The 226,878-nt window shown below is 73.5% G+C and carries 206 protein-coding genes, 4 pseudogenes and 1 riboswitch (2 of these 211 cut by a window edge); of the genes and pseudogenes, 126 read left to right on the top strand and 84 right to left on the bottom strand.

The annotated features are described in order from the left end of the window. The 5 genes from AB0I60_RS06375 to AB0I60_RS06395 form a co-directional block, all read right to left on the bottom strand. Positions 1-1,032 carry the 5' portion of a M1 family metallopeptidase gene (locus AB0I60_RS06375; RefSeq protein WP_360726196.1) on the bottom strand. It extends 363 nt beyond the left edge of the window, so 1,032 of the gene's 1,395 nt are visible here — the first part of the coding sequence; its start codon is at positions 1,030-1,032; the stop codon falls past the left edge of the window. A 77-nt stretch (positions 1,033-1,109) separates the two neighbouring features. After that, complete coding sequence (locus tag AB0I60_RS06380) at positions 1,110-2,210, bottom strand: ABC transporter permease (protein WP_360726197.1); 1,101 nt, start codon at positions 2,208-2,210, stop codon at positions 1,110-1,112. Beyond that, positions 2,211-3,092: an ATP-binding cassette domain-containing protein gene (locus tag AB0I60_RS06385; protein WP_360726198.1), complete on the bottom strand. Its 882-nt coding sequence runs from the start codon at positions 3,090-3,092 to the stop codon at positions 2,211-2,213. 96 nt (positions 3,093-3,188) lie between these two features. Further along, positions 3,189-3,860 carry a response regulator transcription factor gene (locus tag AB0I60_RS06390; RefSeq protein ID WP_360726200.1) on the bottom strand — a complete coding sequence of 224 codons (672 nt, stop codon included), beginning with the start codon at positions 3,858-3,860 and terminating at the stop codon, positions 3,189-3,191. After that, on the bottom strand, positions 3,857-5,152 hold the full coding sequence (locus AB0I60_RS06395; RefSeq protein ID WP_360726201.1) for a sensor histidine kinase: 1,296 nt from the start codon (positions 5,150-5,152) through the stop codon (positions 3,857-3,859). Before AB0I60_RS06395 ends, AB0I60_RS06390 begins: the two co-directional genes overlap by 4 nt. 93 nt (positions 5,153-5,245) lie before the next feature. Between AB0I60_RS06395 and AB0I60_RS06400 the strand changes: the two genes are divergently transcribed. Then, positions 5,246-5,761, top strand: coding sequence for a helix-turn-helix domain-containing protein (locus AB0I60_RS06400; RefSeq protein ID WP_360726202.1), 516 nt, complete (start codon positions 5,246-5,248; stop codon positions 5,759-5,761). Then, on the top strand, positions 5,758-6,273 hold the full coding sequence (def, locus tag AB0I60_RS06405; protein ID WP_360726203.1) for a peptide deformylase: 516 nt from the start codon (positions 5,758-5,760) through the stop codon (positions 6,271-6,273). Before AB0I60_RS06400 ends, def begins: the two co-directional genes overlap by 4 nt. A 70-nt stretch (positions 6,274-6,343) precedes the next feature. On the opposite strand, the gene AB0I60_RS06410 is transcribed toward def, so the two are convergent. Next, a complete protein-coding gene (locus AB0I60_RS06410) occupies positions 6,344-6,913 on the bottom strand; it encodes a snapalysin family zinc-dependent metalloprotease (RefSeq protein ID WP_360726205.1) in 570 nt (189 codons plus the stop codon). A 217-nt stretch (positions 6,914-7,130) separates the two neighbouring features. Here AB0I60_RS06410 and AB0I60_RS06415 point away from each other — a divergent pair, with 217 nt between their 5' ends. From AB0I60_RS06415 to fxsT, 7 genes are all read left to right on the top strand, one after another. Beyond that, positions 7,131-8,837: an alpha-glucosidase gene (locus AB0I60_RS06415; RefSeq protein WP_360726207.1), complete on the top strand. Its 1,707-nt coding sequence runs from the start codon at positions 7,131-7,133 to the stop codon at positions 8,835-8,837. A gap of 156 nt (positions 8,838-8,993) precedes the next feature. Further along, positions 8,994-10,343 carry a 3' terminal RNA ribose 2'-O-methyltransferase Hen1 gene (locus AB0I60_RS06420; RefSeq protein ID WP_360726209.1) on the top strand — a complete coding sequence of 450 codons (1,350 nt, stop codon included), beginning with the start codon at positions 8,994-8,996 and terminating at the stop codon, positions 10,341-10,343. Next, entirely contained in the window at positions 10,343-12,829 is a 2,487-nt protein-coding gene (locus tag AB0I60_RS06425) for a polynucleotide kinase-phosphatase (protein ID WP_360726210.1), read from the top strand. The genes AB0I60_RS06420 and AB0I60_RS06425 overlap by 1 nt, the downstream gene beginning before the upstream one ends. 241 nt (positions 12,830-13,070) lie before the next feature. After that, positions 13,071-13,895, top strand: coding sequence for a hypothetical protein (locus AB0I60_RS06430; protein ID WP_360726211.1), 825 nt, complete (start codon positions 13,071-13,073; stop codon positions 13,893-13,895). 88 nt (positions 13,896-13,983) lie between these two features. After that, positions 13,984-15,447 (top strand): hypothetical protein, encoded by a 1,464-nt coding sequence (locus tag AB0I60_RS06435; RefSeq protein WP_360726213.1) that lies wholly within the window; start codon positions 13,984-13,986, stop codon positions 15,445-15,447. Beyond that, complete coding sequence (locus AB0I60_RS06440) at positions 15,444-16,499, top strand: MoxR family ATPase (RefSeq protein WP_360726214.1); 1,056 nt, start codon at positions 15,444-15,446, stop codon at positions 16,497-16,499. Before AB0I60_RS06435 ends, AB0I60_RS06440 begins: the two co-directional genes overlap by 4 nt. Then, on the top strand, positions 16,499-20,791 hold the full coding sequence (gene fxsT, locus AB0I60_RS06445; protein WP_360726216.1) for an FxSxx-COOH system tetratricopeptide repeat protein: 4,293 nt from the start codon (positions 16,499-16,501) through the stop codon (positions 20,789-20,791). The genes AB0I60_RS06440 and fxsT overlap by 1 nt, the downstream gene beginning before the upstream one ends. Positions 20,792-20,821: 30 nt before the next feature. Here fxsT and AB0I60_RS06450 read toward each other — a convergent pair whose 3' ends face one another. The 3 genes from AB0I60_RS06450 to AB0I60_RS06460 all read right to left on the bottom strand — a co-directional run bounded on the left by AB0I60_RS06450 (position 20,822) and on the right by AB0I60_RS06460 (position 25,557). Next, positions 20,822-22,579, bottom strand: coding sequence for an HEXXH motif-containing putative peptide modification protein (locus tag AB0I60_RS06450; RefSeq protein ID WP_360726217.1), 1,758 nt, complete (start codon positions 22,577-22,579; stop codon positions 20,822-20,824). A gap of 411 nt (positions 22,580-22,990) precedes the next feature. Beyond that, positions 22,991-24,439 carry an amino acid adenylation domain-containing protein gene (locus AB0I60_RS06455; RefSeq protein WP_360726219.1) on the bottom strand — a complete coding sequence of 483 codons (1,449 nt, stop codon included), beginning with the start codon at positions 24,437-24,439 and terminating at the stop codon, positions 22,991-22,993. Beyond that, complete coding sequence (locus tag AB0I60_RS06460) at positions 24,436-25,557, bottom strand: acyl-CoA dehydrogenase family protein (RefSeq protein ID WP_360726220.1); 1,122 nt, start codon at positions 25,555-25,557, stop codon at positions 24,436-24,438. The genes AB0I60_RS06455 and AB0I60_RS06460 overlap by 4 nt, the downstream gene beginning before the upstream one ends. Positions 25,558-25,749: 192 nt before the next feature. On the opposite strand from AB0I60_RS06460, the gene AB0I60_RS06465 reads away from it, so the two are divergent. From AB0I60_RS06465 to AB0I60_RS06490, 6 genes are read left to right on the top strand one after another with little or no spacing between them, the layout of a single operon-like run. Further along, a complete protein-coding gene (locus AB0I60_RS06465) occupies positions 25,750-26,028 on the top strand; it encodes a phosphopantetheine-binding protein (protein WP_360726222.1) in 279 nt (92 codons plus the stop codon). After that, positions 26,025-27,371: an NAD(P)/FAD-dependent oxidoreductase gene (locus tag AB0I60_RS06470; protein WP_360726223.1), complete on the top strand. Its 1,347-nt coding sequence runs from the start codon at positions 26,025-26,027 to the stop codon at positions 27,369-27,371. Before AB0I60_RS06465 ends, AB0I60_RS06470 begins: the two co-directional genes overlap by 4 nt. A gap of 13 nt (positions 27,372-27,384) precedes the next feature. Continuing rightward, positions 27,385-28,752, top strand: coding sequence for a TrpB-like pyridoxal phosphate-dependent enzyme (locus tag AB0I60_RS06475; protein WP_360726224.1), 1,368 nt, complete (start codon positions 27,385-27,387; stop codon positions 28,750-28,752). After that, positions 28,753-29,709, top strand: coding sequence for an amidohydrolase family protein (locus AB0I60_RS06480; RefSeq protein ID WP_360726226.1), 957 nt, complete (start codon positions 28,753-28,755; stop codon positions 29,707-29,709). It abuts the gene before it with no gap. Between the two features lie 2 nt (positions 29,710-29,711). Further along, a complete protein-coding gene (locus AB0I60_RS06485) occupies positions 29,712-30,182 on the top strand; it encodes a MaoC/PaaZ C-terminal domain-containing protein (RefSeq protein ID WP_360726228.1) in 471 nt (156 codons plus the stop codon). Next, the gene (locus AB0I60_RS06490) at positions 30,179-30,640 is read left to right on the top strand and encodes a YbaK/EbsC family protein (RefSeq protein WP_360726230.1); all 462 of its coding nucleotides are present in this window, start codon (positions 30,179-30,181) and stop codon (positions 30,638-30,640) included. The genes AB0I60_RS06485 and AB0I60_RS06490 overlap by 4 nt, the downstream gene beginning before the upstream one ends. Here the strand turns inward: AB0I60_RS06490 and AB0I60_RS06495 are convergent. The 3 genes from AB0I60_RS06495 to AB0I60_RS06505 all read right to left on the bottom strand — a co-directional run bounded on the left by AB0I60_RS06495 (position 30,618) and on the right by AB0I60_RS06505 (position 33,918). Next, on the bottom strand, positions 30,618-31,535 hold the full coding sequence (locus AB0I60_RS06495; protein WP_360726232.1) for a DMT family transporter: 918 nt from the start codon (positions 31,533-31,535) through the stop codon (positions 30,618-30,620). The two genes, AB0I60_RS06490 and AB0I60_RS06495, sit on opposite strands and share 23 nt — an antisense overlap. Positions 31,536-31,538: 3 nt before the next feature. Then, on the bottom strand, positions 31,539-32,117 hold the full coding sequence (locus AB0I60_RS06500) for a response regulator transcription factor (protein WP_360726233.1): 579 nt from the start codon (positions 32,115-32,117) through the stop codon (positions 31,539-31,541). An 898-nt stretch (positions 32,118-33,015) separates the two neighbouring features. After that, on the bottom strand, positions 33,016-33,918 hold the full coding sequence (locus tag AB0I60_RS06505; protein ID WP_360726235.1) for an NAD(P)H-binding protein: 903 nt from the start codon (positions 33,916-33,918) through the stop codon (positions 33,016-33,018). Positions 33,919-34,007: 89 nt separating this feature from the next. Here AB0I60_RS06505 and AB0I60_RS06510 point away from each other — a divergent pair, with 89 nt between their 5' ends. From AB0I60_RS06510 to AB0I60_RS06530, 5 genes are all read left to right on the top strand, one after another. Continuing rightward, on the top strand, positions 34,008-34,799 hold the full coding sequence (locus AB0I60_RS06510; RefSeq protein ID WP_360726236.1) for an ATP-grasp domain-containing protein: 792 nt from the start codon (positions 34,008-34,010) through the stop codon (positions 34,797-34,799). Positions 34,800-34,904: 105 nt separating this feature from the next. Continuing rightward, positions 34,905-35,318 (top strand): VOC family protein, encoded by a 414-nt coding sequence (locus AB0I60_RS06515; protein ID WP_360726238.1) that lies wholly within the window; start codon positions 34,905-34,907, stop codon positions 35,316-35,318. A gap of 166 nt (positions 35,319-35,484) precedes the next feature. Further along, positions 35,485-36,483: an efflux RND transporter periplasmic adaptor subunit gene (locus AB0I60_RS06520; protein ID WP_360726240.1), complete on the top strand. Its 999-nt coding sequence runs from the start codon at positions 35,485-35,487 to the stop codon at positions 36,481-36,483. After that, positions 36,480-37,178, top strand: coding sequence for an ABC transporter ATP-binding protein (locus AB0I60_RS06525; protein WP_360726241.1), 699 nt, complete (start codon positions 36,480-36,482; stop codon positions 37,176-37,178). The genes AB0I60_RS06520 and AB0I60_RS06525 overlap by 4 nt, the downstream gene beginning before the upstream one ends. Beyond that, positions 37,178-38,485, top strand: a complete 1,308-nt coding sequence (locus AB0I60_RS06530; protein WP_360726829.1) for an ABC transporter permease — start codon at positions 37,178-37,180, stop codon at positions 38,483-38,485. The genes AB0I60_RS06525 and AB0I60_RS06530 overlap by 1 nt, the downstream gene beginning before the upstream one ends. 130 nt (positions 38,486-38,615) lie before the next feature. Here AB0I60_RS06530 and AB0I60_RS06535 read toward each other — a convergent pair whose 3' ends face one another. Then, positions 38,616-40,286 carry an FAD-dependent oxidoreductase gene (locus AB0I60_RS06535; protein ID WP_360726242.1) on the bottom strand — a complete coding sequence of 557 codons (1,671 nt, stop codon included), beginning with the start codon at positions 40,284-40,286 and terminating at the stop codon, positions 38,616-38,618. A 171-nt stretch (positions 40,287-40,457) separates the two neighbouring features. On the opposite strand from AB0I60_RS06535, the gene AB0I60_RS06540 reads away from it, so the two are divergent. Further along, the gene (locus AB0I60_RS06540) at positions 40,458-40,967 is read left to right on the top strand and encodes a hypothetical protein (RefSeq protein WP_360726244.1); all 510 of its coding nucleotides are present in this window, start codon (positions 40,458-40,460) and stop codon (positions 40,965-40,967) included. A 14-nt stretch (positions 40,968-40,981) separates the two neighbouring features. Here the strand turns inward: AB0I60_RS06540 and AB0I60_RS06545 are convergent, their stop codons facing one another. The 3 genes from AB0I60_RS06545 to AB0I60_RS06555 form a co-directional block, all read right to left on the bottom strand. Next, the gene (locus AB0I60_RS06545; protein WP_360726246.1) at positions 40,982-41,596 is read right to left on the bottom strand and encodes a pentapeptide repeat-containing protein; all 615 of its coding nucleotides are present in this window, start codon (positions 41,594-41,596) and stop codon (positions 40,982-40,984) included. A 76-nt stretch (positions 41,597-41,672) separates the two neighbouring features. Next, complete coding sequence (locus AB0I60_RS06550) at positions 41,673-42,422, bottom strand: ABC transporter permease (protein ID WP_360726248.1); 750 nt, start codon at positions 42,420-42,422, stop codon at positions 41,673-41,675. Further along, a complete protein-coding gene (locus tag AB0I60_RS06555) occupies positions 42,412-43,344 on the bottom strand; it encodes an ATP-binding cassette domain-containing protein (RefSeq protein ID WP_360726250.1) in 933 nt (310 codons plus the stop codon). Before AB0I60_RS06555 ends, AB0I60_RS06550 begins: the two co-directional genes overlap by 11 nt. Positions 43,345-43,408: 64 nt before the next feature. On the opposite strand from AB0I60_RS06555, the gene AB0I60_RS06560 reads away from it, so the two are divergent. Further along, positions 43,409-44,089, top strand: coding sequence for a TetR/AcrR family transcriptional regulator (locus AB0I60_RS06560; protein ID WP_360726252.1), 681 nt, complete (start codon positions 43,409-43,411; stop codon positions 44,087-44,089). Positions 44,090-44,213: 124 nt separating this feature from the next. Here AB0I60_RS06560 and AB0I60_RS06565 read toward each other — a convergent pair whose 3' ends face one another. Next, positions 44,214-44,780 carry a TetR/AcrR family transcriptional regulator gene (locus AB0I60_RS06565; protein ID WP_360726254.1) on the bottom strand — a complete coding sequence of 189 codons (567 nt, stop codon included), beginning with the start codon at positions 44,778-44,780 and terminating at the stop codon, positions 44,214-44,216. Between the two features lie 86 nt (positions 44,781-44,866). Here AB0I60_RS06565 and AB0I60_RS06570 point away from each other — a divergent pair, with 86 nt between their 5' ends. The 3 genes and pseudogenes from AB0I60_RS06570 to AB0I60_RS06580 all read left to right on the top strand — a co-directional run bounded on the left by AB0I60_RS06570 (position 44,867) and on the right by AB0I60_RS06580 (position 47,388). Beyond that, positions 44,867-46,045: a hypothetical protein gene (locus AB0I60_RS06570; protein WP_360726255.1), complete on the top strand. Its 1,179-nt coding sequence runs from the start codon at positions 44,867-44,869 to the stop codon at positions 46,043-46,045. A 227-nt stretch (positions 46,046-46,272) separates the two neighbouring features. Continuing rightward, positions 46,273-47,022, top strand: a pseudogene (locus AB0I60_RS06575) (serine protease); the annotation flags it as partial. Between the two features lie 87 nt (positions 47,023-47,109). Continuing rightward, positions 47,110-47,388 carry a proprotein convertase P-domain-containing protein gene (locus AB0I60_RS06580; RefSeq protein WP_360726831.1) on the top strand — a complete coding sequence of 93 codons (279 nt, stop codon included), beginning with the start codon at positions 47,110-47,112 and terminating at the stop codon, positions 47,386-47,388. A 75-nt stretch (positions 47,389-47,463) separates the two neighbouring features. On the opposite strand, the gene AB0I60_RS06585 is transcribed toward AB0I60_RS06580, so the two are convergent. Beyond that, the gene (locus AB0I60_RS06585; RefSeq protein ID WP_360726257.1) at positions 47,464-48,018 is read right to left on the bottom strand and encodes a hypothetical protein; all 555 of its coding nucleotides are present in this window, start codon (positions 48,016-48,018) and stop codon (positions 47,464-47,466) included. 137 nt (positions 48,019-48,155) lie between these two features. Here AB0I60_RS06585 and AB0I60_RS06590 point away from each other — a divergent pair, with 137 nt between their 5' ends. The 7 genes from AB0I60_RS06590 (at position 48,156) to AB0I60_RS06620 (ending at position 54,885) form a co-directional block, all read left to right on the top strand. After that, positions 48,156-48,830 (top strand): TetR/AcrR family transcriptional regulator, encoded by a 675-nt coding sequence (locus AB0I60_RS06590; protein ID WP_360726258.1) that lies wholly within the window; start codon positions 48,156-48,158, stop codon positions 48,828-48,830. Between the two features lie 451 nt (positions 48,831-49,281). Then, entirely contained in the window at positions 49,282-50,040 is a 759-nt protein-coding gene (locus AB0I60_RS06595; protein WP_360726260.1) for a hypothetical protein, read from the top strand. Further along, the gene (locus tag AB0I60_RS06600) at positions 50,037-51,176 is read left to right on the top strand and encodes a hypothetical protein (protein ID WP_360726262.1); all 1,140 of its coding nucleotides are present in this window, start codon (positions 50,037-50,039) and stop codon (positions 51,174-51,176) included. Before AB0I60_RS06595 ends, AB0I60_RS06600 begins: the two co-directional genes overlap by 4 nt. 386 nt (positions 51,177-51,562) lie before the next feature. Beyond that, the gene (locus AB0I60_RS06605; protein WP_360726263.1) at positions 51,563-52,696 is read left to right on the top strand and encodes a DUF418 domain-containing protein; all 1,134 of its coding nucleotides are present in this window, start codon (positions 51,563-51,565) and stop codon (positions 52,694-52,696) included. A 73-nt stretch (positions 52,697-52,769) separates the two neighbouring features. Continuing rightward, complete coding sequence (locus AB0I60_RS06610) at positions 52,770-53,519, top strand: DUF427 domain-containing protein (protein ID WP_360726265.1); 750 nt, start codon at positions 52,770-52,772, stop codon at positions 53,517-53,519. A 216-nt stretch (positions 53,520-53,735) separates the two neighbouring features. Beyond that, positions 53,736-54,356: a uracil-DNA glycosylase gene (locus AB0I60_RS06615; RefSeq protein ID WP_360726267.1), complete on the top strand. Its 621-nt coding sequence runs from the start codon at positions 53,736-53,738 to the stop codon at positions 54,354-54,356. Between the two features lie 136 nt (positions 54,357-54,492). After that, a complete protein-coding gene (locus tag AB0I60_RS06620; protein ID WP_360726269.1) occupies positions 54,493-54,885 on the top strand; it encodes a hypothetical protein in 393 nt (130 codons plus the stop codon). On the opposite strand, the gene AB0I60_RS06625 is transcribed toward AB0I60_RS06620, so the two are convergent. Then, positions 54,828-55,880, bottom strand: a complete 1,053-nt coding sequence (locus AB0I60_RS06625; RefSeq protein WP_360726271.1) for an ATP-dependent DNA ligase — start codon at positions 55,878-55,880, stop codon at positions 54,828-54,830. The two genes, AB0I60_RS06620 and AB0I60_RS06625, sit on opposite strands and share 58 nt — an antisense overlap. Positions 55,881-55,992: 112 nt before the next feature. Between AB0I60_RS06625 and AB0I60_RS06630 the strand changes: the two genes are divergently transcribed. Both AB0I60_RS06630 and fgd read left to right on the top strand, forming a co-directional pair. Then, positions 55,993-56,508: a DinB family protein gene (locus AB0I60_RS06630; RefSeq protein ID WP_360726273.1), complete on the top strand. Its 516-nt coding sequence runs from the start codon at positions 55,993-55,995 to the stop codon at positions 56,506-56,508. A gap of 130 nt (positions 56,509-56,638) precedes the next feature. After that, on the top strand, positions 56,639-57,643 hold the full coding sequence (gene fgd, locus AB0I60_RS06635; RefSeq protein WP_360726275.1) for a glucose-6-phosphate dehydrogenase (coenzyme-F420): 1,005 nt from the start codon (positions 56,639-56,641) through the stop codon (positions 57,641-57,643). Between the two features lie 30 nt (positions 57,644-57,673). Here fgd and AB0I60_RS06640 read toward each other — a convergent pair whose 3' ends face one another. Further along, positions 57,674-58,120: a cupin domain-containing protein gene (locus tag AB0I60_RS06640; protein WP_360726833.1), complete on the bottom strand. Its 447-nt coding sequence runs from the start codon at positions 58,118-58,120 to the stop codon at positions 57,674-57,676. Between the two features lie 41 nt (positions 58,121-58,161). Next, positions 58,162-59,685 (bottom strand): GGDEF domain-containing protein, encoded by a 1,524-nt coding sequence (locus AB0I60_RS06645; RefSeq protein ID WP_360726277.1) that lies wholly within the window; start codon positions 59,683-59,685, stop codon positions 58,162-58,164. A gap of 179 nt (positions 59,686-59,864) precedes the next feature. Here AB0I60_RS06645 and ruvC point away from each other — a divergent pair, with 179 nt between their 5' ends. The 8 genes from ruvC to AB0I60_RS06685 all read left to right on the top strand — a co-directional run bounded on the left by ruvC (position 59,865) and on the right by AB0I60_RS06685 (position 68,954). Next, positions 59,865-60,470, top strand: a complete 606-nt coding sequence (gene ruvC / locus AB0I60_RS06650) for a crossover junction endodeoxyribonuclease RuvC (protein WP_360726835.1) — start codon at positions 59,865-59,867, stop codon at positions 60,468-60,470. Continuing rightward, positions 60,467-61,057, top strand: a complete 591-nt coding sequence (gene ruvA, locus AB0I60_RS06655; protein WP_360726279.1) for a Holliday junction branch migration protein RuvA — start codon at positions 60,467-60,469, stop codon at positions 61,055-61,057. The genes ruvC and ruvA overlap by 4 nt, the downstream gene beginning before the upstream one ends. Then, positions 61,054-62,109 (top strand): Holliday junction branch migration DNA helicase RuvB, encoded by a 1,056-nt coding sequence (gene ruvB, locus AB0I60_RS06660; RefSeq protein ID WP_360726280.1) that lies wholly within the window; start codon positions 61,054-61,056, stop codon positions 62,107-62,109. Before ruvA ends, ruvB begins: the two co-directional genes overlap by 4 nt. A 96-nt stretch (positions 62,110-62,205) precedes the next feature. Continuing rightward, entirely contained in the window at positions 62,206-62,595 is a 390-nt protein-coding gene (yajC, locus tag AB0I60_RS06665; RefSeq protein ID WP_360726282.1) for a preprotein translocase subunit YajC, read from the top strand. Positions 62,596-62,951: 356 nt separating this feature from the next. After that, positions 62,952-64,787, top strand: a complete 1,836-nt coding sequence (gene secD / locus AB0I60_RS06670; protein ID WP_360726284.1) for a protein translocase subunit SecD — start codon at positions 62,952-62,954, stop codon at positions 64,785-64,787. Between the two features lie 4 nt (positions 64,788-64,791). Next, complete coding sequence (gene secF / locus AB0I60_RS06675) at positions 64,792-65,970, top strand: protein translocase subunit SecF (protein WP_360726285.1); 1,179 nt, start codon at positions 64,792-64,794, stop codon at positions 65,968-65,970. Then, entirely contained in the window at positions 65,967-66,485 is a 519-nt protein-coding gene (locus tag AB0I60_RS06680; RefSeq protein WP_360726286.1) for an adenine phosphoribosyltransferase, read from the top strand. The genes secF and AB0I60_RS06680 overlap by 4 nt, the downstream gene beginning before the upstream one ends. Positions 66,486-66,653: 168 nt before the next feature. Next, positions 66,654-68,954 carry a bifunctional (p)ppGpp synthetase/guanosine-3',5'-bis(diphosphate) 3'-pyrophosphohydrolase gene (locus AB0I60_RS06685; RefSeq protein WP_360726288.1) on the top strand — a complete coding sequence of 767 codons (2,301 nt, stop codon included), beginning with the start codon at positions 66,654-66,656 and terminating at the stop codon, positions 68,952-68,954. A gap of 295 nt (positions 68,955-69,249) precedes the next feature. On the opposite strand, the gene AB0I60_RS06690 is transcribed toward AB0I60_RS06685, so the two are convergent. Continuing rightward, positions 69,250-70,110 (bottom strand): peptidylprolyl isomerase, encoded by an 861-nt coding sequence (locus tag AB0I60_RS06690; RefSeq protein ID WP_360726290.1) that lies wholly within the window; start codon positions 70,108-70,110, stop codon positions 69,250-69,252. A 144-nt stretch (positions 70,111-70,254) separates the two neighbouring features. Between AB0I60_RS06690 and AB0I60_RS06695 the strand changes: the two genes are divergently transcribed. From AB0I60_RS06695 to AB0I60_RS06705, 3 genes are read left to right on the top strand one after another with little or no spacing between them, the layout of a single operon-like run. Next, complete coding sequence (locus AB0I60_RS06695) at positions 70,255-70,953, top strand: MBL fold metallo-hydrolase (protein ID WP_360726292.1); 699 nt, start codon at positions 70,255-70,257, stop codon at positions 70,951-70,953. 7 nt (positions 70,954-70,960) lie between these two features. Continuing rightward, positions 70,961-72,223 (top strand): histidine--tRNA ligase, encoded by a 1,263-nt coding sequence (hisS, locus tag AB0I60_RS06700; protein ID WP_360726293.1) that lies wholly within the window; start codon positions 70,961-70,963, stop codon positions 72,221-72,223. After that, complete coding sequence (locus AB0I60_RS06705; protein WP_360726295.1) at positions 72,220-72,846, top strand: hypothetical protein; 627 nt, start codon at positions 72,220-72,222, stop codon at positions 72,844-72,846. Before hisS ends, AB0I60_RS06705 begins: the two co-directional genes overlap by 4 nt. Here the strand turns inward: AB0I60_RS06705 and AB0I60_RS06710 are convergent. The 3 genes from AB0I60_RS06710 to AB0I60_RS06720 form a co-directional block, all read right to left on the bottom strand. After that, positions 72,803-73,390, bottom strand: a complete 588-nt coding sequence (locus tag AB0I60_RS06710) for a hypothetical protein (protein WP_360726296.1) — start codon at positions 73,388-73,390, stop codon at positions 72,803-72,805. The genes AB0I60_RS06705 and AB0I60_RS06710 overlap by 44 nt on opposite strands. 138 nt (positions 73,391-73,528) lie before the next feature. Continuing rightward, a complete protein-coding gene (locus AB0I60_RS06715) occupies positions 73,529-74,392 on the bottom strand; it encodes a fused MFS/spermidine synthase (RefSeq protein ID WP_360726297.1) in 864 nt (287 codons plus the stop codon). 8 nt (positions 74,393-74,400) lie between these two features. Next, positions 74,401-75,855 (bottom strand): YibE/F family protein, encoded by a 1,455-nt coding sequence (locus tag AB0I60_RS06720; protein WP_360726299.1) that lies wholly within the window; start codon positions 75,853-75,855, stop codon positions 74,401-74,403. Between the two features lie 137 nt (positions 75,856-75,992). On the opposite strand from AB0I60_RS06720, the gene AB0I60_RS06725 reads away from it, so the two are divergent. Beyond that, positions 75,993-76,682: a nitroreductase family protein gene (locus AB0I60_RS06725; RefSeq protein ID WP_360726300.1), complete on the top strand. Its 690-nt coding sequence runs from the start codon at positions 75,993-75,995 to the stop codon at positions 76,680-76,682. An 11-nt stretch (positions 76,683-76,693) separates the two neighbouring features. Here AB0I60_RS06725 and AB0I60_RS06730 read toward each other — a convergent pair whose 3' ends face one another. Together AB0I60_RS06730 and pnuC are read right to left on the bottom strand one after the other, a co-directional pair. After that, on the bottom strand, positions 76,694-77,773 hold the full coding sequence (locus AB0I60_RS06730) for an AAA family ATPase (protein WP_360726302.1): 1,080 nt from the start codon (positions 77,771-77,773) through the stop codon (positions 76,694-76,696). Further along, entirely contained in the window at positions 77,770-78,408 is a 639-nt protein-coding gene (gene pnuC / locus AB0I60_RS06735; RefSeq protein ID WP_360726304.1) for a nicotinamide riboside transporter PnuC, read from the bottom strand. Before pnuC ends, AB0I60_RS06730 begins: the two co-directional genes overlap by 4 nt. Positions 78,409-78,454: 46 nt before the next feature. Between pnuC and AB0I60_RS06740 the strand changes: the two genes are divergently transcribed. The 10 genes and pseudogenes from AB0I60_RS06740 (at position 78,455) to AB0I60_RS06785 (ending at position 90,523) form a co-directional block, all read left to right on the top strand. Beyond that, on the top strand, positions 78,455-80,362 hold the full coding sequence (locus tag AB0I60_RS06740; protein WP_360726306.1) for an intein-containing Rv2578c family radical SAM protein: 1,908 nt from the start codon (positions 78,455-78,457) through the stop codon (positions 80,360-80,362). 166 nt (positions 80,363-80,528) lie between these two features. Then, on the top strand, positions 80,529-81,206 hold the full coding sequence (locus tag AB0I60_RS06745) for a TetR family transcriptional regulator (RefSeq protein WP_360726308.1): 678 nt from the start codon (positions 80,529-80,531) through the stop codon (positions 81,204-81,206). 77 nt (positions 81,207-81,283) lie between these two features. Further along, the gene (locus AB0I60_RS06750; RefSeq protein WP_360726309.1) at positions 81,284-81,685 is read left to right on the top strand and encodes a nuclear transport factor 2 family protein; all 402 of its coding nucleotides are present in this window, start codon (positions 81,284-81,286) and stop codon (positions 81,683-81,685) included. A gap of 142 nt (positions 81,686-81,827) precedes the next feature. Continuing rightward, a complete protein-coding gene (locus AB0I60_RS06755) occupies positions 81,828-82,424 on the top strand; it encodes a TetR/AcrR family transcriptional regulator (protein ID WP_360726311.1) in 597 nt (198 codons plus the stop codon). After that, positions 82,421-83,170 carry a TIGR03084 family metal-binding protein gene (locus AB0I60_RS06760; RefSeq protein ID WP_360726313.1) on the top strand — a complete coding sequence of 250 codons (750 nt, stop codon included), beginning with the start codon at positions 82,421-82,423 and terminating at the stop codon, positions 83,168-83,170. Before AB0I60_RS06755 ends, AB0I60_RS06760 begins: the two co-directional genes overlap by 4 nt. A 56-nt stretch (positions 83,171-83,226) precedes the next feature. Continuing rightward, positions 83,227-84,725 (top strand): annotated as a pseudogene (locus tag AB0I60_RS06765) (acyclic terpene utilization AtuA family protein). Beyond that, the gene (locus tag AB0I60_RS06770; protein ID WP_360726314.1) at positions 84,722-85,864 is read left to right on the top strand and encodes an acyl-CoA dehydrogenase family protein; all 1,143 of its coding nucleotides are present in this window, start codon (positions 84,722-84,724) and stop codon (positions 85,862-85,864) included. Before AB0I60_RS06765 ends, AB0I60_RS06770 begins: the two are co-directional and overlap by 4 nt. Beyond that, positions 85,861-87,456 carry a carboxyl transferase domain-containing protein gene (locus AB0I60_RS06775; RefSeq protein ID WP_360726316.1) on the top strand — a complete coding sequence of 532 codons (1,596 nt, stop codon included), beginning with the start codon at positions 85,861-85,863 and terminating at the stop codon, positions 87,454-87,456. The genes AB0I60_RS06770 and AB0I60_RS06775 overlap by 4 nt, the downstream gene beginning before the upstream one ends. Positions 87,457-87,464: 8 nt before the next feature. After that, entirely contained in the window at positions 87,465-89,366 is a 1,902-nt protein-coding gene (locus AB0I60_RS06780; RefSeq protein WP_360726317.1) for a biotin carboxylase N-terminal domain-containing protein, read from the top strand. Beyond that, positions 89,363-90,523 carry an acyl-CoA dehydrogenase family protein gene (locus AB0I60_RS06785; protein ID WP_360726319.1) on the top strand — a complete coding sequence of 387 codons (1,161 nt, stop codon included), beginning with the start codon at positions 89,363-89,365 and terminating at the stop codon, positions 90,521-90,523. Before AB0I60_RS06780 ends, AB0I60_RS06785 begins: the two co-directional genes overlap by 4 nt. Before the next feature lie 54 nt (positions 90,524-90,577). Here AB0I60_RS06785 and AB0I60_RS06790 read toward each other — a convergent pair whose 3' ends face one another. Next, positions 90,578-91,387, bottom strand: a complete 810-nt coding sequence (locus AB0I60_RS06790) for a hypothetical protein (protein WP_360726321.1) — start codon at positions 91,385-91,387, stop codon at positions 90,578-90,580. Between the two features lie 494 nt (positions 91,388-91,881). On the opposite strand from AB0I60_RS06790, the gene AB0I60_RS06795 reads away from it, so the two are divergent. The 3 genes from AB0I60_RS06795 (at position 91,882) to AB0I60_RS06805 (ending at position 95,688) form a co-directional block, all read left to right on the top strand. Then, on the top strand, positions 91,882-93,048 hold the full coding sequence (locus tag AB0I60_RS06795; protein WP_360726323.1) for a S8 family peptidase: 1,167 nt from the start codon (positions 91,882-91,884) through the stop codon (positions 93,046-93,048). A gap of 75 nt (positions 93,049-93,123) precedes the next feature. Next, positions 93,124-94,281: a S8 family peptidase gene (locus tag AB0I60_RS06800; protein ID WP_360726325.1), complete on the top strand. Its 1,158-nt coding sequence runs from the start codon at positions 93,124-93,126 to the stop codon at positions 94,279-94,281. Between the two features lie 255 nt (positions 94,282-94,536). Further along, positions 94,537-95,688 (top strand): S8 family peptidase, encoded by a 1,152-nt coding sequence (locus AB0I60_RS06805; RefSeq protein ID WP_360726327.1) that lies wholly within the window; start codon positions 94,537-94,539, stop codon positions 95,686-95,688. A gap of 85 nt (positions 95,689-95,773) precedes the next feature. Here the strand turns inward: AB0I60_RS06805 and AB0I60_RS06810 are convergent, their stop codons facing one another. After that, positions 95,774-96,211, bottom strand: a complete 438-nt coding sequence (locus AB0I60_RS06810) for a GNAT family N-acetyltransferase (protein WP_360726329.1) — start codon at positions 96,209-96,211, stop codon at positions 95,774-95,776. 236 nt (positions 96,212-96,447) lie between these two features. On the opposite strand from AB0I60_RS06810, the gene AB0I60_RS06815 reads away from it, so the two are divergent. Beyond that, on the top strand, positions 96,448-97,635 hold the full coding sequence (locus AB0I60_RS06815; RefSeq protein WP_360726331.1) for a S8 family peptidase: 1,188 nt from the start codon (positions 96,448-96,450) through the stop codon (positions 97,633-97,635). Positions 97,636-97,841: 206 nt separating this feature from the next. Here the strand turns inward: AB0I60_RS06815 and AB0I60_RS06820 are convergent, their stop codons facing one another. Further along, a complete protein-coding gene (locus AB0I60_RS06820) occupies positions 97,842-98,507 on the bottom strand; it encodes a peptidylprolyl isomerase (RefSeq protein WP_360726333.1) in 666 nt (221 codons plus the stop codon). A gap of 138 nt (positions 98,508-98,645) precedes the next feature. On the opposite strand from AB0I60_RS06820, the gene aspS reads away from it, so the two are divergent. The 4 genes from aspS (at position 98,646) to AB0I60_RS06840 (ending at position 103,710) form a co-directional block, all read left to right on the top strand. Further along, positions 98,646-100,436, top strand: a complete 1,791-nt coding sequence (gene aspS / locus AB0I60_RS06825) for an aspartate--tRNA ligase (protein ID WP_360726335.1) — start codon at positions 98,646-98,648, stop codon at positions 100,434-100,436. A gap of 118 nt (positions 100,437-100,554) precedes the next feature. Beyond that, positions 100,555-101,496, top strand: a complete 942-nt coding sequence (locus AB0I60_RS06830; protein WP_360726337.1) for a DUF389 domain-containing protein — start codon at positions 100,555-100,557, stop codon at positions 101,494-101,496. 159 nt (positions 101,497-101,655) lie between these two features. Further along, positions 101,656-102,855 (top strand): hypothetical protein, encoded by a 1,200-nt coding sequence (locus AB0I60_RS06835; protein ID WP_360726339.1) that lies wholly within the window; start codon positions 101,656-101,658, stop codon positions 102,853-102,855. 51 nt (positions 102,856-102,906) lie between these two features. Further along, the gene (locus AB0I60_RS06840; protein ID WP_360726340.1) at positions 102,907-103,710 is read left to right on the top strand and encodes an SGNH/GDSL hydrolase family protein; all 804 of its coding nucleotides are present in this window, start codon (positions 102,907-102,909) and stop codon (positions 103,708-103,710) included. On the opposite strand, the gene AB0I60_RS06845 is transcribed toward AB0I60_RS06840, so the two are convergent. The 5 genes from AB0I60_RS06845 to AB0I60_RS06865 are packed head-to-tail and all read right to left on the bottom strand — an operon-like array spanning position 103,703 to position 110,765. Beyond that, on the bottom strand, positions 103,703-105,514 hold the full coding sequence (locus AB0I60_RS06845) for a glycosyltransferase family 39 protein (protein WP_360726342.1): 1,812 nt from the start codon (positions 105,512-105,514) through the stop codon (positions 103,703-103,705). The two genes, AB0I60_RS06840 and AB0I60_RS06845, sit on opposite strands and share 8 nt — an antisense overlap. Then, complete coding sequence (locus tag AB0I60_RS06850) at positions 105,511-106,722, bottom strand: bifunctional glycosyltransferase family 2/GtrA family protein (RefSeq protein ID WP_360726343.1); 1,212 nt, start codon at positions 106,720-106,722, stop codon at positions 105,511-105,513. Before AB0I60_RS06850 ends, AB0I60_RS06845 begins: the two co-directional genes overlap by 4 nt. 38 nt (positions 106,723-106,760) lie before the next feature. Continuing rightward, the gene (locus AB0I60_RS06855) at positions 106,761-108,533 is read right to left on the bottom strand and encodes a glycosyltransferase family 39 protein (RefSeq protein WP_360726345.1); all 1,773 of its coding nucleotides are present in this window, start codon (positions 108,531-108,533) and stop codon (positions 106,761-106,763) included. Between the two features lie 23 nt (positions 108,534-108,556). Then, entirely contained in the window at positions 108,557-110,035 is a 1,479-nt protein-coding gene (locus tag AB0I60_RS06860; protein ID WP_360726347.1) for a HAMP domain-containing sensor histidine kinase, read from the bottom strand. Further along, entirely contained in the window at positions 110,013-110,765 is a 753-nt protein-coding gene (locus tag AB0I60_RS06865; protein WP_360726348.1) for a response regulator transcription factor, read from the bottom strand. Before AB0I60_RS06865 ends, AB0I60_RS06860 begins: the two co-directional genes overlap by 23 nt. A 239-nt stretch (positions 110,766-111,004) precedes the next feature. Here AB0I60_RS06865 and AB0I60_RS06870 point away from each other — a divergent pair, with 239 nt between their 5' ends. From AB0I60_RS06870 to mug, 3 genes are all read left to right on the top strand, one after another. After that, on the top strand, positions 111,005-111,586 hold the full coding sequence (locus AB0I60_RS06870) for a hypothetical protein (protein ID WP_360726350.1): 582 nt from the start codon (positions 111,005-111,007) through the stop codon (positions 111,584-111,586). 20 nt (positions 111,587-111,606) lie between these two features. Next, a complete protein-coding gene (locus tag AB0I60_RS06875; RefSeq protein ID WP_360726351.1) occupies positions 111,607-112,290 on the top strand; it encodes a copper resistance CopC family protein in 684 nt (227 codons plus the stop codon). An 80-nt stretch (positions 112,291-112,370) separates the two neighbouring features. Further along, positions 112,371-112,880 carry a G/U mismatch-specific DNA glycosylase gene (gene mug / locus AB0I60_RS06880; RefSeq protein ID WP_360726352.1) on the top strand — a complete coding sequence of 170 codons (510 nt, stop codon included), beginning with the start codon at positions 112,371-112,373 and terminating at the stop codon, positions 112,878-112,880. A 45-nt stretch (positions 112,881-112,925) separates the two neighbouring features. On the opposite strand, the gene AB0I60_RS06885 is transcribed toward mug, so the two are convergent. Next, a complete protein-coding gene (locus tag AB0I60_RS06885) occupies positions 112,926-113,411 on the bottom strand; it encodes a DUF742 domain-containing protein (protein ID WP_360726354.1) in 486 nt (161 codons plus the stop codon). Between the two features lie 333 nt (positions 113,412-113,744). Here AB0I60_RS06885 and AB0I60_RS06890 point away from each other — a divergent pair, with 333 nt between their 5' ends. The 10 genes from AB0I60_RS06890 (at position 113,745) to AB0I60_RS06935 (ending at position 127,403) form a co-directional block, all read left to right on the top strand. Continuing rightward, on the top strand, positions 113,745-113,966 hold the full coding sequence (locus AB0I60_RS06890; protein WP_360726355.1) for an RNA-binding S4 domain-containing protein: 222 nt from the start codon (positions 113,745-113,747) through the stop codon (positions 113,964-113,966). Positions 113,967-114,721: 755 nt separating this feature from the next. Continuing rightward, the gene (locus AB0I60_RS06895; protein WP_360726356.1) at positions 114,722-116,203 is read left to right on the top strand and encodes a sugar transferase; all 1,482 of its coding nucleotides are present in this window, start codon (positions 114,722-114,724) and stop codon (positions 116,201-116,203) included. Between the two features lie 13 nt (positions 116,204-116,216). Beyond that, positions 116,217-117,278, top strand: a complete 1,062-nt coding sequence (locus AB0I60_RS06900; protein WP_360726358.1) for a Gfo/Idh/MocA family oxidoreductase — start codon at positions 116,217-116,219, stop codon at positions 117,276-117,278. Continuing rightward, positions 117,275-117,877 carry a dTDP-4-dehydrorhamnose 3,5-epimerase gene (rfbC, locus tag AB0I60_RS06905; RefSeq protein WP_360726360.1) on the top strand — a complete coding sequence of 201 codons (603 nt, stop codon included), beginning with the start codon at positions 117,275-117,277 and terminating at the stop codon, positions 117,875-117,877. Before AB0I60_RS06900 ends, rfbC begins: the two co-directional genes overlap by 4 nt. Beyond that, positions 117,874-118,869 (top strand): NAD-dependent epimerase/dehydratase family protein, encoded by a 996-nt coding sequence (locus AB0I60_RS06910; protein ID WP_360726361.1) that lies wholly within the window; start codon positions 117,874-117,876, stop codon positions 118,867-118,869. The genes rfbC and AB0I60_RS06910 overlap by 4 nt, the downstream gene beginning before the upstream one ends. Beyond that, positions 118,866-119,981, top strand: coding sequence for a DegT/DnrJ/EryC1/StrS family aminotransferase (locus tag AB0I60_RS06915; RefSeq protein WP_360726362.1), 1,116 nt, complete (start codon positions 118,866-118,868; stop codon positions 119,979-119,981). Before AB0I60_RS06910 ends, AB0I60_RS06915 begins: the two co-directional genes overlap by 4 nt. Positions 119,982-120,271: 290 nt before the next feature. Beyond that, positions 120,272-125,047, top strand: a complete 4,776-nt coding sequence (locus tag AB0I60_RS06920) for a DUF4082 domain-containing protein (protein WP_360726364.1) — start codon at positions 120,272-120,274, stop codon at positions 125,045-125,047. A gap of 57 nt (positions 125,048-125,104) precedes the next feature. Then, positions 125,105-125,758 (top strand): NeuD/PglB/VioB family sugar acetyltransferase, encoded by a 654-nt coding sequence (locus tag AB0I60_RS06925; RefSeq protein WP_360726366.1) that lies wholly within the window; start codon positions 125,105-125,107, stop codon positions 125,756-125,758. Beyond that, positions 125,755-126,849: a DegT/DnrJ/EryC1/StrS family aminotransferase gene (locus tag AB0I60_RS06930; protein WP_360726368.1), complete on the top strand. Its 1,095-nt coding sequence runs from the start codon at positions 125,755-125,757 to the stop codon at positions 126,847-126,849. Before AB0I60_RS06925 ends, AB0I60_RS06930 begins: the two co-directional genes overlap by 4 nt. Continuing rightward, positions 126,846-127,403 carry an acyltransferase gene (locus AB0I60_RS06935; RefSeq protein ID WP_360726369.1) on the top strand — a complete coding sequence of 186 codons (558 nt, stop codon included), beginning with the start codon at positions 126,846-126,848 and terminating at the stop codon, positions 127,401-127,403. Before AB0I60_RS06930 ends, AB0I60_RS06935 begins: the two co-directional genes overlap by 4 nt. A 64-nt stretch (positions 127,404-127,467) precedes the next feature. On the opposite strand, the gene AB0I60_RS06940 is transcribed toward AB0I60_RS06935, so the two are convergent. Continuing rightward, positions 127,468-128,841 carry an O-antigen ligase family protein gene (locus tag AB0I60_RS06940; RefSeq protein WP_360726837.1) on the bottom strand — a complete coding sequence of 458 codons (1,374 nt, stop codon included), beginning with the start codon at positions 128,839-128,841 and terminating at the stop codon, positions 127,468-127,470. A gap of 5 nt (positions 128,842-128,846) precedes the next feature. Continuing rightward, a complete protein-coding gene (locus AB0I60_RS06945; RefSeq protein WP_360726371.1) occupies positions 128,847-129,956 on the bottom strand; it encodes a hypothetical protein in 1,110 nt (369 codons plus the stop codon). Between the two features lie 93 nt (positions 129,957-130,049). On the opposite strand from AB0I60_RS06945, the gene AB0I60_RS06950 reads away from it, so the two are divergent. Together AB0I60_RS06950 and AB0I60_RS06955 are read left to right on the top strand one after the other, a co-directional pair. Continuing rightward, the gene (locus AB0I60_RS06950) at positions 130,050-131,006 is read left to right on the top strand and encodes a hypothetical protein (RefSeq protein WP_360726373.1); all 957 of its coding nucleotides are present in this window, start codon (positions 130,050-130,052) and stop codon (positions 131,004-131,006) included. Positions 131,007-131,219: 213 nt separating this feature from the next. Further along, the gene (locus tag AB0I60_RS06955) at positions 131,220-132,290 is read left to right on the top strand and encodes a hypothetical protein (protein WP_360726375.1); all 1,071 of its coding nucleotides are present in this window, start codon (positions 131,220-131,222) and stop codon (positions 132,288-132,290) included. A 772-nt stretch (positions 132,291-133,062) separates the two neighbouring features. Here the strand turns inward: AB0I60_RS06955 and AB0I60_RS06960 are convergent. Genes AB0I60_RS06960 through AB0I60_RS06970 form a run of 3 tightly spaced genes read right to left on the bottom strand, consistent with a single transcriptional unit; the run spans position 133,063 to position 136,750 of the window. After that, positions 133,063-134,280 carry a glycosyltransferase family 1 protein gene (locus AB0I60_RS06960; RefSeq protein ID WP_360726377.1) on the bottom strand — a complete coding sequence of 406 codons (1,218 nt, stop codon included), beginning with the start codon at positions 134,278-134,280 and terminating at the stop codon, positions 133,063-133,065. Then, entirely contained in the window at positions 134,277-135,704 is a 1,428-nt protein-coding gene (locus AB0I60_RS06965; protein WP_360726378.1) for a lipopolysaccharide biosynthesis protein, read from the bottom strand. Before AB0I60_RS06965 ends, AB0I60_RS06960 begins: the two co-directional genes overlap by 4 nt. Further along, positions 135,701-136,750, bottom strand: a complete 1,050-nt coding sequence (locus AB0I60_RS06970; RefSeq protein WP_360726380.1) for a glycosyltransferase — start codon at positions 136,748-136,750, stop codon at positions 135,701-135,703. The genes AB0I60_RS06965 and AB0I60_RS06970 overlap by 4 nt, the downstream gene beginning before the upstream one ends. Before the next feature lie 112 nt (positions 136,751-136,862). Between AB0I60_RS06970 and AB0I60_RS06975 the strand changes: the two genes are divergently transcribed. From AB0I60_RS06975 to AB0I60_RS06985, 3 genes are all read left to right on the top strand, one after another. After that, positions 136,863-137,723: a glycosyltransferase gene (locus AB0I60_RS06975; protein WP_360726382.1), complete on the top strand. Its 861-nt coding sequence runs from the start codon at positions 136,863-136,865 to the stop codon at positions 137,721-137,723. Positions 137,724-137,739: 16 nt separating this feature from the next. Continuing rightward, positions 137,740-139,002, top strand: coding sequence for a hypothetical protein (locus tag AB0I60_RS06980; RefSeq protein WP_360726383.1), 1,263 nt, complete (start codon positions 137,740-137,742; stop codon positions 139,000-139,002). Positions 139,003-139,147: 145 nt separating this feature from the next. Continuing rightward, on the top strand, positions 139,148-140,473 hold the full coding sequence (locus tag AB0I60_RS06985) for a YncE family protein (protein ID WP_360726385.1): 1,326 nt from the start codon (positions 139,148-139,150) through the stop codon (positions 140,471-140,473). Positions 140,474-140,746: 273 nt separating this feature from the next. On the opposite strand, the gene AB0I60_RS06990 is transcribed toward AB0I60_RS06985, so the two are convergent. The 3 genes from AB0I60_RS06990 to AB0I60_RS07000 form a co-directional block, all read right to left on the bottom strand. After that, entirely contained in the window at positions 140,747-141,592 is an 846-nt protein-coding gene (locus AB0I60_RS06990; RefSeq protein ID WP_360726387.1) for a transporter substrate-binding domain-containing protein, read from the bottom strand. A gap of 12 nt (positions 141,593-141,604) precedes the next feature. After that, positions 141,605-142,237: a hypothetical protein gene (locus tag AB0I60_RS06995; RefSeq protein WP_360726389.1), complete on the bottom strand. Its 633-nt coding sequence runs from the start codon at positions 142,235-142,237 to the stop codon at positions 141,605-141,607. A 65-nt stretch (positions 142,238-142,302) separates the two neighbouring features. Beyond that, the gene (locus AB0I60_RS07000) at positions 142,303-143,535 is read right to left on the bottom strand and encodes an MFS transporter (RefSeq protein WP_360726390.1); all 1,233 of its coding nucleotides are present in this window, start codon (positions 143,533-143,535) and stop codon (positions 142,303-142,305) included. 91 nt (positions 143,536-143,626) lie between these two features. Between AB0I60_RS07000 and AB0I60_RS07005 the strand changes: the two genes are divergently transcribed. The 3 genes from AB0I60_RS07005 to AB0I60_RS07015 are packed head-to-tail and all read left to right on the top strand — an operon-like array spanning position 143,627 to position 148,039. After that, positions 143,627-144,406 (top strand): WecB/TagA/CpsF family glycosyltransferase, encoded by a 780-nt coding sequence (locus AB0I60_RS07005; RefSeq protein ID WP_360726391.1) that lies wholly within the window; start codon positions 143,627-143,629, stop codon positions 144,404-144,406. A 2-nt stretch (positions 144,407-144,408) separates the two neighbouring features. Then, positions 144,409-146,445, top strand: a complete 2,037-nt coding sequence (locus AB0I60_RS07010; protein ID WP_360726393.1) for a glycosyltransferase — start codon at positions 144,409-144,411, stop codon at positions 146,443-146,445. 58 nt (positions 146,446-146,503) lie between these two features. Then, positions 146,504-148,039, top strand: coding sequence for a serine/threonine-protein kinase (locus tag AB0I60_RS07015; RefSeq protein WP_360726395.1), 1,536 nt, complete (start codon positions 146,504-146,506; stop codon positions 148,037-148,039). An 18-nt stretch (positions 148,040-148,057) separates the two neighbouring features. Here the strand turns inward: AB0I60_RS07015 and AB0I60_RS07020 are convergent, their stop codons facing one another. Further along, positions 148,058-148,843 (bottom strand): enoyl-CoA hydratase/isomerase family protein, encoded by a 786-nt coding sequence (locus tag AB0I60_RS07020; protein WP_360726397.1) that lies wholly within the window; start codon positions 148,841-148,843, stop codon positions 148,058-148,060. A 76-nt stretch (positions 148,844-148,919) separates the two neighbouring features. Between AB0I60_RS07020 and AB0I60_RS07025 the strand changes: the two genes are divergently transcribed. Both AB0I60_RS07025 and AB0I60_RS07030 read left to right on the top strand, forming a co-directional pair. After that, positions 148,920-149,387 (top strand): GNAT family N-acetyltransferase, encoded by a 468-nt coding sequence (locus AB0I60_RS07025; RefSeq protein WP_360726399.1) that lies wholly within the window; start codon positions 148,920-148,922, stop codon positions 149,385-149,387. A 156-nt stretch (positions 149,388-149,543) separates the two neighbouring features. After that, a complete protein-coding gene (locus AB0I60_RS07030) occupies positions 149,544-150,035 on the top strand; it encodes a LuxR C-terminal-related transcriptional regulator (protein WP_360726401.1) in 492 nt (163 codons plus the stop codon). A gap of 82 nt (positions 150,036-150,117) precedes the next feature. Here the strand turns inward: AB0I60_RS07030 and AB0I60_RS07035 are convergent, their stop codons facing one another. Then, positions 150,118-152,934 (bottom strand): AAA family ATPase, encoded by a 2,817-nt coding sequence (locus tag AB0I60_RS07035; protein WP_360726403.1) that lies wholly within the window; start codon positions 152,932-152,934, stop codon positions 150,118-150,120. Between the two features lie 400 nt (positions 152,935-153,334). Then, positions 153,335-155,656 carry a Tex family protein gene (locus AB0I60_RS07040; RefSeq protein WP_360726405.1) on the bottom strand — a complete coding sequence of 774 codons (2,322 nt, stop codon included), beginning with the start codon at positions 155,654-155,656 and terminating at the stop codon, positions 153,335-153,337. 243 nt (positions 155,657-155,899) lie between these two features. Between AB0I60_RS07040 and AB0I60_RS07045 the strand changes: the two genes are divergently transcribed. After that, positions 155,900-156,709: an LLM class flavin-dependent oxidoreductase gene (locus AB0I60_RS07045; RefSeq protein WP_360726407.1), complete on the top strand. Its 810-nt coding sequence runs from the start codon at positions 155,900-155,902 to the stop codon at positions 156,707-156,709. Here the strand turns inward: AB0I60_RS07045 and AB0I60_RS07050 are convergent. Then, entirely contained in the window at positions 156,678-157,490 is an 813-nt protein-coding gene (locus tag AB0I60_RS07050) for an AraC family transcriptional regulator (RefSeq protein ID WP_360726409.1), read from the bottom strand. The genes AB0I60_RS07045 and AB0I60_RS07050 overlap by 32 nt on opposite strands. A gap of 57 nt (positions 157,491-157,547) precedes the next feature. On the opposite strand from AB0I60_RS07050, the gene AB0I60_RS07055 reads away from it, so the two are divergent. Next, positions 157,548-158,363: an alpha/beta hydrolase gene (locus AB0I60_RS07055; protein ID WP_360726410.1), complete on the top strand. Its 816-nt coding sequence runs from the start codon at positions 157,548-157,550 to the stop codon at positions 158,361-158,363. Beyond that, entirely contained in the window at positions 158,360-159,220 is an 861-nt protein-coding gene (locus AB0I60_RS07060; RefSeq protein ID WP_360726412.1) for a patatin-like phospholipase family protein, read from the top strand. The genes AB0I60_RS07055 and AB0I60_RS07060 overlap by 4 nt, the downstream gene beginning before the upstream one ends. Here the strand turns inward: AB0I60_RS07060 and AB0I60_RS07065 are convergent. Continuing rightward, positions 159,193-160,611 (bottom strand): wax ester/triacylglycerol synthase family O-acyltransferase, encoded by a 1,419-nt coding sequence (locus AB0I60_RS07065; protein ID WP_360726414.1) that lies wholly within the window; start codon positions 160,609-160,611, stop codon positions 159,193-159,195. The genes AB0I60_RS07060 and AB0I60_RS07065 overlap by 28 nt on opposite strands. Positions 160,612-160,687: 76 nt before the next feature. On the opposite strand from AB0I60_RS07065, the gene AB0I60_RS07070 reads away from it, so the two are divergent. The 3 genes from AB0I60_RS07070 to AB0I60_RS07080 all read left to right on the top strand — a co-directional run bounded on the left by AB0I60_RS07070 (position 160,688) and on the right by AB0I60_RS07080 (position 163,102). Continuing rightward, the gene (locus tag AB0I60_RS07070) at positions 160,688-161,530 is read left to right on the top strand and encodes an alpha/beta fold hydrolase (protein ID WP_360726415.1); all 843 of its coding nucleotides are present in this window, start codon (positions 160,688-160,690) and stop codon (positions 161,528-161,530) included. Positions 161,531-161,668: 138 nt separating this feature from the next. Next, positions 161,669-162,283 (top strand): hypothetical protein, encoded by a 615-nt coding sequence (locus AB0I60_RS07075; protein WP_360726416.1) that lies wholly within the window; start codon positions 161,669-161,671, stop codon positions 162,281-162,283. Positions 162,284-162,346: 63 nt separating this feature from the next. Beyond that, entirely contained in the window at positions 162,347-163,102 is a 756-nt protein-coding gene (locus AB0I60_RS07080; protein ID WP_360726418.1) for an enoyl-CoA hydratase-related protein, read from the top strand. Between the two features lie 266 nt (positions 163,103-163,368). Here the strand turns inward: AB0I60_RS07080 and AB0I60_RS07085 are convergent, their stop codons facing one another. Then, positions 163,369-164,184: an alpha/beta hydrolase gene (locus AB0I60_RS07085; protein WP_360726420.1), complete on the bottom strand. Its 816-nt coding sequence runs from the start codon at positions 164,182-164,184 to the stop codon at positions 163,369-163,371. 71 nt (positions 164,185-164,255) lie between these two features. Here AB0I60_RS07085 and AB0I60_RS07090 point away from each other — a divergent pair, with 71 nt between their 5' ends. Beyond that, complete coding sequence (locus tag AB0I60_RS07090; RefSeq protein ID WP_360726422.1) at positions 164,256-165,263, top strand: sigma-70 family RNA polymerase sigma factor; 1,008 nt, start codon at positions 164,256-164,258, stop codon at positions 165,261-165,263. A 55-nt stretch (positions 165,264-165,318) separates the two neighbouring features. On the opposite strand, the gene trxA is transcribed toward AB0I60_RS07090, so the two are convergent. Further along, entirely contained in the window at positions 165,319-165,693 is a 375-nt protein-coding gene (gene trxA / locus AB0I60_RS07095) for a thioredoxin (protein ID WP_360726424.1), read from the bottom strand. A 124-nt stretch (positions 165,694-165,817) separates the two neighbouring features. Here trxA and AB0I60_RS07100 point away from each other — a divergent pair, with 124 nt between their 5' ends. Next, complete coding sequence (locus AB0I60_RS07100; protein WP_360726426.1) at positions 165,818-167,284, top strand: aminotransferase class V-fold PLP-dependent enzyme; 1,467 nt, start codon at positions 165,818-165,820, stop codon at positions 167,282-167,284. A 56-nt stretch (positions 167,285-167,340) separates the two neighbouring features. Beyond that, complete coding sequence (locus tag AB0I60_RS07105; RefSeq protein WP_360726427.1) at positions 167,341-167,769, top strand: TIGR03667 family PPOX class F420-dependent oxidoreductase; 429 nt, start codon at positions 167,341-167,343, stop codon at positions 167,767-167,769. Here AB0I60_RS07105 and AB0I60_RS07110 read toward each other — a convergent pair. Continuing rightward, complete coding sequence (locus AB0I60_RS07110) at positions 167,763-168,791, bottom strand: hypothetical protein (protein WP_360726429.1); 1,029 nt, start codon at positions 168,789-168,791, stop codon at positions 167,763-167,765. The genes AB0I60_RS07105 and AB0I60_RS07110 overlap by 7 nt on opposite strands. A 172-nt stretch (positions 168,792-168,963) precedes the next feature. On the opposite strand from AB0I60_RS07110, the gene AB0I60_RS07115 reads away from it, so the two are divergent. From AB0I60_RS07115 to AB0I60_RS07130, 4 genes are read left to right on the top strand one after another with little or no spacing between them, the layout of a single operon-like run. After that, positions 168,964-169,356, top strand: coding sequence for a pyridoxamine 5'-phosphate oxidase family protein (locus tag AB0I60_RS07115; RefSeq protein ID WP_360726430.1), 393 nt, complete (start codon positions 168,964-168,966; stop codon positions 169,354-169,356). Then, positions 169,353-170,576 (top strand): precorrin-6y C5,15-methyltransferase (decarboxylating) subunit CbiE, encoded by a 1,224-nt coding sequence (cbiE, locus tag AB0I60_RS07120; protein WP_360726432.1) that lies wholly within the window; start codon positions 169,353-169,355, stop codon positions 170,574-170,576. The genes AB0I60_RS07115 and cbiE overlap by 4 nt, the downstream gene beginning before the upstream one ends. After that, positions 170,573-171,316 (top strand): precorrin-4 C(11)-methyltransferase, encoded by a 744-nt coding sequence (gene cobM, locus AB0I60_RS07125; protein ID WP_360726434.1) that lies wholly within the window; start codon positions 170,573-170,575, stop codon positions 171,314-171,316. Before cbiE ends, cobM begins: the two co-directional genes overlap by 4 nt. Beyond that, positions 171,313-172,059: a cobalt-precorrin-6A reductase gene (locus AB0I60_RS07130; protein WP_360726436.1), complete on the top strand. Its 747-nt coding sequence runs from the start codon at positions 171,313-171,315 to the stop codon at positions 172,057-172,059. The genes cobM and AB0I60_RS07130 overlap by 4 nt, the downstream gene beginning before the upstream one ends. Positions 172,060-172,083: 24 nt before the next feature. On the opposite strand, the gene cobJ is transcribed toward AB0I60_RS07130, so the two are convergent. The 3 genes from cobJ to AB0I60_RS07145 are packed head-to-tail and all read right to left on the bottom strand — an operon-like array spanning position 172,084 to position 175,237. Then, a complete protein-coding gene (cobJ, locus tag AB0I60_RS07135) occupies positions 172,084-173,616 on the bottom strand; it encodes a precorrin-3B C(17)-methyltransferase (protein WP_360726438.1) in 1,533 nt (510 codons plus the stop codon). Continuing rightward, positions 173,613-174,233, bottom strand: a complete 621-nt coding sequence (locus AB0I60_RS07140) for a precorrin-8X methylmutase (protein ID WP_360726440.1) — start codon at positions 174,231-174,233, stop codon at positions 173,613-173,615. The genes cobJ and AB0I60_RS07140 overlap by 4 nt, the downstream gene beginning before the upstream one ends. Beyond that, positions 174,230-175,237 (bottom strand): hypothetical protein, encoded by a 1,008-nt coding sequence (locus tag AB0I60_RS07145; RefSeq protein ID WP_360726441.1) that lies wholly within the window; start codon positions 175,235-175,237, stop codon positions 174,230-174,232. Before AB0I60_RS07145 ends, AB0I60_RS07140 begins: the two co-directional genes overlap by 4 nt. 50 nt (positions 175,238-175,287) lie before the next feature. Continuing rightward, positions 175,288-175,359, top strand: a riboswitch (cobalamin riboswitch). A gap of 55 nt (positions 175,360-175,414) precedes the next feature. Here AB0I60_RS07145 and cobN point away from each other — a divergent pair. From cobN to AB0I60_RS07175, 6 genes are all read left to right on the top strand, one after another. After that, complete coding sequence (gene cobN, locus AB0I60_RS07150; protein ID WP_360726442.1) at positions 175,415-178,978, top strand: cobaltochelatase subunit CobN; 3,564 nt, start codon at positions 175,415-175,417, stop codon at positions 178,976-178,978. A gap of 263 nt (positions 178,979-179,241) precedes the next feature. Then, a complete protein-coding gene (locus AB0I60_RS07155) occupies positions 179,242-180,471 on the top strand; it encodes an ABC transporter substrate-binding protein (protein WP_360726838.1) in 1,230 nt (409 codons plus the stop codon). Further along, entirely contained in the window at positions 180,468-181,412 is a 945-nt protein-coding gene (locus AB0I60_RS07160) for a sugar ABC transporter permease (protein WP_360726444.1), read from the top strand. The genes AB0I60_RS07155 and AB0I60_RS07160 overlap by 4 nt, the downstream gene beginning before the upstream one ends. Next, positions 181,409-182,221 carry a carbohydrate ABC transporter permease gene (locus AB0I60_RS07165; protein WP_360726446.1) on the top strand — a complete coding sequence of 271 codons (813 nt, stop codon included), beginning with the start codon at positions 181,409-181,411 and terminating at the stop codon, positions 182,219-182,221. Before AB0I60_RS07160 ends, AB0I60_RS07165 begins: the two co-directional genes overlap by 4 nt. Before the next feature lie 47 nt (positions 182,222-182,268). Beyond that, positions 182,269-183,642, top strand: coding sequence for a GH1 family beta-glucosidase (locus tag AB0I60_RS07170; RefSeq protein ID WP_360726840.1), 1,374 nt, complete (start codon positions 182,269-182,271; stop codon positions 183,640-183,642). Further along, positions 183,639-184,670 (top strand): LacI family DNA-binding transcriptional regulator, encoded by a 1,032-nt coding sequence (locus tag AB0I60_RS07175; RefSeq protein ID WP_360726448.1) that lies wholly within the window; start codon positions 183,639-183,641, stop codon positions 184,668-184,670. The genes AB0I60_RS07170 and AB0I60_RS07175 overlap by 4 nt, the downstream gene beginning before the upstream one ends. 69 nt (positions 184,671-184,739) lie before the next feature. On the opposite strand, the gene AB0I60_RS07180 is transcribed toward AB0I60_RS07175, so the two are convergent. The 8 genes and pseudogenes from AB0I60_RS07180 to AB0I60_RS07215 all read right to left on the bottom strand — a co-directional run bounded on the left by AB0I60_RS07180 (position 184,740) and on the right by AB0I60_RS07215 (position 194,974). Beyond that, positions 184,740-185,129, bottom strand: a complete 390-nt coding sequence (locus AB0I60_RS07180; RefSeq protein WP_360726450.1) for a lipopolysaccharide assembly protein LapA domain-containing protein — start codon at positions 185,127-185,129, stop codon at positions 184,740-184,742. A gap of 335 nt (positions 185,130-185,464) precedes the next feature. Then, positions 185,465-188,188, bottom strand: a complete 2,724-nt coding sequence (locus AB0I60_RS07185; protein WP_360726452.1) for a helix-turn-helix domain-containing protein — start codon at positions 188,186-188,188, stop codon at positions 185,465-185,467. Between the two features lie 64 nt (positions 188,189-188,252). Beyond that, positions 188,253-191,387: a BTAD domain-containing putative transcriptional regulator gene (locus AB0I60_RS07190; RefSeq protein ID WP_360726453.1), complete on the bottom strand. Its 3,135-nt coding sequence runs from the start codon at positions 191,385-191,387 to the stop codon at positions 188,253-188,255. 200 nt (positions 191,388-191,587) lie between these two features. Continuing rightward, positions 191,588-192,327, bottom strand: a pseudogene (locus AB0I60_RS07195) (ZIP family zinc transporter). A gap of 93 nt (positions 192,328-192,420) precedes the next feature. Then, positions 192,421-192,888 carry an SRPBCC family protein gene (locus tag AB0I60_RS07200; RefSeq protein ID WP_360726455.1) on the bottom strand — a complete coding sequence of 156 codons (468 nt, stop codon included), beginning with the start codon at positions 192,886-192,888 and terminating at the stop codon, positions 192,421-192,423. A gap of 70 nt (positions 192,889-192,958) precedes the next feature. After that, the gene (locus AB0I60_RS07205; protein WP_360726457.1) at positions 192,959-193,213 is read right to left on the bottom strand and encodes a hypothetical protein; all 255 of its coding nucleotides are present in this window, start codon (positions 193,211-193,213) and stop codon (positions 192,959-192,961) included. A 49-nt stretch (positions 193,214-193,262) separates the two neighbouring features. Continuing rightward, positions 193,263-193,865: a response regulator transcription factor gene (locus AB0I60_RS07210; RefSeq protein WP_360726458.1), complete on the bottom strand. Its 603-nt coding sequence runs from the start codon at positions 193,863-193,865 to the stop codon at positions 193,263-193,265. Then, complete coding sequence (locus AB0I60_RS07215) at positions 193,862-194,974, bottom strand: histidine kinase (RefSeq protein WP_360726842.1); 1,113 nt, start codon at positions 194,972-194,974, stop codon at positions 193,862-193,864. Before AB0I60_RS07215 ends, AB0I60_RS07210 begins: the two co-directional genes overlap by 4 nt. Positions 194,975-195,091: 117 nt before the next feature. Between AB0I60_RS07215 and AB0I60_RS07220 the strand changes: the two genes are divergently transcribed. Then, on the top strand, positions 195,092-195,985 hold the full coding sequence (locus AB0I60_RS07220) for an ABC transporter ATP-binding protein (RefSeq protein WP_360726460.1): 894 nt from the start codon (positions 195,092-195,094) through the stop codon (positions 195,983-195,985). Beyond that, positions 195,982-196,674, top strand: a complete 693-nt coding sequence (locus tag AB0I60_RS07225; RefSeq protein ID WP_360726461.1) for an ABC transporter permease — start codon at positions 195,982-195,984, stop codon at positions 196,672-196,674. The genes AB0I60_RS07220 and AB0I60_RS07225 overlap by 4 nt, the downstream gene beginning before the upstream one ends. Positions 196,675-196,691: 17 nt before the next feature. Here AB0I60_RS07225 and AB0I60_RS07230 read toward each other — a convergent pair whose 3' ends face one another. After that, entirely contained in the window at positions 196,692-197,177 is a 486-nt protein-coding gene (locus tag AB0I60_RS07230; RefSeq protein ID WP_360726463.1) for a winged helix-turn-helix domain-containing protein, read from the bottom strand. 91 nt (positions 197,178-197,268) lie between these two features. Here AB0I60_RS07230 and AB0I60_RS07235 point away from each other — a divergent pair, with 91 nt between their 5' ends. Further along, positions 197,269-198,087 (top strand): aldo/keto reductase, encoded by an 819-nt coding sequence (locus AB0I60_RS07235; protein ID WP_360726465.1) that lies wholly within the window; start codon positions 197,269-197,271, stop codon positions 198,085-198,087. Between the two features lie 22 nt (positions 198,088-198,109). Here the strand turns inward: AB0I60_RS07235 and AB0I60_RS07240 are convergent, their stop codons facing one another. Next, positions 198,110-198,610 carry a DUF2087 domain-containing protein gene (locus AB0I60_RS07240; RefSeq protein ID WP_360726467.1) on the bottom strand — a complete coding sequence of 167 codons (501 nt, stop codon included), beginning with the start codon at positions 198,608-198,610 and terminating at the stop codon, positions 198,110-198,112. A 62-nt stretch (positions 198,611-198,672) separates the two neighbouring features. On the opposite strand from AB0I60_RS07240, the gene AB0I60_RS07245 reads away from it, so the two are divergent. Next, complete coding sequence (locus AB0I60_RS07245) at positions 198,673-199,431, top strand: hypothetical protein (RefSeq protein WP_360726469.1); 759 nt, start codon at positions 198,673-198,675, stop codon at positions 199,429-199,431. Here the strand turns inward: AB0I60_RS07245 and AB0I60_RS07250 are convergent. From AB0I60_RS07250 to AB0I60_RS07270, 5 genes are all read right to left on the bottom strand, one after another. After that, positions 199,341-199,715 carry a hypothetical protein gene (locus AB0I60_RS07250; RefSeq protein WP_360726471.1) on the bottom strand — a complete coding sequence of 125 codons (375 nt, stop codon included), beginning with the start codon at positions 199,713-199,715 and terminating at the stop codon, positions 199,341-199,343. The two genes, AB0I60_RS07245 and AB0I60_RS07250, sit on opposite strands and share 91 nt — an antisense overlap. A 280-nt stretch (positions 199,716-199,995) precedes the next feature. Continuing rightward, positions 199,996-201,210, bottom strand: a complete 1,215-nt coding sequence (locus tag AB0I60_RS07255) for a sugar ABC transporter substrate-binding protein (protein WP_360726473.1) — start codon at positions 201,208-201,210, stop codon at positions 199,996-199,998. Between the two features lie 81 nt (positions 201,211-201,291). Then, entirely contained in the window at positions 201,292-201,450 is a 159-nt protein-coding gene (locus AB0I60_RS07260; RefSeq protein WP_360726474.1) for a hypothetical protein, read from the bottom strand. A gap of 328 nt (positions 201,451-201,778) precedes the next feature. Next, complete coding sequence (locus AB0I60_RS07265) at positions 201,779-204,115, bottom strand: glycosyl hydrolase family 65 protein (protein ID WP_360726476.1); 2,337 nt, start codon at positions 204,113-204,115, stop codon at positions 201,779-201,781. Next, positions 204,112-204,825, bottom strand: coding sequence for a beta-phosphoglucomutase family hydrolase (locus tag AB0I60_RS07270; protein WP_360726478.1), 714 nt, complete (start codon positions 204,823-204,825; stop codon positions 204,112-204,114). The genes AB0I60_RS07265 and AB0I60_RS07270 overlap by 4 nt, the downstream gene beginning before the upstream one ends. A gap of 59 nt (positions 204,826-204,884) precedes the next feature. On the opposite strand from AB0I60_RS07270, the gene AB0I60_RS07275 reads away from it, so the two are divergent. Continuing rightward, positions 204,885-206,168 carry an NAD(P)/FAD-dependent oxidoreductase gene (locus tag AB0I60_RS07275; RefSeq protein ID WP_360726479.1) on the top strand — a complete coding sequence of 428 codons (1,284 nt, stop codon included), beginning with the start codon at positions 204,885-204,887 and terminating at the stop codon, positions 206,166-206,168. A gap of 69 nt (positions 206,169-206,237) precedes the next feature. On the opposite strand, the gene AB0I60_RS07280 is transcribed toward AB0I60_RS07275, so the two are convergent. Continuing rightward, positions 206,238-206,558 carry a DUF3140 domain-containing protein gene (locus AB0I60_RS07280; RefSeq protein ID WP_360726481.1) on the bottom strand — a complete coding sequence of 107 codons (321 nt, stop codon included), beginning with the start codon at positions 206,556-206,558 and terminating at the stop codon, positions 206,238-206,240. 109 nt (positions 206,559-206,667) lie between these two features. After that, positions 206,668-206,982, bottom strand: a complete 315-nt coding sequence (locus AB0I60_RS07285; protein ID WP_360726483.1) for a metalloregulator ArsR/SmtB family transcription factor — start codon at positions 206,980-206,982, stop codon at positions 206,668-206,670. A gap of 117 nt (positions 206,983-207,099) precedes the next feature. On the opposite strand from AB0I60_RS07285, the gene AB0I60_RS07290 reads away from it, so the two are divergent. The 3 genes from AB0I60_RS07290 to AB0I60_RS07300 all read left to right on the top strand — a co-directional run bounded on the left by AB0I60_RS07290 (position 207,100) and on the right by AB0I60_RS07300 (position 209,541). Then, positions 207,100-207,750 carry a hypothetical protein gene (locus AB0I60_RS07290; protein ID WP_360726484.1) on the top strand — a complete coding sequence of 217 codons (651 nt, stop codon included), beginning with the start codon at positions 207,100-207,102 and terminating at the stop codon, positions 207,748-207,750. A gap of 484 nt (positions 207,751-208,234) precedes the next feature. After that, positions 208,235-209,065: a hypothetical protein gene (locus tag AB0I60_RS07295; protein ID WP_360726485.1), complete on the top strand. Its 831-nt coding sequence runs from the start codon at positions 208,235-208,237 to the stop codon at positions 209,063-209,065. 8 nt (positions 209,066-209,073) lie between these two features. After that, a complete protein-coding gene (locus AB0I60_RS07300; protein ID WP_360726486.1) occupies positions 209,074-209,541 on the top strand; it encodes a hypothetical protein in 468 nt (155 codons plus the stop codon). A 112-nt stretch (positions 209,542-209,653) separates the two neighbouring features. Here the strand turns inward: AB0I60_RS07300 and AB0I60_RS07305 are convergent, their stop codons facing one another. The 3 genes from AB0I60_RS07305 to AB0I60_RS07315 form a co-directional block, all read right to left on the bottom strand. After that, a complete protein-coding gene (locus AB0I60_RS07305) occupies positions 209,654-209,941 on the bottom strand; it encodes a WhiB family transcriptional regulator (RefSeq protein ID WP_360726488.1) in 288 nt (95 codons plus the stop codon). Positions 209,942-209,990: 49 nt separating this feature from the next. Then, on the bottom strand, positions 209,991-210,926 hold the full coding sequence (locus tag AB0I60_RS07310; protein WP_360726489.1) for a MerR family transcriptional regulator: 936 nt from the start codon (positions 210,924-210,926) through the stop codon (positions 209,991-209,993). Between the two features lie 85 nt (positions 210,927-211,011). After that, a complete protein-coding gene (locus AB0I60_RS07315) occupies positions 211,012-212,010 on the bottom strand; it encodes an NlpC/P60 family protein (RefSeq protein ID WP_360726491.1) in 999 nt (332 codons plus the stop codon). Positions 212,011-212,231: 221 nt separating this feature from the next. On the opposite strand from AB0I60_RS07315, the gene AB0I60_RS07320 reads away from it, so the two are divergent. The 3 genes from AB0I60_RS07320 to AB0I60_RS07330 all read left to right on the top strand — a co-directional run bounded on the left by AB0I60_RS07320 (position 212,232) and on the right by AB0I60_RS07330 (position 214,320). Then, the gene (locus AB0I60_RS07320; protein WP_360726493.1) at positions 212,232-212,636 is read left to right on the top strand and encodes a YciI family protein; all 405 of its coding nucleotides are present in this window, start codon (positions 212,232-212,234) and stop codon (positions 212,634-212,636) included. Next, complete coding sequence (locus AB0I60_RS07325) at positions 212,633-213,850, top strand: DUF6596 domain-containing protein (RefSeq protein ID WP_360726494.1); 1,218 nt, start codon at positions 212,633-212,635, stop codon at positions 213,848-213,850. The genes AB0I60_RS07320 and AB0I60_RS07325 overlap by 4 nt, the downstream gene beginning before the upstream one ends. A gap of 74 nt (positions 213,851-213,924) precedes the next feature. Continuing rightward, positions 213,925-214,320: a DUF1992 domain-containing protein gene (locus tag AB0I60_RS07330; RefSeq protein WP_360726496.1), complete on the top strand. Its 396-nt coding sequence runs from the start codon at positions 213,925-213,927 to the stop codon at positions 214,318-214,320. A 69-nt stretch (positions 214,321-214,389) separates the two neighbouring features. Here AB0I60_RS07330 and AB0I60_RS07335 read toward each other — a convergent pair whose 3' ends face one another. Then, positions 214,390-214,596 carry a DUF397 domain-containing protein gene (locus tag AB0I60_RS07335; protein ID WP_360726497.1) on the bottom strand — a complete coding sequence of 69 codons (207 nt, stop codon included), beginning with the start codon at positions 214,594-214,596 and terminating at the stop codon, positions 214,390-214,392. After that, positions 214,593-215,522 (bottom strand): helix-turn-helix transcriptional regulator, encoded by a 930-nt coding sequence (locus AB0I60_RS07340; RefSeq protein WP_360726499.1) that lies wholly within the window; start codon positions 215,520-215,522, stop codon positions 214,593-214,595. The genes AB0I60_RS07335 and AB0I60_RS07340 overlap by 4 nt, the downstream gene beginning before the upstream one ends. Positions 215,523-215,620: 98 nt before the next feature. Between AB0I60_RS07340 and AB0I60_RS07345 the strand changes: the two genes are divergently transcribed. From AB0I60_RS07345 to AB0I60_RS07355, 3 genes and pseudogenes are all read left to right on the top strand, one after another. Then, positions 215,621-215,863: a zinc finger protein gene (locus AB0I60_RS07345; protein WP_360726501.1), complete on the top strand. Its 243-nt coding sequence runs from the start codon at positions 215,621-215,623 to the stop codon at positions 215,861-215,863. A 47-nt stretch (positions 215,864-215,910) separates the two neighbouring features. Further along, positions 215,911-216,018: pseudogene (locus AB0I60_RS07350) on the top strand (helix-turn-helix domain-containing protein); the annotation flags it as partial. A gap of 21 nt (positions 216,019-216,039) precedes the next feature. Beyond that, entirely contained in the window at positions 216,040-216,780 is a 741-nt protein-coding gene (locus AB0I60_RS07355; protein ID WP_360726844.1) for a Scr1 family TA system antitoxin-like transcriptional regulator, read from the top strand. Between the two features lie 298 nt (positions 216,781-217,078). Here AB0I60_RS07355 and AB0I60_RS07360 read toward each other — a convergent pair whose 3' ends face one another. Next, positions 217,079-217,762, bottom strand: a complete 684-nt coding sequence (locus AB0I60_RS07360; RefSeq protein ID WP_360726503.1) for a TetR/AcrR family transcriptional regulator — start codon at positions 217,760-217,762, stop codon at positions 217,079-217,081. 95 nt (positions 217,763-217,857) lie between these two features. On the opposite strand from AB0I60_RS07360, the gene AB0I60_RS07365 reads away from it, so the two are divergent. Then, positions 217,858-218,523, top strand: coding sequence for a hypothetical protein (locus AB0I60_RS07365; RefSeq protein WP_360726504.1), 666 nt, complete (start codon positions 217,858-217,860; stop codon positions 218,521-218,523). A 10-nt stretch (positions 218,524-218,533) separates the two neighbouring features. Here the strand turns inward: AB0I60_RS07365 and AB0I60_RS07370 are convergent, their stop codons facing one another. Beyond that, positions 218,534-219,130 carry a ScbR family autoregulator-binding transcription factor gene (locus AB0I60_RS07370; protein ID WP_360726506.1) on the bottom strand — a complete coding sequence of 199 codons (597 nt, stop codon included), beginning with the start codon at positions 219,128-219,130 and terminating at the stop codon, positions 218,534-218,536. Between the two features lie 58 nt (positions 219,131-219,188). Here AB0I60_RS07370 and AB0I60_RS07375 point away from each other — a divergent pair, with 58 nt between their 5' ends. Next, a complete protein-coding gene (locus AB0I60_RS07375) occupies positions 219,189-219,962 on the top strand; it encodes a GAF and ANTAR domain-containing protein (RefSeq protein WP_360726508.1) in 774 nt (257 codons plus the stop codon). A gap of 142 nt (positions 219,963-220,104) precedes the next feature. Here the strand turns inward: AB0I60_RS07375 and AB0I60_RS07380 are convergent, their stop codons facing one another. Next, a complete protein-coding gene (locus AB0I60_RS07380) occupies positions 220,105-220,461 on the bottom strand; it encodes a helix-turn-helix transcriptional regulator (protein WP_360726510.1) in 357 nt (118 codons plus the stop codon). After that, positions 220,439-220,867, bottom strand: a complete 429-nt coding sequence (locus AB0I60_RS07385) for a nuclear transport factor 2 family protein (RefSeq protein WP_360726512.1) — start codon at positions 220,865-220,867, stop codon at positions 220,439-220,441. The genes AB0I60_RS07380 and AB0I60_RS07385 overlap by 23 nt, the downstream gene beginning before the upstream one ends. A 363-nt stretch (positions 220,868-221,230) precedes the next feature. On the opposite strand from AB0I60_RS07385, the gene AB0I60_RS07390 reads away from it, so the two are divergent. Continuing rightward, a complete protein-coding gene (locus tag AB0I60_RS07390; protein ID WP_360726514.1) occupies positions 221,231-222,178 on the top strand; it encodes a hypothetical protein in 948 nt (315 codons plus the stop codon). 12 nt (positions 222,179-222,190) lie between these two features. Here the strand turns inward: AB0I60_RS07390 and AB0I60_RS07395 are convergent, their stop codons facing one another. Genes AB0I60_RS07395 through AB0I60_RS07405 form a run of 3 tightly spaced genes read right to left on the bottom strand, consistent with a single transcriptional unit; the run spans position 222,191 to position 225,068 of the window. After that, complete coding sequence (locus AB0I60_RS07395) at positions 222,191-222,943, bottom strand: sulfite exporter TauE/SafE family protein (RefSeq protein ID WP_360726515.1); 753 nt, start codon at positions 222,941-222,943, stop codon at positions 222,191-222,193. Continuing rightward, complete coding sequence (locus AB0I60_RS07400; RefSeq protein WP_360726517.1) at positions 222,940-224,253, bottom strand: rhodanese-like domain-containing protein; 1,314 nt, start codon at positions 224,251-224,253, stop codon at positions 222,940-222,942. The genes AB0I60_RS07395 and AB0I60_RS07400 overlap by 4 nt, the downstream gene beginning before the upstream one ends. Before the next feature lie 50 nt (positions 224,254-224,303). Beyond that, positions 224,304-225,068 carry a GntR family transcriptional regulator gene (locus AB0I60_RS07405; protein ID WP_360726518.1) on the bottom strand — a complete coding sequence of 255 codons (765 nt, stop codon included), beginning with the start codon at positions 225,066-225,068 and terminating at the stop codon, positions 224,304-224,306. A 76-nt stretch (positions 225,069-225,144) separates the two neighbouring features. Here AB0I60_RS07405 and AB0I60_RS07410 point away from each other — a divergent pair, with 76 nt between their 5' ends. The 3 genes from AB0I60_RS07410 to AB0I60_RS07420 form a co-directional block, all read left to right on the top strand. Then, entirely contained in the window at positions 225,145-226,314 is a 1,170-nt protein-coding gene (locus tag AB0I60_RS07410) for an FAD/NAD(P)-binding oxidoreductase (RefSeq protein WP_360726520.1), read from the top strand. Between the two features lie 138 nt (positions 226,315-226,452). After that, on the top strand, positions 226,453-226,686 hold the full coding sequence (locus AB0I60_RS07415; RefSeq protein WP_360726522.1) for a helix-turn-helix transcriptional regulator: 234 nt from the start codon (positions 226,453-226,455) through the stop codon (positions 226,684-226,686). Next, on the top strand, positions 226,683-226,878 hold the start of the coding sequence (locus AB0I60_RS07420) for a hypothetical protein (protein WP_360726524.1). 629 nt of this gene lie beyond the right edge of the window; 196 of the gene's 825 nt are visible here — the first part of the coding sequence; the start codon lies at positions 226,683-226,685; the stop codon falls past the right edge of the window. The genes AB0I60_RS07415 and AB0I60_RS07420 overlap by 4 nt, the downstream gene beginning before the upstream one ends.

The following is a 226,878-nucleotide window of genomic DNA, read 5'->3' on the forward strand; positions in this document are numbered from 1 at the left end:
GAACGACTCGACCAGCGGCTGGTCCTGCCACATCTTGATGGCGAGCTTGTTGCCCCACCACTGGGCGGCCACCGCCTGCACCAGGGCGGCCTGGTCGGCACCGGCGCCGTAGACCGGCCTGCCCTGCGACGGGTGCGCGTAGCCGAGCCGGTCGGCGACGAACACGCCACCGGCCGTCGGGTACGGGTAGGGCCCGAGCTTGCCGCTCAGGAACTCCACCACCGCCGGGAGGGACGCGGCGAGCGCACCGGCGTTCGTGCCGGGCGCGAACGCGTCGAGCACGGGCGTGCCGCCGGGCAGCGCCGACTCCCGCACGGTGAACCGGTCGACGGCGATCATCGTCGCGGACGGCGCGATCGGCGTCTCCTCCGCCCACCGTCCCTTGTGGACTTTGTCGCGCACGCCGTTGGACACCACCGTCCACCCGGCCGGCACCGCCGCGTCGAGGTGGAAGGTCGCCTTGTCGGCCGTGGTGTCGTTGACCGGGAACCAGGTCGTGGCCGAGTGCGGCGCACCGGCCGCGAACGCGCCACCGGTGCGGGACACCCGCCAGCCGGTCACGCCGCGCGGCGTCGCCTCGGCCACCGGCCGACCGCAGTAGACGACCTCGACCTTGAACTGCGCGCCCGCCTCCAGCACGGCGGCGGGCGTGATGACCAGCTCGTGGTCCTTGGCCCGGCTGAACCGCGCCGGCACGCCGTCGACCTTCACCGACGTCACGGACAGCCCGCGCAGGTCCAGGTTGAACCGGCTCAGCCGCTGGGTGGTGGTGGCCGTGACGACGGTGCGGGCGCTCAGGAAGCGCGCGTTCGGGTCGTAGGCCAGGGAGACGGCGTAGTCGGCCACGTCGTAGCCGCCGTTGCCGTCGGTGGGGTAGTAGGGGTCGACACCGAGCACGGTGCCGTTCGGCGCGACGTGGACGTACCCGTCGGTGCCGATCGTGTCGTCCGCGTGCGCCGGTGGGGCGCACACGGACAGGCCGCACAGCAGCAGGGTGGCGGACGTGACCGTCCGCCGTATCCGCACAGCCATAGGGGAACCTCTCGCGCGCAGGGTCAGGGCCGGGCCAGTCTCGTTCGACCGCCCGGCCCACGACCACTGCCACTTCCCTATGTCCGGGCGTTATCCCGGCCCGCCCACGCCTTGGACAGCGCGAGCTTGCCCCCGGTGTGCATCAGCGACCCGGAGTACAGCCGACTGGCCAGCAGCACGATCACCACCACAGCGCCCGCCAGCAACCCCATGGACACCACGGCCTCCCACGCCTGCGCCTGGCCGGCGAACAGCCGCACGGGCATCGCGATCGCGGCGGAGAACGGCACGAACGACAGCACCGCCATCACGGTCGCGTTGTCGGAGAAGAACAGCACGCCGAAGTAGGGGCCGAACACCAGCAGCATCACCAGGCCCATGCTGGAGCCCAGGTCCTCCTGCCTGCTGACCAGCGAGCCGGCCACTGCCCACATCGACGCCAGCAGCACGAAACCCAGCAGCAGGAAGGGCACGAACCAGCCCAGCGCGGGCGCGACCAGCGCGAGCAGTTGCGAGTGCCCGCCGATGCTCAGCGCGATCGGCGTGACGGCCGCGATCACCGCCACCTGCCCGAGCGTGAGCAGCGCGTGCCCGACGATCTTGCCCGCGAGCAGGGCGCGCACCGGGATCGTGGACACCAGGATCTCCACGATCCGGGTCTGCTTCTCGGTCACCGTGCTCTGCGCGATCGCCGCGCCGCCCATCCCGAACATCAGGAACACCAGGGAGAACACCATGATCACGAGCTGCCGCAGGCCGTGGCCGACCTCGGAGGGCGCGAGCAGGTCGACCGGGGGAGCGGTGCGCAGCGAGGCCAGCACGTCGACCGGCGGGTCGTTCAGCGCGACCACCCGCAGGCCCGTCGCGGACTCCCCGCTGTCGTCGGGCACCACGGCCGCCTCCACCTCCTCGGCCCGCACCAGCTCCCGCGCGGCCTCCGGGTCGGCGACCTGCCGGACCTCCAACCCGCTGTCCGCCAGCACCTCGACGGCCCGCGACCCGACCGCCGCGACCTTGGTCTGGTCGCCGCCCAGCACGGTGGGCAGCACGGCCGAGGCGAACAGGCCGACCACGATGACCGCCAGGCCGACCCAGAAGCCCTTGGTGCGCAGGAAGGTCCTGACCTCGCGCTCGGCGACCAGCCGGGTGGCGGTGGCGAAGCTCTGCTTCCCGGTCATCTAGATCGCCTCCATGAAGATCTCGTCGAGCGTCGGCACCACGGGGCTGAAGCCGCGCACCGGGCCCTTGCGCAGCGCGGTCTCCAGCACGGCCTGGTCGGCGTCCGGCGCCAGCGGCTCGAACACCGCGCGCGACCCGTCCACGTCCACGACCCGGATGCCCGGGACGTCGCGCACCCACCCGGCGTCGGAGTCCACGACCAGTTCGAACCTCGGCGTGCCGTACCGGGCGCGCAGCTCGTCCCGGGCACCGCTCGCGGTGATCTTCCCGCCGGAGATGATGACCACGTCGTCGCACAACCGCTCCACCAACGACAACTGGTGGCTTGAGAACAGCACCGGGACGCCGGCGGACGCGCGTTCGCGCAGCACCCCGAGCACGGTCTCCACCGCGATGGGGTCCAGGCCGGAGAACGGCTCGTCCAGGATCAGCAGCACCGGGTCGTGCACCAGGGCGGCGGCGATCTGCGCGCGCTGCTGGTTGCCCAGCGACAGCTCCTCCAGCCGGTCCCCGGCGCGGTGGCCCAGTTCGAGCTGCTCCAGCAGCCGCGCGGTGTTGCGCCGCGCGGTGTCCCGGTTGAGGCCGTGCAGCCGGCCCAGCCACTGGATCTGCTCGCCGACCCCCATCTTGGGGTAGAGGCCGCGCTCCTCGGGCATGTACCCGAACCGCTGCCGCACCTGCCCGGTCACCGGCTCGCCGTGCCAGGTGACGCTGCCGCCCTGCGCGGCCAGCACACCGAGCACGATCCGCATGGTGGTGGTCTTGCCCGACCCGTTCGCCCCCAGGAACCCGGTCATCCGCCCGGGGCGGACCTCGAACGACACCCCGTCGAGGACCCGGTTGTCACCGAAGCTCCGGCTGATCGACGCCACTGTCAACATGCCCACACGCTAGGCGGTCGCCGGGGCGGGGCACGTCCGACGCCGGACCGACCTCCGCCGTCCTCCGCGAGGAGGACCCGCGACCCGGGCGGCCGGTCACCCCTGCCCGGGTGCGACGATCCCGTGCTCGTAGGCGAAGACCACCGCGTGGGTGCGGTCGCGGAGGCGGAGCTTCGCCAGGATGCGGGACACGTGCGTCTTCACCGTCGTCTCGCCCAGGAACAGCGCCGTGGCGATCTCCGCGTTGCTCGCGCCCCGCGCCAGGTGCACCAGCACCTCGAACTCCCGGTCGGTCAGCTCGGCCGGGCGGGTGGCGGGCACCAGCGGGCCGGGGGTGGCGAAGCGGGCGATCACCCGACGGGTCACCTCGGGTGCCAGCAGGGCGTCGCCCCGGGCCACCACCCGCACCGACTCGACCAGGTCCTCCGGGGACGAGTTCTTCAGCAGGAAGCCGCTCGCCCCCGCGCGCAGGGCCTCGAACAGGTAGTCCTCGCGGTCGAAAGTGGTCAGGATGACGATCTTGATCGGGTGCTCGGCACCGGCCGGGCCGAGGATGCGGCGGGTCGCCTCCAGGCCGTCCACGCCGGGCATCTGCACGTCCATCAGCACCACGTCGGGCCGCAGCCGCTCGGTCACGGCCACCGCCTCCACGCCGTCCCGGGCCTCGCCGACCACCTCGATGTCGTCCTCGGTGCCCAGGATGACCCGGAAGCCCGCGCGGACCAGGTCCTGGTCGTCGGCGAGGACCACGCGCAGCGGGCCGCTCACGCGGGGAACCACGCGCGCACCCGGTACCCGCCGCCGCGCCGGGGCCCGGCTTCCAGCCGACCGCCGTGCACGGCGACCCGCTCGCGCATCCCGACCAGCCCGAACCCGCCGCGCTCCGGCACGCTCGACCGGCCGTGCCCGTCGTCGGCCACCTCGACCTCCAGTTGCGTCTCCAGGAACCGCACCCGCACGTCCGCCCGGCGCGCGCCCGCGTGCTTCACCACGTTGGTCAGCGACTCCTGCACGATCCGGTACGCCGAGAGCGCGACGCCCTCGGGCACCGGGCGCGGCTCGCCGAACACGCCGTGGTCGACGTCCAACCCGGTGGACCGCGCCATCGCGGCCAGCTCGGGCAGCTGCTCCAGGCCCGGCGAGGACGTCTCGCCGCCCTGGTCGGGTTCCTCGTCCGGCTCGGCCCGCAGCACGCCCAGCAGCCCGCGCAGCTCGCCGATGGCGGTCCGCGCGGTCTCCTCCACGGTGTGCAGCGCCGACCGCGCCAGCTCCGGGTCGCGGTCGAGCACCCGCCGCGCCGCGCCCGCCTGCACTCCCATCACCGACACGTGGTGCGCCACCACGTCGTGCAGGTCGCGGGCGATGCGGATGCGCTCGGCGACGATCGCGCCCCGCGTGTTCTGCTCCTGCGACCGCCGAAGCTGCTCGCCCCAGTGCGCGAGCTCCGCCCGCCGCCGCGCGGACAGCCACGCCATGCCGCCGAAGAAGTAGGCGGACACGAAGAACATCAGGTTGAACACGATGCCGTAGAGCACCGAGGCCAGCACCGGGTCCAGCGGTCCGGCCGCGTGCTCGAACGGCGGCGCGGGCTCGATCGTGAACCGCACCATGGCCCACCCGAGCCAGGCGAACATGGCCACGATGACGCCCAGGCGCACCCGCCGCGCCCACACCCGGTCCGGCGCCCACGCGCCCGTGCTGTACAGGGCGATGAACAGCGCGATCGACGGCACCAGGTTGTCGGCGACGAGCCGCGCCTGACCGGCGATGAACACCGCACCGACCACGACCGGCACGACCAGCGGGTACCGCCGGCGCAGCGCCAGCGGTGCACTCACCGCCACGCCCCAGGCGCACTGCTCGGCCAGGGACGGGCCGGTGCCGCCGGGCTGCGCGCCCATGCTGGTGACCAGTGCCGTCATCACCACCGACCCGGCGGCCACGCCGAGGGCCAGCCACCAGTCGTGGCGCAACCGCGCGCGGTCCGGGCGCGGCCGGCGCCACTGGCTCCAGTCGAGGTCCCCGGCCTGCTCGGGCGGGTCGTCGGGACGGGGCGTCATGCCCAGAACGTAGCTTGCGTTCGAGGTCGGAAGGCCGGGGGGTGTGCACAGCAAAGTTTGCACAGCGATCTTTGCACAGTGTAGTCTGCGATCATGGGCACCGACGAGGACGTCGAGCTGGACCGGGCCCGCGCCCGCAGCCACCCGTTGCGGCTCGCGCTGCTGGAGTTGCTCGCGCGCGGGCCGCTCACCGCGACGCGGGCGGCCGGCGAACTGGGCACCAACAGCGGGGCCACGTCGTTCCACCTGCGCCGGCTCGCGTCGTTCGGGCTGGTCGAGGAGGTCACGGGGCACGCGGGCCGGGAGAAGCCGTGGCGGCTCGCAGGTGCGCCGGAGGACGCGCTGGACGAGCGCGACGACCTCCGGTACGCGCAGTGGCGCGAGCGGCGGCACCGCTACCCGGAGCGCTGGCGGCGGCAGTCGACGGCCGGGTGGACCGTGCACCTCACGCCGGAGGAGCTGGACGCGCTGGCCGCGTCGGTCCTCGACCTCGTCGCGCCCTACTTCGACCGCGAGCGGGACCCGGCGGCGCGGCCGGCCGGGTCCGCGCCGGTGGTGCTGACCACCCGGATGTTCCCGCTGGCCGCCCCCGAGGAGTTGGCACCGTGACGATCCGCCGGATCGTGCCGTTCGGCACCCCCGTGCTGCACGCGCGCACCCGCCCCGTGGAGCGGTTCGACGACGAGCTGCGGCTGCTCGTGGCGGACATGTACGAGACCATGGACGACGCGCCCGGTGCCGGGCTCGCCGCCAACCAGGTCGGCGTGGACCTGCGGGTGTTCGTCTACGACTGCGGACCGGACGCACGCGGCTGCCTGGTCAACCCCGTGCTCGAACGCCTGGACGGCGGCCTCCAGGACGGTGGGGAGGGCTGCCTGTCCGCGCCGGGCCTGGGCTACCCGACGCCGCGCGCGCTCAACGTCCGGTGCTCCGGGTTCGACGAGCACGGGGTGGCGCGCGTGGTCACCGCGTCGGGGTACCTGGCGCGGTGCTTCCAGCACGAGGTGGACCACCTCGACGGCGTGGTCTACGTGCAGCGGCTGGGCGGCAAGGCCCGGCGGCGGGCGGAGCGGGACGTGGTGGGCTCCGCCTGGTACCAACGGTCCACAGTGGACTTCTGAACTCCCCCGGAACGCCCGTGGGGCGGCCGACCGGCCGCCCCACGGGTGGTTCCAAGCCCCACGGGTGGGGTCAGTACACGTAGCACTCCTTGCCGCTGTAGCTCGCCGCCCGCAGGTCGGCCGAGGCCAGGGTGCCCCGGAACTTGCGGTCGACCTCGGCCTTCTCGGCCGCGTTCGGCAGGTCGTTCTTGCACGTCGCCGGCGCGCTCGACCCCGACATGAGGTCCGTGCACAGGCCGGTCCGGCGGTCGGGCAGGCCCAGGATGTGCCCGATCTCGTGGGTGGTGATGCGGGGCCGGTAGTGGCCCTGCTGCACGGCCTGGCGACCCATGTACACCGTGCCGTTGCCGAGCGAGGTCGGCATCGCCCTCGGCCAGCCGTTGTCCGCGTAGATGCGGATGTTGGTCGGCGTGCCGGGGCCCTTCTTCGCCAGCTTGACGTTGGCGACGGACTTGTTCCAGTTCTCCGCTGCCTTGTCCCAGTCGGCCACGAACTCCTGGGCCTGGCTGGTGTCGTAGTACAGGGTGCGCACCAGCGCCTGGGACTCCGCCGCCGTGGCACTGGGGGCGGTGACCGCCACCAGCGGCAGCAGCGCGCCCAGCGCCAGCACGGCGGCACGCGCGACCTTTCGCACGAGCATGGTGATCTCCTTTGAGCAGGGAACAGCGGGGAGCCCTCTGACAGGGGGGTGGCTCCCCCCGCCCAAGTAACCAGGCGTAGCGGAGTATGAACAGACCCGTACGTAGGGTTTAAGGGTCACCGTCGTGGTACCCGGGGTGTTCATCGCCCGGTTGTCGTAACGTGTTGGGCTGTCCGTGGGCACGACCTGTCATAAACACCATCCATAAAGGACGTTGATGACCCTCGAACCGGTGCCGTGGTGGACCTCGGCCGTCGTGTACCAGGTGTACCCGCGCAGCTTCGCGGACGCGGACGGTGACGGGATCGGCGACCTGCGCGGCGTGGAGTCCCGGCTCGACCACCTGGAGCGGCTGGGCGTCGACGTGCTGTGGCTCTCGCCCGTCTACGCCTCGCCGCAGGCGGACAACGGCTACGACATCTCCGACTACCAGGCGATCGACCCCGTCTTCGGCACGATGGAGGACTTCGACCGGCTGCTGGCCGCCGTGCACGCGCGCGGCATGAAGCTGGTCATGGACCTGGTGGTCAACCACACCTCGGACGAGCACCCGTGGTTCGTCGAGTCGCGGTCCTCGCCGGACAGCCCCAAGCGGGACTGGTACTGGTGGAGGCCACCGCGCCCGGGGTTCGCGCCGGGCGAGCCCGGTGCGGAACCCACCAACTGGGAGTCGTTCTTCTCCGGGTCGACGTGGACCCTGGACGACGCGTCCGGCGAGTACTACCTGCACCTGTTCGACCGCAAGCAGCCCGACCTGAACTGGGAGAACCCGGAGGTCCGGAACGCCGTGCACGAGATGATGCGGTGGTGGCTCGACCGGGGCGTCGACGGGTTCCGGATGGACGTCATCAACCTGATCTCCAAGGACCCGGAACTGCCCGACGGGGCACCGACCGGGACCGGCGGCCTCGGTGACGGCTTCCCGCACTTCGGCACGCGCCCGCGCGTCCACGAGCTGCTGCACGAGATGCACCGCGAGGTGTTCGGCGACCGGCCGGGCCGGCTGCTGACCGTCGGCGAGATGCCCGGCGTGACCCCGGAGCAGGCCAAGCGGTTCACCGACCCGGCGCGGCGTGAGGTGGACATGGTGTTCCAGTTCGAGCACGTGTCGCTCGACCACGGTCCGGGCGGCAAGTTCGACCCCCGGCCGCTGGACCTGCGCGACCTCAAGGCGTCCCTGGGCCGGTGGCAGGCCGCGCTGGGCGAGGTCGGCTGGAACAGCCTGTACTGGAACAACCACGACCAGCCCCGGGTGGTGTCCCGGTTCGGCGACGACGACCGCTGGTGGCGCGAGTCCGCGACCGCGCTGGGCACCGTGCTGCACCTGCACCGGGGCACGCCGTACGTCTACCAGGGCGAAGAGCTCGGGATGACCAACGCGCCGTTCGCCGGCCCAGCCGACCTGCGCGACGTCGAGTCGGTCAACCACCACCGGGACGCCGTGGCGGCGGGCGCGGACCCGGCCGAGGTGATGCGCGGCATCCGCGCGATGGGCCGGGACAACGCCCGCACGCCCGTCCAGTGGGACGCGGGCACCTACGCCGGCTTCGGCGCGGGCGAGCCGTGGCTGCCGGTGAACCCGAACCACACCTGGCTCAACGCGCAGGCGCAGTACGACGACCCGGCATCGGTCTTCAACCACTACCGGCGGTTGATCGCGCTGCGGCACGAACTGCCCGTGGTGGCGTTGGGCGACTTCCGGATGCTGCTGGCCGACCACCCCCGGGTCTACGCCTACGAACGGGTGCTGGAGGACGTCCGGCTGCTGGTCGTGGCCAACATGGGCGACGCCACCGAGGTGGTCGAAGTCGACTGGCCGGCCACGGACCCGGTGCTGTCCAACGTCGAGCCGGCGCGGCTGGACGGCACGGTCGAGCTGACGCCGTGGGCGGCGCACGTCTACGTGGCGGGCGGCGAGGGGTAGCCGCCCGGTCGGTCCGGCTCCGCCGGGTGCCGGGCTGTCGCAGGTCGCGGAGCACCGGACCGGTCCGGCTCGACAGGGGCCGGCGGTCGCGGGGCACGGAGGGCAGATGTGCTTATTCGCGCGCCCGCGAGGCACCTCCTCGTCCACACTGGACCGGTGCTGTTGACGCTGACCACCACCCACCGCCCGGCGACCGACCTCGGCCACCTGCTGCACAAGCACCCCGACCGGGCGCAGTCGTTCTCCACCTCCGCCGGTCCCGCGCACGTCTTCTACCCCCGCGCGGACGAGGAGGAGTGCACCGTCGCCCTCCTGCTGGAGGTCGACCCCGTGGGGTTGGTGCGAGGTCCCGGCAGCACCCTGACCCAGTACGTGAACGACCGGCCGTACGTGGCCGGCTCGCTGCTCACCGTCGCGCTGGGCACGGTGTTCCGCACCGCGATGAACGGCCGCAGCCGCACCCGGGAGGAGCTGGCCGCGACCCCGATCCCGCTCTCCGTGCGCATCCCGGTGCTGCCGCACCGCCTGGTGGAGCAGCTCTTCGCGCCGCTCGGCTGGAGCGCGGCGATCACCCCGATCCCGCTGGGCGACGGCGAGGACTCGCGGTACGCCGACGTGACCCTCACCGGCACGCTGGTGCTGTCCGACGCCCTCAAGCACCTGTACGTGCTGCTGCCCGTGCTCGACGGCAGCAAGCACTACTACGTGTCCGAGGACGAGGTGGACAAGCTGCTGCGCGCCGGCGAGGGCTGGCTCGGCGCGCACCCCGAGCGCGAGCTGATCACCACCCGGTACCTCGCGCGCCGCCGGCCGCTGGTGCGGTCGGCGCTGTCGCGGCTGGCCGACGTCGAGGGCGTCGAGCCGGAGGAGCTGGACAACGCGCTCGACGAGCCGCGCGTCTCGCTCGCCGCGCAGCGCCGGGACGCCCTGGTGGCGCAGTTGAAGGAGGCCGGCGCGCGGCGCGTGCTCGACCTCGGCTGCGGCGGCGGGGCGCTGGTGCGCGCGCTGCTGGCCGACCCGTCGTTCACCGAGGTGCACGCCGTGGACGTGTCGGCGCGGGCGTTGCAGGTCGCCGCGCGCAAGCTCGGCCTGGAGCGCATGGGGGACCGGCAGCGCGAGCGGCTGACGCTGCGCCAGTCGTCGCTGACCTACGCCGACCCGGAGCTGGCCGGGTACGACGCGGCCGTGCTGATGGAGGTCGTGGAGCACCTGGACCCGTCCCGGCTGCCCGCGCTGGAGAACTCCGTGTTCGCCGTGGCCCGGCCGCGCACGGTCCTGGTCACCACGCCCAACGCCGAGTGCAACGCGCTGTTCGAGACGCTGCCGGCCGGCCAGTTCCGGCACGCGGACCACCGCTTCGAGTGGACCCGCGCGGAGTTCCGCGCGTGGGGCGACGGGGTCGCCGCGCGCCGGGGCTACACCGCGCGCTACCTGCCCGTCGGGCCGGAGGACGCCGCACTCGGCGCACCGACCCAGCTCGCGGTCTTCACCCTGGGGGACGACTGATGGAACTCAAGATCCCGGACCTGTGCCTGGTGGTGCTGGTCGGCGCGTCCGGCTCGGGCAAGTCGACGTTCGCGCGCAGGCACTTCGCGGCGACGCAGGTCCTGTCCAGCGACTACTTCCGAGGTCTGGTCTCCGACGACGAGAACGACCAGTCGGCGTCCGGCGCGGCGTTCGACGTGCTGCACTACGTGGCGGGCAAGCGGCTCGACGCCGGGCGGACCACCGTGGTGGACGCGACGAACGTGCAGCGCGCCGACCGCGCGCACCTGCTGGAACTCGCGCGCGAGCACAACGTCCTCGCGGTGGCGATCGTGCTGGACACGCCGGAGGAGGTCTGCCTGGCGCGCAACGCCGGGCGGCCCGACCGCGACTTCGGCGCGCACGTCGTGCGCCGGCACCGCGCCGCGCTGCGCAAGTCGCTGAAGCACCTCGCCAAGGAGGGCTTCAAGAAGGTGCACGTGCTGCGCGACCAGTCCGCTGTGGACAGCGCGGTGATCGTGCGGGAGAGGCTGTTCAACGACCTGCGCCACGAGTCCGGCCCGTTCGACGTGGTCGGCGACGTGCACGGGTGCCGCGCCGAGCTGGAGGAGCTGCTGGTCGAGCTGGGCTACGGCCTGGTGCACGACGGGGCCGGCCGGGCCGTCGACGCGGTGCCGCCCGCCGGCCGCCGCGCGGCGTTCGTCGGCGACCTGGTCGACCGGGGCCCGGACACCCCCGGCGTGCTGCGCCTGGTGATGGGCATGGTCGACGCCGGGCACGCGCTCGTCGTGTGCGGCAACCACGAGCAGAAGCTCGTGCGCGCCCTGCGCGGGCGCAACGTCCAGGTCAAGCACGGGCTCGCGGAGTCGCTGGCGCAGCTCGCCGAGGAGACCGACGAGTTCCGGGCGGCCGTCGAGCGGTTCTGCGACGGCCTGGTGGCGCACTACGTCCTGGACGGCGGCGACCTGGTGCTGGCGCACGCCGGCCTGCCGGAGCGCTACCACGGACGCGCGTCCGGGCGGGTGCGCAGCTTCGCGCTCTACGGCGACACGACCGGCGAGACCGACGAGTACGGCCTGCCGGTCCGCTACCCGTGGGCGAACGAGTACCGGGGGCGTGCGACCGTCCTCTATGGACACACGCCGACGCCGGAAGCCGAGTGGGTCAACAACACCATGTGCCTGGACACGGGCGTGGTGTTCGGCGGCAAGCTGACCGCGCTGCGCTACCCGGAGCGCGAGGTGGTCTCCGTGCCGGCGCACCGGGTCTGGTACGAGCCGGTGCGGCCGGTGGTCGCGCCGGAGCCGGAGCGCGCGCCCGACGTGCTGGCGCTGTCCGACGTGACCGGCCGCCGCACGATCGAGACGGCCCACCGGGGGCGCGTCACCGTGCGCCCGGAGCAGGCGGCGTCGGCGCTGGAGGTCATGAGCCGCTTCGCGATCGACCCGCACGACCTGCTGTACCTGCCGCCGACCATGGCACCCACCGCGACGTCGCGCCGCCCGGACGTCCTGGAGCACCCGGAGGAAGCCTTCGCCGAGTACCGCGCCGCCGGCGTGCGCGAGGTGATCTGCGAGGAGAAGCACATGGGCTCCCGCGCGGTCGTGCTGGTGCGCCGGGACTCCGGCGCGATCCACACCCGCACCGGCCGGCCGTTCTTCGACGGCCCCCTCGCGGAGGAGTTCCTGGACCGGGTGCGCGAGGCGGTGACCGGGGCGGACCTGTGGGGCCGCTTCGACACCGACTGGCTGCTCCTCGACGCCGAGCTGCTGCCCTGGAACGCCAAGGCGGCGGGCCTGATCAAGGAGCAGTACGCCGCCGTGGGCGCGGCGGCCGTCGGCGCGCTCTCCGTCGCGGCGGACGTGCTCGCGGCGGCGTCGGCGCGCGGCGTCGACGTGGCGGACCTGGCGGCCCGCACCGGCTCCCGCCTGGCCAACGCCACCGGGTACCGCGACGCCTACCGGAACTACACCTGGCCGACCGAAGGGCTGACCGGCCTGCGGCTGGCGCCGTTCCAGCTCCTGGCGGCGCGCGGGCGGACGTTCCACGACCGCGACCACCTGTGGCACCTGGACGTGCTCGGCGGGCTGGAGGGCGAGATCTTCACCCGGACCCGCCACCGCGTGGTGGACACCGGGGACGACGCCCAGGTCGCCGACGCCGTGCGGTGGTGGGAGGGGCTCACCGCCGGCGGTGGCGAGGGCATGGTGGTCAAGCCCCTGGCCAACCTGGTGCGGGGCGAGCGCGGCCCGGTGCAGCCCGGCATCAAGGTCCGGGGCCGCGAGTACCTGCGCATCATCTACGGCCCGGACTACACCGAGCCGGACAACCTGGCCCGGCTGCGGCAGCGCAACCTGGGCGCCAAGCGGTCGCTGGCGATCCGCGAGTACGCCCTCGGCCTGGAGGCCCTGGAGCGCGCGGCCCGGGGCGAACCGCTGTGGCGCGTGCACGAGTGCGTCTTCGCGGTCCTGGCCCTGGAGTCCGAGCCGGTCGACCCGCGCCTGTAGCGCCGGCCACCCGCCGGGCGGCCCCACCCCGGCCGCCCGGCGGGTCCGGCCGTCGACCCCCCGACCGGCCCAGTGCGGGGTGCCGGGCCGGACCCGCCCTTGGTCCTGCCGGGCGATCATTCGCGTCACCCCTCACGCCACCGGCCCACTCGTGGCTACCGTGTGGTCCCGGGCACCGGCCAGGTGTGGCGAGGTGATCGCAGTGCCGTCCAACGGGTTTCCGCCGCCGTACACCGTCGTCGTGTTCACCGTCGACCACCCCGGCGGTCCCGGCTGGACCGGCGGAGCGGTCGGCCGTGGACCGGCCGACCGGCTCCGGGTGCGCCGCGCGGTCGAGGGCGCGATCTCCCGGGCTTTCGCCGATGCCGTAATTCGATGGGATTCCGACCGCGCGCGCGAAGGCGTCGGCGGCGGGCGGATCTTCATTCCGCCGCACCTGCCGGGAGTGGTGCTGCTGAATCGCGCGGCCCGGTGCCTCGCCGGGGTTTCGGGCGAGCTGCGCGGGCCGCCGCGCATTCGGCTGGGTTTGTGCGCGCGGCCGGTCGACGGGTGCTGCGCGCGGTTCGCCGGTGCGGGTGCGGACATCATGCTCGCGGGCCGGCGATTGGCATCCGCAGAATTGCGGGAAAATTGTGTCGATTCAACGGAGATGATCTCCGCCACCGCTCCGGGAATGCCTCTCCCGGTCGCCCCGGCAGTGCCGGCCGACCCGACCGGGCAGTTCTCCGCGCCACCGCAGGACCGGGGCCGAGCGGTCGGCGACGCCCTGACCGCCCTGGTAGAAGCCCTGCTGGAGGTGGCGGTCATCCGGGACGACGGGATGCGGCGCATGGTGCTGACCCTGCTGCCGCCACCGGTCGGCGCGGCGGTGCCGCACCACCCGAGCGTCCGACCGCACGTATTCGAACTGGTCCGGACTTGTCGTGATTACGACGATGGGATGAATGCGCTCTTCCGGGTGTTGCGCGATCTGGAGGGCGACTCGATCCCGTTGCGCCGGGCGGAAGCAGCGGCCCGCCAATGGCTCGTCCGCGAAGAGGGATCGGATTTCGGCTTCCGGCCCTAAGATGCCCGGAGGGGGTGGTGGATCGGTGCACGGCGGCAGAGCACAAGGGGGAGATGTGCGGACACCTCAGGAACCGGAACAGGAAGTCTTGTGGCAACTCGTCGATTCGCTGAGCCGGATCCCGGTGCTGGGCGAGCTCCAGGGGCGGAGCCTGGTGGTGCGAATGCTCTGCGAGGAACTGGGAGAGGTGCTGCCGATCGAGGAGCGGCCCTACCAGCTCATGCACCTCTACGACATCGTCGTGGCGTGCCGGCAGCGGCCCCTCGGGCTGTCCGCGCTGGTGCGCGTGGTGGACCGGCTGGACAAGGGCTCGCGGCACATGGTGGAGGTGCGCGACGCGGTGTTCGACATGACCGTGCTGCCGTTCTGGCCCGCCGACGTCCGGCACACCGTGCTCACCCTGCTGCGCGAGGTGAACGTCGAGGACGTGGACGAGGTCTACGCCTCGGTAGCCGGGCCGACCGCGCCCCGGCTGCCGTCGAACTCCGGGTACCTCAACGCCTTCAGCCTCCTGGAGACGCTCAACGCGCGCCCGGACGGCCTGCCCAAGCCGCTGGTGTTCATCGAGCACCTGGCGGCCCGCGCCCGGCCGGAGGTGGCGCTCGAACTGCACCGCTGGACGACCGCGCAGGGCGAGCGGCTCGGGCTGGTCGAGGAGCTGCGGGCGGTCCGCCACGACATCCGCAGCGCCAAGGCCGCGCTGACCCGGCACCGCGAGTCCAACGGCTTCCTGGTCTTCTCGCTGCAGCGGATCGGCGCGACCGGCGACCGGTTCGAGCTGGTGCACTGGCACCAGCTCGGCCTCCAGGACGGGTGGTACCCGATGCGGGTGGCCGAGCACGTCGGCGACCTGGAGTCGGTCAAGCACAAGGTGATCGAGCTGATCGTGCGCGTCGAGGCCGACTGGGCCGAGTTCGACCCGGTCTACCGGGTGGAGTTCGTGCTCTCGGCGGAGATGCTGAACCTCGACGTCGACCAGTGGAACTGGGAGACCGACCCGGACGGCGAACCGCAGCTCCTCGGGTGCCGCTACCCGGTCGTCGTGCGCAGCCTGGAGCGGATGGGCAAGCGGCAGTGGCACCGCGAGTGGCGGTCCCGCTGGGCGGAGCTGGCGGTGCAGCTCGACACCACCGGGACGGTCGACCCGGTGGCCACGTGCTGGGGCCGCGACGGCGACCCGGGCGGCCCGCGCGCGCTGACCGCCGCGTTCGACCAGCGGCCCGCAGCGGTGGCGCTGGTGCTCGGCGCCCCGCCCCGCGCGGAGTCCTCGGGCCGCGACGAGATCGCGGTGGGCCTGCGCGCGGGCGTGCCGCTGGTCCTGTGGCACCGCGAGCGCTGCGACGAGCGGTTCTTCGCGGCGGCGCGCGACCTGCTGCACGCCGGCGGCCGGCACGACCTGCTGGAACGGGTGCGGCTGGCCCGCATCGAGGCTTTCAAGCGGGGCTCGGACGACGAGGTGTGCGGCGGCGCGCTGACCATCCTCTACGACGACCCCCACCGGATGATGGTGCCCCTGCACCCCAGGGCGCCGGAAGGAGCTTCGGCGGCATGAGCACCGATCCGGGGACCGCCGCGCGCGGCCCGTCGCACGGCGAGTGGGGTCTGTACCGGGGCACCGCGCGGAAGGCGGTCGCGCCGGCCGGCCCGTGGCCCGCCGCGCCGCCGTGGCGGCGGTTCACCGGGCAGGGCTCGGCGTCCCGCCCGGCCGACGACGGCGGCGAGGCCGACCGCCACGTGGGCGACGTGCCCGGCGCCGAGCGGATACCGAACCCGCGCGAGGTCGACATGGTCAACGCCGCGATCCACCTGCGCCGCCCGCTGCTGGTCACCGGAGAGCCGGGCACCGGCAAGTCGACCCTGTCCTACGTGATCGCCCGGGAGCTGGGCCTCGGGCCGGTGCTGCGCTGGCCGGTGACCAGCCGCACCCGGCTCGCGGACGGCCTCTACCACTACGACGCGATCGGCCGGGTGCAGGCGACGGCGGCCGGCGACCGGGACGCGGCCGGCGAGACCGACATCGGCCGCTACCTGCACCTCGGCCCGCTGGGCACCGCCCTGCTGCCCTACGACCTGCCGCGCGTGCTGCTCATCGACGAGCTGGACAAGGGCGACATCGACCTGCCCAACGACCTGCTCAACGTCTTCGAGGAGGGCGAGTACGAGATCCCGGAGCTGGCCCGGATGAGCGGCAGCCGCCCGGAGGTGGTGGTGCGCACGGCCGACCACGGCGGCACGGCGGCGGTGACCGAGGGCGTGGTGCGCTGCCGGGAGTTCCCGGTCGTCATCATCACCAGCAACGGCGAGCGCGAGTTCCCGCCCGCCTTCCTGCGCCGCTGCCTGCGGCTGCACGTCGACCCGCCGGACTTCGCCCGGCTGGGCCGGATGGTGGCGGCGCACTTCGGCAGCCCGGACAAGGTCGAGCTGGACGCGCTGATCGGGCGGTTCCTGGAGCACGGCAGGCAGGTCGGCGGCCTCGCGGCGGACCAGCTCCTCAACGCCGTGCACCTGTCCGTGCAACTGGCCACCTCGGGTGCCTACCGCGCCGACCACGACTGGGACGAGCTGCTCCGGTCGATCTGGCACCCGCTCAGCCCCGACGCGTGATGGACGGGCCGGAACGCGAGTGGGCGGGCGTCCGCGCGGCGGTCGGCCAGTCGGCGCGGTGGGCCGCCGAGCCCGTCGCGGACCTGGCCGGCGGCGCGCTGTCGCTGCGCGAGGTCCGCGACGCGATGTGGCTGGCCATGGTGCTCAGCGGCGCGGGCCGGCTGCCCTCGGCGCACGACTCGCCGTGGCGGCTGCCGTCCACGGCCGGCGGGGAGGGCGCGGCGCGGCCGGAGCCGCCGGCCGAGCCGCCCGGACAGCCGGCGGCCGGACCCGGGCGCGACCCCCGCAGCGGCGCGGAGGACCCGGCCGCCGGGGCGCGGCTGCGCGAGTGGGCGATCAACTCGCGCGGCGCGGTGAGCGGGCGGCCCGACGAGGGCGGTCGCACGCAGGGCGCGTCCACCGCGTGGCCGACCGTGCCCGCGCTGCCGGACCGGCGGTGGATCGCCCGCGCGCTGCGCCCGCTGATGCGGGGCACGCCCTCGCCGCGCGACGAGGAGCTGGACGAGGAGGCCACCGCCGTGCGGGCGGCGCAGGACCGGCTGTGGGTCCCCGAGTGCCGCCCCACCTACTGGCACCCGCTGGAGGTCGTGCTGGTCGTCGACCAGGCGGGCCTGATGCCGGTGTGGCAGCAGACCACCCGCGAGTTCCGCGACCTGCTCGCCCGCCAGGGCGCGTTCCGCGACGTCCGCCTGTACCACGCGGACTTCTCCGTGCGCACGCCCGCCGAGCTGGTGCTGCGCCCGGAGACGGCGGACCGCGCCGGGGCCCGGCCGCTGGGCTGGCACCGCCTGGTCGACCCGACCGGGCGGCGGCTCGTGCTGGTGATGACCGACGCGGTCGGCGAGGCGTGGTACAGCGGCGCGGCCGAGCGCGTGCTGTGGCACTGGGGGCAGCGGATGCCGGTCGCCGTGGTGCACATGCTCGACCAGCGGCTGTGGCACTGGGGCGGCCTGGCCACCCGGCGGGTGCGGCTGTCCGCGCCCGCGCCCGGTGCCGCGAACGCGCAGTTGCGGATCCGGCCGGCCGAACCGGGCTTCGCGTTCCCGGACAGCGCCGCCGGCGGTGCCACGCCGGTGCCCGTGCTGGAGCTGTCCGGCGACTGGTTCGCCGGCTGGGCGCGGTTGCTGGGCGTGCCGGGGGCGGCGTGGGTGGAGACCACCGCCGCGATGGCGCACCCGGTCGACGGCGACCCGCCGCCGGAACCGCCGGAGGTCGCCGAGGAGGCGGGCGGCTCCGCGCGGGCCCGGGTGCTCGGGTTCCGCACCGTCGCGTCGGCGGCGGCCTTCCAGCTCGCCGGCCTGCTGGCCGCAGCGCCGCTGGACCTGCCGACCATGAAGCTCGTGCAGCGCGTGCTGCTGCCCAAGACCGGGCTGTCCGTGCTGGCGGAGGTGCTGCTGGGCGGGCTGATGACCCGCAGCGACGACGACGGGCCACCGGACGTCTTCTACGACTTCCACGTCGGCGTGCGCGAGGAGCTGCTCGCGGGCTCGCACCGCGCGGACACGGTCCGGGTCGCCCGGTTGGTGGCCGACCACGCCGACCCGGGCGCGACCGCGCTGCACAACCTGGCCGCCGCGATCGACCGGCCCGACACCGAACTGCCCGAGATCTCACCCGAGAACCTGCGGCACATCCGCGTGCAGGAAGCGGTGTTCCGCGCCCTGTCGGGGCCGTACCTGCCGAGGGCGAAGCGGCTGGCCGCGCTGCGCTCCCGGCTGGGCACCGGCACCGGGGGACAGCGAGGCGCGGCCGGGGTGTCCCCTGCCGGAGGAGGCGACATGACCAGGCGTGACCAGCCGGAAGAACCCGGGCAGCTCCCGCAGGTGTGGGGCCGGGTCCCGATGCGCAACAAGGACTTCGTCGGCCGGGAGGAGCTGCTGGAGCAGCTGCGCCGCAGACTCGCCGAGGGCGGCGCGACGGCCGTCCTGCCGGAGGCGCTGCACGGCCTGGGCGGCGTCGGGAAGTCGCAGACCGTCGTGGAGTACCTGCACCGGCACGACTCGGAGTACCAGCTCGTGTGGTGGGTGCCCGCCGAGCACTCGGCGCAGATCAAGAACAGCTTCGTGGAGCTGGCGCGCAAGCTCGACCTCCCGGCGGGGTCGGCCGACGCCGCCGTGCCCGCCGTGCTGGAGGCGCTGGCCGAGGGCGAGCCGTACCCGCGCTGGATCGTGGTGTTCGACAACGCCGAGCGCCCCGAGGACCTGCGCCGGTTCCTGCCCACCGGCCCCGGCCACGTCGTGGTCACCTCGCGCAACTCCGACTGGAGCGGCCACGCCCACGCCGTGCAGGTCGACCTGTTCACCCGCGACGAGAGCATCGAGCTGCTGCACCGCAGGGGCGGCGAGATGGATGCGGCCGAGGCCGACGCGCTGGCCGCCGCCCTCGGCGACCTGCCGCTGGCGATCGAGCAGGCGGCGGCGTGGCGGGCGCAGACCGGGATGCCGGTGGCGGAGTACCTGGAGCTGCTGCGGCTCAACCGGGTCGAGCTGATCGAGGCGGGCCAGTCCGACGACGACCAGCTCCCGGTGGCGGCGGCCTGGAACGTGCCGCTCAACCTGCTCGGGCGCGACCACCCGGCGGCGTTGCAGCTCCTCCAGATCTGCGCGTTCTTCGGCCCGGACCCGATCTCGCTGCTGCTGTTCCGGGGCGTGCGCGACGCGCCGGTGCCGCCGGAGCTGGAGGAGGCCCTCAACGTCCCGATCAAGCTCGACCGGGCGATCCGCGAGATCAAGAAGTACAGCCTGGCCAGGATCGACCACCGCAGCAACACCATCCAGCTCCACCGGCTGGTGCAGGCGGCGGTGAAGAACCGGCTGGACGCGGAGGGCCGGGAGAACCTGCGGCACGCGGTGCACGTGCTGCTGGTCAACGGCGACCCGCAGGTGCCGGAGGTGGCGTCCAACTGGCAGCGCTACGCCGACCTGCTGCCGCACGCGGTCGCGTCGGAGGCGATCGACTGCGAGTACACCTGGGCCCGCGCCATGATCACCAACTTCGTCAAGTACCTGCTGGCCAGCGGCGACTACGACGGCGCGATCGACCTGTCCGAGCACGGCGTCGAGATCTGGCGCACCACGCTGGGGGAGGACAGCCTGGAGACGCTGGAGATGCGCCGGCTGCACGCGGTCGGCCTGCGCCGGTCCGGGCGGGTGCAGGAGGCGATCCTGCTCAACGACCGCACCTACGAGACCCTGCGCAACGCGGTGGGCGACGACCACGAGCAGGCCATCAGCATGAGGGACGTGATCGCGGCGGACCGGCGCTCGCAGGGCCGGTTCACCGAGGAACTGGCCATCCAGGAGGACGTGCACCGCGCGGCGTGCCGGGTGCTGGGCGAGGAGGACCCGAACACCCTGCGCTACGCCAACAACCTGGCGAGCTGCTACCGGTTGATGGGCGCGTTCGACCGGGCGTACGCGCTGGACGAGGAGACCCTCGAACGCCGGATCGCGGTCCTCGGCCCGGACCACCTGTGGACGCACCGGTCGCAGAGCGGGCTCGCCACCGACCTGCGCGAGCTGGGCAACTACGAGCAGGCCCGGCAGATGCAGGAGGCCACGCTGCGGCGGCAGCGCGAGCTGTTCGGCGAGGACCACCCGCACACCATCGGCACGAGCCGCAACCTGGCCGTCTCGCGCTGCCGGGTCGGCGACCACGAGGGCGCGCGCGAGCTGGCCGAGGACTGCTACACCCGCTACCGCCGCCGGTACGGCGAACGGCACCTGGACTCCATCACGTCGCTGATGACGCTCTCGGTCGACCTGCGGCACCTGGACGACATCGGCGGCGCGCTGGAGCAGGCCGAGCGCAGCCACGCGCTGTTCACCGAGATCCAGAAGGAGGAGCACCCGCACACGCTGATCGCGGCGACCAACCTGGCCGTGGACTACCGGCTGGCGGGCCAGGTGGAGCGAGCCGCCGACCTCAACACCCGGGTGACCGCCACGCTGCACCGGATCTTCGGCAGCAACCACCCGTTCGCCCTGGTCAGCGCTACGAACCTGGCCAGCGACGTGGCGTCGCTCGGCGACCACGAGCGGGCCCGCGAGCTGGACGAGGACACCCTGGCCCGGTCGACCGGCGTGCTGGGCCCGGACCACCCGTCGACCCTGGCGGTCGCGCTGAACCTGGCGATCGACTTCCGGAACCTGGGCCTGGTCGAGGAGTCCTCGGAACTCCAGCTCAGGACGGTCGAGGGGCTGCGCCGCGTGCTGGGCGAGAAGCACCCCACGACCGTCCTGGCCACCAAGCTGGTGCGCGCCAACTGCGACATGGACACCATGCAGCTGTGAGCTCGCGGGTCCTGCGCGGCCGGCTCGGGGTCAGCGGCGCGGGTCCGCCAACCACGCGGCGAGCCGGACCGGGTCCGGCGCGGTGCCGGTGCGGGCGGCGACCTCGCGGTGCAGCGCGCGGACCACCTCGGGGGTGCGCCGCAGCGCCCCCTCGGCCGACGTCCGGGCCAGCCCGGCCCACGCCTGGTCGTCCGCCGGGTCGGCGGCCACGCGGCGCAGGTACAGCTCGGCTGCGCCGTCCACGTCGCCGGCGAGGAGGGCGGCGTCGGCCGCGTCGGCGGCACCGGGCAGGTCGGTCCGCCGCAGGGCCAGGGCCTTGAGCGCCGCCGCCCGGTCCGAAGGACCGACCGGCCCGTGGTCGGCGACCTCGGCGCGCACCGGGTCCGGCGGCGCGGGCCGGTCGGCGAGCCACGCCCCGGCGAGCCGGGCGACGTCCGACGCGTCCGGTGCCAGGTGCGCGACCCGCCAGTGCGCGCGGTGGTCGGCGACGAGGTCGGCCACCGGGCCGGTGCGGTCGGCGCGGGTCAGCGCCGCCTCGCGGGCGGCGAGGCGGTCGGACAGCGCGGCGAGGAACAGCCGGCCGCGCGCGGTGAGCCGCGCGGTGGCGGCGACGTCCTCGATGGCCGACCGGACCTGGAGCGCCCGGAGCACGAACGCGAACTCCGCCTCGGCGGCCCGCTCCGGCGCGACCCGCCCCCGCCGGTCGTGCCAGAACTCCACGACCGAGGCGAACGCGTAGATGCCGTGCAGGACGCCGTTGAGCGGTCGTGGGTCGTCCCGCCACGGCGCGTAGAAGCGCCGCTGCTCGTCGGGCTCGTGCAGGGGGCCGAGTTCGAGCAGGGCGTTGAGCTTGGAGTGCTGGAGCTCGTGCACCAGCGCGTCGGCCAGGTCGTCGGCCGTGGCCTTCTCCGACAGCGCGACCGCGCCGAACGCGGCGGCGCAGGACGCGCCCACGAGCTTGCCCTCGCGGGTCAGCGGCACCAGGCTGACCAGGCCCTGCGCCAGCTCCTCGGCGTACCCGGGGTGCCAGTCCACGAGCACCGACCACGCCTCGTCCAGTTGGGCACGCCAGCGGGCGAACTCGGCGTCGTCCACCGGGTCCGGCGGGCTGGTGCCCTCGGTGAACGCCCGGTGCGGGTCCGCGTCGTCGAACACCACGTCCAGGGCGAGGCCGGCGACCTCGGCGCGGTGCCGGCGGACCTCGGTGAAACCGCCGGCCAGCGGCGTGCCCCCGTGGTCGAGCGCCGTCCGCCCGCCGGACGCGGTGAGCCGCACGAAGTCGACCCCGTCGTCCACGGCCACGTCGAACCGGCCCACGGTCGGCAGGCTGACCACGCCCCGCACGACCGGCACCCGGATGGCGCAGTCCACCCCGGCGCGCACGGCCGCCGCCGCCGCGACGGCGTGCAGGACGCCGATTCCCGCCCGATCGGCGGGGCGGTCCGGGAATTCGCCACCGAGCTGTTTAATCGCGCGTTGCAGCCACAGCCCGACGGCCGGGAACATGACAATGCCGTCGACCAGTTCCGGATGGGTGTCCTCCACCCGGAGCAGCAACTCCCAGGCGGCGTCGAAATCGGGCAGAACCGCCGACGCCCGGTCATTGCGGCGCAATTCCGAGTCGAACGCGAGCAGGAGTTGCTTGCGCAGTGCGTTCTCGGCGTCCCGCAGCGCCCGCAGCGCCGGCCCGGCGGCCGGCCCGGCGCACACCCGGTCGAACAGCTCGGGGTCCAGCGGCGCCCCGGCGAGCGGGTCGACCAGCGGCGGTTCGGCCAGGTCGCTAGTCACGCTGGCCCTGCATCTGCTCGGAGATGCCCTGCTCGCGCACCCGGCGGACGGTCCGCCGCACGGCCGCTTCGAGAACGGGTGAATCGATCGACACCAGCGCGCGCAGAGTCCGTGAACTGAGGTTCAGCGGGCGCGTTCCCACACGGGGTGGCGGACTCGCCGTCACTCGGGCCTCCCATTGGTGCGGTGGTTCGGATCGGCGCCGGACGGCGACCGGGGAAAGTACCGTAGCAGTCCGGAAGGCTGTACCGCCGGATGGCTGGCCGACGCGTTTAGCGCCATTCCGGCACCTCCGCATTTCTGCGGAGGTCGATTGTCGCTTTTCGTGATCGAGGCACCCGGTCGGGCCGTTCCCGATCGGTGGCCGGCGCGGTCGGCGGCCGGGTCCGCCCGGGGACGGGACGCCGCCGGTCAGGGCGGGCCGGCGTCGGTCAGCGCGCGGCGGTCGACCTTGCCGTTCGCGGTGCGCGGCAGGCCCGCCAGGACGTGCACCCGGTCCACGATCATGTGCCGGGGCAGCAGCCCGGCGCAGTGCCGCTTGGCGTCCAGCAGGTCGAACGCGCAGCCGTCCTCGGACACCACGTACGCCGTCAGCCGGGCCTCCACGCCGCTGCCGACGACGGCCACCGCCACCTCGCTCACCGCCGGGTGGGACTGCAACGCCGCCTCCACGTCGCCCAGCTCGACCCGGTTGCCCCGGATCTTGACCAGGTGGTCCCGGCGACCCAGGTAGTGGTAGTCGCCGTCGCGCAGCACCACGCGGTCCCCGGTGCGGTACGGGCCCCGGTGCGGCGGGGCGCCGTGGTAGCCCAGCATGACGGTCGGCCCGTCGACCACCAGCTCGCCCTCCTCACCCGGCGGCGAGGGCGTCCCGTCGTCGCGCTCGGCCCACACCCGGTCGCCCGAGCAGGCCCGGCCGATCGGGGCCGGGTGCGTCCAGTCGTCCGGGACTTCGCCCACCTCGTAGAACGTGCACACGTTCGTCTCGGTCGGCCCGTAGAGGTTGAGCAGCCGGACCGCCGGGAATCGGGCGCGCAGCGCGCGCAGGTGGGCGACGGGGTACGGCTCGCCGGCGAACAGCACGGCGCGCAGGTCCGGCAGCTCGGCGGTGAGCAGGCCGCCGTCGCGCGCCATCAGCACCAGCGCCGAGGGCACCGAGTACCAGACGGTGGTCCGCCGCGCGGCCATCAGCTCGACCAGCAGGCGCGGCGCGTACGCGGTCTCCTGCGGCACGAGGTGCACCGACGCGCCCGCCAGGAACGCCACGTACAGGTCCAGCACCGACAGGTCGAAGTGCAGCGGCGCGTGGTTGGCGAACCGGTCCGCCGGCCCGGCGCGCAGCTCGGCCGCCGCCCACTCCACGAACGCCATCGCGTTGCGGTGGGAGATGCGCACGCCCTTCGGCACCCCGGTCGATCCCGAGGTGTAGAGCACGTACGCGAGGTCGTCGGGCGAGCACCGCACCGGGGGCAGCGGCTCCACCGGCCCGCCGCCGAGCGTGACGCACAGCGTGGGGAACCGGCCCTCCAGCGCCTGCGCGCCCTCCGGCGTGGTGATGACCACGGCCGGCGCGCAGTCCCCCAGCACCTGCACCGCCCGGTCGACCGGGCTCAGCGGGTCGACCGGCACGTACGCCGCGCCCAGCCGCAGGACCGCCTGCATGGCGACCACCGCGACGGTCGACTTGGGCAGCCACAGGGCCACCCGGTCACCGGCCGCGACGCCCGAGGCGGACAGCCGGTGCCCGAGCCGGTCGGCTTCCGCGTCCAGCCCGGCGTAGGTCAGCGCGCCGTCGCCGGCGGTGACGGCGGGGACGCCGCTCGCCGCGCGCGCCCGCACCAGGTCGTGCAGCAGCTTCACAGCCCCAGCTCCTTGGCCACCTGCTCCAACTGCATCTCCGAGGTGCCGGAGAACGTCGTGGCGGCCAGCGCGTCGAGCAGCTCGTGCGCCACGCCGGGCCCCACCCGCACGCCGGTCCCGCCCAGCACCCGCACCGCGAACGCCGCGACGTCCACCGCCGCCTCGCTGACCGCGAGCTTCGCGCCGGCCACGTCCGCGCCGGCCCGCTCGCCCCGGTCCAGCCGCCAGCACGCCCGCCACAGCAGCAGCCGCGCCGCCTCCACCCGGCCGTGCAGCCGCGCGATCGCGTGCGACACGGCCTGGTTGCGCCCGATCGCCCGCCCGAACTGGCGGCGCTGCCGGGCGTGCGCGACGCACCGCTCCAGCAACCGCCCGGCCTGCCCGAGGTAGGCGGCGAACAGGCAGGTCCGCTCCCACCGCATGGACGACTGGAAGATCGCCGCGCCCTGCCCCGGCACGCCCAGCACGTGGCTCGCCGGGACCCGGCACCCCTCGAACCGGACCTCGCCCGCCGGGCAGGTGCCCAGCACCGCCTTCTCGAACGGCCGCACGGACAGGCCGGGCACGTCCCGCCGCACGACGAACCCGGTCACGCCCAGGTGCCCGAACCCGGGGTCGGTGGAGGCGTAGACCACGAACACGTCGGCTTCGGGTGCGTTGCTGACGAACGACTTCACGCCGTCCAGGACGTAGTGGTCGCCGTCGGCGCGGGCGGTCGCGCGCAGCGCCGTGACGTCCGAGCCCGCGTCCTCCTCGGTGATCGCGTTCGCGCCCACCCACTCGCCGGAGGCCAGCAGCGGCAGCACCCGCGCCCGCACCCGCTCGTCGCCGTGCTCGGCGATCGGCATGGCGCAGGCGAACAGGTGGGCCAGCGACGCGAACACCAGCCCCATGTCCGGGCAGCCGCGCCCGAACGCCTCCATGACCCGGGCGGTGTCGAGGAAGCCGTGCCCGGACCCGCCGAGGTCGGCGGGCACGCTGTAGCCGAGCAGCCCGGCGTCGCCGCACCGCCGCCACAGCTCCCGCAGCGACGCGCCGGTGCGGTCCGGCCAGCCGGCCGCCTCCGCGCGGACGCGGTCGAAGTCGGCCTGCGCGGCCGGGTGCCATCCGAAGTCCACGCGACCGAACACTAAGCAGCGCGGGCCGGGTTGTCCTCCCCTGGAATACCGGCCCGGACCTGGCCGCACGGACAGGTCCGGGCTCCGCCGAACGGCCGGCCCCGCCCGCCATTCCGGTGGAAGACAGCGGTTTTCCACCCCTCATAGCATCCGGGGCACACCTGCTGGTGTGGCGCGGATACGGAGACGAGCATGGAACACGCCGAGGTCCTCGGGGCGTTGACGGAGTTCATCAGGGACAAGGTGCTGGACTCCGCCGGGGTGGAGGTCCTGCCGGACACGCCCCTGCTGGAGTGGGGCATCCTCAACAGCCTGTCCACGACTGCCCTCGTCGTGTTCATCGGCGAGCGGCTCGGGGTCGACGTGCCCGCCGAGCGCATGGTCGGCCGCAACTTCCGCGACCTGGACAGCATCACGCGGCTGGTGCTGGAACTGGACGACGTCCGCAAGTCCGAGCTGGGGGCACCGTGACAGAGGTTGACTTCGACATCGGCATCATCGGCGGCGGGCCCGCCGGTTCCACGATCGCCTCCTACCTGGCCAAGGCGGGCCTGTCCGTCGTGCTGCTGGAGGGCGAGCTGTTCCCCCGGCCGCACGTGGGGGAGTCGCTGATCCCGGCGACCACCCCGGTGCTGGCCGACATCGGGGCGCTGGCCAAGGTGGACGAGGGCGGGTTCCCGCGCAAGTACGGCGCGGCCTGGACCTCCGCCACCGGCAACGACATCTCGAACCTGGGCTTCAAGCTCTCGCACGGCTTCAAAGCCGCCGAGGTCGAGTTCCGCGAGCGCGACCAGCGCAACGTCGACCAGGACTACACCTACCACGTCGACCGGGGCCAGTTCGACCTGTTGTTGTTGCAGCACAGCGAGTCCCTCGGCGCGAAGGTCTACGAGGGCGTGCGGGTGCACCGGGTCGAGCTGGACGGGGACGTCAAGCGGGTCGTGTTCACCCTGGGGCGGCGGGAAATCGGCGTCCGGGTGCGGCTGGTGGTCGACGCGAGCGGCCGGCACACCCTGCTCGGCCGGCAGCTCAAGCTCAAGGTGCCCGACCCGGTGTTCAACCAGTACGCCATCCACACCTGGTACGACGGGCTGGACCGGTCGGCGCTCGCCGTGGACGGCAAGCAGGCCGACTTCATCTTCATCCACTTCCTGCCGATCACCGACACGTGGGTCTGGCAGATCCCCATCACCGACACCGTCACCAGCGTCGGCGTGGTGACCCAGAAGAAGCACTTCACCGCCGCGAAGCAGCAGTGGGGCGCGTTCTTCGAGGAGGCCGTGGAGAGCCGCCCGGACCTGGCGGAGGCGCTGCGCAAGGCCGAGCGGGTCCGGCCCTTCAAGCCGGAGGGCGACTACAGCTACGCCATGAAGCAGGTCTGCGGCGACGGCTGGCTGATGGTCGGCGACGCGGCCCGGTTCGTGGACCCGATCTTCTCCAGCGGTGTCAGCGTCGCCATGAACAGCGCGCGGATCGCGTCCTACGACATCCTCGACGCGGCCGAGCACGGCGACTTCGGCAAGTCCTCCTTCGACCGCTACGAGACGAAGCTGCGCCGCGCGGTGAGCAACTGGTACGAGTTCATCTCGATCTACTACCGCCTCAACATCCTGTTCACCGCGTTCGTCGCGGACCCGCGCTACCGGCTCGATGTGCTGCGGATGCTCCAGGGCGACGTGTGGGACGGCGACGGCGAACCGGCCGCGCTGACCCGGATGCGGCAGATCACCCGCGAGGTCGAGGACAACCCGGACCACCTGTGGCACCCGCACCTGGGCACGCTGCGGGCGCCGAGCCAGGCACCGATGTTCTGAGGGGACGAGTGACGTGAAGAAGTACCTGCTGTCCGAGGACGAGCTGCCCACCCAGTGGTACAACATCCTGCCCGACCTGCCCCGGCCGCTGCTGCCGCCGCTGCACCCGGTCACCCACGAGCCGATGACCGCCGACGACCTGCGACCGCTGCTGCCCGACGAGGTCATCGCGCAGGAGTTCAGCCCGCAGCGCTGGGTGGACATCCCCGAGCAGGTGCGCGACGTCCTCAAGATCTGGCGGCCCTCGCCGCTGTACCGGGCGGACCGGCTGGAGAAGGCGCTGGACACCCCGGCGAAGATCTACTTCAAGTACGAGGCGGTGTCGCCCGCCGGGTCGCACAAGCCGAACACCGCCGTGCCGCAGGTGTTCTACAACGCCCGCCAGGGCGTCCGGCGGGTCACCACCGAGACCGGCGCGGGCCAGTGGGGTTCGGCGCTGTCCTTCGCGGGCAGCCTGTTCGGCGTCGAGGTCACCGTGTACATGGTGAAGGCGTCGTTCGAGCAGAAGCCGCACCGGCGCTCGCTGATGGAGACGTGGGGCGGCGAGGTGTTCGCCTCGCCCAGCACCCGGACCCGGGCCGGCGCGAAGATCCTCGCCGACGACCCGGACTCGCCGGGCAGCCTCGGCATCGCCATCAGCGAGGCCGTGGAGGACGCGCTGGCCCACGACGACACCAAGTTCGCGCTCGGGTCGGCGATGAACCACGTGGTGCTGCACCAGACCGTGATCGGCCTGGAGGCCAAGCGCCAGTTGGAGATGGCGGGCGACTACCCCGACGTCGTGGTCGGCTGCGTCGGCGGCGGGTCCAACTACTCCGGCCTGACGTTCCCGTTCCTGGCCGACACCCTGACCGGCACGCGCACCGGGACCCGGTTCATCGCCGCCGAACCGGCCGCGTGCCCGACCCTGACCCGGGGCCGCTACACCTACGACTACCCGGACACCGCCGGCCTGGGACCGCTGCTGCACATGAAGACCATGGGCCACGGCTTCATCCCGCCGCCCATCCACGCGGGCGGCCTGCGCTTCCACGGCGACGCGCCGACGCTGTGCCTGCTGCACGAGGAGGGGCTCGTGGAAGCCCGCGCCTACAACCAGAACGAGGTGTTCACCGAGGCCGTGCGGTTCGCCCGCGCCGAGGGCTTCGTGATGGCGCCGGAGTCGTCGCACGCGCTGCGCGGCGCGGTCGCCGAGGCGCTGGCGGCCAAGGAGGCGGGCGAGGCGCGCACCATCCTGTTCGGCTTCTCCGGCCACGGCCACTTCGACATGGGCGCGTTCGACTCGTTCCTGGCCGGCCGGCTGGAGGACTACGACCTGCCGCAGGAGCAGATCGACGCCGCGCTGGCCGACCTGCCCGCCGTCGCGGCCGAGGCGGTGTAGGTGTCCGGAGCGGACTGGGTGGACGTGCACCACCACGCCTACCACGGGCGGCTGGCCGACGCGCTGGCCGCCCGGGGCGTCACGCACATGGCGCCGGGCGTCCCGGTGCCGCGCTGGGACCCCGCCGACACGTTCCGGGTCATGGCCGAGCACGACCTCGCGGCGGTCGTGCTCTCGGTGCTGGTGCCCGACGCCGCGCTGCTGCTGCCCGACGCGGCGGACCTGGTGCGGCAGACCAACGACTGGACCTCGGAGCTGGTGCGGGCCCACCCCGACCGGCTGGGCCTGCTGGCCACCCTGCCGCTGCCCGACCTGGACGCCGCGCTGGCCGAGGTCGGGCGCGCGTTCGACGTGCTGGGCGCGGACGGCGTGGTGCTGCCCGCGTCCCTGGCCGACGGCGCGGTCCTCGGCGACCCCGGCCTGGACCCGCTGCTGGCGGAGCTCGACCGGCGGGCGGCCGTGGCGTTCGTGCACCCGAACCCCGGCTACCGCTGCTCCTGCACGGGCGCCGCCGACTTCGCCGCCGCCGTGCCGCCGCCGCTGGTCGACTTCGTCGCCGACACCACCCGCGCGGTGGCCAACCTGCTGTTCCGGGGTGCCCTGCGGCGGTTCCCGCGCATCAGGTTCGTGCTCGCGCACGGCGGCGGCACGATCCCGTTCCTGGTGGGCCGGCTGGAACTGGCCCGCACCTGGGTGCTGCCCGACCAGGACGGCCCGGTCGGCGCGGAGCTGGGACGGCTCTACTACGAGACCGCGCAGTCGTCCACGGCCGCCGCGCTGGCGTGCGTGGACGCGGTCGCCGACCCCGGGCACGTGCTGTTCGGCACGGACTTCCCGTTCATGGGCGCCGAGGTCGTCGGGCAGACCCGGCGCGAGGTGGCCGCGCACCGGCCGGACATCGGGTCGGCGGGCCGGGCGCTGTTCCCCCGGCTGCGCGCCGCCGCCGCGAGGGGGTAGCGGTGCGCCACTTCGAGGACTTCCGGGTCGGTGACGTGCACGAGCTGGGCAGCCGGCGGATCACCGAGGCGGAGATCCGCTCGTTCGCCCGGCAGTACGACCCGCAGCCGGTGCACCTCGGGCGGTCGGCGCAACCGCTGATCGCCAGCGGCTGGCACGTGGCCGCCGTGTTCATGCGGCTCTACGTCGACGCGGTGATCAGCGGGTCGGCCGCCGAGGTGTCGCCGGGCCTGGGCGAGCTGCACTGGCTGCACCCGGTGCGGCCCGGCGACCTGCTGTCCGGCCGGGCCACCGTGCTGAGCACGACCCCGTCGCTGACCCGCGCGGACTGCGGGGTGGTGCGCCAGCGCGGCGAGCTGGCCGACGCTTCCGGGCGGCCGGTGATGCGGCTGCTGTTCTACGGCCTGATGCGCAAGCGCGACCACGACCCCGTGATCACGCCCGAGGTCCGCCCCGATACCCTCCGCGCATGAGCGGACCGACTCCCGCGCAGATCCTGACGGCTTCGGGCGTGCCGTTCTCCTCCTTCCGGCACGCGCCGATCCGCACCTACGAGGACATCGAGCGGGAACTGGACCTGCCGGCCGAGCGGCTGCTCAAGACGCTCGCGTTCCGCACGCCGGACCGGTTCGTGCTGGTGTCCCTGCCGATGCTGCTGCCCGCCGGCTACGGCAAGATCGCCAAGGCGGCGGGCGTCTCGCGGTCGAAGCTGCGCCGCGCGGGCGAGGACGACCTCGCGGAGCTGGGCATGGCACCCGGCGGCATCAGCCCGCTGACCGGGCTCGCCGACCGCGCGGTCGTGTTCCACGAGTCCGTGCCCGGGATGGGGCAGGTCTACTGCGGCAGCGGCCGGGACGACGAGACCATCGAGGTGGCCGCCGAGGCCCTGGTCGAGCTGGTCCGGCCGGTCATCGCCGACGTGGCGAGCTGAGCGCCGGCACCGGGGGCTCCCGGCGGCGCGCGGGCCGCAGCCCGATCGCCAGGCCGACCAGCACCAGGGCCGCCCCGACCAGGTCGGCGAGGTGCGGCTGCCCGGTGCCCAGCACGACCGTCGACACCACCGCGCCGACCGGCAGGAAGCCGGAGAACAGGCCCGCGCGGTCCGCGCCCAGCCGGGGCAGCGACGAGTACCAGCACAGGAACGCGAACACCGTGACCACCACGGCCAGGTAGCCCAGGGCGAGCGCCTCGGCGGCGGTCGGCACCCGGACCAGGTCCGGCCCGTCCACGACCAGCCCCACCACGACGAGCTGCGGCACGGCCAGCGCCGCCGAGTACGCCGACACCCGGATCGCGCCGAGCCGGCCCAGCACCGGCAGCGCCAGCAGGGAGAAGCCGGCCTCGCAGGCCAGCGCGCCGAACGCCAGCAGCAGGCCCAGCGGCGAGCCGCCGCCGAACCCGCTGGTCACGGCCACCCCGGCGACCACGACCACGGAGGCCGCGAGCACCCGGGGCGCGGGCCTGCGCCGCTCCACCACCGGGCCGAGCAGCGCCAGCACGATCGGCACGGCGGCCACCACGGTGCCCACGGTCGCCGGGTCGGCGAACCGCGTGCTCTCCACGACCAGCACGTTGAAGGCGGTCAGCCCGGTCAGCGCCAGCGCCGCCAGGAACAGCACCTCCCGCCGGGTCAACCGGATCGGGCCCTTGCCGAGCACCTGGGCCACGGCGAGCAGCAGCAGCGCGCCGACCAGGTAGCGCACCGCTTGGCCGCCGTAGACGGGGTAGTCGTGCAACGCGGGCGAGACACCGGTCAGCGTGCCCACGCAGAACATCGCGGTCGCGGCACCCAACGCGCCGCGTTGGACGTCGGTCAGGGTGGGCAAGGTTCACGGCCTCCGTGCGGTCTCGGACAGTTCGCCCACGTTGATCAGCCCGGTCTCGTAGGCGTAGGCGACCGCGCTCGCGCGGTTGGGCAGCCGCAGCTTCCGCAGCAGGTTCTGGACGTGGAACTTGACGGTGCTCTCGGTCAGCGACAGGTGCCGCGCCATCTCGGAGTTGGTCCGGCCGCCGACCAGCAGGCGCAGCACGTCGGTCTCCCGCCGGGTGATGCGCTCCAGCGGCGGTCCGCCCCGTTCGGCGGCGCGCGGCGCGGGCCCGGCGTAGAACGCGTACCCGGCGGCCAGCATCCGGATGGCGCTGAGGAACTCGTCGGGACCGGACGTCAGCGGCAGGACGCCCACCCGGGGCGCGTCGGGCAGCACGGCGTGGTCGTCCACCACGAGCACGCTCGCCGCCGGCCGGCTGTCCAGGAACCGGCGCGCGGCCAGCGGCGCGCGCGGCACGTCGGCCAGGCACCCGATCACCACCACGTCGGGCAGTTCCCGGGTGTGCCGGGCGAGGCTTTCGAACGTGTCGACCTGGTGGGTCACCTCGAACCCGGCGGCCTCGTCGATGATTTTTCGCATCCCGATCCGGAAAAGGATTCTCCGTTCCGCCAGGATGACCCGCGTGAGATTGCCGATGAGTGCGTTCTTCACAGGACCGGCCCCCAAGTCGGTGTGCGCGCGGCGCGGTCGTCGGCGGAGCGGGCGAGCGGCGGAAGAATGCGTTCGACCGAGGTCCGCGCGGCCCCCGGCACCCGGCCGCACCCCGCCCGCCGCCGGTGCGCGCGGCGGTCCGGCGCCAGGTCGCCGGTCAGCGAGAACTGTTCTTCCGCGTCATCGCGGACGGCGGTGATCCCCGGCCCGGCGGCATCCGGTTCGTCCGGCGCGCGACGGGTAATGCGGCGGGCTTACTTCCGTCGACCATGCCTCCCCCAGTTCCCCCGTGATTGTCCGCCAGGGCCGGAAAACCCGGGCCGGACCAATAGTTCACGTTCGGCACGATCAACACAACCTGCCCGGGGAGATTGAGCCGAACGGTCGACGTGAATGCGCCGGCGGATCGTGGCGCGCGGTCTTTCGCGAGCCGGCCGGGCACCGGGGCGGCCGGTCGGCCGGGTGATCGCGGGACGTGCCGGAAACGCGTGGTCGCCGCAGGTCGACCGGCCGGTCGCCCGGTGCCGGGAGGGCTCGGGTGCCCCATTCGCGGTGCCTCCTGACGGGTGTCCGGGAACGGCCGTCCGCGTGGACCGGGCTGCGCCGCCGATCCCGGGATGTGCGGTTACGTCGATGTCGGGTGGAATCGCCCGACTGTGCGGGCGGATCGGCCGTCAGGGTGATGCCGGCGACGCACCGCGACAACAGCACACGGCCCCGGTCGGGCGCTGCTGGAACAGCCCGGACGATCGCGGCCCACCCAGCGGGGTTCCGGTGCGTCGGCGACTTCGGGACACCGCCACGGCCGGTGCCGCCGCGCGCGCCGTCAACGCCCGAACGTCTCGCGGACCGCCTGGTCGAGCACGCCCGGTTCGCCGACGCCGAGGAACAGCTCGCGGGTCAGCAGCCGGTCCACGTGGGCGGGGTCCAGGCCGGGTTCCCGGCCGGACAACCGGCCCACGGCGCCGAAGAGCCGCAGGGCCGCCCGGAGCGCGGCCGGGTGCAGCCGGCGCACCCGGCGCGGCCGGCCGACGGCGTCGGCGACCCGCGAGAACATCCCGTGCCACGTCATGTTCTCGTCCGCGACCGGCAGGTCGGCCCCGGACGCCCGCTCCAGCGCCGTCACCGCCACCTCGGCCACCCGGCTCGCGGACGTCGCGGCGCTCCCGCCGGGCGGCGCGACCAGCGGCCACCCCGACCGGGCCCAGCGCCCCAGCGGCCCGGCCCAGTTCGGCACCCGGTCGCCCGCGCGGCCGAACACGAACGGCAGCTCCAGCACGGCCACCGGGAACCCGGCGGCCTCGCGCGCGGCACGGGCCTGCTCGACCCGGCTGCGCAGGTACGGGTGCAGCGCCGCGAGCCGCCACTCCGGGTGCTCGCGGTGGAAGTGGGTGTAGTACGAGCCGAGCACCACGCCCCGGCTCAGGCCCTCCTCGCGGGCGGCGGTGAACAGCCGCTCGACCGGCACCACGTTGCCCCGGTGGAATGCCGGGTAGGCGGGCCGGCGCGGGGTCTCCCGGTCGTCCACGCCGGCGGCGAACACCACGCCGTCGTGCCCGGCCAGCAGCGGTCGCAGCTCCGCCACGGCGGCCGTGGTCGCGTCCAGCACGTGGTCCAGGCCGTCGCGCCGGCTGCGCGCGGCGGTCGTGGCCGCGTGGCCGCGCCGCCGCAGCTCCGCCACGACGTGCTGCCCGACCAGACCGCTCGCACCCACCACGAGGATTCGCACGCCGGTGATCATGCCGCGCCGGGGCGGCCGGCGGTAGCGGCGGGACCCGCTCCGGACGGGCCGCCGGGGCCCGTGCTTGGCTGTGCGGCGTGGCACGCACCGAGCAGACGGGCCGACGGCACTTCGTGGCCCACATCGACCGGGCCGGCGCGGCGGCCGGGGCCGAGGTCCGGTGGCACTGCGACCGCTGGGTGGCCGAACTGGTCGCCGGCGACCGCAGGGCCCTGGTCATCGGGCACGTCTTCCCGCTGGACAACGCCGCGTCCGCGCAGGTCGCCACGGACAAGGTGGCCACCTGCGCGCTGCTCGACGCCGGCGGCGTGCCGACCGTGCCGCACCGCCTGCTCGACTTCGGCACCCGGGCCGACCCGCTCGCGGCGGTCCACGAGCTGGCGGGGCTGCCGGCGGTGCTCAAACCGCACCGGGAGAGCGGCGGCGTGGACGTCCAGCAGGTCACCGACGAGCCCGGCGCGCGCGCCGCGCTCGCCCACCTGCGCGCCCGGTACCGGGCGATCGCGGTCTCGCCGCTGCTGCCCGTGCAGGACGAGTACCGGGTCGTCGTGCTCGACGGCGAAGTCCTGCTGGTGTACCGCAAGGAGGTCGCGCCGGGGGAGTGGCGGCACAACCTGCGCTTCGGCGCGCGCCCGGTGCTCGACGTGGACCCGGCGGCGCAGGCCGCGACGACCGCGCAGGCGTTGCGGGCCATGAGCGCCCTGGGTCTGCGGTTCGCCAGCGTGGACGTCGTGGTGGTCGACGGCGGGCCGAGGGTGCTGGAAGTCAACAGCGGCGTGGCCCTGGAGCACTTCAGCCGCGCGAGCGAGCGCCACCGGGCGCTGGCGGCCGACGTCTACGGTGCCGCCGTGCGGGCGTGCCTGGCGTAGGCGGTGCGCCGACCGTGCGCCGGCGCGTCCCCTGACCTGCGCGAGTCCGGTCGCGCGGTGCGGGATGTCTTGCGAGGATGTGGGCCCCTAGTCGAGGAGGACCCGGTGGCCTCACGTCTCAACCCGTACATCAGCTTCGCCGGCAACGCGCGCGAGGCGATGGAGTTCTACAAGGACGTCTTCGGCGGCACGTTGACCCTGAGCACCTTCGGCGAGTTCGGGCAGCCGGACGCGCCCGAGGCCGGCCAGATCATGCACGGGCAGTTGGAGACGCCCAGCGGCTACACGGTGATGGGGGCCGACACGCCGCCGGGGATGCCGCACAACCCGGGCGACAACATCACCGTCAGCCTCAGCGGCGACGACGGCGACGAGCTGCGCGGCTACTGGGAACGGCTCTCCGACGGGGGTCAGGTCACCGTCCCGCTGGAGAAGCAGATGTGGGGCGACGAGTTCGGCGCGTGCGTCGACCGGTTCGGCGTCTCGTGGATGGTCAACATCGCCGGCACCGGTTCCTGACCCCCGGTCGCGGCCGGTCGCACCGCCGGCCGGGCGGGGGCCTCCGGTCGGCGGGACCGCGCGGTCGTGAAGAGTTTTCCGGTCCGATGCAACCCGGTGCGGGCCCCGGGCGTCATGTCGGTAGGTTGGCCGAACCGGCGTGTTGGCTTGGGCTTGGGGGGAACCGGTGTCTGTCGTTGGTGTGGGGCGCGTTCTCGGCGCGGCCCTGGTGCTGCTGGCCGCGCAGGGGTGTTCGTCCGGCGGCCCGGAGGCGGTCAACCCGGAACTGGCGCCCCGGGGCACCACCATGACCACCGCGAAACCCACGCGGCAGGACCTGAACAACAAGGTCGGCCTCACCGGCAAGGTGGCCATGAACCCGGTCTTCGGGCTCGTCGCGCCGGTCGGCGGCCAGGTCCGCTACCTGGAGGTCCCGGAGGCGCGGAGCACGCCCACCAAGCCGACCCGGGTCGCCACGGTCTGGGTCGACGGCACGCCCCACCACGTCGAGGTCCCGGCCGGCTCCACGTTCGGCGGCCGGCTGGTCGACGACCGGTCCACCGTCACGGTCGGGATGCCGGTCGCCTCCGCCAAGTACGCGGGCTACGGCATCGTGGCCGAGATCAGCGGCGAGCAGGCGTACCAGATCGCCGACTCCGCCACCGGCTCCGTCCGCGCCCAGATCAAGAACGGGCCGGGCCCGTTCGACTGCGCGCTGCTCGGCACCATCGCCGCGCTGCCGGCGGGCACCGTCCCCGCCGCGCCCCCGCCGCCGCAGGAGCCGCCGGCCGAGGGCGACGAGCAGACCCCGGGCCGGGCCACGCCCCCGCAGCAACCCGACCAGCCCAAGGGCACGTCGGACTCCACCGGGCTGCGGCTGGTGTGCACCGCGCCCGACGACGTCAAGCTGATCAACGGCGCGACCGCGACCCTTGAGGTCGTCACCGCCACCGCGCCCAACGCGCTCGTCGTCCCGGTGGAAGCGGTCGCCGGCGGGCAGGGCAAGGGCAAGGTCGACGTGCTCGGGCCGGACGGCTCGCGGCAGACCAAGGACGTCGTGCTCGGCCTGACCGACGGCAAGGTCGTAGAGGTCAAGGAGGGCCTGACCGGCGAGGAGACGCTCGCCGTGCCCGGCCCCGACCTGCCGCGCGGCCCGGAGGCCCAGCCCGAGGCCGGTTCCCGGTGACGCCGCTGATCCAGCTCACCGCAGTCCGCAAGACCCTGAAGGGCCAGGAGCAGCCGCGCACCATCCTGGACGGCGTCGACCTCACCGTGCGCTCCGGGGACAGCGTCGCCATCCTCGGCCGCTCCGGCTCGGGCAAGAGCACGCTGCTCAGCGTGATCGGGCTGTTCGACCGCCCCGACTCCGGCGAGTACCTGTTGGGGGAGCGGGACATCACCCGCATCCCGGAGCGCCGGGCCGCCGCGCTGCGCAGCGCGGAGTTCGGCTTCGTGTTCCAGAGGTTCTTCCTGCTCAAGCACTTGAGCGCCGCGCAGAACGTGGCCATGGCGCTGGTGAACGGCCAGGGCTGGCTGCCGCGCCGCAAGCGGCGGGCGAAGGTGCTGGCCGCGCTGGACCGGGTCGGCATCGCCCACCTGGCCAAGCACAAGCCGCCCCGGCTCTCCGGCGGCGAGCAGCAGCGCGTGGCGATCGCGCGGGCACTGGTGCGCGAGCCGCGCATCCTGCTCGCCGACGAGCCGACCGGCGCGCTGGACACCGAGACCGGCAACCTCGTGGTCGAGGCGCTGCGCGCCACCACCGACCAGGGGTGCGGGCTGGTGCTGGTCACGCACGACCGGGACCACGCGGCGAAGATGGGCCGGGTGCTCACCCTGTCCGGGGGCGTGCTGCACCCGACCGCCGAGCGGGTGGTCGCGTGATGCGGCTGTCCGGGCGGCTGCGGTCGTCGCTGATCATCGGTGGGCAGGGCATCCGGGCCCGCAAGCTGCGCACGTTCCTGTCCATGATCAGCCTGTTCATGGGGGTGCTGGCCGTCGTCGCCGTGCAGGCCGGCGCGGAGATCGCGAACCGCGCGATGCTCGCGGACGTCGAGCTGTACCAGGGCAAGGACGGCACCCGCCAGCTGTACGTGGGCGCGGAGGACGACGCGGTGCAGACCGCGCTGGACACCGTGGCCGGGCGGTCCGACGCGGTGGCGGTGACCGCCGTGCAGGCGATCGTCGGCGAGCCGGGCGTCAAGCCGATCAACGAGGGCGGCGGCCCGATCGACCAGCCGGGTGGCGGCGGCGGGCGCAACACGGTCTGCGACATGAACGGCTGCCACGAGGTGCCGGACCCCAACGAGGGCGCACCTCCCGGCCAGGCGATCGAGTTGCAGCTCACCGGGCTCTCCGGCGACATCCGGGTGTTCCGGCCGTTCCGCCAGGTGTCGGGGCAGTGGCTGGACTTCGCGGGCGACCCGTCGTTCGCGCCGCGCCTGGTGCTGAACAAGAAGGCGGCCGAGGCGTTCGAGCGCTTCCGGGTGCCGGCGGAGATGCGGCTGTCCGGCGCGAGGGTCAACGCGACCCCGCGCTTCGTCGGCGTGGTGGAGGACGGCGGGTACGCGCCGGCCGCCTACGTGCGCACCGACGAGCTGGGCAACTGGTTGTCCGCCGAGAACATGAGCGACGGCCGCCGCGGCCCCGGCCTCCAGGTCCTGCTCACGCCCACCGCGTCCGACGTGGAGCACACGCTGCGCGCGCGGCTGGTGGCGGGCGGCGTGAAGCCCGAGCAGATCAACGTCTCCACGGTCAACACGCTGGAGCGGATGTCCGACCAGCTCACCGTGATGCGGTGGATCTTCCTCGGCATGGCGGCGCTGGTGCTGCTGATCGGCATCGCGGGCATCCTCAACGTCGGCCTGGCCACGGTGGGGGAGCGGATCGAGGAGTTCGCGCTGCGCCGCGCGGTGGGCACGCCCCGGCTGCTGCTGGCGGGCATCGTGCTCGCCGAGACCCTGCTGACCGGGCTGCTCACGGCGGCGGCGGCGATCGGTGCCGGCGTGGTGGGGCTCCAGGTGGCGAGCGGGCTGTTCGGCTCGCGCTACCCGACGCTCCAGGGCGTCGAGTTCCCGTGGCAGGCCGGGGTCGCGGGCGTGCTCGCGGGCCTGGTGGCCGGCGTGCTGGGCGGCCTGGTGCCGGCGATCCGGGCGGCCCGCATCCCGATCGCCACCGTCATGCGGGCCTGAGCGCTCCGACCGGGGCGACTCCCCTGGGTGGACGACCGGGCGGGCGGTCCGGTGAACGCCGGCCGGCCGCTTGCAGGGTCGCCGCCGCGCTCCACCCGGTCGACCGCCGCCACGGGTGCGCCGGCAGCGGTCAGGTCCGGCCGAGGAGGATGCCGCCCGCCGCGAGGCGGGTGGTGTCCAGGTAGCCGGTCCGGTCGTGGTCGAGCAGGCCGAACGTCTCGGCGGCGGCGTCGGCCGACGTGCCCAGCGCGCCGAGCAGGCGCTGGAACTCGCGCAGGGTCAGCGACCCGTCCGCGTCGGTGTCGGACAGGGTCAGCACGGCGTCGGCCAGCGGGGCGAACGCGTCGAGCGCGGCGAGTTCGTCCAGCGCCCCGGTGAACGCCGCCCGGTCCACGCCGCCCTCGCCGAAGCGGGACAGCGCGGTCCAGAACTCGCCGCACGCGTCGAGCACCCGGCGTGCGCGCTCGGTGTCGGGCGGCTCGTCGAACGCGGCCACCAGCCGCCGCCCGAACGCCGTCAGGTCGTCCGCGCCGACCAGCCCGTCGCGGTCGCCGTCGAGCAGGTCGAACGTCGTCACGCCGCCCTGCTCGGGAATCCGCCGCACGGCCGTGTCCCGCAGGTACTCCACGACGGCCTGGCTGGCGACCGCGCCCTGGCCGATCGCGGAGCCGATCCGCTTCACCGTCCCGGACCGCACGTCACCGGCGGCGAACACACCCGGCAGGGACGTCTCGGTGAGCAGGGGGTCCCGCTCCAGCGCCCACGCACCCTCCACGCGCAGCAGGTCCGTCCCGGTGACCAGGAAGCCGCGCGTGTCCACTCTGGACTGAGCGGCGAGCCAGTCGGTGCACGGCGTCATCCCGATCAGCACGAACAGCGAGGTGGCCGCCACCTCGGACGTCTCGCCGGTCCCGGTGTCGCGCAGCACGAGCCCGCGCACCGAACCGGTGCCGAGCACGGCGGCCACCTCGGCGCGCGGTCGCACCCGGACCAGCGCCGACTCCTCGATCCGCCGCACCAGGTAGCGCGACATCGGGCTGCCGTCCAGCGCCGGGCCGCGCACCAGCAGCGTCACCCGCACCCCGTGCTCGGCCAGGTAGAGCGCCGCCTGCCCGGCGGAGTTGCCCGCGCCCAGCACGAACGCGTCCGACCCCGCCGTCCGCACGGCGACCGGGGTCGACGCGCCGTAGTGCACGCCGACGTCCCGCAGCTCCGCCGCGCCCGGCACGTCCAGCGGTCGCCAGCGCATCCCCGTCGCCACCAGCACGGCCGTGCCGCGCACGGTCGAGCCGTCGTCGGCGTCCACCGCCCACCGGTCGCCCTCGCGGCGCAGCGCGGTCGCCCGCCGCGCGGACAGCCACTGCACGCCGAACCGCCGCGCCTGCGCCAGCGCGCGCTGCGCCAGGTCGCCGCCGGACAGCCCGTCCGGGAAGCCGAGGTAGTTCTCGATCCGCGAGGTGGACCCGGCCTGCCCGCCGGGCGCGTCGTCCTCGACGACCACCACCCGCAACCCCTCGCACGCCGAGTAGACCGCCGTGGCGAGCCCGGCCGGCCCACCGCCGACCACGACCAGGTCGTAGTCGCCGCCGCCGGCCGCGTCGGTCAGGCCGAGGGCGGTGGCCAGCTCGATCAGGCTGGGTTCGACCAGCACGTCCCCGCCGGGCAGCTCGACCACGACCGACCCGGCCGGGCCGACCAGGTGCGCGTCGAACGGGACCTGGTTGCGGGCCAGGAAGTCCTTGATCGCGTAGCCGCGCGCGGAACCGACGGGTTCGACCACGCGCAACGGGGATTCGGCCACCGACGCCTCCCGGGGAGCAGCAAGGGCTCCGACGGTAGCGACCCGCGCCGGAAGCGCTCGCGCACGTCGCCAGGTTCACCCCAACAGGTCACGAGTCCCCACGACGCGGTCGGGACCATGTATCTGTGGTGCGACAGGGCACCCCTGTCCCGGTAGGGGGGAGGACCGGTCATGTCCGATTCGGGGCGGGTGCGCGCGAAGCACGCCAGGCGGTTCGACATGTTCGACGCGAACGACGACGGGGTGGTCCGGCAGCGGGACTTCGCGGGGCTGGCGGAGCGGTTGGTGCGCCGGTTCCGGGTGCCGCCGACGTCGGTGGGGGCCGAACGGGTCCGGGCGGCCTACGAGATGCTGTGGCTGTCGCTGCTGGCGCGCTGCGGCGAGGACGAGCAGGTGACGAAGGCCCGCTTCCTGGAAGCGCTGGACGGCACGGACCTGCCGTGCCGGATCGGGGCGGCGGACGCGGTGGCCGTGCGGGAGTGCGGCGCGGCGGCGGACGGCGTGGTGGACATCGAGCACGTCGCGGAGATCATCGTGGCGATGGGCGCGCACCCCGGTGACGCGCCGGTCATCCGGGAGGCGCTGAAGCGCGACGGCAAGCTCCTGCCGCTGACGGCGGTGACCCGCCTGGTGTCGGGCTTCTTCGCGGACGACGCCCCGTCGGGCCTGTACGGCCGCTGACCACCCGGTGGGGGTCAGCCGATGCGCAGGCCCAGCGCGACGGCGATGGTCAGCGCCTGCTCCGGCTCGATCCGCGCCCCGGCCAGCCCTACCGAGGCCGGGTCGATGCCGGACAGGTCCGAGCCGCGCAGGTCGGCCTTGGCGAAGTCCGCGCCGTGCAGCCACGCGTCGGTCAGGTCGACGCCGGTGAAGTCCGCGCCCTGGCAGCGCGCGCCGGTCAGGTCCACGTCGTTGAGCCGGACCCCGTTGAACGACGCGCGCCGCAGGTCCAGCCCCGCCATCCCGGTGAACGACCAGTCGCCGCCCCGCACCTTGAGCAGGTCGTAGGAGCCGCCGTCGAACGTGCTGCCGACCAGCTTGCAGTCGGTGAACGTGGCGTCGAAGAACTCGCACCGGACGAACGCGCAGTTCACGAACGCCGCCCCGGTGTGGGTCGACGCGTTGAACTCCACGCCCCGGAACACGCACCCGGTGAACGCCGACCCCCGGTTGTCCAGGCCCGCCATGTCCACGTCGACGAACTCGGTCCGCTCGTACTGCTCGCCGTCGACGTCGGTGACGGTCCAGTCCCGGTCGCGCACGGTCCGGTCGGTCTGCGGTGTCGGGGTGCTCCGTCTGCGTTCGGCCACGCCGGAACTATGCCAAGCCCGACCGCCCACCGTGACCGGACCCGGAGAAGACGCGCCCCCTCGGCCGCGATGCCGGTCAGGGGGTGGTGCGGCGGCGGAACAGCACGGCCGTGCCCGCGACGCCCACGACGGTGAACGACGTGCACCACAGCACCGCCGCCACGCCCGAACCGCCGACCGGGCCGCTCATCATCAAGCCCCGCAACGTTTCGATGACCGGCGTCACCGGCTGGTGCTCGGCCAGCCCGCGCAACGCCGCCGGCATGGTGTCGGTCGGCACGAACGCGCTGCTCAGGTACGGCAGGAACATCACCACGAAGGAGAACGCCCCGGCCGCTTCCGGCGTGCGGGCGAGCAGCCCGAAGCACGCCGCGAGCCACGACACGCCGCCCATGAACAGCAGCAGGACACCCACTGCGGCCAGCCACGCGAGCGGCCCGCCGGTCGGCCGGAAGCCGATCAGCAGCGCCACCCCGAGCACCAGCGACGTGGACACGACGTTGCGCGCCACGCTCGCCGCCACGTGCCCGACCAGCACCGAGGAGCCGGCGATCGGCAGCGACCGGAACCGGTCGATCACGCCCTTGGTCATGTCCGCGTTCACGCCCACCGCCGTGCCCGCCGCGCCGTACCCCGCGCACAGCAGGATGATGCCGGGCACCACGTAGTCGACGTACTGGACGCCCACGGCGATCGCGCCGCCGAACACGAAGACGAACAGCAGCAGGATCACCACGGGCAGGATCACCGCCACCAGCAACGCGTCCACGCTGCGCGCGCTGTGCCGCAGCCCGCGCCCGATGAACGTCAGCGAGTCACGCAGCACCGCGCACCCCCGGTCCGGTCAGCGACAGGAACACCTCGTCCAGCGTCGGTCGGCGCAGCTCCAGCCGGTCCACCGGGACGCCGCGCCGGTCCAGCAGGTCGAGCACCTCGCGCACGTGCCGCGCGCTGCCGTCGCCGGGCACCCGCAGGCACAGGCGCCGCGCGTCCGGCAGGCCGTCGAGGGCCGCCGCCGCTCCGTCCAGCGCGGCCCGGTCGGGGAGGAACAGCTCGACCGTCCCCGCCCCGGCCCGGTCCTTGAGCTCCGAGGCGGTGCCCTCGGCGGCGATCGCGCCCCCGTGCAGCACGGCGATCCGGTCGGCCAGCCGGTCCGCCTCCTCCAGGTACTGGGTGGTGAGCAGGACGGTCACGCCGGAGCGGGCGAGGTCCGCGACGGCCGCCCACACCCCGGCGCGGCTGCGCGGGTCCAGGCCGGTGGTCGGCTCGTCCAGGAACAGCACCTCGGGTCGGACGACCAGGCTCGCCGCCAGGTCCAGCCGGCGGCGCATCCCGCCGGAGTAGGCCGCCACCCGGCGGTCCGCCGCGTCGGCGAGGTCGAACCGCTCCAGCAGGTCCGCCGCGCGCTCCCGCGCCGCCCGCCGGTCCAGCCGGCGCAGCCGGGCCATCATCGCCAGGTTCTCCCGGCCGGTGAGCAGTTCGTCCACGGCGGCGTACTGGCCGGTGAGGCTGATCGCCGCGCGCACCTGCCGGGGCCGGGCGACGACGTCGTGGCCGGCGACCCGGGCGGTGCCGCCGTCCGGGCGGAGCAGCGTGGCCAGGATGCGCACGGCCGTGGTCTTGCCCGCGCCGTTCGGGCCGAGCAGCGCGAACACCTCACCCCGGCGCACGGCCAGGTCGAGCCCCCTCAGCACGGCGGTGCCCCCGAACGACCGGCGGAGGCCCACCGCCTCGACTGTGTATGTCATAAACTCAGTGTATGCCATACACACGACTAGACTGCAAGGCCGCGACGAGCACGGATGCGAGGACATGGGCGACTCGGTGTGGGCACGGCTGGACAGGGAACCGAGGCAGGGGCTGAGCGTGCGGCGCATCGTGCGGGCCGCGATCGAGCTGGCCGACGCGGACGGGCTGGCCGCCGTGTCCATGGCCCGCGTCGCCGAACGCCTGGGCTTCACCACGATGTCCCTCTACCGGCACGTGCGCGGCAAGGACGAGCTGCTGCTGCTCGTCGTGGACGCCCTCGCCGAGCCGCCCGCCTGCCTCGCCGAGCCCTTCGACGGGTGGCGCGCGGGCATGGAGCGGTGGTGCCGCGAGCACCTCGCCGCGCTGCGCCGGCACCCGTGGGTGCTCCAGGTCCGGCCGTCCGAGCCGCCCAGCACGCCCAACCAGCTGGCGTGGATGGACCACGGCCTGCGCGTGCTGGAGGAGACCCCGCTCCCGGCCGTGGACCGGATGTCGGTCCTGATGCTGTGCACGGGGTTCGTCATGGGCCAGGCGCGGTTCGCCGCCGACGTGGGAGCCGAGGCGGAACGGGCCTACGGCGCCACGCTGGACCGGGCGGTGGACGCCGGGCGCTACCCGGCGCTGCGCCGGGTCGTGGACGCCGGCGCGTTCGGCGCGGGCGGTGCCGACGAGGAGCACGACTTCACGTTCGGCCTGGCCCGGCTGATGGACGGCGTGGAGAGCCTGGTGCGCGAGCGGGGCTGACCGTCCGACCCTTCCCGGCGTCGGGGTGATCGGTCGGGGAGGCTGCATAGGTGTCCCGAATGCCTGATTGGCCGATCACTCACTCAGGACTTCGGCGAGCGGCCGGGGGTGCTCGCCGTCCGGGTCAGTAGTGGCGGATGCCCGCCGAGAGGGTGCGGGCCCACGGGGCGTCGACCTCGCCCGCGTCGACCGCCACGACGAGGTGGCACAGCATCCCGCGCGCGAAGAACTCCTGCACCCGCCGCTCGTCCGCCCCCGACACGCCGCGCACGTACTCGACGGTCCGGGCGTAGCCGCGCTGGAGCACCGCGCGCACGGCGGGCTCGGAGATCGCCGCGCACTGGGCGTGCATCTGCACCCGGAGCAGGGCATCTTCCTCTGCGATCAGCCTCGCGTACACCTCGCCCATGGCGTGCAGCACCGCGTCCGGGTCGCTGCCCCGGGCCTCGGCCACGCCGTCGCCCAGGCTCTCCCGGATGCGCGCGAAGCACCGCTCCACGACCGCCAGGAACAGCGCCTCCTTGTCCGGGAACAACCGGTAGACGTAAGCCTGCGAGATGCCCGCCGCCTTGGCGACCTCACCGGTCGTGGTGCCGTAGTAGCCCTTCGCGCCGAACGTGCCCAGCGCGGTGCGCAGGACCGTCTCGCGGCGTTCGTCGGCAGTGGACAGTCGGCGTTCCGGCGGCGGCATGGGACTAACCAAACACTCACACCTGGCGCTGTCAAGTTCCCCGATCAGTGCTCGCGCCGGGCCGGTCCGGTGCCTAGGGTGCCCGCATGTCACGTCGCTGGGTGCCCCGGGTGGCCCTGCTCGCCGTCGCCCTCGCCGCCTGCGGCACCCCGGCCCCGGCGGCGGCGCCTCCGCCCGCCACCCCGGCTCAGACCACCCCGTCTCAGGCCACCCCGGCTCGGACCACCACGACGACGCCCGCCCCGGTGACCACGACGCCGTCCACGACGTCGACCACCCGCCCGAAACCGCCGCCGGCGGGCAACCCCGCCGGCACGGCGGTCGTGCCGGCCGAGGCCGGGCCGGAGGACGTCACCGCGCCCACCACCGTGGTCGGCACGGGCACGCCCGCCGGCTGCACCTCCCAGGCGGTGGTCGCGGCCGTCGCGGCCGGCGGCGTGATCACGTTCGACTGCGGCCCCGAGCCGGTCACCATCACCATGGCCGCCACCGCGAAGGTGCGCAACGACGGCCCGCGCGACGTCGTGGTCGACGGCGGCGGCCTGGTCACGCTCAGCGGCGGCGGCCGGCACCGCATCCTCTACCAGAACACCTGCGACGCGGCGCTGGGCATCACCACCGCGCACTGCCAGGACCAGGACCACCCCCGGCTGAGCATCCAGAACCTGACCCTGGCCGACGGCGACGCGACCGGCGACACCGTCGAGGGCGGCGGTGGCGGCGCGGTGTTCGTGCGCGGTGGGCGGGTGAAGGTGGTCGACTCCCGCTTCCAGGGCAACCGCTGCGACCAGGCGGGGCCCGACGTCGGCGGCGCGGCCATGCGGGTGCTCGGCCAGCACGGCGGCCGGCCCGTGTACGTCTCCGGCAGCTCGTTCAGCGGCGGCGTGTGCGCGAACGGCGGGGCGGTGAGCAGCATCGGCGTCTCGTGGGTGATCCTCAACAGCGTGCTGAGCGGCAACTCGGCGGTCGGCCGGGGCGCGAACCCGGCCCGCGCGGGCACGCCCGGCGGCGGCAGCGGCGGCGCGGTCTACGTCGACGGCAACCGGTTCACGGTCCGCGTCGCGGGCTCGGTGGTGGAGGACAACCGGGCGAACGAGGGCGGCGGTGCGGTGTTCTTCGTCAGCAACGACCGCAGCGGCACGTTGTCCGTCGAGTCCTCGACGTTGCGGCGCAACCCGAGCGCGGGCTTCGAGACCCCCGGCTACCGGGGGATCTTCTTCCTGGGCGCGGAAAATCCGGCCGTGAGTGGTTCAACCATTCAGTAACAGCGCGGAATCGGGCGCGGGACCGGAAGAAATCCCGTCGTTCGTCGGATTGTGAGCGGGGCTTGCGGCTGCGCATCATGAGCCGCCGGCGCGAAGCCGGAGCTCGATCCCTGTGACTCGACGTCCGGCCACCCTGCACGCACCACCCCGGCCGGGCGCGGGAAGGAACGACTGTGCGTCACACAGCGCGAAAGGCGCTCGCCCTCGCCGCGGGCATCGCCGCGACCCTGGCCGCGTTCGGCGGCCAAGCCCACTCCGCTCCCCAGCCGCCGGACCCCGGCGGCGTCACCCCGCAGGTCGTCGGCGGCACGCAGGCCGCCAAGGGCGAGTTCCCGTGGATGGTCCGCCTGTCCATGGGCTGCGGTGGCGCGATGTACACCGAGCAGCTGGTGCTCACCGCCGCCCACTGCGTCAACAGCACGGGCAACAACACCGGCATCACCGCGACCTACGGCGTGGCCGACCTCCAGGACTCGTCGGCGGTCAAGCGGACCTCCACCTACGTCCACCGGTCGCCGACGTACCCGACCTCGACCGGCGGCGACTGGGCGCTGATCAAGCTCGCCAGCCCCATCGCCGGTGCCGCGCTGCTGCCGATCGCCACCACGGGCACGTACAACTCCGGCGTGTTCACCGTCGCGGGCTGGGGCGCCACCCGCGAGGGCGGCGGCCAGTCGCGCTACCTGATGAAGGCCCAGGTCGACTTCATCGACGACACCACCTGCAAGAACGCCGACCCGTACTACCGCAACCTCAAGCCGGCCGCCGAGATCTGCGCGGGCGACCTGGCCCGGGGCGGCATCGACACCTGCCAGGGCGACTCGGGTGGCCCGATGTTCCGCCGGGACGGCGCGGGCGCGTGGATCCAGGTCGGCATCGTCAGCCACGGCAACGGGTGCGCGCGGGCCAACAACCCGGGCGTCTACACCGAGGTCAGCACGTTCGCGTCGGCCATCAAGGCGGCGGCGGACAACCTCGGCGGCACGCCGAACCCGCCCGGCAAGACGTTCGAGAACGCGAACAACGTGAACATCCCGGACGCGGGCGCGGGCGTGTTCAGCGATGTGACCGTCAGCGGCATCACCGGCAACGCCCCGTCGACCCTGAAGGTCACCGTCGACATCAAGCACTCCTACAGCGGTGACGTCGTGCTCGACCTGGTCGCGCCGGACGGCTCGTCCTACCGCTTGAAGAACTCCAGCAACACCAGCACGCCCAACATCAACACGACGTACACGGTGAACGCCTCCTCCGAGGTCGCGAACGGCACCTGGCGCCTGAAGGCCCAGGACGTGTACGCGCAGGACACCGGCTACATCGACCTCTGGAAGCTCACCTTCTAGTCCTCCCGGAGGTCGTGCGCGCACGAGACGGGGCCCGCTGCGAGGGTGGGCCCCGTCGACGCGTGTCAGGGGCTCTTACCTGCTGCGCCACAGCTTCCAGGCGACCAGCGCGCACCCGACCATCATCAGCGCGCCGTGCGCGATGCGTGCGGCGGGCGGGGTGAAGAACTGGGGCAGGAACAGCGCGAACGCCACCGCGTAGGGGACGGCGAGCGCCTTCAGTTCTACTGCGACCAGGATCGCGCCGGCGGCGAGCAGGAGCAGGCCGAGGGCGAACACCGTGATGGCGGCGGGCTGGTAGCGGACGGCGTCGACCAGGTCCACCAGGGCCGGGTCCGGGTGCTGCGCCGCCCGCGCGCCGATGGCGTGCAGGCCGAAGGTCTCCGCGCCGTAGTAGGGCAGCGTGAGACCCGCGCCGAGTGCGGTCACCAGGGCCGCCCGGCGGACCGGCAGGGCGATGGCGACCAGGACGAACCCCGCCACGGCGCACAGGTGGGCGACCACCCACGCGGTGGTGCCCATGACCGCCGGCCCCTCGGCCACCGTCTCGTCCGAGTACGGCCGGAGCACCGGGTAGAGCAGGAACAGCACGCCGGCGAGGCCGAACGCGCCGACTCGGTACCTGGTCATGGTCGCCTCCATGAGCACTAGTCGTTCTTGAGAGCACTGCTCTCTTGTGCGGAATGGTGGCGGGGTCGGGCGGCGCCTGTCCAGAGCGGTGCTCTCCTTTGTTGCACCTGCTCTCTCGGTCGGCCATCATCGTCGCCATGACGGCCACACCCAGGCAGCGCGCGCGGGCGCAGGCGATCGAGGACATCAAGCGGATCGCCCGCGAGCAGTTGGCGAGCGAGGGCAGCGCGGCGTTGTCGCTGCGGGCCATCGCCCGCGAGCTGGGGATCGTGTCGTCGGCGGTCTACCGGTACGTGCCCAGCCGGGACGAGCTGCTGACCATGCTGATCATCGACGCCTACAACTCGCTGGGCGACGCGGTCGAGGCGGCCGAGGCCGCGTGCGCGCGGGACGACCTGGCCGGGCGGTGGCGGGCGATCGGCACGGCGTCGCGGGACTGGGCCGTCGCCCGGCCCTCGGAGTACGCGCTCATCTACGGCAGCCCCGTCCCCGGCTACCACGCCCCGGTGGAGCGGACCGGCGAGCCGGGGACGAGGGTGTCGATGCTGCTGATGGCGCTGCTGGCGGACGTCCAGCGCGGCCGTCCGGCGGTCGCCGTGGCCGGGCCGCTGGGCGGCGACTTCGCCGTGCTGCGCGACTTCCTCGGCCTGGACATCGGCGACGACCTGCTGGCGCGCGGGTTCCTGGCGTTCTCGGCGCTGTTCGGGGTGATCAGCTTCGAGCTGCACGGGCAGTACGTCGGCAGCCTGACCGACTGCCGGGCGCACTTCGACCACCAGCTGGGCTCCCTCGCGTCCCTGCTGGGCATCTAGAACGCGCATTGTCCGCCGGGTAGTCGCACCTCCGGTGAAACGTTTCCCGATCGCGCGCACAACCGCCTTTCGGGGCCTTCCGGTGACCGTCCGAAGTCGGTGCGCGAGTTGGGTGGGCGCGGCGGTGAGCGCTTTTCGCGTCACCCGGAACGGAATGCGCGACCCGGACGGCGTGACCGGTTTTCGGAACCAGGTCGTTTCACGACGGAGCGTCGTGGCGTCGGCGACACGGTCGGAGCAACCCGGTACCCCGACAAGGGGTGTCGGTCCGCACTCGCGCGGACTAACCCGGTTGAGCGTCCCCTGAAGGTGTACGTGTTTCACCTGACGGTTTGGCATTCCGTGGCACACGGATGAACGGCCTTGTTGCCGGAACCGTCGGCTCACTACCTTTCGAGAGCGATGAATTCGCGGATCTGTGGAATTCGTCCCGGGTGGTGAGAGGACCGCGATGAACGTGTACGCCACGGGTCTGCTGTGGGTCGGTGGCGCAGCCGTGGTGGCCGCCCTGCTGGCCTACGTGATCCGGAAGTACGGCCTCGAAGAAGGTCGCGCGGCCAACAACGAGGCGGCCGGGCAGGTGTTCACCATCGTGGGCGGCCTGCACGCCGTCCTGGTGGCGTTCGTGCTGATCGCCCTGTTCGACGCGGTCGGCGAGGCCGGTGACGCGGCGTACAAGGAAGCGGACGGCCTGGTCGCCGCGACCTGGGCGGCCGACGCGCTGTCGAGGGCCACCGGCGACGAGGTGCGCGGGCTGTCCCGCGCCTACGCGACCACGGTGATCGACGAGGAGTGGCCGAACCTGGTGGAGGGCCGCGAGTTCGAGTCCGAGGGCTGGAACCAGCTCGACCGCATCCGCCAGGTGGTGGCCGCCGCGCCCGCCGACGACGAGTGGCAGATCGACCGCAAGAAGGAGGCGGCGAGCCAGCTCTGGCAGGTCTACCAGGCCCGGCAGTCCCGGCTGGACGCGGCAGGCGGCGGTGTCGACTCCGTGGTGTGGTTCGTGCTCGTGCTCGGCTCCGTGCTGTCGATCGGCCTGCCGCTGCTGTTCGGCGGCCCGCTGATGCGCACGCACGTCGTCATCGTCGCCACGCTGGCCGCCACCATCACGATGCTGCTCTACGCGACCTACCAGCTCCAGAACCCCTACGGCGGCGGCGCGGAGCTGTCGCCCGACGCGTTCCGGCTGGCTTTGGAGCGGTTCGGGTGATCGAGGCGCTGGCGGTGGCGGTCTGCTCGACCATCCAGGTCGAGGCGGGCCACCACGGGCCGTCCTCGGTGTTCGCCGTCGACCTGCCGGCCGGCTTCGTGCGCGAGCTGGGGACGGTGGACGCGCGGCTGAACGCGATCGGCTACTCCGCGCCGCAGGACCGGGTGTACGGGGTGGACGACGACGGCCGGGTGGTCGCGCTGGACCGGACGGGCCGCCTGCTCGACCTGCCCTCACGCCCGTCGCACGTGCTGCGGCACGCGACCGCCGGCGCGGTCGTCGGCGAGCGGCTGGTGGTGCGGGTCGCCAACCTGCTGCTGTCGGTCGACGTCGACCCGGCCAGCGACCACTACCTCCGGGTCGTGCACGAGACGTGGCTGTGGGCGGTGCCGGAGGCGGTCACCGTGGACGACTTCGACGTCAACCCGGCGGACGGCCTGCTGTACGGCGTGGCGACGTCCGGGCACGGCCGCGCGTCCGTGGTCACGCTCGACCCGTCGTCGGGCCAGGTGCGCCGGGTGCCCGGCGCGGGCCGGCTGCCCGGCGGTGACGCGTACGGGGCGGTGGTGTTCGGCCGCGACGGCGCGCTGTACGCGACGAACAACGGGGTGGACGGCCGCAGCACGCTGTACCGGGTCGCGCTGGACGGGTCGGGCGCGGTGTCGGAGATCGTGGCGCGGCCCGCCGTGCACACCGTGGACGCGGCCGGCTGCCTGTCCGTGCCACCGGTCGTCGACCCGCCGGACCCGACCCCCGAGCCGACTCCGGACCCGACCCCCGACCCCACCCCGGACCCGACCCCGGACCCCACCCCCGAGCCGACCCCGGACCCGACCACGCCCAGCCGCCCCGGCGTGCCCCAGGTCCCGGTCCCCCCGATCCCGGGTGCGCCCCTGGTACCCCCACCGCCCGCGCCGACCGCCCCGCCGCCGGACGACCCCACCACGAGCCCGGTCCAGCCCCCGACCACGCCGCCCACGTCGAGGACGCGCATCCACGTGGCCGCCGAGCCGCGCGCCCAGGAGGTCACGACGATGAACCGGGGCGTCCGCGACCAGCGCCGCTGGGGCCTGGTGGCCGTGCTGCTGATCCTCGGAGCAGGAGCCCTGGCCCGCCAGCACGCCCGCCACCGCTAGCGGTCCTGCGTCGAGGGGGGCGCCCGGCCGCAGACCGGCCGCCGCTGCCCGCCTGCCCGCTGCCCGCCGCCGCCGCCCGGCCGCCGCTGCCTGCCCGCCGCCGCTGCCCGGCGCCGCTGCCTGCCCGCCACCGCTGGCCGGCCGCCGCTGGCCGCCGGGTGCGGTGCGGGCCTGATGGAGGCTGCCCGACCACCGCCCCGCCCTGCGCCCCGCGCGCCGCCGTCGCGTCGTGCCGTCGCGGTGCCGTGTCGTCCGGAGCCCCCGCGTCCGGCTCGGCGTTCTCCGGAGTTCGGCGTCCTCCGAAGTGTGGAGGCCCGGCACGACCATCGGACGACTCGGCGGACCGGTGCCCGGCCCTAGCTTTTCCGGTCGGGGAGGCACTGCACATGAGTGGACTGCACACGAGTGGTCGGATCGCGGCGCTGGACGTGCTGCGCGGCGTGGCGATCCTGGGCACGCTCGGCACCAACATCTGGATCTTCACCGACCCGGCCGGGCCGGGTGGGTTCCTGCGGGGTGCTTCGGGGTACGGCGAGGCGCTGCTGCGGATGGTCAGCAACGGGAAGTTCCTGGCACTCCTCTCCATCCTGTTCGGGATCGGGCTGGCGGTGCAGCACCGGTCGGCGGTGCGGCGCGGCCAGCGGTGGCCCGGGTGGTACCTGTGGCGCTCGGCGTTGCTGATGGTGGAGGGGGCGCTGCACTTCGTGCTCATCTTCGAGTTCGACGTGCTCATGTTCTACGCGCTGGTCTCGGTCCTGGTGGCGTTCGTCGTGGGACGCGGGGCGCGGGCCGTGCGGGGGTGGTTGATCGGGGCGGCGGTCGTGCACCTGGCGGTCGTGGGCGTCGTGACGCTGGGGCTGCTCGCCGGGCAGGCGTCGCTGGACGGCGGCGGGTTGGCGATCGACACGTCCGGCTGGTGGGCGCACGTGCAGTCGCGGCTGGACCACGTCGTGGCGCTGCGGCTGGAAGCGGTGTTCGTGCTGCCGCTGAGCACCGTGCTGTTCCTGGCCGGTGCGGTGCTCCTGCGCGCCGGTGCGCTGGAGGACTCCGCGCGGGGGCACCGGCTCCAGCGCCGGTTGGTGTGGTGGGGGCTGGGCGCTGGGCTGCCGCTGAACGTGCTGACCACGCTGGCCGGCGGTGCGTGGTTCGCGGTCGACCGCTACCTGTGCGCGCCGCTGGTGGCGTTCGGCCTGCTCGGCGGGATCACCGCGCTGGTGCACCGGATGCGTGCCGAACCGGGGGTGCTGCGCCGGGGCGTCACGTCGGTGGGGCGGGCCGCGCTGTCCTGCTACATCGGGCAGAACCTGATCGCGTCGGTGCTGTGCTACCGGTGGGGCCTGGACCTGGTGGGCCGGTTCGGTCACCTGGGGGTGTGGTTCACGGTCGGGATGTGGGCCGTGGTGTCGGCGCTGCTGCTGCTCGGGGCGTCCTGGTGGATGCGGCGGTTCCACCGGGGGCCGGTCGAGGCGGTGTGGCACTGGGCCTACCGCGCACCGCAACGCCGCCCGGCGGCGGTGTGACGCTCCCTCCACAGTGGACCGGGCAGCTCCAGGGGGCTCGTGCGGGTGGTGGGTGCGGCGTAACGTCGGCGGCATGACTGCGGAGCGCGGACGGGTGCGGGTCGAGACCGGGGCCAAGCGGGTGCGGGCCTACCTGGCGGGCTCGCTGGTGGCGGACACGGTCCGACCCGCCCTGGTGTGGGAGAAGCCGTACTACCCGACGTACTACGTCCCGGTCGAGGACGTCCGGGCGGCGCTCGTGGCGACCGGCGACGTGCAGCGCTCGCCCAGCCGGGGCACGGGCGAGGTGCACGACGTGAAGGTCGCGGACGTGGTGGCGGCCGGCGCGGCGCTGACCTACCCGGACTCGCCGCTGGAGGCGCTGCGCGGCCTGGTGCGGCTGGAGTGGGACGCGATGGACGAGTGGTTCGAGGAGGACGAGCCCGTCTACGTCCACCCGCGCAGCCCCTACACGCGGGTCGACGCGCTGCCCAGCAGCCGGCACGTGCGGGTCGAGGTCGGTGGCGTGACGGTCGCCGAGTCGCGGCGGCCGGTGGTCCTGTTCGAGACCGGGCTGCCCGCGCGGTACTACCTGCCGATGACCGACGTGCGGATGGACCTGTTGCGCCGCACCGAGTTGCGGACGAGCTGCCCGTACAAGGGCACGGCGGGGTACTGGTCGGTCGTGGTGGGGGACGAGGTGCACGAGAACCTCGCGTGGGGGTACCGGACGCCGCTGCCGGAGAGCCGCGCCGTGGCGGGGCTGGTGTCGTTCTACAACGAGAAGGTCGACATCTACGTCGACGGTGTGCGCGAAGAGCGACCGCGAACCCAGTTCAGTTAACTCGTTCGGGCGCTTTCGCTGTCACATCATCGTGATCCGGGTCGTCGCCGGCGGGACCGGCGACCCGGTCCGTCGAGTGCTCTGCCAGGCGCGGACCTCCTGCGGGAGGCATCGGCACGGGGTCGGGCCACCCGCGACCCGACCTGCGTCACCGCCCGGGTTGCCCACCCGGACGGAGGATGGTCGTCAGTCGTCGTTCCGGTGGAAAGTCGGCGGGTGCCCTCCAACGTGTTCCCGGCGTCGCCCAAAGGCCACCGCGACCCCCGGATCGTCGCCCGCAAGATGACGCTCCTCCAGGCCCCGCACATGAAGCCGCTCACCGAGTTCGCCCGCAGGATCGCGGGCGACCGCAAGGTCGACGTGCCGCTGTTCGACCCCGCGAGCGGCGGCGTCAAGGCGAAGGTGCTGCTCCTGCTGGAGTCGCCGGGACCGGCCGCGACCACGACGAGGGCCGGCTCCGGCCTGATCTCGCTGGACAACGACGACCAGACCGCCGTGAACGGGTTCACCGCCCTCAAGGAGGCGGGGCTGTCCCGCGAGGTGTGCCTGAACTGGAACGTCGTCCCCTGGTACCTCAAGGGCCCGACCCCGACGCCCGCCGACCTGCGCGCCGCCGTGCCGTACCTGGTGGAGCTGCTCGGGATGCTGAAGGAGCTGAAGGTGGTCGTCGTCCTCGGCACGCCCGCCGGCACCGGCTGGAACCTGTCCGGGCGCGGGTACGGCCTGAAGGTGATCAACGCGCCGCACCCGTCGCCGCAGTCCGTCAACCGCGACCGGGCCACCCGCTGGCCGCAGCTCGTGGGAGCGTTCCGGCAGGCGGCGGACGCGCTGAAGTAACCCCTCGGGCGATCATTTCGCACCGGTCGGGTGAGAATCGGAACCGGTGCACCGGGGAATCCTCCGGACAGGTGTCGAAACCGATCCCGGCTCCTTCGTCGAACGGGTAGTGGGGCACCCGGAAGGAGCTTGTGCCATGACCATCCCGCTCACCCACCGCGACTGGTCGGTCCTCCGCGCCGTCGAGGCGGGCCGCTGCGCCTACGCCGCCGGCACGCTGCTGATCGACGGAGTGTGCTGCTGCGACCAGTTCCTCGGCTCCCGCCTGGCGAGCGCGGGCCTGATCGCCCGGGGTCCGGGTCCCGCCCGGCTGACCACGGCCGGTCACGCGCTGCTCGACCAGTCGCGGCTCGCACCGGGCGCACTCACCGCCCCACCCACCCCGACCGGGGTCGCCCCGACCGGGGGCGCCTCAGCAGGAGTCGCCCTGACCGCAGCCGCTTCCCCGGGGCTCGCCCCGGCGGGGCCGGATCAGGGGCCGAACACCGCGTTGAGCTCGGCCGGCGGCACCTCGTCGAGCTGGCGGTAGGTGCACGAGTCGGGCGCGCGGTCCGGGCGGAAGCGGACCAGCCTGGCCGTGTGCCGGAACCGCGTGCCCTGCACGTGCTCGTACCGCACCTCGGCGACCAGCTCCGGCCGCAGCGGCTCCCAGGACAGCACCTTGTCGGGGGCCCACCGGCTCTGGCCGCCGGTCGTGGCGGCGTCGGCCCCCGCCCACCCGCCCCACGGGTGGGCGTCCAGCGCGCCCGCCCGCAACGGCTCCAGCTCGGTCAGCAGCTCACGCCGCCGGGCGGCGGTGAAACTGCTCGCCACGCCCACGTGGTGCAGCACGCCGTCGTCGTCGTAGAGACCGAGGAGCAGCGAGCCGACCCCTTCACCGTCCTTGTGCCGGCGGTAGCCCGCGACCACGCAGTCGGCCGTGCGCTCGTGCTTGACCTTCCACATCACGCGGCGGTCCTGCTCGTAGGGCAGGTCGGTGCGCTTGGCGACCACGCCGTCGAAGCCCGCGCCCTCGAACCGGGTGAACCAGTCCTGCGCCACGTCCGGGTCGTCGGTCGCCGGCGTCAGGTAGAGGCCGGGCGTCTCGGCCAGCGCGTCGGCCAGCAGCGCGCGGCGCTGCCCGAACGGCACCCCGGTCAGGTCGCGGTCACCCAGCGCGAGCAGGTCGAACGCGACGAACGACGCGGGCGTCTCCACGGCCAGCTTGCGCACCCGTGACGCCGCCGGGTGCAGGCGCAGTTGCAGCAGCTCGAAGCTCAGCCCGTCGGGGGTGACGATGACGACCTCGCCGTCCACCACGCACCGCTGCGGCAGGCCCCGCGCCAGCAGCTCGGCGACCTCCGGGAAGTACCGGGTGAGCGGCCGGTCGTTGCGGGAGCCCAGCTCCAGCTCGTCGCCGTCGCGGAACACCACGCACCGGAAGCCGTCCCACTTCGGCTCGTAGACCAGGCCCGGCTCACGCGGCACCTCGCGCACGGCCTTGGCCAGCATCGGGCGCACGGGCGGCATCACGGGCAGGTCCACGGGGGGAGCGTAAGCCGGGGGAGGTTTTTTCACCCGGCCGCCGAATCGAGGACCGGATCTGTCCGCATTGGGTTTTAGAGTTGGTCCCAACGACGAAGAGAGAAGGTCCGCCATGACGAACACCACCACGCCGAGCACCGCGCTCACCACCGAGCTGGCCGACCTGCTCAGCACCCTGGCGACGCACCGGGGCTTCCTGCGCTACACCGCGCAGGGCCTGACCGACGAGCAGGCCGCGGCGACCCCGACCGCGAGCGCGCTGTCCGTGGCCGGGCTGATCAAGCACGTCCGCGCCGTCGAGGAGAGCTGGATGCGGTTCGCGGTCGGCGGCGCGGAGCTGATGGAGAGCGTGCCGGCCGACTGGGAGAACGGTTTCCGGATGCTGCCCGGCGAGACCCTGGAGGGCCTGCTCGCCGACTACGAGGAGACCGCGCGCAAGACCGAGGAGATCGTGGTCGGCCTGGACCTGGACAAGGCTCACCCGCTGCCGGTCGCGCCCTGGTTCGAGCCGGGTGCCGTGCGGACGGTCCGCCGGGTGCTGCTGCACGTGATCGCCGAGACCTCCCAGCACGCCGGGCACGCCGACATCATCCGGGAGTCGCTCGACGGCCAGAAGACGATGGGCTGATCACTCCCCGCAGGCGCGGGCCGCCCGCGTATTCCGGGTTCCGCTTCCGGATGGTCGTGAGCTTTCCCCCACGCTGCCGCACCGCGCGGTTCCGTAGAGTGCGGGAGGGGATGAGCCAGGAGGAGCGGCAATGGGGCTGAAGATCGGGTACAAGGCTTCCGCGGAGCAGTTCGGGCCCCGGGACCTCGTGGAGTACGCGGTGCGGGCCGAGGAAGTCGGACTGGACAGCGTGACCGTGTCCGACCACTTCCTGCCCTGGCGGCACGAGGGCGGGCACGCCCCGTTCGCGCTGTCCTGGATGGCCGCCGTGGGGGAGCGGACCAGCCGGGTGCTGCTGGGCACCAGCGTGCTCACGCCGACGTTCCGCTACAACCCGGCCGTCATCGCGCAGGCGTTCGCCACCACGGCCCTGCTGTACCCGGGCCGGGTCGTGCTCGGCGTCGGCACCGGCGAGGCGCTCAACGAGATCGCCGTCTCCGGCCGCGAGTGGCCCGAGTTCAAGGAGCGCTTCGCCCGGCTGCGGGAAGCCGTCCGGCTCATCCGCGAGCTGTGGACCAACGACAGCGTCGACTTCGACGGCGACTACTACAAGCTGGTCAACGCGAGCATCTACGACCGCCCGGAGCACCCGGTGCCGATCTACGTCGCGGCCGGCGGCCCGACCGTGGCCAAGTACGCCGGCCGCGCGGGCGACGGGTTCATCTGCACGTCCGGCAAGGGCATGGACCTCTACACCGACCAGCTGCTGCCCGCCGTCCGGGCCGGTGCCGAGGCCGCCGACCGCGACCCGGCGGGCATCGACAAGATGATCGAGGTCAAGCTCTCCTACGACCGCGACCCGGAGGCGGCCCTGGCCAACACCCGGTTCTGGGCGCCGCTGTCGCTCACGCCGGAGCAGAAGCACAGCGTGGGCAGCGCGGAGGAGATGGAGCGGCTGGCCGACGAGCTGCCGATCGAGCAGGTGGCCCGGCGGTGGATCGTCGCGTCGAACCCGGAGGACGCGCTGGCGCAGATCAAGCCGTACGTCGACGCCGGGCTCGACCACCTGGTGTTCCACGGGCCGGGCCACGACCAGGAGCGGTTCCTCACCCAGTTCTCCGAGGACGTCGTCCCCCTGCTGCGCGACCTCGCCTGACCCGTCCGGTGCCCGCCGCCGGGCGCGGGCTCAGAAGCGGGCGAAGCGGCGGATGCGGTCCTCGTGCTCCGGGTAGCGGGGGACCAGGTCGTCGGCCCTGGCGAACTCCACCACGTCGTCGGTGTACGGCGGCACCACGACCGTCCCCACCAGGGACCAGTCGCCCTCCGGCGCGCTCGCCTGCCACACGCCCGCCTCCACGACCACCTGCGGGCGGTGGCCGGCGGCCAGGTCCAGGCCCAGCACCGGTTCCTCCACCGTGCCGTCCGGGCGCAGCAGCAGCATCCGCAGCGGCGCTCCCGCGTGGTGGGCGTAGACCTCCAGGTGCGAGAGCCGGTGCAGGCCGGAGAACTCCGGCGCGCGCAGCAGGTAGTAGATCGCCGACGCCTCCGGCGAGCGCCACGACTGGGCCCAGTGCCCGCCCTCGACCGGCAGTTCCGCCAGGCCCAGCCGCGCGACGACCTCGTCCGGGCCCAGGCCCGCGAAGTTCACCGTCCGGGGTGTCACCTCATCGGGAGTCACGTCAGCTCCGCCTCCACCGACCCGTGCACCACGACCATCCCCTTGCCCAGCCGCTTCGCCGTGTACATCGCCGCGTCCGCGCTGCCCAGCAGGTCGTCGGCGGTGAGCGCCGGGTCGCGCGCGGCCCGGTGCGAGATGCCGATGCTGGCGCGGATGCGGTGCACGCCGCCGGGCGTCCGGTGCGGCGACGACACCGCGTCCAGCACCCGCCGGCCGATCTCCTCCGGCGGCGACGGGTAGCCGTCCACCAGGATGCCGAACTCATCGCCGCCCAGCCGGGCCACCGTGTCCTGGGCGCGCACGCAGTGCTGGAGGCGTTCGGCGACGATCCGCAGCACCGCGTCGCCCTCGGCGTGGCCGTAGTTGTCGTTGACGTCCTTGAAGCCGTCCACGTCGATGAACAGCACCACCAGCGGTTCGGGGCCGTCCAGGGCCGCGTCGAGGCGCTCGCGGAACAGCACGCGGTTCGCCACCCCGGTCAACGGGTCGTGGTACGCCTGGTGCCGCAGCCGCTCCCGGCTGTCGCGCAACTGCTCCAGCAGCCGCACGTTGTCGATCAGCGTGAACAGCTGCCGCGCGATCACCAGCAGCACCACGGCCAGGCCGACGTAGATCTCGAACGGGTTGAGCCGCACGCCGGTCGCCGTGCCGACCACGATGAACAGGCCGGTGACCAGCATCGGCAGGTAGGGCACCAGGATGTGCAGCATCTCGCCCGCGCGCAGCTTCCCGGCGGCGACCCGCTCGCGGCCGGCGCTGCTCGGCGCGATGGACGACAGGAAGTACAGCCCCGGGCACACCATGAACCCGATGTCGGCGGCCACCGGCACGTCCGAGACGCCCTTGCTGACCAGGTAGGCGAACACCCAGCCGGACGCCGACTGGCCGAGGCCGGCCAGCGCCACGAACAGCATCGGCAACTGCCGCACCGACCGGTGCGACCACGACGAGACCAGCAGCACGACCAGCATCACCAGGTACGCGGCGGGGTGCGCGACCACGGTGGCGAAGCCCGGCCCGGACGTGGCCCACGCCCGCACCATCGACTCCAGCAGCGACACCCAGGTGAGCACGAACAGCGAGCCGACCACGATCAGGCCGTCCAGCGCGATCACCACCCGGCTGCGGTGGTTGGGCAGCGACCCCGCGCCGCCCTGCCCGAGCACGAGCACCGCGCACAGGGCCAGCACCGGCACCATGATGAAGCCCAGCGGGGCCACCGTGGTGGACGGCAGCGAGACGCCCAGGAACACCTGCCCCCACGTCCACGCGCACAGCCCGACCACCAGGCTCGCCATCGAGGCGGCCATCCACAGCCGCCACCGCCGCGCCGCGCCCTCCCGGCGCAGGCCCGCGCGCCAGTAGCAGACCATCGCCGCCACGGCACCGGTGAGCTGGGTGAACTTGTCGACCGCGATCGCCGCCGGGCGGTCCAGCGCACCGGACACGACCAGCACCACCACCACGACCAGGAACGCGCAGACGGCCGCCGCGATGAGGCTGAACCGTCTCAGGGTCATGGCACCCCGCCTATGCCGCGACTGGAGTCGATCAGTGGACCGAGCCACTGTATTGACCTGGTGACGCTGTGTCGACCTGGGGGTGTCCGCCGGTCACCGGCGCGTGTCGGGCCGTGCCGGCCGGCGCGCACCCGGTACGGTTCGAACTGGTGTTCGTGACGTTCTTCGAGGGGGCCGGCGTGCGCGTGTTCGGAGTCGACCCCGGTCTGACCCGGTGCGGGTTCGGGGTGGTCGACGGCGGCCCCGGCCGCACGGTCCGGCCGGTCGCGGTGGACGTCGTGCGCACCCCCGTGGACGCCGACCTCGCGATCCGGCTGCTCCAGCTCTCCGACGCCGTGGAGGAGTGGCTGGACCGCTACCGGCCGCAGGCGGTCGCGGTGGAGCGGGTGTTCAGCCAGCACAACGTGCGCACCGCCATGGGCACGGCCCAGGCGGGCGGCGTCGTGGCGCTGTCCGCCGCGCGCCGGGGCCTGCCGGTCGTGTTCCACACCCCCAGCGAGGTCAAGGCCGCCGTCACCGGGTCCGGCCGCGCCGACAAGGCGCAGGTGACCGCCATGGTGACCAGGCTGCTGGGGCTCAAGCAGGCGCCGAAGCCCGCCGACGCCGCCGACGCCCTCGCGCTGGCCATCTGCCACCTGTGGCGCGCGCCCATGCGCGCCCGGCTGGAGGAGGCGCAGGCCAGGGCCGCCGAACTCGCCCGCGCGCACCGCGCGAGACTTGCCCAGGCCGGTGCCCGGCTCTCCGCCGGGCAGACGAACGCCAAGACCGGAGGAAAGGCCCAGTGATCTCCTCGCTGCGCGGGCAGGTGCTGTCCATCGGACTCGATCACGCCGTGGTGGAGGTCGGCGGCGTCGGCTTCGCCGTGCAGGCCACGCCCACCACGCTCGCGGCGCTGCGCCGGGGCGAGGAGGCCCGGCTGGCCACCGCGCTGGTGGTCCGGGAGGACTCGCTGACCCTGTTCGGGTTCGCCGACGCCGAGGCCCGCGAGCTGTTCGGCCTGCTCCAGACGGTGTCCGGGATCGGTCCCCGGATCGCGCTGGCCACCCTGGCCGTGCTGGAGCCGGACAAGCTGCGCGCCGCGCTGGCCGAGGGCAACATCACCGTGCTCACCCAGGTGCCCGGCATCGGCCGCAAGGGCGCGGAGCGGCTGATCATCGAGCTGCGCGACAAGGTCGGGCAGTGGGAGGCCGCGCCCTCCGCCGGGCCCGGCGCGGGCCAGGTCCGCACCCAGGTCGCCGAGGCGCTGCTCGGGCTCGGGTTCCCGGCCAAGCAGGCCGAGCAGGCCGTGGACGCGGTGCTCGCCGACGACGGCTCGCTGGGCACCTCCGAGGTGCTGCGCCGGGCGCTGGCCGCGTTGGGCCGGAAGCGGTGAACTTCGAGGAGGAGTCGCCCCTCGACCCGCTGCGCGACCCCTCGGAGCGGGACGTCGAGTCCACCCTGCGGCCCCGCGACCTGCACGAGTTCGTCGGGCAGCCCAAGGTGCGCGAGCAGTTGGAACTGGTCCTGCAGGGCGCGATGCAGCGCGGTGCGCCGCCGGACCACGTGCTGCTGTCCGGGCCGCCCGGCCTGGGCAAGACCAGCCTCGCCATGATCATCTCGGCGGAGCTGGGCGCGTCCCTGCGGATCACCTCCGGGCCCGCCCTGGAGCGCGCCGGCGACCTCGCCGCGATGCTGTCCAACCTGGTCGAGGGCGACGTGCTGTTCATCGACGAGATCCACCGCATGGCCCGGCCCGCCGAGGAGATGCTGTACCTGGCGATGGAGGACTTCCGGGTCGACGTGGTGGTCGGCAAGGGGCCCGGCGCGACCAGCATCCCGCTCGACATCGCCCCGTTCACCCTGGTCGGCGCGACGACCCGGTCCGGCGCGCTGACCGGCCCGCTGCGCGACCGGTTCGGCTTCACCGGGCACATGGAGTTCTACAGCGCCGACGAGCTGGAGCTGATCATCCGGCGCTCGGCCAAGATCCTCGGCGTCGACCTGCGCGAGGACGGGGGGCGCGAGATCGCCGGGCGCTCCCGGGGCACGCCGCGCATCGCGAACCGGCTGCTGCGCCGGGTGCGGGACTTCGCCGAGGTGCGCGCGGACGGCGCGGTGACCCGCGAGGTGGCGCGCGCCGCGCTGGCCGTCTACGACGTGGACGAACTGGGCCTGGACCGGCTGGACCGGGCGGTGCTGGGCGCGCTGGTCCGGTCGTTCGGCGGCGGGCCGGTGGGGGTGTCCACGCTGGCCGTGGCGGTCGGCGAGGAGCCGACCACGGTCGAGGAGGTGTGCGAGCCCTACCTCGTGCGGGCGGGTATGTTGGCACGCACACCCCGTGGCCGGGTGGCGACCGCCTCGGCGTGGCTGCACCTGGGGCTCCAGCCCCCGGCGAAGGCACCTGGTGAGGCCACCCGGACGCTGTTCGACGACGCCGGCGACTGATCGGGATTGCTGACCTGGCACAATCGGCGGCGGCATCCCAGAAAATCCGGACGTTCCGGGCAGACCTGTCCCGCCGCGCCGGTTGAACGGAGAATGATGGGCAACCTGTCTTCCTTGATGTTCCCGCTGCTGCTCGTGCTGCTCGCCGTGCCGCTGTTCCTCAGCGCGCGCAAGCAGAAGCGGGCCGTGGCCGAGCAGCAGGCGCTTCTCAACTCCCTGGAGCCCGGCGACCTGGTCATGACCACGTCCGGGCTGTACGGGACGGTCGTGGAGTCCGACGAGTCGCTCGACGACACCAAGATCGAGCTGGAGATCTCCGAGGGCGTCGTCACCACGTGGCTGCGCCAGGCGATCCGCGAGAAGGTCGTGCTCGACGCGGACGACGAGGCCGACGAGGTCGTGGACGACGTCCAGGACACCTCCGCCGTCGTCGTGGACGAGCCGGTCAAGCCCGCCGCGCCGGTCCAGCAGGACAGCAAGAAGTAGCGCGGAAAGCGAATGGGTCGTGCCGCCGGCGCGGTGCGGCCCATTCCGCGCGGTGCCGCCGGCCCGGCGGGGCGCATTCCGCGCCGGGCCGTTTCCCGGGTGAATCCGCTGGTCAAGTGTGAACGCCGAACGGCCGATGCGATTGGTCCGGTTAACGCCTTATGGCCGGTCGGCGCATTGTCCCGGGTGGTCCGCAGCCGGAGCGCAACCGGTGACAGACAACTCACGCGGTGCGGGGTACGCTGCGCAATCGACCCGGCAGGGCAGTGCCGGGCGGGCAAGCGCTGCCCTGGTCCGCAACGGCGGTCACGGCGGCGTTCGACATCATCTTCGGAGTTCTAGGAGACGGACGGACCGTGGCACCTCCGGCCGGGCAAATCCGCCCCGCGAAGTACTTGGGCGCGTTTGTCCTCATCGTGGTCGCGCTGTACTCCTTGGTGTTCTTCACCGGGAACGGCAAAGCGACTCCCAAGCTCGGCATCGACCTCCAGGGTGGCACGCGGGTCACGTTGACCGCACGCGCACCCGACGGGCAGACGCCGACGGACCAGGCGCTCAACCAGGCCCGGGAGTTGATCGAGACCCGGGTCAACGGTCTCGGTGTCTCCGGCGCGGAGGTCGTGCGCGACGGCACCAACCTGGTCATCACGGTGCCCGGTGCGGACAGCGAGGGCGCGAAGCGCCTGGGCCAGACCGCGAAGCTGAACTTCCGCAAGGTCGTCGGCTCGCCGCTGCCCAACGCGCAGCCCGCGCCCCCGTCGACGTCCGGCACGCCGGCCCCGTCGGGCTCGAACGCGCCGACGACCACGCCGAGCGCCCCGCCCGCCGGTTCGGAGACGGCGACCGCGCCGACCACCACCGCCCAGGGCCGCCCGGCCCCGGCGCTGGAGGCGCAGCCGACGACGACCACGCCGCCCGCGTCCGGGACGACGCCCGCCACGACGACGTCCGCGCCGGCCAAGCCCGAGGTCGACTGCCGCAAGGTGTTCAACGGCGAGTACTCGGAGAAGGCCGAGGACGCGATCAGCGAGTCGCGGGCCTGCCGCCAGGACCCGTCGCTGACCACGCTGGACGCCCAGACCGTGCAGCAGGCGCTGACCGCCTTCACCTGCCCGGCCAAGGACCCGCTGCTGGGCAACGACGACCCGGCGCTCCCGCTGCTGACCTGCGACCAGAAGAGCGAGTTCAAGTACGTCCTGGCCCCGGTCAACCCGCCGGCGGACGGCAGCGTCAAGGACACCGACTTCAGCCTGTACTCGCGGCTGACCGGTGAGGACATCGGCAACGCCACCTCGGGCACCGACCCGCAGGGCGCCGGCTTCATCGTCAACCTGACCTTCAAGGGCGAGGGCGGTGACAAGTGGGGCAAGTTCACCTCGGCGAACGTGTCCCAGCAGGTCGCCGTCGTGCTCGACAGCCAGGTGGTGTCCGCGCCGAACATCAACGAGCCGATCATCGGCGGCAACACCCAGATCTCCGGCAAGTTCTCCCAGAAGGAAGCCGACGGCCTGGCGAACGTGCTCAAGTACGGTTCGCTGCCGCTGTCGTTCGAGGCGTCCGAGGCGGAGACGGTGTCCGCGACGCTGGGCCTGGCCTCGCTGGAGGCCGGCCTCATCGCGGGCGGCATCGGCCTCGCGCTGGTGTTCGTCTACTGCCTGATCTACTACCGCCTGCTCGGCCTGCTGACCATCCTGTCGCTGGTGCTCTCCGGCGCGGTGGTCTACGCGGTGCTGGTGCTCCTCGGCCGCTGGATCGGGTTCACCCTCGACCTGGCCGGCATCGCCGGTTTCATCGTCGCCATCGGCATCACCGCCGACTCCTTCGTCGTGTTCTTCGAACGGCTCAAGGACGAGGTGCGCGAGGGCCGGACGTTCCGCTCGGCCGTCCCCCGGGCGTGGGTGCGGTCGCGCCGCACCATCCTCTCGGCGGACGCGGTCAGCTTCCTGGCCTCGGCGATCCTGTACGTGATCGCGGTCGGCCAGGTGAAGGGCTTCGCGTTCACCCTCGGCATGTCGACCGTGCTCGACCTGGTCGTGGTCTTCCTGGTCACGCACCCGCTGGTCGCCATGGTCTCCAAGTCCAAGTCCCTGTCCAGCCCGAAGCTGTCCGGCCTCGGCGGGGCCGTGCAGGCGGGTGCGGACGACCGGGCCGCCACCGCGGCCGGCAAGAGCGCCGCCGTGAAGGAGGTCTGAGCCGATGTCGCAGTCAAAGCGCAGCATCTTCACCCGGCTCTACGTCGGTAACGGCGCGTTCGACATCGTCGGCAAGCGCAAGCGCTGGTACGTGCTGTTCGGCCTCGTGCTGCTGGTGTGCATCGCGTCGATCGTGTTCCGGGGCTTCAACCTCGGCATCGACTTCACCGGCGGCACCCGGATCCAGATGCCGGCCAACTCGGCGTCCGGGGCGATCAGCCAGGAAGCGGTCAAGGACAGCTTCAGCAAGGCGCTCGGCGAGGAGCCGACCTCGGTGCAGGTGGTGGGCACCGGCGCGTCCGCGACCATCCAGATCCGCTCGGAGACGCTGGACGCGGCGAAGGTCACCACCGTCAAGGCGGGCCTGAACTCCGACCTCAAGCCGACCGGCGGCCTGGAGTCGATCAGCGACAGCGCCGTGTCCGCCTCCTGGGGCGGCGAGATCACCACGAAGGCGCTGATCGCGCTCGCGGTGTTCTTCATCGCGGTGGCGATCTTCCTGGCGCTGTACTTCGAGTGGTCCATGGCCGTGGCCGCGCTCGTCGCGGTGATCCACGACGTGGTCATCACGGCCGGCATCTACTCGCTGGTCGGCTTCGAGGTCTCGCCCGCGACGGTCATCGGCCTGCTCACCATCCTCGGGTTCTCGCTGTACGACACAGTCGTGGTGTTCGACAAGGTCAAGGAGAACACCAGAGGACTGCTGGGCCTGACCCGGCGGACCTACGGCGAGGCGTCCAACCTGGCCGTGAACCAGACCCTGATGCGGTCCATCAACACGTCGCTGATCGCGCTGCTGCCCGTGGTGGGCCTGCTGGCGATCGGCGTGGGCCTGCTCGGCGTCGGCACGCTGAAGGACCTCGCGCTGGTGCAGCTCACCGGTATGGCGATCGGCGCGCTGTCGTCGATCTACATCGCCACCCCGGTGGCCGTGGACCTGAAGATGCGCGACCCGCGCTACAAGGCGCAGGCGGCCCGGGTGCGGCAGCGCCGCGACAACCTGGCCCGCAAGGCGTCCGGCGAGGTGGCGACCGGTGGCGACGTCGTGGAGTCCACGGACGACGAGTCGTTGCAGGCCGAGCTGCGCCGGGAGAAGGCCCTGACGGCGGCGGCCGGCGTGCCCGACCGCACCGGCAAGGCCGCCGACGCGCGCCGCCGCCCGACCGGCAAGAAGCACCGTTGAAGCTGGACCGGGCCCTCGGGCTGATGCGTGAGGTCCCGGACTTCCCCCGACCGGGGGTCGTGTTCCGGGACCTCACGCCCGTCTTCGCCGACCCCGACGCGCTGCGCGCCGTGGTGGACGCGCTCCAGGACGAGGTGCACCCGGACACGCAGGTCGTCGCGGCCGTCGAGTCCCGGGGCTTCCTGATCGGGGCGGCCCTGGGCTACGGCTGGCGCTACGGCGTGGTGCCGCTGCGCAAGCCGGGCAAGCTGCCCGCCGTCGCGCACCGGGTGTCCTACGACCTGGAGTACGGCACGGCCACCCTGGAACTCCCGGCCGGGGCCATCACGCCTGGTCAGCAGGTCGTGGTGGTGGACGACGTGCTCGCCACCGGGGGCACCGCCGCCGCCGCGTGCACCCTGGTGGAACGCGCCGGCGGCGTCGTCACCGGCGTCTCCGTCGTGCTGGAGATCCCGGCGCTGGGCGGCCGGGACCGGCTCGCGGGCCGCTCGGTCAACGCGCTGACCTGCGCCTGACGCGCGGTGCCGGGGCCCGTCCCCGGCACCCGCGCCCGCCCCCCGGCCGACCTGTCCGACCGAAGCCCGACCTGCAGTTCGTCGTGTGAACTTCGCCGCTCATCGGTCAACCGGCGAGACGGACGGCGTGACGGAGCTATCCTCGGTGCCTAGCCCCGAGGAGCGTGGTTGAGCCAGGACACCGAACCCGCCGCGACGACGCCGCCCGTGCCCGCACGGCCCCCGTCGGCCACCAGGCGCGTGCGCGCACGTCTCGCCCGCCGGATCACCGCCCAGCGCGCCGCACCGGTCAAGCAGGTCCTGGAGCCCCTCGCCGCCGTCCACCGGGACCTGCACCCCAAGGCCGACCTGGCCCTCCTCCAGCACGCCTACGACGTGGCCGAGGAGAAGCACCGGCCCCAGCGGCGCAAGTCGGGCGACCCCTACATCACGCACCCGCTCGCGGTGGCCACCATCCTGGCCGAGCTGGGCATGGACACCACGACGCTGGTGGCCGCCCTCCTGCACGACACGGTGGAGGACACCGACTACTCGCTGGACCAGCTGCGCGTCGACTTCGGCAACGAGGTCGCCCTGCTGGTCGACGGCGTCACCAAGCTGGACAAGGTCAAGCTGGGCGCGGCGGCCGAGGCGGAGACCATCCGCAAGATGGTGATCGCCATGGCCAAGGACCCCCGGGTGCTGGTCATCAAGCTGGCCGACCGGCTGCACAACATGCGCACCATGCGCTTCCTGCCGCCGGAGAAGCAGGCCCGCAAGGCCCGCGAGACGCTGGAGGTGCTGGCACCGCTGGCGCACCGGCTGGGCATGGCCACGGTGAAGTGGGAGCTGGAGGACCTGGCGTTCGCCATCCTCCAGCCGAAGAAGTACGACGAGATCGTGCGCCTGGTCGCCAACCGCGCGCCGTCGCGCGACACCTACCTCAGCGGCGTGATCAACGAGCTGTCCTCCCAGTTGGAGGGCGCGCGGATCACCGCCAAGGTCGAGGGCCGGCCCAAGCACTACTACTCGATCCACCAGAAGATGATCGTCCGGGGCCGCGACTTCGACGACATCCACGACCTGGTGGGCGTGCGCATCCAGGTGGACGAGGTGCGCGACTGCTACGCCGCCATGGGCGTGGTGCACGCGCTGTGGCAACCCATGCCCGGCCGGTTCAAGGACTACATCGCCCAGCCCCGGTTCGGGGTCTACCAGTCGCTGCACACGACCGTGATCGGACCGGACGGCAAGCCGCTGGAGGTGCAGATCCGCACCTACGACATGCACCGCACGGCCGAGTACGGCATCGCGGCGCACTGGCGGTACAAGGAGACCCGGGGCACGCACAGCGGCAAGGGCGTCGAGGTCGACGAGATGGCGTGGATGCGCCAACTGCTCGACTGGCAGCGCGAGGCCGCCGACCCCGGCGAGTTCCTCGAGTCGCTGCGGTTCGACCTGGCCGCGCGGGAGATCTTCGTCTTCACGCCCAAGGGCGACGTGGTGACGCTGCCGACCGGGTCCACGCCGGTCGACTTCGCCTACGCCGTGCACACCGAGGTGGGGCACCGCTGCATCGGCGCGCGGGTCAACGGCCGGCTGGTCGCGCTGGAGCGCAAGCTGGAGAACGGCGAGGTCATCGAGATCTTCACCTCCAAGGCGGAGGGCGCGGGGCCGTCCCGCGACTGGCTGTCGTTCGCGGCGTCGCCGAGGGCCAAGGCGAAGATCAAGCAGTGGTTCGCCAAGGAGCGCAAGGAAGAGGCCATCGAGGTCGGCAAGGACGCCATCGCCAAGGAGGTGCGGCGGGTCGGCCTCCCGCTGCAGCGCCTGGTGTCGGCGGACTCGATGGGCGCGCTGTCCAAGGAGCTGCACTACCCGGACGTCTCGGCGCTGTACGCGGCGGTGGGGGAGGGCCACACCTCCGCCCGGCACGTCGTGCAGCGGCTGGTCGCCCAGCTCGGCGGGGTCGACCACGCCGAGGACGAGCTCGCCGAGCGGTCCACCCCGTCCACGGTCGCGCGGCGCCGGGTCACCGGCGACGCGGGCGTGATCGTCAAGGACGCGGCGGACGTCTGGGTGAAGCTGGCCCGGTGCTGCACCCCCGTGCCGGGTGACGACATCCTCGGCTTCGTCACCCGGGGTGGTGGCGTCTCGGTGCACCGCACGGACTGCACGAACGCCGACGAGCTGCTCAAGACGCCCGAGCGCCTGCTGGACGTGGAGTGGGCCCCGTCGGCGTCCTCGGTGTTCCTGGTCGCCATCCAGGTGGAGGCGCTGGACCGGCACCGGCTGCTGTCGGACGTGACGAAGGTGCTGGCCGACGAGAAGGTCAACATCCTGTCCGCGTCGGTGACCACGTCCCGCGACCGGGTCGCGGTCAGCCGCTTCTCGTTCGAGATGGGCGACCCGAAGCACCTGGGCCACGTGCTGAAGGCGGTTCGGAGTGTCGAAGGCGTCTACGACGTGTACCGGGTGACGTCGGCGTCCTGACGGGAGGGCGGCGGGTACCGGGCGGGGACCTCCGCCGGGACCGCCCGCCCTGTCGCGCTGCCCTGATCACCGGCCGGGCCGGCCTGCGGGTGGCGTGAATCGATCACGTCAGCGAAACGTCATGCGCGGCTGCGACCATCCGGCTGCCGGGTGCCTCACACGCCCGGCGGGGAAGACGAAGGGGCCCGGCTCTCCTCTCCCGAGAGCCGGGCCCCTTCGCGTCCGCCGCTCGAGCGGCAGTCGCCTGCGCGACGGTCGACCACCAGTCGCCTGCGCGACGGTCGTCATCAGTCGCCTACGCGACGGTCACCGTCTCGAACTTCACTTCCTTGTTCGGCTTGCCGCCACCGGGCGACGGGTCGAACGAGCCGTCGTGGCCCGCGCGGGCGACGTCGTCGATCAGCTTCAGGCCCTCTTCGTCCAGGCTGCCGAACACCGAGTAGTCCGGCGGGAGCTGGGCGTCGCCGTAGACGATGAAGAACTGGCTGCCGTTCGTGCCCTTGCCCTCGGCGTCCTTGCTCGCGTTCGCCATGGCCAGGTAGCCGCGCCCGTAGGTCAGCTCCGGCCAGGTCTCGTCGTCGAAGGCGTAGCCGGGGCCGCCGCTGCCGGTGCCCGACGGGTCGCCGCACTGGAGCATCTGGAGGCCCTGGGTGCCGATGCGGTGGCAGCCGACGCCGTTGTAGTAGCCCTGCTTGGCCAGGCTGATGAAGGAGTTCACCGTGCACGGGGCCAGGGACCGGTCGAGGGTCAGCTTCAGCTCGCCGATGTTCGCCTTGATCGTGGCGGACGCGGTGCCGGTGGAGGAGATGCCGGTCGCCTCGGGCGCCTTCGTGCCCTCCTTGGCGGCGGGCTCCTTCGACGGCCGGTACTCGCAGTTCACCGGGTCGGCGAGCGCGGTCTGCCGCTTGGGCAGCGCCTTGACCTCGGTCGGGATCTGGATCGGGGCGGCGGAGGTGGAGCTGGCGGCTGCGTCGGTGTCCCCGCCGCCGAAGTCCGCGGTGGTCAGCCAGTAGACCCCACCCGCGACCACGACGACGAGCACGACGGTCAAGCCCACCGACAGGAGTCGGCGCCGCTTCGCGCGCTCCGCCCGGCGGACGAGCTGGCGCTCCAGCTTCCGCTTGGCCTGCTCGCGGCGCTGCACGTTGGTCGGCACCTGCAACCTCCCTGTTCCTGCGTCGACCGGCGACGATCGGTCAGCAGTCTAGGGGGCTCGCATATGGCTGGTGTCAGGCGGATAGGCTGGTAGGGAGGTCCACCGGCATCCGTTGCCGATCCGTTGCCGTAGAGAGGTGTCCGCGTGCTGGTGATCGGGTTCCCCACCGGCGCCCTCCAGGCCAACTGCTTCCTCCTCGCGCCCGAGGCGGGTGGCCCGTGCGTCGTGGTCGACCCCGGTCAGGACGCGACGGAGCCGCTGACCCGGGCGCTGCGCGAGCACCGGCTGTCCCCGGTCGCGGTCCTGCTCACCCACGGGCACTTCGACCACACCTTCTCCGTCGCGCCGGTCTGCGACGGCAACGACGTGCCGGCCTGGATCCACCCGGCCGACCGCGCGCTGCTGTCCGACCCGCTCAAGGGCATCAGCGCCGAGTCGCGCGCGTTCTTCGGCGGCGACCTGGAGATGCGCGAGCCGCGCGAGGTGCGGGAACTGGCCGACGGCGCGGAACTCGACCTGGCGGGGCTGCGGCTGACCGTCGACCACACACCGGGCCATACCGGCGGGTCGGTGATGTTCCGCGCCGGCACCGAGGAGGGCGGACGGCTCGTGCTGTCCGGCGACACCCTCTTCGCCGGCGCGATCGGACGCACCGACCTGCCGGGCGGCGACCACCGGTCCATGCTCGCGTCACTGCGCACGAAGGTGCTGACGTTGCAGGACGACACGGTGGTGCTGCCCGGCCACGGGCCCACGACGACCATCGGCCGCGAGCGCGTGAGCAACCCGTTCCTGCTGGAACTGGGCGACGACGCGCCCGCCGCACCGCACCGAGGACTGTGAAGACACCGTGACCGCGTTCTCCGCCCCCAAGGGCGTCCCGGACTACTTCCCCCCCACCTCCGCCACGTTCGTCGCGGTCCGCGACACGCTCGTGGACTCCGCGCGCCGCGCGGGCTACGGCTACGTCGAGCTGCCCGTCTTCGAGGACACCGGGCTGTTCGCGCGCGGCGTCGGCGAGTCGACCGACGTGGTGACCAAGGAGATGTACACCTTCACCGACCGGGGCGGCCGGTCGATCACGCTGCGCCCCGAGGGCACGGCGGGCGTCATGCGCTCGGTCATCGAGCACGGCCTCGACAAGGGCCAGCTCCCGGTCAAGCTCGTCTACGCGGGCCAGTTCTTCCGCGCCGAGCAGCCGCAGGCCGGCCGCTACCGGCAGTTCCACCAGGTCGGCGTCGAGGCGATCGGCGTGGACGACCCGGCGCTGGACGCCGAGGTCATCGCCATCGCCGACGAGGCGTTCCGGCGGATGGGCCTGTCCGGCTACCGGCTGGAGCTGACGTCGCTGGGCGACGCGTCGGACCGGCCCGCCTACCGCGAGCTGCTCCAGTCGTTCCTGTCCGGGCTGCCGCTGGACGCCGAGACCCGCCGCCGCGCGGAGATCAACCCGCTGCGCGTGCTGGACGACAAGCGCCCCGAGGTGCGGGCCCTGGTGGAGGCCGCGCCGCTCATGCGGGACCACCTCTCCGACGCCTCCCGGGAGCACTACGAGGCGGTCAAGGGCTACCTCGGCGACCTGGGCGTGAAGTACGTGGAGAACCCCAGGATGGTGCGCGGCCTGGACTACTACACCAAGACGTGCTTCGAGTTCGTGCACGACGGCCTCGGCGCGCAGTCCGCGATCGGCGGCGGCGGGCGCTACGACGGCCTGATGGAGCAGCTCGGCGGGCAGCCGCTGTCCGGTGTGGGTTTCGGCCTGGGCGTGGACCGCTCGATGCTGGCGTGCCAGGTTGAGGGGGTGGAGCCGGGCAACCCCTCGCGGTGCGACGTGTACGGCGTGCCGCTGGGCGAGGCGGCCAAGGCGCGGCTGGTGGCGCTGTCGGCGGCGCTGCGCGCGGAGGGCGTGCGCTACGACCTGGCGTACGGCGGCAAGGGCTTGAAGGGCGCGATGAAAGGCGCCGACCGCTCCGGCGCGCGGTTCGCGCTGGTGCTGGGCGAGCGGGACATCGACGCGGGTGTCGTGCAGCTCAAGGAGCTGGCCACCGGCGACCAGCGCGAGGTGCCGCTCGCGGACGTGGTGGACTCGGTGCGGGAGGCGTTGGGCCGGTGAGCGACGAGCGGATCCCACTCGACCTGCTGGACCCGGCCGCCGTGCGCAAGCGCGCCCGGACGGTGGCGATCGGCGCGCTGCTGGTGGCCGCCGCGTTCGGCGGGTTGCTGGGACTGCTCGCCGGGCAGACCGCCGGCCTGGTCACGGCGGCGGTGTTCGCCGTGCCGCTGCTGCTGCTGGCGTGGTCGGAGGCGCGGCGGCGGGTGTGGCTGGAGGGCCACGTCCTGTCCGTGCGCGCCTTCGGCACCCGCTCGGTGGACCTGCACGCCGCCGACCAGGTGGACCTGCTGGTGACGGACATGCGCGGCAGCCGGACCGTGGGCCTGTTCGTGCGCGGCGGCGGCAAGGCGATCAACCTGGCGCTGGCGATCTACGCGGGCACCGGCGGCCGGGAGCAGGGCGTGTTCGGGCTGCGGAAGCTGGCGGACGTGCTGGCCGGTCGCGGCGACGCGCTGGGCCTGGTGTTCTCCGACCTGCTGGTGGCCCAACTGCGGGCCGAGGCGCGCGGCCTGGCCGCCGCCGACCGCCCGCTCTACCAGCTCGGCTCGCTGGCCCCGACCGGGCGGCTGGCGCAGAAGCTCAACCCGGACGCGGTGTCGCGGTTCGTGTCGACCCTGGACTGACCGGGCGCGGGGCGTCCGCCGTGCCCACGTCGAACCGGCCGGTGGCGGTCGCCTCGGCCAGGCCCGGCACGGTGCCGCAGGCGATCCGCCACTCCGGGACGACCGTGCCGAGCCGGGCGCGGAAGTGCCCGCCGACCCCGCGCCCGGCGACGACGGCCCCGTCCAGCGCCGCGTCGTCGGTGAACGAGCCGGACAGCGCGTAGTCGACGGTGCTGGTCTCGGCGCGGCCGTCGCGCAGCCGCCAGGTCACGGTGCCGGTGCCGGTCGGCGTGCCGTCCGGCCGGGTGCAGGTCAGCTCCCCGGTGACCCGCCCGGTGAACGAGGCACCGCTGATCGGGCCGCCCGGCTCGCCGCACGGCCGCCCGGTCGCGCGGACCGTCACCGTCGACCGCTGCGGCGCGTGCCGCACCCCGGGCTGGAACGTCGCGGTCCCGGTGAAGTCGCACCCGACCGCCGCCCGCACCTCCGCGACACCGCCGTGCGCCGCCCCTGCGGCAGCCGCGGTCGTGGCCAGGACCGCCCCGATGAGCACGAGTGCCCGCATGTTCCCTCCAGGACGCCGCCCTGAGGCCCCTCCCCGTGGCGTCCTCGTCCATGGTGTGCTCTGCGGCCACCACGAACCCGTCACCCACAAGCGTGGTCTCGCTGCACCACCGGGTGACGGGGGTTTCGACGGGTGCGCTCAGTCGGCCGGCAGGCCCCAGGTGCCCTTCGGCGGTGACGGGGACTGGGTGGCGGTCGCGTCGGTGGTCGGCGGGGTGCCGCCGATGAAGCGCACCAGCGACTCGCCGTGCTCCACGCGGCCCGGGAACGGGTCGCTCGCGGTGCGGCGGACCAGGTCGGCGATCGGCAGGTCGACGTACGAGCCGAGCAGCACGAAGTTGCCGAAGCGCCGGCCCCGGAACACCGCCGGCTCCGCGATCACGCACACGTGCCGGAACACCGCGCGCACGGTCGCGGCCTGGGCCTTGGCGAACGCGAGCCCGTTGCCGTCGCTGATGTTGGCCGCGTAGACCCCGCCGCCGCGCAGCGCCCGCGCGGCCAGCTCCACGAACTCGACCGAGGTCAGGTGCGCCGGTGTCCGCGCGCCCGCGAACACGTCCGTCACCACCAGGTCGAACGTGTCCTCCGGGGCCTTCTCCAGCACCGCCCGCGCGTCGCCGTTGCGGATCTTGACCCGCCAGCCGCGCTCCAGCGGCAGCAGGCCCCGGACCAGCTCGATCAGCGCCGCGTCGACCTCCACGACCTGCTGGGTGGACTGCGGCCGGGTGGCGGCGACGTAGCGGGGCAGCGACAGGCCGCCGCCGCCCAGGTGCAGGGCGCGGACCGGCTCGTCGCCGGGCGCGACCAGGTCGGCGACGTGGCCGAGCCGGCGCAGGTACTCGAACTCCAGGTGGCGCGGGTCGTCCAGGTCCACGTGCGACTGCGGGGTGCCGTTGAGGCGCAGCGTCCACGCGCGCGGCACGTCGGGGTCGGGGACGAGTTCCGCGATGCCCGAGTCGACCTCCCTGGTGATGGTCTCGTCGGCTCTCCGGGTTCGTCCCACCCGGTCGATTATCCCGGTGACCCGGGATCGCGCCGCCGCCGGTCGGCCGGTGGGCGGGGCTCGGCCCGCACCCGCCCGCCCGGCCGCCGCCACGGGCCCTTGGCCGGGTCGTAGCCGGTGCGCAGGTCCCCGGTCACCCGGGTCCGCCAGGCGGGTGCGACCGGCTCGTCCCGGTCGTCGTCGGCGCTGTCGCCCTCGGCGCTGTCGTCGGGTTCCGGTGCGGGTTCGGCGTCGCGGGCGGGCACGGTCTCGCGGCCGGCCACGACGGCGGCGAGCGCGGTCGTGATCGGCACCGCCGCGACCAGGCCGATGCTGCCCACCAGGGTCCGCACGACCTCCTGCGCGACCTGCTGCGCGGTGAGGATCTCGCCGAGGCTCCGGCCGGACAGGGAGAACGTCAGCAGCAGCGGCAGCGCCGTGCCCGCGTACGCCATGACCAGCGTGTTGACCACGGACGACAGGTGGTCGCGGCCGATCCTCGACCCGGCGGCGTACAGCTCGCGGAAGCCCAGGGCCGGGTTGGCCCGGCGCAGCTCCCACACCGCGCTGGTCTGGGTGACCGTCACGTCGTCCAGCACGCCCAGCGCGCCGATCACCGTGCCCGCGAGCAGCAGGCCCCGGGTGTCGATGCCGTGGCCGAGCAGCGACACCAGGTTCGCGGTGTCCTCGTCGAGCCCGGTCAGCCTGCCCAGCGCCGAGAACACCCCGCCGAGCAGGCAGATCAGCGCGAGGCTGACCAGCGTCCCCAGCACCGCCGTGGACGTCCGCGCGGACACGCCGTGGGTCAGGTACAGCACCACGAACATGATCAGCCCGGCCCCGACCACGGCGACCGCGAGCGGGTCCTCGCCGGCGAGGATCGCGGGCAGCACGAACAGCACCAGCACGACGAAGCTGAGCGTCAGCGCGCCCAGCGCGGCCAGGCCCTGCCACCGGCCCAGCAGCAGCACCGCCGCGACGAACAGCACGGCCAGCAGCAGCATCGGGACCCCGCGCTGGAAGTCCGCGAGCTGGTAGGACTGGCTGGAACCCGGGTCGGTGCCGGCGCTGTAGGACAGCACCACCCCGTCACCGACCGCGAACGTCGGCGAGGTCGGCTGGTCGGGCACCGGTATCCGCACGTCGCGCCCGGCCGCGTCGCCGTCGGACATCCGCACCGTGACCAGCACGCACCCGGCGGCGCCGGGCTGGTCGGCGTCCGGCCCGCACCCGCCGCGCGCCACGGCGGTGACCTCGCCGTGCACCGGCACCTGGGTGAGCCCGGCCTGCGCGCCCGTGGGCTGGTCGTGGCCGAACGGGTAGAGCACCAGCGCGCCGACCACCGTGGCGAGCACCAGCGGCAGCAGCAGGACCAGGAGCAGCCTGCGGACCGGCGCGGACGCGGGTGCGGCGTGGCGGCCGTGCCCGTGCCCGTGGCCGTGCGCGTGTGCGGTGGTCTGGTCCTCGTCGTGCACGGCGCACATCCTGCCCGATCACCCGATCCGCCTCGCGCCCGAGCACACCCCGGCCCCACCTGGCTCGCGTCCGTTAGTCGGACACTTCGGTGCGAATTTCGACCGGGGCCTTCAGCGCGCCCGGTCGTGCTGCCACAGTCCGAGGGGTGACGAACTGGACACCCAACCACGGCCAGGACTTCGACCCGGTGCCCTACCGGCCCGCGCGGGTGCCGGCCGAGCAGTCCCTGCGGACGGCGGCCGAGCTGCGCGCCCGGATGGACGAGCGGCGCACCGTCCGCATGTTCTCGTCCGACCCCGTGCCCACCCAGGTCGTGCTGGACGCGATCGCCGTCGCCGCGACCGCGCCCAGCGGTGCCCACCAGCAGCCGTGGACCTTCGTCCGCGTGGTGGACCCCGAGGTGCGCAAGGCGATCCGCGCCGCCGCCGAGCACGAGGAGCGGATCTCCTACGAGGGCCGGCTCGGCGACGAGTGGCTGGACGCGCTGCGCCCGCTGGGCACCGACGACGTGAAGCCCCACCTCACCGACGCGCCCGAGCTGGTCGTCGTGTTCCAGCAGCGGTTCTACCTGGAGCCCGACGGCAGCAGCCGCAAGCACTACTACGTGGACGAGTCGGTCGGCATCGCGGTCGGGATGCTGCTGACCGCCCTGCACCTGGCCGGCCTCGCCGCGCTGACCCACACGCCGTCGCCGATGAAGTTCCTCGGCGAGGTGCTCGACCGGCCGCGCAACGAGAAGGCGTTCGCGGTCATCCCGATCGGCTACCCGGCCGACGACTGCGTGGTGCCCAACCTGGTCCGCAAGACGCTGGACCAGGTCGTGGTCACCGTCTGACCGGCCCCGCGTCAGCCCAGCGGCGCGGCGAACGTGAAGTGCCGGGCCACCGCCTCCCGCACGGCGGCGGTGGCCCGGCGCAGCCGCTCGGCGCGCGACCCGGTCACCTCCAGCCACGGCACGCCCCGTTCGACCAGGCCCGCGCGGAACAGGTCCGTCATCCACGGGCGCAGGTGCTCGCCGTCGCGCCACCCGTCCTGCTCGAACGGCACGCCCTCGTGGTCGGTGAGCAGGTAGAGCGCGGGCTCCGGCGCGTCCGGCGCGATCTCCGGGTGCGGTGCGCCCAGGTACCGGTGGCCCCACACCGTCGCCGCCCACGGGTCGTTGTCGCACACCACGACCGGTGCCGTCGCGGCGGCCCGGTCGACCAGCTCCCGCTGCCGCGCGGCGACGTCCTGGAAGTCGCCGACCGTCCACACCAGACGGTCGAGGTCCGCGCCCGGGTCGAACGCCCGCGCGGCGGCGAGCTTGTGCTCGGTGTGGGCGCGGCCGTACTCGGGTACCCAGGGCGTGCCGAGGTGCGCCGCGAGTTCCCGCGACAGCGTCGTCGTGCCGGTGCTCTCGGCGCCGACCACCACCACCCGGGCGCACAGACCGGCCCGGGTGGCGGGGGCCAGGTGCGACCAGTTCGCCTGCGGGTCGGCCCGCACGGCGGTGCCCGACACCGGGTGCGCGACCCGGTCCAGGTCGACCAGGACGTGCCGCGCGCCAAGGCGTTCGGCCATTTCGTCACCGTAGTGCTCGCTGGAGAACACGGCGTCGACCGGAGCCGACGCGGGGTCGCCGTCCAGGATCGCCCGCCGGGCCAGCACCGCCCGGGTGAGGTCCATGTGCAGTTCCCACACCGGGTCGCTGTGGAAGTCCACCGGGTGGTCGTCCAGGTCGCCGAGCACCACGAGGCCGGGCGTGCCGGCGTGCTCCGCGCGCAGCCACGCCACCCGGGACGCCACGGGGATCGACTCCACCGACGACGCCAGCACCGCCACGGTGACCCGCTCGCTGCGCGCGGCGGCGGTCCGGACCAGGTGGTGGTGCCCGGCGTGCGGCGGGTAGAACTTGCCCAGCACCAGGGAATGTGTGAACTCCGTCATGCCGGCACCAGTTCGGCGCGCAGCGCCCGGCGCCAATTCCGCAGGCCCAGCGCGCAGAGCGCGAGGAAACCCAGGTACAGCACGGCGGTGAGCCAGAGGTCCTTGTAGGCGTACAACGGAACGTAGATCACGTCCGCCGCGATCCACAGCCACCAGCACTCGACCTTCTTGCGGGTCTGGCCCCAGGTGGCCAGCAGGGACAGCACGGTGGTCACCGAGTCCGCCCACGGCACCGTCGAGGTGGTGAACGCCATGAGCACCCACGCGATCAGCACCGTCCCGGCGATCCCGGCCGCGACCAGCCAGGCCCACTGCGCCGGTGTGGTGCGGCCGACCGGCAGCGGTGTGCGTTCCGCGCCGCCGCGCAGCCACGCCCACCAGCCGTAGAGCGCGAGTGCGATGTAGACGATCTGCAAACCCGAGTCCGCGTAGAGCCCGCTCGCCGCGAACAGCACCAGGAAGGCGATGTTGTTGAGGATGCCGATCGGCCAGTTCAGCGGGTTCTGGCGGGCCACCAGCCACACGCACAGCGCGCCCGTGACGAAACCCGCCACCTCGCCCCAGCTGGTGGCGACGCCGCCGACGGTGACGGCGGGGGTGTGGAAGGGCCAGAGGATGACGTCCAGTAGCGACAACGGAACTCCGTTTGACGGGTTTTCGAACACGTGTTCGAATGAACTCATGCGATGGGACGGGCAGAAGGACGGGGCGGACCGGCAGCAGGCTCTGCCGGGGTTGCCGGGACTGGTGCGCAGCGTACGAACCCCGGACTTCGCCGACGTCGTGTTCCACGAGGTGCGCGCCAAATCGGTGCTGAACAAGGTGCCCGGCGACCGGCTGCCGTTCGGGTGGACGGTCAACCCGTACCGGGGCTGCACGCACGGCTGCACCTACTGCCTGGCCGGCGACACGCCCGTCCTGCTGGCCGACGGCCGCACCAAGCCGATCGCGGAGCTGTCCGTGGGGGAGGAGGTGTTCGGCACCTCCGAGGGCCGGTACGTCACCACGCGCGTGCGCGCGCTCTGGACCACCGTCAAACCCGCCTACCGGCTCACCCTGGAGGACGGCACCCGGGTCGTGGCGAGCGGTGACCACCGGTTCCTGGCCGAGGACGGCTGGCGGCACCTCACGCCCGGCCGCTGCGACGACTTCGAGGAGCGGCCGTTCCTGGCCAGGGGCGCGCGGCTGGTCGGCACCGGCCGGTTCGCCGCCCCGCCGACGGTGAACGACGCGTACCGGGGCGGCTACCTGTGGGGCCTGGTGCGCGGCGGGCTGCCCGGCGACCCGGACGTGCTGGCGCGGGCCCGCGAGTACGCCGCCGGCCGCATCCCGCGCGACGGCGAGCTGGTCGAGTGGCCGACCGGTCCCGGCGAGGACTGGTCCAAGGGCTTCCTCGCGGGCCTGTTCGACACGCGCGGCACGGCGACCGGCGGCGAGCTGGTGCTGTCCAGTTCGGACAGCGCGGTGTTCGACGCGGCGGTGCTCGCGCTGACCCGGCTGGGGATCGGCCACGCCGTGGAGGTGCGCGGCGTGCGGATCACCGGCGGCCTGGCCGAGCGGCTGCGGTTCCTGCACCTGGTCGGGCCGGTGATCGCGCGCGGCAACGCCGTGGAGGGCACCCCCGTCCCGCGCGCGGGACGGCTCGCGGTGGTGGCGGTGGAGTCGCTGGGCGTGCCGCGCACGCTCTACGACATCACCACCGGCACGGGCGACTTCGTGGCGAACGGGCTGGTCAGCCACAACTGCTTCGCCCGCAACTCGCACACCTACCTCGACCTCGACGCCGGGCGCGACTTCGATTCCCAGGTCGTGGTGAAGGTCAACGCGGTCGAGGTGCTCACCGCGCAGCTCGGCTCGCGCGGGTGGCGGCGCGAGCACGTGGCCCTGGGCACCAACACGGACCCGTACCAGCGGGCCGAGGGCCGGTACCGGCTGATGCCCGGGATCATCGGCGCGCTGGCCGACTCCGGCACGCCGTTCTCCGTCCTCACCAAGGGGACGGTGCTGGCCCGTGACATCCCGGTGCTGGCCGAGGCCGCGCAGCGGGTGCCGGTCGGCGTCGGCGTGTCGATCGCGCTGCTGGACCGCGAGCTGCAGGCCGGGTTGGAGCCGGGCACGCCGAGCCCGCAGGCGCGGCTGGAGCTGGTGCGCCGGGTGCGCGAGGCGGGTCTGCCGTGCGGGGTGTTCGTCGCGCCCGTGCTGCCCGGCCTGACCGACGACGTGGCGGGCCTGGACGCGCTGCTGGCGGAGGTCGCGGCGGCCGGCGCGTCGGGCGTGACCGTGCTGCCGCTGCACCTGAGGCCCGGCGCGCGGGAGTGGTTCGCGCGGTGGCTGGTGCGCGCGCGCCCGGACCTCGCGGACCGCTACCGGAAGCTGTACCGGGGCGGGTCGTACGTCGATGCGCGCTACCGGCGGTGGCTCGCCGACCGCCTCGGTCCGCTGCTGCGCAAGCACGGGCTGGAGGCGAGGGGCAGCCGGGACGCGGTGGGCGTGCCGGGCGACGCGGACGGCGCGTGGCCGGAGGGCAGCCTGCCGCTGACCACGCCGCACCGGCGTGGCGTGGACCAGGAACAGCTCACCCTGCTCTGAGCGCGCCGGCGCGGGCGGTGGGTGTCGGCCCCGGCCCGCCCGTGCGGTGTGCCCGTGGCGTGGCGACCGACGGCGGCGCGGATGATCGGGCATGGTCGTCGGCGGTTCCTGCGCGCGGCGACCGGGTCGGCCGACCGGCTGCGCGCGACGAGCGAGGACGAGGACTGTGACCAAGCCTGCCAAGAGCGAGCAGACCAGGGCCGCGATCGTGGAGAGCGCCATGCGGCTCTTCCTGGCCAACGGCTACGACCGCACGACGATGCGGGCGATCGCGGCGGACGCGGAGGTGTCGGTGGGCAACGCCTACTACTACTTCCCGTCCAAGGAGCACCTGATCCAGGGCTTCTACGACCGCATGGTGCGTGCGCACGGCGAGGCGTGCGCGGAGGTCCTGGCGTCGGAGGGCGACTTCACCGCCAAGCTGACCGGTGTGCTGCTGGCGTGGCTGGAGGTGGCGTCGCCCTACCACGCGTTCGCCGGCCAGTTCTTCAGCAACGCCGCCGACCCGGACAGCCCGCTGAGCCCGTTCTCCACCGAGTCCGGCACCGCGCGGGACGCCGGCATCGCCATCCACCGCCGGCTGCTGGACGGCGTGAAGGTCGACCCGCAGCTGCGCGAGGACCTGCCCGAGCTGTTGTGGCTGTTCCAGATGGGCGTGGTGCTGTTCTGGGTGCACGACCGGTCCGAGGGGCAGCGCAACAGCGCAGTCCTGGTCCGGCGCAGCGCGCCGATGCTCGGCAGGCTCCTCCAGCTCTCGCGCGTGCCGGGTCTGCGCTCGGTCGCCCGGGACGCGGTCCAGTTGTTCCGCGACATCGGCCCGGGTGCCCTCGGTACCACTCGCTGAGCCGACTTCCAGCGCTGTGAGCTGCGGTGACGAACTCGATGCACGTACTTCGTACGGCGTACGGTATAATGGTCCGCATGAGTGGTGTGGCGGGTAGTGGTGCCGGGTTCGTGCCGACCGACGACGACGTGGCGGGTGTGCTGGAGTGGTTCGCGCGGTGGGACGCGCTGGCGGTGGAGAAGGACGTCGAGTCGATGGCCGGGATGGCCCTGTTCCCGGTCAACGCGGTGACCGACGGGTCGGCCGAGTCGTGGGACCGCGCGCGGTTCCTGCACGACATGGCCGCGCAGCTCGGGGACGGTGACGTCCAGATGGAGTCCGTGCGGACGCCGATCTTCCTCAACGCCGGGCTGGTCTTCGTGGTCACCGACGCGACCATCACGGTGGGCGAGTTCTCGCAGGTCGTGCGGTACGGCGACCTGCTGGTGAAGAAGGACGGCGGGTGGCTGTTCCAGACCATGGTCCAGGGCGGCTGGTGATCGGCGACGGGCCCCCGGCGTGATGTCGGGGCCCGTCGCGGCAACGGGGGGCGGGCTCTTACGGGGTCCGCCCCCCGTCGCGAGCGCCGCCGGATCAACAAACAGTCTTGACTGTTTGTTGATCCGGCGGAACACTCGGCCCATGGCCACGGAGACCAGGCAGCGGCAGGCCGACCGAAGCGCGGGCACCCGGCGCAAGCTCATGGAGGCGACGGTCGGGTGCCTGGTGGAGTTCGGCTGGTCGGGCACCACGACGACGGTGGTGGCCGAGCGGGCGGGCGTGTCGCGCGGTGCGCAGCTGCACCACTTCCGGACGCGCGGGGAGCTGGTCGCGGCGGCGGTCGAGCACCTCGGCGCGGAGAGCGTGCACCACCTCCGGGAACGCGCCGCGCTGGTCGGCAGCGCGCCCGACCGGATCGTCGCGGTGGTGGAGCTGATCGCCGACTTCTACGCCAGCGACCTGTTCACCGCCGCCCTGGAGCTGTGGGTGGCCGCGCGCACCGACGCCGACCTCAAGACCGTCGTGGTGCCGCTGGAAGCCCGCCTGGGCCGGGAGACGCACCGCCTCGCGGTGGAGCTGCTCGACGCCGACGAGACCGAGCCGGGCGTCCGCGAGGCCGTGCAGATCACCCTCGACCTGGTGCGCGGCCTGGCCTTGGCCAACCAGCTCACCGACGACCGCAAGCGGCGCACCCGGGTCGTCCGGCACTGGGCCCGGATGCTGGGGGCCGCGCTGTGATCGACGAGCTCTTGGACGACCTGCGCGCGGAGAGCGCGGTGCTGGACGACCTGGTCGCGCCGCTGGGTGACTGGTCGGTGCCGACCCCGGCCGCCGGCTGGACCGTCGCGCACCAGGTCGGCCACCTGTGCTGGACCGACCGGGTCGCGGTGCTGGCCGCCACCGACCCGGACGCGTTCGCCGCGCTGCTCGCCTGCGCCACGCCGGACCTGATTGACCGGGGCGCGGCCGAACCGGTGACGCTCGCCCGGTGGCGGGCCTCGCGCGCGGCCGTGGCCGAGGCGCTGCGCGCGGTGCCCGCCGGGGTGAAGGTGCCCTGGTTCGGGCCGCCGATGAGCCCGGCGTCCATGGCCACCGCGCGGCTGATGGAGACGTGGGCGCACGGCCAGGACGTGGCCGACGCGCTCGGCGTCGTGCGGGAGCCGACCGCGCGGCTCCGGCACGTGGCGCACATCGCGGTGCGCGCGTTCGGGTACGCGTTCCTGGTCAACGGCCTGGTCGCGCCGCAGGAGCCGGTGCGCGTCGAGCTGACCGGCCCGGACGGGCAGCGGTGGACCTGGGGGCCGGAGGGCGCGGCGGACCGGGTCTGCGGGCCGGCGCTGGACTTCTGCCTGCTGGCCACCCGGCGGCGGCACCGCGACGACCTGGCCGTGACGGCGGTCGGCGACGTGGCGCGGGCCTGGCTGCCGATCGCCCAGGCGTTCGCCGGGCCGCCCGGCACCGGCCGGGGGAGGATGGCGCGGTGATCCGGATCGGGAACGCCTCAGGCTTCTACGGCGACCGGTTCTCCGCCGTGCGGGAGATGCTGGAGGGCGGCGCGCTCGACGTGCTGACCGGCGACTACCTGGCCGAGCTGACCATGCTGCTCCTCGGCCGCGACCGGGCCCGGGACCCGGACCTCGGCTACGCCCGGACCTTCCTGCGCCAGGTGGAGGACTGCCTCGGCCTCGCCCTGGACAAGGGCGTGCGGATCGTCTCCAACGCGGGCGGCCTCAACCCGGCCGGGCTCGCCTCGGCGATCGACCGGCTCGGGCTCGGGGCGCGGGTCGCGCACGTGACCGGCGACGACGTCCGGTCCCGCTTCCCGGACGCCCTGACCGCCAACGCCTACCTCGGCGCGTGGGGCATCGCCCGGTGCCTGGAGGCCGGCGCGGACGTCGTGGTCACCGGGCGGGTCACCGACGCGTCGCTGGTGGTGGGCCCGGCGGCGGCGCACTTCGGCTGGTCGCGCGACGACTGGGACGCGCTGGCCGGCGCGACGGTCGCCGGGCACGTGCTGGAGTGCGGCACCCAGGCCACCGGCGGCAACTTCGCGTTCTTCACCGAGGCGGACGCCTCCCGGCCGGGTTTCCCGATCGCCGAGGTGCACGCGGACGGCTCGTCGGTGATCACCAAGCACGACGGGACGGGCGGCGCGGTCACCGTCGACACGGTCACCGCCCAGCTCCTCTACGAGATCGGCCCGCCCGCCTACGCGGGCCCCGACGTGGTCAGCCACTTCGACACGGTCCGGCTCGACCCGCACGAGCGCGGCGTGCGGATCTCCGGCGTCCGGGGCAGCGCCCCGCCCGACGAGCTGAAGGTGTGCCTCAACCACCTGGGCGGCTTCCGCAACTCGACCACGTTCGTCCTCTGCGGGCTGGACGTCGGCGCGAAGGCCGCGCTGGTGCGCCGCCAGGTGGAGGACGCGCTCGGGCCGGAGGGCCTGACCTGGGCGCTGGCCCGCACCGACCACGTCGACGCGGACACCGAGGAGGCCGCGTCCGCGCTGCTGCACGTGACGGTCAAGACGGCCGACCCGGAGCGCGCCAAGGCGTTCTCCCGGGCCTGCGTCGAGCTGGCGCTCGGGTCCTACCCCGGTTTCCACGTCACCGCGCCACCCGGCGACGGCACGCCGTTCGGGGTCTACCGGGCCGCGTACGTGCCCCGGGACTCGGTGGCGCACCGGGCGGTCCTGCCCGACGGGGAGGTGGTCGCGGTATGAGGGTCCCGCTGGGCACCATCGCGGGCGCCCGGTCCGGCGACAAGGGCGGCGACGCGAACGTGGGCGTGTGGGTGCGCACCGACGCCCAGTACGCGTGGCTGGTCGCGGAGCTGACCGTCGCGCGGCTCAAGGAGCTGCTGCCCGAAGCGGGCGAGGTGGTCCGGTACGAGCTGCCGAACCTGCGGGCGCTGAACTTCGTGCTGCACGGGCTGCTCGGCGAGGGGGTGGCGTCCTCCACCCGGTTCGACCCGCAGGCCAAGGCGCTGGGCGAGTGGTTGCGCTCGCGCCACGTCGACATCCCGGAGGAGCTGCGGTGAGCCCGTTCTCGACGCCGGAGCGCGAAGACCTCCGGGCCGTGGTGCGCCGGTTCGTGGCGCGGGAGGTCGTGCCGCACCTCGCGGAGTGGGAGCGGGCCGGGGAGCTGCCGCGCGGGCTGCACCGCGCGGCGGCCCGGATCGGCCTGCTGGGCCTCGGCTTCCCGGAGCACGTCGGCGGCGCGGGCGACCTGCTGGACACCGTCGTGGCGACCGAGGAGCTGATCCAGGCCGGCGGGTCGTCCGGCCTGGTCGCCGGGCTGCTCACGCACGGCATCGCGCTGCCGCACATCGTCGACTCCGGCAACCCCGACCTGGTCGACCGGTTCGTCCGGCCGACGCTGGAGGGCGAGCTGATCGGCGCGCTGGCGGTCACCGAGGCCGGCGGCGGGTCCGACGTCGCCGCGCTGCGCACCACCGCCCGCCGCGACGGCGACCACTACGTCGTCAACGGCGGCAAGGCGTTCATCACCTCCGGTGCCCGCGCGGACTTCGTCACGGCGGCGGTGCGCACCGGCGGCCCCGGCCACGCGGGCGTGAGCCTGCTCGTGGTGGAGAAGGGCACGCCGGGCTTCGGCGTGGACCGCAGGCTGGAGAAGATGGGCTGGCACTGCTCGGACACCGCAGAACTGTCCTTCGTGGACGCCCGGGTGCCGGTGGCGAACCTGGTGGGCGCCGAGAACGGCGGGTTCGCGCTGATGATGCGCCAGTTCCAGGTCGAGCGGGTCTCGCTGGCCGTGCAGGCGTACGCCACCGCGCAGCGCTGCCTCGACCTGGCGATCGGTCACGCGCGGCGGCGCGAGACCTTCGGCCGTCCGCTGATCGGCCGCCAGGTGGTGCGGCACAAGCTGGTCGAGATGGCGCAGCGGGTCGACCTGGCCCGCGTCTACACCCGCGAGGTGGCGGTGCGGGTCGCGGCCGGCGAGGAGTGCGTGGCGCAGGTGTGCTTCGCCAAGAACTCCGCGGTGGAGACGTGCTCGTTCGTCGTGGACGCCGCCGTCCAACTGCACGGCGGCGCGGGGTACCTGCGCGACAGCGAGGTCGAGCGGCACTACCGCGACGCCCGCGTCCTCGGCATCGGCGGCGGGGCCACCGAGGTGATGGTGGAGCTGGCCGCCAAGCGATTGGGGTACACCGCATGACCACGTTGGGCACCGGGCTGGACACCAGCGCCGCGCAGTACCGCGCGAACCGGGAGGCGTTGCTGGGCAAGCTGGCGGAACTCGACGCGGAGCACGCGAAGGCCCTGGCGGGCGGTGGCCCGAAGTACACCGGACGCCACCACGGGCGCGGCAAGCTGCTCGCCCGCGAGCGGGTCGAGCTGCTCCTCGACCAGGACAGCCCGTTCCTGGAGCTGTCCCCGCTGGCCGCGTGGGGCACCGACCACCCGGTCGGCGCGAGCGTGGTCACCGGGATCGGCGTGGTCGAGGGCGTCGAGTGCGTGATCGTCGCCAACGACCCGACCGTGCGCGGCGGCGCGTCCAACCCGTGGACGCTGCGCAAGACCTTCCGCGCGAACGACATCGCGCTGCAGAACCGGCTGCCGCTGATCGGGCTGGTCGAGTCCGGCGGCGCGGACCTGGCGAGCCAGGCCGAGATCTTCATCCCCGGCGGGCGGGCGTTCCGCGACCTGACCCGGCTGTCCGCCGCGAGGATCCCCACCATCAGCGCGGTCTTCGGCAACGCCACGGCCGGCGGTGCGTACGTGCCGGGCATGTCCGACCACGTGGTGATGGTGGACGGGCGCTCGAAGGTGTTCCTCGGCGGTCCGCCGCTGGTGAAGGTCGCCACCGGCGAGGACGCCGACGACGAGTCGCTGGGCGGCGCGCGGATGCACGGGTCGACCTCGGGCCTCGCGGACCACGTGGCGACCGACGAGGTGGACGCGATCCGGCTCACCCGGCGGATCGTCGCCCGGCTCAACTGGCGCAAGCTGGGGCCGCCGGCCAAACCCGTGGTCCCCCCGCTGCACGACGAGGAGGAGCTGCTCGGCCTGGTGCCGACCGACCAGCGCGTCCCGTTCGACCCGCGCGAGGTGCTCGCCCGGGTCGTGGACGGCTCGCGGTTCGACGAGTTCAAGCCCGACTACGGCACCAGCCTGGTCACCGGCTGGGCCGACCTGCACGGCTACCCGGTCGGCGTGCTGGCCAACGCGCGCGGCGTGCTGTTCAGCCAGGAGGCGCAGAAGGCGACCCAGTTCATCCAGCTCGCCAACGCCGCCGACACCCCGCTGCTGTTCTTCCAGAACACCACCGGGTACATGGTCGGCGCGCAGTACGAGCAGGGCGGGATCATCAAGCACGGCGCGATGATGATCAACGCGGTGGCCAACAGCGGGGTGCCGCACCTGACCGTGGTCATGGGCGCGTCCTACGGCGCGGGCAACTACGGCATGTGCGGGCGGGCGTACGACCCCCGTTTCCTGTTCACCTGGCCCAACGCCAAGTCCGCCGTGATGGGCCCGGCCCAGTTGGCCGGCGTGCTGTCGATCGTGGCACGGCAGGCCGCCGCCGCGAAGGGCCAGGACTACGACGAGGAGCACGACGCCGCGATGCGGCGGGCGGTGGAGGGGCAGGTCGAGCAGCAGTCGCCGGCCGCCTTCCTGTCCGGCCGGCTCTACGACGACGGCGTGATCGACCCGCGCGACACCCGCACCGTGCTCGGGCTGTGCCTGTCGGCGGTCCACAGCGGACAGGTCAGGGGCGCCGACGGCTACGGCGTCTTCCGGATGTGAGGGGACCGATGATCGCCAGGCTGCTGGTCGCCAACCGGGGCGAGATCGCCCGCCGGATCACCCGGACCTGCCGCGAGCTGGGCATCAGCCCGGTCGCGGTGTTCTCCGACCCGGACGCGGACGCGCCGCACGTGCGCGAGGCCGACGCCGCCGTGCGGCTGCCCGGCGCGACGCCCGCCGAGACCTACCTGCGGGTCGACGCCCTGGTCGACGCGGCCCGCGCGGCCGGCGCGGACGCGGTGCACCCCGGCTACGGGTTCCTGTCCGAGAACGCCGACTTCGCCCGCGCCGTGCTCGCCGCCGGCCTCACCTGGGTCGGCCCCGATCCGGCCGCGATCGAGGCGATGGGGTCGAAGGTCGCGGCGAAGGAGCTCATGGCCGCCGCCGGCGTGCCGGTGCTGCCCGACCTCGACCCGGTGACCGCCGACCGGTTCCCCCTGCTGGTCAAGGCGTCGGCCGGCGGCGGCGGTCGAGGGATGCGGGTGGTGCGTTCGGCGGAGGAGCTGGCCGACCGGGTGGCCTCGGCACGTCGGGAAGCCGAAGCCGCGTTCGGCGACGGCACGGTGTTCTGCGAACCGCTGCTGGAGGACGCCCGCCACGTCGAGGTGCAGGTGCTCGCCGACACCCACGGGACGGTGTGGGTTCTGGGCGAACGGGAGTGCTCCGTCCAGCGCAGGCACCAGAAGATCGTCGAGGAGACGCCCAGCCCCGCCGTCGGGCCGGAAGCGCGCCGCCGGCTGTTCGCCGCGGCGATCAGCGCCGCCCGCGCGATCGAGTACGTCGGCGCGGGCACCGTGGAGTTCCTCTTCACCGATGACCAGCGGTTCCACTTCCTCGAAGTCAACACCCGGTTGCAGGTCGAGCACCCGGTGACCGAGGAGGTGCACGGCGTCGACCTGGTGGCCTGGCAGCTCGCGATCGCCGAGGGCGAGCGGCTGCCGCCGGCCCCTCCCGAGCCGCGCGGCCACGCCGTGGAAGCCCGCTTGTATGCGGAAGACCCGGCGCACGACTGGCGGCCGTCGACGGGGGTCCTGCACCGCTTCCGCGTGCCGGACGGCGTAAGGACCGACAGCGGGGTGGAGGACGGCAGCGTGGTCGGGGTGCACTACGACCCCCTGCTGGCCAAGGTCGTCGCGTGGGCGCCGACCCGTGCTGCGGCGATTCGCAAACTGGCCACTGCGTTGGACCGGTCGGACGTGCACGGTCTGGTCACCAACCGGGAGCTTCTGGTGCGGGTGTTGCGCCATCCGGCCTTCGGCGCCGGTGCCACGCACACCGGCTTCCTGGACCGCCACGGGCTCCTCGAACACCCTGCGGTGGACGTTCGACCGGCCGCACTGGCGGCTGCGCTGGCACTGGCCGAAATTCGTCGGACGAACCTACCGCTGGGGTGGCGGAATCTTCCGTCACAACCCCAGAAAACAGCGTTCGAATTCAACGGTGAAACCGTGGAAGTGGCCTACCGGCACACCCGGCGCGGCGTGGTGGCGGATGCCGGGCCGCACGTGGTATCGGCGTCACGCAGCGAAGTCGTGCTGGAGCTGGAGGGGGTGCGGCGGGTGCTGCGGGTGGCCGTGCACGGCGACCTGGTGGTCGCCGACGGCCTCGCGCTGCGGCTGCTGCCGAGGTTCCCCGAACCGGCCGCCAAGGTCGCCGAGGGCGCGACGACGGCCCTGATGCCGGGCACGGTGGTCCGGGTGTCCGCGCGGCCCGGCGAGGCCGTCGAGGCGGGCGCGGAGCTGCTCGTGCTGGAGGCGATGAAGATGGAGCACCGGGTGCTCGCGTCGACCGGCGGCGTGGTCGCGGAAGTCCTGGTGGCGCAGGGCGACCAGGTCGACGCGGGCGCCGTGCTCGCCGTGGTCGGACCGGGGGACGGGGCGGGATCGGGAACGGGGGAGGCCGGGGCGTGACGGACTACGTGGAGAGCGACGAGCGGCGGGCGCTGCGCGCGGCGGTCAGGGACTTCGCCGCCGGGTACGGGCCCGGGTACTTCCTGGCCAAGGCGCGGGCGGGGGAGAAGACCGACGAGCTGTGGGCGGCGGCCGGGCGGCTGGGCTACCTGGGCGTGGCCGTGCCGGAGGAGTACGGCGGCGGTGGCGGCGGCATCGGCGACCTGGCGGCGGTGTGCGAGGAGCTGGCGGCGGCCGGCTGCCCGATGCTGCTGATGGTCGTTTCGCCGGCCATCTGCGCCACCGTGATCGCCCGCTACGGCACCGGTGCGCAGAAGCGGCGGTGGCTGCCCGGGTTCGCCGACGGCACCACCAAGATGGCGTTCGCCATCACCGAGCCGGATGCCGGGTCCAACTCCCACCGGCTGACCACGGCCGTCCGCCGCGACGGCGACGGGTGGGTGCTCTCCGGCGGCAAGCACTACATCTCCGGCGTGGACGAGGTGGAGGCGGTGCTCGTGGTGGCCCGGCACGTCGACTCGTCCGGGCAGCGGCTGCTGCCCTCGCTCCTGGTCGTGCCGACCGACGCGCCCGGCTTCACCTACCAGCACATCCCGATGGAGGTCGTGTCGCCGGAGAAGCAGTTCACCTGCTTCTTCGACGATGTCCGCCTGCCACCGGACGCGCTGGTAGGTGCCGAGGACGCCGGGCTGGCCCAGCTGTTCGCGGGGCTCAACCCGGAACGGATCATGGCGGCCTCGTTCGCCACCGGCATGGCCCGCCGCGCACTCGACCAGGCGGCCGACTACGCCCGCACCCGTGCGGTGTGGGGCACCCCGATCGGTGCGCACCAGGGCGTCGCGCACCCGTTGGCCCAGTGCGCGATCCAGGTCGAGCTGGCTCGGGTGATGACCCAGCGGGCCTCGGCCCTCTACGACGCCGGAGAAGACCGGGCTGCGGGTGAGGCGGCCAACATGGCCAAGTATGCGGCGGGTGAGGCGGTGGCGGCTGCGGTGGACCAGGCCATCCAGGTGCACGGCGGGAACGGGCTGTCGGCCGAGTACGGACTCGGTGCCCTGCTCGCCGCGTCCCGGTTGTCCCGGATCGCGCCGGTCAGCCGCGAGATGATCCTGAACTACGTGGCACAGCACACCCTGGGCCTGCCGCGCTCCTACTGAGTGGGGTCCGCTGCCTGCGGCCGGTGGTCGGGTCCGCTGCCGGCGGGCCGGCGGTCAGGTCCACTGCCAGCGCAGGCCGACCACGCCGGGACCGAAGTCCAGGGCGACGGCGTACGCGTAACCCCAGGTGTCCACCGGGGTCTCCCGCACGTCGGCGGGTTCGCCGCCGGACAGGTCGGACGTGAACTGCTCGCAGCGGACGGGGCGGCACCGGGAGTCGTACCGGACTTCCAGCACGTACTCCCGCACCGCGTGCCGGAAGCGGCGCGAGTGGGTGTTGTCGTAGGTCGGGTGGTGCGGCGCGACGTGGATGAGCTCGTACTCCACGGCGGTGCGCTCTCCCCTGCGCAGAGGCCGGTCGAACAGCAGTTCGGCGATCATCAGACCGTTGCGCGGGTCGGCGGAGACCCGCCCCAGTCTGCACGAGCGCAGCGTGCCGATCACCGGCAGCGGGTCGCCCGGCAGGCGGGTGTCGTAGCCCAGCAGCACGCGGTCCACGCCGGCCCGCTCGGCGCGCAGCACCTGGCGCGACCGCACCCGGCGGGTGCTGCCGTCCATCGCCAGCTCCACCTGGTCGCGCAGGCTGAGCCGGGTCAGGTCCTGGTCGGTGGTCGTGTCCACGTCGGCCAGCAGCTCCGCCACGGACTCGTAGTCGCCCGCCTGCGCCCACCCCTCGGGGCCGGCCAGCCGGAGCCGGGGACGTGCCTTGCCGCGTGGCCGGGGTGGGCCGAGCAGGGTGCTCAGGCCGCCCTCGCCGACCTCCAGGATCTCCTCCAGGTGGCCGACTGCGGTCAGTGAGTCGGGCCGTTCCGGTCGGCGCCGCCCCGACTGCCAATAGCTCAGCGCGGCGATGCTCACCGCCACGCCCCGTGACCGCAGCTTGTGCTGGATGCGTTCCAGGCTCAGCCCTTTCGCCCGGATCGCCGATCGCAATGCGTCCGCGAAGGGGTCCGCTCCTGCGTCGATGCGTCGGGGATCGCGTACCCGCGATTCCGGTCCGACGACTGGCGTAGGCATCTCCGCTCCGTTCTCCCGATGACAAGGCGAGCGACGTTATCGTGAGAAATCCTCCCGGCGGTACAGCCGATCGGGTTTCCCGACGTGAATTTAACCGAATCGGCGGGCAAAATCCGGTCGGCCGTGGAATGTTTGAATTCTCATTAACAGCAGTGGTGTGAAGGTGCGGCCCGCGCGATCGTCCCACCGGCGCTGGGACGTCTGGTCCCTTCCCGGTACCCGAACCGCCGCATAGCCTCGGAAGACGCGGGGTGATGTGTGGCACACCCCGCGCGGTCCCGGCCCCGTCCCTGCCGCTCGGTGCGTCGACGACCGCATCCCTGCGAAGAACGGACACGAGTATGCGCAAGTCCACCCTGACAGCCGGGGCCGCCGTCGGCGCGATCGCGCTCGCCCTGGTCGCCCCGCCCGCGCAGGCCGCGGAGGGCACCGTCCTCTCCGCCGGAACGGCCGAGGCGATCCCGAACAGCTACCTCGTCAAGCTGAAGGATTTCTCCACGACGAGTGCCGACTCGCTCGCCGCGCGCTTCGGCGGACGGGTCGACCGCATTTTCTCCACAGCGTTGAATGGCTTCTCGGCCACGTTGTCCGAGCGCGCCGCGAAGCGCCTCGCCGCCGACCCGGCGGTCGACTACGTGGAGCAGAACCAGGTGGTGCGCGCCGACGCGACCCAGACCAACCCCCCGTGGGGCCTGGACCGGATCGACCAGCGCAACCTGCCGCTGGACCAGAAGTACACCTACAACACGACCGGCGCGGGCGTGAACGTCTACGTCATCGACACCGGTGTGCGGGTCAGCCACCGCGACTTCGGCGGCCGGGCCAGGAACGGCTTCGACGCGGTCGACAACGACAACGTCGCCCAGGACGGCAACGGCCACGGCACGCACGTGGCGGGCACCATCGCGGGCACCGTCCACGGTGTCGCCAAGGGCGCCACGATCCACGCGGTCCGCGTCCTGGACAACAACGGCAGCGGCACCACCGCCGGCGTCGTCGCGGGCATCGACTGGGTGACCAAGAACCACGTCAAGCCCGCCGCCGCGAACATGAGCCTCGGCGGCGGCGCGTCGACCACCCTGGACGACGCGGTGCGCAAGTCGATCGCGGCGGGCGTCGTCTACGGCGTGGCGGCGGGCAACAGCAACGCCAACGCCTCCGGCTACTCGCCCGCGCGCGTGACGCAGGCGATCACCGTCGGCTCGACGACGAACACCGACGCCCGGTCCAGCTTCTCCAACTACGGGTCCCTGGTGGACGTGTTCGCGCCCGGCTCGAACATCCTGTCCACCTGGCACACCAGCGACACCGCGACCAACACCATCAGCGGCACGTCGATGGCGACCCCGCACGTGGTCGGCGTGGTGGCCCGCTACCTCCAGGCCAACCGGGCGGCCACGCCCGCGCAGGCGCAGACCGCGATCGTGAACGCGGCGACCACCGGCAAGGTCACCAACCCCGGCTCTGGCTCGCCGAACCGGTTGCTCTACTGGGCCCCCACGGCCTGATCCCCGGCGACACGCGGGAACCCCGGCGCGCGACCCGCGCCGGGGTTTCTCCCCTTCCCTGCGGAGGAAACGTCCATGAACGCACAAAGACGGGGGCTCTTGCCCGGGCTGGTCGCCGCCGCGCTGCTCGGCGCGGCGGTGGCCGCGCCCCCGGCCGCCGCAGGACCCCCGGCGGAGGGGGTGGTGCGGTTCGCGGGCTCGGCGCGCGCGGTGCCGGGCAGCTACCTGGTCAAGCTCAAGGACACCACGCCGGTGTCGTCGTCCGGTACCCGGTTCACCGGGGTGGAGCGGGTCTACCCCGGTGGCTTCCACGGGTTCTCGGCCCGGTTGAGCGAGCGGCAGGCCCGCCGGCTGGCGGCCGACCCGGCGGTCGAGTACGTCGAGCAGGACCAGGTGGTGCGGATCGCCCCGCCCACGACCCAGGCCGCCGCGCCGTGGGGCCTGGACCGGATCGACCAGCGGAAGCTGCCGCTGGACACCGAGTACAGCTACACCTCGACCGGCGAGCGCGTCACCGTGTACGTGATCGACACCGGCATCCGGACCACGCACCAGGAGTTCGGCGGCCGGGCGTTCCACGCGTGGGACGCGGTGGACGACGACAACGTCGCCCAGGACGACAACGGGCACGGCACGCACGTCGCCGGCATCATCGCGGGCAGGGTCCACGGGGTGGCCAAGGGCGTCGCGGTGGGGGCCGTGCGCGTGCTCAACGGCCAGGGCAGCGGCACCACCGCCGGCGTGATCGCCGGGGTGGACTGGGTGACCCGCAACGCGCGCAAGCCCGCCGTGGCCAACCTCAGCCTCGGCGGCGGGGCGTCCACCGCCCTGGACGACGCGGTGCGGGCGATGATCCGCTCCGGCGTGACGGCGTCGGTGACGGCGGGCAGCAGCGGCAGCGGCGCGGTCACCACCTCGCCGGCGCGCGTGACCGAGGCGTTGGTCTCGGGCTCCTCGGCGCAGACCGACACGCGCGCGTCGTTCTCCGATCACGGCCCCGGGGTCGACCTGTTCGCGCCGGGCATCGGGATCACCGCGGCGTGGCACACCGGGGACACGGCGCTGAACACGGTGAGCGGGACGTCGATGTCGACGGGCTTCGTGTCGGGCGTGGCGGTGCGCCACCTCCAGCACACGCCCACCGCGACACCGGCCCAGGTGCACGCGGAGCTGGTGAACGAGGCGACGCCACTGCCGTGGGGGCGGCTTCTGTACTGGTCACCCACGAGGTGATGTCCGGCAAGTGTCCGTGCGGGCGGCAGTGATCGCGCCGCGCGGTGATGTCCGGCGAGGGTCCGTGCGGGCGGCAGTGATCGCGCCGCGCGGTGATGTCCGGCGAGGGTCCGTGCGGGCGGCAGTGATCGCGCCGCGCGGTGATGTCGGACGAAGGTCCGCGCGGGCGGCGACGTGGTCGTCCGCGCGGTGGTGTTCCACCCCGGGGTGCGCGACCCGCGTCCCGGGTCCTCCTCCCTGCTAAGGAAAACAGCCATGCGCAAGCTCTTGACCGGCCTGGGCGCGACAGCCCTGGCCCTGGGGGTCGTGTCGACACCGGCACTGGCCGAGGGAACGGTGCTGCACGCGAACTCCGCGTCGGCGGTGCCGGGCAGCTACGTCGTGAAGCTCAAGGCGACCGCGTCGGTGGCCGCGCTCGGTGCGCGGTTCGCCGGCGTCGACCGGGTGTTCGCCGGGCCGTTCCACGGGTTCTCCGCACGGCTCGGCGCGGCGCAGGCGCGGCGGCTGGCCGCCGACCCGGCGGTCGAGTACGTCGAGCAGGACCAGGTGGTCCGGGCCTTCGCCGGGGGCGCGGGGGCGTTCGGGCCGACGACGCAGGACAACGCGCCGTGGGGCCTGGACCGGATCGACCAGCGGAAGCTGCCGCTGGACACCAAGTACAGCTACACCACCACCGGGCGCGGCACGACCGCGTACGTCGTCGACACCGGCATCCGGGTCACCCACCAGGAGTTCGGCGGCCGGGCCTGCAACGGGTGGGACGCGGTCGACAAGGACGACGTGGCCCAGGACGACAACGGCCACGGAACCCACGTGGCGGGCCTGATCGCGGGCAAGACCTACGGAGTCGCCAAGCAGGCGCGGGTGTGCGGCGTCCGGGTGCTCAACGGTCAGGGCAGCGGCACCACCGCCGGCGTGGTCGCGGGCATCGACTGGGTCGCGCGCAACGCCGCGAAGCCCGCCGTGGCCAACCTGAGCCTCGGCGGCGGCGCGTCCACCGCGATCGACGACGCCGTGCTGGCGCTGGTCAAGTCCGGCGTGACGGCGTCGGTGACGGCCGGCGGCAGCAACGCCGACGCGGCGAACTACTCGCCGGCGCGGGTGGTCGAGGCGATCACGTCCGGCTCGTCCACGAACACCGACGTGAAGACGTCGTTCTCCAACTACGGCAAGGTCGTGGACGTCTACGCGCCGGGGCAGAGCATCACCTCGGCGTGGCACACCGGGGACGCGGCGACCAACACGCTGAGCGGGACGTCGATGTCGACCGGCTTCGTGTCGGGGGTCGCGCTGCGGTACCTGCAACGCAACCAGACCGCGACACCGGCCCAGGTGCAGGCCCAGATCGTGAAGGAGGCGACCCCGCTGCCGTGGGGCGCGCTGCTGCACTGGCCTGCCGCGCGGTGATGCCGCGAACGTGACGCCGCAGCGGTGACCCCACAGCCGTAGTGCTCGCGCACTGTCGGGGCGACCGGGTGGGGACCGGGTCGGGTCAGACGAGGGCGAGGTCGTGCACCATGACGATCTCGCCCTCGTGCACCTCGCCGGTCTCCACGAAGCCGAACGCCTTGTAGAGGCCGTGCGCGACGGCGTTGCCCGGGACCAGGCTGAGGGTGAGCCGGGTGCGGTTCTCGGCGCGCGCGACGTCGGCGACGGCGGCCAGCCCCTTGCGGCCCAGCCCACGGCCCTGCGCCCGCCGGTCGATCATGTAGCGGACGACGTGCAGGTCGTGCGGGTGCTCCCGGTGCAGCAGGGTGAACCCGACCAGGTCGTCCCCGGAGTACAGCGCCAGCGGTTCCATCCTCGGCCGGTGCACCCACGCGTCCGCGATGGACTTCAGGTTGGTCGCCACGAAGCTCCGCTGCTCTTCGTGGACTTCGAGGGCGATGACGGCTGGGTAGTTGTCCTCGGTGACGGCGTGCAATCGCATGTCGGGACGGTAGCGCGTCGCTTTTACCAGGTCTCCCGGAATTCGGGAAAGCGCTGGTCACGAGAATTCTTCACGCAGCGTGACAACTGGCAATTCTTCGGGCTTGGCCAACCGGGTTCCTGCTGTTTGAGTTGGTGACTGTCAGCGAAGTCAAGGTGGCCCAGCGTCACGCCCGCCCCCTGCGCACGTCCCGGTGGGCGCGGTGCCGGACCACCGCTCCGAGAACGGAAGACTCCATGCGACAGTCACGACACGTCCGGTTCCTGGCCGGCGTCGGGGTCGCGGCGATGACCGCCGCCGCGTCCACCCTGCTCGCGTCCCCCGCGCAGGCAGCCGAGGGCGAGATCCGGGCCGCGGACGCGGCCGAGAAGGTGCACAACAGCTTCATCGTGAAGCTGAAGGACGGCTCGGCGGACTCCGCCGCGTCGTTGGCCGCGCGCTACGGCGGCCAGGTCGAGCGCGTGTTCAGCAACTCGCTCAACGGTTTCACCGTGACGCTGCCGGAGTCGGCGGCGAAGCGCCTGGCGGCCAACCCGGCCGTCGAGTACGTCGAGCAGGACCAGGTCTTCCACGTCTCGGCGACGCAGACCAACCCGCCGTCGTGGGGCCTGGACCGGATCGACCAGAAGAACCTGCCGCTGGACCAGAAGTACAGCTACACCTCCACCGGCACCGGCGTGAACGTGTACGTCGTGGACACCGGCGTGCGGGTCAGCCACTCCACCTTCGGCGGCCGGGCCAGGAACGGCTTCGACGCGGTCGACAACGACAACGTCGCCCAGGACGGCCACGGCCACGGCACGCACGTCGCCGGCACCATCGCCGGCAGCCAGTACGGCGTGGCGAAGGGCGCGACGATCTACGGCGTGCGCGTGCTGGACAACGCCGGCAGCGGCACCACCGCCGGCGTCGTCGCGGGCATCGACTGGGTGACCAAGAACCACGTCAAACCGGCCGTGGCGAACCTGAGCCTCGGCGGCGGCGCGTCCACGGCGATCGACGGCGCGGTGCGCAAGTCGATCCAGGCGGGCGTCACCTACGCGATCGCGGCGGGCAACAGCAACACCAACGCGGGCAGCACCTCGCCCGCCCGCGTCACCGAGGCCATCACGGTCGGCGCGACCGAGAAGAACGACGCCCGCGCGAGCTACTCCAACTACGGTTCGGTGCTCGACATCTTCGCCCCGGGCTCCGGCATCACGTCGTCCTGGAACACCTCCGACTCCGCGACCAACACCATCTCGGGCACCTCGATGGCCACGCCGCACGTGGCCGGCGCGGCGGCCCGCTACCTGCAGAACAACCGCTCGGCCACGCCCGCCCAGGTCGCGTCCTACCTGGTGGGCCAGTCGACCTCGGGCAAGGTGACCAGCCCGGGTTCCGGCTCGCCGAACCGGCTGCTGTACCTGGCGCCCAGCGCCTGATCGCCCAGCGCCTGATCGCCCAGCGCCTGATCGCACGAGCTTGATCGCACGAGCTTGATCGTCGGCGCCTGATCCCGAGGCACCGCACAGCGGAGGCCGCTCCCGGAACCACTCCGGGGGCGGCCTCCGCCTCTGTCGTGCAGACCGTCACCGGGCCTCCGGCACGTTCCCGCGCCCACCGCCGGCCCGGCAGTGGAGGACGCGGCTCACTTCACCTCGGCCTCGGTGAACCGCAGCTCCTTGAGCGGCGTGCCGTCCGTCGCGCTGTTCGTCGGGGTGATGCCCCCGGCCGCCACCCGGTCGACGACGTCGAGCCCCTTGGTGACCTTGCCGATCACCGGGAAGTAGGCGGGGAAGTCGCTGTCCTTGTAGACGATGAAGAACTGGCTGCCGTTCGTGCCCGGCGTCCCCTTGTTCGCCATGCCGACCACGCCGCGCTTGTAGCCGCCGGTCCGGGCGTCGGGGTCGTCGAAGCGGTAGCCGGGCCCGCCCACCCCGCTCGTGGTGGGGTCGCCGCACTGGATGATCCAGATCCCGTCGGTGACCAGGCGGTGGCACGAGCTGCCCCGGTAGAAGCGCTGGTCGACCAGGTGCCGGAAGCTGTGCACGGAGCACGGCGCGTACGCCGCCTCCAGCGTGAGCTCCAGGTCGCCCAGCGCGCTGCCCAGGCGCACCACGACCTGGCCGCCGGCCGGCACGGCGCTGCCCGACGGTCGTGCGACCACCTTGTCGCCGTCCTCCCCGGAGGTGTAGGCGCACTCGGTGGTGGGCACCTCGGGCAACGGTCCCGCGACCGGCCTGCCCTGGACCGAGGCGGTGCAGCCGCCCGTCAGCAGGACCAGCAGGGCGCTCACCAGCAGGCGTCTGACCACCGCGTGATCATAGGCACCGGCGGCGGCGCGGCGGGGGCTCCAGGCAAACCTGGTGGCGGGTTCCGGGAGGTCGTTGGCTAGCCTTGACGACCGAGCGACGTTCAGCTATCCCCTTGCGACCTGAGGAGTGCAGTACCCGTGATGCGCACGCACGAGGCCGGGACGCTCCGCGCCGAGCACGCCGGGCAGTCCGTCACCCTGACCGGGTGGGTGGCCCGCAGGCGCGATCACGGCGGCGTGATCTTCATCGACTTCCGGGACGCCTCGGGGATCGCGCAGGTGGTCTTCCGCGAGGGCGAGATGGCCGAGCGCGCCCACCGGCTGCGCTCCGAGTTCGTGGTGAAGGTCGTCGGCGAGGTCACCCTGCGGCCCGAGGGCAGCGAGAACCCCGACCTGCCCACGGGCGCGATCGAGGTCTACGCCTCGTCGCTGGAGGTGCTCAACGAGTCCGCGCCGCTGCCCTTCCAGCTCGACGACCACCTGGAGGTCGGCGAGGAGACCCGCCTGCGGCACCGCTACCTCGACTTGCGCCGCTCCGGCCCGGCCAAGGCGATCCGGCTGCGCAGCGAGGCGAGCCGCATCGCGCGCGACGTGCTGCACGCGGAGAACTTCGTGGAGGTGGAGACCCCCACGCTCACCCGGTCCACGCCCGAGGGCGCGCGCGACTTCGTGGTGCCCGCGCGGCTGCGCCCCGGCTCCTGGTACGCGCTGCCGCAGTCGCCGCAGCTGTTCAAGCAGTTGCTGATGGTGGGCGGCCTGGAGCGGTACTACCAGATCGCGCGCTGCTACCGGGACGAGGACTTCCGCGCCGACCGGCAGCCGGAGTTCACCCAGCTCGACATCGAGATGAGCTTCGTCGAGCAGGACGACGTCATCGCGCTGGCCGAGAAGATCCTGCACGGGCTGTGGAGCGGGCTGGCGGGCCACGAGATCCCGCTGCCGATCCGCCGGATGACCTTCGCCGAGGCGATGGCCAAGTACGGCACGGACAAGCCGGACCTCCGCTTCGGGCTGGAGCTGACCGAGCTGACCGAGTACTTCCGGGAGACGCCGTTCCGCGTCTTCCAGGCCCCGTACGTGGGCGCGGTCGTCATGCCCGGCGGCGCGGACCAGCCCCGGCGCACGCTCGACGCGTGGCAGGAGTGGGCGAAGCAGCGCGGCGCGCGCGGCCTGGCGTACGTGCTGGTCGGCGAGGACGGCACGCTGTCCGGCCCGGTCGCCAAGAACCTCTCCGAGGCGGAGCGGGCCGGGCTGGCCGAGGCGGTCGGCGCGAAGCCGGGCGACTGCGTGTTCTTCGGCGCGGGCGAGCCGGACGGCGCGCGCGCGCTGCTCGGCGCGGCGCGCGTGGAGATCGCCCAGCGCACCGGGCTGGTCGAGGAGGGCACCTGGTCGTTCGTGTGGGTCGTGGACGCGCCCATGTTCGAGGCCGTGGACAAGATCGGCGACGACATCGCGCTCGGCTCCGGCCAGTGGACGGCGCTGCACCACGCGTTCACCTCGCCGAACGCCGAGTGGATCGACAAGTTCGAGACCGACCCGGGCAACGCCCTCGCCTACGCCTACGACATCGTCTGCAACGGCAACGAGATCGGCGGCGGGTCGATCCGGATCCACCGCGCCGACGTGCAGCAGAAGGTCTTCGAGATCATGGGCATCGGCCCGGAGGAGGCCCAGGAGCAGTTCGGCTTCCTGCTCGACGCCTTCAAGTACGGCGCCCCGCCGCACGGCGGCATCGCGTTCGGCTGGGACCGGATCACCATGCTGCTGGCCGGCGCGGACTCGATCCGCGAGGTCATCGCCTTCCCGAAGTCCGGCGGCGGCTACGACCCGCTGACCTCCGCGCCCGCGCCGATCTCGGCCCAGCAGCGCAAGGAGGCCGGGGTCGACGCCAAGCCCCAGGAGCCGAAGGGCCAGGACGCCAAGGCGTAGCCCCGTCCGCTGCGTGACGGCCGCTCCCGGGTGCTGCCCGGGGGCGGCCGACCCGTTCCCGGGAGTTTCCGGCGGTGGGCCTCGGCACGGCTGCGGGTGGTCGGGCACGATTGTGGCCATGTTGCACCTGCGGGCCGTGTGCCCGGTCGACGTCACCGACGAGGTGCTGGCCGTGCTGAAGGAGCACCCCGGCGTCACGCACGTCGTGCTGCTGCCCGGTGCCGCCCTCGAGCCGGCCGGCGACGTCGTGGAGGCCGACCTCGCCCGGGAGGCCACCGACGACGTGCTCTCCGCGCTGTGCGGGCTCGGCGTCGACCGCACCGGCGGCGTCACGCTGGAGCAGATCGACACCGCGCTGTCCGACGCCGCCGACCGGGCCGAGGAGGCCGCGCCGGGCGAGGCGGCCGACGCCGTGGTGTGGGAGGAGCTGCTCGCCCGCACGGGCGAGGAGTCGCGGCTCAACGCCACCTTCCTGTCGTTCCTGACCATCGCGTGCCTGCTGGCGGCGGTGGGCGTGGTCACCGACTCGCCGGTCACGATCGTCGGCGCGATGGTCGTCGGGCCCGAGTTCGGGCCGCTGGCGGCGGTCGCGGTCGGCCTGGTGCTGCGGCGCTGGGACCTGGTGCGACGGGCCGGGCTGGCGCTCGCCGTCGGGTTCCCGGTGGCGATGGTGGTGACCTTCGGCGCGGCGGTCGTCGGCTCCTACACGACGCTGTTCGACCGGGACATGGTGCTCGCCGCCCACCAGGTGGACTTCGTGTTCCAGGTCGGCCCGTTCTCGCTGATCGTGGCGCTGCTGGCGGGCGCGGCCGGGATGCTCTCGATGACCTCGGCCAAGTCGGCTGCGCTGGTCGGCGTCTTCATCTCGGTCACCACCGTGCCCGCCGCCGGGTTCGCGGCCATCGCGGCCGTGCTGGGGGAGTGGGCGATCTGCGGTTCTTCGGTACTCCAACTGGCGGTCAACCTGGTGGGTGTCGTGGTGGCCGCCGCCGGGGTGCTCGCGCTGCGCAACCGGCGCAGCCGGACCCGTGACCTGGGACGACCGCTGTCCAACGGCTGACCCGCGCCGCCTTTCCCGCCCAGTGGGACGGCTGTGCCACGGTGCTGACTTGGTTGCAGTATCGACAAGTGGTGGTCGAACCGTGCATATGAGCACTACCGTCACGGTGCCCGGACGGGTTCTGTCAGGTCGGTGGCCACCGGGGTAGGGTCGGAGGGGATGAGCGTGGAGATCACCGCCGGCCCAGCGGACGTCGACGACGCGGCCCGCTCCGACGTGCTCGCGGCGGTGGCCGCCGCCGAATCGGTGCTGAGCGGGCGCTTCGGCGCGGCGGTGCGGCTGGCCGACCCCGAACGCCTCGGCGGCTCCGGCCGGTCCGTGGTCGTCCGGGTCCGGGTGGCGGCCACGCCGTTCTCGCTGCCCCGCACGCTCGTGGTCAAGCGCTACCCCTCCGCCGTGGCCGACCGCGACCCGTTCGCGCACGAGGCCGTCTCGCACAAGCTGCTCACCGCGCTGCCCGGCGAGGACCGGCTCACGCCGGAGCTGGTCGCCCAGGACAACGGCGAGCGGCTGGTCGTGCTCGAGGACCTGGGCAAGGCGCCCCGCCTGGCCGAGAAGCTGCTCGGCCCCGACGCGCGGGCCGCCGAGCGCGGGCTGCTGTCGTGGGCGCACGCGATGGGCCGGCTGCACGCCACCACGGCGGGCCGGGACGCGGACTTCGACGCCCTGATGCGCCGCCAGGGCAGCCAGTGCTGCGCCGACCCGATCGCGGTCGACGTGCACACCGCCCTGGCCGGGCTGCCGGGGCTGCTCGTTGAATCGTTGGAAGTCGGGACGCCGCCCGCCGTGGTGGAGTTCGCGCAGCGGGCGGCCCGGGGGTTCGTCACGTCCCGGCGGCGCGCGTTCAGCCCGTCCACGTCCTGCCCGGACAACCACCTGGTGACCAGCAAGGGCGTGCGGTTCCTCGACTTCGAGGGCGGGTGCGTGCGCGACATCGTGTTCGACGCGGCGTGCCTGCGGGTGCCGTTCCCGTCGTGCTGGTGCGCCTACGGCCTGCCCGCCGGGATGTCGGAGGCGATGCTGGCCGCGTGGCGGGCCGAGGTCGGCTCGGTGTGGCCGGACCTGGACGACGACGCGGTGTTCCTGCCCCGGCTGCTGGAGTCCCAGCTGCTGTGGGTGTGGCTGGCCACCTGGCGCGGGCTGCCCGGCCTGGACGCGGCGCTGCCGTCCGGCCACCGGCCGCTGGACTCGCCGCCGCGCGACACGGTGCTCACCTCGCGGTGGGTGCGGTTGCGCTCGGACGCGCTGGCGCTGGGCGTGAAGCCGGTCGCCGCGCACGCCGAGGCGGTGATCGCGGCGCTGCTGTCCCGGTTCGGCCCGCAGGCGGCGGAACTGCCGCTGTACCCGGCCTTCCGGTAGCGTTCCGCCGGCCGTTCCCGGGCGGACACGTCCCTGCGCCAAGGTCGTCGGGTGGTCAAAGCGGTGCGGAGCCTGGTGGTCCTGGGCGACTCGACGGCGGTCGGGATCGGCGACCCGGTCCGGGGCGGGTGGCGCGGCGTGGGCCCGCTGCTCGCGGCGGCGTTCCCGGGCGTGCGCTACGCGAACCCGTCCTTCCCCGGCGCGCGGGTCGCGTCGGTCCGGTCCGAGCAGCTACCGGCCGCCCTGCGGGCCGCGCCCGACGCGGCGGTGCTGCTGGTCGGCATGAACGACACCCTGCGCGCCGACTTCGACGCCGTCCGGCTGCACGAGGACCTGGACGCGGTCGTCGGCGGGCTGGTGGCGGTGGGCGCGTCCGTGGTGACCGTGCGGTTCCACGACCACGGCCGGGTGTTCCGGATGCCGGGCGCGCTGCGCCGGGCGCTGTCCGCGCGGATCGCCGAGCTGAACGAGGTGGTCGACACCGTCGTGCGGCGGCACGGCGTGGGGTGCGTCGACCTGGACCTGATGGACGGCGCGTACGCGCTGGAGACGTGGGCCGTAGACCGGCTGCACCCGTCCGAGCTGGGGCACCGGAGGCTGGCGCGGGCGTTCGCGCAGCGGCTGGCGGAGCAGGGCTGCGCGGTGCCGCACCCGGTGAGCCTGGAGTGCACCGGGGGGCTGCGGGTCACGCCGCTGCACCACCTGGCGTGGCTGGTGTTCAAGGGCGTCCCGTGGCTGTGCCGGCGGGGTCGGGAGTTCCTGCCCCACGCGGCGGTGCTCGTGTACCGGTCGTGGGCGGGCGGGGCGGCGGCCGGCGACCACCGCCCCGTGCAGGCGTACCGGCGTCCTAGCTGAGCCGGTAGACCGTCGAGCCGCCGACCGTGGTCGCCGTGAAGTTGTCGGCCACCCAGTCCCCGATCTCGGTGCTGCCGCCGCCGGGACCGCTCATCCGCCCGCCCGACACGTAGTAGCCGACCCGGCCGTCGGCCACGTACTGCCGGAACTCCTCCAGCGTGGGCGCGGGATCGCCGCCGCTCCAGCCGCCGATGCCGATCACCGCCTTGCCGCTGGCCAGCGACAGGCCCGCTGCCGCCTGCGCGCTGGGCGTGGCCGCCGCCCACGTGCCGGTGGTGGCCCGGAGCAGGTCCGCCAGCTCGTCGGACGCGCCGCCCTCGTCGCCCATGCCGCCTCCCGCGCCACCGGAGTAGGCGGCCGGCCCGGACATCGGGATCGATCCGGAGTGCGTGGCGGCGGCCGTCGCCACACCGAACGCCGCCGACGGGAGCAGCGCCGTGGCCACCGCGAGCGCTGCCGTCCGCCGCACGCCCACCACGATCGCCGTGGCGACCACGACGGCCGCCCCGGCCACGACCCACCGCAGGGCGGGCATCCACCCCGGGTACCGGTCCAGCAGCGCGAAGCCCCAGAACCCGGCCGCCGCGACCACCACCGCGAGCGACACCCGCACCGGCAGGTGCGCCCGACCGCGCCACATCTCCCGGCCGGCGATGGCCACGATCGCGGCCACTCCCGGCGCGACCGCGACCGTGTAGTACGGGTGCGTGATGCCGCTCATGAAGCTGAACACCACGCCGTTCACCAGCACCCACGTGCCCCACAGCAGCAACGCGGCCCGCGTGCGGTCGGTGCGCGGCGCGCGGCGGGTGAACCACAGGCCCGCCACCAGGCCGACGACCGCCGCCGGCAGCAGCCAGGAGATCTCCGCGCCCATGCTCGCCCCGAACAGCCGGTCCACGCCCGTGCTGCCGCCGAACCCGATGTTGCCGTTGCCCGCGCCCACGACGACGCCCGTGCCGCCGCCGGCCCGCCCGCCGCCGAAGATCCGGCCGAGGCCGTTGTAGCCCATCGCCAACTGCCACAGCGAGTCGTTCGACGACCCGCCGACGTACGGGCGGGACGCGGTCGGCCACAGCTCGACCAGCGCGACGAACCAGCCCGCCGACACGACCACCGCGACCCCCGCCCCGGCCAGGTGCAGCAGGCGTTTGCCCAGCGCGGTGGGCGCGGCCACCAGGTACGCCACGGCGAACGCCGGCAGCACCAGGAACGCCTGGCCCATCTTGGTCAGGAAGGCGAAGCCGATCGCCACGCCGGCCAGCGCCAACCACTTCCAGGACGCCTTCTCCAGCGCCCGGACCGTGCAGTGCGCGCCGGCCACCATCAGCAGCACCAGCAGCGCGTCCGGCAGGTTGAACCGGAACATCAGCACGGTCACCGGGGTCACCGCGAGCGCGGCACCGGCCAGCAGCCCGGCGACCGGCCCGGAGGTGCGCTTGACGGTGGCGTGCAGCAGCCACACCGCGAGCACGCCCTCGACCGCCTGCGGTGCCAGCACCGTCCAGGAGGAGAACCCGAACAGCCGGGCGGCCAGCCCGCTCACCCACAGCGCGGCGGGCGGCTTGTCCACGGTGATCACCCCGCCCGCGTCCAGCCCGCCGAACAGCCAGGCCGTCCAGCTCTGCGCCCCGGCCTGGGTGGCGGCGGCGTAGTAGGCGTTGCCCCAGCCGGAGTCGGCGAGGCCCCACAGGTAGAGCGCGGCGGTGCCGACGAGCAGCACGACCAGCGCCGGCGTGGTCCAGGAGCGGCGCGGGGCCGGCGTGGTCGGGGCCGGCGCGGGTGCCGCGAGGGTGGCGGTCATGAGGTGGACTCCAGGGGACGGTTCCGGAAGACCCAGTTGCGCAGCAACAGGAATCGCAGGACGGTGGCGAGGAGGTTGGCGCCCACGACGGTGGCCGACTCGGCCGGGCCGCCGGGGGAGGAGAAGTGGTGCAGCGCGGCCAGCGCGCCGCTGGTGAGGCCGAGGCCCAGGGCGAACACCAGCAGCCCTCCGCACTGGTGCCGGCCCGCTCCGCGACCGCCCCGGACGCCGAAGGTGAAGCGCCGGTTGGCGGCCGTGTTCCCGACCGCCGTGACGAGCAGCGCCACCAGGTTCGCGCCCTGCGCGCCCATCCCGCCGCGCAGCAGCAGGAACAGCACCAGGTAGGCCAGCGTGCTGGCGACGCCGACCGCGCCGAAGCGGACCAGTTGCCGGAACAGCCCGCGCGGCACCCCGGGCGTCACCGGCTCCAGCGGCGTGCGCCCCAATTGGGCCCGCAGCTCGCCGACGGGTATCCGCCCGGACACCAGCCCGCGCGCGACCCGGGCGACGCCCTTGAGGTCGGCGACCGCCGTGGACACGATGTCGACCCGGCTGTCGGGGTCGTCCACCCAGTCGACCGGCACCTCGTGGATGCGCGCCCCGGCGCGCTCGGCCAGCACCAGCAGCTCGGTGTCGAAGAACCACCCGGTGTCCTCGACGTGCGGGAGCAGCCGCTGCGCGACGTCGGCCCGGATCGCCTTGAACCCGCACTGCGCGTCGGAGAACCGGGCGGCCAGCGCACCGCGCAGGATCAGGTTGTAGCACCGCGAGATGAACTCCCGCGTGGGCCCGCGCACCACCCGCGCGCCGCGCGCCAGCCGGCTGCCGATGGCCACGTCGGAGTGCCCGGAGATCAGCGGCGCGACCAGCGGGGCGAGCGCCGCCAGGTCGGTCGACAGGTCGACGTCCATGTAGGCCAGCACCTGCGCGTCGGACGCGGACCACACGGCGGACAGCGCCCGCCCACGGCCCTTCTCCGGCAGGTGGACCGAGACCACCTCGGCGAACTCCTCGGCCAGGGCCCGCGCGACCGCCCGCGTGCCGTCCGTGCTGGCGTTGTCGGCGACGGTGATCCGGAACCGGTAGGGGAAAGTCCGCGCCAGGACGGCGTGCAGCTCGCGCACGCACGGCGCGAGGTCCCTTTCCTCGTTGTACACGGGGACGACCACGTCGAGCACGGGGGTCGTCGTGAGCGTGGCGAGCGTCATGGCCGTAGCCTCGGGGGCCGGCCTGGGTACCGGGTGTGTCATCGCTGTGCACCCGCTGTGAGGTCGTAGGTGACGACACCGCCGACGGTCCGCGCGGTGAAGGTGTCGGCCACCCACTCCGCGATCCGCGCCGAGGCGTCGGACCCGGTCTCGGCGGGCATCCCGGCACCGCCGAGGAAGTAGTGCACCTGTCCACTCCGGACCAACGCCTGGAACTCTCCCAGCGCGGGGGCGGGATCGGTGCCGTTGAAGCCGCCCACCGCCATCACCGGCACCCCGCTGCCCAACTGGTACCCGGCCGCGTTGTTCGACCCGACCGCCGCAGCCGCCCACCGGTACTTCCCGCTGTTGACCCGGAGCAGCGCCACCAGCTCGGCGTCCGGCACGGGAGCGCTGAGCAACCCGCCGAAGCCCCCACCGGGCCCGAACACCACCGTCCCGCCACCGCGCCGCGCGCCGTTCTCCGGGCCGGCACTGGGAATGGCACCGGAATGCGTGGTGGACGCCGTGGCGACCGAGTACGCGCCGGGCCCCAGCAACGCCGCGACCACGGCCACCGGCACCACGACCACCTCCGGTGCGACCGAGGACAGGAACACCCCCACCGCGCCCAGCAGCCCCAGCACCAGGACGGTGACGGCCAGTTCGGAGGACCAGCCCAGCAGCAGCAGGTAGCACTGCAACGCCGTCACGGCCAGCGCGCCGGAAAGTGCCGCAGCGGCAGCGGGTTCCGCCCGTCGTCGCCACAGCACCACCGACCCGATGCCGATGATCGCGCCGATCGCGGGTGCCAGCGCCACGGTGTAGTAGGCGTGGATGATCCCGCTCATGAAGCTGAACACCGAGGCGGTGACCACCAACCACCCGCCCCACAGCCCCAACCCGACCCGTTCGCGCCGGCCACCGGCCCACAGCCCGGCCACCAGCAGCACCACGGCGGTGGGCAGCAACCAGGCGATCTGGCTGCCCATCTCGGCCCCGAGCAGCCGGCTCCACCCGGTGGCACCCCACCCGCCCCCGCCGCCCACGCTGCCGACCTCGTCGCCGGTCAACCGGCCGAGGCCGTTGTACCCCAACGCCAGTTCGAGCACCGAGTTCGTCTGCGAGCCGCCGATGAACGGCCGGGCGGAAGCCGGCACCAGCTCCACCACCAGCACCCACCAGCCACCCGCGACGACCACCGCGCCCAGCGCGCCCGCCAGGTGGGCAGCCTTCCGCCACACCGCCCCGCGCGCCGCCACCAGGTACACCGCGCCGAACGCGGGCAGCACCAGGAACGCCTGGAGCATCTTCGCCAGGAACGCGAACCCCACCGCGACCCCGGCCAGCGCCAGCCACCTCCCCGACGTCGCCTCGACCGCCCGCACCGTGCAGTAGGCCCCGGCCACCAGCAGCAGCACCAGCAGCGCGTCGGGGTTGTTGAACCGGAACATCAGCACCGCGACCGGCGTCAGCGCCAGGACCGCACCCGCGATCAACCCGGCCGCGCGCCCCGCGACCCGCCGGACCGCCGCGTGCAGCAGCCACACGCTGCCCACGCCCATCAGCGCCTGCGGGACCAGGACGCTCCACGGGTTCACGCCGAACAGCCGGGCGGACAGGCCCATCACCCACACCGAGGCGGGTGCCTTGTCGACGGTGATGGCACCGGACGGGTCGGTGGCCCCGTAGAACCAGGCCGACCAGCTCTCCGCCCCCGCCTGGGCGGCGGCGGAGTAGTAGGCGTTGGCCCAGCCGGAGTCGCCCAGGCGCCACAGGTAGAGGACCGCCGTCCCGACCAGCAACAGCAACAGGGGTAGTCGCGCTCGCATACCCCGGAGCCTGGCGGCCGTGCCTAGGCGGTCGTTGTGCCTCGCCTGTGAGCAGCCTGTGCGCCCGGCAGCCGCACCGCGAACCGGGTGCGGCCGGGCCGGCTCTCCACCGACACCCCACCCCCGTGCGCCGCCACGACGGCCGACACGATCGACAACCCGAGCCCGGTCGACCCGGCCGCCCGCGACCGGGAGGTGTCCCCGCGCGAGAATCGCTCGAACACCTCGCCCTGGAGCTCCGGGGGGATGCCGGGCCCGTCGTCCAGCACCGCCAGCACGACGTCGTCGCCGTCGGGACCGAGCGAGGTGGTCACCGTCGTCCCGGCCGGGGTGTGCACCCGGGCGTTGGACAGCAGGTTCACCAGCACCTGCTGCAACTTGTGCCCGTCACCCGGCACGGTCACCGGCTCCGGCGGCAGCTCCAGCCGCCAGTCGTGCTCGGGCCCGGCGATCCGGGCGTCGCTCACGCTGTCCACCACGACCCGGGACAGGTCCACCGCGTCCCGGCCCAGCGGGCGTCCGGCGTCCAACCGCGCCAGCAGCAGCAGGTCCTCCACCAGCGACGTCATCCGCACGGCCTCGGACTCGACCCGGCGCATGGCGTGCCCGACCTCCGCCGGCACGTCCTTGCCGCTGCGGCGCGTCAGCTCCGCGTACCCCCGGATCGCGGCCAACGGCGTGCGCAGCTCGTGGCTGGCGTCGGCGACGAACTGGCGCACCCGCGTCTCGCTCGCGTGCCGCGCGGACAGCGCCTGCCCGACGTGGTCGAGCATCGAGTTCAACGCCAGCCCGACCTGCCCCACCTCGGTGTCGGGGTTGGCGTCACCGGCCGGCACCCGCTCGGCGAGCGCGACTTCCCCCTCGTGCAGCGGGAGTTCGGCCACCCGCCCGGCCGTCGCGGCCACCCTCTCCAACGGCCGCAACGTCCTGCGGATGATCAACGCACCGGCCAACGACACCGCGACCAGCCCGGCCAGCGCCACCCCGCCGACGATGAACGCCATCCGCAGCACCACGGAGTCCACATCGGACATGGGCAGCCCGGTCACCATCACCGTCCCGTCCCGCGCCCGCACCGCCACCACCCGGTACTCACCGAGGTCGGCGCCGAGGTGGACGGTCCGGGCCCGCGCGTCGGTCGGGACCGACGCGAGCGCCCGCACGTCGTCCGCCACCAGCTCGTCGGGGGAGTCCCGGTCCGGCAGGATGCGGGCCCCGTCGACCCCCGACGCCCGGAAGAACACCACCATCGTCCCCGGCGAGAACCCGGGCCGGTCGAGCGGCCCGCCGGGCACCATGCCGGGCAGCGGCGGCGGCCCACCCCGCTCCAGCCGCCGCGACGCCTCGTCCAGCCGCTGGTCGAGCTGGTTGACCTGGAAGTCGCGCAGCGCGAACACGCTCACGACCCCGATGCCCGCGCACACGATGGCGATCAGCACCACCTGCTCGACGATCAGCCGCGTGCGCAGCGGCCAGCGCTCAGGGTGCAGGCTTGAGGACATACCCGGCACCCCGCATGGTGTGGATCATCGGCGCGCGCCCGACGTCGATCTTCTTGCGCAGGTAGGAGATGTACAGCTCCACGATGTTGGCCTGCCCGCCGAAGTCGTAGCTCCACACCCGGTCCAGGATCTGGGCCTTGCTCAACACCCGCTTGGGGTTGCGCATCAAGAACCGCAGCAACTCGAACTCGGTGGCGGTCAACTCGACCGACACCCCGCCCCGCCGGACCTCGCGCGTCTCCTCGTCGAGCACCAGGTCCCCGACCACGAGTTCGGTCCCGGCGCTCGCCTCGGCGACCCCGGCCCGCCGCAGCAACCCGCGCAGCCGCAGGACCACCTCCTCCAGGCTGAACGGCTTGGTGACGTAGTCGTCGCCCCCGGCCGTCAACCCCGCGATGCGGTCCTCGACGGCATCCTTGGCGGTGAGGAACAGCACCGGCAGCACGGGCGCGTCGGCCCGCATCCGCCGCAGCACCTCCAGCCCGTCGAAGTCGGGCAGCATCACGTCCAGCACGACGACGTCGGGCCGGAACTCCCGCGCCACCCGCACGGCGGAAGTCCCGTCGAGCGCGGTGCGGACCTCCCACTTCTCCATCCGCAGGGCCATGGACATCAACTCGGCCAAAGTGGACTCGTCGTCGACCACGAGAACCCGAACCGGACTCCCGTCGGCCCGCCGAAGCCCAGGACCACCCACCGCGCGCATACCCCGATCGTCACCGGCCACCATGAGCCCACCCTGTGCCACCCCTGTGTACCACCTGTGAACACACCAGGCAGAACACCCACCCCCCGCCCGAACGACAACCCAGCTCCCGTCTCTTCCCCCCGCACCCCCGACCCCACCACCTCCCCCGGCGGCCTGCCCAGCGGCGAGCGCTCTTCTCCCTCTCACCCTCCCCGCCACACACAGCCCCACCCCAACAACCGCACAGCCCACGCACAGACTCACGCGTCACGGTCGATCGCATGACTACCGAAACCGAGAACCCGACCTGGGGTGAGGAACCGACGCCGCAGGCCGCTCCCGGCCCCGGCTGGTCCGGCCGGAAGATCGTGGTCGCGGCGGCCATCGCCGTGGGCATCGCCGCGGCCGGGGGCGGCGTCATCTACGCCGCGAGCAACTCCGAGGCGGCGCAGTCGGGCATGGGCGGCCCGCGTGGCTACGGCGGCCCCGGCATGATGCTCATGGGTCCGGGCCCGTTCGGCGACACGGCCCACGGCGAGTTCCAGAATGGCGAGGTCACGGAGCTGGGCGACTCGTCCATCACGCTCAAGAGCACCGACGGCTACACCCAGACATACAAGATCGACGACAACACCACCGTCAACGGCGGCAAGGGCACGTCCGGCCTGGCCAAGGGCGACACCGTCGTGCTGGTCGCCTCGAACGGCACCGCCACCAGCATCATCAAGGGCAACATCCGCAGCCAACGCGGCAACCCGAACAACCCCAACCAGAACAACCCACACCAGAACAACAGCCCCGACCAGAACAACCCCGACCGGAACAACCCGGGCGACGATCAGGGGCAGCCGCCACCCCGCTGATCCGGGTACAACTGTCCGCTATGAAGCGATTGGCGCTCTCGGCACTCCTGGCCACGTTCGCCGTGCTCGCGGTGGCCCCCACGGCGTCCGCCCACACCGAACTGCTCGCCGGCGACCCGGCCGACGGGGCGGTCCTGCACCAGGCGCCCACGTCGCTGACGCTCACGTTCAGCGAACCGGTGCCCGCCGAGAGCGCCACCATCACCGTCGCCGCCCCCGACAACACCCAGTGGCAGACCGGCGAGATCAGCGCGTCCGGCAGCACGCTGACCGCCGTGGTCACCCCGAAGGGCACCCCGCCCGGCCTCTACACGCTGACCTGGCAGGTAGTGGCTCTGGACGGCGACTACGTCGACGGCAAAACCACCTTCACCCTCTCCCCGGCCGCCACCCCCACCCCCGCCCCCATCCCCACCTCCGCCCCCGCCCCCGCCCCCGCCCCCGCCACCTCACTCCCGGCCCCACCCACCGGCGAGGGACCCACCACGGGCCAGTCGGTCATCACCGTCTCCGCCTTCGCCTCCAGCCGACCCACGGCAACCGCCCCCACCCCCGAGCAGGACAGCGGTGTACCGATCTGGGCGTGGGTCGTCGGGGCGCTGATCCTGGCCGCCCTCGCCGTCGCGGTCGCCCTGCGCCTCAAAGACCGCAAGGAGCAGCAGGAACGCGAAGACGACGGAACCCCGGACCCGCCCTCCGCATAGAGTCGCCCCATGACGCCGAGCCCCCGAGCGCACCCGGTAGCCGCGAGGCCGTCGGTCGACGCCACCCCGGTGGTCATCCGATGATCCCCGACGTGATCGCGCCCGATCTGGACGTGCTGTTCTGCGGCATCAACCCCGGCCTGCTCTCCGAGGCGACGGGCCGGCACTTCGCCCGCCCCGGCAACCGCTTCTGGCCGGCCCTGCACCTGTCCGGGTTCACCCCGCGCCGGCTCACCCCGGCCGAGCAGGACGAGCTGCCCGGGTTCGGTCTCGGGATCACGAACCTGGTGGCCCGCCCGTCCGCGAAGGCCGAGGAGCTGTCCGCCGGGGAACTCCGCCAGGGCGCGCGGGTCCTCACCGACCTGGCGGCGGCGCAGCGCCCGAGGTTCGTCGCGGTCGTCGGCATCACCGCCTACCGCACCGCGTTCGCCAGGCGCACCGCCCGGGTGGGTCCGCAACCCGAGCCGATTGCCGGGGCCAGGCTCTGGCTGCTGCCCAACCCGAGCGGCCTCAACGCGCACTACCAGCTGTCCGACCTGGCCTCGGTCTTCCGCGAACTCCACGACGAGGTCGTCGCCACCCGCTCCTAGCCCAGCGCTCTCACTCCAGCGCTCCGGTCCCGCCGCCACCCATCCCTACAGGTTGCGCAGCCCGTTCAGCACCCGCTCCAGCAGCCCCATGTCGGGCCCGCCGGCCGCCGCAGCGTTCTCGTGCATCGCCAGGACGCCCAGCGTGATCAGGTCGCCCAGCAGCACCCGCACCACGCCCAGCGGCAGCGTCAGCAGCGCGGACACCTCCGCCACCGACCGGGGGTGCGCGCACAGCTCCACGATGGAGCGCTGCTCCGGCCCGGTGCTGCGCATGGCGATCGCTATGCCGTTCTCCTCCAGCGAGACCAGCGTCTCCAACCGCAGGTCGTAGTCGGACGTCGTCCGGCCGCCGGTCCACGCGTAGGGGCGCACCAGGGGGCCGTTCCAGTCCTTCTCGACCTCCACGTGCCGACGCCCCGGCACCCACTCCGGCTCGTCCTCGAAGTGCCCGCTGAACGGGGCCGTCTCCTCCAGCACGTGTTCGGCGACCGCCGAGTGCTCCGTCCCCGAACTGCGTTCCACATCCCACACGCGCCCAGCATCCCGCAGATCAGCCGCGTCCGACAGGTCATCCAGGGGCGTGTCCAGAGCGCGCCACGCCCCCGGCCGGCCGAACCCGGCCCCGGCGGCACCCGTCCCGGGACCCGGCGACCGTTGGCACCCGGCGGGTCCGGGCACGTCAACGGCCTGGTCCGCCGATCTCCACCCCGGCCACCCGCCGGCTCGCCGACACTTCGGCGACGCGCAGGCACCCGCGCCCCCGACACCCGCGCCCTCGTTGATCACCCGCCAGGATTACGCCGACCCCCACGCCACCTGGGAGCACGTGCGGCCGGTCCCGTGCCGTTGGGCGATGATTGCGGTATGCGCATCCGCGAAGTGGAGATCGCCGACGACATGATCCGGCTGGGCCAGTTCCTCAAGCTGGCCGGCCTGGCGGAGAACGGCGCGCACGCGCGCGAGCTGGTGGAGGAGGGCGACGTGACCGTCAACGGCCGGGTCGAGTCCCGCCGGGGCGCGCAGCTGCACCACAACGACGTCATCGCGGTCGGCGACGAGAAGGCCCGCTTGGTTGCGAACCGTTAGAGGGGTCCTGCCCGCACCGCGCCCGGCGTTCCCGCTGCCACCCGGCCTGCACCCCGCCCCCGGGGCGTGAACTCGATCACCTCGCGAACGCCCGCGTCAACCCCGACGAGAGCCGACCCGCAGGCCAAGTCCTCCGTCGGGCCCGCCACCCGCCCCGCCGATCGCCGTCACCCCGTACACCACCCCTCGGTAACCCCGAAGTGAATTGGGTCACTCCGGCCCGCAGTCCTGGCGGGGCATTCGGCCCGCCCGTCACCGGAAGTGCCCGGACCGTTGCGCCGAATAGTCGCCTCCGGTCCGTGAATGGGTGATGGCGGGGTGCCACCCGAGCCCGCCGGACTTGGCGCATTCCGACCCTTTGTGGACTCTCCGCGCACGATTTCGAGCGCAGTCGAAAAGGGGGTGTAACGCGGCGGGCTCCGGGAGCGATGGATCTCCCCGATCGTGCCTGGGCCGGTCCGCCGGTCACTGTGGACGGTCCCGACCGGCCACTTCCAGGACTTTTTCCGACCCCTGTTTGGTAACCGCACGTCACGCGGCGGTGCACCTGTGTGCACGGTCGCGTGGCAGGTTGAATCCCGGTCGAGGATGCTGTTCACCGTGTGTGTAACGCGCCGCCCTGGCCGGACGAATGACGGTTTGTGCAGGCGGGAAAAAACGCCGGCCGCACATTTGCCACCACACCACACGCGGGTCCGTCGGGGATGCCCTGCGATGTTGCACGTCCGAACCGGCCCAACCGGGGGAGCACAGCGATGAGCGAGCAGGTCCAACCCACGCGCCGCAGACCGGTCGCGGGGGTGACGACGACGAACCGCACCACCCATCCCACCGTCAGCTCGTGGGAGCCCGCCTACCGGTACGGGGTCATCGCGGCCGACATCGTGTGCACCGTGCTCGTGGTGGTGCTCGCCGGTGCCGTGCTGTCCGCCAACCACCTGACCTTCGGCCCGCTGCCGCTGCTCGCGCTGGAGGCCGTCACGGTCGCGGTCGTGGTCGGCTCGCTGTTCCTGAACCGGGTGTGGAACACCACGGTGCTCGGCCAGGGCGCGGAGGAGTTCCGCCGGCTGGGCCGGGGCCTGTTCGGCTCGGTCGTCGCGCTCGGCCTGGGCGCGCTGGCCGCCGGGATGCCCGGCGCGCGCCTGTGGGTCTTCGTGGTCGGCCCGGCCATCGCCCTGGTGGCGTTCCCCGTCCGCTACGCGCTGCGCAGGCCGCTGCACCGCGCCCGGGGCGAGGGCAAGTGCCTGCTGCCGGTCCTGGCGGCGGGCAACGTCGACACCGTCCAGGACCTCATCTCGCGCACCCGCCGCGCGCCGCACCTGGGCTGGCGGGTCGACGCGGTGTGCACTGTGGACGGCCGCGCGGAGATCGGCGTCGAGCTGGACGGCATCCCGGTGGTCGGCCGGTTCGGCGAGCTCGCCGAGCAGGTCCGCCGGGGCGGCTACCGGATCGTCGCGGTCACCCCGGACGCCTACTGGACGCCGCGCCGGCTCCAGCAGCTCGCCTGGGACCTGGAGGGCACCGGCACCGAGATGGTCGTCGCGCCCGCCCTGATGGACTTCGCCGGCCCGCGCCTGCACGTCACCGGCGTGCTCGGGATGCCGCTGCTGCGGGTCACCGAGCCGTCCTTCACCGGCTTCCGCCGGGTGATCAAGGCGATGGTGGACAAGGTCGGCTCGTTCCTGCTGCTCGGGCTGCTGTCCCCGGTGCTGCTCGCGGTCGCCGTGGCGATCATGGTCGACACCCGGGGGCCGGTGCTCTACAAGCAGCGCCGGGTGGGCAAGGGCGGCAAGCCGTTCACGATCGTCAAGTTCCGCACCATGGTCACCAACGCCGACGCGCTGCGCGCCAAGCTGGAGTCGGTGAACGAGGGCGCGGGCGTGCTGTTCAAGATGAAGCGCGACCCCCGCGTCACGGCGGTCGGCCGCGTGCTGCGCCGCTACTCGATGGACGAGCTGCCGCAGCTGTTCAACGTGCTCACCGGCTCGATGTCGCTGGTCGGCCCCCGGCCGCCGCTGCCCGAGGAGAGCGCGAGGTACGCACCCGACGTGCGCCGCCGCCTGATGGTCAAGCCCGGCCTCACCGGCCTGTGGCAGGTCTCGGGCCGCAGCGACCTGTCGTGGGAGGAATCCGTCCGGCTGGACCTGCGCTACGTCGAGGACTGGTCGCTGGCGCTGGACGCACTGATCCTGTGGAAGACCTTCCGCGCCGTCTTCGGCGGTCAGGGGGCCTACTGACATGAGGAGCGAGATGGACCAGCCGATCGGCGTCGCCGTCATCGGTGCCGGGTACTGGGGGCCCAACCTGGTGCGCAACGCCCAGGCCACCCCCGGCCTCAAGCTGCGGTACCTGTGCGACCTGGACACCGAGCGCGCCCACCGGGTGCTCGGCGACTACTCGACCGTGCGGGTGTCCGGCTCGCTGGACGACGTGCTGGCCGACCCGGCGGTGGACGCGGTGGCGATCGCCACGCCGGCCGCCACCCACCTGCCGGTGGCGATGGCCGCGCTGCGCGCCGGCAAGCACGTGCTGGTGGAGAAGCCGCTGGCGGCCGGCTACGCGGAGGGCCTGGAGCTGGTGCGGGAGGCCGAGAACCGGGGCCTGACGCTGATGCTCGACCACACCTTCGTCTACACGCCGGTCGTGCAGCACCTGCGGGAGCTGGTGCGCGGCGGGGAGATCGGCACCGTGCAGTACCTCGACTCGGTGCGGGTCAACCTCGGCCTCGTGCAGCCCGACGTGGACGTGTTCTGGGACCTCGCGCCGCACGACCTGTCGATCTTCGACGCGATCCTGCCCGACGGCGTGCACGTGGCGCGGGTCTCCGCGCACGGCTCGGACCCGATCGGCGCGGGCCGCGCGTGCGTCGGCCACCTGACGCTGGAGCTGTCCGACGGCGTGCTGGCCCACGTGCACGTGAACTGGCTGTCGCCGACCAAGATCCGCACCATGATCGTGGGCGGCTCGCGGCGCACCATCGTGTGGGACGACCTGAACGTCGTCCAGCGCGTGTCGGTGCACGACCGGGGCGCGGACGTCATCGAGGGCGACGAGGCGCGCACGCAGGCGATCGTGTCCTACCGGCGCGGGGCCACCGTCGCGCCCGCCCTGCCCGAGCGCGAGGCGCTGCGCGGGGTGATGGCGGAGTTCGCCGCCTCGATCACGGAGAAGCGCGCGCCGCTCACCGACGGGTGGTCGGGGCTGCGGGTGCTGGCCACCCTGGAGGCGGCGTCGGCCAGCCTGGCGGCCGGCGGGGAGTTTGTCACGGTCCGGGACGTGCGCCCGGCCAACCTGGAAGAGGCGGTTGCATGACTGGGGTAGCGGCCCCGAAGCAGGGCATGGACATGACGGTCACGCCGACCGGGATCGAGGGCGTGTTCGTCGTCCAACCCGAGTGGTTCGAGGACGAGCGCGGCTTCTTCTTCGAGTCCTACAGCAAGCGGCGCTGGGAGCAGCACGGCCTGCACCTGGACTTCGTGCAGGACAACCACTCCCGGTCGTCCTCGGGCGTGTTGCGCGGCTTCCACTTCCAGAACGGCCTGGCCCCGCAGCACCGGCTGGTCCGCTGCACGGTCGGCGCGATCTGGGACGTCGTGGTCGACATCCGGGTCGGCTCGCCGACGTTCGGCAAGTGGTTCGGCATCGAGCTGTCGGCGGCCAACCGCACCCAGCTGCTGATGGGCCCGGAGTTCGCGCACGGCTTCGCGGTGCTCTCCGAGGTCGCCGAGGTGCAGTACAAGACGACCGGCTTCCACAACCCGGCGGCCGAGGGCCTGCTCGCGTGGGACGACCCGGACGTGGGCGTGCCGTGGCCGGTCGAGAACCCGACGCTGTCCGCGAAGGACAGCGCCAACCCCAGCCTGGCGACCTACCTGGAGAACCCGGCGTTCCACTATGGAGAATCAGCGTGAACCTGCGTGACGCACGTGTCCTGATCACCGGCGGTGCGGGCCTGATCGGCTCGACCATCGCCGACCAGCTCCTCGACGAGGGCGTCGCCGAGATCGTCGTGCTGGACAACCTCGTGCGCGGTCGGATGGAGAACCTCGCGGCCCCGCTCGCGGCCGGCGCGGTGAAGTTCGTCGAGGGCGACCTGCGCGACGTGGACCTGGTCAAGGCCACCACCGACGGCATCGACCTGGTCTTCCACCAGGCCGCCATCCGGATCACGCAGTGCGCGGAGGAGCCCCGCCTGGCGCACGACGTGCTGGCGACCGGCACGTTCAACGTGCTGGAGGCGGCGGTCGAGGCGAAGGTGTCGAAGGTCGTCGCGGCGTCGTCCGCGTCGATCTACGGCCTGGCCGAGGTGTTCCCGACCGAGGAGAGCCACCACGCCTACGCCAACCGCACGCTCTACGGCGCGGCGAAGGTCTACAACGAGGGCCTGCTGCGCAGCTTCCACGAGATGTACGGGCTGGACTACGTGGCCCTGCGGTACTTCAACGTGTACGGCCCGCGCATGGACGTGTTCGGCGTGTACACCGAGGTGCTGGTGCGCTGGATGGAGCGCATCGAGGCCGGCACCCCGCCGCTGATCCTGGGCGACGGCAGCCAGACGATGGACTTCGTCTACATCTCCGACATCGCCCGCGCGAACGTGCTGGCGGCCAAGGGCGACGTGTCCGACGAGGTGTTCAACGTCGCCTCCGGCACCGAGACCAGCCTCGCCCAGCTCGCGGACGCGCTGCTGGAGGTCATGGGCCGCAGCGACCTCAAGCCCGAGCACGGCCCGGAGCGCAAGGTCAACGCCGTGCCGCGCAGGCTGGCGAGCACCGAGTCCGCCCGCGCCAAGCTCGGCTTCGAGTCCACGGTGTCCCTGCACGAGGGGTTGCAGAACCTCGTCGAGTGGTGGCGCGTCGAGACCGCGAAGGGGAACCCCAACCTGCAAGGAGCCAAGGCATGATCCCGATCACCCGCCTCTACGTCGGCCAGGAGGAGGCCGACGCCGCCGCCGAGGCGGTGCTGTCCGGGTGGCTGTCGGTCGGCCCGCGCGCGGCGAAGTTCGAGGAGCTGGTGGCCGAGCAGGTCGGCGCGAAGCACGCGGTGGCCGTGAACAGCGCGACCACCGGCCTGCACCTCGCGCTGGCCGCGCTGGGCATCGGCGCGGGCGACGAGGTCATCTGCCCGTCGTTCACCTTCATCGCGACGCCGAACTCCATCCGCTACACCGGTGCCACGCCGGTGTTCGCCGAGATCGACGAGCGCACCTACAACATCGACCCGGCGCACGTCGAGAAGCTCATCACGCCGCGCACCAGGGCGATCATGCCCGCGTCGCAGATCGGCCTGCCGGCGGACCTGCACGCGCTGCGCGAGATCGCGCGCGAGCACGGCCTGCACCTGGTCGAGGACGCCGCGCCCGCGTACGGCGCGACCATCGACGGCGTCCGGCTGGGCACCATCAGCGACATCACCGTGTTCTCCTTCGACGCGCGCAAGATCCTCACCACCGGTGAGGGCGGCGTGGTCACCACGGACGACTCCGAGGTGGCGGCGAAGCTGAAGGCGCTGCGCGCGCACGCGGCCTCGATCTCCACGCTCACCCGGCACACGTCGACGGCGGTCATCGCCGAGAGCTACGACGAGGTCGGCTTCAACTACAAGATGACCGACATCCAGGCAGCGGTCGGCGTGGTGCAGCTGGGCAAGCTGGACCACGTCGTCAAGACCCGCCGCTCCCTGGCCGCCCGCTACGACGAGCTGCTGGCGGGCAACGGGTCCCTGGTCCTGCCGCACGAGCCGGCGGGCTTCGGGCACGTCTACCAGTCGTACCTGGTGCGGTTGACCGACCACGCCCGGATCGACGTGATGAACGCGATGGCGCAGCGCGGGGTCGCCACCCGGCGCATCACCGCGTGCCACCTGGAGCCGGTGTACCACGCGGGCGACGCCACGCCGTCGCTGCCGGTGACGGAGGCGGTCGCGGCGGACCACATCCTCCTGCCGCACTTCGTGGGGCTGACCGACGAGGAGCAGGACGAGGTCGTCGCAGCGCTGAACGCCGCCACCGCCTAGCAGGGAGCGGTCGGCGTCGGCAGACCCGGTGGCCGGGGGCAGGGCCCGGCCACCGGGCCTCGTCATGCCCGGCGTGATTACACAGAGTAACTTCGGCCCCGGGGTTCGGCATTGTCATCCAAATGAGATCTCCACCGGGCTAACGGCTTAACAGGTTCAGGCGACGTTCGGAGCAACAAGGTTGCACTACGGGGAGTAGTGACGGCCGCGCTACGGAGTGCGTTCGAGGAGTTGAGTGGTCGATGGCGTCGCCGGCAAGACGTCTTGTAAGGGCCCTGTGTGCTGCACTGATGGTGACCGGTTGCGTCACTCCTCTTGTCCTCCTCACCGCGCCGGTGGCGAACGCCGCCCCGTGTGACGCGCCCGTGGTGAACAAGGTGCTCTGCGAGAACACCAAACCGGGCACCCCGGACTGGCAGGTGTCGTCGCGCGACGACTCCATCCTGGGTTACACCACCGACATCAGCTCCACCCCCGGCGGCCAGGTCGCGTTCAAGATGCTGACCAACGCCTCCTCCTACACGATCGACATCTTCCGGCTCGGCTGGTACAATGGCGTCGGCGCGCGCCAGGTCGACTCGATCTCGCGCAACACCCCGCAGAACCAGCCGCCGTGCCTCCGCGACACCCCCAGCGCCCTCATCGACTGCGGCAACTGGGCGGTGTCGCTGACCTGGAACGTGCCGGCCAACGCGGTGTCGGGCATCTACTACGCCCGCGTGACGCGCGGCGACAACGGCCTGCGCAACGAGATCGCGTTCGTCATCCGCGACGACTCCAGCACCTCCAAGGTCTTCTTCCAGACCTCGGACTCGACCTGGGTGGCCTACAACCGCTACGGCGGCAACTCGCTGTACTTCGGTGACGGCCCCGGTCAGGGCGGCCAGGCGTACAAGGTGAGCTACAACCGCCCGTACACCGGTGGCGACGGCGACGAGAACTTCATCTTCAACGCCGAGTACCCGATGCTCCGCTTCATGGAGCGCAACGGCTACGACGTCAGCTACACCACGGACGTCGACAGCGCGCGTCGCGGCCACCTGATCAAGAACCACAAGGTGTTCATGGCGGTCGGCCACGACGAGTACTGGTCGAACGAGCAGCGCGCCAACGTCGAGGCGGCCCGTGAGGCGGGCGTGCACCTGGCGTTCCTGACCGGCAACGAGATCTTCTGGAAGACCCGCTGGGAGAAGAGCATCGACTCGTCCCAGACGGACTGGCGCACGGTCGCCTGCTACAAGGAGACCAAGGGCACCCAGAACGACGGCCTGAGCGACTGGACCGGCACCTGGCGCGACCCGCGCTACAGCCCGCCGCAGGACGGCGGTCGGCCGGAGAACTCCCTGCTGGGCAACATCTTCACCGTCAACGGCCGGCGCGACGACTCGCTCCAGGTCCCGGCCGCCTACGGCAAGATGCGGCTGTGGCGCAACACGTCGCTGCAGAACATGGCCGCCGGCACCACGTACACGTTCCAGCCCGGCACGCTCGGCTACGAGTGGAACACCGTCGAGGACAACGGCTACCAGCCGGCCGGTGTCGGCCAGTTCTCCCGCACGACGGTCGCCATGCTGGACGGCCCCTACGTGTTGCAGAACCACGGCGACTACTACACGCCGGACACCAAGACCCACGCGATCACCTACTACAAGCACCCGTCCGGTTCGCTGGTGTTCGGCGCGGGCACGGTGCAGTGGGCGTGGGGCCTGGACGACGAGCACGCGTTCCTGACCAACACGCCGACCTCCGACATCCGGATGCAGCAGGCGACGGTGAACTTCCTGGCCGACATGGGCGTCCAGGCGACCACGCTGATGCCCGGCCTGGTGCAGTCCGCCGGCATCACCGACACCACCGCCCCGAGCGTGAGCTACAACAACGTCCCGGCGGTCTCGACCGTCGGCCAGCCGTACAGCTTCAACGGCACGGTCGTGGACTGGAACGGCCAGGTGACCGGCATCGAGGTGTCCACCGACGGCGGCGTCCGCTGGCACCCGGCGGTGTGGCAGGCGGGCCAGACCTCTTGGTCCTACACCTACACGCCCTCGGTGTCCGGCCCGGCGCAGTTGCGGGTGCGCGCGGTGGACGACTCGCTGAACCTCTCCACGCCCGTGACGGCCTCGCCCGGCGTGGCGGCGCGGACGTGCCCGTGCGGCATCTTCGCGGCCACCGAGACGCCGAAGACGCCCGACATCCTCGACGGCTCCGCGCTGGAGCTGGGCGTGAAGTGGCGTTCCAACACCAACGGCTACGTGCGTGGCGTCCGCTTCTACAAGGGCCCCAACAACACCGGCACGCACACCGGCACCCTGTGGACGGCCGGCGGCCAGCAGCTCGCCACCGGCACGTTCGTCAACGAGACCGCGTCGGGCTGGCAGACCCTGCTGTTCCCGGTGCCGGTCGCGGTCACCGGCAACACCACCTACGTGGTGTCGTACGTGTCGCCGACCGGGCACTTCTCGGCCGACACCGAGTACTTCAGCCGCCGTTCCAAGTACCTGGAGCCGCTGACCGGCCTCCAGAGCGGCGTGGACGGCAAGAACGGCGTCTTCCGCTCCGGCGCGGGCTTCCCCGACCGCGAGTCGCAGGACGACAGCAACTACTGGGTCGACGTGGTGTGGGCACCGGACCCCGGCCCCGACACCCGCGCGCCGGAACTGGTGAGCACCAGCCCGTTGGCGAGCGCCGCCAGCGTCGGGCTCACCCCGACGCTGAGCGCGACCTACGACGAGGCGGTCAACCCGAGCAGCCTCCAGTTCACGCTGACCGGTCCGGGCGGCGTCGCCGTCGCCGGCACCACGTCGGTGACCGGCAACGGCAAGACCGCCCAGTTCACGCCGAACGCGGCGCTCACCGCCGGCACCGCCTACACGGCGGCCGTCCGGGTCAAGGACGCGGCGGGCAACCAGACCGCGCAGTACACGTTCGGCTTCACCACCGGTGCCAACCGCCCGGCGACGTGCCCGTGCACGATCTGGGACGACTTCGCCACGCCGGCCACGCCGAGCGCCGACGACGCCACTGCCGTCGAGCTGGGCACGAAGGTCCGCTTCAACGGCAAGGGCGAGGTGCTGGGCGTCCGGTTCTACAAGGGCGCGGGCAACACCGGAACCCACAAGGGCTCGCTGTGGTCGGCGAGCGGGCTGCTGCTGGCGACCGGCACGTTCTCCAACGAGACCGCTTCGGGCTGGCAGACGCTGACGTTCGCCTCGCCGGTCGTGGTCCAGGCGAACACGACCTACGTGGTCTCCTACTACGCGCCCAACGGGCACTACGCCGTGACGCCGGGCTACTTCAACGGGCAGAGCGCCGGCTACGGCTCGATGCGCGCGCTGGCCAACGGCACGGACGGCGTCAACGGCCTGTACCGCTACGGCGCGGGCGGCGGCTTCCCGACGTCCTCGTACAACGCGGCGAACTACTGGGTCGACGTGATCTACAAGAACGGGCTCAACGGCGACACCACGCCGCCGACCCTCACCACCCGCACGCCGGGGACGGACGCCACGAACGTCGGGCTGAACTCCTCGCTGTCGCTGGTGTTCTCCGAGGCGATGGACCCGGCGTCGACGCAGATCTGGCTGACCGACCCGGGCGGCGCGAAGCTCACCGGCACGGTCGCGCTCTCCGGTGACCAGAAGACGGTGACCTGGACGCCGGCCGGCCCGCTCAAGCCGAACACGCGGTACGCGGCGAACGTGCTGATGGCCGACGTGAACGGCAACGCGATGGTGTCCGCCGCGACCTGGTCGTTCACCACGTCCACGACGGCGACCTGCCCGTGCTCGCTGTTCAGCTCGGCCACCGTGCCGACGACCACGTCGGCCGACGACGGCGGCTCCTACGAGCTGGGCGTGCGGTTCAGCCCGACGCAGAGCGGCCAGATCAGCGGCGTGAAGTTCTACAAGGGCGAGGGCAACACCGGCACCCACACCGGGTCGCTGTGGTCCTCGGCGGGCGTGCGCCTGGCGACGGGCACGTTCACCGGCGAGACGGCGAGCGGGTGGCAGACGCTGACCTTCGCCCAGCCGGTCACGGTCGCGCCGGGCCTGGTCTACACGGCGTCGTACTTCGCGCCCAACGGCCACTACGCGATCGACCAGGGCTACTTCCAGGCGACGGGGATCAACGCGCCGCCGTTGACCGCGCCGCAGACCGGCGAGGGCAACCCGAACGGCGTCTTCCAGACCGGCGGCGGGTTCCCGACCACGTCCCACCAGGGCAACAACTACTGGGTGGACGTCGTCTACACGCCCAACGCCGACACCACGGCACCGGTCAGCTCCGGCCACACCCCGCTGACCGGCGCGGTCGACGTGCCGCTCACCACCCAGGTGACGGCGAGCTTCGACGAGCCGGTCGACCTGACCAACACGCAGTTCTCGGTCAGCGACCCCGGCGGCGCGAAGCTCGACGGCACGCTGACCCGCTCGGCCGACCAGCAGACGGTGCTGTGGACGCCCGCCAAGCCGTTGGCGGCGACCACGAAGTACACCGCGAGCGTGCGGGCGGCCGACACCGGCGGCAACATCATGGCCACGGCGCTGACGTGGTCGTTCACCGCCGCCACCGGCCAGACGTGCCCGTGCTCGCTGTTCAGCGCGGCGACCCTGCCGACCGTGCCGTCCGCCGACGACAACGGCCAGTACGAGCTGGGCGTGCGGTTCACCCCGTCCGCCAACGGGTTCGTCACCGGCGTGAAGTTCTACAAGGGCACCGGCAACACCGGCACCCACACCGGCACGGTGTGGTCGGCCGACGGGGTTCCGCTCAAGACCGGCACGTTCGCCAACGAGACGGCGACGGGCTGGCAGACGCTGACCTTCGGCACGCCGCTGGCGGTGACGGCGGGCACGACCTACGTGGCCTCCTACACCGCGCCCAACGGCCACTACGCGGTGAACCACGGCTACTTCGCGGGCTACACCGCGACCTCGCCGCCGCTCACCTCGCCGGCCACCGCCGAGGGCGCCCCGAACGGCCTCTACCAGGTCGGCTCCGGGTTCCCGACGAACAGCTACCAAGGAAACCACTACTGGGTCGACGTGGTCTTCACGACCAGCTGAGACCGGCCGGCCGGGTCCACGCGGACCCGGCCGGCCCACGTTCCGGAGGGGATCGGCATGACACCACGGCCACTGCTGCTGGTCGGCGGGGGAGGGCTCGCGCGCGAGGTGCTCGCGGCGGTCCGCCTCCTGCCGGAGGAGTGGCACCCCCTGGGCGCGCTGGACGACGACCCGTCCCGGCACGGCGCGGACCTCGACGGCCTGCCCGTGCTGGGCGGGTCGGAGCTGGTGCACGACCGGACCGACGCGGCGGTGCTGGTGTGCATCGCCAGCGCGCGCCGGCCGTTGGGCCGGATGACCGTGGTGCGGAGGCTGGGCTTGCCGGAGGATCGGTGGGCCACGCTGGTGCACCCGGCGGCCTCCGTGCCGCCGGGGGCCGTCGTGGGGCCGGGAACGGTCCTGCTGGCCGGGGTGGTCGTGACGACGCCGCTGCGCTTGGGGGCGCACGTCGTCGCCATGCCCCACGTCCTGGTGACCCACGACGACGAGGTCGGCGACGGTGTGACGCTGGCCGGCCGCGCGTCGCTGGGCGGAGCGGTCCGGGTCGGGGAGAGCGCCTACCTGGGCCAGGGCTCGTCGGTCCGGGAAGGCGTGTCGATCGGGGCGGGCGCGGTGGTGGGCATGGGCTCGGTGGTGCTCGCGGACGTGCCCGAGGGTGAGGTCTGGGCGGGCGTGCCGGCCGGACGACTGCGAGAGGGGAACGGTTCGTGATCGACATCCCGCTGGTGGACCTGCGTGCGCAGCACGAGCAGGTGGCCGACGAGGTAGCCGAGGGCTGGGCCGAGGTGCTCAAGACCACGGCGTTCATCGGCGGCAGGCAGGTCGCCGAGTTCGAGGCGGAGTTCGCCGCCTACCAGGAGGTCCCGCACTGCGTCGGGGTCGGCAACGGCACCGATGCCATCGAACTGGCGCTGCGCGCGCTGGAGGTCGGGCCCGGCGACGAGTGCGTCCTGCCCGCCAACACCTTCATCGCCACCGCCGAGGCCGTGGCCCGGACCGGGGCGACGCCCGTCCTGGTGGACTGCGTCGCCGACACCGGGCTCATCGACACCTCGCTGGTCGCCGACGCGCTGACCGCGCGCACCAAGGCGATCGTGCCGGTGCACCTGTACGGCCAGGCCGCCGAGGTGGAGCGGCTGCGGTCGTTCGGCGTGCCGGTCGTGGAGGACGCGGCGCAGGCGCAGGGTGCGCGTCGCCACGGCGTGGCCGTCGGCGGCCTGGGCGACATCGCGGCCACCAGCTTCTACCCGGGCAAGAACCTCGGCGCCTACGGTGACGGCGGTGCCGTGCTGACCGCGTCCGACCGGCTGGCCACGGCGGTGCGCCTGCTGCGCGAGCACGGCTCGCCGCGCAAGTACGAGCACACCGTGCTGGGCTTCAACAGCCGGCTGGACACGCTCCAGGCCGTGGTGCTCTCGGCGAAGCTGCGCCGGCTGGAGGGCTGGAACGCGGCCCGGCGCACGGCGGCCGAGCGGTACTCGGCGCTGCTGGCGTCCGTGGCGGGGGTGACCCCGCCGGTGGTGCTGGAGGGCAACCTGCCGGTGTGGCACCTGTACGTGGTGCGGGTCGCGGAGCGCGACCGGGTGCTCTCGGCGCTGCACGCGGCCGGGATCGGCGCGGGCATCCACTACCCGACGCCCGTGCACCTGACCGGCGCGTTCGACTCGCTCGGGCACGCGCGCGGCGACTTCCCGGTGAGCGAGCGGGTGGCCGGCGAGATCCTGTCCCTGCCGCTGTTCCCGGAGATCACCGCCGGCCAGCAGGAGCGGGTCGTTACCGCGTTGGCGGAGGCGGTGCGATGACCGTCTTCGTGCACCCGAAGGGCCTGTGCGAGAGCGACGAGGTCGGCGAGGGCACCCGGGTGTGGGCGTTCGCGCACGTGCTGCCCGGCGCGCGGGTCGGCCGCGACTGCAACATCTGCGACAACGCGTTCGTGGAGGGCCGGGCGGTGCTCGGCGACCGGGTGACCGTGAAGAACGGCACCCTGGTGTTCGACGGGGTGGTGTGCGAGGACGAGGTGTTCCTCGGGCCGAACGTGCTGTTCACCAACGACCTGCGCCCGCGCGCGGCGATCCGCCGGACCGGCGACGACCTGCTGGCCACCGTGGTGCGGCGCGGGGCGTCGCTGGGCGCGGGGACCGTGGTGGTGTGCGGCGTGGAGATCGGCGAGCACGCGTTCGCGGCGGCCGGGTCGGTGGTGACCAAGGACGTGCCGGCGCACGCGTTCGTGGCGGGCAACCCGGCGCGGCACAAGGGCTGGGTGTGCTCGTGCGGTCAGCGGCTGGACGCGGGGCTGGTGTGCCCGGACTGCGGTGGCCGGTTCGCCGAGGGCGACAAGGGGCTGGTGGCGCTGTAGGCGGGTGCCGTTCGGCGCTCGTGGAGGTTCGAGGCGGGCTCCGGGTGTCTCCGGAGCCCGTTCTTCACGGCACCGTCGCGCGGGATCGCGGGGGTTTGGCGAAGGGGCGGCGGCTCATGATGATGGACTTGAGCGTCCGCTTGCGCTCCTCGGCGTCGGCCTCCTGCTTGGCGATGCGCAGCATCGCGCCGGACAGGCCGATCATGGTGAACGCCATCCCGGTCGCCACGCCGAAGCCCAGCAGGTCGAACGTGATCGCCGCGATGCCGCCCGCGAGCACGGCGGACAGCACGGCCGCCGCGACACCGCGCAGGTGGTCGTCCTGGCTGATCACCCGGACCTTGAGCACCGCGAACCCGGCCGCCAGGAACAGCCCGATCAGGGCGAACATGCCCAGGTAGCCGTTCTCGATCAGGGTCAGCAGGAACTGGTTGTCCAGGATCGTGTACTTGGTCGGCAGGAAGGTGCCGAAACCCCGGCCCAGCAACGGGTTCAGGTCGATCTGCTCGGCGGCGGCGGCGTAGTCGGCGGTGCGCGCCTTGACGCTCGGGTCGTCCTCGATGTTGGAGAACATGCCGCGCAGCGTGCCGAACAGGCCGGGCACCACCAGGCTCGCGCCCAGGAAGAACCCGCCGCCGACCACCATCGCGGTGACCTTCCGCTTGCGCGGCAGGGTGAAGATCATGACGATGCCGGCGACGGTCATGCCCAGGATCGCGGTCCGCGACAGCGCCGTCATCCCGCCCAGGCCGCACAGCGCCAGGCAGATCAGCCACCGCTTGTACGGGGCGCCGTCGTCCCGGGCCTTGAACACGTAGTGGGTGGCCATCGGCACGGCCATCGCGCAGATCAGGCCGTACTCGATGGGGTGGTTCGTGGTGCCGGTGGGGCGGCGGAAGATCGACCGCGACTCCATCACCGCGTAGCCGTTCTCCTGCGCCCGCAGGCCGGGGATGCTGACGTACCCGGCCAGGTCGACGCCGAGGCCGAACTGCACCAGCCCGACGAACGCGATCACCGCCGCGCAGCCGACGATCAGCTTGAGCACCTTGTCCAGGCGCTCCTTGGTGCGCACGGCGTCGCAGATGAAGACCGCCATGCTGAGCGTCGCCAGGATGCGGATGATGCTGGAGTCCGCGACGGTCAGCTCGTCGGTGGGCAGCCACCGCCTGGTGGCCACGCCGTAGGTCGCCAGGTGCGAGGCGAGGTAGAGGCCGAGCGCGGTGCGCACGACGTTGCGGCCCTTGCCCATGCCGAGCGTGTCGACCATCTGGGCGGCCAGCCAGACGACGCCCAGCAGCAGCGCGAACACCAGCGCCGGCGGGAGCGTCATCGGCACGAAGGACAGCACCAGCCGGGCCGGGATGATCAGCAGGGCGAACAGGTACACGCAGACGAGGGTCGCGCCGTCCGCCCGTTGCCTGACCCGCCGGAGCACCTCGGTCAAGGTCTGTCTTCGTTGCTCGGCCATGTCGGGGACGGCGGCGGCACGGCGATCTTCACGGTCTTCTCGCTGGCGGTCGGCTGCGGCTTGGCGGCCGGTTGCGGCTTGGCGGCCGGTTGGGGGTGCGGCGGGGTGGCGGGGTTCGCCTGCTGGGAGGCGGTCAGGCCGCCGGGCTTCGACTGGTGGGCCGGTTGGCCGATCTTCGCCGCCGGGATGCCGCTCGCCGGGAAGCCGCCGGGCGGGGTGCCCGGGGCCTTGACCTTGATGGTCTGCTCGCTGGCCGTGGGGTGCGGGCGGCGCGCGGGAGGCGCGGGCGGGCGGCGGGGGGTGCCGTTGACCTGGGCTGCCTGCTGCGGTTCCTGGGCCTGGTCGCGGGCCTGGTCGCGGGGCGCTTGGTGGTCGTGGGCGTCGTCGCGTTCCTGGTCGCGTTCCCGGTCGCGGTCGGCGTCCTGGTCGGCGGCGGCCTTCGCTTTGCGGCGCTTGATGTTGTTCATGATGCTGTCGGCGCCGAAGGTCGCGGCGGTGGTCAGCAGCATCAGCAGCACGAAGGCGGCGCCGGCGTAGCGGACCTTGCCGCCGATCTGCGCCTCGGCCTCGGTCGGGTTGACGATCACCTGCGAGGTGATGAACGTCGGCTCCGGGGCCTTGAGCTTGCGCTGCTGGTCCTCCAGCTCCTTGGAGGCGAACTCCATGACGGTGGTGACCATCTTCTCCGCCTGCTCGGGTGACTCGCTGTCACCCGTGACGAACAGGAAGGGACCGTTCTGGCCGCCGCCGGTCGCGGTGTAGTTCAGCGTGGAGCCCTTGGTGATGCCGAGCTGCTCGCGGGTCTTCGGGTCGGCGAGGATCTGCGCCAGGATCTGCGAGGTGGTCGCCAGGCTGCCGTCGAACGCGAGCAGGGGGTTGATCTTCACGGCCTCTTCGGGCGTGACCTTCTGCGAGAAGGTGCCGCCGGCCGCCGGCGTGGTCAGCACCATCACGCCCGAGGACTGGTAGCGGGTCGGGATCGACAGGAACATGCCGGCGGCCACCGCGACGGCGACCACGGCTGACGGCACGGCGATGTACCACCGCCTCCGCAGCGTGCGCACGGCGCCCCAGAAATCCATCCGTTCCCCGATCCGTGTTGACCCTCGGCGGTCCATCGCAAGGTGTTGTTACTCTGAAATCGGCCGACTCGCGCCTTGTTGTTACAGGTGGTGATGGACTTGGGCTCGCGGCGTGTCGCGCTCGCCGTCGGTGCCATCGTACTGGTCGTCGCGGCCGGTGTGGTGTATGTGGTGGCGGTCGTCCGGCAGCAACCGGTGACCCCGGTGGCGGCGGTGGACGCCGACCTGATGTTCGTCGAGCTGGCGGACGGCCGGAGTCGGGTGGAGGAGGTCGCGCTGGCGTCCCCGGACGCCCGCAGCGGCACGCCGCTGGCCTGCCAGCGGGTGTACCGCGCGGCGGGCACGACGGTGTGCCTGAAGCTGGCCGGACCTGGGCCGACGTACGCGGCGGAGGTGACCCGGGACGGCACTTCGCGCTCGGTCGCGCTGCCCGGCGTGCCCAGCCGCGCGAAGGTGTCGACGTCCGGCCAGGTGGTGTCGTGGACGTCGTTCGTGACGGGCGACTCGTACGCGGTGCCCGGCGGGTTCTCGACCCGGACCGGCTACCTGGACGTGAGGACGGGCACGGCCGTGGAGTCGCTGGAGGGCTTCACGGCGGAGGTCGAGGGCAGCGTCCACACGGCACAGGACGTGAACTACTGGGGACTCACCGTGGCCTCGGACGACCGGACGTTCTACGCGACCCTGGCGTCCGGTGGGTTCACCTGGCTGGTGAAGGGCGACCTGGTCGACCGTCGCGTGACGTCGCTGCGGCGTGACGCGGAGTGCCCGTCGCTGTCACCGGACGGCACGAAGATCGCGTACAAGAAGAGGATCGGCCGGCTGGGCCCGTGGGACCTCGCGGTGCTGGACCTGAAGACGGGGGAGGAGCGCCGGCTCCCGGGCACGGCGGGGATCGACGACCAGGCCACCTGGTTGGACGATTCGCGGCTGGCGTTCTCGGCGGTGCCGAAGGACTCCAAGCTGGCGTCGATCCACGTGGTGCCGGTCGACGGGTCCGCTGAGGCCACGTTGCTGATCCGGGATGCGACGTCGCCCTCGCCGGTGTGAGGTTGCGAGCCGCTGAGGATGACACGACCCGGGCGTTGCGCGTTGGTGGTGCTCTGGGTTGCGTCGTCGGTGGTTCTGGGCAGTTGCGCCCCGGCTGCGGTGGAGGTCCGCCGGGGTGAGGTGGTCGGTGGGCCTACTGCCTCGTACTACCGGAAGTGGGTGAACGGGCCGAATCCTGCCGGGGATGACCGGGTTTTCCCGGTCAACGTGTGGATGCAGGATCCGTCCGAGGTCGTCGGCGGCAGCCTGGTCGGGGACGCTTATCGGTCGATCGGTGTTTCCGCCACGCTGGGGCTGTGGGACGACGAGGAGTGGGTGCGGCGGCGGGACGCGGTGTACTCGACCGGGTGGGCGGCCTACGTTTCGCACGGCAAGGTCGATGCTGTGCTGGCCGATCCCGGGCGTGCGAAGCACTTCTGGGGTTACCTGGTGGCGGACGAGCCGGACATGCAGAAGTCGGCCGGCGGGCGGTTGCACCCCGAGTTCCAGCCGTCCGCTGTGCTGCGGGTTGCCGACGAGGTTCGGGCGAAGGACCCGACGCGGCCGACGGTCGTCAATTTCGGTGCGTGGATGGGCACTCCGTGGGGGCGCGAGCGGTACGGGCACGTCGAGAAGACGTACGAGGACGACATGCGCACGTACTGCGCGGCTGCCGACATCGCCTCCGCCGACCACTACGGGTGGACCGACCTCGACACCGGTTCGGTGGGGGCGTTCCGGTACGGGGAGGTCATCGACACCATGCGCCGGTGGTGCGGGACCGACAAGCCGGTGTTCGGGTTCGTGGAGACCGGGCACCCGTACGAGGACGGCGGGCTGATCACCCCGGACCAGGTGGAGGCGGCGGTCTGGAACTGCGTCCTGCACGGTGCCGACGGGATCAACTACTTCGCGCACAGCTTCTTCCCGGAAGGGCGGGGGGATTTCGCCAGTGCGATCAGCCGGTCGGACGTGGCGGCGCGGCTCAAGGCGGTCAACGCGCGGTTGCAGGCGTTCGCCCCGGTGTTGAACTCGCCGTCCGTGGGCGGGGTTCGGGGGGAGGGGGACGTGCCGATCGCCGTCCTGCACAAGGTCGTGGACGGGTGGCACTACGTGTTCGTCCAGGCCGATGGGGACGAGGCCCGGCCCGGCAGCGCGCGCACGAAGGTCACGGTGACCCTGCCGGTGCGGGGTGGTGTGGCCGAAGTGGTGGATGAGGGTCGCGGTGTCGCGGTGGTGGATGGGCGGCTTGTTGACGAGTTGTCGCCCTATGAGGTGCGCGTGTACCGGTTTCCGGCCGAGTGAAGAGTGCGTGGGGGTGTGGGGTGGCTAACGGTGCGGGGGTGGTTGGCGATGTGGTTGTGGCAGCAGGGTGTGGGTTGTCGTGATGTGGGTTGATGCGGAGGCACGGCTTGTTATCACGTCCGGTGAACGGGGTTGTGAACATCGTGGTCCGGCCGGCCGGGTCGCCGTACTTCGGGCCTGTCCGGTACGCCGCGCGCCTTCGGGTGTTGCGACGGGTGGCGGAAGGGGCGCGGCGGGTGTCGGGGCACACCGCTGCTCTGTCGGCTTGGCGGGGGATTTCGCTTCGTAGCCGGGAGCAGAGGTGAAGGGTGTGTGGGTGTTTCCGAGCTACGTCGGCTGAGCGAGTCGGCGGCCGGTGATGCGGATCATGGACCAGCGCACCATGGCCTCGTGGTGGTGGGGTAGGCGTTCGTAGTCGCGGACGCAGCGGCGGCGTCCGGTGATCCAGGCCAACTTCGTCCGACCACCCACCTCCTCGGCAGTACGGTGAAGTGCGGCACCTGCGGACGTTGGACGACCGTCCCGGCCGCGAGTGGCCCGGCCGACCGTGGTGGCCGCGCCCTCCGACTGCGAGTCCATCACCGCCGCCGCGGCGTGGCGGCCCTGCCCTCCACCGAGCGGACGCGGTCGCGCAACGCGTCGAGCAGCCGCTGCGACGCACCGGCCTCCTCCCAGGCTGCGAAACGCTTGTAGACCCTGAGCCAGGGCGGGAAGTCCTCGCAACCTCCACATGAAGATCGTCCGCCCAGCGGCTGCACCGAAACCGGTCCGCTCAGAAGTCGAGTTCGCGGCGCAGGGCCTTCTCCAGTTCGTGGCCGGCGGCGTCCCAGGAGCGGCTGGAGACGCTGGCCGAGGCTGCTTGGGCCACCTGGGCGAAGTCCCGGGTGGTGACCACATCGGACAGCGCCCGCGCCAGGTCGTGCGGGGTGGCGGGGGCGTAGCGGACGTGGTCGTTGTCCAGCACGACCCTGTTGTGCGGTGCGTCGTTGACCACCGGGAGGCAGCCTGCCGCCAGCATCTCGTGGGGGACCAGGGAGACGTTGGTCATCGACAGGGTCAGGCCCGCGTAGCACCTGTTGTAGATGTCGTTGAGCTGGTCCGGGGTCACCAGGCCGTGGTCGGTGTGGCGTGGGCCGATCGTGCCGATCTTCTCGCCGTAGGTGTGGATGTCGATCTCGGGGTGGCGTTCGGCGAAGATCTCCAGTGCCAGCAGGCCGATCTCGATGGCGCGGCGGGGTGCCAGGCGCCTGGCGTAGAAGACGACGCCGTCGCGCCGGGTGTTCTCCTTGAGGTGGTAGCGGTCGGCGTCGCAGCCGAAGTCGAACCAGTCCGCCGCCATCCCGGTGTCGTCGCGCAGCTTCTCGGCCAGGAAGCGGCCGGCGGTGAAGCCGTGAAAGCCCATCCGGTAGGTGTTCTCGGCCAGCGCCGACAGGCCGCCCACCGGGTAGAACCACGGCTCGTAGTCCTGCACCAGGTAGAATCTCTTGCCCGCGCACGGGTCGTTGAACGCCGGGTAGCACGTCATCCACGCGGTGGCGAACACGGCGTGGGCGTCGGCCATGCCCTTCGTGACGTCGAGCACTTCGCCCCGGAAGCCGGGGTACGCGCTCCTGATCGTCGGCACGTGGTCCTCCGCGCGGCTGCCGTACACGTCGTACAGGTACAACCGGCAGGTGTGGCCGAGGGACTCCAGGTGCTGGATGAGGCGGAACATGGTGGTGTGGCCACCGGAGCCCGGCGCGGGCGGGGTGCTGACCCAGTTGACGGTGAGCTTGCCGTCCTCGGGGACCGGCGGGACGACCAGGGGTGCGCGGTGGCCGATGTCGGCGTTGCGGACGTCCTCCAAGCGGACCGGGAAGACCTCCTCGTCCGCGCCCAGGCGCTTGGCGGCGTTGCGCAACGCGCGTGCGCCGAGCTGCCGCACGCCCTCCTCCTGGACGATCCGGGACACCTGGTGCGCCCTGCGCCGGAACACCTGGACTGGCTTCACGGCTGACCCCTTCGCAGCAGCCCGAGCGCCTCGTGGCGCAGGGGGAAGACGACGGCGGCATAGGCCACCAGCGACAGCGCGCCGCCGATGATCAAGCGCCACAACGAGTTCGGGACGAACCACTGCACGGTGAGCGCGACGGCCACCATCACGGCGCCGCCGAGCACGGGCCGCGACACGGCCGACGCCAGCGCCGCGAGCTTGACGCCGTAGGGGCGGAACGCGACCAGGTACGCCGGCACGATGAACACCAGCACGACGACGCTCTGCGCCAGCGCCACGCCCCGGATGCCGTCCAGGTGCGCGCCCAGCGCGAGCAGCGGCACCAGGGCGACCAGCCAGACGACGTGGATCACCAGGATGGCCCTCGAACGGCCGGCGCTGGCGAGGTAGTCGTAGCCCAGTTCCAGGGCCACGCGCATCGCGCCCAGCAGGACCAGGGCCGCCAGCGCGGCGGCGGTGGGCGCCCAGCGCTCGCCGTAGACGGTGCGCACGAGCGGGTCCGCCAGCGAGGCCAGCAGGACGCAGGCCGGGACGGTGAACAGCGCCAGCAGGCCCAGCGCCCGCGAGAACGTCCGCTGGAACAGGTCCGGGTCGTCGCGGACCTTCGAGAACGCGGCCAGCGACACGCTGCGCACGGGCTGGGAGAACGCGCCGACCGGCCAGTTCGCCAGGTTCGTGGCCAGCAGGTAGTACCCCAGCGGCACGGTGCCGAGCATACTGCCGACGATGATGCCGTCGACGTTGAGCACGCCGAAGACCAGCAGCGACGCGCCGGCCAGCGGCAGGCCGAAGCCGAGCAGCTCGCGGGCCCGCCGGCGGTCGAAGCCCGGCCGGTAGCGCTCCTTGGTGAAGGCGAACATCACCACGGCGGCGGTCAGGTTGGTGGCGATCCGCGACCAGGCGAGGCTCCACGCGCCGAAGCCCATCAGCGCCAGGACGATGACGACGGTGGTCCCCACGACGAACGCCGACGTGTCGGCGGCGAACTTGTGGTCCTGCCGGAACTCGCGCTGCAACAGGGCACCGGGCACGGCGGACACGCCCGCGACCACCAGGGCGACCGACATGAGCTGGATGACACCCGTGGCCTGCGGCGTGTCCATCGCGTCGGCGAACCACGGCGCCCCGAGCACGCAGATGCCGCACAGCAGGCACCCGGACAGGATCGACAGCGTGGTGACCGTGGGTGCCAGGTCGCCGACGGGCTCGTCCGTGCGGACCAGGGCGACGCTCACGCCCATCTCGCTCACGCTGAGCACGATGTTGAGCACGACGAGCGCGACGGCGAACACGCCGAACTGCTCGGGTGCGATGAGCCGGGCCAGCAGGACGCCGACGCCGACCTGGGAGACCCGCTGCAAGAGGCTGTTGACGGCGCTCCAGCGGATCGCCCTCGTGACCTTGCCCTCCAGGGTGGTCACTGGCCGCGCCACTTCCAGACCTGCTTGCCGATCACGCCGCGCCCGCGCTTGGCCAGGTGCGCGCCGACGAACACCTGCGTGCGGCTGCACAGCTTCGGGCCGACGGCCTTGCGCCGGGACAGCGCGCGGTACTCGGGCAGTCGCTCGGCGTGCGGGTAGACCTTGCGGGCGAACTCGACCAGTTCCTCGGTGGGGATCTCGTCGAGCTTGTCCCGGTCGTAGGCGCGGACCGCGCGCCACAGGGCGTCCTTGGCGATGGACCGGTTGGCGAGGTTCTTCAGCCTCGGCGGGAGGTCGGGGTGCTCGGCGAAGAAGCGGTCGAAGACGGCCTGCCGCTGCTCCAGGTCGGCGAACACCGACGAGAACTGGGTGCGGAACATGCTCTGCTGGTGGACCCGGTAGTAGGCGGCGGGCTTGCCGCGCACGTAGCCGATGTCGGAGACCGCCGCGATGCGCATCCACATCTCGAGGTCGCCCGCGTGCGGCAGGTCCGGCCGGTAGCCGCCGACCTGCTGCTGGACCGACGTGCGCACCACGGCCTCGGGCGAGGACAGCACGTTCTGGCCGGTGCGGCAGCGGTTCTCGATCCAGTCCACACCGGACCAGACGGTGCGGCCGGCGGGCGGGGTCACGATCGAGGGCAGGTCGTCGTGGTCGGAGTAGTACACGACCCGGCCGTACACCATGCCGACGTTCGGGTGCGCCTGGAACACCTCGGCCGCGCGGGCGAGCGCGCCCGGGGCCAACAGGTCGTCAGCGGACAGCAGCACGGTGTAGTCGGCCTTCGCCCACTCCAGCAGGCCCTCGTTGTAGGTGGCGATGTGGCCCTGGTTGACTTCGTGGCGGCGGCCCTCGACCCGGGGGTCCTCGGTCAGCTCCGCCATGACCTCGGGCGTGTCGTCGGTCGACGTGTCGTCGATGATGAGCACGCGCACGTCCACGCCGGGCTGGTCGAGCACGCTGCGCACACATGCTCTCAGGAACCGCGCGTAGTTGTAGCAAGGTATGACGACGTCGACCGTGGGACGTGTCCGGGCTTGAGTCACGTCCTATGACATCGGTACCGGCGTCGGATCGTTAACCGGGGGCGTCGGCTGCTCCCGGCGGATAACGGTGGGCGGGGTTTCCCGATGTACCGGGCAACGGGAAGGGGTCGTGATGGACCACGTCATTCTGACGCGCTTCAACCTGCCGTCCGTGGGTGCGGAGAGCATCGTGCGGGCGCGGGAGGGGTGGTTGACCGAGCGCGTCGGGCTGTTCGAGCGGTACTGCCTGCCGTCGGTGCGCGCGCAGACGTCCGCCAACTTCAAGTGGATCATCTACTTCGACCCGGAGAGCCCGCAGTGGCTCAAGGACCGCATCGGCGAGCACGGCGACGCGTACACCCCGCTGTTCCGCGAGCAGGTCGGCCGGGAGGACCTCGTCGGTGACCTGGGCGCGCTGTTCCCGGTCAAGGGCGACGGGCTGATCACCACCAACCTGGACAACGACGACGGCGTGGCGGCGGACTTCGTCCAGCGCCTCCAGGACGAGCCGCCGACCGGTCGCCGCACCGCCCTCTACCTGGCGAACGGCCTGGTCAAGAGCCCGGAGGGACTGTTCGCGCACCACGACCGGGACAACGCGTTCGCGTCCGTGCGGGAGGGGTGGGAGGCCCCGATCACCTGCTGGGCCGACTGGCACAACCGGCTCGACCGGCACGCCGAGGTCGTCTCGCTGGGCGGTGCGCCGGGATGGCTCCAGGTCGTGCACGGCGGCAACGTCAGCAACCGGACCCGGGGCCGGCTGGTCTCGCCCGCCCCCTACCGCGCGCTGTTCGGCGACGCGCTGGACGACCTGCCGGAGCCGGACGGCCGCGTGCTGGCCCGCGACCGGTTCGTCGGGCACCCGGTGCGGGTCGCCCGCGACGGGGCCCGGTACCTCGCCAAGACCGCCGCCATGAAGGTGCTCGGACCGGACGGGTTCGAGAAGGCCAAGCAGGTCCTCGCCGCGCGCGGCCGGGTCAAGTCGTCGAGCTGAACAGGACGTCGAACCGATGGCTCGTGCCCGACTGGGGCTGCTCGCGGCTGTGGCGCTTCTCACGGCCGGCTGCACGGCGGAGACCGGACCGCAGTCGTCCCCCGGCGCGTCGACGGGGTCGACCGCACCGGTGGTCGACTACTACAAGAAGTGGGCGAACGGTCCCAACCCGACCGGCGACCCGGCGCTGTTCCCGATCAACGTCTGGATGCAGGACCCGTCCTCGGTGGAGAACGGCGCGAAGATCGGCCGGACCTACCAGGAGATCGGCGTGGAGTTCGGCCTCGGCCTCTGGGAGGACGAGTGGTGGTACCTCCGCAAGGAGGGGCTGCTGGAGACCGGCTGGCGGGTCTACCCCGACCCCAAGCGGGTGGACGAGGTCCTCGCGGACACCGCGCACGCGCGCAACTACGTGGGGTACCTGATCGCCGACGAACCCGACATGAACAAGGTGTACGGGGACGTGTTCCACCCCGACATGCAGCCGTCGGCGATCCTGGCGAAGGCCGACGCGGTCCGGGCGAAGGACCCCTCCCGGCCGACCTACCTGAACTTCGGGGTGTGGATGGGCACGCCCGGCGGCGGCGTCGGGTACGGCCACATCGAGAAGACCTACGAAGAGGACATGCGCACGTACTGCGCGGCGGCCGACATCGCCTCTGCGGACTACTACGGGTGGACGCATCCGGACCGGGGCGACCGGGTGGGCGCGTTCAGCTACGGCGAGGTCATCGACACCATGCGCAAGTGGTGCGGTCCGGACAAGCCGCTGTACGGGTTCGTGGAGACCGGGCACCCGCACACGCACGGCGAGATCATCACGCCCGACCAGGTGGAGTCGGCGGTGTGGAACACGATCCTGCACGGCGCGACGGGCATCAACTACTTCGCCCACAGCTTCTACACCGAGGGCAAGGGCGAGTACTCCAGCGTGCTGACCCGGCCGGAGATCACCGCGAAGGTCAAGGAGGTCAACGCCCGGCTGAAGTCGCTCGCGCCGGTCCTCAACGCGGCGAACCGGCCCGGTGTGACGGCGAAGAGCGACAACGGGGTGCCGGTTTCAGTGCTGCACAAGGAGGCGGAGGGCGCCCGCTGGGTGCTCGCGCAGACCGACGGCAGCACTTCGCTTCCCCGAAGCGGGTCGGCGCGGGTGGAGATCACCGTCCCGGTCGACTCCGGCACGGCGACGGTGGTCGACGAGAACCGTTCGGTGCCCATCGAGAACGGGAAGATCGTGGACGACTTCGGGGCGTACCAGGTGCACGTGTACCGGTTCTGAGGGGCGTTCGGGGGTTGTTCTGAGGTTGTTTCGGGGGTGGTGGGTGTGTCGGGGGGAGTGTGGGTGGGGGAGCGCGGCTAACGGGTGGTGGGTTTCCTGCGATTGGGGCAGTGCGGGGGGACCGAGTCGACGTGGAGGTCGCCTGATGCCCGTGAACCGACGCAGGGTGTTCCGCCGAACGGCCGCGCTTGGCGGCGCGGCTGCGCTGGGCGCGGCGTTGTTGCTCGCCCCCGCCGGGTCGGCGGTCGCTGCGCCCGTTCGGGTGCTCGGCTATGTCGCCAACAACGGCGGCGGGGTGTCCGTGCTCGACACGGCGACCGATTCCGTCACCAGCGCGCTGTCGGACTCGCAGGGCGGCTCCCCGTACGGCGTGGGCGTCGCGTTCGACGGCGCGCGCGGGTACGTGACCAACGTCCGCGACAACACGCTGACGGTGATCGACACGCCCACCAACACGGTGGACGCGGCGGTGCCGGTCGGGGACGGTCCGGCAGGGGTGGTGGTGTCGCCCAGCGGTGGCCACGTGTACGTCTCGAACTACCGCGCGGGCACGGTGTCCGTGGTGGACGCGGCGACGTCGACCACCACCGAGACCATCCCGGTGGGCCCGAACGCGGACGGTGTCGCGCTGACCCCGGACGGGTCCCGGCTCTACGTCGCGCACGACGTGGTCGGCCCCGGCACGGTGTCCGTGGTCGACACCGCGACCAACACCGAGGTCGCCGAGATCCCCACCGGCAACACGCCGACTGCTGTGGCGGTCACACCGGACGGCGCGAAGCTGCTGGTGGTTAACAAGTTCTCGAACAACGTCGCCGTGGTCTCGGTCGCCACGAACGCGGTGATCGGCACCATCCCGGTCGGCTTCATCCCGCACGGCGTCGCGGTCTCACCGGACGGCGGCCGGGCGTTCGTGACGAACAGCGAAGGGCACACGCTGTCCGTGCTGGACGTCCCGGGCCTGGCCCCGGTCGCCGCGATCCCGGTGGGCAACCGGCCGATCGGCGTCGCGCTCACGCCGGACGGCGGCAGGGCTTACGTGACGAACTTCGGCAGCAACACGGTGTCGGTGGTGGACACCGCGACGTTGGCCGTGGTGAACACGGTCGCGGTCGGCACCAACCCGGTCGGGGTGGCGATCCACGCCGTGCCGCCGGCGCCGACGAAGTTGGTGGCGGGCCGCGCGACGCTGCAACCGCGGTTGCTCGGGTTCACCGTGCGGGGCATGAGCGCGACGCTGACCGAGTCGCACACCGGGAGGCCGGTGGTGGGCGTGGCGGTCGCGTTCCGGACGGTGAAGGGCCATCCGTTGTGCACGGCGGTCACCAACTCTGCGGGGCGGGCTTCGTGCTCTGCCGATGTGCCGTTGTTGGTGGGCGTGGCTACGTTGCTCCAGGGATTCACGGCTGCCCATCCCGGGGATGGTGCGCATGGGGCGTCGCGTGCGCATGGGTGGATCGGGTTGTTGTAGGGGTGCAGGGCCGGGTGCGGGAAGGCGGGGGAGAGTGAAAAGCGTCCTCGCCGGACGGGCGAGCCGCCAAGGATGACGGAAGTGCGGGTCGTCGTGTCATCCCCGTGTGGCCCGGTCGGAGACAACCACCCTTGAGTGGGTAGTGCAAGCGAAGGGCGTGCTTGCACTACTTACTCAAGCGCGGTTCGCTGGCGCGCGGGCCACACGGGGATGACACGACTTGGTGGGTGAAGTGTGTTCGGGCGAGTGCGGGTGGGTTTGGGGTGTGGGTGGCTACGGGCAGGGGTCTAGTTGGTTGGGGTTCGGGCGGTAGCCTTCTGAGGAGAGGTCGCCGAAGTTCGCGCGGAAGAACTGGTCCCAGGCTCCGTTGATGATGAAGTCCTTGATGCCCTGGGTGATCTGCTCGCACAGTGCGCGGTCGCCCTTGGGGAGTCCCACTCCGTAGCGCTCCTTCGCGCCGAAGGCCCACTTCGCCACCTTCAGGCGGGGGTCCTGGCTGGCGAAGCCCCTCAGGATGATCTGGTCGGTCGACGCGGCGTCGACCTCCTTGCGCAGCAAGCGGTCCACGCACTGGCGGGTGCCGACTTCGCTGGTCGTGGTCACCTTGTTCTTCAGGGCGCCGGTGGTGAGCTGGTTGTAGGAGGTGCTGCCTGCCTGGCTGCACACGGTCTTCCCGGTCAGGTCCTCCATCGAGGTGACCTCGAAACCCTCGCCGTCGCGGACCAGGAAACCCTGTTGCGAGACCAGGTACGGGCCGGCGAAGCCGATCTTCCCGCGCCTCTCGTCGGTCATCGAGAACGTGTGCACGACGAGCTGCACGCGGCCCAGTGCCAGGGCGTTGACGCGGTCGGCGATCAGCACGTCCACCTCGACCGGCACGAACCTCGGCTCGGTGTTGTTGCCCAGCCAGCGGTAGAGGTCGACGTCGAAGCCGCGTCGGTCGTGGGTGTCCGGGTTGAGCAGGCCCAGGCCCGGGATGTCGGTGCCGACGCCCACGTTCACCGAGGGCAGCAGGGTGCTCTGGCTGCTGGAGGTGGGGCGTCGGTCGGGACCCGGGCCCTGGCACGCGGCCAGCGCGATGGCCGCGGTGAGCACGGCGGTGATGCGGCGGCGGGACATCCGGGGTCCTCCTCAGTTGTAGAGCACGGCCTCGGTGACGCCGAGGTCCACCACGCAGGACGGGTCGGGCACGGACAGCGCGAGCAGCACCCGCGCCTCGCGGTTGGTGTCGTCGAGGTCCAGGCGGATCTCCCGGCCCGGGAACTGCTCCTCGCGGGGCGGGTCCTTGCGGCCGTCGCGGACCAGCGTCACGGTCAGGCGCGCGGAGCCGACGCAGTCGCCCACCGGCTCGTGGTTGACCAGCGACGGCACGAAGTACAGGTAGCGGCGCTCGGGTGGGCGGCCGGGCACCGGGAAGGACGCCTGCTCGCCGTCCTTCATCCGGGCGCCGTTGGAGATGTCGACCAGGTCGGTCACCGGCACGTCGGGTTTCACCACGACGAACCAGAAGAACGCGCCGCCGAGTGCGCCGATCACCGCGCCGAGGGCGGCGAACGCCCAGCGGGGCAGTGGTTTGCGCTGCCGCTCCGCCTTCTTGCGGGCGGTGGAGTGCTGGAGGCCGAACACCGTCACCACCAGCGACGTGGTGCCGACCAGCAACGACACCGCGTCGGCGATGCCCTGGCCCTTGTTGCCCAGCAGCAGCAGCCAGACCACGAAGCACGAGACACCCAGCAGCAGCGGCACTGCCCACAGCAGTTGCACTGCCCACCACGGACGTTTCAAGGGCCGCTCCGGATCGCTCCGTTGTTGGGCGACACGATAACGGTTCAGCGCGGTCGGTTCAGCGACATTCGCCAAGCCAGCACGACGCAGAGCGCCAATGCGCCGATCGCGGCGTACACGGCGGTGCCGAACGCGACGTACTGGAGCAGGAATCCGAATCCGACCGATGACACCAATCGGGTGAGGGCCTGACCCGTCTGGACTACGGAAAGGCCCGAAGCCCGCAAAGATTCGGGGACGAGGGTGCTCACCCGGGCGGAAAGTACGCCATCCGTGCACGAATAGAAGAGGCCGTGCAGCAGGAGTGCGACGCCGACGCCGAAGTAGCCCGTGCCCGGCGCGAGCAGCAGCACGTACACCGCGAGCAGCAGCACGTGGCCGCCGAGGAAGACCTGCCAGCGGCCGATCCGGTCCGCGAGCCGCCCGACCGGGCCGGCCGCGACGAGGAACACCAGCGCGGTGCCCAGCGGCATCAGCGGCAGCGCCGCCAGCGACACGTCGGTCGCCTTCTGCACCAGGATGAACACGAACGCGTCGGACAGCGTGGCCAGGCCGAGCACCGCCGCCGCGATCGTCACCCGCCGGTACTCGGTGTCCTTGAGCAGCGCCAACCCGGCCTTGATCGACGGCTTGGGCCCGGTCTTGGCCTCGGCCCGGTTCTCCCGCACGAACGCGATCAGCACGATCAGCCCGACCAGCGCGAAGCACGCGCTCACCACGAACACCGGGCCGGCCACGATGCCGATGTTGGCCAGCAGCAGGAACGTCACCAGCGGCCCGAGCAGCGCGCCGACCGTGTCCATGCTGCGGTGCACGCCGAACGCCGCGCCCAGCCGGTCCGGCGGCGTGGCCAGCGAGATCAGCGCGTCCCGGGGCGCGGTGCGCAGCCCCTTGCCCGCGCGGTCGGCGGCCATCGTCGCGCCGATGCCGAACGCGTTCGCGCCGACGGCCGGGAAGGCGAACTTGGTGATCGCGGACAGCCCGTAACCGACGGCGGCCACCGCCTTGTGCCGGTGCGTCCGGTCGGAGAGGTGGCCGCCCACCAGTCGGAGCACCGCCGTCGCGCCGGTGTAGAGCCCGTCGAGGATGCCGAACTGCGCGTAGCCCATTTGAAGGGTGAACAGCAGGTAGACCGGCATGAAGGCGGTCACCATCTCGGCCGAGACGTCCGTGAGCAGGCTCACCGTGCCGAGCGCTATGACGGTGCCGGGCACCTTGCCCTTGACCCGTTCGGACGGCCTGCTGGACGCGACGTACATGACTTCGATATCGGTCACCGGCGGTAGTCGTTACGGCAGGTGGACGTGGCGTTGTCGATCACACCGCGCACCGGGTAACGGGGACCACCCGGAACCCGATGACGCGGGTATGCCGCAGATCCCTCCGCCCGTGGTCCGGGTGGGTGCCGTCGACGTGTGGTCCGTCACCGAGGTCGGCGTCGCCGAGCACGTCGCGCGGGCGTGGGAGCGCGGCGAGGGCGGCGCGATCGTCACCGCGAACGTGGACATCGTCCGGGCCGCGACCCGCTCGCCGGACCTGGCCGCGCTGGTCGCCCGCTCCGAGGTGGTGGTCGCCGACGGGATGCCCGTGGTGTGGGCGGGCCGGCTGGCGGGCGTCGCCGTCCCGGAGCGCGTGACCGGCTCGTCGCTGGTGTTCACGCTGTCGGCCGCCGCCGCGCGCGCGGGCCGCTCGGTCTACCTGCTCGGCGGCAACCCGGGCGTCCCGGAGAAGGCCGCCGGCGTGCTCGTCGGGCAGAACCCCGGTCTGCGGGTGGCGGGCACGGACTCGCCCGCGTTCGGGTTCGACGCCGACCCCGCCGCGACCGCCGAGGCGGTGGCCCGGGTGGTGGAGGCCAAACCGGACCTGGTGCTGGTCGGCCTCGGTTTCCCCAAGCAGGAGCGGCTGATCGCGCTGCTGCGCGCGGAGCTGCCCGAGGCGTGGTTCGTCGGCTGCGGTGCCGGCATCCCGATGGCGGCGGGGGAGTTCCGCCGCGCGTCCGGCGTGGTGCAGAAGATGGGCGCCGAGTGGCTGCACCGGCTCGCCCTCGAACCACGCCGGCTGGCCAAGCGCTACCTGCGCGACGACCTGCCCTTCGCGTTCCGCCTGCTGTTCTCCGCGCTCCGCACCCGCTTCACCCGGGAGAAGTGACCGTGCCGCTCGCCGTGGTCATCGTGACCTACCACAGCGCCGACGTCGTCCAGGAGTGCCTGGAGTCGGTCGCCGTCGCCCTCAAGTCCATTCCGGACGCACGGGTGGTCGTCGTGGACAACGCGTCCACCGACGACACCCTGGACGTCGTGGCCCGCACCGCGCCGGACGCGCAGATCGTGGCCAGGACCGCCAACGACGGGTTCGCGGCCGGGGTGAACGCGGGGTTCGCCGCCGCGCCCGACTGCGACGTCCTCGTGCTCAACCCGGACATCCGGCTCGAACCGGACGCGATCGGGCCGCTGCTCGACGCGCTCGTCCAGCCCGGCGTCGGCATCGCCGCGCCCCGGCTGCTCAACGCGGACGGCACGCAGCAGTTCTCGCTGCGCCGCGCGCCCACCCCGCTGCGCGCCCTGGGCGAGGCCCTGCTCGGCGGCCCGCGCGCCGGCCGGGTCGCGCCGCTGGGCGAAGTCGTCGTGGACCAGCGCGCCTACGGGAGCACCGGCCGCGCGGACTGGGTGACCGGTGCCGCCTGGCTGATCTCCCGGCGGTGCCGGGAGATCACCGGCACGCTGGAGGAGCGGTACTTCCTCTACTCCGAGGAGACCGAGTACATGCTGCGCGCCGGCCGGCGCGGGTTCGGCATCCGCTACGAGCCGCGCTCGCGGGCCGTCCACCTGGGTGGCGAGCAGTCCACCTCACCCGTCCTGTGGTCCATGGCCACCACCAACCGCGTGCGGATGGTCCGGGAGCGCCACGGCCGCCTCGCCGCGTTCGCGATGTGGTGGGCCGTGCTGCTCAACGAACTGCTGCGCGCGCCGCGCGGACCCAAGCACCGCAAGGCCCTCGGCGACCTGCTGCGGTGGCGGCGCTGGCCCGCGCGACCGGGCGGTGACCACGGCTGGATCTGCTTCTCCGCCCAGGACTGGTGGTACCACAACCGGGCGCACTCGGACTTCCAGCTCATGAGGTCGGTCGCCGCGCACCGCAGGGTGCTGGTGGTCAACAGCATCGGGATGCGGATGCCCACCCCCGGCAACAGCACGCACGTGGCGCGGCGCATCCTGCGCAAGCTCCGCAGCGTGGCCAAGTTCGTCCGCAAGCCGCTGCCGAACTTCTACGTGATGTCGCCGCTGCCGCTGCCCTTCTACGGCTCGCCGTTCCTGCGCAAGGTCAACGCCGTCCTGGTGCGCGCGCAGGTCAGGCTCGTCGCCACCGCGCTGCGGATGCGCACCCCCGTGATCATGGTCACCATCCCGACCGCGTGGGACGTCGTCGCGCCGATGCGCAAGCACAGCCTCGTGTTCAACCGCTCGGACCGGCACTCGGACTTCCCGGAGGCCGACCGCGCGTCCATCGAGGCCCTGGAGCACGAGCTGCTCGCGCACGCCGACCACGTCGTCTACGTCAGCCACGCGCTGATGGACGAGGAGCGCCCGCGCACCGGCGACCGGGCCCACTTCCTGGACCACGGCGTGGACGTCGACCACTTCACCGCCCGCCCGGAGTTCGAGTGGCCGGACGACATCCGCGCGGTCGACGGCCCGAGGATCGGGTTCTTCGGCGCGCTGGACGACTTCGTGGTCGACTTCGACCTGCTGGAACGGCTCGCCGCCGAGCTGCCCTCGGCGTCCCTGGTGCTCATCGGCGACGCCACCCACCCGATGGGGCGCTTCGACGAGTATCCCAACGTGCACTGGCTGGGCTTCCGCCCCTACGACTCCATCCCCGCCTACGGCTCGGCGTTCGACGTGGCCATCATGCCGTGGCAGGACAACAACTGGATCAAGCACTCCAACCCGATCAAGCTCAAGGAGTACCTGGCCCTGGGCCTGCCGGTGGTCAGCACGGACTTCGCCGAGCTGGCGACCTACACCGACCGGGTGCGCGCGACCACCGGCCACGCCGAGTTCGTGGACGCGGTGCGGCGCACCCTGTCCGAGGGAGGGCTGCGCCCGGCGTCCGCGCTGCGTGCCTCGGTGACCCGGTTCTCGTGGCACTCCCGGGCGGCCGAACTGGTCGCCTTGGCCGAAGGGTGACCGAGTAGAACTACCCGTCTTCCCGACGTCGGCTGCCGACGCCTCTAGTGTGGGTGTCGTGCAACCTCTCCCTCCTAACGCCCCACCGCGGATCGGCGACTTCACGTTGCTCGCCGCCCTGGGTCGCGGGGCGATGGGTTCGGTGTACCTCGCCCGGTCACCCGGCGGCCGTCCGGTCGCGGTCAAGGTCGCGCGGGCCGAGCTCGCCGACAACCCGCAGTTCCGCGAGCGGTTCCGCCGGGAAGTCGAGATGGCCCGGTCCGTCGGCGGGTTCTGGACGGCCACCGTGGTCGGCGCGGACCCGGACGCCGACCGGCCGTGGATGGCCACCGAGTACGTGCCCGGTCCGACCCTCCAGCAGGCCGTGCAGGACTTCGGGCCGCTGCCCGAGCGGGCCGTGCGGCGGCTCGCCGGCGGGCTGGCCGAGGCGCTGGCCGCGATCCACGGCGCGGGCCTGGTCCACCGCGACCTCAAGCCGTCCAACGTGCTGCTGGCCAACGACGGCCCCCGGGTCATCGACTTCGGCATCGCGCGGGCGCTGGAGCACTCGGCGCTGACCGAGGCCGGGATCGTGTTCGGCACCCCCGGCTACCTCTCGCCCGAACAGGTCGTCGGGTCGGCGATCGGCCCGCACAGCGACGTCTTCGCCCTCGGCTCGGTGCTGGTGTTCGCCGCGACCGGGGCCGGCCCGTTCGGCGAGGGCGCGACGTCCGCCCTGGTCTACCGGGTCGTGCACCAGGAGCCGGACCTGACCCGCGTGCCGCCCGGCCTGGTGCCGCTGATCGTGCCGTGCCTGGTCCGCGACCCGGCGAACCGGCCGACCCCGGCCCGGCTGCTGGAGCTGATCGGGCCGCCGTCCACGGAGCCGTCGTGGCTGCCCGCCCAGGTCCGCACGCTGGTCGAGCAGCGGCACACCGAGCTGCGGGAGCTGCCCGCCAAGCCGCCCACCCGGCTGCTCGCCGAGGAGCGCAAGCCGCCGACCAGGCTGCTCGTGGAGGACCCGCCGCCGGCACCCGCGCCGTCCGCCGCCCCGGTCCGGGTGGCGCCCGGCGGACCGATCCGGCCCTACACGCCGCCGCTGCCCAAGAGCGGTGCGCGGTTCCGCACGTCACGGGTCGTCGGGCTGGGGTGGATGGCCGCGCACGGGTCCGCCGCCGCCCTGTGCGGCCTGATCGCGGACCGGTCGTCCCAGGCGGCGGCCGGCGTCCGGGTGGCCGCCGGCATCGCGTTCGTGGTGTTCCTTCTCCTGGCGGTCCGGCTGCTGGTCGACGCGCTGCGCCGGCCGCTGGCCGTCGAGATCGGACCGGACGGGCTGACCCTGTCCAGCGGCGAGGAGAAGCGCCGGCTGCCGTGGTACGCGATCTCCCGGGTCAAGGTCGACGGCCAGGGCGCGCGGCCGTGGGTGACGGTGTGGCTGGTCGGTGCGGCGAAGGTGCCGGAGACGTTGGGGCGCGGCAGCTTCCAGACCCACAAGGGCGGGGTGCGGGTCTACCCGGTCTCGCACGAGCGCTACCGCAAGCGGCGTGAGCGGGACGTGGCCGAGGTGCGGTCCGCCCTGGCCTGGTACGCCCCCACCGCCTACGACCCCAAGTAGCGCGGCCGGGGCCGGTGGTCAGCGACCGGTGAAGGTGGCCCGGCCCGGACCGTCTTCGAGGAACGAGCGCACGCCGTGCCGGAGGTCGTCGGTCTCGAACAGGTCGGCGGCGATGGAGGTGATGTGCTCGTTGGCCTCGGCGACGCCGCCGCGCTCGTAGTGCGCCAGCACCTGCTTGGTCGCGGCGTGCGCCATCGTCGGGCCGCCGGCCAGGGTCGCGGCGAACCGCAGCGCGGCGTCGTCGAAGCCGTCGTCGGGCAGCACCCGGTTGACCACGTTCCACCGCTCCAGCGCCGCCGCGCCGTAGCGGTCGCCGGTCATCACCAGCTCCTTGGCCCGCCCCACGCCGGCGCGGGCGGCCAGCCGCTGCGTGCCGCCCATGGTCGGGGTGAGCCCGATCACCTTCTCCACCAAACCGAACTCGGCCCGTTCGGCGGCCAGCAGGACGTCGCAGGCGACCGCGACTTCGAACGCCCACGTCAGGCAGAGCCCGTGCGCGGCGAACACGGTGGGGAACGGCAGCGCGGCCACCCGCTCCGGCAGGTCCAGCATCTGGTCGAACAGCGCCTTCGCCCGCGCCCGCGAGCCCTGCGCGGCGAACAGCGCCACGTCCACGCCGCCGCTGACCACCTTGCCCTCGGCGCGGACCAGCAGCGCCCGCGCGGGCCGGTCCTCCAGGTCGCCGACGGCCTCGTCCAACAGGTCCTGCAACTCGGCGGTGTAGAGGTTCAGCGGGGGAGCGTCGACGGTGAGCACGGCCAGACCCGCCGCGTCCCGCTCGACGCGGACCTGTTGCGCTGCCACGGGCCGCGACTCTACACGCGCCCGGCAGGCCGGAACGAGGTGTCCGACGGGGCCGGCGGCGGGGCAGAATCGCCGGATGACCCACTGGACCATCCGGCCCGCGCCGGTCGACGGGCCCGAGGCGCTGACCCTGGTGCGCACCTACCTGGCGGACATCATCACCCGCTACTACGGCCGCCCGGCGACGCCCGGCGAGGTGGACCTGGCCATCGCCGAGGACCCGACCGACGACCTCGTCGCGTTCTTCGTCGGGCACCTCGACGGCCGGGCGCGGGGCTGCGTCGGGTTCCGGATGGTGAGTCCGGGAACAGCGGAGCTGAAACGGCTGTTCGTCCATTCGGACGCACGCGGGCGGGGTGGTGGAGCAGCGCTGCTGGCGGCGGTCGAGCGGGCCGCCGTCTCATTTGGTGCTTCGTCCATTCGGCTGGACACCCGCTCTGACCTGGTCGAAGCCCGCAAGCTGTACGCCCGGCACGGTTACCGTGAGGTAGCACCCTTCAACGACGACCGCTATGCGGAGCACTGGTTCGAAAAGCGGCTATAGCTGTCATCAGGTTTCGGCATCACCCGTGTGACCTCTCCCACTTGACAGTGAATAAGGCCCCCAGTTGAGTATGTGGCGAAAGTCGGCCGCGGATATGAAATGGGGATCAGTCCAGTGGCTTTCGCCGTTGAGTTGACATTTCGTGATGCGCGGCAGGTGCGTAGATCCATTCATCTGGCCCACCGCGAATACTGGCGACCGCTCGCCGAGCAGGGCGTGCTGGTCGGCACCGGGCCGTGGGCAGACGGCTCCGGCGTGCTGCTGATCTGCCAGGTGCCCGACGAGGCCGCGGCGCGCGACCTCGTGCGCGGCGACCCGTACGTGCGGTCGCAGTCGATCGCGGAGGTGCGGATCCGCCAGTGGCACGTGCTGCTGGGTGTCCCGGAGGGCGAGCGCGTGCCGGGCATGGTCCGCCCGCGCGACGGCCAGACCGCCGACTCCCGGGCCCGTGAGCCGCTGACGCCGCACGAGCACCGGATCGCGCTGATGATGCTGGAGGGCATGACCAACCGGCAGATCGCCGAGCACTTCTCGGTGTCCACCCGGGCGGTCGAGCTGCACATCACCCGCATCTACCGCAAGCTCGACATCGGCCGGCGTGCCCAGTTGGCCGCCGCGATGCCGTGGGGCCAGCGCTCGTACCTGTGACCGGGCAACCCGGGGTCTCGACGGCACCCGCCGCCGGGACCCCGCCCGCGCGCGCCCGACGTCCCGCCGGCCACGGCCGGCGTCAGGCCAGCAGCTCCGACCGGGACGTCACGTTCAGCTTGCGCAGCACCCGGGCCACGTGCTGCTCCACGGTGCGCGGCGACAGGAACAGCACGTCGGCGATCTCCCGGTTCGTGCGCCCCTGGGCCAGCAGCCGCGCCACGTCCTGCTCCCGGGGCGAGAGCGCGTTGCCGTACCCGCGCCGCCCCCGCCGCGACGGCGTCGCCACGCCCGCCCCGCGCACCAGGTGCCGGCACCGGGCCGCGTCCCGGCTCGCGCCCAGCGCGTCGAACCGGTCGGCCACCTCGCCCAGCGCCGCCACCGCCGCGTCGTCCCCGCCCTCCAGGCCGCACAACGCGATCCGCTCGGACAGCAGCGCCGACTGGTAGGCCAGGCCCAGCGCGTCCGCCGCCCGCCGCGCGTCCCGCAGCAGGTACCCGGCGTCCTCCTCGCGGCCGAGGGCCAGCAGCGCCCGGCTGATCTTCAGCGCCACGTGCGCCAGCGGCGCGTCCAGGTCGGCGATGCCGGCGGTCAGCTCCTCCACCAGCGCCGCCGCGTCGGCCACCCGCCCGGTCGCGCAGTACGCCTCCACGGCGGCCGGTGCCAGCTCGCCCGCCCACGCCCACACGCCCTTGCGCCGCAGCAGGTCCAGCCCCCGGTCGGCCTCCGCGCAGGCGCGCGGCAGGTTGCCGCGCTCGAACGCCAGCCGGGACAGCGCCGCGAACCCGCTCAGCGCCACGGGCGTGATCGCGTTCTCCACCGACCGCACGCCGCTGTCGGCCAGGAACCGCTCCGCCGCCTCCCAGTCGCCGCGCGCCAGCGCCAGGCACCCCAGCACGAGCGACGCCTCGCTGGCCACCGGCAGCAGCTCGCGGTACTCCTCCAGCAGCCGCGTCGAGCGCGCCGCCAGCGACCCCCAGTTGCCGGAGTGCCAGTCCAGGTGGATCTGGGTCGACTGGCCGGTGCTCGCGGTGAACGGCACCCCCGCGCCCACGGTCAGCCGCAGGCCCCGGGCCAGCGAGTCGCGGGCCAGCTCGAAGTGCCCGACCAACATGCCCGCGTCGGCGACGTTGCAGTACGCCCGCGCCAGGTGCCGGCGCAGCGCCACGTCGGGTGAGGTCGCGGGCAGCCGGTCCAGCTCGGCCACCACCGACACGTCGCCGATCGACAGCCGCGACCCCAGCTCGTTGGCCATCAGCGAGTACCGGACGTCCGGGTCCTCCACCTGCTCGACGTAGGCGTCGACCAGGCGCATCCACCGCAGGTGCTCGGCGACCGGCGTGCTGCCGATGAACGGCTGCCCCAGCACGGCCCGCGCCTGCATCGCCAGGTCCGGCCGGTCGGTCAGCTCCTCCACCGCCTGGTCGAGCTGGATGCGCGCCTGGACGGTGCTGTCGAACTGGCGGATCAGCAGGAATCCCAGGTTCATCCGCACCTCGCCGCGCGCCCCCCGGGACAGCCGCCGGTCGTTGAGCAGCCACTCCAGCGTGGTGCGCGGGTCGTGCTGGTCGACGCCACCGCGCGCGACCTGGCCCAGCTTCACCGCCAGCCGGTCCACATCGGACGGTGTCAGGGTGGCCTCGTCCAGCAGCCGCTGGAACAACCGGATCGCGGTGGACGAGTCGCCCACCTCGCGGGCCCGGTCGGCGGCGGCCTCGCCGTGCCGCAGCCAGTCGGCCAGCCGCCCGGCCCGCAGGCTGTGCTCGGCGAGCTGCATGAACGGCCTGGGCACCGCGTTCTCCAGCGCCGCCAACGCCCTCAGGTGCAGGCGCTGCCGGTCCGGCCCGGTCAACGTGTCGTAGACGGCCTGCTGCGCCAGCGAGTGCCGGTACCCGTAGCGGGCCTCTTCGGTCTCGTGCAGCACGCCGCTGTGCAGGGCGTGGGTCAGCGCGGCCCGTGCCCGGTCCGGCTCCACCGCGCCGACCTCGGCGAGCAGCTCCTCGCTCGCGGGCACGCCCAGGACGGCGGCGGCGTGCGCGATCCGCCGGCCGGTCGTGGGCAGCCGGTCCAGCCGCTCCGCCATGGCGTCGCGCAGCAGGGCGGGCACCTCGACCTCGTCCAGCAGCCGCCAGTCGGGGTCGCGCAGCGAGCGCAGCATCTCCTCCACCACGAACGGGATGCCGGCGGTCCGCTCGTGCAGCCGCGCGGCGAACTCGGCCGGCACGCCGTCCACGTCCAGGATCGCGGCGGCCAGGTCGTGCACCTGCGCGACGTCGAGCGGGCCCAGCTCCAGGACGGCGCCGGCCACGCCGGCGGGCGGGCGGTAGGCGCTGCCCAGCGGGATGCCGCCGGGCGCGTCCTCGCGGCGGTAGGTCACCAGGACGGTCAGGTTCGCCGGCGGGTCGGCCATCAGGAACCGCAGCAGGTGCCGGCAGCCGTCGTCGGCCCAGTGCAGGTCCTCCACGACCAGCAGGACGGGTCCGAGCGCGGCGACCACCTCGCGCACCGCGCGGAACAGGTGGTGCCGCTCCTGGCGGGGGTCCTCGGGCCGGGGCGGCGGCTCGGGCAGCCGGTCGGCCAGCTCGGGCAGCAGCGGGCGCAGCACGCCGGTCACCGGGCTCAGCGCCGCCCGGCCGAGCGCCCCGCCCACGGTGCGCAGCGCGTCCAGCACCGCGCCGTAGGGGAACGGCTCGCGCAGCGGCTGGCAGAAGCCGGTCAGCACGCGCAGCGCGGCGACCTCCGGGCGGTGCAGCAGCTCGCGTACCAGCCGGCTCTTCCCGACCCCCGCCTCACCCTCCACCAGCGCGACGGACGGCTGCGCGGTGACCACGCCGAGCAGCGCGGCCAGCTCCTGCTCCCGGCCGACGAGGACGGGGGAACTGGTGCGCGGTGGTGTCATGCGGAGACTCCCGGTCGTCGGCCGGCCCGGGTGGTGGGTCCCGGGTCGTTCACGGACAGCACCCCCGCGTTCACACCCCCGCGCACGGGTCGGGTTGCTCCGTTCGGCGCAGCCGGGAGCCGGAGGGCACTGCGGGATGCCCCCGGGCGGTGTCTCCCGGTGCGCTGCGGATCCTCCCGGCGTCGGTCAGGGAACGTGGGACGGGTCACAATTCTAGGTGATCGGGCCCAAGAAGGGCAGGCCGGAGAGCCGCCGGCCGGGGTGCGGCGGCCCCCGGGGGGCGGGCAGTCCGGAGTGGACGATCGCCCCGGGCCGCCGGAAAGCGGACCGCTGCCGGGTCCCGGGGGACGCGGCAGCGGTCAGGTCGCTCCGGAGCGCCGCCCGTGCGGCGGCGGTGTCGCTACTCCGAGCCCCCGCCGAGTCCGGCGCGGCGCAGGGCCTCGGCCATCGCGTTGTTGGCGGGCGGCCGTTCCTGGCGCTGCTGCTGGCGTTGCTGCTGCCGGCGGGGGCGTCCGTTGCCGCCGCCACCGCCGCCGCGCTGCTGCCGGTTGTCCTGCGGGGCCTTGCGGCCCGGCTCGTCCTGGAGCCGCAGCGTCAGGCCGATCCGCTTGCGCGGGATGTCGACCTCCAGCACCTTCACCCGCACCACGTCACCGGACTTGACCACGTCCCTCGGGTCCTTGACGTAGGTGTCGGACAGCGCGGAGATGTGCACCAGGCCGTCCTGGTGGACGCCGATGTCGACGAACGCGCCGAACGCGGCCACGTTCGTCACCACGCCCTCCAGCACCATGCCCGGCTTGAGGTCGCCCAGCTTCTCCACGCCGTCCGCGAAGGTCGCGGTCTTGAACGCGGGTCGCGGGTCGCGGCCCGGCTTCTCCAGCTCCCGCAGGATGTCCGTGACGGTGGGCAGGCCGAACTTGTCGTCCACGAAGTCGGCCGGCCGCAACGACTTGAGCACCGCCGTGTTGCCGATCAGCTCGGCCTTCGCGTGCTGCTGGATGCGCCGCACCACCGGGTACGCCTCGGGGTGCACGGAGGAGGCGTCCAGCGGGTCGTCGCCGTTGGGGATGCGCAGGAAGCCCGCGCACTGCTCGAACGCCTTCGGGCCCAGTCGGGGCACGTCCTTGAGCGCGGTGCGGGACCGGAACGGGCCGTGCGAGTCGCGGTGCTGCACGATGTTCTCCGCGAGGCCGGCGGTGATGCCGGAGACGCGGGTCAGCAGCGGCGCGGACGCGGTGTTCAGGTCGACGCCGACCGCGTTCACGCAGTCCTCGACCACGGCGTCGAGCGAGCGGGAGAGCTTCGACTCGGACAGGTCGTGCTGGTACTGGCCGACGCCGATGGACTTCGGGTCGATCTTGACCAGTTCGGCCAGCGGGTCCTGCAACCGGCGGGCGATGCTGACCGCGCCGCGCAGCGACACGTCCATGCCGGGCAGCTCGGCCGAGGCGAACGCGGACGCGGAGTACACCGACGCGCCCGCCTCGGACACCACGACCTTGGTGAGCTTGAGGTCGGCGTGCCGCTTGAGCAGGTCGCCGGCGAGCTTGTCGGTCTCCCGCGAGGCGGTGCCGTTGCCGATGGCGATCAGCTCGACGTCGTGCCGGGCGGCCAGCGCGGCGAGCGTGGCGATCGACTCGTCCCAGCGGTTGGCCGGGACGTGCGGGAAGACGGTGTCGGTGGCGACGACCTTGCCGGTCGCGTCCACCACGGCCACCTTCACGCCGGTCCGGAAACCGGGGTCCAGGCCCATCGTGGCCCGGGTGCCGGCGGGCGCGGCCAGCAGCAGGTCGCGCAGGTTGGACGCGAACACCTTGACGGCCTCGTCCTCGGCGAACTGGCGCAGCCGGGTGCGCAGGTCGATGCCCAGGTGGACCAGGATGCGGGTGCGCCAGGCCCAGCGCACGGTGTCGGCCAGCCAGCGGTCGGCCGGGCGGCCCCGGTCGTCCACGCCGAAGCGGGACGCGATGCGCGCCTCGTAGCCGGTCGGCTCGTCGTCGTCGCCCGCTTCCAGTTGGAGGTCGAGGACCTCCTCCTTCTCGCCCCGCAGCAGCGCGAGGATGCGGTGCGACGGGAGCTTCGCGAACGGCTCGGAGAAGTCGAAGTAGTCGGCGAACTTGGCGCCTTCCTCCTCCTTGCCCTCGCGCACCTTGGCCGCGACCTGGCCCATGCCCCACATGCGCTCGCGCAGCTCGCCGATCAGGTCGCCGTCCTCGCCGAAGCGCTCGACCAGGATGGCCCGCGCGCCCTGGAGCGCGGCGGCGACGTCCGCGACCTCCTCGGTCAGGTAAGCCTGCGCGGCCTCCTGCGGGTCGGTCGTAGGATCGTTCAACAACCCTTCGGCGAGGGGTTCGAGCCCCTGCTCGCGCGCGATCTGCGCCTTGGTGCGGCGCTTGGGCTTGTAGGGCAGGTAGAGGTCTTCGAGCCGGGCCTTGGAGTCGGCGGCCAGGATCGAGGCTTCCAGCGCGTCGTCGAGCTTGCCCTGCGACCGGATCGAGTCGAGCACCGAGGCGCGGCGCTCCTCCAGCTCGCGCAGGTAGCCAAGCCGCTCTTCCAGCGTGCGGAGCTGGGCGTCGTCCAGCGCGCCGGTCGCCTCCTTGCGGTAGCGGGCGATGAACGGCACGGTGGAGCCCCCGTCGAGCAGGTCGACGGCGGCTCCGACCTGGCCGGCGCGCACGCCCAGCTCGTCGGCGATCCTCTGGTGGATGGCTGTGGTCACCCCGGCATTGTGCCCGCACGCCGTCCGTGCGGGGGTGCAGGGGCGCGAATGCGCGGGTCGGGCGGCGTTTCGGTCCTCCGGGTGAACCCGGTGGCCCGCACGTGGCGGAACGTGCCGCGTGACGGCTGCGGCGCAAGTGGACGCACCCGATCACTGCTGTGTCCACAGTGGACTTGGCCGGTGGTGGTCGGTTCTCCGGTGTGGCGGCACGTGCGCCACGGCCGGGTGTGGCAGGGTTCAGCCATGCTGTGCGGGATCGTGCTGCCGTTCTTCGACGCGCCCGAAGTGGCGTCGTGCGCCGTGCTCGCCGAGGAAGCCGGGTGGGACGGGGTGTTCCTGGCCGAGTCGGTGTGGGGCGTGGACGCCTGGGTCGCGCTCACCGCGGCGGCGGTGCGCACCTCGACGCTGCTCGTCGGCACCATGCTGACGCCGCTGCCCCGGGTCAAGCCGTGGGACCTGGCGTCGAAGGTCGGCACGCTGGACCGGCTGTCCGGCGGGCGGGTCCGGCTGGCGGTCGGCCTGGGCGCGGTGCACCCCGGCTGGACGGCGTTCGAGCGCGACCAGGGGCGGGCCGAACGGGCGCTGCTGCTGGAGGAGGGCCTCGCCGTCTACGACGGGCTGATGCGCGGGCAGCCGTTCTCCTTCCAGGGCGAGCGCTACCAGGTCGAACCCACCGACTTCTACCTGCCGCCGCCGCCCGTGCAGCGCCCGCGCGTGCCGGTGTGGGTGGTCGGCGCGCACCCGTCCGAGGTGTCCCTGCGGCGGGCGGCGAAGTGGGACGGGCTGCTGCCCAACATCGTCGGCGACGGCGAGGCGCGGGGCCCGGCCGATCCCGACGAGCTCGCGGCGGTCGTCGGGCGGGTGCGCGCGCTGCGCGAGGCCGAGGGCCTGCCGTGGGACGGCTACGACGTGGTCGCCGAGGGCGTGGGCCCGGTCGACCTCGACGCCTGGGCGCAGGCCGGTGCGACGTGGTGGGTCGAGTCCGACTGGGAGAGCACGCCGGAGGCGGTCCGGGACCGGATCAGCGCCGGTCCGCCGCGCCGGTCGGCGTGACCCGGCCCGGCGGTCGGAACCGGTCGGACGGCCGGAGGCCGGTGAGGGCCCGGTAGTCGCGGTTGAAGTGCGACTGGTCGGCGTACCCGCACGCGGCGGCGACCGCCGCAGCCGGCGCGGTGTGCAGCAGGCCGACCGCGCGGTGCAGGCGCAGCACCCGCGCCGCGCCCTTCGGGCCGAGGCCGAACTGCGCGCTGAACCGGGTGTGCAGGTGCTGCCTGGTCCAGCCCACCTCGTCGGCCAGGTCCGCGATCCGCACCGCGCCGCCGCTGCGGTGCAGCCGCTGCCACGCGTGCCGCACCTGCGGGTCGGGCCGGTGGCCGGCGACGACGCGGCCGGTCAGGTACCGGTCCAGCTCGGCGAAGCGGGCCTGCGGGGTGGGCAGCCCGGCGAGCCGCTCGGCCAGCAGGTGCGCGTCCGGCGCGAGGTCGGCCAGGCCCACCGACGCGTTCGCCAACTCCCGCAGCGGGCCGAACAGGGCGTACGCGGCGGCCGGGGACAGGCCGACCGTGACGCCCACCGCGCGACCCTCCTGGCTCGCGGTGAACGGGCGGTCGCGCAGGCCGTTCACGGGCGACCACGGCAGGCCGGGGCGGTGGGGCACGACCAGGTCGAGCATCACGGTCACCGCACCCAGCGGCGCGACCGTCCAGTGCTGGGCTTCACCCGCGTTGTCGTGCGCGCTGTAGGAGAGCACGCCGGGGGCCGCCGGGGCCCCGAACACCAGCGGCTCGACGCGCACGACCTGGTCGTGCGGCACGACGATCGACCAGTCGGCCATGCCGCCACCTTACTTTCGTCCAATACGCCGGGTCTCCGGTTCCCTACGGTTCCCGGCATGGACACGGGGGAGTTCGCCAGTGCGGAGGCCGAGCAGCGCTACCGGGCGGTCTACCGGGAGGTGTGGGCGGGGTGCCCGCGACCGGACGAGGAGCTCGACGTGCCGACGTCGTTCGGGCCGACCAGGGTCTACCGGTTCGGTGCGGCGGGTGCGCCGCTGGTGCTGCTGACCGGCATGGCGGCGACGGCGGCCGGGTGGGGCGCGGACCTCGCGCGGTACTCCGCCGGGCACACCGCCTACGCCGTCGACACGCTGGGGGAGCCGGGGTTGAGCGTGCAGACCGCGCCGATCCGGGACGCGGCCGATCGCGGGCGGTGGGTGGACGAGGTGGTCCACGGGCTGGGGGTGGCGCGGGCGCACCTGGTGGGGGCCTCGACGGGCGGGTGGCACGCCGCTGCGGCGGCCGTGCACGCGCCGGGGCGGATCGCGTCGGTGAGCCTGCTCGACCCCACCGCGACGACGGTCGGGTTCGGGTTCGGCGTGCTGTGGCGGGCGGCGTTCACCCGCGTGCGCGGGTGGGAGTGGTTCCTGCGCTGGGCCGGGCCGGGCGAGGACTACCGGCTGGTGCTGGCCGGCATCCGGGAGTACCGGGCCCGCCCCGCGCCGCAGGTGCCGCACGGGGACGCGTTGCGAGGGGTGCGCGTCCCCGTGCTGGCCCTGTTCGGGCGGCACAGCCCCGTGCACGACGCCGAACGGGCGGCGCGGCGGATGCGCGAGCTGGTGCCGCACGCCGAGGTCGAGGTGTGGGACTGCGGGCACCGGCTCGACGCCGCCGGGCGCGTGGCGCGGTTCGTGGCGCGGTCCGGGGCGTGATCGCGCTGCCGGAGCCGGTCGGGTTCGTACCGGGTGGCGGGGGCAGCCTGGGCGCGGGCCAGGTCGGGATGCTGCGCGCGCCGGCCGGGCACGGGGTCGCGCCGGACCTGGTCGTGGGCACGTCGGTCGGGTCGGTGAACGGGGCCCTGCTCGCGCTCGACCCGGCGCACGCGTTCACCCGGCTCGGTCGGGTCTGGGAGCGGATGACCCGGTCGAGGGTGTTCCCCGGTGGGCTGCTGACGCAGGCCAGGACGCTGCGGCAGCACCGCACGCACCTGTTCCCGAACACCGGGCCGGCGGAGGTCGTGGCGTTCGGGCTCGACGGCGCGGCCGACTTCGCGGACCTGGCGCTGCCGTTCGGCGCGGTCGAGGTCGAGCCGGTCGCCGGCGCGGCGGTGACCCTCACCTCGGGCGACCTGGTGTCGGCGGTGCCGGCCAGTGCCGCCATCCCGGGCGTCCACCCGCCCGTGCACCGCGACGGGCTGGTGCACTACGACGGCAGCGTGCCGGCCAACGTGCCCATCCGGCAGGCACCGGCGATGGGCGCGAAGTCGTTGGTCCTGCTGGACTGCGCGTTCCCGGGGCACCTGCCGGCGGTGCCGGCCGCCATCGCCGAGGCGCTGCTGTTCCGCGCCACGCCGGGGATGCGCAACCAGGCCGTGCTGGAGGTCGAGCCGGCCTCGGCGTCGGTGCCGGTGCTCTACCTGCCGGGCCCGCCCGTGCAACCGGTGACACCGCTGGACTCCCACCACATCGCCGAGCTGGTCGCCTCGTCCTACGAGGCGTCCGCCCGCTTCCTCGACGCGCTGAGGGTGACCGGCCCCGGCCTCTACGGGCACCCTTCGGGACTGCGCTGACACCGCCCGGTCGTGGCGGCGGTCAGCTCGTCGAAGCCCGCGCGGATGCCGTCCGCCAGGACCTGGGCGTCGGGCACGCCGTCGAGGTCCGCGCTGATGCCGAACGTGATCCGGTCCCGGTAGGAGAAGATCCCCACGTTGGTCCGGATCGAGGCGCCCAGCGGGACCCAGGGGTAGATGTCGGTCAGCTCGCGGCCCAGCAGGTACAGCGGCGCTCGCGGGCCGGGGACGTTCGTGGTCGCGGTCTGGAGCAGCCGCTGCGGGAAGCGCGCCACCGCGCGGCCGGCCAGCGCCAGCAGGGCGGGCGCGGCGGCGTCGCCCAGGCCGGTCAGCACGTCCGCGCCGGCGGCCTGCCCGCTCGCCTTCAGCTCGTCCAGCTGGGCGCGCAGGTCCGCCACCCGCCGCACCGGGTCCGGTTCGGCCACCGGCAGGTTGACCAGGACCGCGCCGACCCGGTTGGTCAGCCGCCCCCGCTCGGCCCGCGAGCGCACCGACACCGGGACCATCGTGCGGACCACCGTGCCCGGCACCAGTTCGCCGCGCTCGCCGAGCAGGTCGCGGAAACCCCGGGTGACGGCGGCCAGGACGATGTCGTTGGCGGTACCGCCGGTCACCTCCCGGATCGCCTTGACCTCCGGCAGGCCGGCCCGCGCCCACAGCCACCTGCGGCGCGGGCCGACCTGCCCGTTCAACGACCGGGGCGTGCCGACCGCGAGCCGGCGGGCGGTCCCGGGCAGGCTGCGCAGCACGGCCCGCCCGAGGTCGGCGACCTCCGAGCCGGCGCGCAGCCGCCGTGCCAGCGCCGGGAGCGCCGCCGCGTGCCGGGCGGGGGCGAGCACCGCGTCCCGGACGCCGTCGACCACCAGGTCCAACGACGACGGGGCCGGGCGCGGCGTCCAGGCGGCCGGCGCGGGCACCTCGGCGTCGGGTCGCCGGTCGAGCACCACCCCCAGCAGGTCCGCGCCCGCCACCCCGTCGACCATGCAGTGGTGGAGCTTGGCCACGAGCGCCCACCGGCCGCCGGCCAGGCCCTCCACCAGCCAGACCTCCCACAGCGGCCTGGCCCGGTCCAGTTGGCGCGCGAAGATCCGCCCGGCCAGGTCGCGCAACCGGTCGTCGGTGCCCGGCGACGGGAGGGCGGTGCGCCGCACGTGGTGCAGGACGCGGAAGTGCTCGTCGTCCACCCACACCGGCCGGCCCAGGTGCAGCGGCGGCGACACCACCCGCTGGCGGTGGCGCGGGACGTCGCCGAGCTTCGCGGTGAACAGGCGCAGCACGTCCCCGTACGCCGGCGCGGGCCCCTCGAACACCAGGACCGCGCCGACGTGCATGGGGGCGTTCTCGTCCTCGATGAAGAGGAAACCGGCGTCCATCGCGTTCATGCGGTCCATCGGCCGACCGTATTGCGCGGGTTCGCGGGCGTCGAGCCGCACCCGGGACTGGTGCTCCCGCCTCCGAGGAAACATCATGGTCGTGCGGGCACTCGACGACGAGCCGGGGGGAGGGGCCATGTCGGCACTGCCGGACGTCCCGGAACCGGACCACGCCGTGCCGGACCTCGTGCCGGGGCCGGCACCCGGCCTGCTGTGGTACCTGACCGAGCCGACCCGCGCCGTCGTGGACATCGGCCAGTTCGCGGCGACCCGGTCGCTGCTGCGCGCCGCGCCCCGCGGTGACGGGCACACCGTGCTGGTCCTGCCCGGTCTCGGTGCCGCCGACGGGTCCACCGGGATGCTCCGGAAGTTCCTGGTCACCCTCGGGTACGCGGTGCACGGGTGGGGCCTGGGGCGCAACATCGGGCCGTCGGTCGGCGCCGTGCGCGGGATGCGGGCGCTGCTGCTCGACCTCGCCTCGGCCGGGCCGGTCAGCCTGGTCGGCTGGAGCCTCGGCGGCATCTTCGCCCGCGAGCTGGCCCGCGAGCACCCCGGGCTGGTCCGCCAGGTCGTCACGCTCGGCAGCCCGTACGCGATGCGGGACCTGCGGCAGACCCGGGTCAACCCGGTGTACCAGCTGCTCGCCCGGTTCTACGTGGCGGGCGCGGACCTGCCGCCGCCCGAGCACACCCGGCCGCCGATCCCGGTCCCGGCGACCTCGGTGTACTCGAAGTCGGACGGCATCGTGGCGTGGCGGACCTGCGTGGAGGAGCCCGGCCCCCGCCGGGAGAACGTCGCGGTCGCCTCCAGCCACCTGGGCTACGGCTACAACTCGACGGTGTGGTGGGTGGTCGCGGACCGGCTCGCCCAGCCCACCGGCGAGTGGTCGCCGTTCACGCCGCCGCCCGGCATGGCGCGGATGTTCCCCACCGGCTGAGCCGTACCGTCCACAGTGTACTCCGCAGTCAGGTGCGGAGCCGCCGCCGGCCGCGATGCGCCGCGCACCGTCACACCAATCGGTGGACACCGGCCGATCACCACCTCGTCCGCGACCGTCCCGATCTACGCTCGCGTGATGGCCACTCAGACGCAGCCGGTGCTCGCCCGCCTGGTGACGGAACTCCTCGCCCCGTGGGTGCTCGTGCTGAGCCTGCCGGTGCTGGTCGCCTGGCACGCGACGCGCAGCGTGCTGCCGACCGTGGTGTGGGGCCTGGTGGTCGGCGTGACCGGGTCGGTGATCCCGATGCTGGTGGTGGTGCGGGGAGCGCGGCGCGGGCGGTGGCAGGGCCACCACGTGACCAACCGCGAAGGCCGCCTGGTGCCGCTGTTCACCTGCGTGGTGTCGCTGGGTGCAGGCATCGCGGCCCTGGTGCTGGGCGACGCGCCGCACCGGATGGTGGCGCTCGCGCTGGCGATGTTCCTCAGCCTGGTGGTCAGCATCGCCATCACGTTCGTCGCCCCGGTGCCCGGCGGGCGCGGCTGGAAGATCTCCGTGCACACCGCCGTCGCGGCGGGCGCGCTGGCCGTGCTGCTGGTGACGTTCGGGCCGTGGACGCTGGTGTTCCTGCCCGCCGTCGCCCTGGTCGGGTGGTCCCGGGTGGCGCTGGGCGACCACACGGTGGCGCAGGTGGTGGGCGGCGTCGTGATGGGCCTGGTGGTGGGCGGCTCGACGTTCTGGTGGCTCACCTGAGGTCGCGGCCGGCGTGAGGGCGCTCACGGCCCGCGCGCGGCGGCTGCCCCCTACCCTCCGGTGATGACGCTCAGACTGGACCTGTCCGGCCCGGTGGCCACGCTGACCATCGACCGACCCGCCAAGCGCAACGCCATGAGCCACGCCATGTGGTCGGCGCTGCCCGGGTTGCTGGCGCGGGTCGGGGACGCGCCCGACGTGCGGGTGCTGGTGGTCCGGGGCGGCGAGCACTTCTCGGCGGGTGCCGACATCAGCGAGTTCTCGACGTTGCGCAGCGGGGCGGACGGCGCGGCCCGCTACCACGAGGCGGTGCACGCCGGCGAGCGCGCGATCGCCGCGCTCGGCAAGCCGACCATCGCCGCGATCACCGGGTTCTGCATCGGCGGCGGGTGCGAGATCGCGCTCGCCTGCGACCTGCGGATCGCCTCGGACACCGCCCGGTTCGGCATCACGCCCGCGAAGCTCGGCATCGTCTACAACCTCACGTCCACCAAGCGCCTGGTCGACGTCGTCGGACCCGCGTGGGCCAAGCAGATCCTGTTCGGCGGCGAGATCCTCGACGCGGCGACCGCCCTGCGGATCGGGTTGGTGAACGAGGTGCACGCCGACGTGGACGCCCGCGTCCGCGAGCTGTCCGGGGTGATCGCGTCACGGGCGCAGGTCAGCGTGCGCGGCGCCAAGTCGATCGTGGACCGGATCACCGACGGGCAGCACGAGGACGACGACGCCGTGCGGGCGCTCTACGACGAGGCCGTGCACAGCCCGGAGTACGCGGAAGGCGTCGCGGCGTTCCTGGAGAAGCGCCCGCCGGACTTCTGAGAAAGCCCGTGGTGGCACCGTTTCCCGGGTACGCGACGAGTGTCCATCCTGGTCGGGTACCCGGGCCGGCGGGTCGGAACCGTTTCGGGGCCACGTGTGTACCTGCGGCTGTTCGGGGTAATCCCCGGAGCGAGGGGCCGCCGGCCTACCCGTAGTTGAGAGCAGGACCTACCGGGTTTCACCGGCACGGCACCCGCCGTGACGCCGGAAGCAGAGGACGGGTGGACCCACCTGCCGCCGGCGGCCCCCTCATACACCCTCGGGCGTCACCCCCGCAGCACCTCCCGCAGCCGGGGCTCGAACGCCGCCGCGTCGTCGGCGAAGCCGGTGTGACCGCCGGGGAACAGGGTCGGCGCGGTGCCCAGCGCCGAGGTCAGCGCGCGGGACGCGCGGTCGCACAACTGGCCGGCGGAGTCCTCGCCCAGGCCGATCAGCAGCCGGGTCGGCGCGGCGCGCAGGGCGTCCAGGTCGGGCAGCCACTGGCTGGTGCGCCGCAGCATCCGCTGGTACTGGAAGTCCTCGTCGGCGAGGTCCTGCGCCGGCCGCTCGCCGCCCACCACCTGCTGGACGACCTCGTCGGGCAGGAAGATGTTCGCCATCGCCAGGAACTCCCGGAACGCGCCCACCCGATCGCCGGCAGCCTGCGCGGCGATGACGTGCTCCGTCTTGACGCGCAGCTCCGCGCGGTCCTCCAGCAGCTCGCAGAGCGGCGGCTCGTGGGCGATCGCGGTGTGCACCACCTCGGGGTGCGCCTGCACCAGCGCCGGCACGCTCACCGCGCCGCCGCTGGAGCCGAGCACCGCCGCCGGGCCGGCGTCGACGTGCCGGATCAGCCGGTGCAGGTCGTCGGCGCGCTGCTCCGGGGTGGAGTCCCGCTCGCGGTCGTCCACCGTGCTGCGGTTGATCCCGCGCGGGTCCGTGGTGAGCACGGTGTGGTCGACGGCCAGCAGGTCGGCGAGCGGCTCGAACGCCCGCGCGTCCATCGGTGCGCCGACCAGCACCACCAGCGGGCCGCTGCCGCGCAGCTCGTAGTGCAGTGAGGCGTCCTCGACCCGGAGCGAGTCGGTGGTGGCGGTGGTCATGGGTCCTCCAGCTCTGCGGTGTGATCCGTTCGGAGGTAGGTGACTCCTGCGGAGGTGCAGAATCGTCGCTCGTGAGCAAAGTTTTTCCCGCCGGTCCCGACCTGGACCGGGCGCGCGCGGGCGACGACGACGCGTTCACCCGTTTGGTGGAGCCGCTGCGGCGCGAGCTGCACGCGCACTGCTACCGGATGCTGGGGTCGGCGCACGACGCAGACGACGCCCTCCAGGACGCCCTGCTGCGGGCGTGGCGGGGGCTCGCCGGGTTCGAGGGGCGCAGCTCGCTGCGGTCCTGGCTGTACTCGGTGGCCACCCGGACCTGCCTGGACGTCGTGCAGCGCCGGGGGCGGCGCGCGCTGCCGGTCGACCTCGGGCCGGCGAGCGACCACGCCGTGCTCGCCGACGCGGCGCTGACCGACGTGGCGTGGCTCGGGCCGTACCCGGACGCCGGGCTGAGCGGTCCGGGAGCGCGCTACGAGCAGCGCGAGGCGGTGGAGCTGGCGTTCGTCGCGGCCCTCCAGCACCTGCCCGGCAACCAGCGGGCCGCGCTCGTGCTGTTCGAGGTGCTCGGGTTCGCGGTCGCGGAGATCGCCGACATCATGAACACGACGGCGACCTCGGTGAACTCGGCGCTCGCGCGGGCGCGGCGGATCGTCGCGGAGAAGGTGCCGGCGGCGACCCAGCAGCAGACCCTGCGGATGATCGACGACGCGCGGCTGCGCGAGGTCGTGTCCGGGTTCGCCACGGCGCTGGAGCGCGGCGACGCCGACACCATGGTCGCGCTGCTGACCGAGGACGTGACCTGGTCGATGCCGCCGCTGCCCTCCTGGTACGCGGGGCGGTCGCCGGTCATGGACTTCGTGCGCGCCGTGCCGTTCCGGTGCGGGTCGTGGCGGCACCTGCCGACCAGCGCGAACGCCCAGCCGGCGGTGGCCTGCTACCTGTGGGACGAGGCGGCGGGCGTGCACGCGGCGTGGGCGGTGAACGTGCTGGACCTGCGCGACGGGCTGATCGCCGGCGTCACGTCGTTCCAGGGGGTGGAGCACTTCACCCGACTGGACCTGCCCGCGTCCCTGCCGTGACCCCGGGACGCGGACGGGGGGCGGACCGCTCCGCCCCCCGTCGCGCGCGCCGGTGTCAGGACTGCTGGTCGGCCTGCTCGTCGGCGACCTGCTTGCGCACGTCCTCCATGTCGACCTTGCGCGCCTGGTCGATCAGGTCCTCCAGCGCCGACTCCGGCAGCGCGCCGGGCTGCGAGTAGAGGACGACGCCGTCGCGCACGATCATCAACGTCGGGATCGAGCGGATCTGGAAGGCCGCCGCGAGCTGCTGCTGGTCCTCGGTGTCGACCTTGCCGAACACGATGTCCGGGTGCTTCTCGGCGGACTTCTCGTAGGTCGGCGCGAACTGGCGGCACGGACCGCACCACGCCGCCCAGAAGTCGACCAGCACCATGTCGGATCCGCCGACCACCTCGTCGAAGTTCTCCGTGGTCAGCTCCACCGTGGCCATGCGTTCTCCTCGCTCTGCGTGGGCGTTCCCGCCCCGGTTACCCGGTCCAACGAACGGGACACCCCGCGAATTCCGTTCAACGGGCTGTTGAAGGGTTCAACCGGGCGTTGTAGCTTCGGGTGGCGTGAGCGTCCCGGAGTCGTACCTGGTGGAGTGCCGCGAGCCGGTCGGGTACCTGGACTTCGCCCGGTACGGGCCGCCCGTGCACGCCGTCGTGGCGGAGACGACCCGGTTGCTGGAGCGGTCCGCGCAGGCCGGGCAGTCCACGGTGGACGACCTGATGCGGCAGGACCTGAGGGCGCGGTCGGCGGTGGCGCGGCTGGCCGGCGCGGGTGCCGACCGCGTGGCGCTGCTGCCGAACACGAGCACCGGCTTGTTCCAGGCGGCGTCGGGGCTGGTCGGGGAGGTGCTGGTGGCGCGGGGCGAGTTCCCCGCGAACACCTACCCGTGGGTGCGCGGCAGCCGGGCGCGGGTGCGCTGGCTGGACCCCGGGCCGGTGACGCCGGAGGTGGTGCGGGCGGCGCTGACGCCGGGGGTGACGGCGGTGTCGGTGAGCGCGGTCGACTTCCGCACCGGGTACCGGGCCGACCTGGGCGCGCTGCGGGACGTGATCGGCGACCGGGTGCTGGTCGTGGACGCCATCCAGGGCTTCGGCGTGGTGGACGAGCCGTGGGCGGCGGCGGACGTCGTGGTGGCCGGCGGGCAGAAGTGGCTGCGGGCGGGGTGGTCGACCGGGTTCGCGGTGCTGTCCGACCGGGCGCTGGAGCGGGTTAGGCCCACGCTCTCCGGCTGGACGGGTGCGATCGACGGAGGATTGTTCAACGATTCCTTGCGTCCACCGTCCCCGGATGCGACCGCGTGGTCGCTCACCCACCTCAGTCCCGTGGCGGCCGGCGCGCTCGCGGCGGCGGTGGAACTGGTCGAGTCGGCGGGTGTGCCGGCGTTGAACGCGAGGATTGTCCAGCGGATCGCCGAGTTGGCGGAGGCGGTGCACGCGGCGGGCGGCACGGTGGTGTCCGACCGGCGGCGGAGCGCGGGAATCCTGGCGTTCAGGCTGCCCGACGCGCCCTCGGCGGTGGTGGGCGCGGCGTTGGCGAGGGCCGGCGTCACGGCGACGACCAGGGCCGACCACGTCCGCCTCTCACCCCACGCCTCGACCACCGCCGAGACGATCGCCCTCGTCGCCGAAACCCTCCGCACCACCCACCCCGCACAGCACCGGAGCCCGGCCCCCGCGCCGGCCGCTCCCGCACCGGTGGCTTCTGCGCCGGCCGCTCCCGCGCCGGCCGCTCCCGTCCCGAGCGCCCCGGTGCCCGGCGTGCTCCCGCCCGATGTGGGCACCTACCGGCGGATGCTGGTCGAACGGGCCTTGGCCGAGGTCGGCGTTCCGGTCGAGTTGATGCGGAAGGCGCACAAGGCCCGGGTCGTCCGGTACCTCGACGACGCCGGCCTCTTCCAGGTCCGCGACTCGGTCGGGCACGTGGCCGCCGCCCTCGGCGTCACCCGGTTCACGATCTACAACTACCTCAACGAGATCCGCCCCCGCCCGGCACCGGGAGGGGCTTCGGGGGGCACTTCGGGGTCGGAATAGTGGTGTGCGCCACCGCGTTGCCAGGAGTCGACCAGCCGACGACTGGAGATGACAGCATGACCTTCGCCCTGCCTGATCCCTCGACGGAGTTCGGTGCCCGGGTCGCCCGCAAGCTGCGCGAGGACATGATCGCCTGGGTCACGTCGGTCGACCGGGCGGGCACGCCGCAGCCCGCCCCGGTGTGGTTCCTCTGGGAGGACGACGCGATCCTGTTCTACAGCAGGCCCGACGCCAAGCGGCTCGACCGGCTCCAGGCCAACCCCCGCACGTCGGTCAACCTCAACGACGAGGGCCTGGGCAAGGAGGTCCTGGTGCTGACCGGGACGCTCACCCGCGAGGACGGCATCCCGGCGGCGCACCTGCACGAGGCGTTCACCGCCAAGTACGGCGCGCTCTCCGCCGAGACCTTCGGCGAGCACCGGACGTTCTCCGACCTCTACAGCGTGCCCCTGGTCTTCCACCCGGAACGCCTGCGCGGTCACTGAACGACCCCTTCGTGGACCGCGGCGTACACGGCGTCGCGGGCCGCGTTGGCCTCGGCGGCGGTGAGCGTCCGGGTCGGGTGCCGCAGCACCAGCCGCAGCAGCACGTTCTTCTGCCCCGGCTGCGCGCCGAGCCGGGCGACGGCGGCCGGCGGCAGCGCGTCGACCGGGGTCTCGTCCAGCACCACCACCTCCTCCACCAGGTCCCCGACGGTCCGGCGGACGACGTCGCCGATGGTCTCGGCGTCCTGCTCCGGCCCCACCGCCACGGACACGTCCCGCGCGACCGCCGGGTGCCGGGACACCGGCCGGTACGGCGCGAGGTCGCCCATCTGCGCCACCACGCGGGGGTCGTCCGACGACAGCAGCCGGATGTCCGGGATCGCCTTGCGCACCATCAGCAACCGGTCCAGGCCCAGGCCCAGCGCGAGGCCGTGCACGTCGTCGGGCAGCCACGCGCGCCGCAGCACGTGCCGCGCGGCGACGCCGCCCTCGGCGACCTCCAGCCACTCGCCGTCCACCAGCACGTCGACCTGCCGCCCGCCGGTGGTGTACGGGTGCTCGGCGGGCGTCGTGCGGTACCGCGCGCCGGGCACGGCGGCGGTGATCACGGCGTCGACCAGCTCGTCCAGGTCGGCGCGGTGGTGGGAGATCCGCCACAGGTCGAGCTGGTGCGGCGTGCCGGAGTGCACCCGGTCCACCGCGTCCCTCCGGTAGACCACGCCGACGCACGCCAGCAGCACGTCGTCCCACTCCCGGGAGCCCAGCAGGCGCAGCGCGGGCGGGACCATGGCGGTGGTGTGGCTGCGCAGCATCCGCCCCCGGGTGGTGTACCGGGTGTAGCGGGCGTCCCGGGTGACCGCGTCCGGCGGGTAGCCGAGGTTCGTGTAGTTGTCCTCGACGCTGACGTCGGGGTGCTCGCGGATCACCCGCAACTCGGCGGCGGGTGCGGCGGCGAGGATCTCGTCCAGGACGAGCTGCATGGCGTGCGGCCCCTGCGCGGGGTCGGTGAGGTCGCGTGGCATCGCGGGTGGTCCTTCCGGGAGGCGGGTCGGCTGTCGGGTCGTCCCCCGAGCCGGTCCGCCACCGGGACCGCGCCTAGCGCACGCCCCGAGTGGCCGGGTCTCCCGGCCGGGGGCGGCTGAATCGACGCATCACGTTTTCGACCATAGCGCGGTCGTGCCGCATGATGCACCCATGTTGTCGACCAAGGGCGAGGACTTCCGGACGTTCTGGACGGAGTACCACCTGTGCAGCCTGACCACCCCGCGCCCGAACGGCGCCCCGCACGTGGTGCCGGTCGGCGTCACGCTCGACGTCGGGACGGCGACCGCCCGCGTCATCGCCTCGCGCGGCTCCCGCAAGGTCCGCAACGTGCTGGCCGCCGGTGACGGGGGCGCGCTGGTCGCGGTGTGCCAAGTGGACGGTGCGCGCTGGTCGACGTTGGAGGGGCGGGCGTTCGTGCGGCAGTCCGCCGAGGAGGTCGAGGACGCCGTGCGCCGGTACGCCGAGCGCTACCGGCAGCCGCGCCCCAACCCGGAGCGGGTCGTGATCGAGATCGCGGTGACGCGCGTGCTGGGCTCGGTGTGATCACCGTCGTCGGCATCGGCGCGGACGGCTGGGACGGCCTGCCGCCCGCGTCGCGCCACGCGATCGCCACGGCGGAGGTGCTGATGGGCGGCGCCCGCCAACTGGCCCTGGTACCCGAAGCCCCGCCGCTCGAAGCCCCGCCGCTCGACGGGCCGGCGACCGGCGACCGGCGACCGGCCGGGGGCGGTCGGGTCGCGGGTGTCGAGCGGGTGGTGTGGCCCTCGCCGTTGGTGCCGGCGCTGCCCGGCCTGCTGGAGGCGCACCGCGCGCGCCGGGTGTGCGTGCTGGCCAGTGGCGACCCGATGTTCCACGGCATCGGGACCACGCTCGTGCGGCTGCTGGGCGCGGACGCCGTGCGCGTCCTGCCGCACCCGTCCTCGGTGTCGCTCGCGTGCGCCCGGCTGGGGTGGGCGCTGGACTCGGTGGCCGTGGTCAGCCTGGTCGGCCGGCCCGCCGCGCTGGTGGTGCCGCACCTGCACCCCGGCCGCCGGGTGCTCGTGCTGGGCGGTGCCGCCGCCGAGGTGGCCGCGCTGGTCGGCGACGCCCGGGTGACCGTGCTGGAGCAGTTGGGCGGGCCGGCCGAGCGGGTGCACCACGACGTGGCCGCCGCCGACCCGCTGCACGTCCTGGCGGTCGAGTGCGCCGACGGCGGGTTTCCGCTGGTGCCCGGCCTGCCCGACGACGCCTACGAGCACGACGGACAGCTCACCAAGCGGGAGGTGCGCGCGGTCGTGCTGGCGCTGCTCGCGCCCCGGCCCGGCGAGCTGCTGTGGGACGTCGGCGCGGGGTCGGGAAGCATCGCCGTCGAGTGGTCGCGGGCGCACCCGGCGTGCCGGGCGATCGCGGTGGAGCGCGACCCGGTGCGGGCCGGGCGGATCGCCCGCAACGCCCACGCGCTGGGCGTGCCCGGGGTGCGGGTGGTGCTGGGGGAGAGCCCGGCGGTGCTCGACTTCGAGCCGCCCGACGCGGTGTTCGTCGGCGGCGGCCTGACGGCGGACGGTGTCGTGGAGCGGTGCCTGGCGGCGCTGCGGCCCGGTGGCAGGCTGGTGGCCAACGCGGTGACGGTGGAGTCCGAGGCCGTGCTCGCGCGGTGGCACGCGGCCCTCGGCGGGTCGCTGACCAGGCTCTCGGTCAGCCGCGACACGCCCGTGGGCGGCTTCACCGGGTGGCGACCGCAGATGCCCGTGACCGTGTGGGCCCTGACCAAGGAGGACCAGTGACCGTCCACTTCATCGGCGCGGGGCCCGGTGCGGCCGACCTGCTGACGCTGCGCGCCGTGCGTCTGCTGGAGTCCTCGCCGGTCTGCCTGTACGCGGGTGCGCTGGTGCCCACCGAGGTGCTGCGGCACTGCCCGCCCGGTGCCCGGCTGGTGGACACCGCGAACCTGGACCTCGACCGGATCACCGGGGAGTTGGCGGCGGCGCACGGGGCCGGGCGGGACGTGGCGCGGCTGCACTCCGGCGACCCGTCCGTGTACAGCGCGATGGCCGAGCAGATGCGCCGGCTGGACGCCCTGGGCATCCCCTACGACGTGACGCCCGGCGTGCCGGCGTTCGCGGCGGCGGCGGCGGCGCTCAAGCGCGAGCTGACCGTGCCGGGCGTCGGCCAGACGGTGGTGCTGACCCGGACGTCGGCCCGCGCCACCCCGATGCCGCCCGGCGAGGACCTGGCGACCCTGGGCCGGTCGCGGGCCACGGTCGTGCTCCACCTGGCCGTGCAGCGGATCGCCGAGGTGGTCGCGGAACTGCTGCCGAACTACGGGCCGGAGTGCCCGGCGGCGGTCGTCGCGCGCGCGAGCCGGCCCGACGAGCTGGTGCTGCGCGGCACGCTGGCGACGATCGCCGGGCAGGTGGCGGACGCCGGGGTCAAGCGGACGGCGGTGATCGTCGTGGGCGCGGTGCTGGCCGCCGAGGGCTTCGTCGACAGCCACCTGTACTCGACCGCCCGGTGCCGCCCGTGACCGCCGGCCGGGACCCGGCCCCCGCCGGGGTGCGGACGGTGCTGGTGCTCGGGGGCACGGGCGAGGCGCGGGAGCTGGCCCGGCGCGCGGTGTCCCGGGCCCGGGTGGTGTCGTCGCTGGCCGGCCGGGTCGCGTCGCCCAGGCTGCCGGAGGGGGAGGTGCGGGTCGGCGGGTTCGGCGGCGTCGCCGGGCTGGTCGCCTACCTGCGGGCCGAGCGGGTGGACGCCGTGGTCGACGCCACCCACCCGTTCGCCGACCGGATCACGGCCAACGCGCTCGCCGCCGTGGCGCAGACCGGTGTGCCGTTCCTGGTGCTGCGCCGGCCGGGGTGGACCGAGCGCGCGGGCGACCGCTGGACGTGGGTCGACTCCATCGCCGAGGCGGCGCGGGTGGTCGGCGACCGGCGGGCGTTCGTGACGTCCGGGCGGGACGGGCTGGGCGCGTTCGCCTCGGGCGTGGCGCGGACGGTCGACCCGCCGGCCGAGGCGACCGCGCTGGACCTGGTGCTCGACCGCGGACCGTACACAGTGGACGGTGAGCTGGCGCTGATGCGCCGGCACGCGGTGGAGGTGCTGGTGACCAAGGACAGCGGCGGCGGCATGACGGCGGCCAAGCTGGACGCCGCGCGCGCCCTCGGCCTGCCCGTCGTCGTCGTCCGCCGCCCGCCCGCGCCCGCCGCGCCGACCGTGACGACGGTGGACGCGGCGCTCGCGTGGCTCACGACGGGCGGCGGCGCGGGCTGAGCGCCGGACCGGCGGCTGCCCGGTTCACGACGGGTAGCGGCGGGGCGTGAACACCGTGCCCCGGTCGGTGGTCAGGGTCTGCGAGGAGCCGACGATCAGCAGGCACCGCATGTCGACCGCCTCCGGGTCGAGGTCGGCCAGCCGCACCACCCGGACGGTCTCCTCGGGGCCGCCGACGTCCCGGCCGACGACCACGGGCGTGTCCGGCGAGCGGTGGCGCAGCAACAGGTCCCGGGCGGACTCGACCTGCCACCGACGGCTGCGCGAGGCCGGGTTGTAGATCGCCAGCACGAGGTCGGCGCGGGCGGCGGCCTCCAGGCGCTCCGCGATGACCTCCCACGGCTTGAGCCGGTCGGACAGCGAGAGCACGCAGTAGTCGTGGCCCAGCGGCGCACCGGACCGGGCGGCCACGGCGTGCGCGGCGGTCAGGCCGGGCAGCACCCGCACCGGGACGTCCGCGAACTGCTCCTCGGCGGCCACCTCCAGCACCGCGCTGGCCATGGCGAACACGCCGGGGTCGCCGGAGGAGACCACCGCGACCTTCCGACCGCGCTTGGCCAGGTCGAGCGCGAACGCGGCGCGCTCGGACTCGACCTTGTTGTCCGACGCGTGCTTGCGCTGCCCCGGGCGGTCGGCGACCCGGTTCAGGTAGGTGACGTACCCGACCAGGTCCTCCGCCCCGGCCAGCGCCTGCCGAGCCTCGGGCGTGAGCCACTCGGGCCCGGCGGGTCCCAGGCCCACGACGACGACCTCACCCGGGCCCGTGGCGGGTGGGGCGGCACCGGCCCCACCCGCCACGGCGGGGGCGACGACCGCACCCGCGCCGGCGTCGGGCGGGGGACCGGCGGGGGTGGCCTTGCTGGGCAGCAGGGCCAGCGAGAAGTACGGGACCGCGTCCGGGTCGACGTCGGCCAGCGGCGCGGTGCGCTGGCCGCCGGTCGTGGCGCGCTCCACGTACCACGCCTCGTCCAGCCGGCCCGAGCGCTCCAGCGCCTCGCGCACCGCCGGGAACGTCCGGCCCAGCTTCACCACCGCCACCGGGTCGCCGCCGGCCAGGTGGTCGGTCAGGGCGTCCACCGGCAGGGTGCCCGGCAGCACGGTGAGCACCTCGTCCCGCTCCACCAGCGGCCTGCCGATCACCGCCGACCCGGCGCTGACCGACGTGACACCGGGGACCACCTCGACCGGGTACCGGTCCGCCAGGCGCTTGTGCAGGTGCATGTAGGAGCCGTAGAAGAACGGGTCGCCGGCGGCCAGCACCACGACGGTCCGCCCGGCGTCCAGGTGCGCGGCCAGCCGCGCGGCGCACTCGGCGTAGAACGCGTCGATCTCGCCCTGGTAGTCGTCGGAGTCCTCGGTGGTCACCGGGTAGACGAGCTGCTCCTCCACCTGGTCGCCGCGCAGGTAGGGCTCGGCGATCCGGCGCGCGACGCTGCGGCCGTGCCGGGCGCTGTGGAAGACCACGACGTCGGCTTCGCCGATCAGCCGGGCGGCCTTGACGGTCACCAGCTCCGGGTCGCCCGGACCGACCCCGACGCCGTACAGCCTGCCGGTCATTCTTCCTCGCTCGCGATCGCGTTGACGGCCGCGGCGACCACGGCGCTGCCCCCGCGCCGGCCGCGCACGACCAGGTGCTCCAGCCCGCTCTCCGCGAGCGCCTCCTTGGACTCCGCCGCCCCGATGAACCCGACCGGGATGCCGAGCACGGCGGCCGGCGCCGGCGCTCCCGAGGCGATGAGGTCGAGCAGGTGGAACAGGGCGGTCGGGGCGTTGCCGACGGCGACCACCGCGCCGCCCAGCCGGTCGCCCCACAGCTCCAGCGCGGCGGCGCTGCGGGTGGTGCCCAGCTCGCGCGCCAGACCGGGCACCCGGGGGTCGCCGAGCAGGCACAGCACCTCGTTGTCGGCGGGCAGCCTGCGCCGGGTCACGCCGGAGGCGACCATCTGCGCGTCGCACAGCACCGGGGCCCCGGCCAGCAGCGCCCGCCGGGCGGCGGCCACGACCCCCGGCGAGTAGCCGATGTCGTCGACCAGGTCGACCATCCCGCACGCGTGGATCATCCGCACCGCGACCCGCGCGACGTCCGCCGGCAGGCCCGACAGGTCGGCCTCGGCGCGGATGGTGGCGAAGGACCGGCGGTAGATCTCCGCGCCGTCCTTGATGTAGCTGGTCACCTGATCTCCTCGTACCCGTCGCCGGTGGCGACGAACTCCACCACGTCGCCCGGTGGCCGCCCGCACCGCCGGGCGCAGCCCGACCAGTGCACCCGGCCCCGGTGCGGGGTGTTGATCCAGCGGACCACGTCCGCGCGGACGTCGGTCAGCGATTTCGCGCAGCCGGGCCGTCCGGCGCACGCGGTGACCCCGTGCCAGGGCGACGCGGGGTCGGTGAACAGGCCCGACGCGTCCGCGCCCGCCGGGAGGACGAGGCTGCGCCACGGGGTGACCCGCACCGGGGTCCCGGCCAGCAGCCGCGCGTCCAACCGGCCCAGCGGCACGCCCGCCACCAGGCGGTCGCCGTGCGGGCCGGGTGCGACCGGGATCACAGCGGGGGCGATGCGGTCCGGTCCGGGTCGGCCCAGGGCGGCGGTGATCTTCCGCACACCGCCGTCCACTTCGGACAAACGCCACGCGGTGCCCCGGACGGCCTGGAACTCGCGCGCCGCCGCGACCACGGCGGCCACCGGGTCGGTCACGCGCAGTCCCGAATCGCGGCCGGCGAGGAACAGCGCGTCACCCACCAGGCCGATGTCGCCGCCCAGCCCGCTCACCGACTCACCCACCGTGACCAGGAACCGGCCGGGGAGTTCGGCCAGTTCGGGAACCCGGCACAACGCGGCGTCCACGGCGTCCACCAGGTCCTGGTTGTCCTCCAGCGGCGCGGCGACGGTGTTGCGCATCCGCTCGTGGGTCGCCGAGGGCAGCAGGCCCGCGTCCCGCAGGCGTGCGCCCAACTCGTGCTCTGCACCCGGTGCGAGGCCCCTGATCTGCAAGTTCGCCCGTGAGGTCAGCTCGATCCAGCCGTCGCCCAGCTCCAGCGCGGCCTGCCGGACGACGTCGAACCGCGCGGCGGTCAGCGTGCCGCCGGGCACCCGGACGCGGGCCAGCCCGCCGTCGGCGGCCCGGTGCACGTCGACCGCGCCGGGGCAGGCGTCGGGGCGTTCGCGGTCCTGGGGCATGGGCTGGATGCTAACTCCCCGGATAGGGTGACCCCGAACGGCGAAGCAACAGGAGGAAGCCGGTGCGAATCCGGCGCGGTCCCGCCACTGTGACCGGGCGCGAGCCCGGGAGTCAGGAACTCCGCCCGCCGTCCCCCACGACCTGGGGCGAGGACCCCCGAGGGATGGAGCCCGCACGTGATCCTGCTGCTGTCGACCTCCGACACGGACCTGCTGTCCGCCCGTTCGAGCGGCGCCGACTTCCGGCTGGGCAACCCCGCCCGGCTCTCCGCCGACGACCTGCCCGCCCTGCTGGAGGGCGTCGACCTGGTGGTGGTGCGCATCCTGGGCGGTCGGCGGATGTGGGAGGAGGGGCTGGACGCGCTGCTGGCCGGCCCGCGCCCGGTCGTGGTGCTGGGCGGTGAGCAGAACCCCGACGCGCCGCTCATGGAGCTGTCCACCGTGCCCGGCGGCGTCTGCGCCGAGGCCCACGCCTACCTGGCGCACGGCGGCCCGGCGAACCTCGCCGAACTGCACAAGTTCCTGTCCGACACCGTCCTGCTCACCGGCTTCGGCTTCGCCCCGCCGGAACCCGCGCCGAACTGGGGCGTGCTGGAGCGGGCGGAGCGCGCGGGCGGCGGGCCGGTGGTGGCCGTCCTGTACTACCGGGCCCACCACGTGGCCGGGAACACCGCCTTCGTGCACGCCCTGTGCGACGCGATCGAGGAGAAGGGCGGCCGGGCGCTGCCGGTGTACTGCGCGTCGCTGCGCACCGCCGAGCCGGAGCTGCTCGCGGTGCTGCGCGAGGCGGACGCGCTGGTCGTCACGGTGCTGGCGGCCGGCGGCACCAAGCCCGCGACCGCGTCGGCGGGCGGCGAGGACGACGCGTGGGACGTGGGCGCGCTGGCCGCGCTGGACGTGCCGATCCTGCAGGGCCTCTGCCTCACCAGCAGCCGCGCCGCGTGGGACGAGAACGACGACGGCCTGTCCCCGCTGGACACCGCCACCCAGGTGGCGATCCCCGAGTTCGACGGCCGGATCATCACCGTCCCGTTCTCCTTCAAGGAGGTCGACGAGGACGGCCTGACCGTGTACGTGGCGGACCCGGAACGCGCGCTGCGGGTGGCCGGGATCGCCGTGCGGCACGGGCGGTTGCGGCACGTGCCGCCGGCCGAGCGCAAGGTCGTGGTCATGCTCTCCGCCTACCCGACCAAGCACTCCCGGATCGGCAACGCGGTCGGCCTGGACACCCCGGCCAGCGCCGTGCGGCTGCTGAAGGCGTTGCAGGACCACGGCTACGACATCGGTGACGAGCTGCCGGGCGTGGCCGACCTGGACGGTGACGCGCTGATCCACGCGCTCATCGCGGCCGGCGGCCAGGACGCCGACTGGCTGACCGAGGAGCAGCTCCAGGGCAACCCGGTGCGGCTGCCCGCCGCCCGCTACCGCGAGTGGTACGCGACCCTGCCCGAGGACACCCGCACGGGCATGGAGGAGCACTGGGGCGAGGCGCCCGGCGAGCTGTTCGTGGACCGCTCGCGGGACCCCGACGGCGAGATCGTGCTGGCCGGCCTCCGCTCGGGCAACGTCGTGGTGATGGTCCAGCCGCCGCGCGGCTTCGGCGAGAACCCGATCGCCATCTACCACGACCCGGACCTGCCGCCCAGCCACCACTACCTGGCCGCCTACCGGTGGCTGGAGGCCGAGTTCGGCGCGGACGCCGTCGTGCACGTCGGCAAGCACGGCAACCTGGAGTGGCTGCCCGGCAAGACGGTCGGCATGTCGGCCGGCTGCGGCCCCGACGCGGCGCTGGGCGACCTGCCGCTGATCTACCCCTTCCTGGTCAACGACCCGGGCGAGGGCACGCAGGCCAAGCGCCGCGCGCACGCCACCCTGGTCGACCACCTGGTGCCGCCGATGGCCCGCGCGGACAGCTACGGCGACATCGCGCGCCTGGAGCAGCTTCTCGACGAGCACGGCAACATCGCCGCGATGGACCCGGCGAAGCTGCCCGCGATCCGCGCGCAGATCTGGACGTTGATCCAGGCGGCGAAGCTGGACCACGACCTCGGGCTGGAGGACCGGCCGCACGACGCGGAGTTCGACGAGCTGATCCTGCACGTGGACGGCTGGCTGTGCGAGGTGAAGGACGTCCAGATCCGGGACGGCCTGCACGTGCTGGGCGAGGCGCCGACCGGGGAGGCCCGGGTCAACCTGGTGCTGGCCATCCTCCAGGCCCGGCAGGTGTGGGCGGGCCAGGTGGCCGCGCTGCCCGGCCTGCGGGAGGCGCTGGGGCTCAAGGACGACACCCGCGCCTCGACCGACGCCGTGGAGGCGCAGGCGCGCGCGCTGGTGCAGGCCATGGAGGACGCGGGCTGGGACGCGGCGGTCGCCCGCACGCTGACCGACTCCGAGGACGTGGCGCGCATCCTGGAGTTCGGCGCGCTGGAGGTGGTGCCGAGGCTGGCCCGCACCACCGACGAGATGGCCAACGTGCTGCACGCGCTCGACGGCGGCTACGTGCCGGCCGGGCCGAGCGGCTCGCCGCTGCGGGGCCTGGTGAACGTGCTGCCGACCGGCCGCAACTTCTACTCGGTCGACCCCAAGGCGGTGCCGTCGAAGCTGGCCTGGGAGACCGGCCAGGCCATGGCGGACTCCCTGCTGGAGCGCTACCGGGCGGACACCGGCGAGTGGCCCGCGTCGGTCGGCCTGTCGGTGTGGGGCACGTCGGCCATGCGGACCTCCGGCGACGACATCGCGGAGGTGCTGGCGCTGCTGGGCGTCCGGCCGGTGTGGGACGACCAGTCGCGCCGGGTGACCGGGCTGGAGGTCGTGCCGCTCGACGAGCTGGGCCGGCCCCGGATCGACGTGACGGTGCGCATCTCCGGCTTCTTCCGGGACGCCTTCCCGCACGTGGTCGCGCTGCTGGACGACGCGGTGCGGCTGGTGGCCGGGCTGGACGAGGCGGACGCGGACAACTTCGTGCGGGCGCACGCGGAGGCCGGGGTGGCCGAGCACGGCGACCGGCGGCGGGCGACGATGCGGATCTTCGGCTCCAAGCCGGGTGCGTACGGGGCCGGGCTGCTGCCGCTGATCGACAGCCGCAACTGGCGCGACGACGCCGACCTGGCCGAGGTCTACGCGGTGTGGGGCGGGTACGCCTACGGGCGCGAGCTGGACGGCGTCGAGGCCCGGCAGGACATGGAGAGCGCCTACCGGCGGATCGCGGTCGCGGCGAAGAACATCGACACCCGCGAGCACGACATCGCCGACTCGGACGACTACTTCCAGTACCACGGCGGCATGGTGGCGACCGTGCGGGCGCTGACGGGCAAGGCCCCGGCCGCCTACGTCGGCGACAGCACGCGGCCTGACGCGGTGCGGACCCGGACGCTGCACGAGGAGACGAACCGGATCTTCCGCGCCCGCGTGGTGAACCCGCGCTGGCTGGCGGCGATGCGCAAGCACGGCTACAAGGGCGCGTTCGAGCTGGCGGCGACGGTCGACTACCTGTTCGGCTACGACGCCACGACCGGCGTGGTCGCGGACTGGATGTACGAGCAGCTCGCGGCCAGCTACGTGCTGGACCCCGAGAACCGCGAGTTCCTCACCAAGTCGAACCCGTGGGCGCTGCACGGGATCTCCGAACGCCTGCTGGAGGCGGCGGACCGGGGTCTCTGGGAGCACCCGGAGGCGGAGACGCTGGAGGCGCTGCGCGCGGTGTACCTCCAGACCGAAGGCGACCTGGAGGACGGCCGCTAGCGCAGCCCGCGCGGCAACCCGAACGGCGTGGCTACGCTGTCCGAACGCACGGCCCCGGCGGAGCGATCCGCCGGGGTCTTGTTGGCGCACGGGCGTTTTCGAGCTTTCGTCTTCTTGTGCGGTGGGCCTGCGATGTCTGCTGGGGCGCTTGACACGGCGCGTGTCGACCACCACACTTCGCCGCGATTGGGAGCGCTCCCAACACGTCGCCGCCCCCGTGAGGAGTCCTCGTGCGCCACCGTCGAGCAGTCCTGGCCCCGGTCCTGGTCGCCGCCGCGCTCACCGCGTGCGGTCCGGGCAGCGGCTCGGACGGCCGGTTGGAGCTGACCGTCGCCACGTTCAACGAGTTCGGCTACGAGGAGCTGTTCCGCGAGTACGAGGCCGCCCACCCCGGCACCAGGATCGTGCACCGCAAGACCGGCCAGGCCCCGCCGCACCACCAGGCACTGTTCACCAAGCTCGCGGCCGGCTCCGGCGCGGCCGACGTCGAGGCGGTCGAGGAGGGCTTCCTCAGCCAGGTCATGGCGAAGTCCGGGAAGTTCCACGACCTCGAGCAGATCGGGCCCGGTGACGTGCGCCCCGACCGCTGGCTGAAGTGGAAGTCCGACGCCGTCACCACCCGGGACGGCGCGCTCATCGGCTACGGCACGGACATCGGACCGCTGGCCATGTGCTACCGCGCGGACCTGTTCGCCTCGGCCGGGCTGCCCACCGACCCGGAGGGCGTGCGGTCGCTGTTCGCCACCTGGGACTCCTACTTCGCGGCCGGCGACCGGTACGTCGCGGCGGTCGGCGAGCCGTGGTTCGACTCGGCCGCGCAGGTCTTCAACCCCATGCACAACCAGGCGGCCACCGGGTACTTCGACCGCGACGACCAGCTCGCCATCGAGACCAACGGCGACCGGGCGATCTGGGAGCAGGTGACGGGCGCGGTGGCGCGCGGGCAGTCCGCGAAGCTGGTCGCCTGGAGCAAGGAGTGGCAGGACGGGTTCAAGCGCTCCGCCTTCGCCACCAAGACGTGCCCGTCCTGGATGCTCGGCGTGATCGAGGGCAACGCCGGCGCGGAGCACGCCGGCAAGTGGGCGGTGACGGCGGCGTTCCCCGGCGGTGGCGGCAACTGGGGCGGTTCCTACCTGACGGTGCCCAAGCAGTCCGCGCACCCCGAGGAGGCCGCCGCGCTCGCCGCCTGGCTGACCGCTCCCGAGCAGCAGATCAAGGCGTTCGTGGCGAAGGGCACGTTCCCCAGCCAGACGGCCGCGTTGACGTCCCCGGAGCTGTTGACGAGGACGAGCGCGTACTTCGGCGGCGAGAAGGTCGGGCTGCTGTTCGCAGAGCAGGCGTCGAAGGTCGCCTCGGCGCAGTACAAGGGGCCGCAGGACGGCGAGATCCAGGACAACGTGGTCGCCCCCGCTCTCCAGGCCGTGGAACAGGGCAAGTCCGCCGAGGAGGGGTGGCGGCAGGCGGTCGACGGCGCCAAGAAGGCCGCGAAGTGACGTCTGCCCCGGCGCGCGGGGTCGGGTCCCGGCCGCGCGCTTCGTGGCAGCGGCTGGACGCGCGCTACTCGCCCTACCTGTTCATCGCGCCGTTCTTCGTGCTGTTCGGCCTGACGGGGCTGTTTCCCCTGGCGTACACGGCGTACGTGTCGCTGTTCGACTGGGAGCTGGGCGCGGACTCGACGCCGTTCGTCGGGCTGGACAACTACGCGGCACTGCTGGCCGACGACCGGTTCTGGAACGCCCTGCTCAACACGGTGAGCATCTTCCTGCTGTCCACCGGGCCCCAGCTCGTGGCGGCGGTGCTGCTGGCGGCCCTGCTGAACACCGCGCTGCGGGGCCGCACCGCGTGGCGGATGGGCGTGCTGCTGCCGTACGCGGCCTCGCTGGTGGCGCTGACGATCATCTTCGCCGACCTGTTCGGGCCGCGCTACGGCCTGGTCAACGACGTCCTGGAGTTCCTCGGTTTGTCCCGCGTCGACTGGCAGTCCTCGCGGTGGTGGAGCCACGTCGCCATCGCCGCGATGGTCGACTGGCGGTGGACGGGGTACAACGCGCTCATCGTGCTGGCCGCGATGCAGGCCATCCCGCAGGACGTGCGGGAGGCGGCGGTGGTGGACGGGGCCGGGCGCGTCCGCCGGTTCGTCTCGGTCACGCTGCCGGTGCTGCGGCCCACGCTCGTCTTCGTCGTGGTCACCTCGACCATCGGCGGGTTGCAGATCTTCACCGAGCCGAAGCTGTTCGCGCCGGCGGGCAGCAGCGGCGGCGGCGCGACCGGGCAGTACCAGACCGTGGTGCTCTACCTGTACCAGTCGGCGTTCGAGGGCTTCGACCTCGGCTACGCGTCCGCGCTGGCGTGGGTCCTGTTCCTGGTGGTGGTCGTGGTCGCGGGGGTCAACTTCCTGCTGACCCGCCGGGTGCCCGGGACGGGGGAGCGGTGAGCGCGACTCCCCGGCGGCCCGGGTTCGCCGTCTACGGGACGTTGGTCGCGTTCGTGCTCGGCTCGGCGTTCCCGTTCTACTGGGCGTTCGTGGTGGCGAGCAACGACGTCGGTGACGTGCCGCTGGTACCGGGCGGGAAGTTCCTCGTCAATGCGGCGCGCGTGCTCGACACCGTCCCGTTCTGGAGGGCGTTGGGCAACAGCGTGATCGTCTCCGGCACGGTGACCGCGTCGGTCGTGCTGCTCTCCGCGCTGGCCGGCTTCGCGTTCGCCAAGCTGCGGTTCCGGGGCCGGGGACCGCTGATGGTGTTCGTGGTCGCCACCCTGGCCGTGCCGACCCAGCTCGGGATCGTCCCGCTCTACCTGGCCATGGCCGAGTTCGGGTGGTCGGGCAGCCTGGGCGCGGTGATCGTGCCGAACCTGGTCACCGCCTTCGGCGTGTTCTGGATGCGGCAGTACATCGTCGACGCGGTGCCGGACGAACTGGTCGACGCCGCCCGGGTGGACGGCTGCGGGCTCGCGCGCGTCTTCTGGCACGTGTGCCTGCCCGCGGTGCGGCCCGCTGCGGCGGTGCTCGGCGTGTTCACGTTCACCACGTCGTGGAACGACTTCCTGTGGCCGCTGGTCGCGCTCGACGCCGACGACCCGACCGTCCAGGTGGCGCTGGAGAAGCTCCAGAGCGGTTACTACGTCGACAACTCGCTGGTGCTGGCCGGGACCACCCTGGCCACCGCGCCGGTGCTGGTCGTCTTCCTCCTCCTCGGGCGGCAGGTCGTCGCCGGGATCATGCAGGGCGCGGTGAAGGGGTAGCTGTGGAGACGTTCGGGGTGCGTGGTGCGGGGTGCGCGGACGAGCCGGTGCGCTTCCCGGAGGGGTTCCTCTGGGGAGCGGCCACGGCCGCGTTCCAGGTCGAGGGCGCGACGACGGCGGACGGGCGCGGCCGGTCCATCTGGGACGAGTTCTGCGAGGTGCCCGGGGCCGTCGTCGGCGGGCACACCGGGGAACCGGCGGCTGACCACTACCGGCGGTTCGACGAGGACGTGCGGCTGATGGCGGACCTCGGGCTCCAGGCGTACCGGTTCTCGGTCGCGTGGCCCCGGGTCCGGCCGGACGGCGGGCTCGTCAACAAGGCCGGGCTGGACTTCTACGACCGGCTGGTGGACCGGCTGCTGGCGGCCGGCATCGAGCCGTGGCCCACCCTGTACCACTGGGACCTGCCGCAGCCGCTGGAGGAGCGGGGCGGGTGGGCCGCGCGCGCGACGCCGTACCGGTTCGCGGACTTCGCGGCGTCGACGGCGGAGGCGCTCGGCGACCGGGTGCGGCACTGGACCACGCTCAACGAGCCGTGGTGCTCGGCGTTCCTCGGCTACGCGGCCGGCGTGCACGCGCCGGGCCGCCGGGACCCCCGTGCGGCGGTCGCGGCCGTGCACCACCTGCTGCTGGGCCACGGGTTGGCGGCCGAGGTGATCCGCGCGGCGTCGGCGCGCGCGGAGGTCGGCATCACGCTGAACCTGTACCCGGTGATCCCGGCCGACCCCGATGACCCGGCCGACGTCGACGCGGCGCGCAGGGTCGACGGGTTGCAGAACCGGATCTTCCTGGAACCGCTGTTCCACGGCCGCTACCCGGACGACGTCGTGGAAGACCTGGCCCCGTACGGGTTCACCGCCCACGTCCGGGACGGCGACCTCGACGCCGTCGCCGCGCCGCTGGACCGGCTCGGCGTCAACTACTACGCCGAGCACCACGTCAGCGGCCGGCCCGGTCCCGCCGTCGCCGGGTCGCCGTGGGTGGGCGCGGAGCACGTGACGTTCCCCGGCCGGGGCCTGCCGCGCACCGACATGGGCTGGGAGGTCGAACCCTCCGGCCTGACCGAGGTGCTGCTGCGCGTGCACCGCGACTACCCCCCGATCCCGCTCTACGTCACGGAGAACGGCGCGGCGTACCGGGACGCGGTGGCGCCCGACGGCGCGGTGCGCGACCCGGAGCGGTTGGGGTACCTCGAATCGCACCTGCGGGCGGCGCACGCGGCGATCGAGGCCGGCGCGGACCTGCGCGGGTACTTCGCCTGGTCGCTGATGGACAACTTCGAGTGGGCGGAGGGCTACGCCAAGCGGTTCGGCATCGTGCACGTCGACTACGCCACACAAGTGCGGACTCCTAAGATGAGCGCCATGTGGTACTCCCAGGTCGCCAAGGACAACGCGCTGGCCACGGTGGTCGCCCCGTGACCGGTGCCGTCGACCAGCCCCGGCCCCGTCGCGGGACGACCCGCCTGGAGGAGGTCGCCCGCGCCGCCGGGGTGTCCAAGTCGACGGTGTCGAGGGTGATCAACGGCGAGCCCTACGTCAGCACCAAGGCGCGCGAGGCGGTCAGCCAGGCGATCACCCGCCTCGGGTACTCGCCCAACCAGGCGGCCCGCACGCTGGCCGGGAACCGGGCCAACTGCATCGCGCTGGTCGTCTCCGAGCAGGGCAGCCGGGTGCTCGCCGACCCCTTCTTCGCCGGGGTGCTGCGCGGCGTGCACGGAGAGCTGGCCGGGCGGCGGGTCCAGCTCGTGCTGATGATGAGCAAGGAGGGCGACGAGCAGGACCTGGTCAACTACCTGTGCGGCGGGCACGTCGACGGCGTGCTGGTGATCAGCCTGCACGGCCAGGACCCGCTGCCGCGCGTGCTGGCCGACGCGGGCCTGCCGACCGTCGTCGGCGGGCGACCGCTGGGCGCGGCCGGAGTGCCCTATGTGGACTCCGACAACTTCAACGGCGCGCTGGAGGCCGCCCGCCACCTGGTCTCGTCGGGCCGCCGGCGGATCGGCACCGTCGCCGGGCCGCGCGACATGGCGGTCGGGATGGACCGGCTGGCCGGCTGGCAGCGCGGCCTGGCCCAGGCCGGCGTGCCGGCCGACCTGGTGGCGTACGGCGACTTCACGCCCGAGAGCGGGGCGACGGCGATGGAGGAGCTGCTGACCCTGGACCCGTCGCTGGACGCGGTGTTCGTCGCGGCGGACATCATGGCGCTGGGCGCGCTGCAAGTCCTGCACGCGCGCGGCCGGCGGGTGCCGGAGGACGTGGCGGTGGTGGGTTTCGACGACTTGGTGATCGCGTCGACGGCGGTGCCGCCGCTGACCACGGTCCGGCAGGACGTGGAGCGGCTGGGGCGCACGATGACGTCGCGGCTGATGTCCGAGTTGGCGGGGGAGGAGGATCTGCCGCCGTTCTTGCTGCTGCCCACCTCGTTGGTGACTCGCGTCAGTGCTTGAGTCGGGTCGGCGTTCGACTCGGGTCGGCGTTTGAGTGTTGGGGAAGTGTGCGTTGCGGGCGGGTGAAAGCTAGCGGGTGCCTGCGCGTTTGGCTTGGCGGCGTAGTTGGAAGATGCGGGCGGCGCCGACCAGGGCGACCGTGACGGCGCCGCCGATCGCGGAGAACAGCAGGGCCACGCCGAGTGGCAGCGTGCCGGCGATGCCGATGAAGTGGATGGTCGCGTCGGTCAGGTTCTGCAGGATGAAGACCAGCAGGAAGATCAGCACGACGATCGACGACAGGACGGCCACCCACGTGCCGCTGATCCTGGTCGGGCGGGGTTTGCCGGAGCGGGTCCTGGCCGGTGGGGGTGTGGGCCGGTGGTCGGGTGTCGTGGGCCGGTGGTCGGGTGAGCCGGCGGGGCCGTCCGGGAGCGGGACGGCCGGGGTGGTGCGGTCCTCGTCACGGGGCGTGGTCACGGGGTGATTATCGGGGTGTGGCGGGGTGGGTGCCAGTCGGCCGGCTGGGGGATGTGGGGCTTTTCGAAGAAGAGAAGCGCTCGCCGCGCGGCAGGCCAACAGGATGACGGGGTGGGTGGTGATCTTGCGTTGCGTGGTGGGGCGGGGGTCGTGTCATCCCGTCGACCTCCCGGAGGGCTGTCACGCGAGCCGGGGTCCTGCGAGGGTGGCACTTCGGCCGCCGGGTGGTCGTGCAGGTCGCAGGACCCCGACTCGCGTGATGGGGCTGCGCCAGGTCGACGGGATGACACGAGCCCCTCTCCTGGTTCGAAGATCGGGGAGGCCGCGTTCTTCGGTCAGGCGCAGGGTGGGTGGTAGTCGATGCCCTCGAAGTTGCGGTGCCATTCTTCTTCGGTGATCTGCTGGTCCACCGATTCGCACATCTTCGCTATGGCGATGTCCACGTCGAACTCCCACGGTCGGGTGGTGCCGTCGGCGTTCGACGTCACCACCCAGTTCGGGGTGTCGCCGAAGCCGACCGCGTAGGTGCCGTCGGTCGGGCCGCTGATCCGGGCTCTCTGGGTCGGGTGCCGGGGGTCGCCCAGGTCCCACATCCGGACCGTGTCGTCCTTGCCGGTGCTGGCCAGGGCTCTGCCGTCGCGGCGGAAGTTCAGGGCGAGCACCTTGTCGGAGTGGCCGACCACCCGGGCCAGCCGGGTCGGTGACCACGGGTCGCCCAGGTCCCACAGGCGGATCGTGCCGTTCGCGCCCGCGACCGCGATGGTCTTGGCGTTCGGCGACAGCGCCACCACCGAGACGTCCTCGCCGTCCTTCAGCTCGCCGATCTGGCGGGGCTCCCTCGGGTTGGCGAGGCTCCAGAGCCGGACCGTGCTCTGGTTGTCGATGGTGGCCAGGACCTGGCCGTCCGGGCTGAACGCGATGTCGGTGATCCACCTCGGGTGGCCGGTCAGCACGCCCAGCACCTTGGGCTCGCGCGGGTTGGCGGCGTCCCAGATCTTGGCCTCCGACGCGCCCTCGACGGTCACCAGCAGCCGGCCGCCGGTCGGGGCGAACGCGATCCTGGTGACCGGTCCGGAGAACGTGTAGGTGGGCACGGGCTCGCGGGCGTCGGTGACGTCCCAGATGCGGGCGTCCGGGGTCTCCGCCGTGGTGGCGTACGCCCGTTCGGCCGGGGTGACCACGAACGACGTGACGGTGTTGCGCGGCGTCAGCAGGCCGCCCAGCCGTTTGTACACGCGGTCGTCGGCGCTGTACGGGACTCGCGCCGTGGGGATCTGGGTGCCGTCCGGGCTCAGCGCCGAGCCGTTGGACAGCACCGACCGGCTCACCATGTCCTCGGCGGTCGAGGCGTGGGCGCTGAGCACCAGGTCCCGCAGGTCGTCGGTGCCGCTGAGGCGGTAGGCCGCGATGATCATCTGGTTGGCCAGCACGCGGTCGCCGGCCGTGCGGCGGTTCTGGGCCTCGTTCGCCGCGTAGCGGGCCACCGACAGGTTGCGCTCGGTGGCCGCCTGCTTCTGCGCGCCGATGGCCAGCACGACCGCCCCGGACGCCAGGACCAGCAGCACCAGCAGCAGGGCCACCAACTGGCGCAGCCGGCGCGTGCGGCGGTGGTCGAGGTGGCGCTGGCGGTCGCGGGAGGCTTCGCTCTCGGCCAGGAACTCGCGTTCCAGCGGGCTGGTCCTCGCCCCGTCGCGGCGGGTCCACTCGACGGCGGTGTCCAGCCTGGTGCCCCGGTAGAGGGCGTCGGGGTCGCGGCCCAGCGAGTGCCAGGTGGCGGCGGCCTCGGTGAGCTGCCGCATGGTGCGCAGGCCGTCCCGGTCGGTGGCCAGCCAGTTGCGCAGGCGGGGCCACGAGCGGATCAGGGCCTCGTGCGCGATCTCCACCGTGTCCCGGTCGAGGGTCAGCAGGCGGGCGTGGGCCAGGCGGTCGAGGACGACGTCCACGTCCACGTCACCGTCCAGCTCCGCTCTCGGCAGGCGGCGCTTGGTGTCCTCGATGCCGTCGCCCAGGGCGGTCAGCCGGAGGAACACCTGGCGGGCCAGGGTGCGCTGCTGCTTCTCCAGCGAGGTGAAGGTGCGCTCGGCGGTCTGGGCGATGGCGTGCTGGATGCCGCCGGCGGCCTCGTAGCCGGCCAGGGTCATGGTGGTGCCGCGCCGCCGCCGCCAGGTCTCCAGCAGCGCGTGCGACATCAGCGGGAGCACGCCCGCCTGGCCGGTCGCGTCCGCGATCAACCTGCTGACCAGCGCCGTCTCCACGGTGCAGGACGCCTTGACGGCGGGCTGCATGATGACCTGGCGCAGTTCCTCCGGACCCATCGGGCCGAGCAGGAGTTGACCGTCGGTCAGCGCCTCCACCAGGTTCGGGTGCTGGGCGCAGTGGCTGTAGAAGTCCGCCCGCACGCCCAGGACCACGCGGCAGTCCGCCGCCAGGAGCGCGTCGATGAACTCCGCCTGCCGCCGCTGGTCCTGGCAGAGGGTGAAGACCTCCTCGAACTGGTCCACGATGATCAGGTCGCCGGTCAGGTCGAGGCGGTCCGCCCGGACGTCGACCTCGGCCGGCGTGGTGAGCACCGCACGGCCCGGGAACCGGGGCACCAGGCCCGCTTTGAGCAGCGACGACTTGCCCGCCCCGGACGCGCCGAACACCGCCACGAAGCGGCCTGCGGCGATCCTGGCCTCCAGGTCCTCCAGGACGCGGTCCCGGCCGAAGAACCACTCGGCGTCCTCCGTGCCGTACGCCGCGAGGCCCGCGTACGGCGGGTGGGCCTCGTTCGGGCCCGCCGGCGGGGTCGGCAGCACCTCGGCCGCCACCTGGTGCCAGCGGTCCTCCCACTCGTCCACGTCGCCCTCGCAGGCGCGGACGTAGGCCAGCGTCACGGCGAGGCTCGGCAGCTTCCGGCCGCCGGCGGCGTCGGACAGGGTGGTCGCCGAGTAGTGCGCGCGGGCACCGAGCTGCCGGTAGCTGTACCCGCCCGCCTTGTCGCGCAACGACCTGAGGTCGGCCGCGAACTTCAGCAGCGGACCGTCCCCGACGTCCAACGGGCGCTCTCCACGCGGCACCGGTTCCACCCCCTGACCCAAGGTCCCCCGATTCTCCGCAGCGTCCGGGGTGCCGTCCAGACTTTCAGACCCGACCCTGGATCCCGTCCGCCTCGGGTGCGCGCATCCGGGTGAACAGGTCCAGGGCCACCCGCCAGTGTGCCTGCACCCGGTCGGGTTCCGCTCGACCGAGCACCACCAGCGTGTGCGCCTCGCCCGGCCGGTGCCCGGTCGCGCGGTGGATCTCCAGCGCGGCGCGGGCGTGCGCGACCGCCGCCGGAGCGTCGCCCTTCGCCAGCGCGGCCTGGGCCAGGGCGGTCAGCGCCCTGCCCTCCACCACCCGGTAGCCCGCGCGGCGGGCGATTTCGAGGGCCCGGTCGGGCTGCCCGCCGCCGATCAGGGCCTCGGCCTCCAGGAAGTCGTCGTCGGTCTCCCGGGCCAGGGTGGCGGCCCGCCGGTGGCAGTCGCGGGCGTCCTGGGCGTGGCCGGCCCGGCGGTGGATGTCGCCCAGCGCGAGCAGCGCGCCCGCCTCCGCCCGGCGCTCGCCGGTGTCGCGGGCGAGCATCAGGGCGGTGCGGGCGTGCTCGTAGGCGCGCTGCGTGTCGCCCAGGTCGTTGTGGACGGCGGCGATGGTGGCCAGGTTGCCCGCCTCGGCCACCCGGGCGCCGATCTCGCGGTGGATGTCGAGCGCCTCGGTCAGGTGCTCCAGTGCCTTGTCGGGTTCCCCCCGGGTGTGCCACAGCTCGCCGATGTTGCCCAGCGCCAGCGCGATCCCCTGCGGGGCCCGGGACTCCCGGCGCAGCCGGAGCGCCTGGGTGAAGTAGTCGGTCGAGTCGGCCAGCCGGCCGAGCTGCCAGGCGACGATGGCCAGGTTGTTCAGGGCCGCCATCTGCCCGGCGACCAGGCCGTGCCTGCGGTCGAGTTCGAGCGACGCGGCGAAGTGCTCGGCGGCCCGCGCGAGCCGGCCGGACTGGCGGTGGACGCCACCCAGGTTGTTGTGGGCCGACGCCTGGCCGGCGGGCCAGCCGCCCCGGTCGGCCAGGGTCAGCGCGTGGGTGCTGTGGGTGGTGGCGGCGGCGTGGTCGGCGAGCAGGAAGTGCAGGTTGCCCAGGCTCAGCTCGGCGGACGCCTGGGCGGCGGGGTCGGTGTCCGGCGCGGCCCGCCGGGCCGTCGTGGCCACGGTCAGCCAGTCCTCGGTGGCCATCCGCAGCCAGAAGTAGCCGCGCAGCGCGTCCGCCAGCCGCCACGCGAAGTGCGCGAGCGCCGGCCGGTCGGCGGCGTGCTGGACGGCGGCCACGAGGGTGGCGCGCTCGGCGTCCAGCCAGGCGGAGGCCTGGGACTCGTTCTCGAAGGTCACGGCGTGCTCGGGGGGCGCTGCGGTGGGCAGGCGGGCCATGTCCGGGTAGAGGACGGCGGCGGCTGCGGTCGCGTGGCAGGTGTACCACTCGTACAAGCGCTGCCGCGCGCGCTCGCCGAGGTCGGCCGTGTCCTCCGCCTGGGCGCGTTCCCGCGAGTAGAGCCGCAACAGGTCGTGCGTGGTGTACCGGGTGCCGTCGTGCTGCACCAGGTGCGCGTCGGCGAGGGTGGCCAGGTGCGCTCGGACGGCCGGCACCGGGCTGTCGGCCGCCGCTGCGACCGCCTCGGCCGTGAAGTCCTGGCCCGGGACGTGGGCGATCAGCCGGAACAGCCCGCGCGCCGGGGCCGGCAGCGCCGCGTAGGACAGGTCGAACGCGGCCCGGACGGCGGTGTCCCGGTCGGCGTGCAACGCGGTCAGCCGGTTGCCGCGCCGCAATTGGGCCACGTGGTCGGCGATCCGGCCCGGGGCAAAGTGCGCGGCGGTGATGCGGAGCGCCAGCGGCAGGTGGGCGCACAGCCGCGCCAGCTCCGCCGCCGCCTCCGGCTCCTCGGCGGTCCGGGCGCCCAGCAGGGCGGTGAGCAGGTCGGCGGACTCGGCGGGTGTCAGCACGTCCAGCGGGACGCGGGTCGCGCCGTCGCGGGCCACCAGCCCCGCCAGGCGGTCCCGGCTGGTCACCACGACCAGGCAGCCGGAGCCGCCGGGCAGCAGCGGCCGGACCTGCTCCGGGTCGGCGGCGTTGTCCAGCACCACGAGCACCCGGCGGTCGGCCAGGGTGCTGCGGTACAGCGCGGTCGCGGCGTCCTGGTCCGGCGGCACGCGTTCGGGCGGCACGCCCAGCGCGTGCAGGAAGCGGGAGAGCACCTCGGCGGGGCGGCGCGGGGGCAGCACGTCGAAGCCGCGCAGGTCGGCGTAGAGCTGGCCGTCGGGGAAGTCGGAGCGCGCGCGGTCGGCCCAGTGGATGGCCAGGGCGGTCTTGCCCACGCCCGCCGTGCCGGTGACGACCGCCGTGGTGCCGGCGCGGTCCTGCTTCGCCGTGGCCGCCAGGCGGTCCAGCTCGCGCAGGGCGTCGGCGCGGCCGGTGAACGACGGGACGGCGGCGGGCAGGTGCCGGGGGACGTCGGTCCTGGGCCCGTCGAGCGCGTGGTCCGAGCGCAGGATCTCCACGTGCAGCCGGCGGATCGCGGGTGACGGTTCGATGCCCAGCCGCGCGTCCAGGGTGTCCCGGAGGCGCTGGTGGGCGGCCAGCGCCTCGGCCTGCCTGCCGCTGCGGTAGAGCGCGAGCATGAGCTGACCCCACAGCCGCTCGCGCAGCGGGTGGCGGCCGGTCAGGGCCTGGAGCTCGCCCACCACGTCCTGGCCCAGCGCGAGCCGGGCGTCCAGGTTGTCCTCCTGCACGTCGAGCCGCAGCTCGTCGAGCACGGTGACCCTGGGCGCGATCAGCTCGGGCACCGGCAGACCGTCGAGGACCGGCCCGCGCCACAGCCCGAGGGCGCGGGTGAACCGCTCGGTGGCCACGTCGAAGCGGTTGTCCCGCAGGGCCTTGCGACCGTCCTCCACCAGGTCTTCGAAGTGCGTGGCGTCGAGGTCCGCGCGCGGCACGGCCAGCGCGTAGCCCTCCGGACGGGTGTCGATGGCGGCGTCCGGGTGCAGCAGCCGGCGCAGGCCCGACAGGTAGGTCTTGAGGTTGGCCGCCGCCGAGCGGGGCAGCTCGTCCCACAGCGCGTCGGACAGGGCGTCCGTGCTGGTGGGCCCGTCGCGCAGGAGCAGCACGGCGAGCAGGACCCGCTGCTTGCGGCGGGTGGGCAGCAGCGGGCCACCTTGCCGGTCACGGACGTCCAACGGTCCCAGGACCCGGAAGCGCACGGAACCCAGCGTAGTGATCCCGGTACACGTGGCCGTGTACCGGGCTGTGTACCGGTGTCGGGGATGGTGGTGTCGAGGGGCGGTGACCAGGGGGCACCGCCCCTCCGGCGTCCGGCCCGCACGTGCACCTGCTCGTGCACCGCCCGTCGAGCGCGATCTGTGCCGGGAGTGTCCTGAGTGGACTCAGCGGGGGCGTGCCGTCAGACGTGCGAGAGGGTGAAGGCGGTCAGGAAGCCGGCCACGGTCACCAGACCGACCAGGAGGTGGGCGTCGTCGAACGCCTCCGGGTCATGGTGTCGGCGATCATCGCCAGGATGGCACCGCCCGCGAACGCCGTGATGCCCGCGAGCCAGGAGGCGGGCGCGTCCGCGAGCACGACGTTGCCCAGGAGTGCCGCGAGGCCGCTGATCAGGGCGATCCCGGTCCACAGGCCGAACACGTACCGGGGGCTGCGGCCCGCGCCGCGCATCCCGGCCGCGCTGGACAGGCCCTCCGGCACGTTGCTGGTGAACACCGCCGCCACGGTCACCAGGCTCACCCCGCCGCCGCCGATCAGGCCGGCCCCGATCACCACCGACTCCGGGATGCCGTCCAGCAGCGCGCCGACCGCGATCGCCGTGCCCGACCCGCTCTGCTGGTCCTCGCTGGGCTGCAACCCGCCGGACCGCTTGCGGTGCCGTGCGCCGCGCTTGGCCGGCAGCACGTTCGCCGCCGTGTACACGACCGCGCCCGCCGCCGTCCCCACGGCCGTCGGCCACAGGCCCGCCCGCGAGTGGGCCTCGTCGACCAGGTCGAACGAGACCGCCGAGATCAGCACCCCGCTGCCGAAGCCCATCACGGCGGCGATCACGCCGCGCGGCACCTTCGCCAGGTACCCGATCAGAGCGCCGACCAGCAACGCCGACCCGGCCGGCAGTCCCCACCCCGCCGCTGCGAACACCCGACGCCTCCCGCGTTCGTCCGGACCCGCGAACGCCACCGCGCCCGCCGCGACGAAGGGTCGTCGCGGCGGGCGCGGTGGGCAACCCGAAGGTCAGCGGGCCTGCGGAGGACGGTTCACGTCCTCGCGCCACGCGCCGGTCTCGGCACCCCGACCCTCGATGAACTCCTTGAACCGCTTCATGTCGCCGGAGATGCGGTGGTCCACGACGCCCAGCGCCGCGCCCGCCTTCTCGGTCAACCCGTCCGGGTCGAACTCCATCTGGAGGTGCACCCGCGTGGTCCGCTCGTCCAACCGGTGGAAGGTGACCACACCGGCCTGGCGCGGACCGTCGACGGAGTGCCACGCGACCCGCTCGTCCGGGTGCTGCTCGGTGATCTCGGCGTCGAACTCGCGCTGCGCGCCGGCGACCTTGGTCACCCAGTGCGTGCGGGTGGGCGTCAACTGCGTGATGCTCTCCACGCCCTCCATGAAGCGCGGGAACGACTCGAACTGGGTCCACTGGTTGTACGCGGTGGTGACCGGCACGGCGACGTCCACGGACTTCTCGATCGTCGTCACTTGACAACCTCTTCCTCATCTCGAGTACGACACTCGGGTACCCGTGGGGCGTGATCCCACACATGGGAGATCAGAAACCGGCGGAGTACCTGGTGGACGCGACCCGCCGCCGGCTCGCCCTCGCCCGCGCAACGGCTTCCGCCAACTGGGCCTTGGTCATGGACGACCGGCCGGGCACGTCGAACCGCTTCGCCAGGTCGTACAGGTGCGCCTTGGTCGGCGACGCGGACGCGTCGGTGTCCGACCCCGTCCGCCTCGCAGGACCGTTGCGGCCCTTGGGTTCCCTGCGGTCACCGACCTTCCGGGCCTTGCGCTGCAACGTCATCGCGCCTCCTCTCCGGACGGCGGGTACCCCGGGGGCGCGGCGGCCACGCTCAGATCCAGCCCTCGTCCCACGCCAGCCGGGCGGCCTCGTACCGCGTGCTCACGCCGAGCTTGGTCATCGCCGACGACAGGTAGTTGCGCACCGTTCCGGCCGCCAGGTGGGCTTCCTGCGCGATGGCGGTCACCGTGCCGCCGCGCAGCGCGTGCCGCAGCACGTCCAGCTCCCGCGCGGTCAGCGGGCAGGCGTCCTCGGTAAGCGCGGCGGCGGCGATCTCGGAGTCCACGTACCGGCGCCCGTGGTGCACGTCGCGCAGGATCGACGCGAGCTTGCCGGCCGGTGTGGTCTTGGGCACGAAACCCCGCACGCCCGCGCTCAGCGCCCGCCGCAGCACGCCCGGCCGCGCGTGCCGGGTCACCACGACCACCGCGACGCCGTCCAGCCCGCGCACCGCCTCGGCCGCCAGCACGCCGTCACGACCCGGCATCTCCAGGTCGAACACCGCGATGTCCGGCCGGTGCGCCCGCACGGCGGCGACGGCGGCGTCGCCGTCGCTGGCCTGCGCCACCACGGTCAGGTCGTCCTCCAGCTCCAGCAGCGCGGCGAGCGCGCCCCGGATCAGGTCCTCGTCGTCGGCCAGCACCACCCGGATCACGACCGCACCGACCCCTCCAGGGCGAAATCGGCCGCGCCCGCGTCGACCTCGACCCGACCCCCGACGGTGGCGAACCGCTCGCGCAGCCCGGCCAGCCCCGAGCCGTCGCCCGCCTCGTCGTCCGGCCGCACGCCGTCGTTGCGCAGCCGCACGCTGACCCGGCCGTCCACCACCCGGATGTCCACGTCGCACCGCCGGGCCCGGCTGTGCCGCAGCACGTTCGTGGTGCCCTCCCGGACCAGCGCGCCGAACAGCGGCTGCAACGGCGGCGGCACGTCGGCCGCGTCGCCGGACACCGAGGTCTCGATGCCGGCCGCCCGCAGCAGGCCCACCGCGTTGGTGATCTCGGTGCCCAGGCTCGCCCGCCGGTAGCCCAGCACCACGTCCCGGGTCTCCTTGAGCGCGGTGCGGGCCAGCTCCGCCACCTCCTCGGCGTGCCGGCGGGCCGCGTCGTCGTCCCGGCCGATCAGCCGCGCGGTCAGCTCGCCCTTGAGCGCGATGGCCTGGAGGTGGTGGCCCTGGACGTCGTGCAGGTCCGCCGCGAAGCGCAGCCGCTCCTCGGCCACCGCCAGGGCCTCGGAGGTCTGCCGGCCCCGGTCCAGCTTGAGCACCGCGTCCCAGAACCAGAGCTGCGCCAGGTCGGCCACCACGAACATGGCGACCAGCACGACCGGCATCACCAGCGAGCCGACCAGGTCCGGCGAGCGCAGCACGCCGCCCGCCAGGACGGCCACCGCCGTGCCGCCGACCACGACGACCAGCCGTGACCCGGGCGGCCGGTTGGCCACCACGTGCGCGATCACGGCGGCGGGCAGCAGGTACCAGGCCATCGGCACCGGGGTGTGGTGGCCGGCGAACGCGAGCGCGGCCAGCGCCACCGCGAAGGTCGCCAGGTGCTCGGCGGTGCGCAGCCCGCCGCGCCCCAGGCCGCCCATCGCCTGCCACAGGTAGCGGGCGTGCTGCACGGACACCAGGACCACCGCCACGGCCAGCAGCGGCGTCCCCAGCGGCCCGTAGCGGCCGGTGGACAGGTCCAGGGTGGTCACCACGGCGACCATCGCCCCCGCGCCGGTCACCGACCACCAGGTCCAGCGGCGCAGGCTGCGCATCGTCGTCACGCCACGAATCTACGAGCCGGATCACCCCGCTGTCTGCTGACATCTGTCACGGGGACCGGTGCGGTGGGGCACTGCCGCCGCGCCCGGCCCGGCGCGACGATCGGCGGTATGCGGAATCCGGTGATCGACGTGGCGGGGCTGCGCTGCCGCTACGGGGACTTCGAGGCGGTGCGCGGGGTCGACCTCCAGGTGGCGGCGGGGGAGCTGTTCGCCCTGCTCGGCACGAACGGCGCGGGCAAGACCACCCTGCTGGAGACCGTGGAGGGGCTGCGCGCGCCCAGCGCCGGCCGGGTGCGGGTGCTGGGCGTGGACCCGGGCCGGGACCGGGCGGCGATCCGGGCGCGGACCGGGATCATGTTGCAGGACAGCGGTTTTCCGGCGGACCTGACGGTGGGGGAGGTGGTCCGGCTGTGGCGTCGCGGCTACCGGGGTGACGCCCTGGAACGGCTCGACCTCGCCCACCGGCGGGACGTGCGGACCAAGCAGCTCTCCGGCGGCGAGCGGCGGCGGCTGGACCTGGTGCTCGCGGTGCTCGGCGAGCCCGAGCTGCTCTTCCTGGACGAGCCGACCACGGGGCTGGACCCGGAGTCGCGGCAGCGCACCTGGGAGGTGGTCCGCGAGCTGCTCGCCGGGGGCACCACCGTGCTGCTGACCACGCACTACCTGGAGGAGGCGGAGTCGCTGGCGCACCGGTTGGCGATCCTGCACGCGGGGCGGGTGGCGGTCTCCGGCGCGCTGGTGGACGTGCTGGCCGCGCAGCCCGCGCGGATCTCGTTCGACCTGCCGGCCGGGCTGGACGTGGGCGCCCTGCCGATGATGGCCGGCGACGTGGTGCACGTGCCGTCCGGCCGGGTCGACGTACGCACCCGGCGGTTGCAGGACGACCTGGACGCGCTGCTGGGGTGGGCGCGGCGGGACGGGCTGGAGCTGGCCCGGCTGCGGGCGCACCACGCGTCCTTGGAGGACGTGTTCCACGCGACGAGGCAGGTGACGGCGGCGTGATCACCGCACTGGGCGTGGCCGAGCTGAAGATGTTGCTGCGCAACCGGACCGCCGCCGCGCTGGCGTTCGCGATGCCACTGGCGGCCGGCGTGTGGTTCGCCGCCTCGATCGGCCCGGAGGGCTGGCCGGTGGTCGTCGCGCTGCAACTGCTGGGCAGCATGGGGTTCACCGCGTACGTGACGATCACGACGTCGCTGACGTCCCGCCGCCAGGACCTCTACCTCAAGCGGCTGCGCACCGGGGTGGCGTCCGACGCGGTGGTGCTGACGGGGGTCGTGCTGCCGCCCGTGCTGCTGGCGCTCGCGCAGGTGGCGGTGCTGCTGGTGGTGAGCCTGGTCGCCGGCGCCCCGCTGCCGGACCACCCGGGCGCGCTGCTGCTCGCGGTGGTGGGCGGGGTGCTGATGAGCGCCGCCGCCGGGGTGGCGACCAGCGGCGTCACCTCGACCGCCGAGCTGGCCCAGATCACCACCGGGCCGTTCTTCCTGGCCCTGGTCGTGGGCGGGCTGTGGGCGACGGCGTCGTCCGACCTGCGCCGCCTGCTGCTGCCCGGCGGCGGGGTGGCGGAACTGGTGCGCGTCGCCTGGGGCGGTGACGGCCGGCCGGAACTGGCGGCGCTGTCGCTGCTCGCGTGGACGGTCGCCGGGTGCGCCCTGTCGGTCCGGCTGTTCCGCTGGGACGCCCGGACCTGAGGCCCCGGTGCGCGGGGTCAGCCGGCCAGGGCGTCGTGCTCCACGGACACCCCGAACGGGTCGTCCACCCGGTAGCCGACCCCGCGCACGGTGGTGATCAACGACGCCGCGTCGCCCAGCTTGCGGCGGATCCGGCGCACGTGCACGTCCACCGTCCGGGTGTCGACGAAGCTGGTCGACCCCCACACGCTGGTCATCAGCGCGGTGCGGCGGTGCACCTGGCGGGGGTGGGTGCACAGGTGGTGCAGCAGGTCGAACTCCAGCCTGGTCAGCTCCACGTCCACGCCCCGGTGCAGCACCCGGCGGGAGTCCGCCAGGATGCGCAGGTCCGGCTCGGAGCGCGGGACCGGCAGGTCCACCACCACGTCCGCCTCGGGCAGGTCCAGCGCGCTGCGCAGCACCTCGGCCAGGTGCGCGGCGGTGTCCACCACCCGGGCGGTCGGCGCGCTGAGGCGGATGACGACCGTCACGTCGACGGTCGTCACGTCCGGGATTGCTCTCACGACGGCCACGGTGAGATCGGACCAGCCGCGCGGGAAGGGCGTCAACGCCGTCCAAGAGGTGGGAGGCGTTGACACGGGACATGATGGCCCCATGCCGACCATCAAGCTCAACAACGACGTCATCATGCCGCAGATCGGTTTCGGCGTGTTCCAGGTGTCCACTCAGGACACGGAGGACGCGGTCGCCGAGGCGCTGCGGGTGGGCTACCGCAGCATCGACACCGCCGCCGCCTACGGCAACGAGGAGCCGGTGGGGCGGGCCGTGGCCGTCTCCGGGCTGCCCCGCGACGACCTGTTCGTGACCACCAAGCTCTGGAACACCGACCAGGGCCACGACGAGGCCCTGCGCGCGTTCGACACCAGCCTGGCCAAGCTCGGCCTCGACCGGCTCGACCTGTACCTCATCCACTGGCCGGCCGCCGCCCGCGACCGGTACGTCGACAGCTGGCGGGCGTTGGGCGAGCTGCTGGCCGAGGGCCGGGTGCGCGCGATCGGCGTGTCCAACTTCCAGGTGCCCCACCTCGAACGCGTGATCGAGGCGACCGGCGTGGTGCCGGCGGTGAACCAGGTCGAGCTGCACCCCCGGTTCCAGCAGGAGGAGCTGCGCCGGTTCCACGCCGCGCACGGCATCGCCACGGAGGCGTGGAGCCCGCTCGCGCAGGGCGGCGACCTGCTGCGCGACGAGGTGGTCACCTCGATCGCCGGCAAGCACGGCCGCACCCCGGCGCAGGTCGTGCTCCGGTGGCACCTGCACCTGGGCAACGTGGTGATCCCCAAGTCGGTGACGCCGAGCCGGATCGCGGAGAACTTCGCGATCACCGACTTCGAGCTGGACCAGGACGACCTGGACCGGATCGCCGGCCTGGAGACCGGCGAGCGGGTGGGCCCGCACCCGGACGAGTTCAACTAGAACCGGGAAGAGTCCACTCCGCTCACCCCCCGACCGGGCCGCCGGACCGCCGGTACAGGCCGTCGGCCCGGTCCAGCAGCCCTTCGTCCACGAGGTACCGCCGCACCGTCACGTGGTCGACCTCGCCGCCGTCGCACCAGCGCCGCAACACCTCGACCACGTCCCGCTCCGAGTAGCGGCGGCCCGGTTCGAACGCGGCGCACACCCGTTCCAGCACGGCACGCCTGCGCCCGCGCTGCGCGGGCAGCCTGACCAGGCGACCGTCCCGCAGGAACGGATCCTCCGGCGGTCGCTCGACCCGGGCGGCCCGTTCGAACAGGTCCTGCCGCACCAGCATCTCGCCGGGCTGCCCGGCGACCAGGCCGGCGGCGCGCAGCCTGCGCAGCGCCACCTCCACCCGCCGGGCGTCCACACCGGTCTTCTCGGCGATCTCCGCCGGGCTGCGGGCGCCCAGCACCAAGGCGGACACGACACGTAGTCGCAGGGGGTCCGCGAGCAGCCCGATCAGTGCGTCTGGGGTCACGTCAAGAGCTAACCGAACCCGGGCCTCCGGTGCACGCCCTTTAGGGGCGGACCTTAATACCCGTGCGCACTGATCACCTCTTCCCCCTGGCGTCGGTGGAGCCCGTCTTCGGAATGCCCACCGAACACGCCCGCAAGTTCCAGCAGGTGGCCGCTGAGCAGGACCTCGTCATCGACGTGCGGGGCACCAACCCGCACGCCGTGTCGTGGCTGCGGGACGGCGCGTTGCCCAAGCCCGAGCCGGTGAAGGCCAAGACGATCGACGACCTGGACGTCCGGCTGGGCGCGCGGTCGCGGCACCGGGGCCTGGTCGGCTTCTTCCGGCCGTTGTTACCCCGCCACGGCGTGACGGAGCGGCTGTGGAGCCGGTTCACCCAGCGCAGCGACGAGTTCGACGTCCTCGGCGCGAAGATGGCGCTGCTGGAACGGCGCGGCGAGTACCTCGTGCAGGACGGCGTGGTGCACGGCTTCGACCGCCGGGGCAGGCTCCGGCCGCTGACCGGTGACCACGACGTGTTCGACATCCGGGCGTCCGGCGGCCGTCCACTCACCACCGGTCGCTACGACCGCGCGGTGGCCACGATGATCGACCGGGAGATGGGCGTCACGCACGGTGCCCACATGTACTGGCGGCCTACCACGCCCCGGGACCTGTCGATGTTCGAGTCGATCGCCCGCAGCACGAGCCCCAAGCTCCGGTTCCACCCGGACGGCACGATGACCGCCGGCGACTACCGCCGGGTGACCGCCGGGACGAGCGCGATGACCAGGCCGGCGAGCGCGGCCCGTCCGTACGCGACGGTCTCCGGCGTCGGGAGCTGAAGCCACTGGGTCGACGTCGCCACGTCCGCGATCAGGAGCTTGCCGTAGACCAGGAGGAGCGCGATGCCGTAGAGGCGCGCGCACCCGTGCTTCCACGCGAGCAGCACGCCGACCAGGCCGGTGCACACGTGCAGGGCCTGGTTGCCGGCGGCGAGCGGCAGCACGGGCACGAGCGCCACCACGATCTGGAGGGAGCCCACGACCAGCGCGAGCACCTGCGCCCGGCTGAGCTGTTGCCTGGCGTCACCGGGCGCGGGGCCGTCCTTCACCGCCGCCTTGCGCATGGTCCCGGATACCCGTCCACGTCCTCGCCGCACGCCCTACCAGGGGTTTTCCCTCTCGCCGGGCCAGTTGTCCACCCCATCGCGTGGTGTTGCCGGGCGTGGGGTGGGTAGAGGTCGGCTCGGACGGCCGCGCGTCACGCCACCACCGGGTGACGGGCGGTCCGGGTGGGACGTGCCGGCGTCCGGGTGTGGTCCGGGTCGGCGCAGCGCAGGCCGCGCCCGGCGGCGGCGGGTGGGCGGTGCGGGCCGGCCGGGCGTGAGGGGTGGTCTTGTGGGCGGTTCAGCGCAGCAGCGGCTCCAGCTTCGCCCGGCCGTCCCGCGCGGCCTCGGCCGGGGGGCGCTCGCGGCCCAGCACCTGGCGCACCATGGTCGACAGCGCCGCCGACACCTCGGCGTACCGGGGCCCGTAGACCACCCGCGACCCGGCGAGCTGCCCGACGAACGCCGGCACGTTCGGGTCCCACCGCCACGCCAGCTCGTCCACGGTGTCCGACCGGTTGGGCAGGGCGTTGAGCGCGGCGCCGAACTCGGTAACGTTGTCGCGCTCCTCGGCCAGCCAGCGCAGCACGTCCCACGCCCGGTCGGCGTGCCGCCCGGCCTTGCCCAGCACCCACGCCTCGCCGCCCAGCAGGGCGCCGCTGCCCGCCGGCCCGCTCGGCAGCGCCGCCGCGCCCCAGTCCAGCCCGGCGGAGTTCAGCGCCGGCGCGCTCCACGGCCCGTTCACCATCATCGCGCAGCGCCCGGCGGCGAACTCGCGCTCGACGTCGGAGTCGTTCCACCGCAACACGTCCTGCGGCGCGCTGCGGTCCACGTTCAGCACTCCGTCCACAAAGGACAGTGCACGCACGGACGCCTCGCCGCCGACGTCGCCCAGCTCGCCGCCGGCCTGCCACAGCAGCGGCAGGAAGGTCGCGGCCGACCCGCCCTCGCTCGCGGCGAAGCACAGCCCCCACCGGTCGCCGGCGGTCAGCGCCTGCGCGGTGGCGCGCAGCTCCTCCCACGTCCGGGGCGGCTCCGCCACGCCGCCGGCGGCGAACAGGTCGCGGTTGTAGAGCAGGGCGGTGGTGCTGGTGCGCAGCGGCACGCCGTAGAACCTGTCCCGGTGCCGGACGCTCTCCCGCACCGGCTCCAAATACCGGTCCTTCACCTCCCACGACGAGTAGTGGGGCGTCAGGTCGGCCAGCACGTCCTGCTCGGCCAGCCTCGGCAGCGCGGCCACGTCGACGGCGGCGATGTCCGGGAACGTGCCCGCCGCGACCGCCTGCGCCAGCTTGGCGTCGAAGTCGGCGCGCGGGATCGCGGTCCGCCGGATCTCCACGCCGGGGTGGGCGTCCTGGTAGCGCTTGACCAGCTGCCCGACCGCCTGGTCGGCCATGGGGGAGTGGTCCAGGTAGTCCCACCAGGTCAGCGTCACCTCGTCGGCGGGCTCCGGCCCGCCGCCGCACGCCGCGACGGCCACCAGGAGGACCGCCGTGAGCAGTGCCCGCACACTCATCCCGCACCTCTCGACCCAGGCGGCGGCCTCGTCAATCGGACGTCACGCCGTCCTACCCCGGTGTCGGACGGGATGTCAAGATCAGGGCTGCGGCCGATCGCCCGGCCGGCCGTCGACCCCGGGCGGCACCGGCGGGCGGTCCTGCCGCTCGGCCTCGGCCTCGGGACCCGCGCGACCGGGCGGCTCGACGTCCACGAGGTACGTGGCCGCCAGCTCGTCGTAGATCGGTGTTGAGCTCACGCCCCGGGATACTGTCCGGCGGGCCGGCCGCGCGCCGCCCATCTCACCTGTGTGGGTTACCCATCGGCCGAATTAAACCGCACATCTGCGGAAATACGGCCCTGAGGGCATGGCAAACGTCCCGCCTTACGCACCGTGTCCGATCATCGGTAACGGGGTCACCCGTTCGCACGATGATGGCGTAGGCGGCCACCGCCCCCCCAGGCCGCCTGCGAAGACCCGGCCGGGGCTCCACTCCCCCCAGGAGCCCCGGCCGGGCACACGCGTCGGTTCGGTCGGTAGGCCCGGTGTCAGGCCGTTGTGGACCGCCGGCCCGGAGCGGTCGCCGTCATCCCGGCACCCGCCGCAGCGGCTCCCGGTTCACCGGCTGGTGCACCTCGGGCGGGGTCGGCGGCGGCGGGACCGGCAGCACCACCGGCACACCGGGCTCGACCACGACCGACTCGCCGTGGTGCGCGGTGCGCAGCGGCCCGCCGGAGACGATCCGGTAGGTCACCTCGTCGCGGGTGATCGCCACCGAGAACCGGGTGCCCTGGTAGGACATCCGGAACGCCATCCGGTCCAGGCCCGGTGGCAGGCGCGGCGCGAAGGTGAGCCCGCTGTGGTCGCGCATCCCGCCGAACCCGGCCACCACGGCGATCCACGCACCCGCCAGCGACGCCATGTGCAGTCCGTTGTGGACGTTGTCGTGCAGGTCGTGCAGGTCGGTGAAGGCCGCCTCCGCGAGGTAGTCGTAGGCGAGCTGGAGCGCGCCGACCTCGGCCGCCAGCACCGATTGGGTGCCGGCGGACAGCGACGAGTCCCGCACCGTCCGCGCCTCGTAGTAGGCGAAGTTCGCGGCCTTCTCGGCGGCGGTGAACGCGTCGCCCCGGACGTGCATGGCCAGCACAAGGTCCGCCTGCTTGATCACCTGCTTGCGGTAGAGGTCGAAGTACGGCTTGCTGAGCAGCAGCGGGTAGTCCTCGGCCGGGGTGCCCTCGAAGTCCCACTCGGCGTGCGCGGTGAACCCCTCGGCCTGCTGGTGCACGCCGAGCAGCGCGTCGAACGGGATCCGCATCCGCATGGCGGCCTCCAACCACGCCGTGCGCTCGTCCGGGTGCACGTCCAAGGCGGACGCCGCACCGGGGTTGCGCTCGCACGCCGCCGCCGCCTCCCGCAGGTTCTTCTGCGCGATGAGGTTCGTGTAAACGTTGTTGTCCACGATCGCCGAGTACTCGTCCGGCCCGGTGACCCCGTCCACCCGGAACCCGCCGTGCTTGTCGTGGTGCCCCAGCGACATCCACAACCGCGCGGTCTCCACCAGCAGTTCGGTCCCGCACTCGCGGTCGAACTCCTCGTCGCCGGTCGCCGCGTGGTACTGCGCGACCGCGTGCGCGATGCCGCCGGAGACGTGGAACGCCGCCGTGCCCGCCGGCCAGTACGCCGAGCACTCCGCACCGTTTGTCGACCGCCACGGGAACGCGGCCCCGCGCTGCCCGAGCACCTGCGCGCGCTCCTTCGCCTTGTCCACTGTGGAGTGACGCCAGCGCAGGGCGTCCCGCGCCGCGTCCGGCACGGTGTAGGTCAGCACCGGCAGCACGAACATCTCGCTGTCCCAGAACGCGTGCCCGTCGTAGCCCGGACCGGTCAGCCCCTTGCCCGGGACGGCCCGGGTCTCACCGCGCGCCCCGGCCTGGAGGATGTGGAACAGCGCGAACCGCATCGCCTGCTGGAGCTCGGCGTCGCCGTCCACCTCGATGTCGGCGACCTCCCAGAAGTCGTCCAGGAACGCCTTCTGCTCCGCCAGCAGACCTTCCCACCCGGTCTGCCGCGCGCCCGCCAGCGCCGCGTCCACCTGCGCCCGCAGCGCCGGCACCGAGCGCTGCGCCGACCACCCGTAGCCCAGGTACTTGGTCAGCCGCAGCGACTCCCCGGCCGGCACGTCCACGGCGGCGGTGAACCGCGCCAGGTCGTCCTCCACGTGGATGCGGCTGCGCACGCCGTCGGCGGCGGCCAGCTCGTGGTCCATCCCGGCGGCGACCCGCAGCCCCGAGTTGCGGGTGTGGTGCGCCAGCACCGCCCGCTTGCCCTCGGCCCACGCGAACTCCGCCACCAGCGGCGAGTCCAGCGCCGCCGCCACCCTCGGGTCGCCGGCCCGGTGCTCCACCGGCTCGTTGGCCAGCAGGTCGGACTGCACCACGAGCTGGAGGGCGTCCTCGGGCTCCACCACGTAGTGGATCGCGGCGACCGCGCGCTGGGTGAACGACACCAGCCGCTCGCTGCGCACGGTGATCCGGCGGCCGGTGGGCGACTCCCACACCGTGCGGCGGCGCAGCGTGCCGGCCCGGAAGTCGAGCTCCCGCTCGTGCTCCAGCGCCCGGCCGTACCGCATGTCCAGCGGCTCGTCCTCCACCAGCAGCCGGATGACCTTGCCGTCGGTCACGTTCACGACCGTCTGGCCGGCTTCGGGGTAGCCGTAGCCGGCCTCGCCGTAGGGCAGCGCGTGCTCCTCGTAGAAGCCGTTGAGGTACGTGCCCGGCAGCCCCCTGGGCTCGCCCTCGTCGAGCGTGCCGCGCATCCCGATGTGCCCGTTGGCCAGCGCGAAGGTCGACTCCGTCCGCCGCAGGTCCGGCACGGACAGCCCGCGCCACCGCAGCAGCCACGGCTCGACGTCGTAGCCCGTCACAGCAGCTCCGCCAGGTCCTCGACCACCACGTCCGCGCCGTGCTCGCGCAGCGCCGCCGCCTGACCGGCCCGGTCCACGCCCACGACGTGCCCGAACCCGCCCGCGCGGCCCGCCTGGACGCCCGAGAGCGCGTCCTCGAACACCGCCGCGCCGGCCGGTGGCACGCCCAGCGCCCGCGCCCCGGCCAGGAACGAGTCCGGCGCGGGCTTGCCCGCCAGCCCGTCCCGCGCGATGACCAGGCCGTCCACCCTGGCCTGCACGAACCGGGTCAGGCCGGCCGCGTCCAGCACCCGGTCGGCGTTCGCCGAGGACGTCACCACGCCGATGGCGAGCGTGCCGGCCACCGCCTCCAGGTAGCGGACCGAGCCGGGGTAGGGGGTCACGCCCTCGTCCCGGATGATCGCGTCGATCAACTCGTTCTTGCGGTTGCCGACGCCGTGGACGGTGTCCTGGTCGGGCGGGTCGCCCGGCGTGCCCTCGGGCAGGGTGATGCCCCGCGACGCCAGGAAGGTCCGCACGCCGTCGTAGCGCGGTCGGCCGTCCACGTACCGCAGGTAGTCCTCCTCGGTGAACGGCGGCTCGCCGCGCGGGCGGAGGAAGTCGTCGAACGTGCGCCGCCACGCGCGGCGGTGCAGGACGGCGGTGCTGGTCAGCACCCCGTCGAGGTCGAAGAGGCAGGCGGTGATCCCGTCCGGCAGACCGAGGTTCATGATCGGTGTCTACCCGTTCCCTTCCTTGGGTACCCGGAGATCCGGGAGGTGGTCGCACCATGGGCAAGCCGAGGGTGCTGGTCGTCGGCGCGGGGTTCGCGGGGTTCCACTGCCTGCGGGGCCTGGAGAAGGCGCTGCCGGCGGACGACGCGGAACTGGTCGTGGTCAACCCCGCCGACCACATGCTCTACGTCCCGCTGCTGCCCGAGGTGGCGGGAGGCACGCTCGACCCGCGCCGGGTCGCCGTGCCGCTGCGCCCGGGACTGCCCCGGACCCGGCTCGTGCTGGCACATGCCACCAGCGTGGACCTGGACGCCCGCACGTGCACGGCGGTCGACGTGGAAGGTCGGTCACAGGAGCTGAACTGGGACCGGCTCGTGCTCACCGCCGGCAGCGTCACCCGGTTGATGTCCGTGCCCGGCGTGGCCGAGCACGCGCTGGGGTTCAAGTCGGTGGCCGAGGCGGTCTACCTGCGCGACCACGTGCTGCGCCAGATCGAGTTGGCCGAGCAGGACGGCGACCCGGCGCGCACCACGTTCGTCGTGGTCGGCGCGGGGTACACCGGCACCGAACTGGTGGCGCAGGGGCAGCGGCTGGCCGAGGCGGCGGCCCGCAACCGCAAGGTGCCGCCCATCCGCTGGGTGCTGGTCGACCTGGCGCCCCGGGTGCTGCCCGGCCTCGACGAGCGGCTCTCCGGGCCGGCGCTGAAGGTGCTGCGGTCGCGCGGCGTCGACGTGCGGCTGGAGACGACCGTGTCCGAGGTGACCGCGACCTGCGCGAAGCTCAGCGACGGCACCGAGGTGCCGACCAAGACCGCCGTGTGGTGCGTCGGCGTGCGCCCCGACCCGCTGGTGGAGTCGTTCGGCCTCCCGACCGTGCGAGGGCGGCTCGCGGTGGGCACGGACCTGACGGTGCCGGGGCACCCCCACGTGTTCGCGGCGGGTGACGTGGCGGCCGTGCCGGACGTGTTCAACGGCGGCGACCCCACCCCGATGACCGCCCAGCACGCCGAGCGGCAGGGCAAGCTCGCCGCGCACAACGTGGCCGCGTCCCTCGGGCACGGCACCCCGCGCCAGTACCGGCACCGCGACCTCGGCTTCGTGGTCGACCTCGCGGGCGGCCAGGCGGTGGCCAACCCGCTGCACGTGCCGCTGACCGGGTGGCCGGCGAAGGTCGTGGCGCGCGGCTACCACCTGCTGGCGATGCCCGGGAACCGGGTGCGGGTGGCGGCGGACTGGCTGACCGGTCTGCTGACCCGCCGGCAGGTCGTGCAGTTCGGCCTGGTCCCGGCGGCGGGCGTGCGGCTGGGCGACGCCGACCGGGTGGACGCCGGGCGCGGCTGAGCCGACGTCGCTCCCGTGGACGTCGGAAATCCGGCGTGGTGCGTCAGGCGGCCCTGAACGTGCGGTGCGTCAGGCGGGCTTGAGCGGGTCGTGCCCGATGGACATCAGGCGGTGCCGCCAGTGGGCCTCGCCGGCGGTGGGCTCCAGGTCGTCGCGGCGCTGGGCCTCCACGCGGTCCACCACCTTGCGCATCACCCGGACGTCCTCGGTGGTCAGGTCGGTCCTCCTCTTGCGCAGCACCCGCAGCACCTCCTGGCCGGTCGGCGTGCCGGCCTGGTCGGGCAGGGCCTCGGACTCCTCGCCCGCCGCGCGCGTGCGCAGCCAGTCCTCCAGCTCGTGGGAGGTCATGTTCACGACGCGGTGGAACTCGTCCCACAGGGTGTTACTCATGGGCGTGAGGGTTGCCGCTTCCGGGGCGGTCGAAACCCGCCGATGTGCTCAACCCGATTACGCCGTGCAGGACGAGAAGCGACCGTCGCTCCGTCGGTCGCGTGGCTCTTCACCCGGTCGGGCGTCCCTGGACCGGAGGTATCTCTTCGTCCTGCCGATAGGGCTCCCGGAACCTCTCCAGCCAGTGTTCCACTTCGCGCAGTCCCCGCCGGTCGACCGCGTACAGCCGCCGGGTGCCCTCCGGGCGGACGCGCGCGAGGCCGTGCTCGCGGAGCACGCGCAGGTGCTGGGAGACCGCCGGCTGCGAGATGCCGACCTCGGCCCGGATCACCGAGGTGAGGTCGCCCGACGTCCGCTCACCGTCGGCCAGGAGTTCGAGCAGACGGCGGCGGACCGAATCTCCGAGAACCTCGAATACGTGCATGACCTGCAATGTTAAGTTGTCGCTTAGATAAGTCAAACCTTCTGGCATCGAAAATGTCGTACCCCCCTGGCACTATGTCGAACAGGTGTTCGGTACGCGTTCGGAAGGGAGCTAGGGATGCGCGTACAGCTTGATCCACGGCAGTGGCCGGGCCGTGTCATCCCCGAGACCGACGTCGAGATCGACACGGCCGTGGAGGCGTTCTGCCTGCGCGCGAACTGGGGTGACGCGGACCGCGCCGGCGTGCGCGCGGTCGCCGAGCCGTGGTTCGCCGAGGGGTGGAGCGTCGACGCCCTGCTCACCGCCGTGGACAACAAGCCGGATGGCAGCAGGCAGGGCCGTCCCAGGAGCCGCGACCAGGTAGCGCACGACTTCCTCCGCGCGCGTCTCTGGTCGTGGTGGCAGGGGGGCGCGCAGCGTGCGCGCCCCCCGGTCGCCGGCATGACCCTCGGGCAGTGGTGGCGGGTCAACCGCCGCAACGCCCGCCTGCACCAGCCCCGGCCGCGCCGCCCGCTGGGCGAGGCCGGGCGGTTGGCCCAGGAGCAGTCGCGGGCGCGGGTGCGCGCCCGGCTGGCCGACCCGGTGGAGCGGTCGCGCGCGCGGGCGCGGCGGTGGCAGGAGGTGCTGGACGGCCTGCTGGTGCCGGGTCAGCGCGCGCCGACGTTCGACGACTCGCGCAGGCTGCTGGCCGAGGTGGTCCAGGTGCCGGCCCACCCGGTCTGCCGCCGCTGCGGCTGCCGGACGGGGGTGATGTCCCAGGCAGCTTGAAGGTGACCGGGCCGGCTCGCGGCTGATCGCGGCCGAGGGGTTCCGGCAGGAGAAGCGGAGGGCGTGACCTCCACCAGCTCGTCGCAGCCCGGGCGACGCGCGGCAATCCGTGCTGCCGTTTTCCACCTGTCGCACTGCGCCCGCCGCACGGCGACCGATTGGCCATCACGCGTCGGCACGGCGGTGGCCTGGGTGCTACGGCCTGGTGCTACGGCCTGGTGCTGCGGTCTGGTGCTGTGCTGCCCGGAAGACTGAGGATTCCCGGCGTCCTGGCATGGAGTCCACACCCTACCCCGCCGCCGCACGCCGCGTGCGCCGGGGCACACCTCGCCGCACAGGACTCCCCCGACATCCGCGCGGGTTCATCGGCTCCGGTGCCGCGTCGGCTCCGGTGTCACCTGGACAGGTGAAATGCCACGCGGCTTCCTGCGGGTACGGCCGGCGCTGGTGGCATCCGGCACGGCACTTCCGGTACGAACGCCCGGTGTTCACATCCCGAGCGTGGCGAGTGTGGCTCGTCGGTGCCCTCGTCATCCCCGCTCTCCTTGCGGGATCAGGGGTTTTCGCCCGCACGCGGCTGGTGGGCGAGGCCGGTGCCGCACCGTCGCCCGCGCCGGGGCGGCTCGTGCTCGCCGTCCGGGCCGACGAGGTGGTGCTGGCCGGGGACGTCGCGGACGAGTCCGAGCGGCGCTCCCTCGTGGACGCCGTCCGGTCCGGGGCCGCCGCCCTCCGGGTGACCGACCTGCTCACCCCGGGCGGTGATCGGCTCCCCGTCCCGGTGACCACCGCCGCCGGCCTGGTCTCCGCCGCAGCGGCCTCGGGCGCGACGGACTTCACCGCCGTGCTCGGCGGTTCCACCCGCGCGGCCCGCGCCACGGCCGCCGACGAGACGCGCGCGACGGCGCTGCGGCAGGCGTTGGACCGGGCAGGCGTCCGGGACCACGCGGTCGGCGCGGCGCGGTCGGACCTCGACGTGGTGGCGCTCCAGCGGTCGATCACCGCGATGGTGCAGAACAACGGCGGCTTCCGGTTCGAACCGCTGTCCACCGCGTGGCAGGGCCACGGCCCGGTGCTGGTCGACCGGGTGGGCCGGTTGCTGCTGGTCGCGCCAGAGGCGACGGTCACCCTCACCGGCCACGCCTCCGCCGAGCACCCCGATCCCGGCGGGGTCGCGCGTCAGCGAGCAGGTCTGGTGCGCGACCTGTTCGTGGCCCAAGGCGTGCGCCCGGACCGCATCCGGACGACCGCCACCGTCGACGCCGGACCGGAGAGCGCGAACCCGTCCGCGCGCCAGGTAGACGTCTCGATCAGCTAGGAGTGGCAGTGTTGTGGTTGTTCGCCCAGATGTTCGTCCTGTGCGCGTTCGCGTTCGTCGCGGGAGCGGTGCTGACGTGGCTGCCGCTGCGCACCACGATCCGCGACCTGCGCGCTGAACGCGCCCACCTCGCCGTCCGCCCGGCGCTGCCCGCGACGGCGGTGATCATCCCGGAACAGCCCGCCGAACCCCACGTCGACGCCGACATCCAGTCCGACGCCGAATCGCACCCCGCTGCCGAGTCCCCTGTGGACAGTGGGCCGGACGCAGGCACCGAGTCGGGCACCGTCACCGAGGTGGAGGCCGAGCCGGTCACCGAGGTGAAGGGGAGCACCAAGTCGATGATCTTCCACACCGCCTCCTCGCCGTACTTCCGGCGGATGAAGGGCGATGTCACGTTCCGGTCGGTCGAGGAGGCCGAGCGGGCGGGCTACACGCAGTGGCGCCCCAGGAGCGCAGCCGCCGCAACGACCTGACCGGCTCGTGCCTTCGAGTCGTACCTGCGAGTTGTCCCACCGACCCGGCTCGTGCCGGCGGTCCCCGACCGACTCCCGTCGGAGCCGGCACGAGGCGGGTCGGCCGCGTTCGTCAGTCGCGCTTGTGGTTCAACGAAATGAGCCGGCGCAGCTCGCTCTCGCCCAGGCCGCCCCAGATCCCGTAGGTCTCCTCGACGGTGAGCGCGTGGTTGCGGCACTCGGTCAGCACCGGGCACCGGGCGCAGACCGCCTTGGCGCGCGCCTCCCGGTGCTCGCGGGCCATGCCGCGTTCGTTCGGCCGGTGGAAGAACAGCGTGCTGTCCATGCCCCGGCACAGGCCCTTCAACTGCCAGTCCCAGGACTCGGCGACCGGCTGGGGCAGGCGGGAGAGTTCCGGCATGGTGATCACGTCCTGTGGTCGGGGTGACCCGGCACAGCCTAAATTCGATTCAGAATCGGTTCAACTCGCGTACTGCATCGACCGCCTCCGAGAGCGATCCCAGCAGTCGCGCACCCTCCGGGACGGACGTCCAGCCGGCACCGCCCAGCGTCACCGCCACGCCGCGTTCCAGCAGCTCAGCGACCGGTGTCAGGCGCGCGTACCGGTTTGCGTGCGCCCACAGCACGACGACCCGGGGCGACAACAGGTTCACCGCATCGAGTAACGCGCCGGCCGGCACCCGAGCGCCGAGGTTCCGGGTGGCGCAACGACGTTCCGCGAGCGCCGCCGCCAGCGCGTCCAGCGGCAGGCTGTGCTGCTCCTCCGGCGCGCAGGCCAGCAGCGCGGGCAACCGCCCCTCGACCGCCACCGGGTCGTTCGCCACCGGGTCGGTCCGCAGCGCTCCGGCGATCGCGGCCGACGCCAGGTGCTCGACCTCGACCCCGCTGCCGGACTCCGCAACCCGCTCGCCGAGCGCGATCAGGTACGGCGCGAACACGCCCTCCCACGCGCCGACCACGCCGCGCCGCCGGACCAGCGCCGCCGCGAGCGCGCTCATCAGCGAGGAGTCCAGGCGTGACGCGGCCTGCGCGAACCCCCGAGCTTCGTCCACCCCGTCGTCGGGCTCCCGCGACCCGCCCGGGTCTGCCGTCTCGCTGGGATCCGCCGCACCGCCCGTGCCCGCCGCACCGCCGAGATCCGGCGCCGAGCCGTTGTCCGGCGCGGGGGCGCGGTCCAGGGCGATGGCGGCGGCCGAGGCGGGGCTCACGCCGCGCCCGGTGAGCTGCACCATCACCCGCAGCCGGGCCACGTCCTGGTCGCTGTACCGGCGGTGCCGGCCCTCCTCGCGGGTGCTGGGCCCCAGGCCGTAGCGGCGGTCCCACGTGCGCAGGGTGACGGGGGAGACGCCGAGCACCCGCGCGACCGCGCCGGCCCTCCAGTGCACCGCCCCACCGCCGTCCCCAGGAATACGCAGGTGGGAATGATAACGAGGAACCCGGGAGCGGGCCGGTCGCGAGCGCGGGCGCGGATCAGCCCACGACGCGGCGGATGGTGCTGATCGGCCCGATCGACTCGATGTCCTGGATCTTGACCGGCACGCCCTCGGTGGACGCGTGCACGGCGCGGATGCCGTCGATCGCCATCGACACGTGGGTCTGGCCCGAGTAGTAGATGACCAGGTCGCCCGGCTTGACCTCGTTGAGCGACACCTCGCGCCCGATGGTCGCCTGCCCGTAGGTGGTGCGCGGGATGGCGATGCCCGCCGCGCGGTACGCGGCCTGCATGAGGCTGGAGCAGTCCCACGTGTCGGGGCCGTTGGAGCCGAAGACGTAGGGCTTGCCGCGCTGCGCGAGCGCGAACTTCATCGCCTGGCCGATCTGACCGGGCGGCAGCGGCACCTCGCCCAGGTAGCCGTCGGCGCCCAGCGCGTCCCGCTCGGACTTGGGCAGCGCCCGGTAGGCGTTGCGCGCCTCGGTGATCTGCTGGTCGAGGGCGCCCTTGCGCTGGTCGATGTCGGTGATCGCCTTGTCGGCGGACGCGGCGGCGTCGGTGGCGCGGCGGGCGGCCTCGTCGGCCTTGTCGACGGCGTCGCTCAGGCCGTCCATGGCCTCGGCGTTCCCGCCCGCCAGCACGCCGAGCGCGGACATCCGGTTGAGGAAGTCCTGCTGCGAGTCGCTGACCAGGATCGCCGAGAGCTGGTTGAACCGCGCGCCCTCGAAGGACGCCTCGGTGATCAGGTCGACGTGCCCGCGCAGCCGGGTCTGGGCCTGCTGGGCGGTGTCCAGGTCGCGGTGCGCCTGGTCGAGGTCCGCCTGCGCCTTGGTCAGGTCGTCCTGGGCGCGCAGGTGCTCCTCGTTGAGCTTCTCCGCCTCCAGCGCGAGGTCGTTGTACCGCTTCAACGCGTCGGAGGCGTTGGGCGGTACCGGATCTGCTGCTGCCAGGGGCTGGGACAGTCCTCCGACCAGCGCCAGCACGGCGGAGGCCGCCAGTGCCGCGCGGACGGTGCGCTGAACGGGGTACGACGCCACGACCGCGCGGTCCTCCCTCGGAAGCGAGTCGCCCGAACGGGTTACTCCCCGTCCAGGTCTCGGACAGATTACGGAGCGGGGACCCGCTCGTCCATCAGGGGGCCCCACCCCGACCGCCGAGTGGTGCGGGTCACAATCGCCGGTGTCGAGAACGGGCGGGCGGCTCCGTCCGGGGGGTAGGAGCGCCAAGATGGGCGCGACCGCCGAGCGAGGAGACCGACATGGCCAAGTTCCTGCTGCTGATGAACTACGGCGGCACCACGAACTGCGACACCCCGATGGACCAGTGGTCGCCCGAGGACGTCAGGAACCACATCGACTTCCAGCAGGCGCTGGGCAAGGAGCTGGCGGACAACGGCGAGCTGGTCGACGCCCAGGGCCTGGCCGCCCCCGAGCTGGCGGTGAACGTCGTGTTCACCGGCACCGGCACGCCGGTCGTGACCGACGGCCCGTTCCCCGAGTCCAAGGAGCTCCTCGCCGGCTACTGGATGGTCGACACGACCCGGGAACGCGCGCTGGAGATCGCCGCCCGAGCCTCCGCCGCACCCGGGCCGGGCGGGGTGCCGATCGGCCAGCGGATCGAGGTCCGCGAGCTGATGAGCGCACCGGCCGCGACCGACCTGTGACCGGGCCGGTCGAGGACCTGCTGCGCGACCTCGCGCCGCAGGTCCTCGGCGTGCTCGCCCGCCGCTCCGGCGACTTCGCCCTCGCCGAGGACGCGGTGCAGGAGGCGCTGCTCGCGGCGGCCGTGCACTGGCCGCAGGACGGCGTGCCGGACAACCCGCGCGGCTGGCTGCTCCAGGTCGCCACCCGCAAGCTGACCGACCAGTGGCGCGGCGAGGCCGCCCGGCGCAGGCGCGAGGACGCCACCGCCGCCGAACCGCCGCCCGGCGAGGTCCCCGCGCAAGACGACACGCTGGTCGTGCTGTTCCTGTGCTGCCACCCCGCGCTCTCGGCCGCGTCGGCGATCGCGCTGACCCTGCGCGCGGTCGGCGGCCTCACCACCGCCGAGATCGCGCGCGCGTTCCTGGTGCCGGAGAGCACGATGGCGCAGCGGATCAGCCGCGCCAAGCAGACCGTGAAGAAGGCCGGGTCCACGTTCGCCATGCCCGGTCCCGACGAGTGGGCCGCCCGTCTGCGGTCCGTGCTGCACGTCCTCTACCTGATCTTCAACGAGGGCTACACCAGCAGCTTCGGCGGCGAGCTGCACCGCACCGAGCTGTCCGGCGAGGCGATCCGGCTGGCCCGCGCCGTGCACGCGCAGCTCCCCGAGGACGCCGAGGTCGCCGGCCTGCTCGCGCTCATGCTGCTCACCGACGCCCGCCGGCCCGCGCGCACCGGCCCGGACGGCGAGCTGGTCCCGCTGGAGCGGCAGGACCGGTCGCGGTGGGACACGGCGCTGATCACCGAGGGCGTCGACCTGGTCGTGGCGGCCACCGCGCGCGGCGCGATCGGCGAGTACCAGCTCCAGGCGTCGATCGCGGCCCTGCACGACGACGCGCTGCACGCCGAGGACACCGACTGGCCGCAGATCCTGGCCCTGTACCGGCTGCTGGAGCGCATGACGGACAACCCGGTGGTGTCGCTCAACTGCGCCGTCGCCGCCGCCATGGTGCACGGCCCGGAGACGGGCCTGGCGCTGGTCGCCGAGCTGGAGCCGAGGCTGCCCGGCCACCACCGGACCGCCGCCGTGCGCGCCCACCTGCACGAGAAGGCGGGCAACGCGGCCGAGGCGGTCGAGCACTACCGGATCGCCGCCGCCCGCACCACGAGCACGCCGGAACGCCGGTACCTGCTCGACCAGGCCGCCCGGCTCGCCCACCTCGGCGACGGGTCCTGACCGGCGGCGGGACCGGTCCGACGCCCCACGGCCGGTCGCGCGCCCGGTAGCCTGGGCACCAGGGGGTGGTGGCCGTGACGGAGCGCAAACCCGCCGGTCTGAGCTTCGAGTCGTGGATCGACCGGCAGATCCGCGAGGCCCAGGACCGGGGCGAGTTCGACGACCTCCCCGGCGCGGGCAAGCCGCTGCCGGGGCTGTCCGGGCCGCACGACGAGCTGTGGTGGGTCAAGGAGAAGCTCCGGCGCGAGGAGGGGACGGCGCTGCCGCCGACCCTGCTGCTGCGCAAGGACGCCGCCGACGCCCGCGAGGCCGCCGGCCGCGCGTCCTCCGAGGCGGAGGTGCGGCGCATCATCGGCGGGATCAACGACCGGATCGCCGCCGCCATCCGCGTGCCGCTCTCCGGCCCGCCGCTGAACCTGATGCCGTTCGACGTGGAGCACGTGGTCGAGGAGTGGCGCACGCGCCGCTGAGCCGCTCGGTCGGACCTCACACCGGGCGTCGGCCGGTCGCGGTTCGACGCCCGGCGGGAAGGCGGTCGGTTAGCGGGCGCGGCCGGTCGGAGCGGGACGCTCCTCGGCGAGGGTGCGGAGGAAGCCCGCGAAGCCCGTGGTGGGGAAGCCGAGCACGGGGCCGCCGGGGTTCTTCGAGTCGCGGACCAGCGTGGTGGCGCGGTGGTGCGCGAGTTCGACGCAGTCCGCGCCGTTCCCGCCGCTGTGGCTGGACCTGCGCCACCGGATCCCGGTCACGGGCCGTCAGATCCCGGTGCGGGCAGCAGTTCGCCCGCCACGCCGGCCAGCAGGTCGGTGCTCTCGGCGGGGCCCAGCGCCGAGGTGGTCAGGTGGCTGAACACCTTGTCGTACTGGGCGACGTGCGCCGGGTCCTCGATCGAACTCGCGGAGGTCAGGCTCTCCAGGTAGACGATGGGGCGCTGGTCGTCGGCGAAGCGCAGCATGACGAACGGGAAGTTGGAGGCGGCGTGCGCGCCCGCGCTGAACGGCACCACCTGGAGCGTCACGTTGTCCAGGCCGGCGAGTTCGCGCAGTCGCTGCAACTGCTCGCCCATCACCTCCGGACCGCCGACCACCGTGCGGACCGCCGCCTCGTGCAGCACCAGGTGCAGCCGCTGGCCGCTCTCGACCAGGTGCGCCTGGCGGGCCTGCCGCGCCTCCACCAGCCGGTCGACCTCGTCCGGCTCGCGCCGGGTGGGGTTCGCGTCGATCAGCGCGCGGGCGTACGCGGGCGTCTGGAGCTGGCCCGGGACCACCTCGGCCTGGTAGCGCAGCACCTCGGCGGCGATCTGCTCCAGGTTGAAGAACCGGCGGAAGAAGTCCGGCAGGACGGTGCCGTACGGGGTGGGCGTCCGGCGTTGACGGGCCTGCCTGGCCAGCTCCTCGATCGGCTTGCGGACCTGCCTGGTCGCGCCGTAGAAGTCGAGCAGCACCTTCAGCTCCGCGCTGCGGATGGCGACGTCGCCGACCTCGATCCGGCGGATCTTCGCGGGTGAGCACTCCAGCACCCGGGCGGCGCTGTCCTGCGTCCGGCCCACGCTCTCGCGCAGGGACGAGAGCGCCCGACCCAGCCGCCGCTTGAAGACCGTCGGGCTCGCGCCGCTGCCGGCCATGTCCACCTCTGCTCTCGTCGTCTTCCGCGCGGTGCCCGGTAAGTCTGCCAAAGCGCGTCGGGCTCGTTGTTCACACGATGGTGTACTGCCCAACCTGCACATGCAGGCTTTAGCTTTTCCCTGCCCGTTCAGGCAGGGGAGGAACCGAGATGACCCGCGCTTTCCGCTGGATGCCGCACGACGGCCGCCGCCACGCCATCCGCCGCGAACCCGTGGCCGGCGAGGACGCCGCGACGCTGTGCGGCCTGCCGCTGACCGTGCAGCACACCCAGTCCTACGTGCACTGGTGCTGGCCGACCTGTCCCGACTGCGACGCCGCGTGGCGGGCGCACGAGGGCATAGCGGGCTTCCCCCGGTCCCGCCCGGTGCCCGCCCCGGTGTGGTCGCCGTGAGCGGGCCGCAGGGAGCGCCGGACTTCGCCGAGTTCGTCGTCACCGGCTACCGGCGCGGGGAGACGATCCGCGCGCTCGCCGAGGCCACCGGCCGGTCCTACGGCACGGTCCGCAGCGCGCTGGTCGCCGGGGGCGTGCGGCTGCGCAAGCGCGGCCACCGCCCGGCCACCACGATGATGGCGGTGGCGGACGCGCGGGCCCGGCGCGAGGAGCTGTCCCTCGACCTGCTGCGCGCCCGGCTGGCCTCGGGGCTGACCGGCGCGGCGGCGGGCCGGCGGGCGGGCATGAGCCAGTCCAAGGTGTCGAAGGTGGAGACCGGGCGGCTGCTGCCCAAGGTCGTGGACGTCCAGCGGCTGGCCGACGTCTACGGCGTGTCGCCCGAGGCGCGGCGCAAGCTGCTCTCGCTGGCGGACAAGGTGTGGAGCGACGCCGGGCACCGCCGCGCGGTGCTGCACCGGGGTGTGGCGCGGCGCCAGGTCGCGGTCGCCCGGACGGAGGCCGCCGCGTCGACCGTGCGGGCGTTCTCGATCTGCGGCGTGCCGGCCCCGCTCCTGCGCGAGGTCCGCCCGGGCCGCACGCTGGTCGCGGTGCTGTCCGAGGGCGCGCTGCGCTCCGCGTCGGAGCACTGGGACCGGTTGCGGGCGCTGAGCCTGCTGCCCGACGTGGAGCTGGGCGTCATCCCCTGGTACACGCCGGTCACCCTGCCGGACGCGGGGTTCGTGGTGCTGGACGAGACCATGGTGGTGTTCGACCTGGTGTCCGGCAACGTGGTGATCACCGACCAGGACGACGTGCGCGGCCACCTGAAGACCTTCCGCCGGCTGCACCGGTCGGCGGTGTTCGGCGACGCCTTCCGGCGGCTGCTGGACGTGGTGTGCGCGGACTACCGGCGGCTGGTCTCGCGCAGGGCGCCGTGACCACCGCGCACCGCGCGGTCGGCGCGTTCCGGTACGCCTCGATCACCGGAGACCCGGGCGCACGACCACCGTGGCGGCGCGTCCGTCCGGGTGATGGCGGGCCGGCGGTCCCGGCGTCCGCGCTGATCTTCACCGGTCCGGGGGTGGCTCGCCCCGACGGCCGCTTGCGCTCCGGTGGCGGTCGCGGGCAGGTTCGGGGGAGTGGTGACCGGCGGGGCGGTTCGCGGGGGCGCTGCGGTCGGCGTCCCGTTCCCGACCGACGTCCCGTTCCCGACTGCCACCCCGGCGACGACCCGCGTCACCCCGGCGACGACCTCGCCATGACCGGGCCGGACTGCGCGGCGCGGGGCCGCCCGTTCCCGTCGACCTGGGCGGTGGGGCGGACGTGCGCGCGCAGGGCCGGCGGGACCAGGTGTTCCAACCGGTGCCGCCACATGGTGGTCAGCCGGTCCGCCGGGTCGCCCCGGTTCGTGATCACGGTCAGCGCCTGGGACCCGATGACGGCGGCGGCGATGCCGTCCGCCTCCTCGCGGGTGTCGAGCCCCGGCCGCACCTCGTCCGCCGCGACGGCCTGGCCGAGCAGGTCGCGCACCATCACCACCAGGCTGACGAAGTGCACGCCGGCGAGCAGGTCGAACAGCTCGCTGGTGAACAGCAGCCGCACGCCGACCCGGACCGTCCGGTCGGTCGCGGTCAGCGCGCTCATCCGGTGGGTGAGGTCGATCAGCGTCTGGAGCGGTCCTGCGCCGGAGGACTCCACGGCGTCGCGCTCCTCGTGCCAGCGCGAGAAGTGCTCCTCCACGACCGCCGCCGCGAGGGCCTGCTTGGACGGGAAGTGCCGGTACAGCGCGCCTTTCGTGACCGAGATGGCCCGGCACACGGAGTCCAGCGAGGTGCGCTCGTACCCGTCGCGGTCGAACAGCTCGATGCTCGCCGTGATCAGCCCGGCCCTGGTGCGGGCACCTTGCGCGAGGTCGTTCAAGAGGAACTCCCCATCTCGAAGGACGCGTAGTTCCGGCAACACAGGGTACCTCTCCTTACCGGCCCGGTGGGTCGCGGGAAGCGCGGGAGATCGCGGTGCGCGAAGAGACGCTGGAAGCGGAGCTGTTCGGGACCGACGGCGTGGCCGTGCTGTCCCTGTTCGGGATGCTGAACGGGACCACGCACGCCCGGATGCGCGACCTCCTGCTCAAAACCGTGCTGGCCCAACCAACTGCGGTGGTGGTCGACCTCGGGAACCTGGCCTTCGAGCGCGCCACGGCGGCAGCCGTGCTGCGCTCGGTGTGGCACCAGGTCGCGGAGTGGCCGGGCGTGCCGATCCTGGTGGCGCCGGCCGACCGGGGCGGCTGGCCGGTGCCCGGCTACCCCTCGGTGCGGCAGGCGCTGGACGCCGTCGGCGCCCCGCCCCGGCGCCGGGTGGTCCGGCTGCCCCTGCCGCTGCGCGGGAGCGCCGCGTTCGCCCGGCTGGCCGCCGAGGAGACGTGCCGCATGTGGGACCTGCCGGGGCTGGCCCCGGACGCGGCGGACACGGCGGGCGCGCTGGTGGGGCTCACGTCCCGGGGGGTGCGGCCGACCGTGGTCTTCGAGTGGTGGCGCGGGAAGTTCGTGGTCGGGGTCGGGGAGGACGTCGTGGTGCCGTGCGACGCGCGGGCGCTGCGGCGCGCGGCGGCGGGTGCGCGCCGCTGCGGCTGGTCCACCACCTGGTCGGACGGGACGTTCGTGTGGGCGGTCCTGCCCGGCTGACCGGGTCGCGTCAGCGCCGCCGGCGGGGCGGTTCGACGCGCAGGGACGCGCACACCTCGGGACGGGCCAGCGTCGGCAGCCACGTCCGCCACAGGCGGGCCACCTGGCGGGCGACGCCTTCCGGGTCCTCCACCGCCAGCGACATGAGCTGCACGCCCACCAGGGCCGCCACCACGGCGTCCGCGCACGCCTCCACGTCCACGCCGTCGCGCAGCTCGCCCCGGTACTCGGCCGCGCGCAGCAGCTCCTGCACGGTCGACGTCCACTGCGCGACCTGGCGGTCGACCACGTCGTCGTCGCAGATGGGTGCCTGGAACAGCAGCCGCTGCGCCACCGCCCGGTCCTCGTTGACCGCGTGACCGAGGTCCACCAGCACCTGCAACGGGCTGCGGTGCACGCGCTGGAGGCGTTCCCGGGTCCTGGTCCACTCCTGCGCCTGCCGGTCCAGCACGGCGACCGCGAGGGCCTTCTTCGAGCTGAAGTGCCCGTACAGCGCGCCTTTCGTGACACCGGCCAGGTCGCACACGTCGTCGATGGTCGCCCGCACGTACCCGTCGCGGTCGAACGCCTCGGCCGCCGCGCTGAGCAAGCCGTCCCGTGTCGTCACCCGGCCGATTTTCGCGGTTCGTCCAGCGGACCACAACCGCTGCTGTGAGCATTGCGGTGTGGGCCACGGACTGCCCGACGACGAACGGCGCACCCGCGTGTGGAGCCGGGTGCGCCGGTTCGCAGCGGCCGACCGCGACCCGGCGGGCGTCCACCACGTCGCCTTGGCCGCCACCGTGGCGCTGCACGCCGGGGAAGCCGTGGTCTACCAGGTCTCCGCGCCCGGTCGGGGCGAGCCCGCCTGGGTGCTCGGGCCGCTCGGCGACCGGCTGAGCGAAGCGGAGGTCACGCTGGGCGAGGGCCCCGCGCTCGACTGCCTGCGCGCGGAGCGCCCGGTCGTGGTGACCGACCTGGCCGCACCGGGCAGCGCGGCCCGGTGGCCGGTGTTCACGCCGTTCGCGCGCGCCGAGGGCGTGGCGGGTGTCGTCGCGTTCCCGATCATGGCGGGCGCGGCCGTGCTGGGGTGCCTGGAGGCGTTGCGGCCCGTGGCGGCACCCTGCACCGAGGGCGAGGCGGCCGACGGGGTGCTGCTGGCCGACGCTGCAATGGTCCTGTTGCTGCGCGGGCCGGCGCGGTCGGGCGCGCACCCGTTCTCGGACGCCGTCGAGGCGCGGTGGGCGATCGTGCGCCGGGCGACCGGGGTGGTGGCGGTGCAGACGCGGGGCGACTTGGAGACCGCGTTCGTCCGGATGCGCGCCTACGCCTACGGGACCGGGCGGCGGTTGGGCGACGTGGCGGCGGACGTGCTGCTGCGGGACCTGCGGTTCGGCGTCGATCCGGGCGTCGACCCCGGCGTCGGGCCCGAGGCGGGACCCGAGACCGACCAGGGCTGAGAAGCCCTGTGCGGCAGCGGGGTCGGGCCCGGTTGCCGAGTTCACCGGGCGGGGCCGTGTGCGCCCTGCCGGTCCGGTTGTCCGGTGTTCGGACCGGGGGCCCGTGGCGGTCGGGCCGGGCGGCGGGCGGCAATCGCGCCGGTCAATGCCGGCGGCGGGCTGCCCGTTCGATTGCCGCGGCGCGTTCCAATTCCTGTTGCGGGGTCTCCAGCACCTGGCCGAGCCAACTGCGCCAGTACGGTCCCGGGATGCGCTTGCCCCGCTCCCAGCGGGACACCTCCTCCCTGGTGACGCTCGTGTTGCCGGACGCGGTGTGCAGTCGCTCGGCCAGGTCGTCCTGGGTCAGCCCGCGACCGCGTCTCAGTTCGGTGAGGATTTCGCTGATCGGTCCCGAGAGTCGCACGGCGGTACCTTCCTGTTCTCTCCGGCGGTTCGCCGGACATTCTTCCAGCGCGAAGCGGAAAAACGGCGGGGCATCACGGTGATACCGGTGGAACATCCTGTGCGAGTGCACGTGCGATTGCCAGTGTGTCCGCATACATGCGGAATTCGGTGACCAGTCCGCCGTGCACGCTGACGGCCATGGCGAAGTCGTAGGACAGCGCCGCGCCGGTGGTCTGGACCCGTGCGTGCAGCCGGCCGGTGAGCACGGCCTCCCGCCCGTCCACCACGAGCCCGCGCGTGGTGATGCCGGTGAGCTCCAGGACTGCCCGGTACGCCAGGAAGAACGACTCGACCTCGCGCGGGTTGCGCACCTCGACCGGCCACGGCGCACCCGCCACCGGCGCGGTCCACCAGCGCACGCCGTCGGCGAACAACCTGCTCAGCCCGGCGGTGTCCTTCGCAGCCCACCGGGCGACGAGCTTCTCCACCACCATCGTGACCTCAGTGCGGTGCCGCGTCATCCGCCGACCACGGACGACACCGCGCCGGCGGTCCGGCCCGTCCGCACGGCCCGCACCCGGCGAGGACCGGTCTTCGCGGACATCGTGGCACCACGCGCACCTCCAGGCCGTGTCGCGGCGGCGAACGCCCTCCGGTACATGGGTACTCCTCCGCGTGCCGACCGTGTACCGCCACGCCGCAGCGGCCCGCGAATGATCACTCCCCAACCCTGGTACGGATCACCGGTCAGGACCCAGGGGCCAACTTCCTCCTCCAACGGTCCGGATCCGTGGGAGTGGTACCCCCGGTGCGCGGGGCGCCACTGCGCCGAACGCGGGTTTGCTCGTGGCCGGGACCAGCGGACCTTGCGGTGAGGTGCGGCGATGGCGGAGCAACGACGTGTGCCCGCGCGCATCGGCGCGGACGACGTGGCCCGGGTGGAGGCGGAGACCGGGCACCTGCGCGGGCTGGACTACCTGCGCGGGGGTGGTGCCTGCCGCGACGCGGTGGTCTCCTGCGCCGCGTGGGGCGACCGGTTGTTGCGGGCGACGGCGACCACGGCCGTCGCCACCCGGTTGCGGGTCGCACTGGCCGACGCGCGCAACCTCGCCGGCTGGACGTGCTTCGACACCGGCCTGGACCGGGCGGCGGAGCGGCACTGGGCGCGGGCGCTGGAACTGGCGTCCGAAGCGGGTGACCAGGACCTGGTCGCCAACATCCGCTACCGGTCGGGCCGGCTGCGCCTGCACCACGGCCGGCGGCGGGAGGCGCTGGAGGTCTTCGACCTCGGGGTGCTGGCCGCGACCCGGGCCGGCTCGCACCACGCGACCGCCCTGCTGCGCGCGAACCAGGCGTGGGCGCACGCCGGGCTCGGTGACCGGGACCTGGCCGAGACCCGGCTGCGGCAGGCGCACGACGAGTTCGCCCGGACGTCGGATGGCGTGATCCCCGGCTGGGCCCGCTTCTTCGACGAGACGGACCTGTCGGCGGTCACCGGCCTGGTGCACACCGAGCTGGCCCGCACGGTGGAGGCGGGCCACACCGCCACCGCGATCCCGGCCCTCGCCTCGGCCGTCGCCGGCTACCCGGACGCGATGGCCCGCAGCCGCGCGCTGAGCCTCATCGGGCTGACCGCGAACCACCTGCTGGACAGCGACTTCGACCACGCCGACCAGGTCGGCGCGCGGGCGCTCGCGGTGGCGGCCGGGATCGGCTCCACCCGGGTCGCCGACCGGCTCCGGCCGCTGCGGCACCTGGCCGACCGGTACCGGGGCGACCCGCACGCTCGTGACCTGGCCGCCCGCATCGCCGCGTTCGCGCCGAGCCGGTGACCGGCGGGTCGACTATCCACTGTGGACCAGGAGCGCGTCGACGGCCATCACCCCGGCCACGGCGACCAGCGCGGACGCGAAGACCCGGCGCAGCAGCGCCGTGCTCACCCGCGCCGCCAGCCGCCGGCCGTCCCACGCGCCCAGCAGCGCGGTCGCCGCGAACGGCGCGACCAGCGCCCAGTCCACCGCCGCGAGCGAACCGAGCCGGCTGCCGAACGCCGCCACCGCGTTCACCGTGATCACCAGCAGGCTGGTGCCCACCGCCGACCGCACCGGCACCGCCAGCACGCCCACCAGGGCGGGCACGGTGAGGAAACCCCCGCCCACGCCGAGGAAACCGGTCAGCGCGCCCACCCCGGCACCGGCGCCCGCCGCCCGCGCCGGCCGCACCGGTCCGGTGCCCGGCGACCGGCCGCGCAGCACCAGCACCGCCGCGACCACGGCCACCACGGCGAACGCGCCGGTCAGCACGGCGTCGGGCACCCGCCGGCTGAGCAGCCCGGCGGCCACCGCCGGCAGCGCGCCCGCCGCCGCGAACAGCGCTCCCAACCGCCACCGCACCGCACCGGCCCGCGCGTGCGCGAACAGCGCCGTGGCCGAGGTCGAGGCGACCACCACCAGGCTCGCCGTGGTGGCCTGCGCGGTGTCGAACCCGAGCAGGTAGATCAGCGCGGGCACGGTCAGCACGCTCCCGCCGCCGCCCAGCGCGCCCAGCGCCAGCCCCACCACCGCCCCGGCCACCAGGGCGAGCACGACCGGGGTCACGACAACCCGTGCTCGGCGGCGCGGTCCCACTCGTCGTCCACGTGCACGACCTCGCGGCCCGCCCGGTGCAGCAGGCTCGCCGCGATGCCCGCCCGGAAGCCGGACGCGCAGTGCACCCACACCTCGCCCGCCGGCACCTCCGCCATCCGCCGCACCAGGTCGTGCAGCGGGATGTTCGTCGCGCCCGCGAGGTGCCCGCCCCGGTGCTCGTCGGCCCGGCGCACGTCCAGCAGCACCGGCCGGGCGGGCCGCGCCGCCAGGTCCGCCCAGCCCGCCCGGCGGTAGGACGTGGTGGGCAGGCCGTCCACGCGGCCCACGCCGGGCCGGTCCACGCCGATCCGGGACAGGTCGCGGATCGCCGCGCGCACCTCGTCCGCCCCGCCGACCAGGGTGATCGGTTCGCCCCACGGCAGGGTCCAGCCGACGTAGGTGGCGAAGCGGTCGCCGTACTCGATGCTGACGGTGCCCTGCGCGTGCCCGGCGGCGAACGCCACCCGCGAGCGCAGGTCGACCACCCACCCGCCGGCGTCGAGCAGCCCGCGCACCGCCTCAGGCCGCAGCGGTTCGGGCACGGCCAGGTCCGGCGCCCCCGGGCCCTCGCGGTTCAGCGGGCCCATGTGCGCGTAGTACGACGGGTACGCGGTGAGGTTGGCGATCAGGGTGTCCACGAAGTGCTGTTCGTCGGGGTCGGTGAGCGCGTGGTTGGCGGCGCGCTGCTCCCCGACCGTGGAGGAGCCCGCCCCGGTCGCCGGGCCGGACGAGCAGAAGCTGCCGAAGCCGTGGGTGGGGTGCAGGGTGGCGTCCGGGTCGACGCGGTCGGCCAGGTCGCGGGCGGAGCGGTACTGGGCCCGGGTGAGCGGGACGGTCTTGTCCGGCGCGACCAGGTCGGTGCGGCCGACCGAGCCGTAGAGCAGGCTGCCGCCGGAGAACACCGCCTGCCGGCCGGCGTGCGTGACGACGTAGGCGAGGTGGTGCTCGGTGTGGCCGGGCGTGGCGACGGCGGTGACGGTCATCGAGCCGACCGCGACGGTGTCGCCGGGCCGCACCGGCCGGCGCGCGTAGGAGACGTCCTCGGCGGCGGCCACCAGGTACTCCGCGCCGTGCCGCCGGGCCAGTTCCAGCCCGCCGGTCAGGTAGTCGTTGTGCACGTGGGTCTCGGCGACGTGCGTGATCCGCACGCCGAGCCGGTCGGCGAGCGCCTCCACGCGGTCGATGTCGCGTTGCGGGTCGACCACGAGCGCCGAGGTGCCGTCGTGCACCAGGTAGCTCCGGTCGCCGAGCGCGGCGGTGTCGATCGTCTCGACGTTCATGTCCGCACCTCCATATGTCCGTACATTATGACGGACAGGAGGGGCGGTCGTCAGCGGGCCGTCACGGCTCGCGTGGACCGGCGGTCCCCGGCGGCGAACTCGGCCGTCACCGCGAACCGGTCGCCGCGCACCACCGTGTGCCGCCACTCCACCGGCCGGTCGCCCGCCCTGCCCTGCCGGTGCACCGAGAGGCAGGCGACGTCCGGGCCGCACTCCAGCAGCGCCCGCTCGGCGGCGGTGGGCACCACGGCCCGGATCTCCTCGCGGCTGGTGTCCAGCCGGACGCCGGTCCGCCCGGACAGCACCGCGTACAGGCTGGTGCGGGTGAAGTCCGCGCCCAGGATCGGCGCGGCCAGGTCGGCGGGCAGCCACGCGCGGTCGATCGCCAGCGGTGCGCCGCCGGCCAGCCGCAGGCGCTCCAGGTAGACCAGCGGCGTCGACCCCTCCAGGTCGAGCCGGTCGGCGACCACCCCGTCCGCCCGCACGTCCAGCGCCCGGACCACGCTGCGCTGCTCCAGCCCGGCCGCCTCGACCGAGGCGAACAGGCTGTAGAGGGTGTCCAGCGGCTGCTCCACGTCGGCGGCCGGGCTGACCCGGGGCTGGCGACCGCGCTCGGCGACCACCAGGCCCTCCGCGCGCAGCCGCTGCAGCGCCTGCCGCACGGTGTAGCGGCTCACGCCGTACTCGTCCACCAGGGTCAGCTCGCCGGGGAAGCCGGCGTCGAACCCGCCCGCCCGCAGCCGTGCGACGAGGTCGTCCTGGAGTTGCCGCCACAGCGGCTGCGCGCCGGACCGGTCCAGTGCTCGCGGTGTCACCCCGCCAGTTTCGCACTGCCTTGTCCGACGTCGGGGACGGCGCTAGCGTAGATGTACGGACATTTCGGGAGGCGCGGTGGACGGGATCGTGGTCATCGGCGGCGGCTCGGCGGGGATCACCGTCGCCGCCCGGTTGCGCCGCGCCGGGCGGCGGGACGTGACCGTCGTGGAACCCTCCGACGTGCACCACTACCAACCGCTGTGGACGTTGGTCGGTGGTGGGCGCGCACCGCTCCCGGCGTCCGCGCGGCCGATGCGGTCCGTGCTGCCGCGCGGGGTGCGGTGGGTGCGCTCGGCGGCGGTCGGCGTGGACCCGCTCACCCGCCGGGTCCTGCTGCGCGAGGGCGAGATCGGCTACCGGCACCTCGTGGTGTGCCCCGGCGTCCGGCTGGACTGGCACCGGCTCGACGGGCTGGCGGACGCGGTCGGCCACGACGGGGTGTCCAGCAACTACACCGGGCCGCACGCGGTCGAGATGTGGCGCTTCATCCGCGAGGCGCGCACGGGGTCGGCGGTGTTCGCCATGCCGTCCGGGCCGATCAAGTGCGGGGGTGCGCCGCAGAAGATCGCCTACCTGGCGGCCGACCACTGGCGCGAACGCGGGGTCCTGGGGCGGATGGACGTGCACCTGGTGCTGCCCGGACCGGCGGTGTTCGCGGTGCCGGAGTACGCGGAGGTGCTGGAGGGCGTGGCCCGGCGGTACGGCATCCACGTGCACCTGGGCAGCGAGGTGGTGCGGGTGCGGCCGTCGGCGAGGGAGGTGGTCGTGCGCGGGCCGGACGGCGATCGGCCGCTGCCCTACGACGTGGCCCACCTCGTGCCGCCGCAGAGCGCGCCGGACTGGCTGAAGACCTCGCCGCTCGCGGCCCCGTCCGGCTACCTGGACGTCGACCCGCGCACGCTGCGGCACGTGCGGTACCCGGACGTGTTCGGGCTGGGTGACTGCGCGGGCACGCCGAACTCCAAGACGGGGGCGGCGGTGCGCGCACAGGCCCCGGTGGTCGTGGCGAACCTGCTGGCGGCGGCGGAGGGACGCGACCTGCCGGCGTCGTACGACGGGTACTCGTCGTGCCCGATCACCACGGGCCGGCGGACGCTGCTGCTGGCGGAGTTCGACTACAGCGGCCGTCCCCGGTCGACCGTGCCGTTCCTGGACCCGGTCCGCGAGCGCACCGACCACAACGTGGTCAAGCGCCGTGTGCTGCCGTTCCTGTACTGGAACCTGATGCTTCGCGGCCTGGTCTGATTTTCGCCCGATCGGCCTTGTCCGACCTAGGCAAGACAAGGGCGTGACAACCAGGCGGATCACCGCACCGCTCATGGACGTGCTGGAAGTGCCGGCCGAGGCGTTCCAGCGGGACGAGTCCCCCACGGGTGGACGATCATGAAGGCGGTCAAGCGTTCCGGCCCCACCGTGTACGGCGTCCTCGAACGCCTGGAGGAGTGGGACTGGGTGGTCGGCGAATGGGAGGAACTGGATCCCGGTGAGAGCCGCCCCCGCCGTCGTTCCTACCGGTTGACGCTGAACGGACGGGTCGAAGCGGCAGCGCTCCTGGCGGAACGTCGTCCCGGCGCGCGAGGCACCGTGGGCGACTTCTTACCCAGGGGTGCGGTGTGAGCACCTGGCTGAACGTGGTGATGGGGATATCCCTCGGGCTGGTGGCGAACGAGGTCGGCGAGGTGTCGCCGTGGTTGGCGCGACGGCTCGTCCGGTGGGCGGCGGAGATCCGCTACCCGGGGCGTGCGGAGGAGTTCGAGGCGGTCATCAACGACCGGCCCGGCAAGTTGTTCAAGCTGGCCACGGCAGTGG

Source organism: Actinosynnema sp. NPDC050436 (genome assembly GCF_040655415.1).
Taxonomy (GTDB): Bacteria; Actinomycetota; Actinomycetes; order Mycobacteriales; family Pseudonocardiaceae; genus Actinosynnema.

What these genes read in the sequence shown, in the direction of transcription:
- AB0I60_RS06380 (WP_360726197.1), bottom strand. Translation starts at nt 2,210, where the DNA reads ATGACCGGGAAGCAGAGCTTCGCCACCGCCACCCGGCTGGTCGCCGAG.
- AB0I60_RS06385 (WP_360726198.1), bottom strand. Translation starts at nt 3,092, where the DNA reads ATGTTGACAGTGGCGTCGATCAGCCGGAGCTTCGGTGACAACCGGGTC.
- AB0I60_RS06395 (WP_360726201.1), bottom strand. Translation starts at nt 5,152, where the DNA reads ATGACGCCCCGTCCCGACGACCCGCCCGAGCAGGCCGGGGACCTCGAC.
- AB0I60_RS06400 (WP_360726202.1), top strand. Translation starts at nt 5,246, where the DNA reads ATGGGCACCGACGAGGACGTCGAGCTGGACCGGGCCCGCGCCCGCAGC.
- AB0I60_RS06410 (WP_360726205.1), bottom strand. Translation starts at nt 6,913, where the DNA reads ATGCTCGTGCGAAAGGTCGCGCGTGCCGCCGTGCTGGCGCTGGGCGCG.
- AB0I60_RS06415 (WP_360726207.1), top strand. Translation starts at nt 7,131, where the DNA reads ATGACCCTCGAACCGGTGCCGTGGTGGACCTCGGCCGTCGTGTACCAG.
- AB0I60_RS06425 (WP_360726210.1), top strand. Translation starts at nt 10,343, where the DNA reads ATGGAACTCAAGATCCCGGACCTGTGCCTGGTGGTGCTGGTCGGCGCG.
- AB0I60_RS06440 (WP_360726214.1), top strand. Translation starts at nt 15,444, where the DNA reads ATGAGCACCGATCCGGGGACCGCCGCGCGCGGCCCGTCGCACGGCGAG.
- fxsT (WP_360726216.1), top strand. Translation starts at nt 16,499, where the DNA reads ATGGACGGGCCGGAACGCGAGTGGGCGGGCGTCCGCGCGGCGGTCGGC.
- AB0I60_RS06465 (WP_360726222.1), top strand. Translation starts at nt 25,750, where the DNA reads ATGGAACACGCCGAGGTCCTCGGGGCGTTGACGGAGTTCATCAGGGAC.
- AB0I60_RS06490 (WP_360726230.1), top strand. Translation starts at nt 30,179, where the DNA reads ATGAGCGGACCGACTCCCGCGCAGATCCTGACGGCTTCGGGCGTGCCG.
- AB0I60_RS06500 (WP_360726233.1), bottom strand. Translation starts at nt 32,117, where the DNA reads ATGCGAAAAATCATCGACGAGGCCGCCGGGTTCGAGGTGACCCACCAG.
- AB0I60_RS06530 (WP_360726829.1), top strand. Translation starts at nt 37,178, where the DNA reads ATGCGGCTGTCCGGGCGGCTGCGGTCGTCGCTGATCATCGGTGGGCAG.
- AB0I60_RS06540 (WP_360726244.1), top strand. Translation starts at nt 40,458, where the DNA reads ATGTCCGATTCGGGGCGGGTGCGCGCGAAGCACGCCAGGCGGTTCGAC.
- AB0I60_RS06555 (WP_360726250.1), bottom strand. Translation starts at nt 43,344, where the DNA reads ATGACATACACAGTCGAGGCGGTGGGCCTCCGCCGGTCGTTCGGGGGC.
- AB0I60_RS06560 (WP_360726252.1), top strand. Translation starts at nt 43,409, where the DNA reads ATGGGCGACTCGGTGTGGGCACGGCTGGACAGGGAACCGAGGCAGGGG.
- AB0I60_RS06565 (WP_360726254.1), bottom strand. Translation starts at nt 44,780, where the DNA reads ATGCCGCCGCCGGAACGCCGACTGTCCACTGCCGACGAACGCCGCGAG.
- AB0I60_RS06570 (WP_360726255.1), top strand. Translation starts at nt 44,867, where the DNA reads ATGTCACGTCGCTGGGTGCCCCGGGTGGCCCTGCTCGCCGTCGCCCTC.
- AB0I60_RS06585 (WP_360726257.1), bottom strand. Translation starts at nt 48,018, where the DNA reads ATGACCAGGTACCGAGTCGGCGCGTTCGGCCTCGCCGGCGTGCTGTTC.
- AB0I60_RS06590 (WP_360726258.1), top strand. Translation starts at nt 48,156, where the DNA reads ATGACGGCCACACCCAGGCAGCGCGCGCGGGCGCAGGCGATCGAGGAC.
- AB0I60_RS06595 (WP_360726260.1), top strand. Translation starts at nt 49,282, where the DNA reads ATGAACGTGTACGCCACGGGTCTGCTGTGGGTCGGTGGCGCAGCCGTG.
- AB0I60_RS06605 (WP_360726263.1), top strand. Translation starts at nt 51,563, where the DNA reads ATGAGTGGACTGCACACGAGTGGTCGGATCGCGGCGCTGGACGTGCTG.
- AB0I60_RS06610 (WP_360726265.1), top strand. Translation starts at nt 52,770, where the DNA reads ATGACTGCGGAGCGCGGACGGGTGCGGGTCGAGACCGGGGCCAAGCGG.
- AB0I60_RS06620 (WP_360726269.1), top strand. Translation starts at nt 54,493, where the DNA reads ATGACCATCCCGCTCACCCACCGCGACTGGTCGGTCCTCCGCGCCGTC.
- AB0I60_RS06630 (WP_360726273.1), top strand. Translation starts at nt 55,993, where the DNA reads ATGACGAACACCACCACGCCGAGCACCGCGCTCACCACCGAGCTGGCC.
- fgd (WP_360726275.1), top strand. Translation starts at nt 56,639, where the DNA reads ATGGGGCTGAAGATCGGGTACAAGGCTTCCGCGGAGCAGTTCGGGCCC.
- AB0I60_RS06645 (WP_360726277.1), bottom strand. Translation starts at nt 59,685, where the DNA reads ATGACCCTGAGACGGTTCAGCCTCATCGCGGCGGCCGTCTGCGCGTTC.
- yajC (WP_360726282.1), top strand. Translation starts at nt 62,206, where the DNA reads ATGGGCAACCTGTCTTCCTTGATGTTCCCGCTGCTGCTCGTGCTGCTC.
- secF (WP_360726285.1), top strand. Translation starts at nt 64,792, where the DNA reads ATGTCGCAGTCAAAGCGCAGCATCTTCACCCGGCTCTACGTCGGTAAC.
- AB0I60_RS06710 (WP_360726296.1), bottom strand. Translation starts at nt 73,390, where the DNA reads ATGCGGGCACTCGTGCTCATCGGGGCGGTCCTGGCCACGACCGCGGCT.
- AB0I60_RS06720 (WP_360726299.1), bottom strand. Translation starts at nt 75,855, where the DNA reads ATGTGCGCCGTGCACGACGAGGACCAGACCACCGCACACGCGCACGGC.
- AB0I60_RS06730 (WP_360726302.1), bottom strand. Translation starts at nt 77,773, where the DNA reads ATGACGGAGTTCACACATTCCCTGGTGCTGGGCAAGTTCTACCCGCCG.
- AB0I60_RS06740 (WP_360726306.1), top strand. Translation starts at nt 78,455, where the DNA reads ATGCGATGGGACGGGCAGAAGGACGGGGCGGACCGGCAGCAGGCTCTG.
- AB0I60_RS06750 (WP_360726309.1), top strand. Translation starts at nt 81,284, where the DNA reads ATGAGTGGTGTGGCGGGTAGTGGTGCCGGGTTCGTGCCGACCGACGAC.
- AB0I60_RS06755 (WP_360726311.1), top strand. Translation starts at nt 81,828, where the DNA reads ATGGCCACGGAGACCAGGCAGCGGCAGGCCGACCGAAGCGCGGGCACC.
- AB0I60_RS06775 (WP_360726316.1), top strand. Translation starts at nt 85,861, where the DNA reads ATGACCACGTTGGGCACCGGGCTGGACACCAGCGCCGCGCAGTACCGC.
- AB0I60_RS06780 (WP_360726317.1), top strand. Translation starts at nt 87,465, where the DNA reads ATGATCGCCAGGCTGCTGGTCGCCAACCGGGGCGAGATCGCCCGCCGG.
- AB0I60_RS06795 (WP_360726323.1), top strand. Translation starts at nt 91,882, where the DNA reads ATGCGCAAGTCCACCCTGACAGCCGGGGCCGCCGTCGGCGCGATCGCG.
- AB0I60_RS06800 (WP_360726325.1), top strand. Translation starts at nt 93,124, where the DNA reads ATGAACGCACAAAGACGGGGGCTCTTGCCCGGGCTGGTCGCCGCCGCG.
- AB0I60_RS06805 (WP_360726327.1), top strand. Translation starts at nt 94,537, where the DNA reads ATGCGCAAGCTCTTGACCGGCCTGGGCGCGACAGCCCTGGCCCTGGGG.
- AB0I60_RS06810 (WP_360726329.1), bottom strand. Translation starts at nt 96,211, where the DNA reads ATGCGATTGCACGCCGTCACCGAGGACAACTACCCAGCCGTCATCGCC.
- AB0I60_RS06815 (WP_360726331.1), top strand. Translation starts at nt 96,448, where the DNA reads ATGCGACAGTCACGACACGTCCGGTTCCTGGCCGGCGTCGGGGTCGCG.
- AB0I60_RS06830 (WP_360726337.1), top strand. Translation starts at nt 100,555, where the DNA reads ATGTTGCACCTGCGGGCCGTGTGCCCGGTCGACGTCACCGACGAGGTG.
- AB0I60_RS06835 (WP_360726339.1), top strand. Translation starts at nt 101,656, where the DNA reads ATGAGCGTGGAGATCACCGCCGGCCCAGCGGACGTCGACGACGCGGCC.
- AB0I60_RS06845 (WP_360726342.1), bottom strand. Translation starts at nt 105,514, where the DNA reads ATGACCGCCACCCTCGCGGCACCCGCGCCGGCCCCGACCACGCCGGCC.
- AB0I60_RS06850 (WP_360726343.1), bottom strand. Translation starts at nt 106,722, where the DNA reads ATGACGCTCGCCACGCTCACGACGACCCCCGTGCTCGACGTGGTCGTC.
- AB0I60_RS06855 (WP_360726345.1), bottom strand. Translation starts at nt 108,533, where the DNA reads ATGCGAGCGCGACTACCCCTGTTGCTGTTGCTGGTCGGGACGGCGGTC.
- AB0I60_RS06860 (WP_360726347.1), bottom strand. Translation starts at nt 110,035, where the DNA reads ATGTCCTCAAGCCTGCACCCTGAGCGCTGGCCGCTGCGCACGCGGCTG.
- AB0I60_RS06865 (WP_360726348.1), bottom strand. Translation starts at nt 110,765, where the DNA reads ATGGTGGCCGGTGACGATCGGGGTATGCGCGCGGTGGGTGGTCCTGGG.
- AB0I60_RS06870 (WP_360726350.1), top strand. Translation starts at nt 111,005, where the DNA reads ATGACTACCGAAACCGAGAACCCGACCTGGGGTGAGGAACCGACGCCG.
- AB0I60_RS06875 (WP_360726351.1), top strand. Translation starts at nt 111,607, where the DNA reads ATGAAGCGATTGGCGCTCTCGGCACTCCTGGCCACGTTCGCCGTGCTC.
- mug (WP_360726352.1), top strand. Translation starts at nt 112,371, where the DNA reads ATGATCCCCGACGTGATCGCGCCCGATCTGGACGTGCTGTTCTGCGGC.
- AB0I60_RS06890 (WP_360726355.1), top strand. Translation starts at nt 113,745, where the DNA reads ATGCGCATCCGCGAAGTGGAGATCGCCGACGACATGATCCGGCTGGGC.
- AB0I60_RS06895 (WP_360726356.1), top strand. Translation starts at nt 114,722, where the DNA reads ATGAGCGAGCAGGTCCAACCCACGCGCCGCAGACCGGTCGCGGGGGTG.
- AB0I60_RS06900 (WP_360726358.1), top strand. Translation starts at nt 116,217, where the DNA reads ATGGACCAGCCGATCGGCGTCGCCGTCATCGGTGCCGGGTACTGGGGG.
- rfbC (WP_360726360.1), top strand. Translation starts at nt 117,275, where the DNA reads ATGACTGGGGTAGCGGCCCCGAAGCAGGGCATGGACATGACGGTCACG.
- AB0I60_RS06915 (WP_360726362.1), top strand. Translation starts at nt 118,866, where the DNA reads ATGATCCCGATCACCCGCCTCTACGTCGGCCAGGAGGAGGCCGACGCC.
- AB0I60_RS06920 (WP_360726364.1), top strand. Translation starts at nt 120,272, where the DNA reads ATGGTGACCGGTTGCGTCACTCCTCTTGTCCTCCTCACCGCGCCGGTG.
- AB0I60_RS06925 (WP_360726366.1), top strand. Translation starts at nt 125,105, where the DNA reads ATGACACCACGGCCACTGCTGCTGGTCGGCGGGGGAGGGCTCGCGCGC.
- AB0I60_RS06935 (WP_360726369.1), top strand. Translation starts at nt 126,846, where the DNA reads ATGACCGTCTTCGTGCACCCGAAGGGCCTGTGCGAGAGCGACGAGGTC.
- AB0I60_RS06945 (WP_360726371.1), bottom strand. Translation starts at nt 129,956, where the DNA reads ATGGATTTCTGGGGCGCCGTGCGCACGCTGCGGAGGCGGTGGTACATC.
- AB0I60_RS06950 (WP_360726373.1), top strand. Translation starts at nt 130,050, where the DNA reads ATGGACTTGGGCTCGCGGCGTGTCGCGCTCGCCGTCGGTGCCATCGTA.
- AB0I60_RS06955 (WP_360726375.1), top strand. Translation starts at nt 131,220, where the DNA reads ATGCAGGATCCGTCCGAGGTCGTCGGCGGCAGCCTGGTCGGGGACGCT.
- AB0I60_RS06975 (WP_360726382.1), top strand. Translation starts at nt 136,863, where the DNA reads ATGGACCACGTCATTCTGACGCGCTTCAACCTGCCGTCCGTGGGTGCG.
- AB0I60_RS06980 (WP_360726383.1), top strand. Translation starts at nt 137,740, where the DNA reads ATGGCTCGTGCCCGACTGGGGCTGCTCGCGGCTGTGGCGCTTCTCACG.
- AB0I60_RS06985 (WP_360726385.1), top strand. Translation starts at nt 139,148, where the DNA reads ATGCCCGTGAACCGACGCAGGGTGTTCCGCCGAACGGCCGCGCTTGGC.
- AB0I60_RS06990 (WP_360726387.1), bottom strand. Translation starts at nt 141,592, where the DNA reads ATGTCCCGCCGCCGCATCACCGCCGTGCTCACCGCGGCCATCGCGCTG.
- AB0I60_RS07005 (WP_360726391.1), top strand. Translation starts at nt 143,627, where the DNA reads ATGCCGCAGATCCCTCCGCCCGTGGTCCGGGTGGGTGCCGTCGACGTG.
- AB0I60_RS07025 (WP_360726399.1), top strand. Translation starts at nt 148,920, where the DNA reads ATGACCCACTGGACCATCCGGCCCGCGCCGGTCGACGGGCCCGAGGCG.
- AB0I60_RS07035 (WP_360726403.1), bottom strand. Translation starts at nt 152,934, where the DNA reads ATGACACCACCGCGCACCAGTTCCCCCGTCCTCGTCGGCCGGGAGCAG.
- AB0I60_RS07045 (WP_360726407.1), top strand. Translation starts at nt 155,900, where the DNA reads ATGCTGTGCGGGATCGTGCTGCCGTTCTTCGACGCGCCCGAAGTGGCG.
- AB0I60_RS07050 (WP_360726409.1), bottom strand. Translation starts at nt 157,490, where the DNA reads ATGGCCGACTGGTCGATCGTCGTGCCGCACGACCAGGTCGTGCGCGTC.
- AB0I60_RS07055 (WP_360726410.1), top strand. Translation starts at nt 157,548, where the DNA reads ATGGACACGGGGGAGTTCGCCAGTGCGGAGGCCGAGCAGCGCTACCGG.
- AB0I60_RS07065 (WP_360726414.1), bottom strand. Translation starts at nt 160,611, where the DNA reads ATGGACCGCATGAACGCGATGGACGCCGGTTTCCTCTTCATCGAGGAC.
- AB0I60_RS07070 (WP_360726415.1), top strand. Translation starts at nt 160,688, where the DNA reads ATGGTCGTGCGGGCACTCGACGACGAGCCGGGGGGAGGGGCCATGTCG.
- AB0I60_RS07075 (WP_360726416.1), top strand. Translation starts at nt 161,669, where the DNA reads ATGGCCACTCAGACGCAGCCGGTGCTCGCCCGCCTGGTGACGGAACTC.
- AB0I60_RS07080 (WP_360726418.1), top strand. Translation starts at nt 162,347, where the DNA reads ATGACGCTCAGACTGGACCTGTCCGGCCCGGTGGCCACGCTGACCATC.
- AB0I60_RS07085 (WP_360726420.1), bottom strand. Translation starts at nt 164,184, where the DNA reads ATGACCACCGCCACCACCGACTCGCTCCGGGTCGAGGACGCCTCACTG.
- trxA (WP_360726424.1), bottom strand. Translation starts at nt 165,693, where the DNA reads ATGGCCACGGTGGAGCTGACCACGGAGAACTTCGACGAGGTGGTCGGC.
- AB0I60_RS07105 (WP_360726427.1), top strand. Translation starts at nt 167,341, where the DNA reads ATGACCTTCGCCCTGCCTGATCCCTCGACGGAGTTCGGTGCCCGGGTC.
- AB0I60_RS07110 (WP_360726429.1), bottom strand. Translation starts at nt 168,791, where the DNA reads ATGCCACGCGACCTCACCGACCCCGCGCAGGGGCCGCACGCCATGCAG.
- AB0I60_RS07115 (WP_360726430.1), top strand. Translation starts at nt 168,964, where the DNA reads ATGTTGTCGACCAAGGGCGAGGACTTCCGGACGTTCTGGACGGAGTAC.
- cobJ (WP_360726438.1), bottom strand. Translation starts at nt 173,616, where the DNA reads ATGACCGGCAGGCTGTACGGCGTCGGGGTCGGTCCGGGCGACCCGGAG.
- AB0I60_RS07145 (WP_360726441.1), bottom strand. Translation starts at nt 175,237, where the DNA reads ATGCCCCAGGACCGCGAACGCCCCGACGCCTGCCCCGGCGCGGTCGAC.
- AB0I60_RS07205 (WP_360726457.1), bottom strand. Translation starts at nt 193,213, where the DNA reads ATGACGTTGCAGCGCAAGGCCCGGAAGGTCGGTGACCGCAGGGAACCC.
- AB0I60_RS07215 (WP_360726842.1), bottom strand. Translation starts at nt 194,974, where the DNA reads ATGCGCAGCCTGCGCCGCTGGACCTGGTGGTCGGTGACCGGCGCGGGG.
- AB0I60_RS07220 (WP_360726460.1), top strand. Translation starts at nt 195,092, where the DNA reads ATGCGGAATCCGGTGATCGACGTGGCGGGGCTGCGCTGCCGCTACGGG.
- AB0I60_RS07235 (WP_360726465.1), top strand. Translation starts at nt 197,269, where the DNA reads ATGCCGACCATCAAGCTCAACAACGACGTCATCATGCCGCAGATCGGT.
- AB0I60_RS07250 (WP_360726471.1), bottom strand. Translation starts at nt 199,715, where the DNA reads ATGCGCAAGGCGGCGGTGAAGGACGGCCCCGCGCCCGGTGACGCCAGG.
- AB0I60_RS07255 (WP_360726473.1), bottom strand. Translation starts at nt 201,210, where the DNA reads ATGAGTGTGCGGGCACTGCTCACGGCGGTCCTCCTGGTGGCCGTCGCG.
- AB0I60_RS07270 (WP_360726478.1), bottom strand. Translation starts at nt 204,825, where the DNA reads ATGAACCTCGGTCTGCCGGACGGGATCACCGCCTGCCTCTTCGACCTC.
- AB0I60_RS07275 (WP_360726479.1), top strand. Translation starts at nt 204,885, where the DNA reads ATGGGCAAGCCGAGGGTGCTGGTCGTCGGCGCGGGGTTCGCGGGGTTC.
- AB0I60_RS07280 (WP_360726481.1), bottom strand. Translation starts at nt 206,558, where the DNA reads ATGAGTAACACCCTGTGGGACGAGTTCCACCGCGTCGTGAACATGACC.
- AB0I60_RS07285 (WP_360726483.1), bottom strand. Translation starts at nt 206,982, where the DNA reads ATGCACGTATTCGAGGTTCTCGGAGATTCGGTCCGCCGCCGTCTGCTC.
- AB0I60_RS07290 (WP_360726484.1), top strand. Translation starts at nt 207,100, where the DNA reads ATGCGCGTACAGCTTGATCCACGGCAGTGGCCGGGCCGTGTCATCCCC.
- AB0I60_RS07305 (WP_360726488.1), bottom strand. Translation starts at nt 209,941, where the DNA reads ATGCCGGAACTCTCCCGCCTGCCCCAGCCGGTCGCCGAGTCCTGGGAC.
- AB0I60_RS07320 (WP_360726493.1), top strand. Translation starts at nt 212,232, where the DNA reads ATGGCCAAGTTCCTGCTGCTGATGAACTACGGCGGCACCACGAACTGC.
- AB0I60_RS07345 (WP_360726501.1), top strand. Translation starts at nt 215,621, where the DNA reads ATGACCCGCGCTTTCCGCTGGATGCCGCACGACGGCCGCCGCCACGCC.
- AB0I60_RS07355 (WP_360726844.1), top strand. Translation starts at nt 216,040, where the DNA reads ATGGCGGTGGCGGACGCGCGGGCCCGGCGCGAGGAGCTGTCCCTCGAC.
- AB0I60_RS07380 (WP_360726510.1), bottom strand. Translation starts at nt 220,461, where the DNA reads ATGTTCCACCGGTATCACCGTGATGCCCCGCCGTTTTTCCGCTTCGCG.
- AB0I60_RS07385 (WP_360726512.1), bottom strand. Translation starts at nt 220,867, where the DNA reads ATGACGCGGCACCGCACTGAGGTCACGATGGTGGTGGAGAAGCTCGTC.
- AB0I60_RS07390 (WP_360726514.1), top strand. Translation starts at nt 221,231, where the DNA reads ATGGCGGAGCAACGACGTGTGCCCGCGCGCATCGGCGCGGACGACGTG.
- AB0I60_RS07400 (WP_360726517.1), bottom strand. Translation starts at nt 224,253, where the DNA reads ATGAACGTCGAGACGATCGACACCGCCGCGCTCGGCGACCGGAGCTAC.
- AB0I60_RS07415 (WP_360726522.1), top strand. Translation starts at nt 226,453, where the DNA reads ATGAAGGCGGTCAAGCGTTCCGGCCCCACCGTGTACGGCGTCCTCGAA.